This window comes from Paraburkholderia aspalathi (assembly GCF_900116445.1).
GTDB lineage: Bacteria > Pseudomonadota > Gammaproteobacteria > Burkholderiales > Burkholderiaceae > Paraburkholderia > Paraburkholderia aspalathi.
The window spans coordinates 1-228,463 of record NZ_FPBH01000010.1; the positions used below are offsets into that span (position 1 = coordinate 1).

General features: G+C 62.4%; 214 protein-coding genes, 1 tRNA gene, 1 other RNA gene, 1 pseudogene and 1 riboswitch. Of the genes and pseudogenes, 126 read left to right on the forward strand and 91 right to left on the reverse strand.

Going from position 1 to position 228,463, the window contains the following annotated elements; translation table 11 throughout:
* The 12 genes from BM438_RS45880 to pyrF all read left to right on the forward strand — a co-directional run.
* Positions 1-225, forward strand: a 225-nt coding sequence (locus tag BM438_RS45880) for a hypothetical protein (RefSeq protein WP_143131717.1), incomplete at its 5' end; no start/stop codon positions are given.
* 250 nt (positions 226-475) lie between these two features.
* Positions 476-1,456 (forward strand): IclR family transcriptional regulator, encoded by a 981-nt coding sequence (locus BM438_RS16825; RefSeq protein WP_093635394.1) that lies wholly within the window; start codon positions 476-478, stop codon positions 1,454-1,456.
* The gene (locus tag BM438_RS16830; protein ID WP_093635396.1) at positions 1,453-2,511 is read left to right on the forward strand and encodes a 2-dehydro-3-deoxygalactonokinase; all 1,059 of its coding nucleotides are present in this window, start codon (positions 1,453-1,455) and stop codon (positions 2,509-2,511) included. The genes BM438_RS16825 and BM438_RS16830 overlap by 4 nt, the downstream gene beginning before the upstream one ends.
* A gap of 36 nt (positions 2,512-2,547) precedes the next feature.
* Entirely contained in the window at positions 2,548-3,228 is a 681-nt protein-coding gene (locus tag BM438_RS16835) for a 2-dehydro-3-deoxy-6-phosphogalactonate aldolase (RefSeq protein WP_093635398.1), read from the forward strand.
* Complete coding sequence (locus tag BM438_RS16840) at positions 3,225-4,001, forward strand: SDR family oxidoreductase (RefSeq protein ID WP_093635400.1); 777 nt, start codon at positions 3,225-3,227, stop codon at positions 3,999-4,001. The genes BM438_RS16835 and BM438_RS16840 overlap by 4 nt, the downstream gene beginning before the upstream one ends.
* A gap of 173 nt (positions 4,002-4,174) precedes the next feature.
* Positions 4,175-5,173 (forward strand): arabinose ABC transporter substrate-binding protein, encoded by a 999-nt coding sequence (locus tag BM438_RS16845; protein WP_093635403.1) that lies wholly within the window; start codon positions 4,175-4,177, stop codon positions 5,171-5,173.
* 188 nt (positions 5,174-5,361) lie between these two features.
* Complete coding sequence (gene araG, locus BM438_RS16850) at positions 5,362-6,897, forward strand: L-arabinose ABC transporter ATP-binding protein AraG (protein ID WP_093635405.1); 1,536 nt, start codon at positions 5,362-5,364, stop codon at positions 6,895-6,897.
* Between the two features lie 54 nt (positions 6,898-6,951).
* Positions 6,952-7,968 carry an L-arabinose ABC transporter permease AraH gene (gene araH, locus BM438_RS16855; RefSeq protein ID WP_093635407.1) on the forward strand — a complete coding sequence of 339 codons (1,017 nt, stop codon included), beginning with the start codon at positions 6,952-6,954 and terminating at the stop codon, positions 7,966-7,968.
* Between the two features lie 64 nt (positions 7,969-8,032).
* Positions 8,033-8,833 carry an SDR family NAD(P)-dependent oxidoreductase gene (locus BM438_RS16860; protein ID WP_093635409.1) on the forward strand — a complete coding sequence of 267 codons (801 nt, stop codon included), beginning with the start codon at positions 8,033-8,035 and terminating at the stop codon, positions 8,831-8,833.
* Positions 8,830-9,765 carry an SMP-30/gluconolactonase/LRE family protein gene (locus BM438_RS16865; protein ID WP_093635411.1) on the forward strand — a complete coding sequence of 312 codons (936 nt, stop codon included), beginning with the start codon at positions 8,830-8,832 and terminating at the stop codon, positions 9,763-9,765. The genes BM438_RS16860 and BM438_RS16865 overlap by 4 nt, the downstream gene beginning before the upstream one ends.
* 216 nt (positions 9,766-9,981) lie before the next feature.
* Complete coding sequence (locus BM438_RS16870) at positions 9,982-11,034, forward strand: aldose 1-epimerase (RefSeq protein WP_093635413.1); 1,053 nt, start codon at positions 9,982-9,984, stop codon at positions 11,032-11,034.
* A 139-nt stretch (positions 11,035-11,173) separates the two neighbouring features.
* Positions 11,174-11,989 (forward strand): orotidine-5'-phosphate decarboxylase, encoded by an 816-nt coding sequence (gene pyrF, locus BM438_RS16875; RefSeq protein ID WP_093635415.1) that lies wholly within the window; start codon positions 11,174-11,176, stop codon positions 11,987-11,989.
* Positions 11,990-12,005: 16 nt separating this feature from the next.
* On the opposite strand, the gene BM438_RS16880 is transcribed toward pyrF, so the two are convergent.
* From BM438_RS16880 to thiL, 4 genes are all read right to left on the reverse strand, one after another.
* Entirely contained in the window at positions 12,006-12,527 is a 522-nt protein-coding gene (locus tag BM438_RS16880) for a cupin domain-containing protein (RefSeq protein WP_093635417.1), read from the reverse strand.
* Between the two features lie 31 nt (positions 12,528-12,558).
* Positions 12,559-13,059, reverse strand: coding sequence for a CinA family protein (locus BM438_RS16885; RefSeq protein ID WP_054034521.1), 501 nt, complete (start codon positions 13,057-13,059; stop codon positions 12,559-12,561).
* Between the two features lie 68 nt (positions 13,060-13,127).
* Positions 13,128-13,700, reverse strand: a complete 573-nt coding sequence (locus tag BM438_RS16890; protein WP_171926716.1) for a phosphatidylglycerophosphatase A family protein — start codon at positions 13,698-13,700, stop codon at positions 13,128-13,130.
* Positions 13,690-14,688, reverse strand: coding sequence for a thiamine-phosphate kinase (gene thiL, locus BM438_RS16895; RefSeq protein ID WP_093635419.1), 999 nt, complete (start codon positions 14,686-14,688; stop codon positions 13,690-13,692). The genes BM438_RS16890 and thiL overlap by 11 nt, the downstream gene beginning before the upstream one ends.
* Positions 14,689-14,894: 206 nt before the next feature.
* Between thiL and BM438_RS16900 the strand changes: the two genes are divergently transcribed.
* From BM438_RS16900 to BM438_RS16910, 3 genes are all read left to right on the forward strand, one after another.
* On the forward strand, positions 14,895-17,234 hold the full coding sequence (locus BM438_RS16900; RefSeq protein ID WP_093635421.1) for an NADP-dependent malic enzyme: 2,340 nt from the start codon (positions 14,895-14,897) through the stop codon (positions 17,232-17,234).
* Between the two features lie 417 nt (positions 17,235-17,651).
* Positions 17,652-18,068: a ribonuclease gene (locus tag BM438_RS16905; protein ID WP_093635423.1), complete on the forward strand. Its 417-nt coding sequence runs from the start codon at positions 17,652-17,654 to the stop codon at positions 18,066-18,068.
* 16 nt (positions 18,069-18,084) lie between these two features.
* A complete protein-coding gene (locus BM438_RS16910) occupies positions 18,085-18,645 on the forward strand; it encodes a barstar family protein (protein ID WP_093635748.1) in 561 nt (186 codons plus the stop codon).
* A 90-nt stretch (positions 18,646-18,735) separates the two neighbouring features.
* Here the strand turns inward: BM438_RS16910 and BM438_RS16915 are convergent, their stop codons facing one another.
* The 3 genes from BM438_RS16915 to speE form a co-directional block, all read right to left on the reverse strand.
* Positions 18,736-19,476 (reverse strand): 16S rRNA (uracil(1498)-N(3))-methyltransferase, encoded by a 741-nt coding sequence (locus BM438_RS16915; protein WP_093635425.1) that lies wholly within the window; start codon positions 19,474-19,476, stop codon positions 18,736-18,738.
* Between the two features lie 19 nt (positions 19,477-19,495).
* A complete protein-coding gene (locus BM438_RS16920; protein WP_054034519.1) occupies positions 19,496-19,909 on the reverse strand; it encodes a VOC family protein in 414 nt (137 codons plus the stop codon).
* Positions 19,910-20,022: 113 nt separating this feature from the next.
* Positions 20,023-20,901, reverse strand: a complete 879-nt coding sequence (gene speE / locus BM438_RS16925; protein ID WP_093635427.1) for a polyamine aminopropyltransferase — start codon at positions 20,899-20,901, stop codon at positions 20,023-20,025.
* A 291-nt stretch (positions 20,902-21,192) separates the two neighbouring features.
* Between speE and tkt the strand changes: the two genes are divergently transcribed.
* Both tkt and gap read left to right on the forward strand, forming a co-directional pair.
* Positions 21,193-23,214 carry a transketolase gene (gene tkt, locus BM438_RS16930; protein ID WP_093635429.1) on the forward strand — a complete coding sequence of 674 codons (2,022 nt, stop codon included), beginning with the start codon at positions 21,193-21,195 and terminating at the stop codon, positions 23,212-23,214.
* 95 nt (positions 23,215-23,309) lie between these two features.
* Positions 23,310-24,320 carry a type I glyceraldehyde-3-phosphate dehydrogenase gene (gene gap / locus BM438_RS16935; RefSeq protein ID WP_063497349.1) on the forward strand — a complete coding sequence of 337 codons (1,011 nt, stop codon included), beginning with the start codon at positions 23,310-23,312 and terminating at the stop codon, positions 24,318-24,320.
* A gap of 88 nt (positions 24,321-24,408) precedes the next feature.
* Here gap and BM438_RS16940 read toward each other — a convergent pair whose 3' ends face one another.
* On the reverse strand, positions 24,409-25,101 hold the full coding sequence (locus tag BM438_RS16940) for a FadR/GntR family transcriptional regulator (RefSeq protein WP_093635431.1): 693 nt from the start codon (positions 25,099-25,101) through the stop codon (positions 24,409-24,411).
* Between the two features lie 228 nt (positions 25,102-25,329).
* On the opposite strand from BM438_RS16940, the gene BM438_RS16945 reads away from it, so the two are divergent.
* The 3 genes from BM438_RS16945 to BM438_RS16955 all read left to right on the forward strand — a co-directional run bounded on the left by BM438_RS16945 (position 25,330) and on the right by BM438_RS16955 (position 28,328).
* Entirely contained in the window at positions 25,330-26,658 is a 1,329-nt protein-coding gene (locus BM438_RS16945; protein ID WP_093635433.1) for a C4-dicarboxylate transporter DctA, read from the forward strand.
* A gap of 133 nt (positions 26,659-26,791) precedes the next feature.
* Positions 26,792-27,802: an allantoicase gene (gene alc, locus BM438_RS16950; RefSeq protein WP_093635435.1), complete on the forward strand. Its 1,011-nt coding sequence runs from the start codon at positions 26,792-26,794 to the stop codon at positions 27,800-27,802.
* A gap of 13 nt (positions 27,803-27,815) precedes the next feature.
* Positions 27,816-28,328, forward strand: coding sequence for an ureidoglycolate lyase (locus BM438_RS16955; RefSeq protein WP_093635437.1), 513 nt, complete (start codon positions 27,816-27,818; stop codon positions 28,326-28,328).
* Positions 28,329-28,446: 118 nt separating this feature from the next.
* On the opposite strand, the gene fur is transcribed toward BM438_RS16955, so the two are convergent.
* Positions 28,447-28,875 (reverse strand): ferric iron uptake transcriptional regulator, encoded by a 429-nt coding sequence (gene fur, locus BM438_RS16960; protein WP_012434340.1) that lies wholly within the window; start codon positions 28,873-28,875, stop codon positions 28,447-28,449.
* A 158-nt stretch (positions 28,876-29,033) separates the two neighbouring features.
* Here fur and BM438_RS16965 point away from each other — a divergent pair, with 158 nt between their 5' ends.
* From BM438_RS16965 to BM438_RS17010, 11 genes and pseudogenes are all read left to right on the forward strand, one after another.
* Positions 29,034-29,879, forward strand: coding sequence for an outer membrane protein assembly factor BamE (locus BM438_RS16965; protein WP_093635440.1), 846 nt, complete (start codon positions 29,034-29,036; stop codon positions 29,877-29,879).
* 172 nt (positions 29,880-30,051) lie between these two features.
* Positions 30,052-30,849, forward strand: coding sequence for a 4-hydroxy-tetrahydrodipicolinate reductase (dapB, locus tag BM438_RS16970; protein WP_093635442.1), 798 nt, complete (start codon positions 30,052-30,054; stop codon positions 30,847-30,849).
* Positions 30,850-30,915: 66 nt separating this feature from the next.
* The gene (locus BM438_RS16975; RefSeq protein WP_093635444.1) at positions 30,916-31,632 is read left to right on the forward strand and encodes a MotA/TolQ/ExbB proton channel family protein; all 717 of its coding nucleotides are present in this window, start codon (positions 30,916-30,918) and stop codon (positions 31,630-31,632) included.
* 36 nt (positions 31,633-31,668) lie between these two features.
* Positions 31,669-32,103, forward strand: a complete 435-nt coding sequence (locus BM438_RS16980; RefSeq protein WP_093635446.1) for an ExbD/TolR family protein — start codon at positions 31,669-31,671, stop codon at positions 32,101-32,103.
* A 187-nt stretch (positions 32,104-32,290) separates the two neighbouring features.
* Positions 32,291-34,885, forward strand: a complete 2,595-nt coding sequence (gene leuS, locus BM438_RS16985) for a leucine--tRNA ligase (RefSeq protein WP_093635448.1) — start codon at positions 32,291-32,293, stop codon at positions 34,883-34,885.
* A gap of 91 nt (positions 34,886-34,976) precedes the next feature.
* Entirely contained in the window at positions 34,977-35,528 is a 552-nt protein-coding gene (locus tag BM438_RS16990; protein ID WP_093635450.1) for an LPS-assembly lipoprotein LptE, read from the forward strand.
* Positions 35,529-35,600: 72 nt separating this feature from the next.
* Positions 35,601-36,722, forward strand: coding sequence for a DNA polymerase III subunit delta (gene holA, locus BM438_RS16995; RefSeq protein ID WP_093635452.1), 1,122 nt, complete (start codon positions 35,601-35,603; stop codon positions 36,720-36,722).
* Between the two features lie 136 nt (positions 36,723-36,858).
* Positions 36,859-38,130: a glutamate-5-semialdehyde dehydrogenase gene (locus BM438_RS17000; RefSeq protein ID WP_093635454.1), complete on the forward strand. Its 1,272-nt coding sequence runs from the start codon at positions 36,859-36,861 to the stop codon at positions 38,128-38,130.
* Between the two features lie 112 nt (positions 38,131-38,242).
* Entirely contained in the window at positions 38,243-38,659 is a 417-nt protein-coding gene (locus tag BM438_RS17005) for a CopD family protein (protein ID WP_054034510.1), read from the forward strand.
* A gap of 551 nt (positions 38,660-39,210) precedes the next feature.
* Positions 39,211-39,345, forward strand: a pseudogene (locus tag BM438_RS46990) (ESPR domain-containing protein); the annotation flags it as partial.
* Between the two features lie 321 nt (positions 39,346-39,666).
* Positions 39,667-43,326 carry a YadA family autotransporter adhesin gene (locus BM438_RS17010; protein WP_244179391.1) on the forward strand — a complete coding sequence of 1,220 codons (3,660 nt, stop codon included), beginning with the start codon at positions 39,667-39,669 and terminating at the stop codon, positions 43,324-43,326.
* A 192-nt stretch (positions 43,327-43,518) separates the two neighbouring features.
* Here BM438_RS17010 and BM438_RS17015 read toward each other — a convergent pair whose 3' ends face one another.
* The gene (locus tag BM438_RS17015) at positions 43,519-44,364 is read right to left on the reverse strand and encodes a MurR/RpiR family transcriptional regulator (RefSeq protein WP_093635458.1); all 846 of its coding nucleotides are present in this window, start codon (positions 44,362-44,364) and stop codon (positions 43,519-43,521) included.
* Between the two features lie 291 nt (positions 44,365-44,655).
* Between BM438_RS17015 and edd the strand changes: the two genes are divergently transcribed.
* From edd to BM438_RS17035, 4 genes are all read left to right on the forward strand, one after another.
* A complete protein-coding gene (edd, locus tag BM438_RS17020) occupies positions 44,656-46,560 on the forward strand; it encodes a phosphogluconate dehydratase (RefSeq protein ID WP_093635460.1) in 1,905 nt (634 codons plus the stop codon).
* Between the two features lie 2 nt (positions 46,561-46,562).
* Positions 46,563-47,204, forward strand: a complete 642-nt coding sequence (eda, locus tag BM438_RS17025; RefSeq protein ID WP_093635462.1) for a bifunctional 4-hydroxy-2-oxoglutarate aldolase/2-dehydro-3-deoxy-phosphogluconate aldolase — start codon at positions 46,563-46,565, stop codon at positions 47,202-47,204.
* Positions 47,205-47,457: 253 nt separating this feature from the next.
* Positions 47,458-48,843, forward strand: coding sequence for a GntP family permease (locus BM438_RS17030; RefSeq protein WP_093635464.1), 1,386 nt, complete (start codon positions 47,458-47,460; stop codon positions 48,841-48,843).
* Between the two features lie 10 nt (positions 48,844-48,853).
* On the forward strand, positions 48,854-49,357 hold the full coding sequence (locus tag BM438_RS17035; RefSeq protein ID WP_093635466.1) for a gluconokinase: 504 nt from the start codon (positions 48,854-48,856) through the stop codon (positions 49,355-49,357).
* A 99-nt stretch (positions 49,358-49,456) separates the two neighbouring features.
* Here BM438_RS17035 and purB read toward each other — a convergent pair whose 3' ends face one another.
* Positions 49,457-50,845 carry an adenylosuccinate lyase gene (purB, locus tag BM438_RS17040; protein ID WP_054034504.1) on the reverse strand — a complete coding sequence of 463 codons (1,389 nt, stop codon included), beginning with the start codon at positions 50,843-50,845 and terminating at the stop codon, positions 49,457-49,459.
* Between the two features lie 141 nt (positions 50,846-50,986).
* Here purB and BM438_RS17045 point away from each other — a divergent pair, with 141 nt between their 5' ends.
* The 6 genes from BM438_RS17045 (at position 50,987) to BM438_RS17070 (ending at position 56,782) form a co-directional block, all read left to right on the forward strand.
* Positions 50,987-51,949: a LysR family transcriptional regulator gene (locus BM438_RS17045; protein WP_093635468.1), complete on the forward strand. Its 963-nt coding sequence runs from the start codon at positions 50,987-50,989 to the stop codon at positions 51,947-51,949.
* Positions 51,950-52,087: 138 nt separating this feature from the next.
* Positions 52,088-53,401, forward strand: coding sequence for a Glu/Leu/Phe/Val family dehydrogenase (locus tag BM438_RS17050; protein WP_054034502.1), 1,314 nt, complete (start codon positions 52,088-52,090; stop codon positions 53,399-53,401).
* A 265-nt stretch (positions 53,402-53,666) separates the two neighbouring features.
* A complete protein-coding gene (locus BM438_RS17055) occupies positions 53,667-54,560 on the forward strand; it encodes a glutamate/aspartate ABC transporter substrate-binding protein (RefSeq protein ID WP_054034501.1) in 894 nt (297 codons plus the stop codon).
* Between the two features lie 82 nt (positions 54,561-54,642).
* Positions 54,643-55,383: an amino acid ABC transporter permease gene (locus BM438_RS17060; protein ID WP_054034500.1), complete on the forward strand. Its 741-nt coding sequence runs from the start codon at positions 54,643-54,645 to the stop codon at positions 55,381-55,383.
* Positions 55,383-56,060 carry a glutamate/aspartate ABC transporter permease GltK gene (gltK, locus tag BM438_RS17065; protein ID WP_054034499.1) on the forward strand — a complete coding sequence of 226 codons (678 nt, stop codon included), beginning with the start codon at positions 55,383-55,385 and terminating at the stop codon, positions 56,058-56,060. Before BM438_RS17060 ends, gltK begins: the two co-directional genes overlap by 1 nt.
* Positions 56,057-56,782, forward strand: a complete 726-nt coding sequence (locus BM438_RS17070) for an amino acid ABC transporter ATP-binding protein (RefSeq protein ID WP_054034498.1) — start codon at positions 56,057-56,059, stop codon at positions 56,780-56,782. Before gltK ends, BM438_RS17070 begins: the two co-directional genes overlap by 4 nt.
* 50 nt (positions 56,783-56,832) lie before the next feature.
* Here BM438_RS17070 and BM438_RS17075 read toward each other — a convergent pair whose 3' ends face one another.
* Positions 56,833-57,762 carry a class II glutamine amidotransferase gene (locus BM438_RS17075; RefSeq protein ID WP_093635470.1) on the reverse strand — a complete coding sequence of 310 codons (930 nt, stop codon included), beginning with the start codon at positions 57,760-57,762 and terminating at the stop codon, positions 56,833-56,835.
* A 190-nt stretch (positions 57,763-57,952) separates the two neighbouring features.
* Between BM438_RS17075 and pyrC the strand changes: the two genes are divergently transcribed.
* The 3 genes from pyrC to rnpB all read left to right on the forward strand — a co-directional run bounded on the left by pyrC (position 57,953) and on the right by rnpB (position 60,332).
* A complete protein-coding gene (pyrC, locus tag BM438_RS17080; RefSeq protein ID WP_093635472.1) occupies positions 57,953-59,032 on the forward strand; it encodes a dihydroorotase in 1,080 nt (359 codons plus the stop codon).
* 11 nt (positions 59,033-59,043) lie between these two features.
* Entirely contained in the window at positions 59,044-59,877 is an 834-nt protein-coding gene (locus tag BM438_RS17085; RefSeq protein WP_143131718.1) for a DUF3025 domain-containing protein, read from the forward strand.
* A 41-nt stretch (positions 59,878-59,918) separates the two neighbouring features.
* Positions 59,919-60,332, forward strand: an RNA gene (gene rnpB / locus BM438_RS17090) — RNase P RNA component class A.
* A gap of 110 nt (positions 60,333-60,442) precedes the next feature.
* Here the strand turns inward: rnpB and BM438_RS17095 are convergent.
* The gene (locus tag BM438_RS17095) at positions 60,443-60,865 is read right to left on the reverse strand and encodes an OsmC family protein (RefSeq protein ID WP_063497318.1); all 423 of its coding nucleotides are present in this window, start codon (positions 60,863-60,865) and stop codon (positions 60,443-60,445) included.
* A 682-nt stretch (positions 60,866-61,547) separates the two neighbouring features.
* Between BM438_RS17095 and rplM the strand changes: the two genes are divergently transcribed.
* The 3 genes from rplM to erpA all read left to right on the forward strand — a co-directional run bounded on the left by rplM (position 61,548) and on the right by erpA (position 63,015).
* On the forward strand, positions 61,548-61,976 hold the full coding sequence (rplM, locus tag BM438_RS17100) for a 50S ribosomal protein L13 (RefSeq protein WP_020069304.1): 429 nt from the start codon (positions 61,548-61,550) through the stop codon (positions 61,974-61,976).
* Between the two features lie 11 nt (positions 61,977-61,987).
* A complete protein-coding gene (rpsI, locus tag BM438_RS17105; RefSeq protein ID WP_007180423.1) occupies positions 61,988-62,380 on the forward strand; it encodes a 30S ribosomal protein S9 in 393 nt (130 codons plus the stop codon).
* A 269-nt stretch (positions 62,381-62,649) separates the two neighbouring features.
* Positions 62,650-63,015: an iron-sulfur cluster insertion protein ErpA gene (gene erpA / locus BM438_RS17110; RefSeq protein WP_007180424.1), complete on the forward strand. Its 366-nt coding sequence runs from the start codon at positions 62,650-62,652 to the stop codon at positions 63,013-63,015.
* 78 nt (positions 63,016-63,093) lie between these two features.
* On the opposite strand, the gene BM438_RS17115 is transcribed toward erpA, so the two are convergent.
* A complete protein-coding gene (locus BM438_RS17115) occupies positions 63,094-64,224 on the reverse strand; it encodes an anhydro-N-acetylmuramic acid kinase (RefSeq protein ID WP_093635474.1) in 1,131 nt (376 codons plus the stop codon).
* Between the two features lie 206 nt (positions 64,225-64,430).
* Here BM438_RS17115 and tyrS point away from each other — a divergent pair, with 206 nt between their 5' ends.
* The 3 genes from tyrS (at position 64,431) to BM438_RS17130 (ending at position 66,980) form a co-directional block, all read left to right on the forward strand.
* Entirely contained in the window at positions 64,431-65,675 is a 1,245-nt protein-coding gene (gene tyrS, locus BM438_RS17120; protein ID WP_093635476.1) for a tyrosine--tRNA ligase, read from the forward strand.
* 54 nt (positions 65,676-65,729) lie between these two features.
* Positions 65,730-66,188, forward strand: a complete 459-nt coding sequence (dtd, locus tag BM438_RS17125) for a D-aminoacyl-tRNA deacylase (RefSeq protein ID WP_093635478.1) — start codon at positions 65,730-65,732, stop codon at positions 66,186-66,188.
* A 111-nt stretch (positions 66,189-66,299) separates the two neighbouring features.
* Entirely contained in the window at positions 66,300-66,980 is a 681-nt protein-coding gene (locus BM438_RS17130) for a histidine phosphatase family protein (protein ID WP_093635480.1), read from the forward strand.
* Positions 66,981-67,013: 33 nt separating this feature from the next.
* Here the strand turns inward: BM438_RS17130 and ruvB are convergent, their stop codons facing one another.
* Positions 67,014-68,078 (reverse strand): Holliday junction branch migration DNA helicase RuvB, encoded by a 1,065-nt coding sequence (gene ruvB, locus BM438_RS17135; RefSeq protein WP_093635482.1) that lies wholly within the window; start codon positions 68,076-68,078, stop codon positions 67,014-67,016.
* A 121-nt stretch (positions 68,079-68,199) separates the two neighbouring features.
* Positions 68,200-68,781, reverse strand: coding sequence for a Holliday junction branch migration protein RuvA (gene ruvA / locus BM438_RS17140; RefSeq protein ID WP_093635484.1), 582 nt, complete (start codon positions 68,779-68,781; stop codon positions 68,200-68,202).
* A gap of 197 nt (positions 68,782-68,978) precedes the next feature.
* Between ruvA and BM438_RS17145 the strand changes: the two genes are divergently transcribed.
* Positions 68,979-69,611: a LysE family translocator gene (locus BM438_RS17145; RefSeq protein ID WP_093635486.1), complete on the forward strand. Its 633-nt coding sequence runs from the start codon at positions 68,979-68,981 to the stop codon at positions 69,609-69,611.
* A gap of 4 nt (positions 69,612-69,615) precedes the next feature.
* Here BM438_RS17145 and ruvC read toward each other — a convergent pair whose 3' ends face one another.
* From ruvC to BM438_RS17175, 6 genes are all read right to left on the reverse strand, one after another.
* The gene (gene ruvC / locus BM438_RS17150; RefSeq protein WP_093635488.1) at positions 69,616-70,158 is read right to left on the reverse strand and encodes a crossover junction endodeoxyribonuclease RuvC; all 543 of its coding nucleotides are present in this window, start codon (positions 70,156-70,158) and stop codon (positions 69,616-69,618) included.
* Between the two features lie 172 nt (positions 70,159-70,330).
* A complete protein-coding gene (gene purH / locus BM438_RS17155) occupies positions 70,331-71,896 on the reverse strand; it encodes a bifunctional phosphoribosylaminoimidazolecarboxamide formyltransferase/IMP cyclohydrolase (RefSeq protein ID WP_093635490.1) in 1,566 nt (521 codons plus the stop codon).
* Between the two features lie 55 nt (positions 71,897-71,951).
* Positions 71,952-72,185: a Fis family transcriptional regulator gene (locus BM438_RS17160; protein ID WP_007180440.1), complete on the reverse strand. Its 234-nt coding sequence runs from the start codon at positions 72,183-72,185 to the stop codon at positions 71,952-71,954.
* Positions 72,182-73,249 (reverse strand): tRNA dihydrouridine synthase DusB, encoded by a 1,068-nt coding sequence (gene dusB / locus BM438_RS17165; RefSeq protein WP_093635492.1) that lies wholly within the window; start codon positions 73,247-73,249, stop codon positions 72,182-72,184. The genes BM438_RS17160 and dusB overlap by 4 nt, the downstream gene beginning before the upstream one ends.
* 279 nt (positions 73,250-73,528) lie before the next feature.
* On the reverse strand, positions 73,529-74,770 hold the full coding sequence (locus BM438_RS17170) for a UbiH/UbiF/VisC/COQ6 family ubiquinone biosynthesis hydroxylase (protein WP_093635494.1): 1,242 nt from the start codon (positions 74,768-74,770) through the stop codon (positions 73,529-73,531).
* A gap of 44 nt (positions 74,771-74,814) precedes the next feature.
* On the reverse strand, positions 74,815-76,221 hold the full coding sequence (locus tag BM438_RS17175; protein ID WP_093635752.1) for an aminopeptidase P N-terminal domain-containing protein: 1,407 nt from the start codon (positions 76,219-76,221) through the stop codon (positions 74,815-74,817).
* Positions 76,222-76,454: 233 nt separating this feature from the next.
* On the opposite strand from BM438_RS17175, the gene BM438_RS17180 reads away from it, so the two are divergent.
* Together BM438_RS17180 and loiP are read left to right on the forward strand one after the other, a co-directional pair.
* Complete coding sequence (locus tag BM438_RS17180; RefSeq protein ID WP_175050754.1) at positions 76,455-77,069, forward strand: glutathione S-transferase C-terminal domain-containing protein; 615 nt, start codon at positions 76,455-76,457, stop codon at positions 77,067-77,069.
* Positions 77,070-77,363: 294 nt separating this feature from the next.
* The gene (gene loiP / locus BM438_RS17185) at positions 77,364-78,122 is read left to right on the forward strand and encodes a metalloprotease LoiP (RefSeq protein WP_093635496.1); all 759 of its coding nucleotides are present in this window, start codon (positions 77,364-77,366) and stop codon (positions 78,120-78,122) included.
* 126 nt (positions 78,123-78,248) lie between these two features.
* Here loiP and lnt read toward each other — a convergent pair whose 3' ends face one another.
* The 7 genes from lnt to BM438_RS17220 all read right to left on the reverse strand — a co-directional run bounded on the left by lnt (position 78,249) and on the right by BM438_RS17220 (position 86,082).
* Positions 78,249-79,967 (reverse strand): apolipoprotein N-acyltransferase, encoded by a 1,719-nt coding sequence (lnt, locus tag BM438_RS17190; RefSeq protein ID WP_093635498.1) that lies wholly within the window; start codon positions 79,965-79,967, stop codon positions 78,249-78,251.
* 49 nt (positions 79,968-80,016) lie between these two features.
* On the reverse strand, positions 80,017-80,913 hold the full coding sequence (locus BM438_RS17195; RefSeq protein ID WP_054034680.1) for an HlyC/CorC family transporter: 897 nt from the start codon (positions 80,911-80,913) through the stop codon (positions 80,017-80,019).
* 230 nt (positions 80,914-81,143) lie between these two features.
* Positions 81,144-81,857, reverse strand: coding sequence for a gamma-glutamylcyclotransferase (locus BM438_RS17200; RefSeq protein WP_093635499.1), 714 nt, complete (start codon positions 81,855-81,857; stop codon positions 81,144-81,146).
* A 39-nt stretch (positions 81,858-81,896) separates the two neighbouring features.
* Positions 81,897-82,358: an rRNA maturation RNase YbeY gene (gene ybeY / locus BM438_RS17205; protein WP_054034485.1), complete on the reverse strand. Its 462-nt coding sequence runs from the start codon at positions 82,356-82,358 to the stop codon at positions 81,897-81,899.
* Between the two features lie 84 nt (positions 82,359-82,442).
* Positions 82,443-83,516 (reverse strand): PhoH family protein, encoded by a 1,074-nt coding sequence (locus tag BM438_RS17210; RefSeq protein ID WP_093635501.1) that lies wholly within the window; start codon positions 83,514-83,516, stop codon positions 82,443-82,445.
* Positions 83,517-83,562: 46 nt separating this feature from the next.
* The gene (miaB, locus tag BM438_RS17215) at positions 83,563-84,936 is read right to left on the reverse strand and encodes a tRNA (N6-isopentenyl adenosine(37)-C2)-methylthiotransferase MiaB (protein WP_093635503.1); all 1,374 of its coding nucleotides are present in this window, start codon (positions 84,934-84,936) and stop codon (positions 83,563-83,565) included.
* 162 nt (positions 84,937-85,098) lie between these two features.
* Positions 85,099-86,082 (reverse strand): LysR family transcriptional regulator, encoded by a 984-nt coding sequence (locus tag BM438_RS17220; protein ID WP_054034481.1) that lies wholly within the window; start codon positions 86,080-86,082, stop codon positions 85,099-85,101.
* A gap of 116 nt (positions 86,083-86,198) precedes the next feature.
* Between BM438_RS17220 and BM438_RS17225 the strand changes: the two genes are divergently transcribed.
* The 4 genes from BM438_RS17225 to ribB all read left to right on the forward strand — a co-directional run bounded on the left by BM438_RS17225 (position 86,199) and on the right by ribB (position 89,864).
* Positions 86,199-86,600, forward strand: a complete 402-nt coding sequence (locus BM438_RS17225) for a VOC family protein (protein ID WP_093635505.1) — start codon at positions 86,199-86,201, stop codon at positions 86,598-86,600.
* 31 nt (positions 86,601-86,631) lie between these two features.
* On the forward strand, positions 86,632-87,798 hold the full coding sequence (locus tag BM438_RS17230) for an MFS transporter (protein ID WP_093635507.1): 1,167 nt from the start codon (positions 86,632-86,634) through the stop codon (positions 87,796-87,798).
* A gap of 184 nt (positions 87,799-87,982) precedes the next feature.
* Complete coding sequence (locus BM438_RS17235; RefSeq protein WP_093635509.1) at positions 87,983-88,672, forward strand: helix-turn-helix domain-containing protein; 690 nt, start codon at positions 87,983-87,985, stop codon at positions 88,670-88,672.
* Between the two features lie 143 nt (positions 88,673-88,815).
* Positions 88,816-88,998: riboswitch (FMN riboswitch) on the forward strand.
* 146 nt (positions 88,999-89,144) lie between these two features.
* A complete protein-coding gene (ribB, locus tag BM438_RS17240; RefSeq protein WP_093635511.1) occupies positions 89,145-89,864 on the forward strand; it encodes a 3,4-dihydroxy-2-butanone-4-phosphate synthase in 720 nt (239 codons plus the stop codon).
* Positions 89,865-89,956: 92 nt separating this feature from the next.
* Here the strand turns inward: ribB and BM438_RS17245 are convergent, their stop codons facing one another.
* From BM438_RS17245 to glpD, 4 genes are all read right to left on the reverse strand, one after another.
* A complete protein-coding gene (locus BM438_RS17245; RefSeq protein WP_093635513.1) occupies positions 89,957-90,643 on the reverse strand; it encodes an HAD family hydrolase in 687 nt (228 codons plus the stop codon).
* A gap of 207 nt (positions 90,644-90,850) precedes the next feature.
* Positions 90,851-91,564 (reverse strand): MIP/aquaporin family protein, encoded by a 714-nt coding sequence (locus BM438_RS17250; protein WP_054034471.1) that lies wholly within the window; start codon positions 91,562-91,564, stop codon positions 90,851-90,853.
* A gap of 91 nt (positions 91,565-91,655) precedes the next feature.
* Positions 91,656-93,155 (reverse strand): glycerol kinase GlpK, encoded by a 1,500-nt coding sequence (gene glpK, locus BM438_RS17255; RefSeq protein ID WP_093635515.1) that lies wholly within the window; start codon positions 93,153-93,155, stop codon positions 91,656-91,658.
* 239 nt (positions 93,156-93,394) lie between these two features.
* Complete coding sequence (gene glpD, locus BM438_RS17260; protein ID WP_093635518.1) at positions 93,395-94,924, reverse strand: glycerol-3-phosphate dehydrogenase; 1,530 nt, start codon at positions 94,922-94,924, stop codon at positions 93,395-93,397.
* A gap of 202 nt (positions 94,925-95,126) precedes the next feature.
* Between glpD and BM438_RS17265 the strand changes: the two genes are divergently transcribed.
* On the forward strand, positions 95,127-95,501 hold the full coding sequence (locus BM438_RS17265; RefSeq protein ID WP_093635520.1) for a hypothetical protein: 375 nt from the start codon (positions 95,127-95,129) through the stop codon (positions 95,499-95,501).
* A gap of 78 nt (positions 95,502-95,579) precedes the next feature.
* On the opposite strand, the gene BM438_RS17270 is transcribed toward BM438_RS17265, so the two are convergent.
* From BM438_RS17270 to BM438_RS17280, 3 genes are all read right to left on the reverse strand, one after another.
* Positions 95,580-96,206 carry a TetR/AcrR family transcriptional regulator gene (locus BM438_RS17270; protein ID WP_093635522.1) on the reverse strand — a complete coding sequence of 209 codons (627 nt, stop codon included), beginning with the start codon at positions 96,204-96,206 and terminating at the stop codon, positions 95,580-95,582.
* Between the two features lie 101 nt (positions 96,207-96,307).
* On the reverse strand, positions 96,308-96,505 hold the full coding sequence (locus BM438_RS17275; RefSeq protein ID WP_054034465.1) for a hypothetical protein: 198 nt from the start codon (positions 96,503-96,505) through the stop codon (positions 96,308-96,310).
* Positions 96,506-96,813: 308 nt separating this feature from the next.
* Positions 96,814-97,593 carry a DeoR/GlpR family DNA-binding transcription regulator gene (locus BM438_RS17280; RefSeq protein WP_093635526.1) on the reverse strand — a complete coding sequence of 260 codons (780 nt, stop codon included), beginning with the start codon at positions 97,591-97,593 and terminating at the stop codon, positions 96,814-96,816.
* Positions 97,594-97,923: 330 nt separating this feature from the next.
* Between BM438_RS17280 and ggt the strand changes: the two genes are divergently transcribed.
* The 4 genes from ggt to BM438_RS17300 all read left to right on the forward strand — a co-directional run bounded on the left by ggt (position 97,924) and on the right by BM438_RS17300 (position 102,757).
* A complete protein-coding gene (gene ggt / locus BM438_RS17285; RefSeq protein ID WP_093635528.1) occupies positions 97,924-99,561 on the forward strand; it encodes a gamma-glutamyltransferase in 1,638 nt (545 codons plus the stop codon).
* Positions 99,562-100,926 (forward strand): MFS transporter, encoded by a 1,365-nt coding sequence (locus tag BM438_RS17290; protein ID WP_093635530.1) that lies wholly within the window; start codon positions 99,562-99,564, stop codon positions 100,924-100,926. It begins immediately after the preceding gene.
* Positions 100,927-101,269: 343 nt separating this feature from the next.
* Positions 101,270-102,097 (forward strand): ferritin-like domain-containing protein, encoded by an 828-nt coding sequence (locus tag BM438_RS17295; RefSeq protein ID WP_093635532.1) that lies wholly within the window; start codon positions 101,270-101,272, stop codon positions 102,095-102,097.
* A gap of 135 nt (positions 102,098-102,232) precedes the next feature.
* Positions 102,233-102,757, forward strand: coding sequence for a pyridoxamine 5'-phosphate oxidase family protein (locus BM438_RS17300; protein WP_093635534.1), 525 nt, complete (start codon positions 102,233-102,235; stop codon positions 102,755-102,757).
* A gap of 37 nt (positions 102,758-102,794) precedes the next feature.
* Here the strand turns inward: BM438_RS17300 and BM438_RS17305 are convergent, their stop codons facing one another.
* From BM438_RS17305 to BM438_RS17320, 4 genes are all read right to left on the reverse strand, one after another.
* Positions 102,795-104,375: a DEAD/DEAH box helicase gene (locus tag BM438_RS17305; protein WP_093635536.1), complete on the reverse strand. Its 1,581-nt coding sequence runs from the start codon at positions 104,373-104,375 to the stop codon at positions 102,795-102,797.
* A gap of 233 nt (positions 104,376-104,608) precedes the next feature.
* Positions 104,609-105,229 carry a PAQR family membrane homeostasis protein TrhA gene (gene trhA / locus BM438_RS17310; RefSeq protein ID WP_093635539.1) on the reverse strand — a complete coding sequence of 207 codons (621 nt, stop codon included), beginning with the start codon at positions 105,227-105,229 and terminating at the stop codon, positions 104,609-104,611.
* A gap of 118 nt (positions 105,230-105,347) precedes the next feature.
* On the reverse strand, positions 105,348-106,646 hold the full coding sequence (locus BM438_RS17315; RefSeq protein WP_093635541.1) for a c-type cytochrome: 1,299 nt from the start codon (positions 106,644-106,646) through the stop codon (positions 105,348-105,350).
* A gap of 21 nt (positions 106,647-106,667) precedes the next feature.
* Positions 106,668-107,399, reverse strand: a complete 732-nt coding sequence (locus BM438_RS17320) for a c-type cytochrome (protein WP_093635543.1) — start codon at positions 107,397-107,399, stop codon at positions 106,668-106,670.
* Positions 107,400-107,768: 369 nt separating this feature from the next.
* Here BM438_RS17320 and copC point away from each other — a divergent pair, with 369 nt between their 5' ends.
* Positions 107,769-108,146, forward strand: coding sequence for a copper homeostasis periplasmic binding protein CopC (gene copC, locus BM438_RS17325; protein ID WP_093635545.1), 378 nt, complete (start codon positions 107,769-107,771; stop codon positions 108,144-108,146).
* Positions 108,143-109,075, forward strand: coding sequence for a CopD family protein (locus BM438_RS17330; protein ID WP_093635547.1), 933 nt, complete (start codon positions 108,143-108,145; stop codon positions 109,073-109,075). Before copC ends, BM438_RS17330 begins: the two co-directional genes overlap by 4 nt.
* An 85-nt stretch (positions 109,076-109,160) precedes the next feature.
* On the opposite strand, the gene BM438_RS17335 is transcribed toward BM438_RS17330, so the two are convergent.
* The 3 genes from BM438_RS17335 to dgoD all read right to left on the reverse strand — a co-directional run bounded on the left by BM438_RS17335 (position 109,161) and on the right by dgoD (position 111,097).
* Positions 109,161-109,391 carry a YodC family protein gene (locus tag BM438_RS17335; RefSeq protein ID WP_093635754.1) on the reverse strand — a complete coding sequence of 77 codons (231 nt, stop codon included), beginning with the start codon at positions 109,389-109,391 and terminating at the stop codon, positions 109,161-109,163.
* Between the two features lie 26 nt (positions 109,392-109,417).
* Positions 109,418-109,720, reverse strand: a complete 303-nt coding sequence (locus tag BM438_RS17340) for a hypothetical protein (protein WP_093635549.1) — start codon at positions 109,718-109,720, stop codon at positions 109,418-109,420.
* 228 nt (positions 109,721-109,948) lie between these two features.
* Positions 109,949-111,097: a galactonate dehydratase gene (gene dgoD, locus BM438_RS17345; protein ID WP_093635551.1), complete on the reverse strand. Its 1,149-nt coding sequence runs from the start codon at positions 111,095-111,097 to the stop codon at positions 109,949-109,951.
* 241 nt (positions 111,098-111,338) lie between these two features.
* Between dgoD and BM438_RS17350 the strand changes: the two genes are divergently transcribed.
* Positions 111,339-112,046 carry a FadR/GntR family transcriptional regulator gene (locus tag BM438_RS17350; protein WP_208620675.1) on the forward strand — a complete coding sequence of 236 codons (708 nt, stop codon included), beginning with the start codon at positions 111,339-111,341 and terminating at the stop codon, positions 112,044-112,046.
* Between the two features lie 47 nt (positions 112,047-112,093).
* Here BM438_RS17350 and BM438_RS17355 read toward each other — a convergent pair whose 3' ends face one another.
* Complete coding sequence (locus tag BM438_RS17355) at positions 112,094-113,629, reverse strand: DHA2 family efflux MFS transporter permease subunit (protein WP_093635555.1); 1,536 nt, start codon at positions 113,627-113,629, stop codon at positions 112,094-112,096.
* A 157-nt stretch (positions 113,630-113,786) separates the two neighbouring features.
* Here BM438_RS17355 and BM438_RS17360 point away from each other — a divergent pair, with 157 nt between their 5' ends.
* Positions 113,787-114,230 carry a MarR family winged helix-turn-helix transcriptional regulator gene (locus BM438_RS17360; RefSeq protein ID WP_054034675.1) on the forward strand — a complete coding sequence of 148 codons (444 nt, stop codon included), beginning with the start codon at positions 113,787-113,789 and terminating at the stop codon, positions 114,228-114,230.
* Positions 114,231-114,358: 128 nt separating this feature from the next.
* Here the strand turns inward: BM438_RS17360 and BM438_RS17365 are convergent, their stop codons facing one another.
* The 5 genes from BM438_RS17365 to BM438_RS17385 form a co-directional block, all read right to left on the reverse strand.
* The gene (locus BM438_RS17365; protein ID WP_093635557.1) at positions 114,359-114,688 is read right to left on the reverse strand and encodes a hypothetical protein; all 330 of its coding nucleotides are present in this window, start codon (positions 114,686-114,688) and stop codon (positions 114,359-114,361) included.
* An 85-nt stretch (positions 114,689-114,773) separates the two neighbouring features.
* Positions 114,774-114,850 (reverse strand) — tRNA-Met (locus BM438_RS17370).
* An 86-nt stretch (positions 114,851-114,936) separates the two neighbouring features.
* Positions 114,937-116,595, reverse strand: a complete 1,659-nt coding sequence (locus BM438_RS17375; RefSeq protein ID WP_093635559.1) for an MFS transporter — start codon at positions 116,593-116,595, stop codon at positions 114,937-114,939.
* A gap of 229 nt (positions 116,596-116,824) precedes the next feature.
* Entirely contained in the window at positions 116,825-118,363 is a 1,539-nt protein-coding gene (locus tag BM438_RS17380) for a sensor histidine kinase (protein ID WP_093635561.1), read from the reverse strand.
* Between the two features lie 9 nt (positions 118,364-118,372).
* Entirely contained in the window at positions 118,373-119,152 is a 780-nt protein-coding gene (locus BM438_RS17385) for a response regulator transcription factor (protein WP_093635563.1), read from the reverse strand.
* 233 nt (positions 119,153-119,385) lie between these two features.
* Here BM438_RS17385 and recA point away from each other — a divergent pair, with 233 nt between their 5' ends.
* The 8 genes from recA (at position 119,386) to BM438_RS17425 (ending at position 128,064) form a co-directional block, all read left to right on the forward strand.
* Positions 119,386-120,462: a recombinase RecA gene (recA, locus tag BM438_RS17390; protein WP_054034441.1), complete on the forward strand. Its 1,077-nt coding sequence runs from the start codon at positions 119,386-119,388 to the stop codon at positions 120,460-120,462.
* 7 nt (positions 120,463-120,469) lie between these two features.
* Positions 120,470-121,399: a recombination regulator RecX gene (gene recX, locus BM438_RS17395; protein WP_425270739.1), complete on the forward strand. Its 930-nt coding sequence runs from the start codon at positions 120,470-120,472 to the stop codon at positions 121,397-121,399.
* A 185-nt stretch (positions 121,400-121,584) separates the two neighbouring features.
* Positions 121,585-122,334, forward strand: a complete 750-nt coding sequence (locus BM438_RS17400) for a DUF2889 domain-containing protein (protein ID WP_093635565.1) — start codon at positions 121,585-121,587, stop codon at positions 122,332-122,334.
* Positions 122,331-123,500, forward strand: a complete 1,170-nt coding sequence (sucC, locus tag BM438_RS17405) for an ADP-forming succinate--CoA ligase subunit beta (RefSeq protein ID WP_054034438.1) — start codon at positions 122,331-122,333, stop codon at positions 123,498-123,500. The genes BM438_RS17400 and sucC overlap by 4 nt, the downstream gene beginning before the upstream one ends.
* A 127-nt stretch (positions 123,501-123,627) precedes the next feature.
* Entirely contained in the window at positions 123,628-124,509 is an 882-nt protein-coding gene (gene sucD / locus BM438_RS17410) for a succinate--CoA ligase subunit alpha (RefSeq protein ID WP_030101039.1), read from the forward strand.
* Positions 124,510-124,654: 145 nt separating this feature from the next.
* Positions 124,655-125,359, forward strand: coding sequence for a TerC family protein (locus BM438_RS17415; RefSeq protein WP_093635567.1), 705 nt, complete (start codon positions 124,655-124,657; stop codon positions 125,357-125,359).
* A 147-nt stretch (positions 125,360-125,506) separates the two neighbouring features.
* Positions 125,507-126,142, forward strand: coding sequence for a pilin (locus BM438_RS17420; RefSeq protein WP_093635569.1), 636 nt, complete (start codon positions 125,507-125,509; stop codon positions 126,140-126,142).
* 137 nt (positions 126,143-126,279) lie between these two features.
* On the forward strand, positions 126,280-128,064 hold the full coding sequence (locus BM438_RS17425; RefSeq protein ID WP_093635571.1) for a PglL family O-oligosaccharyltransferase: 1,785 nt from the start codon (positions 126,280-126,282) through the stop codon (positions 128,062-128,064).
* Positions 128,065-128,123: 59 nt separating this feature from the next.
* Here the strand turns inward: BM438_RS17425 and moaC are convergent, their stop codons facing one another.
* A complete protein-coding gene (moaC, locus tag BM438_RS17430) occupies positions 128,124-128,600 on the reverse strand; it encodes a cyclic pyranopterin monophosphate synthase MoaC (protein ID WP_093635573.1) in 477 nt (158 codons plus the stop codon).
* Between the two features lie 134 nt (positions 128,601-128,734).
* Between moaC and BM438_RS17435 the strand changes: the two genes are divergently transcribed.
* Entirely contained in the window at positions 128,735-130,468 is a 1,734-nt protein-coding gene (locus BM438_RS17435; protein WP_093635575.1) for a M48 family metalloprotease, read from the forward strand.
* Here the strand turns inward: BM438_RS17435 and BM438_RS17440 are convergent.
* The 6 genes from BM438_RS17440 to BM438_RS17465 form a co-directional block, all read right to left on the reverse strand.
* Positions 130,465-131,055: a DUF2946 family protein gene (locus BM438_RS17440; RefSeq protein WP_093635577.1), complete on the reverse strand. Its 591-nt coding sequence runs from the start codon at positions 131,053-131,055 to the stop codon at positions 130,465-130,467. The two genes, BM438_RS17435 and BM438_RS17440, sit on opposite strands and share 4 nt — an antisense overlap.
* A complete protein-coding gene (locus BM438_RS17445; protein ID WP_093635579.1) occupies positions 131,048-132,190 on the reverse strand; it encodes a hydrolase in 1,143 nt (380 codons plus the stop codon). The genes BM438_RS17440 and BM438_RS17445 overlap by 8 nt, the downstream gene beginning before the upstream one ends.
* A 69-nt stretch (positions 132,191-132,259) precedes the next feature.
* Complete coding sequence (locus BM438_RS17450; protein ID WP_054034426.1) at positions 132,260-132,706, reverse strand: nuclear transport factor 2 family protein; 447 nt, start codon at positions 132,704-132,706, stop codon at positions 132,260-132,262.
* Between the two features lie 177 nt (positions 132,707-132,883).
* A complete protein-coding gene (gene waaF, locus BM438_RS17455; RefSeq protein ID WP_093635581.1) occupies positions 132,884-133,909 on the reverse strand; it encodes a lipopolysaccharide heptosyltransferase II in 1,026 nt (341 codons plus the stop codon).
* Positions 133,910-134,061: 152 nt separating this feature from the next.
* Complete coding sequence (locus tag BM438_RS17460; protein ID WP_054034422.1) at positions 134,062-134,256, reverse strand: zinc-finger domain-containing protein; 195 nt, start codon at positions 134,254-134,256, stop codon at positions 134,062-134,064.
* A gap of 77 nt (positions 134,257-134,333) precedes the next feature.
* On the reverse strand, positions 134,334-135,257 hold the full coding sequence (locus BM438_RS17465; protein WP_093635583.1) for a branched-chain amino acid transaminase: 924 nt from the start codon (positions 135,255-135,257) through the stop codon (positions 134,334-134,336).
* Between the two features lie 190 nt (positions 135,258-135,447).
* Between BM438_RS17465 and BM438_RS17470 the strand changes: the two genes are divergently transcribed.
* The 9 genes from BM438_RS17470 to BM438_RS17510 all read left to right on the forward strand — a co-directional run bounded on the left by BM438_RS17470 (position 135,448) and on the right by BM438_RS17510 (position 145,134).
* Positions 135,448-136,194 (forward strand): AzlC family ABC transporter permease, encoded by a 747-nt coding sequence (locus BM438_RS17470; protein WP_054034673.1) that lies wholly within the window; start codon positions 135,448-135,450, stop codon positions 136,192-136,194.
* Positions 136,191-136,514: an AzlD domain-containing protein gene (locus BM438_RS17475; RefSeq protein ID WP_054034418.1), complete on the forward strand. Its 324-nt coding sequence runs from the start codon at positions 136,191-136,193 to the stop codon at positions 136,512-136,514. The genes BM438_RS17470 and BM438_RS17475 overlap by 4 nt, the downstream gene beginning before the upstream one ends.
* Before the next feature lie 272 nt (positions 136,515-136,786).
* Complete coding sequence (locus tag BM438_RS17480; protein ID WP_093635585.1) at positions 136,787-137,980, forward strand: phosphoglycerate kinase; 1,194 nt, start codon at positions 136,787-136,789, stop codon at positions 137,978-137,980.
* 427 nt (positions 137,981-138,407) lie between these two features.
* The gene (pyk, locus tag BM438_RS17485) at positions 138,408-139,844 is read left to right on the forward strand and encodes a pyruvate kinase (protein ID WP_093635756.1); all 1,437 of its coding nucleotides are present in this window, start codon (positions 138,408-138,410) and stop codon (positions 139,842-139,844) included.
* Between the two features lie 272 nt (positions 139,845-140,116).
* Complete coding sequence (fba, locus tag BM438_RS17490) at positions 140,117-141,181, forward strand: class II fructose-bisphosphate aldolase (RefSeq protein WP_054034414.1); 1,065 nt, start codon at positions 140,117-140,119, stop codon at positions 141,179-141,181.
* A gap of 132 nt (positions 141,182-141,313) precedes the next feature.
* Positions 141,314-142,204: a phosphoribosylaminoimidazolesuccinocarboxamide synthase gene (locus tag BM438_RS17495; RefSeq protein ID WP_028196245.1), complete on the forward strand. Its 891-nt coding sequence runs from the start codon at positions 141,314-141,316 to the stop codon at positions 142,202-142,204.
* Between the two features lie 52 nt (positions 142,205-142,256).
* Positions 142,257-142,775, forward strand: a complete 519-nt coding sequence (gene purE, locus BM438_RS17500) for a 5-(carboxyamino)imidazole ribonucleotide mutase (RefSeq protein WP_029968172.1) — start codon at positions 142,257-142,259, stop codon at positions 142,773-142,775.
* Positions 142,776-142,874: 99 nt separating this feature from the next.
* Positions 142,875-144,071, forward strand: a complete 1,197-nt coding sequence (locus BM438_RS17505) for a 5-(carboxyamino)imidazole ribonucleotide synthase (RefSeq protein WP_093635587.1) — start codon at positions 142,875-142,877, stop codon at positions 144,069-144,071.
* A 10-nt stretch (positions 144,072-144,081) separates the two neighbouring features.
* A complete protein-coding gene (locus tag BM438_RS17510; protein WP_093635589.1) occupies positions 144,082-145,134 on the forward strand; it encodes an L-threonylcarbamoyladenylate synthase in 1,053 nt (350 codons plus the stop codon).
* A 176-nt stretch (positions 145,135-145,310) separates the two neighbouring features.
* Here BM438_RS17510 and BM438_RS17515 read toward each other — a convergent pair whose 3' ends face one another.
* From BM438_RS17515 to dacB, 3 genes are all read right to left on the reverse strand, one after another.
* Positions 145,311-146,564: an SGNH/GDSL hydrolase family protein gene (locus tag BM438_RS17515; protein ID WP_093635591.1), complete on the reverse strand. Its 1,254-nt coding sequence runs from the start codon at positions 146,562-146,564 to the stop codon at positions 145,311-145,313.
* Between the two features lie 94 nt (positions 146,565-146,658).
* Entirely contained in the window at positions 146,659-147,609 is a 951-nt protein-coding gene (locus BM438_RS17520) for a sterol desaturase family protein (protein ID WP_093635593.1), read from the reverse strand.
* A 195-nt stretch (positions 147,610-147,804) separates the two neighbouring features.
* Positions 147,805-149,469, reverse strand: coding sequence for a D-alanyl-D-alanine carboxypeptidase/D-alanyl-D-alanine endopeptidase (gene dacB / locus BM438_RS17525; protein ID WP_093635595.1), 1,665 nt, complete (start codon positions 149,467-149,469; stop codon positions 147,805-147,807).
* Between the two features lie 216 nt (positions 149,470-149,685).
* On the opposite strand from dacB, the gene BM438_RS17530 reads away from it, so the two are divergent.
* The 6 genes from BM438_RS17530 (at position 149,686) to BM438_RS17555 (ending at position 155,494) form a co-directional block, all read left to right on the forward strand.
* The gene (locus BM438_RS17530; protein ID WP_054034404.1) at positions 149,686-150,348 is read left to right on the forward strand and encodes a response regulator; all 663 of its coding nucleotides are present in this window, start codon (positions 149,686-149,688) and stop codon (positions 150,346-150,348) included.
* A gap of 4 nt (positions 150,349-150,352) precedes the next feature.
* The gene (locus BM438_RS17535) at positions 150,353-151,654 is read left to right on the forward strand and encodes an ATP-binding protein (protein WP_093635597.1); all 1,302 of its coding nucleotides are present in this window, start codon (positions 150,353-150,355) and stop codon (positions 151,652-151,654) included.
* Between the two features lie 179 nt (positions 151,655-151,833).
* Entirely contained in the window at positions 151,834-153,351 is a 1,518-nt protein-coding gene (locus BM438_RS17540; RefSeq protein WP_093635599.1) for a DegQ family serine endoprotease, read from the forward strand.
* A 281-nt stretch (positions 153,352-153,632) separates the two neighbouring features.
* Complete coding sequence (locus BM438_RS17545) at positions 153,633-154,127, forward strand: hypothetical protein (protein WP_093635601.1); 495 nt, start codon at positions 153,633-153,635, stop codon at positions 154,125-154,127.
* A 174-nt stretch (positions 154,128-154,301) separates the two neighbouring features.
* Complete coding sequence (locus BM438_RS17550; RefSeq protein WP_093635603.1) at positions 154,302-154,700, forward strand: DUF427 domain-containing protein; 399 nt, start codon at positions 154,302-154,304, stop codon at positions 154,698-154,700.
* 32 nt (positions 154,701-154,732) lie between these two features.
* A complete protein-coding gene (locus tag BM438_RS17555; RefSeq protein ID WP_093635605.1) occupies positions 154,733-155,494 on the forward strand; it encodes an SRPBCC family protein in 762 nt (253 codons plus the stop codon).
* A gap of 15 nt (positions 155,495-155,509) precedes the next feature.
* On the opposite strand, the gene BM438_RS17560 is transcribed toward BM438_RS17555, so the two are convergent.
* Positions 155,510-156,508, reverse strand: coding sequence for a helix-turn-helix domain-containing protein (locus BM438_RS17560; protein ID WP_093635609.1), 999 nt, complete (start codon positions 156,506-156,508; stop codon positions 155,510-155,512).
* 184 nt (positions 156,509-156,692) lie between these two features.
* Between BM438_RS17560 and BM438_RS17565 the strand changes: the two genes are divergently transcribed.
* Positions 156,693-157,325: a cysteine hydrolase family protein gene (locus BM438_RS17565; RefSeq protein WP_093635611.1), complete on the forward strand. Its 633-nt coding sequence runs from the start codon at positions 156,693-156,695 to the stop codon at positions 157,323-157,325.
* 4 nt (positions 157,326-157,329) lie between these two features.
* On the opposite strand, the gene BM438_RS17570 is transcribed toward BM438_RS17565, so the two are convergent.
* Positions 157,330-158,010 carry a TetR family transcriptional regulator gene (locus tag BM438_RS17570; RefSeq protein WP_093635613.1) on the reverse strand — a complete coding sequence of 227 codons (681 nt, stop codon included), beginning with the start codon at positions 158,008-158,010 and terminating at the stop codon, positions 157,330-157,332.
* Between the two features lie 429 nt (positions 158,011-158,439).
* Here BM438_RS17570 and BM438_RS17580 point away from each other — a divergent pair, with 429 nt between their 5' ends.
* Genes BM438_RS17580 through BM438_RS17590 form a run of 3 tightly spaced genes read left to right on the forward strand, consistent with a single transcriptional unit; the run spans position 158,440 to position 164,428 of the window.
* Positions 158,440-159,669 (forward strand): efflux RND transporter periplasmic adaptor subunit, encoded by a 1,230-nt coding sequence (locus BM438_RS17580; RefSeq protein ID WP_093635617.1) that lies wholly within the window; start codon positions 158,440-158,442, stop codon positions 159,667-159,669.
* Between the two features lie 18 nt (positions 159,670-159,687).
* Positions 159,688-162,909: an efflux RND transporter permease subunit gene (locus tag BM438_RS17585; protein ID WP_093635619.1), complete on the forward strand. Its 3,222-nt coding sequence runs from the start codon at positions 159,688-159,690 to the stop codon at positions 162,907-162,909.
* A gap of 1 nt (position 162,910) precedes the next feature.
* The gene (locus BM438_RS17590) at positions 162,911-164,428 is read left to right on the forward strand and encodes an efflux transporter outer membrane subunit (protein ID WP_093635621.1); all 1,518 of its coding nucleotides are present in this window, start codon (positions 162,911-162,913) and stop codon (positions 164,426-164,428) included.
* 146 nt (positions 164,429-164,574) lie between these two features.
* Here the strand turns inward: BM438_RS17590 and BM438_RS17595 are convergent, their stop codons facing one another.
* Positions 164,575-165,984, reverse strand: coding sequence for a nucleobase:cation symporter-2 family protein (locus tag BM438_RS17595; RefSeq protein WP_093635623.1), 1,410 nt, complete (start codon positions 165,982-165,984; stop codon positions 164,575-164,577).
* Positions 165,985-166,409: 425 nt separating this feature from the next.
* Here BM438_RS17595 and BM438_RS17600 point away from each other — a divergent pair, with 425 nt between their 5' ends.
* The 3 genes from BM438_RS17600 (at position 166,410) to fghA (ending at position 170,136) form a co-directional block, all read left to right on the forward strand.
* A complete protein-coding gene (locus BM438_RS17600; RefSeq protein WP_093635625.1) occupies positions 166,410-167,879 on the forward strand; it encodes a xylulokinase in 1,470 nt (489 codons plus the stop codon).
* 241 nt (positions 167,880-168,120) lie between these two features.
* Positions 168,121-169,227, forward strand: a complete 1,107-nt coding sequence (locus BM438_RS17605) for an S-(hydroxymethyl)glutathione dehydrogenase/class III alcohol dehydrogenase (protein ID WP_093635627.1) — start codon at positions 168,121-168,123, stop codon at positions 169,225-169,227.
* 57 nt (positions 169,228-169,284) lie between these two features.
* Complete coding sequence (fghA, locus tag BM438_RS17610) at positions 169,285-170,136, forward strand: S-formylglutathione hydrolase (protein ID WP_093635629.1); 852 nt, start codon at positions 169,285-169,287, stop codon at positions 170,134-170,136.
* Between the two features lie 63 nt (positions 170,137-170,199).
* Here fghA and BM438_RS17615 read toward each other — a convergent pair whose 3' ends face one another.
* Genes BM438_RS17615 through BM438_RS17630 form a run of 4 tightly spaced genes read right to left on the reverse strand, consistent with a single transcriptional unit; the run spans position 170,200 to position 173,455 of the window.
* Positions 170,200-170,982 carry a metal ABC transporter permease gene (locus tag BM438_RS17615; protein WP_093635631.1) on the reverse strand — a complete coding sequence of 261 codons (783 nt, stop codon included), beginning with the start codon at positions 170,980-170,982 and terminating at the stop codon, positions 170,200-170,202.
* Positions 170,975-171,946 (reverse strand): ABC transporter ATP-binding protein, encoded by a 972-nt coding sequence (locus BM438_RS17620; RefSeq protein ID WP_093635633.1) that lies wholly within the window; start codon positions 171,944-171,946, stop codon positions 170,975-170,977. The genes BM438_RS17615 and BM438_RS17620 overlap by 8 nt, the downstream gene beginning before the upstream one ends.
* Positions 171,943-172,917 carry a metal ABC transporter solute-binding protein gene (locus tag BM438_RS17625; RefSeq protein ID WP_093635635.1) on the reverse strand — a complete coding sequence of 325 codons (975 nt, stop codon included), beginning with the start codon at positions 172,915-172,917 and terminating at the stop codon, positions 171,943-171,945. Before BM438_RS17625 ends, BM438_RS17620 begins: the two co-directional genes overlap by 4 nt.
* A gap of 58 nt (positions 172,918-172,975) precedes the next feature.
* A complete protein-coding gene (locus tag BM438_RS17630; protein ID WP_093635637.1) occupies positions 172,976-173,455 on the reverse strand; it encodes a Fur family transcriptional regulator in 480 nt (159 codons plus the stop codon).
* Positions 173,456-173,765: 310 nt separating this feature from the next.
* Here BM438_RS17630 and BM438_RS17635 point away from each other — a divergent pair, with 310 nt between their 5' ends.
* The 7 genes from BM438_RS17635 (at position 173,766) to BM438_RS17665 (ending at position 180,212) form a co-directional block, all read left to right on the forward strand.
* On the forward strand, positions 173,766-174,548 hold the full coding sequence (locus tag BM438_RS17635) for an L-iditol 2-dehydrogenase (RefSeq protein ID WP_093635639.1): 783 nt from the start codon (positions 173,766-173,768) through the stop codon (positions 174,546-174,548).
* A gap of 97 nt (positions 174,549-174,645) precedes the next feature.
* Positions 174,646-175,968 (forward strand): ABC transporter substrate-binding protein, encoded by a 1,323-nt coding sequence (locus tag BM438_RS17640; RefSeq protein ID WP_093635641.1) that lies wholly within the window; start codon positions 174,646-174,648, stop codon positions 175,966-175,968.
* Positions 175,969-176,157: 189 nt separating this feature from the next.
* Positions 176,158-177,093: a carbohydrate ABC transporter permease gene (locus BM438_RS17645; protein WP_093635644.1), complete on the forward strand. Its 936-nt coding sequence runs from the start codon at positions 176,158-176,160 to the stop codon at positions 177,091-177,093.
* Between the two features lie 38 nt (positions 177,094-177,131).
* On the forward strand, positions 177,132-177,965 hold the full coding sequence (locus BM438_RS17650; protein ID WP_234487518.1) for a carbohydrate ABC transporter permease: 834 nt from the start codon (positions 177,132-177,134) through the stop codon (positions 177,963-177,965).
* Positions 177,962-178,663, forward strand: a complete 702-nt coding sequence (locus BM438_RS17655) for an HAD family hydrolase (RefSeq protein WP_093635648.1) — start codon at positions 177,962-177,964, stop codon at positions 178,661-178,663. The genes BM438_RS17650 and BM438_RS17655 overlap by 4 nt, the downstream gene beginning before the upstream one ends.
* Before the next feature lie 70 nt (positions 178,664-178,733).
* A complete protein-coding gene (locus BM438_RS17660) occupies positions 178,734-179,843 on the forward strand; it encodes an ABC transporter ATP-binding protein (protein ID WP_054034358.1) in 1,110 nt (369 codons plus the stop codon).
* Positions 179,844-179,915: 72 nt separating this feature from the next.
* Positions 179,916-180,212: a DUF1330 domain-containing protein gene (locus BM438_RS17665; RefSeq protein ID WP_054034356.1), complete on the forward strand. Its 297-nt coding sequence runs from the start codon at positions 179,916-179,918 to the stop codon at positions 180,210-180,212.
* Positions 180,213-180,252: 40 nt separating this feature from the next.
* On the opposite strand, the gene BM438_RS17670 is transcribed toward BM438_RS17665, so the two are convergent.
* The 3 genes from BM438_RS17670 to dalD all read right to left on the reverse strand — a co-directional run bounded on the left by BM438_RS17670 (position 180,253) and on the right by dalD (position 184,292).
* Positions 180,253-181,206 carry a sugar-binding transcriptional regulator gene (locus BM438_RS17670; RefSeq protein ID WP_093635650.1) on the reverse strand — a complete coding sequence of 318 codons (954 nt, stop codon included), beginning with the start codon at positions 181,204-181,206 and terminating at the stop codon, positions 180,253-180,255.
* 78 nt (positions 181,207-181,284) lie between these two features.
* Positions 181,285-182,766: a xylulokinase gene (xylB, locus tag BM438_RS17675; protein ID WP_093635652.1), complete on the reverse strand. Its 1,482-nt coding sequence runs from the start codon at positions 182,764-182,766 to the stop codon at positions 181,285-181,287.
* A 113-nt stretch (positions 182,767-182,879) separates the two neighbouring features.
* The gene (gene dalD / locus BM438_RS17680; RefSeq protein ID WP_093635654.1) at positions 182,880-184,292 is read right to left on the reverse strand and encodes a D-arabinitol 4-dehydrogenase; all 1,413 of its coding nucleotides are present in this window, start codon (positions 184,290-184,292) and stop codon (positions 182,880-182,882) included.
* A gap of 387 nt (positions 184,293-184,679) precedes the next feature.
* On the opposite strand from dalD, the gene BM438_RS17685 reads away from it, so the two are divergent.
* From BM438_RS17685 to BM438_RS17715, 7 genes are all read left to right on the forward strand, one after another.
* Positions 184,680-185,660 (forward strand): AraC family transcriptional regulator, encoded by a 981-nt coding sequence (locus BM438_RS17685; RefSeq protein WP_093635656.1) that lies wholly within the window; start codon positions 184,680-184,682, stop codon positions 185,658-185,660.
* Positions 185,661-185,784: 124 nt separating this feature from the next.
* Positions 185,785-186,738: an ABC transporter substrate-binding protein gene (locus tag BM438_RS17690; protein ID WP_093635658.1), complete on the forward strand. Its 954-nt coding sequence runs from the start codon at positions 185,785-185,787 to the stop codon at positions 186,736-186,738.
* Positions 186,739-186,800: 62 nt separating this feature from the next.
* Positions 186,801-188,321 carry a sugar ABC transporter ATP-binding protein gene (locus BM438_RS17695; protein WP_093635660.1) on the forward strand — a complete coding sequence of 507 codons (1,521 nt, stop codon included), beginning with the start codon at positions 186,801-186,803 and terminating at the stop codon, positions 188,319-188,321.
* Positions 188,308-189,315, forward strand: coding sequence for an ABC transporter permease (locus BM438_RS17700; protein ID WP_093635662.1), 1,008 nt, complete (start codon positions 188,308-188,310; stop codon positions 189,313-189,315). The genes BM438_RS17695 and BM438_RS17700 overlap by 14 nt, the downstream gene beginning before the upstream one ends.
* Positions 189,316-189,349: 34 nt before the next feature.
* Positions 189,350-190,444, forward strand: coding sequence for an alcohol dehydrogenase catalytic domain-containing protein (locus tag BM438_RS17705; protein ID WP_093635664.1), 1,095 nt, complete (start codon positions 189,350-189,352; stop codon positions 190,442-190,444).
* A 51-nt stretch (positions 190,445-190,495) separates the two neighbouring features.
* Positions 190,496-192,040: an FGGY-family carbohydrate kinase gene (locus BM438_RS17710; RefSeq protein ID WP_093635666.1), complete on the forward strand. Its 1,545-nt coding sequence runs from the start codon at positions 190,496-190,498 to the stop codon at positions 192,038-192,040.
* A complete protein-coding gene (locus BM438_RS17715) occupies positions 192,037-192,774 on the forward strand; it encodes an SDR family oxidoreductase (RefSeq protein WP_093635668.1) in 738 nt (245 codons plus the stop codon). The genes BM438_RS17710 and BM438_RS17715 overlap by 4 nt, the downstream gene beginning before the upstream one ends.
* Positions 192,775-192,877: 103 nt before the next feature.
* Here BM438_RS17715 and BM438_RS17720 read toward each other — a convergent pair whose 3' ends face one another.
* The 4 genes from BM438_RS17720 to kynB form a co-directional block, all read right to left on the reverse strand.
* The gene (locus BM438_RS17720; protein ID WP_093635670.1) at positions 192,878-193,363 is read right to left on the reverse strand and encodes a hypothetical protein; all 486 of its coding nucleotides are present in this window, start codon (positions 193,361-193,363) and stop codon (positions 192,878-192,880) included.
* A gap of 392 nt (positions 193,364-193,755) precedes the next feature.
* The gene (gene kynA, locus BM438_RS17725; RefSeq protein ID WP_093635672.1) at positions 193,756-194,724 is read right to left on the reverse strand and encodes a tryptophan 2,3-dioxygenase; all 969 of its coding nucleotides are present in this window, start codon (positions 194,722-194,724) and stop codon (positions 193,756-193,758) included.
* A gap of 10 nt (positions 194,725-194,734) precedes the next feature.
* Positions 194,735-195,985 carry a kynureninase gene (gene kynU, locus BM438_RS17730; protein ID WP_093635674.1) on the reverse strand — a complete coding sequence of 417 codons (1,251 nt, stop codon included), beginning with the start codon at positions 195,983-195,985 and terminating at the stop codon, positions 194,735-194,737.
* 76 nt (positions 195,986-196,061) lie between these two features.
* Complete coding sequence (gene kynB / locus BM438_RS17735; protein ID WP_093635676.1) at positions 196,062-196,700, reverse strand: arylformamidase; 639 nt, start codon at positions 196,698-196,700, stop codon at positions 196,062-196,064.
* A 130-nt stretch (positions 196,701-196,830) separates the two neighbouring features.
* Here kynB and BM438_RS17740 point away from each other — a divergent pair, with 130 nt between their 5' ends.
* The gene (locus BM438_RS17740) at positions 196,831-197,340 is read left to right on the forward strand and encodes an Lrp/AsnC family transcriptional regulator (RefSeq protein WP_054034335.1); all 510 of its coding nucleotides are present in this window, start codon (positions 196,831-196,833) and stop codon (positions 197,338-197,340) included.
* An 89-nt stretch (positions 197,341-197,429) separates the two neighbouring features.
* On the opposite strand, the gene BM438_RS17745 is transcribed toward BM438_RS17740, so the two are convergent.
* Positions 197,430-197,939, reverse strand: coding sequence for a flavin reductase family protein (locus BM438_RS17745; protein ID WP_093635678.1), 510 nt, complete (start codon positions 197,937-197,939; stop codon positions 197,430-197,432).
* 256 nt (positions 197,940-198,195) lie between these two features.
* Between BM438_RS17745 and msrA the strand changes: the two genes are divergently transcribed.
* Positions 198,196-198,744, forward strand: coding sequence for a peptide-methionine (S)-S-oxide reductase MsrA (msrA, locus tag BM438_RS17750; protein WP_093635680.1), 549 nt, complete (start codon positions 198,196-198,198; stop codon positions 198,742-198,744).
* Between the two features lie 137 nt (positions 198,745-198,881).
* On the opposite strand, the gene BM438_RS17755 is transcribed toward msrA, so the two are convergent.
* The 3 genes from BM438_RS17755 to pdxH form a co-directional block, all read right to left on the reverse strand.
* Positions 198,882-200,249: a DUF72 domain-containing protein gene (locus BM438_RS17755; protein WP_093635682.1), complete on the reverse strand. Its 1,368-nt coding sequence runs from the start codon at positions 200,247-200,249 to the stop codon at positions 198,882-198,884.
* A 103-nt stretch (positions 200,250-200,352) separates the two neighbouring features.
* Entirely contained in the window at positions 200,353-201,567 is a 1,215-nt protein-coding gene (locus BM438_RS17760; protein WP_093635684.1) for an SAM-dependent methyltransferase, read from the reverse strand.
* A 140-nt stretch (positions 201,568-201,707) separates the two neighbouring features.
* Positions 201,708-202,349 carry a pyridoxamine 5'-phosphate oxidase gene (gene pdxH / locus BM438_RS17765; protein WP_093635686.1) on the reverse strand — a complete coding sequence of 214 codons (642 nt, stop codon included), beginning with the start codon at positions 202,347-202,349 and terminating at the stop codon, positions 201,708-201,710.
* Between the two features lie 255 nt (positions 202,350-202,604).
* Between pdxH and tcdA the strand changes: the two genes are divergently transcribed.
* Positions 202,605-203,474, forward strand: a complete 870-nt coding sequence (gene tcdA / locus BM438_RS17770) for a tRNA cyclic N6-threonylcarbamoyladenosine(37) synthase TcdA (RefSeq protein ID WP_093635758.1) — start codon at positions 202,605-202,607, stop codon at positions 203,472-203,474.
* 12 nt (positions 203,475-203,486) lie between these two features.
* Here the strand turns inward: tcdA and trxA are convergent, their stop codons facing one another.
* Both trxA and BM438_RS17780 read right to left on the reverse strand, forming a co-directional pair.
* Positions 203,487-204,335, reverse strand: coding sequence for a thioredoxin (gene trxA / locus BM438_RS17775; protein WP_093635688.1), 849 nt, complete (start codon positions 204,333-204,335; stop codon positions 203,487-203,489).
* 156 nt (positions 204,336-204,491) lie between these two features.
* Positions 204,492-205,367: a pirin family protein gene (locus BM438_RS17780; RefSeq protein ID WP_093635690.1), complete on the reverse strand. Its 876-nt coding sequence runs from the start codon at positions 205,365-205,367 to the stop codon at positions 204,492-204,494.
* A 175-nt stretch (positions 205,368-205,542) separates the two neighbouring features.
* Here BM438_RS17780 and vapB point away from each other — a divergent pair, with 175 nt between their 5' ends.
* From vapB to BM438_RS17795, 3 genes are all read left to right on the forward strand, one after another.
* Positions 205,543-205,776: a type II toxin-antitoxin system VapB family antitoxin gene (vapB, locus tag BM438_RS17785; RefSeq protein ID WP_054034329.1), complete on the forward strand. Its 234-nt coding sequence runs from the start codon at positions 205,543-205,545 to the stop codon at positions 205,774-205,776.
* Positions 205,776-206,177: a type II toxin-antitoxin system VapC family toxin gene (locus tag BM438_RS17790; RefSeq protein ID WP_093635692.1), complete on the forward strand. Its 402-nt coding sequence runs from the start codon at positions 205,776-205,778 to the stop codon at positions 206,175-206,177. Before vapB ends, BM438_RS17790 begins: the two co-directional genes overlap by 1 nt.
* 74 nt (positions 206,178-206,251) lie before the next feature.
* On the forward strand, positions 206,252-207,133 hold the full coding sequence (locus tag BM438_RS17795) for an EamA family transporter (protein WP_054034327.1): 882 nt from the start codon (positions 206,252-206,254) through the stop codon (positions 207,131-207,133).
* Between the two features lie 89 nt (positions 207,134-207,222).
* Here the strand turns inward: BM438_RS17795 and BM438_RS17800 are convergent, their stop codons facing one another.
* Together BM438_RS17800 and tsaE are read right to left on the reverse strand one after the other, a co-directional pair.
* Entirely contained in the window at positions 207,223-208,800 is a 1,578-nt protein-coding gene (locus BM438_RS17800) for an N-acetylmuramoyl-L-alanine amidase (protein WP_093635694.1), read from the reverse strand.
* Positions 208,782-209,366, reverse strand: coding sequence for a tRNA (adenosine(37)-N6)-threonylcarbamoyltransferase complex ATPase subunit type 1 TsaE (tsaE, locus tag BM438_RS17805; protein WP_093635696.1), 585 nt, complete (start codon positions 209,364-209,366; stop codon positions 208,782-208,784). The genes BM438_RS17800 and tsaE overlap by 19 nt, the downstream gene beginning before the upstream one ends.
* Before the next feature lie 17 nt (positions 209,367-209,383).
* Here tsaE and queG point away from each other — a divergent pair, with 17 nt between their 5' ends.
* The 3 genes from queG to xerD all read left to right on the forward strand — a co-directional run bounded on the left by queG (position 209,384) and on the right by xerD (position 212,137).
* Positions 209,384-210,625, forward strand: a complete 1,242-nt coding sequence (gene queG / locus BM438_RS17810) for a tRNA epoxyqueuosine(34) reductase QueG (RefSeq protein ID WP_093635698.1) — start codon at positions 209,384-209,386, stop codon at positions 210,623-210,625.
* 109 nt (positions 210,626-210,734) lie between these two features.
* Positions 210,735-211,205: a methylated-DNA--[protein]-cysteine S-methyltransferase gene (locus tag BM438_RS17815; protein ID WP_093635700.1), complete on the forward strand. Its 471-nt coding sequence runs from the start codon at positions 210,735-210,737 to the stop codon at positions 211,203-211,205.
* Complete coding sequence (gene xerD / locus BM438_RS17820) at positions 211,202-212,137, forward strand: site-specific tyrosine recombinase XerD (RefSeq protein ID WP_054034319.1); 936 nt, start codon at positions 211,202-211,204, stop codon at positions 212,135-212,137. The genes BM438_RS17815 and xerD overlap by 4 nt, the downstream gene beginning before the upstream one ends.
* Before the next feature lie 6 nt (positions 212,138-212,143).
* Here xerD and BM438_RS17825 read toward each other — a convergent pair whose 3' ends face one another.
* Positions 212,144-213,706, reverse strand: a complete 1,563-nt coding sequence (locus BM438_RS17825; protein ID WP_093635702.1) for a class I adenylate-forming enzyme family protein — start codon at positions 213,704-213,706, stop codon at positions 212,144-212,146.
* 223 nt (positions 213,707-213,929) lie between these two features.
* On the opposite strand from BM438_RS17825, the gene ybaK reads away from it, so the two are divergent.
* Together ybaK and plsY are read left to right on the forward strand one after the other, a co-directional pair.
* Positions 213,930-214,421, forward strand: coding sequence for a Cys-tRNA(Pro) deacylase (gene ybaK / locus BM438_RS17830; RefSeq protein ID WP_093635704.1), 492 nt, complete (start codon positions 213,930-213,932; stop codon positions 214,419-214,421).
* Positions 214,422-214,534: 113 nt separating this feature from the next.
* Entirely contained in the window at positions 214,535-215,155 is a 621-nt protein-coding gene (gene plsY, locus BM438_RS17835) for a glycerol-3-phosphate 1-O-acyltransferase PlsY (RefSeq protein WP_093635706.1), read from the forward strand.
* 234 nt (positions 215,156-215,389) lie between these two features.
* On the opposite strand, the gene BM438_RS17840 is transcribed toward plsY, so the two are convergent.
* Complete coding sequence (locus tag BM438_RS17840; protein WP_054034313.1) at positions 215,390-215,875, reverse strand: YajQ family cyclic di-GMP-binding protein; 486 nt, start codon at positions 215,873-215,875, stop codon at positions 215,390-215,392.
* A gap of 184 nt (positions 215,876-216,059) precedes the next feature.
* Between BM438_RS17840 and murB the strand changes: the two genes are divergently transcribed.
* A complete protein-coding gene (gene murB, locus BM438_RS17845; RefSeq protein WP_093635708.1) occupies positions 216,060-217,103 on the forward strand; it encodes a UDP-N-acetylmuramate dehydrogenase in 1,044 nt (347 codons plus the stop codon).
* Between the two features lie 141 nt (positions 217,104-217,244).
* Here the strand turns inward: murB and BM438_RS17850 are convergent, their stop codons facing one another.
* Positions 217,245-218,471 carry an argininosuccinate synthase gene (locus tag BM438_RS17850; protein WP_054034311.1) on the reverse strand — a complete coding sequence of 409 codons (1,227 nt, stop codon included), beginning with the start codon at positions 218,469-218,471 and terminating at the stop codon, positions 217,245-217,247.
* 239 nt (positions 218,472-218,710) lie between these two features.
* On the reverse strand, positions 218,711-219,640 hold the full coding sequence (argF, locus tag BM438_RS17855) for an ornithine carbamoyltransferase (protein ID WP_093635710.1): 930 nt from the start codon (positions 219,638-219,640) through the stop codon (positions 218,711-218,713).
* Positions 219,641-220,077: 437 nt separating this feature from the next.
* Between argF and BM438_RS17860 the strand changes: the two genes are divergently transcribed.
* A complete protein-coding gene (locus tag BM438_RS17860) occupies positions 220,078-220,425 on the forward strand; it encodes a DUF3579 domain-containing protein (protein ID WP_054034308.1) in 348 nt (115 codons plus the stop codon).
* 229 nt (positions 220,426-220,654) lie between these two features.
* Here the strand turns inward: BM438_RS17860 and rpsT are convergent, their stop codons facing one another.
* Complete coding sequence (rpsT, locus tag BM438_RS17865; protein WP_054034306.1) at positions 220,655-220,933, reverse strand: 30S ribosomal protein S20; 279 nt, start codon at positions 220,931-220,933, stop codon at positions 220,655-220,657.
* A 576-nt stretch (positions 220,934-221,509) separates the two neighbouring features.
* Between rpsT and murJ the strand changes: the two genes are divergently transcribed.
* Together murJ and BM438_RS17875 are read left to right on the forward strand one after the other, a co-directional pair.
* Positions 221,510-223,060, forward strand: a complete 1,551-nt coding sequence (gene murJ, locus BM438_RS17870) for a murein biosynthesis integral membrane protein MurJ (protein WP_093635712.1) — start codon at positions 221,510-221,512, stop codon at positions 223,058-223,060.
* Between the two features lie 5 nt (positions 223,061-223,065).
* Positions 223,066-223,908, forward strand: a complete 843-nt coding sequence (locus BM438_RS17875) for a SirB1 family protein (protein WP_093635760.1) — start codon at positions 223,066-223,068, stop codon at positions 223,906-223,908.
* Between the two features lie 117 nt (positions 223,909-224,025).
* Here BM438_RS17875 and BM438_RS17880 read toward each other — a convergent pair whose 3' ends face one another.
* The 5 genes from BM438_RS17880 to lpxK all read right to left on the reverse strand — a co-directional run bounded on the left by BM438_RS17880 (position 224,026) and on the right by lpxK (position 228,124).
* Positions 224,026-224,784 (reverse strand): 3-hydroxyacyl-CoA dehydrogenase, encoded by a 759-nt coding sequence (locus BM438_RS17880; RefSeq protein ID WP_093635714.1) that lies wholly within the window; start codon positions 224,782-224,784, stop codon positions 224,026-224,028.
* 289 nt (positions 224,785-225,073) lie between these two features.
* A complete protein-coding gene (adk, locus tag BM438_RS17885; RefSeq protein WP_054034304.1) occupies positions 225,074-225,739 on the reverse strand; it encodes an adenylate kinase in 666 nt (221 codons plus the stop codon).
* Positions 225,740-225,953: 214 nt separating this feature from the next.
* The gene (kdsB, locus tag BM438_RS17890) at positions 225,954-226,754 is read right to left on the reverse strand and encodes a 3-deoxy-manno-octulosonate cytidylyltransferase (protein ID WP_093635716.1); all 801 of its coding nucleotides are present in this window, start codon (positions 226,752-226,754) and stop codon (positions 225,954-225,956) included.
* A 169-nt stretch (positions 226,755-226,923) separates the two neighbouring features.
* Complete coding sequence (locus BM438_RS17895) at positions 226,924-227,127, reverse strand: Trm112 family protein (protein ID WP_006050060.1); 204 nt, start codon at positions 227,125-227,127, stop codon at positions 226,924-226,926.
* On the reverse strand, positions 227,108-228,124 hold the full coding sequence (lpxK, locus tag BM438_RS17900; RefSeq protein ID WP_093635718.1) for a tetraacyldisaccharide 4'-kinase: 1,017 nt from the start codon (positions 228,122-228,124) through the stop codon (positions 227,108-227,110). The genes BM438_RS17895 and lpxK overlap by 20 nt, the downstream gene beginning before the upstream one ends.
* Between the last annotated feature and the right edge of the window lie 339 nt (positions 228,125-228,463).

The window sequence follows — 228,463 nt, forward strand, 5'->3', positions numbered from 1 at the left end:
ACTTTTTTAAATATTCCCCTTTCCGGGTGTCCAGGTTTACTTGACCACTACAGTGCCGCCCCGCACAGGGGCAACGCTAATAGACCACTAACAATTCAAGGAAAGGCCAACGCCCCTAAGAACACAGACAAAAAGCGCCAAGCAGACAACAAGCTCAAGAAAACCCCACCGCCGCAGGCAAACCCACAGCACAAGCCCCCGGCAAGCCAAAATCCCATTATATGAATCAAACATTCACATATTGGAGATTTCCAAAAAACCGCCCTACAATCCACACCAACACGCACCGTGAGCTCAAAAAGCCACGACCAGCGACAGCAAGAAAAAAACCGGAGACAAGCCAAACACCATGCCAAAGCCTCAAAGGCAGCAACCGCACGCCCGCGCCAGTGGCAACACACGCGCCGCGAGCAAACCAGGCCCCCTCTCCGGCCCCGCGCTGTAAGCGCAAAAAACTACCTGAAAGCGAATCGCCATGAACAAAGCGATGCCCAATCACGCCGTAAGCGAATCTGACGCCGATCTGGCGCCGCAGGCCGATCACGCTTCCAGCGCCGCGCCGCGGCAGGCTGTCAACGCTACGAAGGTTTCACGCGCCAGCGTCCAGCATCCGCCCGTGGTCGACGAAATCGCCTTGCCGAGCACGTTGCTCGACATCACGCCGCAACAGGCCGGCACGCAAACACTGCTGCGCGGCCTCGCGATTCTGGAAGCCGCCGCCGCCGGCGTGCGCGATCTGCGCACCTTCGGCGCCGCGCTCGGCACGACCCGCAGCACCACGCATCGGCTGGTCAGCAGCCTCGTGCAGGCGCGCTATCTGCGGCAAGTGCAAGGCGGCTATCTGCTCGGCCCGAAGCTGATCGAACTCGGCACCATCGCACTCGAACAGATGCCGCTCACGACCGTCGCCCGGCAGCATCTCGAATCGCTCGCCGAACAAACGCTCGACACGATCCACCTCGGCGTGCGCGATGGCGACGACGTGCTGTACATCGACAAAATCCCCGGCACCCGTGGCCTCGAAATGCGCTCGCGCGTCGGTCACCGGATGCCGCTGGCGTCGACGGGGATCGGCAAAGCCATGATGCTCGACCTCACGCCGGACGTCTGGCAGTCGCTCTTCGAAGCATCGCGGCGTGCGCTCGCCGGCGTCAGTTTCAAGCCGGATAACCGCCCCGATGCGCAGACCTTCATGCAGCGCATGACCAACTACGCCGCCGGCGGCTACACCTTCGACCTCGAAGAAAACGAAGCGTCGATCCGTTGCGTCGCAGCGCCGGTGCGCGATGCATCGGGAGCAGTCGTGGCGGCGCTGTCGGTGGCGAGCACGATTCCGTATATGTCGCTCGAGCGCATGGATGAACTGATTCCAGTCGTGCAGCGCGAAGCGCGCGCGATCTCGGAAGAACTCGGCTGGCGTGCCCCGCAACCGGCAACCCGCAGGATCAAACGATGAAGCGAGCGGGTTCTCACACGCAAGCGGCCAATCCGGTGCGCGCCGCCGCTGTCGCCGACGCCACCCTCCAGGACGCAGCGCTCATTGCGCTCGACTGGGGCACGACGTCGCTGCGCGCGTATCTGTACGACGCGGCCGGCGAGGTGCTGGCGACGCGGGCATCGACGGCCGGCATCATGAATTTGCCGCGTAGCGCCGAGCAAGGTGGCTTCGACGCCGCCTTCGAGGACGCGTGCGGCGCCTGGCTCGAACAGGCGCCCGCCGTGTCGGTGATCGCAGCCGGTATGGTCGGCAGCGCGCAAGGCTGGCTCGAAGCACCGTATGTCGATGCGCCGGCGAATGCGGATGCGCTGGTGGCCGGCATCGTCCGCGTGAAAGCCGCGTGCGGCGTGACGCTGCACATCGTGCCGGGCGTCCTGCAGCGCGGCGAGTTGCCTAACGTCATGCGCGGCGAAGAAACCCAGATTTTCGGCGCGTTGGGGCAGGACACGGGTGCAGTGGACAGCGGTAAGCGCGCACTGATCGGTTTGCCTGGCACGCACGCGAAATGGGCTGTCGTGCAAGCGGGTCGCATCGAACGTTTTCATACCTTCATGACCGGTGAAGTGTTCGCGGCTTTGCGCGAGCACACCATTCTCGGCCGCACAATGGTCACGCCGGATCGTCCGGATACCGCTTCGTTTCTGCATGGCGTGAACATCGCTCGCGATAAAGGTCAGGCGGGCATGCTGGCTACCGTATTCAGCTCCCGCACGCTCGGGCTCACCGGACAACTTTCGCGCGAACAGCAGCCGGACTATCTGTCGGGTTTGCTGATCGGGCACGAACTGGCCGGTCTCGAAGCCGCGCTGTCGCAACAGCAAAGTTCGCTTGCCGGGCAGCATCTGCGTCTGATTGGCAATGAAGCGCTGTGCGAGCGCTATCGCGTAGCACTGGTGCAATTCGGTTGCACGCACGCGGAGCTGGTGAAGCACGCCACCGAGCGCGGCTTGTGGCGCGTCGCGACCCAGGCGGGGCTCGTCAAGCCTACGCCGCAAGCGGCGCACGCCGGCTAACCGGCAGCGCTGCCGCTCACGAAACAAGGAATCGACATGCAACTTCACATCAATCTGCCCGCCCCGTACATGCCGCACGCGGGGTTGATCGCGGCGTTCGAGGTCTGTCCGCTGATCGCGATCATGCGCGGCGTGACGCCCGCCGATGCCGCCGAGCACGCTCAGGCGCTGTACGAAGCCGGCTTTCGCATCGTCGAAGTGCCGTTGAATTCGCCGCAGCCGTTCGACAGCATCGCGGCAATCCGCAAGGTGTTGCCGGCCGATGCGATCGTCGGTGCGGGCACGGTGCTGCATCCGAGTTTCGTCAACGACGTGAAGTCGGCCGGCGGCGAGCTGATCGTGATGCCGCATAGCGACCCGGAGGTCGTCGGCGCCGCGAAAGCGCAAGGCATGGCCTGCGCGCCGGGTGTGGCGACACCGAACGAAGCCTTCATCGCGCTGAAAAACGGCGCGGATGTGTTGAAGATGTTCCCCGCCGAACAACTCGGCTGCCAGGTCGTGAAGGCGTGGCGCGCGGTGATCGCGGCGGAAGTGCCGCTGGTGCCGGTTGGTGGGATCACGCCGGACAACATGGGTCCGTTCCTTAGCGTCGGCGCGAATGGCTTCGGCCTCGGCTCGGCGCTGTACAAGCCGGGACAGAGCGCGGCGGTGACGGCCTCGCACGCAAAGGCGTTCATCAACGGGTTGCGCATCGCCCGTGCAGGCGCGAAGAAATGAAGCGGCTCGCCGACAAAGTCACGTTGATCACCGGCGCCGGCCGTGGCATCGGTGCGGCGATCGCATTTGCGTTTGCGCGTGAGGGCGCGGCGGTCGTGCTGGCTGAACTCGATTTCGAAACCGCGCAGCAGACGGCGGAACAGATCAAGACGCAAACCGGTGCACGCGTGCTGGCGGTGCAGACAGACGTGACGCAATCGGCCTCGGTTCAGCATGCGGTGAGCGAGGCCGAGCAGGCGTTCGGCGCGGTCGACGTACTGGTCAACAACGCCGGCATCAACGTGTTCTGTGATCCGCTGACCATGACGGATGACGACTGGCGCCGTTGCTTCGCGGTCGATCTCGACGGCGTCTGGAACGGGTGTCGCGCGGTATTGCCGGGCATGGTCGAACGCGGCGCGGGCAGCATTGTGAATATCGCGTCGACGCATGCATTCAAGATCATTCCGGGATGTTTTCCGTATCCGGTGGCGAAGCATGGCGTGATCGGATTGACGCGTGCGCTCGGCATCGAATACGCGCCGCGTAATGTGCGGGTCAACGCGATCGCGCCGGGCTACATCGAAACGCAATTGACGCACGACTGGTGGAACGAACAAGCCGATCCGGCTGCCGCGAAACAGGCGACGCTCGCTCTGCAACCGATGAAGCGCATCGGCCGCCCGGAAGAAGTAGCGATGACCGCGGTGTTTCTCGCCTCGGATGAGGCGCCGTTCATCAACGCCACCTGCATCACCGTGGATGGCGGCCGCTCGGCGGTGTATCACGACTGAACGTAGCGGGGCAGCACGCAACAGGAAGCGGGAAACGCAACAAGAAGCAAACGGGCAGCAAGAACAAAGCAGCAAGGTTTCACCGGACGACGCGCTGGCCGCGTGTGTCACACCCGGTACAAGAAGACGCGGCCGATACCTTCTCGTTATCAATTAGTCAGGAGACACGCATTATGAAACGAAGAATTTTCCTCACGCTGGCAGCAGCGGCGACGGGTGTGCTCTTCAACGCACCGGTGGCGCAAGCAGCGGACCCGGTCAAGATCGGCTTCCTCGTGAAGCAGCCGGAAGAACCGTGGTTCCAGGACGAATGGAAGTTCGCCGAAATTGCCGCCAAGGAGAAGGGTTTCACGCTGGTGAAGATCGGCGCGCCGTCGGGCGAGAAGGTGATGAGCGCTATCGACAACCTGTCGGCGCAGAAGGCACAAGGCTTTGTGATCTGCACGCCTGACGTCAAGCTCGGGCCGGGCATCGTCGCCAAGGCGAAGGCCGACGGCCTGAAGATGATGACGGTCGACGACCGTCTCGTCGACGGCGCGGGCAAGCCGATCGCATCGGTGCCGCATATGGGCATCTCGGCGTACAACATCGGCAAGCAGGTGGGCGACGGCCTGGCCGCGGAAATCAAGAAGCGCGGCTGGGACATGAAGGACGTCGGCGCAATCGACGTCACCTACGAACAGCTGCCGACCGCGCATGACCGCACGAGCGGCGCAACCGACGCGCTGGTCGCCGCCGGCTTCCCGAAGGCGAACATCATCGCCGCGCCGCAAGCGAAGACCGACACGGAAAACGCGTTCAACGCCGCCAACATCGCGCTGACGAAGAACCCGAACTTCAAGCACTGGGTGGCTTACGCGCTGAACGACGAAGGCGTGCTCGGCGCGGTGCGCGCAGCGGAAGGCCGCGGCTTCAAGGCGGACAACATGATCGGTATCGGCATCGGCGGTTCGGACTCGGCATTGAACGAGTTCAAGAAGCCGACCCCGACGGGCTTCTACGGCACGGTCATCATCAGCCCGAAGCGTCACGGCGAAGAAACCTCGACGCTGATGTACGACTGGATCACGCAAGGCAAGGAACCGCCGATGCTCACGCTGACGACCGGCATGCTGGCTACACGTGACAACGTCGCCGATGTGCGCCAGAAGATGGGCCTCGCGGCAAATTAAGCGGCTGAAAGCGTAGTTAAATGAAGTGAACTGCCGGTGCGTCGTTTCTCCAAGGATTGGGCGCGCCGGCAACAGCAATACAAGATCAGCAGTTGAGACAGACCGTGTTTGCCGCTGGCGTGACTGCCTCGCAAAACACGCACGGTTCACACGAAGCAGCAATTAAGTTGCATGGGATAGGAGGCGAAGTGTCAGCGACGCTACGTTTTGACAATATCGGCAAAGTCTTTCCAGGCGTGCGCGCGCTCGACGGTGTGTCCTTCGACGTCAACGTCGGCCAGGTGCACGGCCTGATGGGCGAAAACGGCGCAGGGAAATCGACCCTGCTGAAGATTCTCGGCGGTGAATACCAGCCCGATTCGGGCCGCGTGATGATCGACGGCAATGAGGTGCGCTTCACGAGCGCGGCGTCGTCGATCGCGGCGGGGATCGCGGTGATTCACCAGGAACTGCAATACGTGCCCGATCTGACGGTCGCGGAAAACCTGCTGCTGGGCCAGTTGCCGAACTCGCTCGGCTGGGTCAACAAGCGTGAAGCCAAACGCTTCGTGCGCGAACGCCTCGAAGCGATGGGCGTGGCGCTGGATCCGAACGCGAAGCTGCGCAAGCTCTCGATCGCGCAACGGCAGATGGTCGAAATCTGCAAGGCGCTGCTGCGCAACGCACGCGTGATCGCACTGGATGAACCGACCAGCTCGCTGTCGCATCGCGAGACCGAAGTGCTGTTCAAACTGGTGCGCGATCTGCGTGCCGACAACCGCGCGATGATCTACATCTCGCACCGCATGGACGAGATCTACGAGCTGTGCGACGCCTGCACGATCTTCCGCGACGGCCGCAAAATTGCGTCGCATCCGACGCTCGAAGGCGTGAAGCGCGACACCATTGTCAGCGAAATGGTCGGACGTGAAATCGCCGACATTTACAACTACTCGTCACGGCCGCTCGGCGAAGTGCGCTTCGCTGCCAAAGCGATCGAAGGTCATGCGCTCGCACAGCCGGCCAGCTTCGAAGTGCGGCGTGGCGAGATCGTCGGCTTCTTCGGTCTGGTGGGCGCCGGGCGCAGCGAACTGATGCATCTGGTGTACGGCGCGGATCACAAGAAGGCCGGCGAAATCGTGCTCGACGGCAAGCCGATCAAGGTGCGCAGCGCAGGTGAGGCGATCAAACACGGCATCGTGCTGTGCCCGGAAGACCGCAAGGAAGAGGGCATCGTTGCGATGGCGACCGTGTCGGAGAACATCAATATCAGTTGCCGCCGTCACTATCTGCGCGCCGGGATGTTCCTCGATCGCAAGAAAGAAGCGGAAACCGCCGACCGTTTTATCAAGCTGCTGAAGATCAAGACGCCGAGCCGTCGCCAGAAGATCCGCTTTCTGTCGGGGGGCAACCAGCAGAAGGCGATTCTGTCGCGCTGGTTGGCCGAGCCCGATCTGAAGGTCGTGATTCTCGACGAGCCGACGCGCGGGATCGACGTCGGCGCGAAGCATGAGATCTATAACGTGATTTATCAGCTCGCTGAACGCGGCTGCGCGATCGTGATGATTTCGTCGGAATTGCCGGAAGTGCTCGGCGTATCCGACCGGATCGTCGTGATGCGTCAGGGTCGGATTTCCGGCGAGCTGGCGCGTAAGGACGCAACGGAACAATCCGTGTTGGGCCTCGCCTTGCCGCAAAGCTCGACAGCGCTGCCCGGAACCGCAGCCACCGAGCAAGCGGCCTGAACATTATTTGGACGAAAGTCCGGCAACCCGTGGGGAACGGGAGGAGTCTTCAACATGCAAGCCAGAGAAAACCTCGCGCAACAAGCCGCAAAAAGTGCGGCCGAAGCGCTGATTCCGCAAGGCAACGACAAGGCGAAATGGTGGCAGCAGATCACCGAGTACAGCCTGATCCTGATCTTCATCGTGATGTTCATCACGATGTCGCTGACGGTCGACCACTTCTTCTCGATCGAGAACATGCTCGGTCTCGCCCTGTCGATTTCGCAGATCGGCATGGTCGCGTGCACGATGATGTTCTGTCTGGCCTCGCGCGATTTCGACTTGTCGGTGGGGTCGACAGTCGCGTTCGCCGGTGTGCTGTGCGCGATGGTGCTGAACGCGACCGGTAACACGTTCATCGCAATCATCGCGGCTGTGTTCGCGGGCGCAGTGATCGGCTTCGTCAACGGCGCCGTGATCGCCTATCTGCGCATCAACGCGCTGATCACAACGCTCGCAACGATGGAAATCGTCCGCGGTCTCGGCTTTATCGTGTCGCATGGGCAAGCCGTGGGCGTGTCGTCGGATACGTTTATCGCACTGGGCGGTTTGAGCTTCTTCGGCGTGTCGCTGCCGATCTGGGTCACGCTGCTGTGCTTCATCGTGTTCGGCGTGATGCTCAATCAGACCGTGTACGGCCGTAACACGCTGGCAATCGGCGGTAATCCGGAAGCCTCGCGTCTTGCCGGTATCAATGTCGAACGCACGCGCGTTTATATCTTCCTGATTCAGGGCGCCGTCACCGCGCTGGCCGGTGTGATTCTGGCTTCGCGGATTACGTCGGGCCAGCCGAACGCGGCGGAAGGCTTCGAGCTGAACGTGATTTCAGCGTGCGTGCTGGGCGGCGTGTCGCTGCTCGGCGGTCGTGCAACGATCTCCGGTGTCGTGATCGGCGTGCTGATCATGGGTACGGTTGAGAACGTGATGAACCTGATGAACATCGACGCGTTCTATCAGTACCTCGTGCGTGGCGCGATCCTGCTCGCCGCTGTGCTGCTCGACCAGTTGAAGAACCGCGGCTCACGGGACTAACCCGGGATTGAACCCGGAAATAAACCCGCGGCTCACCCACCTTGCTCTAAAAAGGAATCGAACGATGTCGTCTCCGGCCAATGCAAACGACCGCCTCGCGGACAACGCGTTTGCCCGCTATCCGAGTCTCGTCGACCGAACGGTGTTGATCACGGGCGGCGCGACCGGTATCGGCGCATCGTTCGTCGAGCATTTTGCGGCGCAGGGTGCGCGCGTCGCGTTCTTCGATATCGACGCGACCGCAGGTGAAGCGCTCGCCGACGAACTCGGCGATTCGAAACACAAGCCGCTGTTCCTGCCTTGCGATCTGACCGACATCGACGCGCTGCAAAAAGCGATCGCCGGTGTGAAGGCCGCACTCGGTCCGATTCAGGTGCTGGTGAACAACGCCGCGAACGACAAACGCCACGCGATTGGCGACGTGACGCGCGAGTTTTTCGACGCGGGGATCGCGGTGAATATCCGTCACCAGTTCTTCGCGGCGCAAGCGGTGATGGAGGACATGAAAGCCGCGAACGCGGGTTCGATCATCAACCTGGGTTCGATCAGCTGGATGCTGAAGAACGGCGGCTATCCGGTGTACGTGATGTCGAAATCGGCAGTGCAGGGTCTGACGCGCGGGCTCGCGCGCGACCTCGGTCACTTCAATATTCGCGTCAATACGCTGGTGCCGGGCTGGGTGATGACGGAAAAGCAGAAACGTTTGTGGCTCGACGATGCGGGCCGTCGCTCGATCAAGGAGGGTCAGTGTATCGATGCTGAACTGGAGCCGGCTGATCTCGCCCGCATGGCGCTATTCCTCGCCGCCGATGACAGCAGGATGATGACCGCGCAGGATATCGTCGTCGACGGAGGCTGGGCGTGAGTGCGGGGGCGGATTTGCCTGCACATAGCGCGGCGCTGCTGCTCGACACGAAATGCACGCTCGGCGAAGGCGCGACGTGGTGCGCGAGAACCGGCCGCTTCTACTGGAACGACATCGAAGGCGCGCGGCTGTGGCGCTATGACCCGCTTGACGGCGGCAGCACGTTCTGGCGCATGCCCGAGCGTCTCGGGAGTTTTGCGTTGTGCGCCGATCCGCGCTACCTGTTGCTCGGATTGGCGACGCATCTCGCGTTCTTCGATCTGACAACCGGCGAGACGCGGCGTATCGTCGACGTCGAACCGGGCTTGAACACGCGCGTGAACGACGGCCGCTGCGATCGTCAGGGTCGTTTCGTATTCGGCACGAAAGACGAGGGTTCGCCGTTGCAGGCAATCGGCGGGTTTTATCGTCTGAATCACGATTTGTCGCTGGAGCGTTTGCCGTTGCCCGCACCGGCGATCTCGAACAGCATCGCGTTCAGTCCCGACGGCGCGACGATGTACTACGGCGATTCGCCGACACGTGAAATTCGCGTTTGCGACTACCGCGCGGACGGCAGCGTTGCCAACGACCGCGTCTTTACGACATTGACGGACGCGACCGGCGAGCCCGACGGCTCGACCGTCGACAGTGATGGTGGCGTGTGGAACGCACAGTGGGGCGGCAGGCGAGTGGTGCGGTATGGCCCCGATGGCGTGGAAACCGAGCGTGTCGACGTACCGACCGCGCAGCCGAGTTGCGTCGCGTTTGGCGGCCCCTCAAGAGGACTTCCTTCAGGGCCTGTACAACTGGACACCCTGTACATCACGAGTGCGCGTATCGATCTCGATGCCGCCGCGCTAGCGGGCGATTCTCATGCGGGCGGCGTGTTCATCGCAACACCCGGACGACAAGGTTTGCCGGAACCGGTGTTCCAGGGCGCGCCTACATAGCGCAGAATGACGCAGCCTCAGTTGCAAGGCAGAGTGCAGTCGAGCAGTGATTTTGGAACTGAACCAGTTGTTGATGTCGCAAACCAAGTGCCAGCAAATCGGCAGTAGATCGGCAGCATGCAGTTCGGACCCTGAGGCGACCTGTGCAAAAAAAATCGCCCAACAGCATCCGTCAGCAATGACGGCAACGTCCTACGCCTCTCGATGGAGCCAGATATGACTGTTGCGAATCCTGTTTCCGCCTCTTCTCAGAGCCGGCGCGCGCGACTCAACGCGGCGGCCAATCCGGTGCTTCCGGGTCCCAGTACTTCTGCGGTTGCGGTCGGTGAGACGAGCGGCGGCGAGCTCGCGTGCATTACGCTCGCCAATGCGCATTTGCGCCTCGATGTCGCGCCGACGCTCGGCGGCGGCGTCACGCGTTTCGACTGGCGTAACGACGGCGCGCTCACGCCGATTTTCCGGCGCTGCCGTCACGTCGCTTCGGATACCCAGCCGAATCAGCTGGCCTGCTATCCGTTGCTGCCGTATTCAAATCGCATCGGCGGCGGTCATTTCAATGTGGCGGGGCGGCGTGTCGAGGTGCCGCAAAATCGCGCCGACGAAGCCTTGCCAATTCATGGCGACGGTTGGCTCTCCGCCTGGCAGGTTGCGGAGTCGGATCGCGAAAACGTGCGTCTGACGCTCGATCGCCACGACGGCAAACCGTACGCATTCCGCGCGACGCAAACCTATACGCTGGACGGCCCCACGCTCGTCATCACGTTGGACATCGAGAATGCCGGCCGCGAGGCGTTGCCTTTCGGGCTGGGCGTGCATCCATTTTTTGTGCGCGACGCTGACACCGAACTATCGGCGGCGGCAGGCGGCCTGTGGCTTTCCGGCGACGACTGGCTGCCGGTGCGTCATGTGCCGGCGCCGCCCGCGTGGCAATTCGGCGTGGCGTATCCGCTGCCGGAAACCATCGTCAATCACGCGTTCACGGGCTGGAGCGGACAGGCGGCCGTGGTGTGGCCGAAGCGGCGGCTGTCGCTGAATATCGCCGCCGACACCGACTACTACGTGCTTTACACGCCGCCGCGCGAAGACTTCTTCTGCTTCGAACCGGTCGACCATCCGATCAACGCGATGAATCTGGCGGGCGGCGCGTGCGAAAACGGGATGACGATGCTCGCGCGCGGCGAACGGCTCACGCGTACGTTCCGCTTTACCGTCGAACGCACGGGTTTGCGCTCGATGCCGGGTGCACGCGGTTCGCGCCGGCGACAGTAGGGCGCGAGCAGGGCGCAGCGGTACGGCGTACCCGTCGTCACGCCCCAGCCGGAACCGGCATGACGCGTGGCCGCGGCTTGTCGCGCAGGACAGGTAAAATACGCGCCACTTCCGTTATCGGCTCGCCGCGAGACTCACCATGTCCAATTTCATCCAGACACTCAACGACGCCTGGCAGCGCACGAACTCGCTGCTGTGCGTCGGCCTCGATCCCGAGCCCAGCAAATTCCCGGGCGCGCTCGCGGGCCGTCCCGAAGCGATTTTCGACTTCTGCCGCACTATCGTCGATGCGACCGCGCCCTATGCGTCGTCGTTCAAACCGCAGATCGCCTACTTCGCCGCTCATCGTGCGGAAGACCAACTCGAGCAGCTGATTGCGCACATTCACGCGAACCACCCGGGCCTGCCGGTGATTCTGGACGCGAAGCGCGGCGATATCGGCAGCACCGCCGAGCAGTACGCGCGCGAGGCCTTCGAGCGCTATCAGGCGGATGCGGTGACGGTGAATCCGTATATGGGTTTCGATTCGATCCAGCCGTATCTGGAGCACGAGGGCAAGGGCGTGATCGTGTTGTGCCGGACCTCGAACGCGGGCGGCTCGGACCTGCAGTTTCTGGAGACGGGCGGGCGTCCGCTGTATCAGGTCGTCGCGCAACTGGCGGCTGACAAGTGGAATGCAAGCGGCCAGCTGGCTCTCGTGGTCGGTGCGACTTTCCCGAAGGAAATCGAAGTGGTGCGTGGGATCGTCGGCGATATGCCGCTACTGATTCCGGGCATCGGCGCGCAAGGCGGCGATGTTCAGGCGACGGTCAACGCCGGCCGGACGGCGAACGGCACGGGCATGTTGATCAACTCGTCGCGGGCGATTATCTACGCCGGTAAGGATGACGATTTCGCCGAAGCCGCGGCTAAGGCCGCGATGGAAACGCGTGACCGGATCAATGCGTTCCGGTAATTGAGGGTGAGGCCGGTCAGGTAACCGGCCCCAGCCGCTCGATAAACACCGCATGCTGCGGATGCCGCGCTTTTAGCGCTTCGACATCCGCCAGTTCGAACTCGCTGAACTCAAACCCCGGCGCGACCGTGCAACCCACCAGCGCGAACGTCGCCGGGTCCGCGCATTCCGCGGCAAACCACAAACCCGCGGGCACCACTGCCTGAAACACGGCATCCGGATGCGTCAGCGCATTGCCCAACGTGTGCGTAATCAACCTGCCCGCTTCGTCGAGCACGTGGACATTCAAAGGCTCGCCGGCATAAAAATGCCAGACCTCGTCGGACTTGATCCGATGCCACGCCGAATGCGCGCCGTCGCAAAGCAGGTAGTAAATCGCGGTGGACGCCGAGCGCGTCTGCGTTGAACCGTCATCGCGGCGCACGGACTCCACGGACCGATACGTTTCGCTGAAAAATCCGCCTTCCGGATGCGGCTTCAGATCGAAGCGACGGATCAACTTGTCTTTGGCTGCGTGCGAAGTCGACGTATTGGGCATCGTGGCGGGGCCTCAGATTTTGAACCAGACGTTAATGTTCGCGCTCGTCGAGCAGGGCCAACACACCGCGCAGCGCGTGCGCGGCGGCCTGCACGCGGATCTTCTCGCGATCGCCCTTGAAGACTTTGGTTTCGACGGACGTATGCAGCCGATTGCTCCAGCCGAACGACACCATGCCGACCGGCTTGGTTTCCGTTCCACCGCCCGGGCCGGCGACGCCGGTAATCGACACCGACACCTGCGCGCGACTGTTGCGCAGCGCGCCCTCCGCCATCGCGCGCGCCACCTGTTCGCTGACCGCGCCGTGCTTTTCGATCAGGTCGGCCGGCACGCCGATCATCTCGGACTTCGCCTGATTCGAATACGTGACGAAGCCGCGCTCGAACCAGCCGCTGCTGCCGGAAATATCGGTGATCGCAGTCGCCACCATGCCGCCTGTGCAGGATTCGGCGGTGACGAGCATCAGGCGCTCGTCGCGCAGGCGGTTGCTCACGCGAATCGCAAGCTGGTGAACCACGGAATCGGTAGGCATGGCGTCAATCCGGAAAACGGGGAACTGCTGCGGGAGGCTGTCGGCAGCCGGTGACCGGCGGGCAACGGTTAAACCGACATGCGCCAGAGCGCAATCACGAGCAACGTGAAGAACGCGGCGACCAGGTCGTCGAACATGATGCCAAAACCACCTTTCAGTCGGCGATCGAAATAACCAATGGGCGGCGGTTTCACCATGTCAAAGAAGCGGAACACGATGAACGCCCAGAGTTGCCCGGTTAGCGTGACCGGCGTGACCATTAGCAGCACCAGCCAGAACGCGATGATTTCGTCCCAGACGACCGGCGACGGATCGTCGGTGCCCAGCTTCTTAGCGGTAAAGCCGCAGATCGCAATGCCGCCGAAAAAGCCGGCGACGATCAGAACGCCCCATTCGACCACGGTCAGATAACGGCTCAGGACGGCGAACGAGGCCCATGCGAACAGGGTGCCGACGGTGCCCGGCGCAACCGGCGACAAGCCGCTGCCAAAGCCCAGCGACAGAATGTGCAGCGGATGCGACAGCATGAAACGCGCGGTGGCGCGGCGCGGCTGAGGACGCGGCGCGCGCGGGCCGGACGCGTTGGGCTGCGGATGGCCGATCAGATCGTCGGCGGGGCCCAGCGGGGGGTCAGTCTGCATGGAAATGGTCGAAGCCTTGCAACGTCAGAGTGAGCGGCGCGCCGGCGGCATCGCGCCAGCCGATCGCCGGGCGGTCGGCCGCCGTTTGAAGAGCGCTTATTGTACCGATGCGGGTGACCGGTACGGCGACCTCGCGGCCGGCTGCTTCGACCTTGGCGCGCGCTGCGGCCGGGGCGGTGAAGCACAGTTCGTAATCGTCGCCGCCGGCTAGCGTGCAACGTTGCTGGATCTCGGGCGAGAGGCGGCGTAGCGCGGTCGAACGCGGCACGGCGTCGACGTCGACCGTGGCCTGCACGTTCGAGCGTTCAAGAATGTGCTGTAGGTCGCCGGCGAGCCCGTCCGATAGATCGAGCGCTGCATGCGCGATCCCCCGCAACGCGAGACCGAGGAAGATGCGCGGCTCGGGACGTTCGAGGGCGCGACGAAACGTCGCAGTGTCGCTGGCATCGGCAGACCACTCGCCGCGCTGCACGCCCAGCCCGGCACGGGCGTCGCCGAGCGTGCCGGAGATCCAGATATCGTCGCCCGGTTGCGCGGCGTCGCGGCGCAGTGCAACTTGCGACGGCACGCTGCCGAACACGGTGATGCACAGATTCAACGGGCCGCCGGTGGTGTCGCCGCCGATCAGATCGCAGCCGTAGCGCCCAGCCAGCGCGAAGAGGCCATCGCTGAAGGCGGCGAGCCACGCCTCGTCGGCTTTGGGCAAGGAGAACGCCAAGGTGAACGCCTGCGGCTTTGCGCCCATGGCGGCGAGATCCGACAGGTTCACCGCGAGCGCCTTGTGACCGAGCGCCTCGGGATCAACGTCAGGAAAGAAATGGCGGCCTTCCACCAGCATGTCCGTCGATATCGCCAGCATTTCGCCGGGGCGCGGCGCGAGCAGGGCGCAGTCGTCACCGATGCCGAGTTCGCCTTCAGCAGTACGGGACGACGCAGCGGCTGCGCGGCGGGCGAAGAAGCGATCGATCAGCGAAAACTCAGAGAGCATGGGGTAGTGGGTAAGCGGATAAGTGCAACGAAAAGTCGCTAACGGCGCGCATTGTACGGAGACGTCCGCGGGTAAACACTCTATTCGCGCTCAACTCCGATTCAACGAGTGGTTGGCCCAACGTGTGCCATGTCTGCCTTTCGCTATATTTCAGTCGCGGCAGTTGTACCCGTATTGAAGGAATCGAGCCGGCAATTGGGGCTACAATGCCGTCGAACATCTATTCTAATCCGCCCTTCGAAGCCCGCCTTATGTCGACTCCCGTCAATAGCAAACTCCGCGAAGCCGCTCTCGATTATCACGAGTTCCCGACCCCCGGGAAGATCGCGATCGCCCCCACCAAGCAGATGATCAACCAGCGCGACCTCGCGTTGGCATACTCGCCGGGCGTCGCGTTCGCGTGTGAGGAAATCGTCGAAAACCCGCTGAACGCCGCCCGTTTCACCGCGCGCAGCAACCTGGTCGGCGTCGTCACGAACGGCACCGCGGTGCTGGGTCTTGGCAACATCGGGCCGCTCGCCTCGAAGCCGGTCATGGAAGGCAAGGCCGTCCTGTTCAAGAAGTTCGCCGGCATCGACGTGTTCGATATCGAGCTGAACGAGTCCGATCCGCACAAGCTGGTCGAGGTGATCGCCGCGCTGGAGCCGACCTTCGGTGGTATCAACCTCGAAGACATCAAGGCGCCGGACTGCTTCATCGTCGAGCGCGAATGCCGCAAGCGCATGAAGATTCCGGTCTTCCACGATGACCAGCACGGTACGGCCATCGTCGTCGCGGCGGCCATCACCAACGGCTTGAAGGTGGTCGGCAAGGACATCAAGAAGGTCAAACTGGTGGCGTCCGGCGCGGGCGCGGCGGCGCTGGCCTGTCTGGATCTGCTGGTCGACATCGGCCTGCCGCTCGAAAACATTACCGTCACCGACCTGGCCGGCGTGGTCTACAAGGGCCGCGTCGAACTGATGGACCCGGACAAGGAACGCTTCGCACGCGAAACCGACGCTCGCACGCTCGCTGAGGCGATCGGCGGCGCGGATATTTTCCTTGGCCTCTCGGCCGGCGGCGTACTGAAGCAGGACATGGTCAAGCAGATGGCCGACAAGCCGCTGATTCTGGCGCTGGCCAACCCGACCCCGGAAATCCTGCCGGAACTGGCGCTCGAAGTGCGTCCGGACGCGGTGCTCTGCACGGGCCGCACGGACTACCCGAACCAGGTGAACAACGTGCTGGTGTTCCCGTTCCTGTTCCGCGGCGCACTGGATGCGGGCGCCACGACGGTGACGCGTGAAATGGAGATCGCCGCGGTCAATGCGATCGCCGAACTGGCTCGCCAGGAGCAGAGCGATATCGTCGCGACGGCGTACGGCATCCAGGATCTTTCGTTTGGTCCGGAATACCTGATTCCGAAGCCGTTCGACCCGCGCCTGATCGTCAAGGTCGCGCCGGCGGTGGCGAAGGCCGCGATGGATTCGGGCGTCGCCGAGCGTCCGATCGAAGACATGGACGCGTACGAACAGCATCTGCAGCAGTTCGTGTATCACAGCGGCACGACCATGAAGCCGATTTTCCAACTGGCGCGTGGCGTCGAGCCGGAGAAGAAGCGCATTGTGTTCGCGGAAGGCGAAGAAGAGCGCGTTCTGCGCGCGATGCAGATCATCGTCGACGAAAAGCTCGCGAAGCCGATCCTGATCGGCCGTCCGGCGGTGATCGAACAGCGCATCGCGCGTTACGGTCTGCGTCTGATCGCGGGTCAGGACTACTCGGTCGTGAACACCGACCACGACGAGCGTTACCGCGATTTCTGGCAGGAATATCACAAGATGATGTCCCGCAAGGGCATCACCGAGCAGATGGCGAAGCTCGAAATGCGCCGCCGCACCACGCTGATCGGCGCGATGATGGTGGAGAAGGGCGAGGCGGACGGCATGATCTGCGGCACGGTGTCCACCACGCATCGTCACCTGCACTTCATCGATCAGGTCATTGGCAAGAAGCAAGGCGCGAAGGTCTATGCGGCGATGAATGCGCTGGTGTTGCCGAACCGCCAGATTTTCCTCGTCGACACGCACGTGAACGTCGATCCGACGCCGGAACAACTGGCAGAGATCACGATCATGGCAGCCGAGGAAGTGCGCCGCTTCGGTATCGAACCGAAGATCGCGCTGGTGTCGCATTCGAACTTCGGTTCGAGCAATGCGCCGACCGCGCAGAAAATGCGCGACACGCTGGCGATCCTGCGCGAGCGCGCACCCGACCTGCAAGTGGACGGCGAAATGCACGGCGACCTCGCACTCGACGCGAATCTGCGCCGCGAAGTGCTGCCCGACTCGACGCTCGAAGGCGATGCGAACCTGCTGGTGCTGCCGAACATCGACGCGGCCAACATCTCGTACAACCTGCTGAAGACCGCCGCGGGCAACAACATCGCGATTGGTCCGATGCTGCTCGGCGCCGCCAAGCCGGTGCACGTGCTGACGGCTTCGGCCACGGTTCGCCGCATCGTCAACATGACGGCGCTGCTGGTTGCCGACGTGATCGCAGCCCGCTGATCCTTGATCCGGGACTGAAGCGTGGCGCCGCCTGATTTGGGCGCCATGCAAAAAAAAGGCGTGCCCGCAATGGGCACGCCTGCGGGTGAACAGGGGATAGCCACCCTAAAAAGGCCGAATGAGACCATTCCGCCTTCGAGAGACTGCGGATCCCCAAGGCTTTCATTAGAGGGAATGGGCTGCGCAATGGGCGCCCAGTGGGCTTGGGCCTGCCTTCATTTGCTTCGTCGGGTTAATTTTAGCCTGCACAAGCTAAATATTCTGTCAAAAGTCGTCAAAGCCCGTTCCGTGGCTCTTTCCCGCGCGATTGGAAGCTTTTGCCTGTCCGGCGAACGTTGATTCTGTGGGGTTTTAGCGATACCCTTACGACTTTCATGGTCGTCAAACTCGTGATCTAACAGCGGGGAACCTTGATTCATGGCACGCAAGTGGCTGCGCATTAAAGGCGTGCTGATCGGTGCTTTGACGCTCTGCGCTGTATCGGGCTCCGTGCCTGGCGCGTTTGCGCGCGACTACACGGCATCTGCCGATACACAAGCTCAGGTGCAGGGCACTATCGCGGCGGCGCAGTTGCCGCGCGAAGCGGTCAATACATTGAACTTGATTGCCGCGGGCGGGCCTTACCCGTATGAGAAGGACGGCATCGTATTCGGCAATCGCGAACGGTTGCTACCGCCGCATCGGCGCGGCTTTTACCACGAATACACCGTTCCCACGCCTCGTTCACGAAACCGCGGGGCGCGTCGCATCGTCTGCGGAGGTCCGCTACAGCGGACCGACAACTGCTATTACTCGGACGACCATTACACCAGTTTTAATCGTATTGTTGAATGACATCGGGATGAACGGCATGAGCGACAACGTCTACGCGCACGACTCCGGAGTCGCGACGGATCTTTTCGCGGCCGGCGACGGCAATTTGTTCCAGCGCGTCATGCGAATGCGCGCCGGCGACCAGGGCCGGGATAACCAGAGCGAAGCCAGCACTGTGCTCTCATCGAACGAGGAGCCCATGAGTCTTTTCAAGACCGTACGACCGAACATCGTACAGTCGATCCGCGCCTTTCGCGTGCAGGATCTCGCTGACGAGGCCAACCAGCTCGGCCAGCACTTTCTGTACGCGTACTGCGCGAATGCACAGTCCAAACAGGAAGTGCTGGAGACCATTGCTACGTCGTTCCTGTTTCCGAAGCATTTCGGCAAGAATTACGACGCGCTCTACGATTGCCTGACCGATCTGGTCCATAAGGCAGGCGCGCAGCCCGGGTTCGTGATCGTGCTTGAGCAGTTGCCGGTCGCGCAAAAGTTCGACAAGGAAGGGCGCGAGACGCTACTGGACGTGTTCCGCGAAGCGTCCGAGTTCTGGGCCGAGCGCAAGGTTGCGTTCCGGGTGTTTTATTCGTTTGCATAAGTAAGGTAGGCCTGAGCACCGCCTACCGTTGTAAAAGAAAGAGAAAGGCCCGCCAATTGGCGGGCCTTTGCTTTTGTTTTTGCTTGCGGCTTACCAGGCACCCCAGCGGGCTGCCAATGCCGAGAGCACTGCGATGCCGGCGGTCTCCGTGCGCAACACGCGCGGACCGAGGCCGACCGCGGTAAATCCGTGATCAGTCGCAGCGGCTTCTTCCGCCGCCGAAAAACCGCCTTCGGGGCCGACCAGCACGGTTACGCGCCCGAACGGCGGATTAGCGGGCAGTGCCGAAAAGCTGATGCTGGCGCGCGGCGACAGCAGAATGCGCATTTCGCCTTCTTCAGGCGTGCGAGGCAGCGCACCGAGCCACGTGGCGATCTCACGCACCGGCATCACTTCCGGCAGGCGATTGCGCCCGCACTGCTCGCACGACGCGCGCACGATGCCTTGCCAATGAACGTGGCGCCGCTGCGCGCGCTCGCCGGAAAGACGCACCACGCTGCGCGTGGTGGTCAGCGGCACGAAACACGATGCCCCGAGTTCGACGGCCTTCTCGATGAGCCAGTCCATCTTGTCGCCGCCGGCGATGCCCTGCGCGAGGGTGAGGTGATACGGCGCTTCCACTTCGATATTGCGGAATTCGTGAATTCTGACCTTGGCTGAGCGGCGTTCGACCTCGACGAGTTCGGCGCTGTATTCGCCGCCTTCGCCATTGAAAAGCACGATCGAGTCGCCCGGCTGCAAACGCAGCACGAGGATGTGGCGCGTGACGTCATCGGGCAACGGCATGATGTCGTCGGGCTTGAGGGGCGTACCGACGAAGAAGCGAGGCATCAGAAAAATACTCATTAGTTCAGGAAAGGTGGCGAGCGAGCGCCCAACGGTAGCCGTCCAGATCTTCGACCTGGGCAAACCGGTCGCCCCAGAATTGATCCTGTGGCTCGCTCAGCGATTTTGCGCCGGCGGCCAGCGCCCGCGTGTAAACCGCGTCGACATCGTCGACATAGACATAGAACGATTGCGGCGCGATCGCGCCCGCGCTTTTGGGTGTTTTCGCCGCCGAGCCGAACGCGCCTTCCGGCGCGAACATCACGATCAGCTGGCCTTGATAGGTCATCTCGACATGCATGACGACACCATCGTCCTGGACGCTGTCACGTACCTCGAAGCCGAATGCCGCTTCGAAGAACGCCGTGGCGGCACGTGCGTCGCGCACCGTCAGATAGGGGGTCAACCAGGGCACACCGGCTGGGCGGGAGGCGGTCATGGGGTTCTCCAGATCTTTTGGGGTTGCGGGATGCATGCTGCGAGGCCAGGCGGGCGGTCGCGCATCGATACACCGATGGCGCGCGCCAACCGACCGTGCATTCTGCCCACGCGTTAGCTTGATGGCTTTAAGAATTGACTTAGTTTATCGCGCACGGACCGGGATGCCGAGAGCAGTCCGGCATAGAGGGCTGGGTCGTAGTGTTTCAAGGAGCTGATTTGACGTGCGGCAAGGCGCTCGGTGAGTGCTTCGGCGGTGAGGCCGGCGGGGTCGAGTGTGTCGCTGGCGGTCGCCATCATCCAGAGCGAGCCGTAGAGCGGGATGAAGGTGCTCATTGTGCGCACGATGGCGAAGCTGTCGCGTAAATCGTTGAGCAGGCCGGCGACGCGTTCCGTGTGGAAATAGGGAGAACCGAGATGCAGCGAGAGTGCGGCGGTCGGGCTCATGACGCGCTTGAGCTGCATGTAGAAGTCGGGCGTGTAGAGGCCTGAGGCGGGTGAGTCCGGCGGTGTCAGGTCGAAGACGACGAGATCAAACGGCGTTGTGGTTGTGGCGGCCCCGGCGACGAAATCCGCGGCATCGCCGATTACGAGTTCGACCCGCGGATCATCGAAAGCGCCACCGTGCACTTCTGGCAGGTACTCGCGGGTCAGGCGCACGACGTCGGCATCGAGCTCCGCCACGACGATCCGCTCGATGCCCCGGTGCTTCAGCAATTGCCGCGCAGCGCCACCATCGCCGCCACCGAGCACCAGCGCTGCCTTCGGCGATGGATGCGCCAGCGCGGCCGGATGCACCATGCATTCGTGGTAGATGAATTCGTCGCCGGTGGAGGTCATCGGGCGGCCGTCGAGCGTAAACAGCCGGCCGAGCTGCGGCGTGTCCCACACTTCGATCCGCTGGTAGGGCGAATCGACGCGCGCAAGCCGCCGCGCGTTCGGAAATCCGTAGACGGCGTCGGCGGTAGGGTGGAACAGCAGGGGAGCGCTCACGGATGGCAGGCTCTGTTGGGAGCGCGGTGGGTTGGTGTCGCTCAATTGTAAAGGCGCAGGCGTGGCGCGGGCCCGGCCCGCGTGCGGAACCAGCCTGAAACCAGGCCGCCAGGCGGCTTTGCGCGAGGGGGGCCGGTCAACGTTCTGTTAGAATGTCACGCTTTCAGCCTTGTCCGTTTGCTCTGCCCGTTTCGCGTCTCCTGGCGCCGCACCGTGCGCCGAAGTGGACTGGCATTCGAGCATCCGGGCCTCAAGCGCGCACCGCCTTCTGACTCTGTCTCCGGACTCGACATGACGACCCCGTCTCCCGCACACACTTCCCTGATGGCCAACGCAATCCGCGCGTTGTCCATGGACGCCGTTCAAAAAGCGAACTCCGGCCACCCCGGCATGCCGATGGGCATGGCCGAAATCGGCGTGGCTTTGTGGTCGCGCCATCTGCGTCACAACCCGAAGAACCCGCAATGGGCCGATCGCGACCGCTTCGTGCTGTCGAACGGCCACGGCTCGATGCTGCTGTACTCGCTCCTGCATCTGACCGGCTACGACCTGCCGATGGAAGAGTTGAAAAACTTCCGTCAAATGCATTCAAAGACGCCGGGTCACCCGGAATACGGCATCACGCCGGGCGTCGAAACGACCACCGGCCCGCTCGGCCAGGGTCTGGCCAACGCAGTCGGCATGGCGCTCGCCGAATCGCTGCTTGCCACCGAATTCAACAAGGCTGACGCGACGATCGTCGACCACCACACGTACGTGTTCGTCGGCGACGGCTGCCTGATGGAAGGCATCTCGCACGAAGCCTGCTCGCTCGCTGGTGTGCTGAAGCTGAACAAGCTGATCGCGTTCTACGACGACAACGGCATCTCGATCGACGGCGAAGTGGTGCACTGGTTCCACGACGACACGCCGAAGCGCTTCGAAGCGTACGGCTGGAACGTGATCCCGAACGTGGTCGGCCATGACGTCGACGCGGTGGATGCGGCAATCAAGCAGGCCAAACTGTCGGACAAGCCGACGCTGATCTGCTGCAAGACCGTGATCGGCGAAGGCGCGCCGACCAAGTCGGGCAGCCACGATTCGCACGGCTCGCCGCTCGGCGACAAGGAAATCGCGGCCACGCGCGAAGCGATCGGCTGGAAGTGGGAGCCGTTCGTGATCCCGCAGGAAGTCTACGCAGCGTGGGACGCAACGGAAGCCGGCGCACGCAACGAATCCGAGTGGGACAAGGCGTTTGCAGCATACGCAGCCAAATACCCGCAGGAAGCCGCTGAATTCAAGCGCCGCGACGCGAAGCAATTGCCCGCTGACTGGAAGGAAAAGGCCAAGGCGATCATCGCCGGCGCGAACGAACGCAAGGAAACCATCGCGACGCGTAAGGCATCGCAACAGGCAATCGAAGGTTTGTCGGCTGCATTGCCGGAACTGCTCGGTGGCTCCGCTGACCTGACCGGCTCGAACCTCACCAACTGGAAGGCCGCCAAGCCGGTGCGTGTGAACGCCGAAGGCCAGGCTGCCGGCAATTACGTGAACTACGGCGTGCGCGAATTCGGTATGAGCGCCGCGATCAACGGTATCGCGCTGCATGGCGGCTTCAAGGCCTTCGGCGGCACGTTCCTGACGTTCTCGGACTACAGCCGCAACGCACTGCGCGTCGCCGCACTGATGAAGTCGCCGTCGATCTTCGTGTTCACGCACGACTCGATCGGTCTGGGCGAAGATGGCCCGACCCACCAGTCGATCGAACACGTCGCAAGCCTGCGTCTGATCCCGAATCTGCAAGTGTGGCGCCCGGCCGATACGGTCGAAACGGCGGTGGCCTGGACCCACGCGGTTGAGCATCATGGCCCGTCGTGCCTGATCTTCAGCCGTCAGAACCTGCCGTTCTCGGAGCGTACTGACGCGCAGATCGCCAACATCGAAAAGGGCGGTTACGTGCTGCGCGACTGGAACGACGAGATCGTCGCGCGCAAGGTCATCCTGATCGCCACCGGGTCGGAAATCGAACTGGCGTTGAACGCAGTTGAGCCGCTGGCTCGCGAAGGCATCGCGGCACGCGTCGTGTCGATGCCGTCGACCACCGTGTTCGACAAGCAGGACGCCGAGTACCGTGAACGCGTGCTGCCGAAGGGCGTGCGCCGCGTCGCGATCGAAGCGGGCGTGACGGATTTCTGGCGCAAGTACGTGGGTCTGGAAGGCGGCGTGGTCGGCATCGACACGTTCGGCGAATCGGCCCCGGCTGGCGTGCTGTTCAAGCATTTCGGCTTCACCGTCGAGAACGTGGTAGAGACGGCCAAAGCCGCACTCGGCTGACCTTCGGTAAGCGCAGCCGCGTGCACCCCACGCGCGGTTGCGCCGCAAGGGCAGACGAACATGGAAGATTTTTTTCAGCCATCAGGAGATAGATCATGACGATTCGCGTCGCAATCAACGGCTACGGCCGGATCGGCCGCAACACGCTGCGCGCCTTCTATGAAAACGGCAAGAAGCACGATATCGAAATCGTCGCCATCAACGATCTTGGCGATGCCAAGACCAACGCTCACCTGACGCAATACGACACGGCGCACGGCAAGTTCCCGGGCGAAGTGTCGGTGGACGGCGACTACCTGGTCGTCAACGGCGACAAGATCCGCGTGCTGGCAAACCGCAACCCGGCAGAACTGCCGTGGGGCGAGCTGAACGTCGACGTCGTGATGGAGTGCACGGGCTTTTTCACGACCAAGGAAAAGGCCAGCGCGCACATCAAGGGCGGCGCAAAGAAAGTCATCATCTCGGCGCCGGGCGGTAAGGACGTCGACGCAACGATCGTCTACGGTGTGAACCACAACGTGCTGAAGGCATCGGACACGGTGATCTCGAACGCATCGTGCACGACCAACTGCCTGGCACCGCTCGTCAAGCCGCTGAACGACAAGATCGGCCTGGTGAACGGTCTGATGACCACGATCCACGCATACACGAACGACCAGGTTCTGACGGACGTGTACCACGAAGACCTGCGCCGCGCGCGCTCGGCCACGCACAGCCAGATCCCGACCAAGACCGGTGCTGCATCAGCTGTGGGTCTCGTGCTGCCGGAACTGAACGGCAAGCTGGACGGCTACGCGATTCGCGTCCCGACGATCAACGTGTCGGTCGTCGACCTGTCGTTCATCGCTGCACGCGACACGACGGTCGAAGAAGTCAACGCGATCATGAAGGAAGCGTCGGAAGGCTCGCTGAAGGGCATCCTCGGCTACAACGACGCACCGCTGGTCTCGATCGACTTCAACCACAACCCGGCTTCGTCGACGTTCGACGCAACGCTGACCAAGGTGTCGGGCCGTCTGGTAAAGGTGTCGAGCTGGTACGACAACGAGTGGGGCTTCTCGAACCGCATGCTGGACACGGCTGTGGCACTGGCCAACGCGAAGTAAGCTTGTTCTAGCTTCGTGTGCTTCTGCTGCTGGTATTGGGTCGGTGGCGGGGCAACGGCAAAAAAAGCCGCTCTTCGGAGCGGCTTTTTTACGCCTGCGGAATCGGGAAATAAACGCCGGCGCGCTGCGCGGCGTTCGAGATGTGCGTTTCGATCGCCTTGCCGGCCGCCGCAGAATCCCGCGCCTTAAGCGCATCGAGAATCGCCCGATGTTCGGTGTACGTGGACAGCACCAGTTCGCGCCGATAAAACGGCATCCGCTGGCTTTCCTTCATGATGTCCGCGGCACTGCTCAGAATCGACTCGATCGCCGCGTTGCCGGCAATGCTCACGATGCGCATATGGAAGTCGTAGTCGAGGCGGGCGGCTTCGTCGAGTTCGTCGCAGGCGAGCGCCGTCTGCATGGCCGCGATGTTGTCTTCGAACCAGGCGAGGTCGGAATCGCTGACGGCCAGCGCCGCCATGCGCGCGATAAAGCCTTCCAGTGCGAAACGCATCTGGTAGGTATCCGGCAGCGACGACTGCTCCGCGAAGCGCCACGGTTGCGCGGCCGCGGCCTGCGAGCGTTCCACATACACGCCCTTACCGGGGCGAATCATCAGCAGGCCGAGCGCCTCGAGCGTGGAGAGCGCCTCGCGCAGTGAGGCGCGGCTGATTGCCAATTCCTCCGAGAGCTGACGCTGCGCCGGCAGCAAACTGCCCACCGGATAGACACCCGCTTCGATCCGTTCGCGGATGGTCGCGATGGCGGCATCGGTGACGGTGTGCGGAACGTTTTTCATCGTGGCTCACTTTGGGTGCGCGGTCTGACCAGCATTGTAATACGCGTTCTGAACGCTCGTACGAATAGCTGTTTAAGACCTGCAATCAGGCCAGAAAATGCGCAGAAGACAGCGGGTAAACGCTATTTAATGAATCCTTGACGCCAGTATATCGGCTTCCTACTATTCGCCATAACAGCACTGGTCGGACCAGTCTGAACAGATGTGAATCCTAATCAGGAGGAAGCCGTGTTGAAGTTCTTCAATTCACTGTTTGGCCGGGTCGTCATAGCGCTGGTGGCGGGCATTGTGATCGGCGCCGTGTTCCCGCATTTCGCCCAAACGCTGCGCCCGCTTGGCGACGGCTTTCTCAAGCTGATCAAGATGGTGATCGGCCCGATCGTCTTCTGCGTGGTGGTGAGCGGCATGGCGCATGCCGGCGATCTGCGCAAAGTCGGCCGCGTCGGGCTGAAAGCGGTGATCTATTTCGAGGTCATGACGACGATTGCGCTCGTGATCGGCGCGGTGCTGGCCTACGCGACACGGCCTGGCGTCGGCATGAACATCGATCTGCATTCGCTTGATCCCGCTTCGCTGTCGACCTACACCGAGCACGCGAAAAGCCTGAAAGATACGGCTGGTTTTCTGCTGAAGATCATTCCCGACACGGCGATCAATGCCTTCGCCACAGGCGACATCCTGCAAATCCTCGTGTTTTCGGTGCTGTTCGGCTCGGCGCTGTCGCTGCTGGGCAATAAGGCGCAGCGCGTCAGCAGCCTGATCGACGAACTTTCGCAAGTGTTCTTCCGCGTGATGGGTTTCATCATCAAGCTCGCGCCGCTCGGCGTGCTCGGCGCGATTGCGTTCACGACCGGCACCTACGGCGTCGAGTCGCTCAAGCAACTCGGCATGCTGGTGCTGGTGTTCTACGCGAGCTGCTTCGTGTTCGTCGCGGTCGTGCTTGGCGTGGTGATGCGTTTGGCCGGCTTCAGCATCTTCAAGCTGATCCGCTATCTGCGCGAGGAGCTTTCGATTGTGCTGGGTACCGCCTCTTCAGATGCCGTGCTGCCGCAGATCATGCGCAAGCTCGAATGGATGGGCGTCAAGGATTCGACCGTCGGGCTAGTCATTCCGACCGGTTACTCCTTCAATCTCGACGGCTTCTCCATTTATCTGACGCTTGCGGTGATTTTCATCGCGCAGGCGACCAATACGCCGTTGTCCATTCATGACCTGATCGTCGTGGTGCTGGTGTCGCTGGTGACGTCGAAGGGCGCGCACGGCATTCCCGGCTCGGCAATCGTGATTCTGGCTGCGACGCTGTCCGCAATTCCGGCGATCCCCGTCCTCGGCCTCGTGCTGATTTTGCCGGTCGACTGGTTCGTCGGCATTGCCCGCGCGTTGACCAACCTGATCGGCAATTGCGTCGCGACGGTGATAGTCGCCGTGTGGGAAAACGATATCGACCGGGCGCGCGCCCATCGCGTGCTGAACCGCGACGCAGCGCTGCGCTATGTTCCGGCGGGCGAAGACTCCGGCGCCGAGCCGGCCGCCGGCGAACACGTACCAGCCGTCTGACCGAGGGCGATTAAACCGCCCTTTGGCCAGATCTACAGCTATTCACCGGCGCGCCAACGCAGCGCGCGTTCTACCCCGGCGGATGCGCTGACTCCATCGGCCTTCCCTTACTTTTCGTTGCCTGACTGAGACTATGGCTAATCCGATCCTCGACCCCAACGCCCCCGCTTTCACCCGTCGCTACATGAACCTCGCCGACCCGCGTCTGGGTGCGCAGGCGCTCCACGCGAGCGACGAATTCTTCGCCCCGAAAGAACGTATGCTCGAGCCGCAACCGGCAGTGTTCATCCCCGGCAAGTACGACGACCACGGCAAATGGATGGACGGCTGGGAAACGCGCCGTAAGCGCACCACCGGCCACGACTATTGCGTGATCCGGCTTGCGCGGCCGGGCGTCGTGTACGGCGTCGATCTGGACACGAGCCACTTCACCGGCAACTTCCCGCCGGCCGCGTCGATCGATGCATGCTACGTGGACGGCGACGTTCCGCCCGACAACGCCGACTGGCAAACGCTCGTGCCGGCCACCACGCTGCAGGGCAACCATCACCACTACGTCGAAGTGGACGACGCCCGCGCCTTCACCCATCTCCGCGTGAATCTCTATCCGGACGGCGGTCTCGCGCGTTTGCGCGTATATGGGCAGCCGAAGCGCGACTGGGAGCGTGTCGAGCGCGGCACGCTGCTGGATCTCGCCGCGATCGAAAACGGCGCGTACCTGGTCGCCGCCAACAACCAGCATTTCGGGCCGGCCTCGCAGATGTTGATGCCGGGCCGCGGCGTCAACATGGGCGACGGCTGGGAAACGCGACGCCGTCGCGAACCGGGCAACGACTGGGTGATCGTCGCGCTCGCACGCCCCGGTGTGATTCGTAAGATCGAAGTCGATACGGCGCACTTCAAGGGCAATTACCCTGATCGCTGTTCGCTGCAGGCGGCTTCGGTCGCGGGCGGCACGGACGATTCGCTGGTCACGCAGGCGATGTTCTGGCCGGTGTTGCTCGGCGAACAGAAACTGCAGATGGACCACGTGCACACGTTCGCGGACGACATCGCCTCGCTCGGCCCGGTGACGCATGTTCGTTTCAATATCTTTCCGGACGGCGGCGTATCGCGCCTGCGCTTGTGGGGCGAGATCGCCTAACGGAGTTGCGTCGATGAAAACCTTGCATGTGGAACGCCTGACGCGCGCGGCCTTTGCGCCGTTCGGCGACGTCATCGAACTGGATGGCGCGCGCCATTTCCCGATCAACGGCGGCACGACCGAGCGCTATCACGACCTCGCAAACGTCGATGTGACGGAGCACGGCGGGCGGCCGCTGATCAACCTGTTTCGGGCGCAGCCGCGCGCGCTGCCGATCGAAATTACGATGATGGAGCGGCATCCGCTGGGCAGTCAGGCTTTCATTCCCTTAACGGCACGGCGCTATCTGGTGGTCGTCGCGCCGGCGGGCGAGCTCGATCCGGCGCGGATGCGGGCGTTCTGGAGCAACGGCTGGCAGGGCGTAAATTATGCGAAAGGTGTTTGGCACCATCCGCTGCTGGCGCTCGATCAGGTGAGCGATTTCGTGGTGGTGGATCGTGGCGGCGAGCAGCCCAACTGCGATGAATTGTCGTTGGCAGAGCCGTGGCGACTGCTGTTCGAAGCGAGCGTCGAGCTGACGGAGTAGGCTGGAATCGCAGCGCCGCACACGTAAAAAAACCCGGTCGATTTTTCGTCGACCGGGTTTTTCTGTTGCCCACCGAACCGCGCACCCCCGGCGCGGCCGGCATCTCAAGCATTCAACCTCAATGCTTGCGATGCGGGCAATTCTCCTTGGTACACGCGCCGTACAGCGCCAGCGCGTGTTCCTGCAGCTTGAAGCCGCGTTCCTTCGCGATGGATTGCTGGCGGCTTTCGATCTCGGAGTCGAAAAACTCTTCGACGAGCCCGCAATCGAGGCAAACGAGGTGGTCGTGATGCGACCCTTCGTTCAGCTCGAACACGGCTTTGCCCGATTCGAAATTGCTGCGCGACAGCAGGCCTGCCTGCTCGAACTGCGTCAGCACCCGATACACGGTTGCGAGACCGATATCGAGCTCTTCGTGCAGCAGATTGCGGTACACGTCTTCTGCAGTCAGATGGCGCACTGGGCTATGCTGGAAAATCTCAAGGATTTTGAGGCGCGGAAGGGTCGCCTTGAGCCCGATATTCTTGAGATCGGTTGGATTGGTCATGACAAGGGATCCCTAGAGTACAATGCTGGGCTCTCATAGTAATGTGTTTTTGCCGTTCTGGTCATCTTCGATGGAATGAAACTCGCGCGGCTCGTCAGCGGGCCCGCACGGTGAGTGAAATGATTTCAAAATCTCAATTGATCTACCGGGGGAGCCGCATGCGGGGTACCTTGATCGCTGTTGCGACTGTCGCGGTTCTTGCCGGATGTTCCACCTACGACAGCTTGACGCAGCGCGTTGCCCAAAGCATTACCCCGTACCGTATTACGGTGGTGCAAGGCAATTTCGTCTCGAAAGAAGCGGCTGCGCAGATGCAGGTCGGCATGTCGCGCGCGCAGGTGAAGCAGTTGCTCGGCACGCCGCTGTTGACCGACATGTTCCACGCGGACCGCTGGGACTACGTGTTCTATTTCAAGCGCGGCTCGACTAACGTCGTGCAGCAGCGCGACTTCGTGATCCTGTTCGCGGGCGACCGCGTCGCCAGCTGGACGGGCGGCGAAGATCTGCCTTCCAACCTCGAGTTGCTGGCGGAAATCGACGGCGACAAGCTCGGTAAGAAAAAGGCCGCGGTGCCGAACGTGGCAAGCGCTGCGACTGGCGCCAGCGCGCCGGTGGCTACTGCGCCGGCTGCTGTGGACACCACGCGCTCGCCGTCTGTCGATGGCGCCGCCGCTGTGGTCGTGCCGTCCACGGACGCCAACGCCGAAGCCGCGCAAGCCGCCAATCGCCTGACCAATGCAGTGCAGTCGCCGACTGGCAATACGCAGTCGTCGGTACGCTCTACCGCGCCGACCGCCAATGGTGGTGGTATTCCGTCGCAAGGCCCAACGGCCGCCGGGCAGCCGCAGTTCCAGTTCCATCGTCCGCCGCCGCCGCAGGTTCCGGGTACGCAGGACAATCCGGTGGGACCGACGGGCCCGCAAAGCAATAACGGCGGCCCGACGTTGAACGCACCGCTGACAGCTTCTCCCGCTTCGTCCGCATCTTCGGGAACGGGCGGCTAAGCACGCTGTCCTTCTCTTTGGACGGTTAAGACGGGCGCTGCGTCGGAATGTACCGTGCGCAACGCCCGTCAGTCGTTCTGCTGTACCTTTTATGTGCGGCGCCCTGGCGTGCTGCCGGCCGCCGCGTTTGGCGGGTTTTGCCGCGTTTTACCCCTTTCGAACCCTCGTAGCCATGAAAATTGCCATTGCTGGCGCATCGGGCCGTATGGGCCGGATGCTCATCGAAACCGTCCTCAATGATTCTGACGCCACGCTGTCCGGCGCGCTCGACCGTGCGGGCTCCCCGCAACTCGGTCAGGACGCCGGTGCGTTTCTCGGCAAACAGACTGGCGTGTTGCTGACGGACGACGTCGAGCGCGTGTTCGCGGAATCCGACTACCTGATCGACTTCACGCGCCCCGAAGGCACGCTGATGCATCTGGAAGCCGCGCAGCGCCACAACGTCAAAATGGTGATCGGCACGACCGGTTTCGACAACGAACAGAAAGCGCAACTGCGCGCCGCGGCAGACAAGATCGCCATCATGTTCTCGTCGAACATGAGCGTGGGCGTCAACGTCACACTAAAGCTGCTCGAATACGCCGCGAAGCATTTCGCGACCGGCTACGACATCGAAATCATCGAGGCGCATCACCGCCACAAGGTCGACGCGCCGTCCGGCACGGCGCTGACTATGGGCGAAGTGATCGCCCACGCGCTCGGCCGCAATCTCGACGACTGCGCGGTCTACAGCCGCGAAGGTGTGACCGGCGAACGCGATCCGTCCACGATCGGTTTTTCGGCAATTCGCGGTGGTGATATCGTCGGCGACCATACGGTGCTGTTTGCCGGCATCGGCGAGCGCATCGAAATCACGCACAAATCGGCGAGCCGGCTGTCATATGCGCAAGGCGCGCTTCGTGCTGTACGCTTCCTCGGAGGCCACAAGAACGGCTTCTTCGACATGCAGGACGTGCTCGGCCTGCGCTGAGCATCCACGGGGCCCGTGCAGGGTCCCGTTACGCCCCCTGTAGTCACTTTTCGACAGCGAGGTCAGATGGCAGGCAGCAGCGGCATCATCCATTACCTGGAAACCAGCGACGCGATCACGCATGGCGTCGCGTACGTGTTGCTGGCTATGTCGATTGCGAGCTGGTGCTTTCTGATCGTCAAAAGCTGGATACTCACCCGCGCCAAACGTCAGGCCACGCCGGCGATTGCGCAGTTCTGGCAGGCGTCGACGCTATCGGACGGCGTCGCCGCAATGAGGCGTGCGGACCGTGAACGCGTCTTCACGCCGCTCGCCGAGGCCGCGCTGCATGCCGCCGAAGTGGACATTCCTGGCGTGCTGCTTGCCCGCGTCGAACGTGGCGAGCGGGTGTTGAGAGCGCTGCGTCAGGCCCTCAACGCGTCGCAGCGGCGGCTCGAGTTCGGCCAGGTGCTGCTGGCCTCGGTGGGCAGCACGGCGCCGTTCGTCGGCCTGCTTGGCACGGTTTGGGGCATCTATCACGCGCTCGGCAGCATCGCGGCGAGCGGTCAGGCGCAGATCGAAAATGTCGCCGGACCGGTCGGCGAGGCGCTGATCATGACGGCTTTCGGCCTCGTGGTGGCGATCCCGGCGGTGCTCGCCTATAACGTGCTCGGGCGGATGGTGCGGCAGTTGTCGGAGGAACTCGACGGCTTCGCGCACGATCTTCACGCCTATGTGTGCGCGCCGGCGGATCAGCCCCGGCCCCACCCGCAGCCTCAGCAAGCCCACGCCGGGACGCACTAGGCGCACCGCCGCGACTGGAAGACTCAAGGAGGCGACATGGCATTCGGCGGACTCGAGAAAAAGCAGGCGGCCGCGCCGATGGCCGAGATCAACATGACACCGTTGATCGACGTGATGCTCGTGCTGCTGGTGATTTTTATCATTACCGCGCCTTTATTCACGCACGCGATCCGGCTCGATTTGCCCAAAGTCGCGGCCGCGCCCGCGCGGCAGACGCCGCAAACCATTTCTCTTTCAATCGATGCCGCCGGCAAGCTGTACTGGAACGGCACCGTCATTACGCTGCAGCAGATGCGCGCGCAATTCATGGCAGCGGGCAAAGCCGCGCAGGCCGACCAGCCGGAAATCCATCTGAGCGCCGAGCGCTCGACGCGCTACGAGGTGATCGCACAGGTGATGGGCGCGGCGGAGCAGGCCGGGCTCGAGCGGATCGGTTTCGTGACGGACCCGCCGCCGGGCGCGGCGCCGTAGCGGCGCTAGCGGCACCGCACGCGCTGAGGCGCAACCCCGTCGAACCCGCGCGCCATGCCACGCGGCGCACCCGTCCGCGAACGGTATAATCAGCCCTTTCCCCTGCAGAAGGGGAAACGATGCCATTTCATCCAGCAGAGCACCAGGCCCGGTGCGAAAGCACCGAACCCAGCGATTCCATCACACCATGCACGAAAAATACGTTCCCTCCGACGTCGAAGCCGCCGCGCAAGGGCAATGGCGCGCCATCGACGCGTATAAGACGTCGGAAACCACCGACAAACCCAAGTTCTATTGCGTCTCGATGTTGCCGTACCCGTCGGGCAAGCTGCACATGGGCCACGTGCGGAACTACACGATCAACGACGTGATGTACCGCTATCTGCGGATGAACGGCTACAACGTGCTGATGCCGATGGGTTGGGACGCGTTCGGCATGCCGGCGGAAAACGCTGCGATGGCCAACAACGTGCCGCCGGCGAAGTGGACCTACGACAACATCGCTTACATGAAGAAGCAGATGCAGTCGATGGGCCTCGCGATCGACTGGTCGCGCGAAGTTGCCACCTGCAGCCCCGATTACTACAAGTGGAACCAGTGGCTGTTCCTGAAGATGCTCGAAAAGGGCATCGCGTACAAGAAAACCGGCACCGTGAACTGGGACCCGGTCGATCAGACCGTGCTCGCCAATGAGCAGGTGATCGATGGCCGCGGCTGGCGTTCGGGCGCGCTGATCGAAAAGCGCGAAATCCCGATGTACTACATGCGCATCACGCAGTACGCGGACGAATTGCTGAACGACCTCGAAGGCCTCGGCTGGCCCGAGCGCGTCAAGATCATGCAGCAGAACTGGATCGGCAAGAGCTTCGGCGTGAACTTCGGCTTCCCGTATGAAATCGACGGCGAACAGAAGCTGCTGCGCGTGTTCACCACGCGCGCCGACACGATCATGGGCGTGACCTTCTGCGCGGTCGCCGCCGAGCATCCGCTCGCCACGCGTCTCGCGCAAGACAAGCCGGAACTGCAGGCCTTCATCGAGGAATGCAAGCGCGGCGGCGTCGCTGAAGCCGACATGGCGACGATGGAAAAGAAGGGCATGGCCACCGGCTTCTACGTCACGCATCCGCTGACGCAGGAACAAGTCGAAGTGTGGATCGGCAACTACGTGCTGATGAGCTATGGCGAAGGCGCGGTGATGGGCGTGCCTTCGCACGACGAACGCGACTTCGCGTTCGCGAAGAAATACGACCTGCCGATCAAGCAGGTGGTCGCCATTGAAGGCAAGGAATATTCGACTGACGCCTGGCAGGAATGGTACGGCGACAAGGAAGGCGGCGTCTGCATCAACAGCGGCAAGTACGACGGGCTCAACTACAAGGAAGCGGTTGACGCGATCGCCGCCGATCTGAAAGAACTCGGCCTTGGCGACAAGCAGATCACGTGGCGTCTGCGTGACTGGGGCGTGTCGCGCCAGCGTTACTGGGGCACGCCGATTCCGATCATCCACTGCCCGACCTGCGGCGACGTGCCGGTGCCGGAAAAAGATTTGCCGGTAGTGCTGCCGGAAGACCTCGTGCCGGACGGCACGGGCAATCCGCTCGCGAAGTCCGAAGCGTTTGTGAACTGCACCTGCCCGACCTGCGGCGGCGCGGCCAAGCGCGAAACCGACACGATGGACACCTTCGTCGATTCGTCCTGGTACTTCTACCGCTATGCGGCGCCGGACGCGAAGACCATGGTCGACAAGCGCACCGATTACTGGGCGCCGATGGATCAGTACATCGGCGGTATCGAGCACGCGATTCTGCACCTTTTGTACTCGCGCTTCTGGGCGAAGGTGATGCGCGACATGGGCCTGATCGAGTTCGGCGAGCCGGCCAAGAACCTGCTGACGCAGGGCATGGTGCTCAACGAAACGTACTACCGCGAAAACGAAGCGGGTAAGAAGACCTGGTACAACCCGGCTGACGTCACCGTCTCGTTCGACGACAAGGGCCGCCCGGTCGGCGCCGTGTTGAACGAGGATAACCAGCCGGTAGTGCTCGGCGGCGTCGAGAAGATGTCGAAGTCGAAGAACAACGGCGTCGATCCGCAATTGCTGATCGATCAGCACGGCGCGGATACCGCGCGCCTGTTCGTGATGTTCGCCGCACCGCCCGAGCAGCAGCTCGAATGGTCGGGTTCGGGCGTGGAAGGCGCGAGCCGCTTCCTGCGCCGCGTGTGGAGCTTTGGTCACGCGAACGAAGCAGCACTGCGCGCCGGCGGCAAGTTCGACGCCGCGCAACTCGCCGAAGTCGACAAGGTGCTGCGCCGCGAGATCTACAGCGTGCTGAAGCAGGCCGACTTCGACTATCAGCGTTTGCAGTACAACACGGTGGTGTCGGCGGCGATGAAGATGCTCAACGCGCTCGACAGCGCGAAGGGCGCGCAACCGGCAGTGCTGCGCGAGACGTACAGCGTGATGCTGCGCGTGCTGTACCCGGTCGTGCCGCATCAGACGTTCCAGTTGTGGCAGGAACTCGGTTATGCCGACGAATTCGGCTCGCTGCTCGACGCAGCATGGCCGAAGGTCGACGAACAGGCGCTCGAACAGGCCGAAATCGAACTCGTGCTGCAGGTGAATGGCAAGGTGCGCGGCGCGCTCACGGTGTCGAAAGACGCGACACGTGAAGCGATCGAACAGCTTGCCGCTGCGCATGAGGCGGTCGAAAAGTTCAGCGAAGGCAAGGCACCGAAGAAGATCGTCGTGGTGCCGGGCCGTCTCGTGAACGTGGTCGTTTGACAGCCCCCCGAGACATGACAGCAGGCAGGACGCCGCCGCTCACGGCGGCGCTTGTCCGCGCCGCGGAATCTACTGCGAACCAGGAGCCAATGTGACTCGCAGATCGTTATTGACGCTGGTGTGCAGCGTACTGATGTTGTCCGCTTGCGGCTTCCAGTTGCGCGGCCAGCAGGACTACGCATTCAAACGACTCTTTATCTCCGGCGGTTCGGCAGCGGCCGGCGCGCGGCTTACGCGTATCGTGCAGGGCGGCAGCGACACGGTGGTGGTCACTTCGGTCGCGAATGCCGACGCAACGCTGCAGATCACCGAAGGCCGCGGCATCAGTACGCTCACGCTGAACTCGCTCGGTGTCGTCGAAGAATATGCGATGAATCTTTCGATGAACTACACGCTGGTCGGCAAGGACGGCACGGTGCTGATTCCGACGAGCACGATCGCGCTGAACCGCGCGATGACTTACAGCGATCAGTTCTCGCAGGCCAAGGCTGCGGAAGCCGACCTTCTGTTCGCGGATATGGAAAACGACGCAATCGACCAGTTGACGCGCCGTCTGTCGCTGGTGCGCTCGCTGCATCCGGCGCCGGGTGAGCAGGTGCCGGGCGTTGCGCCGCGCGCGCCGTTGCCGCCGCCGCCGCTGTGAGCGGTGTGCTGTGTCGTTGTTTAGTGAGCTGCGCTTGCTCATTCACTCGTTCAACCTCGCCGATCGGTAGCCATGCAACTGCGACTTGACGCGCTCGAAGCGCATCTCGCGAAGGGACTCGCCGGACTGTACGTCGTGTACGGCGACGAGCACCTGCTCGCGCAGGAGGCGTGCGACCGGATTCGGGCGACGGCGCGTGCAGCCGGTTTTACCGATCGCTCGGTGTTCACCGTCGAGCGTGGGTTCGACTGGAGTTCGCTGCTGGGCGCGAGTCAGTCGATGTCGCTGTTCGGCGACCGTCAACTGGTCGAGTTGCGCATTCCGTCGGGCAAGCCCGGCAAGGAAGGCGCGGATGCGCTGAAAGCGCTCGCTGCTGCTGTGAACGACGACGTGTTGACGATGATCACGTTGCCGCGGCTCGATGCGGCCACGCAAAAGTCCGCGTGGTTCACCGCGCTGTCCGATGCTGGTGTTGCGTTGAAAATCGATCCTGTCGAGCGCGCGCAGTTGCCGAATTGGGTCGGCCAGCGACTCGCGGCTCAGGGCCAGCGGGTTGTTGCTGGTGAAGAAGGGCGGCGCGCGTTGGCGTTCATTGCCGAGCGTGTGGAGGGCAACCTGCTCGCCGCGCATCAGGAAATCCAGAAGCTCGGGCTGCTGTATCCAGCCGGTTCGTTGAGCTTCGAACAGATTCAGGACGCTGTGCTGAACGTCGCCCGTTATGACGTTTTCAAGCTGAACGAGGCGATGCTGGCGGGCGATGTCGGCCGCTTGTCGCGCATGCTCGACGGCCTGCGCGGCGAAGGCGAGGCAGCCGTGCTGGTGCTGTGGGCGGTGGTCGAAGAAGTGCGCACGTTGTTGCGGATCAAGCGCGGCGTCGCGGCGGGCAAGCCGCTTGCCATGCTGGTGCGCGAGAACCGCGTCTGGGGTCCGCGCGAACGGTTGATTGGCCCGGCACTGTCGCGCGTCACCGAGGGTGCGCTTGAAAAGGCGCTCGCTTTGGCGGCGCGACTGGATCGGCAGGTGAAAGGGTTGTCTGGCGGCACGCCAGGCAATCATCGCAACGATCCGCCGCCCGATCCGTGGGACGGCTTGTTCGAACTGGCGATGACAGTCGCTTCGCCGGCAAAAGCGGCGCCCGTGCCGCCGCTACGACCTCGCTCTGCGGGTGCAGCGCCTGCTCGCAGGCTGGCCTGATCAGGCCCCGCCGGCACGCCTTCTGGTGGCTTGTGGCGGCGAGCAAAGCTCCGCCACCCGACTTACAATCGTTTGATCTTTCGCTAATTCTGCCTGTCCGCCGCACCTCGACGTGCGCGGCGCTATGAGACTCACCATGGATATCGACCAGTACATGACCGACCTCGGCCGCCGCGCCCGCCACGCATCGCGTGCGATGGCGCGGGCGTCGACGGCGGCAAAGAACGCCGCGCTCGTGGCCGTTGCTCACGCGATCGAACGCGATGCCGCGTTGCTGAAGGACGCCAACGCGCGTGACGTTGCCCGTGCCCGCGAGAAAGGGCTCGATGCGGCATTCATCGATCGTTTGACGCTGTCGGACAAGGCACTGAATACGATGGTCGAAGGCTTGCGGCAAGTCGCCGCGCTGGCCGATCCGATTGGCGAGATCAACAATCTGAAGTACCGGCCGAGCGGGATTCAGGTCGGTCAGATGCGCGTGCCGCTCGGTGTGATCGGCATCATTTACGAATCGCGCCCGAACGTGACGATCGATGCGGCCGCGCTGTGTCTGAAGTCAGGCAATGCGACGATTCTGCGCGGCGGCTCGGAAGCGCTGGAGTGCAACACGGCGTTGGCCAAGCTGATCGGTGAAGGGCTGGAAGCCGCCGGTTTGCCGCAGGATGCGGTGCAAGTGGTGGCGACGTCGGACCGCGCCGCGGTCGGCAAGCTGATCACGATGACCGAATACGTCGACGTAATCGTGCCGCGCGGCGGCAAGAGCCTGATCGAGCGGCTGATGAACGAAGCGCGCGTGCCGATGATCAAGCACCTCGACGGCATCTGCCATGTCTATGTCGACGATCGCGCCGATGTGGCGAAGGCGTTGACCGTCTGTGATAACGCCAAGACACACCGCTACGGTACCTGCAACACGATGGAAACGCTGCTGGTGGCGCGTGGCATTGCGGCCGAAGTGCTGCCGCCTTTGGGCAAGCTGTATCGCGACAAGGACGTCGAACTACGCGTGGACGCAGCAGCGCGCGCGGTGTTGTCGGACGCAGGCGTGGGCCCGCTTGTCGATGCCACGGAAGAAGACTGGCGCACCGAATATCTCGCACCGGTGCTCGCGATCAAGGTGGTGGACGACCTCGATGCGGCCATCGACCATATCAACACCTACAGCTCGCAGCACACCGACGCGATCGTCACCGAAGACCATGATCGCGCGATGCGCTTCCTGCGCGAAGTCGACTCGGCGAGCGTCATGGTCAATGCGTCGACGCGTTTTGCCGATGGCTTCGAATTTGGTTTGGGTGCGGAGATTGGCATCTCGAACGACAAGCTGCATGCGCGTGGGCCGGTGGGGCTGGAAGGGCTGACGTCGCTGAAATACATTGTGCTGGGGCACGGCGAAGGCCGGCAATAACGGTTCGCCTTTGGCGCGCTTTCGTCATCACTGGGATGGCCACGAGCTTTCCGTTCAGTGTGCCCGCGGCTACCGCTCATCTCTACGCTGACACGAAGTACAAGGACCGCTGATGCTTTGGGTAAAAACGTTTCACATCGTTCTGATTGCGTCCTGGTTTGCCGGCCTGTTCTATCTGCCGCGCATCTTCGTCAATCTGGCGATGGAGACGGAACCCGCCGCTACGGCGCGCCTTTTGACGATGGCGCGCAAGCTGTTCCGCTTCATGACGTTTATCGCGGTGCCGGCGCTCGCCTGCGGTCTGTGGCTGTGGCTCGCGGTCGGTATCGGACGCGGACAGGGCTGGATTCACGCGAAGGTCGGTGTGGTGGTGCTGCTGATCATTTACCACGCGTATTGCGGGGTGTTGCTGCGGACGTTCGAGCGTGGCGAGAATCGCCGCTCGGATAAGTGGTATCGGATGTTCAATGAACTGCCTGTGCTGGGGATGCTGGCAGCTGTCGCGTTGGTTGTTATTAAGCCGTTTTAATAAATAGGAATTCTCCTATTTATTTTTATTGTTCAGGTTTGTTTATCCATCTGCGTGGTGTTTAACATCGCGCGGGATGTGATTCAATAATCGAATGTTGGGTGGTTGGCATTCGTCAAGAAGTGTTGATCTAATCTGACTGTTTTCGCGTCAATCTCTTCCCGTCAAAGTGTTTCCATACTAGGTGATTCGTTCAGGTTATTCTTAGTCTGAGCGTGATATCGCTCGTGCGCTTGCGCTGAGTCCCTCTGTGTGTCCATTCTCTGTCGGCCTTGCGCAGCGGGCGGCTTCCTGTTCGGTGGTCCTATTTTTGTCAATTTTTCGTAGGAGCATTCCTATCGTCATCCAGATTTAAGAACTGTCCGATTAGTTTAAGAATTGCCCGGCCATATAGTTGTTCCATTCCAGAAGGATTAATGGGATGGTCAAAAAATGCCAATTGCGACGACCCTGTTTTTAATCCTTCTGCTACTCAGTGACGCGCGCAGGACCTCGGTAAGACACCTCCCGCGACATCAAAACCCGAAACTGATATTCAGAAGGATGAAATCATGAACAAGTCGTACAAGAGCGTATGGAATGAAAGCGCTGGAGCGTGGGTAGCCACGCAAGAAAATGCAAAGGGGCAAGGAAAGAAGAGCCGAAGCGTTAGGGCTGCTGTGTCAACTGCTGCTGGGCTTGCAATGGCGATGGGGGCGTCGGTGGCCAATGCTGGGGTCATAGCCAACTGCAACGGAACGACATCAAGTATGGCTAGCTATTCAAGTCTTAATAATTCAGCTTGGGGCTTAAACAATGCCAGCGTTGTGGGCTGCTCGGGCGGAAATGGCGTTATTCTCAATGAGGATACGGGTAGTTCAGGCCAAACGACCGGTAAGGCATGGTTGGCCGTGGGCAGTACGAATTCAACGAGTTCAGGAACAGTTACCCTTTACGGTCCTAGCGGAATCGCGCTAAACGGAGCCACTACGACATCCGGGTTGGCGACCTTCAAGGCCGGCGCCGATATGTCCAACACAAAGATCACCAATGTGGCGGCAGGCGCGGTTTCATCGACGAGCACGGAAGCGGTGAACGGCTCACAGCTGTGGACGACGAACCAGAACGTCGCCGCGCTGAACGCATCGGTTGGCCTGATAAAACAGGACGCGACGAGCAATGCGATTACGATCGCGACCGCGACCGCGGGCACGACCGTGGATTTCACCGGCACGGCGGGCGCGCGTCAATTGAAGGGTGTAGCGGCGGGTGTCGCGAATACTGACGCAGTGAATATTGGGCAGTTGAAGACCGCGGGTCTCACGACGGACGCGAGCGGTAACGTCACCAACGCGTTCATCGCCTATAACGATGCGACCAAAGGTAAGGTCACGCTGGGCGGTGGTAACGCCGGCACGACGATGACGAACGTTGCGGCAGGCGCGCTGTCGGACTCGAGCAGCGATGCGGTGAACGGCTCGCAGCTGTACACGACGAACCAGAACGTTGCGCAGAACAGCAACGACATCGCCAAAAACACGTCGGATATCGCTCAGAACACGAGCGACATTTCGAAGAGCGCGGGTGATATCGCGCAGAACGCATCGGATATCGCCCAGAACACGAGCGATATTGCGAAGAACGCAGGCGACATCACGAACATCGATTCGCGGGTGACCAATGTTGAAGGTTCGGTGAGCAACATCACGAACCAGATCAACAACGGCGAACTGGGCCTGGTGCAGCAGGATGTGACGTCGGGCAACATCACGGTGGCGAAGGATGCTGCCGGCGCGGTGGTGGACTTCACTGGCACGGCGGGTGCGCGCAAGCTGACCGGTCTGTCGGTTGGCGAACTGAGCGCGACGAGCACGGACGCGGTGAATGGTTCACAGCTGTACACGACGAACCAGAACGTTGCGCAGAACACCAACGACATCGCCCAGAACACGAGCGACATTTCGAAGAACACGGGTGATATCGCGCAGAACGCTTCGGACATCGCCCAGAACACCAGCAATATTGCGAAGAACGCAGGCGACATCACGAACATTGATTCGCGTGTGACCAATGTTGAAGGTTCGGTGAGCAACATCACGAACCAGATTAACAACGGCGAACTGGGCCTGGTGCAGCAGGATGCGGACTCGGGCAACATCACGGTGGCGAAGGATGCTGCCGGCACGGTGGTGGACTTCACCGGCACGGCGGGTGCACGCAAGCTGACCGGTCTGTCGGTTGGCGAGCTGAGCGCGACGAGCACGGACGCGGTGAATGGTTCACAGCTGTACACGACGAACCAGAACGTTACGCAGAACACAAGCGACATCGCCAAAAACACGTCGGATATCGCTCAGAACACGAGCGACATTTCGAAGAGCGCGGGTGACATCGCGCAGAACGCTTCGGACATCGCCCAGAACACCAGCGATATTGCGAAGAACGCAGGCGACATCACGAACATCGATTCGCGGGTGACCAATGTTGAAGGTTCGGTGAGCAACATCACGAACCAGATCAACAACGGCGAACTGGGTCTGGTGCAGCAGGATGCGACGTCGGGCAACATCACGGTGGCGAAGGATGCTGCCGGCACGGTGGTGGACTTCACCGGCACGGCAGGTACGCGCAAGCTGACCGGTCTGTCGGTTGGCGAGCTGAGCGCGACGAGCACGGACGCGGTGAATGGTTCACAGCTGTACACGACGAACCAGAACGTTGCGCAGAACACCAACGACATTGCACAGAACGCTTCGGACATCGCACAGAACACGAGCGATATTGCGAAGAACGCAGGCGACATCACGAGCATCGATTCGCGTGTGACCAATGTTGAAGGTTCGGTGAGCAACATCACGAACCAGATCAACAACGGCGAACTGGGTCTGGTGCAGCAGGATGCGACGTCGGGCAACATCACGGTGGCGAAGGATGCTGCCGGCACGGTGGTGGACTTCACCGGCACGGCGGGTGCGCGCAAGCTGACCGGTCTGTCGGTTGGCGAGCTGAGCGCGACGAGCACGGATGCGGTGAATGGTTCACAGCTGTACACGACGAACCAGAACGTTGCGCAGAACATCAACGACATCGCCAAAAACACGTCGGATATCGCCCAGAACACGAGCGACATTTCGAAGAGCGCGGGTGATATCGCGCAGAACGCTTCAGACATCGCCCAGAACACCAGCGATATTGCGAAGAACGCAGGCGACATCACGAACATCGATTCGCGGGTGACCAATGTTGAAGGTTCGGTGAGCAACATCACGAACCAGATCAACAACGGCGAACTGGGTCTGGTGCAGCAGGATCAGACCACACGTGATCTGACGGTTGCGAGCGACAAGGACGGCACGCGCGTCAACTTCGCGGGCACCGCAGGTGCGCGTGAACTGGTCGGCGTCGCAGCCGGCACGACGAGCAACTCCGCAGTCAACGTTGGTCAGTTGAGTCCGGTTGTTGCGTCGCTCGGTGGCGGTGCGCAGGTCAATGCCGATGGTTCGGTCACCGGCCCGACGTACCACGTGCAAGGCGGCACGCAGAACACGGTCGGCGGCGCACTCGATTCGCTCGATAACGGTCTGTCGACGCTGCAGACGCAGATTAACAACGGCAGCATCGGCATGGTCACGCAAAATCAGACCTCGCGCGACATCCTTGTCGGTGCGGCGACGGACGGTCTGCGGGTCAATATGGCCGGCACAGCGGGCAACCGCGTCGTGACGGGAGTGGCGGCAGGTGCGGTCAATGCGTCAAGCAGCGATGCGGTGAACGGCGCGCAACTGCATGCAAACGCCCAGAGTACGGCAGACGCCTTGGGCGGCGGTTCGACCGTCAATGAGGACGGCACGATCTCGATGCCCACGTACAACGTGGGTGGCACGACCGTGAGCGGCGTCGGCGCAGCAATCACCAACATCGACGGTCGTGTAACGCAGAACACGTCGGACATCGCTAGCCTGCAGACTACCGTCGGCACGATGAGCGGCTCGGTGGCGAACGCGGTGTCGTATGACAGCGCGGCACACAACCAGGTGACGTTGGGCGGTTCGGCCAGCGCGCCGAAGGTGAAGCTGACCAATTTGCAGGACGGTGAACTGTCGGCGACGAGCTCAGATGCCGTAACTGGCTCGCAGCTGTGGAATACCAACCAGCAAGTGGCTAACCTGAACCAGGCGGTGCAGAACCAGCAGTCGACCGGCAGCAGCAGCATCGCGACTGACACAGGTGGTCCGGCAGCATCGGCGACCGGCAGCGGTTCGATGGCGATGGGCGGTGGCGCTCAGGCAAGTGGCGACAACTCGGTGGCACTCGGCGCAGGCTCGGTGGCAGATCAGGCCAACACGGTATCGGTGGGTTCGCCGGGCAACGAGCGCCGTATCACGAACGTCGCTGACGGCCAAGGCCCGACCGACGCCGTGAACATGCGTCAGTTCCAGCAGGGTATCGGCTCGGTCGCGCGTAACGCTTATAGCGGTGTTGCAGCCGCTACAGCGTTGACGATGATTCCGGACGTCGATCCGGGCAAGACGATCGCAGTCGGCATTGGTACCGGCAACTACAAGGGCTATCAGGCTGTATCGCTGGGCATGTCGGCGCGTATCACCCAGAACCTGAAGATCAAGGCAGGTGCAGGGATGAGCTCGGCGGATACGACTTATGGCGTGGGTGCAGCGTACCAGTGGTAAGTGTCGTGTGATGGTTGCGGAAAGCGCTGCGGCTTAGGTGCTTTTCGTGAACCCGTCTTAGGTGGGTAGTAAAAAGGCGGGCTCTCTTCGGGGAGCCCGCCTTATTTTTTGGGTGCCGGTGACATGGCGCTCGTCAGACCAGATTGCATCGCACCGCGCTTGCGTCGCGATCAGAGCCAATAAGGTTTCGTGTTACGTCCTCGGATCAATCCTCCTGCGGTTGATCACTTCCTTCGCTTGCGCCAGCTTCTCGACCAGCTCCGGTCCGCGGCTCAACGCGACCCCCACTGCCAGAATATCGCCGATCGCCAGATGCGAAACGCGTGAGGTCATCGGCGAAAAAATATCCGTGTCTTCATCGACATTGGCGAACAAGCCGACCGTCGCCAGTCGCGCCAAAGGCGAATTGCCGTGCGTGATCGCAATCACCTTCGCGCCCGCCGCCAACGCAGACTTCACTGCGTCCACGATATCGCGCGTACGTCCGGTATTCGAGATCGCCACCACCACATCCCCTTCACCAAGCAGCGCCGCCGACATCAGAAACGTGTGCGGATCCGAATACGCAACGCTCGGCATGCCGAGGCGAAAGAACTTGTGCTGCACGTCCAGCGCGGCAATGCCAGACCCGCCCGCGCCGTAAAACTCAATGCGCCGCGCCTGCGCCAGCAGCGCGATCGCCGCCGCCACGCTATCTGACGACAAATTGTTGCGCACCTGGATCAGCGCGCCGATGGTCCGGTCAAGGACCTTCGCTGCGACGCCCGGCGTCGGCTCATCCGGCCGCACATCCCGGTAGACGGCCGGCACTTCCGCGGCTATGCCCTGCGCCAGCCGGATCTTGAACTCGCGGAATCCCGAAAACCCCAGCGCATGACAAAACCGCGCGATGGTCGGCTGACTGACACCCGCGCGCGCGGCCACTTCGGTCATCGAGAGATCGAGTACCTCACGCGGTGCTTCGATCACGTAATCGGCCAGCTTGCGTTCTGACGGACGCAACTGATCGCGCATCTCTTCCACCTGGGACAGCATCATCGGAAAACTCGCACTATGCTGAAGAATGCGTGGACTATATCTGATTGCTGAAGAAGGTACAAAAACTACATATCGGGCCGTAGGTGTATTCCCTGATTTTTGCCGCATACACCGCCAAAGCAAAGCCAGTAAGGCAATCCGGCCATTCAAAAATGTCGCAATGCAACAGGAGTCGTGATTGCGATCGTGTAGTTTTTCTACTAACATTGCGACGTCGACTGTTTCGACATCCCCGCGATACCTGCCTGGCATAGTGCGCCTACGCCTCACGCCAGCGACGAAGGAGCTCCGATGGTTTCCCCGCATTCGCAATTGTTGAAGGTCACGCAACGCGTGGTCGAGCGCAGCAAGCCCACTCGCGAGGCGTATCTGGCCCGTATCGAGCACGCCCAGGGCAAATTCCCGGCACGCGGCGCGCTCTCGTGTGCCAATCTGGCTCACGGCTTTGCTGGTCTTGAAGGCCACGACAAGCTCGTCATCAAGCAGATTCGCCAGCCGAACATCGGCATCGTGTCCTCGTACAACGAGATGTTGTCCGCGCACGCGCCGTACAAAAACTACCCGGACATCATCAAAGAAGCCGCGCGTGAAAACGGCGGCGTCGCGCAATTCGCGGGCGGTGTGCCGGCCATGTGCGACGGCGTCACGCAAGGCAACGCGGGCATGGAGTTGTCGCTGTTCTCGCGTGAAGTGATCGCGATGAGCACCGCAGTGGCCCTCACGCACAACATGTTTGACGCGGCGCTGTGCCTCGGCATCTGCGACAAAATCGTGCCGGGCCTCCTGATCGGCGCGCTGCAATTCGGCCACCTGCCGACGATTTTCGTGCCCGCCGGCCCGATGGGCAGCGGCCTGTCGAATGACGACAAAGCCAAGACACGCCAGCTGTTCGCCACCGGCCAGTGCGGCCGCGACGCGCTGCTCGAAGCAGAAGCCGCCGCGTATCACAGCCAGGGCACCTGCACGTTCTACGGCACGGCAAACAGCAACCAGATGCTGATGGAAGTGATGGGCCTGCATCTGCCGAGTTCGGCGTTCGTGCACCCGCATACGCCGCTGCGCGACGCATTGACCGCGCAGGCCGCACGCCGCGTGCTCGACCTGACGGTAGATCGCGGCAACTACATGCCGATTGGCCACGTGGTCGACGAAAAAGCGATCGTCAACGGCATCGTCGCGTTGCTGGCAACGGGCGGTTCGACCAATCACACGCTGCACCTCGTCGCAATCGCGCGCGCGGCCGGCATCGTGATCGACTGGGATGACTTCGACACGCTGTCACAAGCCGTGCCGCTGCTCGCCAAGATTTACCCGAACGGCAAGGCCGACGTAAATCACTTCCACGCCGCAGGCGGCGTCGCGTTCCTGGTTCGCAATCTGCTGGAAGGCGGCTTGCTGCACGAGGACGTGAACACCGTCGCCGGCAAGGGTCTCCATCACTACACTGAAGAGCCGAAGCTGCTCGACGGCAAGCTGCAATGGGTGCCGGGCACGGAAAAGAGCGAAGACACCGCAGTGCTGCGCGGCATCAAGGAACCGTTCCAGCCGGACGGTGGCTTGCGTCTGATGCAGGGCAAACTTGGCCGCGGCGTGATCAAGATTTCAGCAGTCGCAGCGCAGCATCGCAAGGTGAAGGCGCCAGCGATTGTGTTCGATTCGCAGGAAGCCGTGCAGGCGGCGTTCGACAACGGCGAACTCAAGCGTGATTTCATCGCCGTGGTGCGCTTCCAGGGCGCCCGCGCAAACGGCATGCCCGAACTGCATCGTTTGACGCCGTTGCTCGGTGTGTTGCAGGATCAAGGTTTTCACGTTGCACTGGTGACCGACGGACGCATGTCCGGCGCGTCGGGCAAAGTGCCGGCGGTGATTCACCTGTCGCCGGAAGCCTTGCTGCAAGGCCCGATCGGCAAGGTTCGCACGGGCGACATGCTGGTGATCGATGCAGACGCAGGCGTGCTCGACATCGAAATCGATGCAGCCGAATGGGCGGCGCGGCCGGAAGCGTTGCCGCAGCATCAGGCGGAAAACGAAGTCGGCTTCGGCCGTGAACTGTTCGGCGTGTTCCGTGCGGCGGCAGCGCCGGCGGAGCAGGGCGCCTCGGTGTTCGGTCCGATGGTGGGCGAGCACGGCGGACACAAGAAAGCACACTCAAGCACCACTCAAGCCAGCCACGAGCTGCAGAAACAAGGAGTCTGACTATGACGGCGAAAACAGTAAGCGATATCGTGCGCCTCGGCCCGGTGATTCCGGTGCTCGCGTTCGACTCGGTCGAACAGGGCGAAAACGTGTCGCGCGCGCTGCATGCGGGCGGCGTGAAGGTGCTCGAAATCACGCTGCGCACGGCTGCGGGGCTCGGCGCGATCGAACGCGCGAGCCAGCTGTCCGAAGACATCGTGGTTGGAGTCGGCACGATCACGAAGCCCGAGCATTGTTTTCAGGCGAAGAAAGCGGGCGCGCAATTCGGCGTGTCGCCAGGTCTGACGAAAGACATGCACAAGGCGGCGCAGGATGCAGGTTTGCCGCTGCTGCCGGGTGTCATGACGCCGAGCGACATTATCGCGGCGCTCGAACTCGGCTACGAAATCGTCAAGTTCTTCCCGGCGCAGCAAGCCGGCGGTATCCCGATGCTGCAGGCGTTTTACGGCCCGTTCCCGACGCTGAAATTCTGCCCGACCGGTGGCATCACGGCCGAAAGCGCCATCAACTTCCTCGCACAACCGAATGTGGTTTGCGTGGGCGGATCGTGGTTGACGCCGAAGGCCGCACTTGCCGTGCAAAACTGGGATGAAGTTACGCGTCTCGCACGTGCCGCCAGCGAGCTGGCCGCGCCTGCCCATTGAGTTGAAACGGCCCGTACTTTAGTCCAGTAACCAGGTCCTACACAAAGGAGCCTCGTCGAAACAGCCTGTCAGGCTGTCGCGCCGAGGCTCCTTTGCGATGTGCGTGCCGGATTCACGCGCTTTTAAAGACAACAAACAGTAAAATTCAGCGTCCGCGCGGCTTGCCGGGTTTTCAGGCACCGCTCGAGGTCGCCGTGAGACAGGTGCCAGCTGTGTTCCGCACCAACAATCAATAACGCAAAGGAGGAGCTTCATGGAAGCTGTCCACGGCAGCACGCTGCTGGTCTTCGCGGTGATCGCCATCGCACTTCTGATCCTGCTGATCACCCGCTACAAGGTTTACCCGTTCCTCGTCCTGATCATCGTTTCGCTGCTGCTGGGTCTCGCATCCGGCATGCCGATCGGCACGATCGTCAAATCGTTCGAAACCGGCAACGGCAACACGCTCGGCCACATTGCGATCGTGGTCGGTCTCGGCACCATGCTCGGCAAAATGATGGCCGAATCGGGCGGCGCCGAGCGCATTGCGACCACACTGATCGACAAGTTCGGCGAGAAGCATATTCACTGGGCGATGATGGTCGTGGCGATCATTGTCGGTTTGCCGGTGTTTTTTGAAGTCGGCTTCGTGCTGTTGATTCCGATTGCGTTCAACGTCGCCAAACGCACCAACAAGTCGCTACTGCTGGTCGGCCTGCCGATGGTTGCGGGCCTGTCCGTCGTGCACGGTCTGATTCCGCCGCACCCGGCCGCGATGCTCGCGGTGCAGGCGTATCACGCCGACATCGGCAAGACGATTGCGTACGGGCTGATCGTGGGCGTGCCGACGGCGATCGTCGCTGGTCCGCTGTTCGCACTGTTGATCAGCCGTTACATCAAGCTGCCGGAGAACAATCCGCTCGCCGCGCAATTCCTCGGCCACGGTGACGACGCGCAGAATAACGCGAAGAGCGCGGCGCCGAAGCGCGAGTTGCCGAGCTTCGGCATCACGTTGTTCACGATTCTGCTGCCGGTGATTCTGATGCTGGTCGGCAGCTGGGCCGACCTCGTGTTTACGCCGAAGACGTTGGCGAACGACCTGCTGCGTTTCGTCGGCAACTCGGACGTCGCGCTGTTGATCGCCGTGCTGGTCAGCTTCTGGACCTTCGGCGCGAGCCGCGGCTTCAATCGTGAGCAGATCCAGAAGTTCTGCGGCGAATGTCTGGCGCCGATCGCGGGCATCACGCTGATCGTGGGCGCGGGCGGCGGCTTCGGGCGCGTGCTGATGGATAGCGGCATCTCGAAGGAAATCGTCAACGTGGCAACGGCCATGCATCTGTCGCCGCTGCTGTTCGGCTGGCTGGTGGCCGCGCTGATTCGTCTGGCTACGGGTTCGGCAACCGTTGCGATGACGACGGCCTGCGGCATCGTTGCGCCGATCGCTTCGGCGAGCGGCGTGCAGGTCACGCCGGAATTGCTGGTGCTCGCCACCGGTTCGGGCTCGCTGATTTTCTCGCATGTGAATGACGGCGGTTTCTGGCTGATCAAGGAATACTTCGGTATGACGGTGGGGCAGACCTTCAAGACATGGTCGCTCCTCGAAACTGTTATTTCCCTGATGGGCTTGGGTTTGACTTTCGCGCTCGCGACGGTCGTGTAAGGAGTTTTTGATGATTTTGATCGCAATGGGCGTGTCGGGCGCCGGCAAAACGAGGATTGGCGAAATGCTGGCGGAACGCCTGCACTGCGCATTCACCGACGGCGACGCGTTTCACAGCGCCGCCAACAAGGAGAAAATGCACCACGGCATTCCGTTGACCGACGAAGACCGTTGGCCGTGGTTGCAAACCATCCGTGTCGCGATCGAAGAGAAGCAGCGGGCGGGCGAGAAAGCGGTGTTTACGTGCTCGTCGCTGAAGCGCTCATACCGCGATGTTCTGCGCGGCGGGAGCAACGGTGACAAGGACGTGTGCTTCGTCTATCTCAAGGGTTCGTTCGAGGTGCTGCGCGAGCGGCTGACCACGCGCACTGGCCACTTCTTCGATCCGTCGCTGTTGCAAAGCCAGCTCGATACGCTCGAAGAGCCGGGTCCGGATGAAGCGATCACGGTGAGCATCGAGTTGTCGCCAGAGGCGATCGTCGACGAGGTGTTGAGGCAGATGACGGAGCGGTGAGGTTTTAGTTAAACCCGCTGACGTTGCAGGATGAAAAAAAGGCGCTCACGTTTGTGAGCGCCTTTTTTATGGCCGAAGCTGCGAGGCAGTGACTGGGTCTTAAGCGATCCGCTTGGCCAGTTCGACTGCCTTGCCGATATACGAACCCGGCGTCATGGCGAGCAAACGATCCTTCGCATCTTGCGGAATCGCGAGACCGGTCACGAACGTTTGCAGCGCTTCACGCGTGATGCCTTTGCCGCGCGTCAGTTCCTTCAACTGCTCATACGGGTTCTCGATGCCGTAACGGCGCATCACCGTTTGCACCGGCTCGGCCAGCACTTCCCAGCAGTTGTCGAGGTCTTCGTTCAGACGCTGCGCGTTCACTTCGAGCTTGTCCAGACCGCGGATCAGCGAGTCGTACGCGAGCAGCGAGTAGCCGAACGCGACGCCCATATTGCGCAGCACCGTCGAGTCTGTCAGGTCACGCTGCCAGCGCGAAATCGGCAGCTTGTCGGCGAGGTGGCGCAGCGTGGCGTTGGCGAGACCGAGATTGCCTTCCGAGTTTTCGAAGTCGATCGGATTGACCTTGTGCGGCATCGTCGACGAACCGATTTCGCCGGCCTTCGTGCGTTGCTTGAAGTAACCGACCGAGATGTAGCCCCACACGTCGCGGTCCAGATCTAGCAGGATCGTATTGGCGCGCGACACGGCGTCGAACAGTTCGGCCATGTAGTCATGCGGTTCGATCTGGATCGTGTACGGATTGAACGTGAGCTTCAGGCGCTGTTCGACCACTTCGCGCGAGAACGCTTCCCAGTCGAATTCCGGATACGCGGACAGGTGCGCATTGAAGTTGCCGACCGCGCCGTTCATCTTGCCCAGCAGCTCGACCTTGGCGATACGGTCGATCGCGCGTTCCAGACGTGCGGCGACGTTGGCGATTTCCTTGCCGAGCGTGGTCGGGCTGGCCGGCTGGCCGTGCGTGCGCGACAGCATCGGCTGTTCGGCTTGCGCGTGAGCCAGCGCAACGAGGCGCTGATGCACCGAGCGCAGCGCCGGCAGAATCACGTGTTCACGCGCGCCGGCGAGCATCAGGCCGTGGGACGTGTTGTTGATGTCTTCCGAGGTGCAGGCGAAGTGAATGAACTCGCTCGCGCGTTCCAGTTCTTCCTGACCCTTCACCGATTCCTTCAGCCAGTACTCGACCGCTTTCACGTCGTGGTTCGTCACACGTTCGATGTCCTTGATGCGCGCGGCGTCGTGCGCGGTGAAGCGCTCGGCCAGTTGCAGCAGGAATTGTTCGGCGGCTTCGGAAAAGCGCGGCACTTCGGCGAAACCGGCGTGCGAGAGCGCGATCAGCCAGTGGATTTCAACCGTCACGCGATTGCGCATGAAAGCGGCTTCCGAGAGCCAGTCGCGCAGGGCTTCGGTTTTCGAGGCGTAACGGCCGTCGAGCGGGGAGAGCGCGTTCAGCGCGAACAGGGTGTCGGGGCGGGTGTCGGACATGATGGGGGCCGGAGTCAAAGCGAGCGCTCAGCGAGCGGATCGGGAACGGAGGGAACCGCGAATTTTACCACTCAACCCGGCGGCACCACCCCGCGCCGCTAGAATGCTGACTTCCTCCCTCCCGCTGGCAGCAGGCTTCGCATGGAACTGAAATGGCTCGAAGACTTCGTTTCGCTCGCGGAAACGCGTAGTTTCAGCCGCTCGGCCGAATTGCGTCATGTCACGCAACCGGCGTTTTCGCGGCGAATTCAGGCGCTCGAAGCGTGGCTCGGCACCGAACTGATCGACCGTTCGGTTTATCCGACGCGACTAACTGCTGCCGGCCAGGTGTTCAACGAGCAGGCGCTCGCGATGCTGTCGCAGTTCCACGAGGCACGCGCGCTACTGCGCGGCCACACGGCCACGCCGCAGGCGACCATCGAGTTCGCGGTGCCGCATACGCTGTCGCTCACGTACTTCCCGCGCTGGCTGCAGCGCATCGAAGCGCAGATGGGTCCGATTCACACCCGGCTGCGGGCGTTGAACGTGCACGATGCGGCGTTGTCGCTGGTGGAAGGCGGCTGCGATCTGATGATGGGCTACCACCATCCGAGTCATCCGGTCGCGCTCGATCCGGCGCGCTACGACATGCTCACGCTCGGCAACGAGCCGATCAGCCCGTTCTCCGCGCCGGCCCGCGCCGGCCGGGCGCGTCACACGTTGCCGGGCACCCCCGAGGCGCCCACGCCCTATCTGTCCTACACGCCAAACGCGTATCTGGGCCGCATGACCGAGGTGATCCTCGCCAACGCGCCGGAGCGCCTGTATCTCGACCGGCTGTACGAAACCGACATGGCCGAAGGACTCAAGGCGATGGCGCTGGCCGGCCACGGCATCGCCTTCCTGCCACACAGCGCCGTAGAAGACGCAGTCGCCGACGGCAAGCTGATCCGGCTCGACCGCGCGACCCGCGGCACGCCTGAGGGGCAACTCACGCTGACCATGGAGATCCGGCTCTATCGCGACAAGCTCGTAGCGAAGACCGACGATGCGCGGCAGATACTCGTGCGGCAACTGTGGGATGTGGTGTCCGAGGAGATCGCTCAACGCGCAAGCGCTGCCTGAGAACCTGCTTCCCCACGACGCGAATTTGCGGGTTTTTGATGGTTATGCATAAAAAACATAATCGGATAATGAAACGGCATTGGATTTCAAAACGGCGTTTTTCGACAATGCTGTCACTCGATCAACGCCGGAGCGTTCATGTCATCCCAGCAACAAGCAGCACAATCCGCGTCAACGTTGCAGTCTGTTCCTTCCTACCTGAATAAAGATGACCTCGGCCCGTGGGGCAACTACCTGCGTCAGGTCGACCGTGTCGCGCCGTACCTCGGTTCGCTGTCCCGCTGGCTCGAAACCCTGAAGCGCCCGAAGCGCATTCTGATCGTCGATGTGCCTATCGAACTCGATAACGGCACGGTCGCGCACTTCGAAGGCTATCGCGTGCAGCACAACGTGTCGCGCGGTCCGGGTAAGGGCGGTGTGCGTTATCACCAGGACGTGACGCTGTCGGAAGTGATGGCGCTGTCGGCGTGGATGTCGGTGAAGAATGCTGCTGTGAACGTGCCGTACGGCGGTGCGAAGGGTGGTATCCGTGTCGATCCGCGTACGCTGTCGCGTGGCGAACTGGAGCGCGTCACGCGCCGCTACACGAGCGAAATCGGCATCATCATCGGACCGAATACCGACATCCCCGCGCCGGACGTGAACACTAACGAGCAGATCATGGCGTGGATGATGGACACGTACTCGATGAACCAGGGCCAAACGGCTACGGGCGTCGTGACGGGCAAGCCGATCGCGCTGGGTGGTTCGCTGGGCCGCCGTGAAGCAACGGGCCGTGGCGTGTTCGTGGTGGCTTCCGAAGCGGCACGCCGTATCGGTGTCGACATCGAAGGCGCACGGATTGCCGTTCAGGGTTTCGGTAACGTGGGCGGCATCGCCGCACGTCTGTTCCAGGAAGCGGGCTCGAAGCTGGTCGCGGTGCAGGATCACACTGGCTCGCTGTACAAGTCGACCGGTATCGATGCTGTTGCGCTGGCGGATTACGTGGCGAAGAACGGTGGCGTAGGCGGTTTCCCGGAAGCCGACGCAGTCACGAACGAAGAATTCTGGACCGTCGAATCGGACATCCTGATTCCGGCCGCGCTGGAAAACCAGATCACCGAAAAGAACGCCGGCAAGATCAAGACGAAGATCGTCGTGGAAGGCGCCAACGGCCCGACCACCACGGCAGCGGACGACATTCTGCACGACCGCGGCATCCTCGTGATTCCGGACGTGGTAGCCAACGCCGGCGGCGTGACGGTGTCGTACTTCGAGTGGGTGCAGGACTTCTCGAGCTTCTTCTGGACCGAAGACGAGATCAACCAGCGTCTCGAGCGCGTCATGCGCGAAGCATTTGCCGCTGTGTGGCAAGTGTCGAGCGAACAGAAGGTGTCCGTGCGGACTGCGGCGTTTATCGTCGCATGTAAGCGGATCCTTGAAGCGCGCGAATTGCGCGGACTGTACCCCTGATCGATTGGCTTGAAACGGCGGCCCGCCACCTTGCGGGCCGCTGCGAATCCTTGCTTTGACGTGGTCCACAAGACCGCGTGTTTCACCCGGCGGGCGGCATCCTATCGATGCCGCCCGCCTTTGCGTATCCGCCGTGTTTGAATTGCCCGGTTAAGCCCCCGTAATCTCGTAACGGCGCGCGGGCGCAACAAACATGGTTTATAGCAATACTTTCAGAATAATTACTTTGCTAAACTGGCGCCGGTTCTTGCCAAGGAGATCACACATGAAGGTTAAAAAAGCTGCGCTGCTGCTCGCGACTCTCGGACTGTTTACGGTTGGCGCGCATGCGCAAGACGCTGGTACGCTCAAAAAGATCAAGGACACGGGTGTCATTTCGCTGGGGCACCGCGAATCGTCGATCCCGTTTTCGTATTACGACGACAAGCAGAATGTCATCGGCTACTCGCAGGAATTCGCGCTGAAGGTGGTGGAGGCGGTCAAGGCAAAGCTGAATATGCCTAACCTGAAGGTCAAGCTCACCCCGGTCACGTCGCAAAACCGTATTCCGCTGGTGCAAAACGGCACCGTCGACATGGAATGCGGCTCCACCACGAATAACACCGAGCGCCAGCAACAGGCTGCGTTCTCGAACACGATTTTCGTGATCGGCACGCGCCTGATGACGAAGAAAGACTCCGGCATCAAGGACTTCGCTGACCTGAAGGGCAAGACGGTCGTCACGACCGCCGGCACGACCTCCGAGCGCCTGCTTCGCAAGATGAATCAGGACAAGAGCATGGGCATGAACATCATCAGCGCGAAAGACCACGGCGAGTCGTTCCTGACGCTCTCCACCGGCCGCGCTGCTGCGTTCATGATGGACGACGCGCTGCTGGCTGGCGAACGCGCCAAGTCGAACAACCCGGGCGATTTCGTGATCGTCGGCACGCCGCAATCGCATGAAGCGTACGGCTGCATGATTCGCAAGAACGATCCGGAATTCAAGAAGGTCGTCGACGACGCGATCGCGAAGGTCGAAACCTCGGGCGAAGCCGATCAGATCTACAAGAAGTGGTTCGAATCGCCGATTCCGCCGAAGGGCCTGAACCTGGCCTTCCCGGAAAGCGACGACATCAAGGCGCTCTACAAGAGCCCGAATGACAAGGCAATCGATTAAACCTTAGCTGTTTTTTTGAAACGCTGAACGAAACGGAAGGGGCCACGCGCTTCTTCCGTTTCTTTTTGCTGGAGTCTTGGTCATGTCATATCACTGGAACTGGGGCATTTTGCTGAGTCCGGTCTCCACCGGCGAGCCGACCACCTATCTGGGCTGGCTGCTGTCCGGCTTCTGGGTGACGATTACCGTGTCGCTGTCGGCATGGGTGATCGCGCTGATCGTCGGTTCGTTGTTCGGTGTGCTGCGCACGGTGCCGAACAAATGGGCGTCGGGTATCGGCACGCTCTATGTCGCGATCTTCCGCAACATCCCGCTGATCGTGCAGTTCTTTATCTGGTATCTGGTGATACCGGAACTGCTGCCTGCGTCGATGGGGAACTGGTACAAGCAACTGCCGCCGGGCGCGCAGTTCTTCTCGTCGTCTATTTTGTGCCTCGGGCTCTTTACCGCCGCGCGCGTGTGCGAGCAGGTGCGCTCGGGTATCAACGCATTGCCGCGCGGCCAGCGTGCCGCGGGTCTGGCGATGGGTTTCACGCAATGGCAGACGTATCGCTACGTGCTGCTGCCGGTTGCGTACCGGATCATCGTGCCGCCGCTCACCTCCGAGTTTCTGAACATCTTCAAGAACTCGGCGGTTGCGTCGACCATCGGTTTGCTGGATCTGTCGGCCCAGGCGCGCCAACTGGTCGACTATACGTCGCAGACGTATGAGTCGTTCATCGCGGTTACGCTGGCCTATGTGCTGATCAATCTGGTCGTGATGCAACTGATGCGCTGGGTCGAAGCCAAGACCCGGTTGCCCGGCTATATCGGAGGTAAGTGATGCATCATTTCGACTGGAGCGGTATTCCGGGCGCACTGCCTACGCTGTGGACCGGCGCTATCGTCACCATCAAGATCACGCTGATCGCAATCGTGATCGGCATTGTCTGGGGCACCCTTCTCGCGATCATGCGGTTGTCGCCGATCAAGCCGTTCGAATGGTTCGCCAAGGCCTACGTGACGGTGTTCCGCTCGATCCCGCTGGTGATGGTGCTGCTGTGGTTCTTCCTGATCGTGCCGCAGGTGCTGCAGAACGTGCTGGGCTTGTCGCCGGATATCGACATTCGTCTGGCATCTGCGATGGTCGCTTTCTCGCTCTTTGAGGCAGCGTACTATTCGGAGATCATCCGCGCCGGCATTCAGGCGGTGCCGCGCGGGCAGGTCAATGCAGCGTTTGCGCTCGGCATGAGCTACCCGCAGGCAATGCGCCTCATCGTGCTGCCGCAGGCGTTCCGCGCGATGGTGCCGCTGCTGCTCACCCAAGGTATCGTGCTGTTTCAGGATACGTCGCTCGTCTACGTGATCAGCCTCGCCGACTTCTTCCGCACCGCCACGAATATTGGCGACCGTGACGGCACGAATGTTGAAATGGTACTGTTCGCGGGCGCGTGTTATTTCGTGATCTGCGTGATCGCGTCGAGCCTCGTCAAAGGTCTTCAGAAAAAGGTCGCAAGATGATCTCTATCAAAAATGTTTCGAAGTGGTACGGTCAGTTTCAAGTGCTGACGGACTGCACGACGGAAGTCAAAAAAGGTGAAGTGGTGGTGGTGTGCGGGCCGTCGGGCTCGGGCAAATCCACGCTGATCAAAACCGTCAACGGCCTCGAGCCGTTCCAGAAGGGCGAGATCGTCATCAACGGCCAATCGCTGACCGACAAGAAAACCAATCTGTCGAAGCTGCGTGCGAAGGTCGGCATGGTGTTCCAGCACTTTGAGCTGTTTCCGCATCTGTCGATCGTGCAGAACTTGACGCTCGCGCAGGTCAAGGTGCTCGGCCGCTCGAAGGACGAAGCCACGACCAAGGGCTACAAGCTGCTCGATCGCGTCGGCCTGCGTGCGCATGCGGACAAGTTTCCGGGGCAATTGTCGGGCGGTCAGCAGCAGCGCGTGGCGATTGCACGCGCGTTGTCGATGGACCCGATCGCGATGCTGTTCGACGAACCGACTTCGGCACTCGATCCGGAAATGATCAATGAAGTGCTCGACGTGATGGTCGAACTCGCGCAGGAAGGCATGACGATGATGTGCGTCACACACGAAATGGGCTTTGCGAAGAAGGTCGCGCACCGCGTGATCTTCATGGACAAGGGCTTGATCGTGGAAGACGATAAGAAGGAAGACTTCTTCGCGAATCCGAAGTCGGATCGCGCGAAGGACTTTCTGGCGAAGATCCTGCACTGAGTTTGTGTCTGATGACGTTTCAGGCCTTCGCGAACGCCGCCCAACCCGGGTCAGGATTCGAAAGCGGCGGTGTCGTCTGCGGCTTCGAGGTCGAGCTCCGCGGCTGTGGCCACCGCCTCAACCGAAGCCGCAATCGTAGTCGCCGAAGCCGACGCATCCAGCGCCGGATTAAGCAGCTTCTCCAGCACCGAAGCCGGCACCGGCACATTAACCCGGCCGATCACTTCGCCATGCTGGAACATCAGCAGATCGCCCGGTTTGAAGGCGGTCCACACTTCGTTGTCGGTGAGCGGCTTGGTCGCAATCACGGCGACGCGGTCTTCCGGTGTCGTGTATTTGGCGAAATCGATCGACACGTCGGCATCGACCAGATGCGCGGTGGAGAACGGCCAGCGCCGCACGATGTAGTGCAGATGCGTCGAGCAATGCGCGAACAGCGCTTGGCCGTTCGACATCAGGAAATTGAACACGCCGAATTGCGTGATCTCGCGCGTGAGCGTTTCGAGCGCCGCGAACAGTTCTTCCAGCGGCGGCTGGCAGCCCGGAAAAGTCTTGCGCAAGCCTTGCAGCAACGCGCAGAAGGCGAGCTCGCTATCGGTTGTGCCGACGGGTTGATAGACGCCGTTGAGCGCCGGCGAATAATCTTTCAGGTCGCCGTTGTGCGCAAAGATCCAATGACGCCCCCACAGTTCACGCATGAACGGATGGCAGTTTTCCAGCAGGATGTGCCCTTGCGTCGCTTTGCGAATATGCGCGATCGTATTCTTCGATTTGATCGGGTAGCGCTTGACCATCTCGGCGATCGGCGAGGTGGCCGACGATTGATGGTCGATGAACAGGCGGCAGGCTTTGTCTTCGAAGAAGGCGATGCCCCAGCCGTCCGCGTGGTGATCGGTGACGCCGCCGCGCGCCGCAAAGCCGGTGAACGAGAACGTGACGTCCGTCGGCGCGGCGCAGTTCATTCCGAGAAGTTGGCACATGTTGCGGGTAAGCCTGTGAACGGGGCGAGCCGTTACAATGATGATTTTCCAAGCATATCACCGAGCCAGAAGCGCCAAATAGCAAAATTGACGTGTGTTTAGGCTCCAGCGCTGCGAATTGCTGTGATTTGTACCGCTTCGAGCGCGCCGATTTGCTTTTTTTGCCGCCGAATCTCGTTCCCCTCTCGCCATGACCGCTTCCAACGCCTCCCTCGATTCCGTCGACACCATCGACTCCGTTACGCTCGCCCGCCCGGACGACTGGCACCTGCACGTTCGCGACGACGAGATGCTCGCTGCTGTGCTGCCGGATACCGCGCGCCAGTTCGGCCGCGCGATCATCATGCCTAACCTGAAGCCGCCGGTCACCACGACCGCAATGGCGCAGGCGTACCGCGAGCGCATCGTCGCGGCGATTCCGGAAGGCGCGAAGTTCGAACCGCTGATGACGCTGTACCTGACCGACAACACGCCGCCCGACGAAATCCGCCGCGCGCGCGAAAGCGGCTTTGTGCATGGCGTGAAGCTGTACCCGGCGGGTGCCACGACCAATTCGGACGCAGGCGTTACCGACATCATGAAGTGCGCTAAAACGCTCGAGGTGATGCAGGAAACCGGCATGCCGCTGCTGGTGCACGGCGAAGTGACGGATTCATCGATCGACCTGTTCGACCGCGAGAAGGTGTTCATCGACCGCGTGATGACGCCGCTGCGCCGTGCCTTTCCGGCGCTGAAGGTGGTGTTCGAGCACATCACCACGAAAGATGCAGTCGACTACATCCGCGAAGCCGGCGTGGCGCCGGGGCTGCTAGGCGCGACGATCACCGCGCACCATCTGCTGTACAACCGCAACGCGATCTTCCAGGGCGGCATTCGCCCGCATTACTACTGCCTGCCGGTGTTGAAGCGCGAGACGCATCGCGTGGCGCTGGTCGAGGCGGCGACCTCGGGCAATCCGCGATTCTTCCTCGGCACGGATAGCGCGCCGCATCCGAAGGGTTTGAAGGAGCACGCCTGTGGCTGCGCGGGTTGCTACACGGCACTGCATGCGCTCGAGCTCTACACGGAAGCGTTCGACAAAGCCGGCGCGCTGGACAAGCTCGAAGGTTTCGCCAGCTTCTTCGGCGCGGATTTCTACGGTCTGCCGCGCAGCGAAGAGAAAGTCACGCTGCGTCGCGAAGAATGGACGCTGCCGGCTGAATTGCCGGTCGGCGATACGCCTGTCGTGCCGCTGCGTGGCGGTGAGTCGATCGGCTGGCGCCTCGTCTGAGGTTGCATTAGATGCAGGTGCAAGAGGCGGCGCGCGTAGGCTTCGGTTTCGCCGATATCGACTGGTCGACGCCGTGGTTCGCACAGTTCGCGGCGCGCGGCGAGCGCTGGCAGCAGGGCGCGCTGACGAGCTACGCGGCCTTGCTCGCAGAGATGAATGCCGATGCCGGCGAGATGCGGCAGGTGACAGGGCGCGGCCAGCGTCTCGCGTTCATTGCGCAGGACGATCTGCCGCCGGGCGCGGCTTACGAGGCGCACATTGCGTCGACGGGCTGCGTGCCGACCCGCCACAACCTGCATGACTTCTTTAACGGGTCGATGTGGTTTGCGTTTCCGCGGATCAAGGCGGCGCTGAACGCGCGGCAGTCGGCGGCGATCGACGTGTTAGGCGTCGGCCCGACTCGCGGCGGCGTGCGCGATACGCTGACCTTGTTCGACGAAAACGCGTTGCTGTTCGCGAGTGCCGACCCGGCGTTGAGCGCGGCTTTGCGCGGGTTCGACTGGCAGACGCTGATGGTTGCTCATCGTGATGCCTGGGGCTCACGCTGCGAAGTGCGCTGCTTCGGCCACGCGTTGCTGGAAAAGCTGATCGCGCCGTTCAAGGCCTGCACGGGCCACGCGTGGATCGTCGACGTGCCGTCCGAGTACTTCGAATGGGACGCTGCCGCGCGCGATGCATGGCTCGACGAGTCGGTCAGCACGGCACTCCTGAACACCGTGGATTTGACGAGTCGCGTGTTTGCGCCGCTGCCCGTACTAGGGATTCCAGGTTGGTGGGTGGAAAACGAATCGCCCGCGTTTTACGACGACACCTCCGTATTTCGTACAGGACGACGTTCGCGCTAAAGCCGCACCCCATTCGCCGCAGTGTTAAAATGCGCCCCAGCAAAGCAGGCCAGGCAGTCGCGGCCTCTGCGGCTTCGGTCAAAGAGGGCGAGGAAAGTCCGGACTCCATAGGGCAGGGTGATGGCTAACGGCCATCCGTGGTGACACGCGGAACAGGGCAACAGAAAGCAAACCGCCGATGGCCCGGCGCAAGCCGGGATCAGGTAAGGGTGAAACGGTGCGGTAAGAGCGCACCGCGGCTGCTGCAAGGCAGACCGGCACGGTAACCTCCACCCGGAGCAATTCCAAGTAGGCAGGCTAGCATCTTCGAGATGCAGGACGGGGCCCCCGTCACGTCTGCGGGTAGGAAGCTTGAGCACGTCAGTAATGGCGCGCCTAGAGGAATGACTGCTACGCGCGTCGCGTTTTCGGACGTGGCGCGTGCACAGAATCCGGCTTATCGGCTTGCTTTGCCACCCAACAAGAAATGCCGGCGTCCGTGTGGACGTCGGCATTTTTATTTTGACGCGCTGGTTTGGCTCAATGCGCGGTTATCCGCGCAGAAGCCTGGGCCGAAGCGCCGCGTTCAACCCGCGACGATATCGAACGAGTGCGTGAGCTCAGCGGTCTTCGCGATCATGATCGACGCCGAGCAGTATTTGTCGTGCGACAGGTTGATCGCGCGTTCCACCGTCGCCGGGTTCAGATTCTTGCCCGTCACGGTGAAGTGGAAGTGAATCTTGGTGAACACTTTCGGATCTTCGCTGGCGCGTTCGGCCTTCAGCGTCACCGAGCAGCCGGCGATTTCCTGGCGGCTTTTCTTCAGGATCATCACGACGTCGTACGCCGTGCAGCCGCCCGTGCCGAGCAGAACCATTTCCATCGGACGCGGCGCGAGATTGCGGCCGCCGCCTTCCGGCGCGCCGTCCATCGTGACCAGATGACCGCTGCCCGTCTCGGCCGCAAATGCCATCCCGTCTTGCCCCATCCAGCTAACTTTGCATTCCATGCTGTGCTCCACCGCGCTGCGCTTATATCGAAAACGCATTGTAGCCCGGTGTTTGCGCGTCCGCCCGAGGGGACTTTCGCTGGAACTTATGCCCGATGACCGCTTGCGTGTTGCGGTGCGGCATGTTTCGGCGATTCGGGAATGCCCTGACGGGTTTAGGGGTTTTACTCTAGATGATGTCTGTGTATGCAAGCCCTTAAAAGGACTTTTGTGATTGATTTTAAAAGGAATTTATAATTTTTTGATCGGCGAGGTCGCCTGCCACATTGTAAAAATGCATTTCACAATGCAAATGTTCTTGCGTCGCACAAGGGCGCCTCATATAATCGATCCCATCGGTTGCAGTAGTTCTGCAACCTCCGCTGTCTCCTCCACCTCCTCCTTTGGTGGATTAAACCCGAACCGCTCGTTCGGGTTTTTTTTCGCCCACAGCTTCGATCTCGCGAACGCCGGATTCGGGGCGAACGGGAAGGGCAAATGGTCAAATCTTGGTGCCGGATCGCCCGATTTCACGCCGAAACCCCCGCAAGCTTTGACTCGGCGTGACAAATTCCTTTATAATTCAGAGCTTTTCCGCATCCGCGCCCGCGGAGGAAGAACAGGGAGAGCCTGCACGCGCCTCGATGCGCACACTACAAGCAGGAAAAAATACATTGGGCGCAGCAATTTTTTTGGATCGATCATGAAGACGTTTTCCGCAAAAGCCCATGAGGTTACGCGTGAATGGTACGTGATTGACGCGACGGATAAGGTTCTCGGGCGTGTCGCCAGCGAAGTGGCACACCGTCTTCGCGGCAAGCACAAGCCTGAATTCACTCCGCACGTCGACACCGGTGATTTCATCATCGTTATCAACGCCGGCAAGCTGAAGGTCACGGGCAACAAGGCTACTGACAAGAAGTACTACCGTCACTCGGGTTACCCGGGCGGTATTTATGAAACGACGTTCGGCAAGATGCAAGAACGCTTCCCGGGCCGTGCGCTCGAGAAAGCGGTTAAGGGCATGCTGCCGAAGGGCCCGCTCGGCTACGCGATGATCAAGAAGCTGAAGGTCTACGCTGAAGCAACGCATCCGCATTCGGCACAACAGCCGAAAGCGCTCGAGATCTAAGGGGAGCCCACATGATCGGTAACTGGAATTACGGCACGGGCCGCCGCAAGAGCGCCGTCGCACGCGTCTTCATCAAGGCTGGCAAGGGCGAGATCATTGTAAACGGCAAGCCTATCGCCGATTACTTCTCGCGCGAAACGTCGCTGATGATCGTGCGTCAGCCGCTGGAACTCACGAACCACGGCGTCACGTTCGACATCAAAGTCAACGTGAACGGTGGCGGTGAAACGGGTCAAGCCGGTGCGGTTCGCCACGGCATCACCCGCGCGCTGATGGATTACGACGCAACGCTGAAGCCGGAACTGTCGAAGGCTGGCTTCGTTACGCGTGACGCTCGTGAAGTCGAACGTAAGAAGGTCGGCTTCCACAAGGCACGTCGCCGGAAGCAATTCTCGAAGCGTTAATCGCTTCGTGTGCAATCCGGCTTTCGGGCTGGAATGCTGCAAAAGCCGCCAACGCTTTCGCGAAGGCGGCTTTTTTTATTGGTTTGCAGCCAAGCTTTGCAGTAAGGGTTTTGTTGCTGGATGTGCCGGCGCGGTCTGCTCAGGCAAGCTGGTGGCGGGATCAGGGCCGACCGTTGAATTTGCTGGAAGAACCCATTGATTTTGTGGGCTTCGGCACGATATCGAGATCAGCCCTACAATAGCGGTTAGAAGCTTTTTGGAGAGTTCGAATGAACGCAGTCACCGATACACCCGTGACCGAGATGCCTGCCCCCTTCGTTTTTACCGACGCAGCGGCTGACAAGGTCAAGCAACTGATCGAAGAAGAAGGCAATGCGGACCTCAAACTGCGCGTTTTCGTGCAGGGCGGCGGCTGCTCGGGCTTTCAGTACGGTTTTACGTTCGACGAAGCCGTCAACGAAGACGACACCGTCATGAACAAGAGCGGCGTCCAGCTGCTGATCGATTCGATGAGCTACCAGTATCTGGTCGGCGCTGAGATCGACTACAAGGACGACATCAACGGCGCGCAGTTCGTCATCAAGAACCCGAATGCTACGACCACGTGTGGTTGTGGCTCGTCGTTTTCGGTTTGATGGCTGATTAGTCGACAGGTTGTAAAAGAAAACGGGGCTTCGGCCCCGTTTTTTATTGCCTGAGCTGAATTCCCCCAATCACCGCGGGTAGATCGCCCCCAGTACGCGTTCGGCGGTGGCGCCGGTGACGGCCGGTAAATTGCCCGGCAGGCGCGCCACGCAGCGCATTGCCAGCCAAGCGAACGCCAGCGGCTCGACCTGGCTCGGCGGTACGCCGAGCGCGTCGGTTGTCATCACGGGCACGCCGCTTACGCCACTGTCCTCCAGCGCCTGATGCAGCGCTTTCAGAATCTCTGGATTGCGCGCTCCACCGCCGCACACATAGACCGCCTTGGCGTCCGATGCATGCCGTTCGATTTCGCGAGCCACCGTTACGGCGGTCAGCGCGACCAGTGTGGCTTGCACGTCGGCGGGGGCGAGGGCGGCGAATGGTTGGAGCTTGGCATCCAGCCATTGCGGGTTGAACAAGTCGCGGCCGGTGCTTTTTGGCGGTTGGGCCGAGAAAAAGGGCTCGTCGAGCAGTGCGTTCAGTAACGAGCGATCGACCTGTCCACTTGCGGCGAAATGGCCGTTTTCGTCGAAAGGCTTGCCGAGATGGCGCTGCGCCCATTCGTCAAGCAGCGCGTTCGCTGGTCCGCAGTCGAAGCCGCGCACGCCGCCGGTCGCGTTCAGGATCGTGATATTGCTGATGCCGCCAAGATTGCAGACCACCCGTGTTTCGTCTTTCGCACCGAACACCGTGGCGTGAAACGCCGGCACGAGCGGCGCGCCCTGGCCGCCGGCCGCGACGTCGCGGCTGCGAAAATCGGCGACCACGTCGATGTGCATCATTTCCGCGAGCAGTGCGGGGTTGTTGATCTGCCGCGTGTAACCCTTTTCCGGCCGATGCCGCACCGTCTGACCATGCACGCCGATTGCACGGACTTCCGAGGCCGGCACGCGGCTCGCGCCCAGCAGTTCGTGGCAGCACACCGTGTAGCGTGTGGCGAGCGCATTGGCGGCCAGCGCCTCACGCTCGATCTCGTTGTCGCCCGGCTGTTGGAGCGCGAACAGCGCGTCGCGCAAGCCTGCCGCGAAACCGACAAACGCTTCGGCCAGCACCACCGGCGGCTTTCCTTTCGCGAATCTGACGGCAACACCGTCCACGCCGTCCATGCTCGTGCCGGACATCAATCCCAGGTACACGCCGTCTGCGGGGTCTTGCGCCACGTTGCTGCTCCTCTCGATGATTCGTTGCGATCTGTTTTAGCAGATTATCGGTGCAAGTGCGGTCGAATATAAAGCGTGACGCTGCCAATGGCGCGTCCCGACAGACCGAAATCATGCGCTGACGGCGCGCTTGTGGCCGAGTCAGTAGGCGCGGCGGCGCGCATCTATGGGACAATCTCCTTTTTTCGCGACTTCACGTTTCCAGCATGACCACCGAGTCCACCAAGCCCAGCCCCGCCTTCCCGATCACCGACGAAGTCCGTCACGCACTCGCCGTCACCAAACGCGGCGTCGACGAACTGCTGATCGAAGAAGAATTCGCACAGAAGCTCGCGAAGAGCGCGGCCACCGGTGTGCCCCTGCGCATCAAGCTCGGCCTCGATCCGACCGCGCCGGACATCCACATCGGCCACACGGTCGTGCTGAACAAGATGCGCCAGTTGCAGAATCTCGGTCACACGGTGATTTTCCTGATCGGCGACTTCACCTCGCTGATCGGCGATCCGTCGGGCCGCAACGCTACGCGCCCGCCGCTTACGCGCGAGCAGATCGAATCGAACGCGAAGACATATTTCGAGCAGGCCGCGCTCGTGCTCGATCGCGAAAAAACCGAAATCCGCTACAACAGCGAATGGTCGATGCCGCTCGGCGCCGACGGCATGATCAAGCTCGCCTCGCGCTACACGGTGGCGCGTATTCTCGAGCGCGAAGATTTCACCAAGCGCTTCCAGGGCGGTGTGCCGATCTCGATCCACGAATTGCTGTACCCGCTGATGCAAGGCTACGACTCGGTCGCGCTGAACGCCGACCTTGAGCTCGGCGGCACGGACCAGAAGTTCAACCTGCTGGTGGGCCGTGAACTGCAGAAGCAGTATGGTCAGGAACAGCAGTGCATTTTGACGATGCCCTTGCTCGAAGGCCTGGACGGCGTCGAGAAGATGTCGAAGTCGAAGAACAACTACATCGGTATCAGCGAAAAACCGACGGATATGTTCGGCAAGCTGATGAGCATTTCCGACGTGATGATGTGGCGTTACTTCGAACTGCTGTCGTTCCGTCCAATGGACGAGATCGCCGGCTTCAAGAAAGAGATCGAAGCGGGCCGCAATCCGCGCGATTTCAAGGTGATGCTGGGTCAGGAAATCGTCGCGCGCTTCCACTCGCAAGCCGATGCCGAACGCGCGCTCGAGGACTTCAATCATCGCGCGAAGGGCGGCGTGCCGGACGATATTCCGGCCGTGACGCTCGCGGGCGCACCGCTCGCAATCGGCCAGTTGCTCAAGCAGGCCAATCTCGTACCGTCGACCAGCGAAGCGCTGCGCAACATCGAGCAGGGCGGCGTGAAGATCGACGGCACGACCGTGTCGGACAAGGGCCTGAAGGTCGAAGCCGGCGAGTACGTCGTGCAGGTCGGCAAGCGCCGTTTTGCGCGCGTCACGCTGACGGCTTGATGGCTCAGCGATAACGATGCTGATTCGGGCGTTGTTGCATCCGGAGTCGAGCCGATGATCGCGCTGATCCAGCGCGTTCGCCGCGCGGAAGTGCGCGTGGACGAGCGCGTGACCGGCGCGATCGAGGCGGGCTTGCTCGCGCTCGTGTGCGCCGAACGTGGCGACACGGAGGCCGCAGCCGACCGGCTGCTCGCCAAGGTGCTCGGCTACCGCGTCTTCAGCGACGCGGCCGGCAAGATGAATCTCTCCGTGCAGAATCTCGACGGCGCCGGGCGTGCAGGTGGCTTGCTGCTCGTTTCGCAGTTCACCCTGGCGGCCGACACCAATAGCGGCCTGCGCCCCAGCTTCACACCCGCCGCGCCGCCCGACGAGGGCAAGCGACTATTCGACTACTTCGTCTCGGCAGCGCGCGCAAAGCACCCGATCGTCGAGACGGGCGAGTTCGGCGCCGATATGCAGGTGTCGCTCGTCAATGACGGACCGGTCACGTTCTGGCTGCAGACGAACGCTTGAGCTTCCACTGCTGCCGCATGGTGTATTCGGCGGCAGGCATCCACTCCTCCAGCCGCTTTTTGCGACAATAGCGGCTCGGCATAACCGGCTACTGGCGCCCACGTCCATCCCATGACCACGCAGATTCTGTTCATCCGCCACGGCGAGACCGACTGGAACCGCATCAAGCGCATTCAAGGTCACATCGACATTCCGCTCGCGACGACCGGCCTCGCGCAGGCGCAACGCCTTGCACGCCGCATCGCGAGTGAGGCGAAAGAGGGCGCGCGGCTTGACGCGATCTATTCGAGCGATCTGCAACGTGCCCAGCAAACCGCGCAGCCGATCGCCGACGCGCTCGGCCTTCAGCTGCAACTGCGTGAGGGTTTGCGTGAGCGTTCGTATGGCGCGTTCCAAGGGCACGACAGCGACGAAATCGCAGTCCGGTTCCCTGATGAATACGCGCACTGGCAAACCCGCGATCCGGGTTTTGCGCCGCCTGAAGGTGAGTCGCAGCGCACGCTCTATCACCGCGTGCTGCACGCGATCGAACCTCTAGTGGCCGCGCATCCGGGCGGTCGGATCGCTGTCGTCGCGCATGGCGGCGTGCTCGATTGCGTGCGTCGCTTTGCGTGCGGTTTGTCACTCGATGCGCCGCGCGATTACGCGTTGCTGAACACGAGCGTCAACGTAGTGGATTATGCCGACGACGCCAGCAAGGCGACGATCGTGTCGTGGGCGGACGTGTCGCACCTCGACGCACCGAGCGACGACGATAGCTTCAAGAAGAGGGTGCCGGAACCGGGGCGTTAAACGGCGCGAGTTATTTCAACTCGCGCATCAGGCTCAGGTCGCGGCCGCGTCCCACAGGCCGGATATGGGGCTCGAAGCGTCCGGTGCAGCGAGGCCGAAATGCCGGTACGTGAGCAACGTGGCGACGCGGCCGCGCGGCGTGCGCTGCAGGAAGCCTTGCTGGATCAGATACGGTTCGAGAACGTCTTCGATCGTGTCGCGCTCTTCGCCGATTGCCGCTGCCAGATTGTCGACGCCGACCGGGCCACCGTCGAATTTGTGCAGGATCGCCTCAAGCAGTTTGCGGTCCATCAGGTCGAAGCCGACCGCATCCACGTCGAGCATCTTGAGTGCCGCGTCCGCCACTTCTGCGGTGATGTTGCCGTCCGCTTTCACCTCGGCGAAATCGCGCACGCGGCGCAACAGCCGATTCGCGATCCGCGGCGTGCCGCGTGCGCGCTTGGCGATTTCGAATGCGCCATCCGGGTGAATCTGCGCATGCAGCAACGACGCGGAACGGGTGACGATGCGCGCCAGTTGTTCGGCGTTATAAAACTCGAGCCGTGCGACGATACCGAAGCGGTCGCGCAGCGGATTGGTCAGCATACCCGCGCGGGTAGTTGCGCCGACCAGCGTGAACGGCTGCAGATCCAGCTTCACGCTGCGCGCGGCCGGTCCTTCGCCGATCATGATGTCGATCTGATAGTCCTCCAACGCCGGATACAGAATTTCTTCGACGACTGGCGAGAGCCGGTGGATTTCGTCGATGAATAAAACGTCGTTGGCTTCGAGGTTGGTGAGCAATGCGGCGAGGTCGCCGGCGCGTTCAAGCACCGGGCCGGACGTTTGCCGCAGATTGACACCCATTTCCCGCGCGATGATGTGCGCGAGCGTGGTCTTGCCGAGACCCGGCGGCCCGAACAGCAGCACGTGGTCGAGCGATTCCGACCGGCGCTTGGCGGCCTCGATGAAGATTTCCAGCTGACCGCGCACTTTTTCCTGCCCGACATATTCTTCGAGCTGGCGCGGGCGCAACGCGCGCTCGAACGCTTCTTCGTTCGGCGAGACGGGCGTGGCCGCGATGATGCGCTCGGCGGCGAGTTTGTCGGTTTCGATCATGCGGTCATTGTACCGCGCCCCGCCCGTTGCGAAACTCGGCCGAACGGCCAGGGTGTGCGCCGCGCTGCCGTGTGCGAAGCTTCACTTGTCGCACGCGGCTCCACCGTCACGGCACGAGCTTTTAACCCTTGGACAACGCCTTCAACGCGAGCTTGATGCCTTCGGAAACACCGGTGCCGGCCGGCACGTTCTTGACGGCCGCCAATGCTTCTTTTTCGGAGTAACCCAATGCGATCAGTGCGTTCAGGATGTCGGACGCGTGGTCGGATGCCGACGCCGCGCCCGCCAGCGCGCCCAGATCGGCGCCGATCTTGCCCTTCAATTCGAGGAGCAGCCGCTCCGCTGTTTTCTTGCCGATGCCCGGCACGCGAGTCAGGCGCGCGGCGTCCTGCATGGTGACGGTCTGCGCCAGCTCATGCACGCTCATGCCGGAGAGCACGGCGAGCGCCATACGCGCGCCGATGCCGGTGATCTTCAGCAATTCGCGGAACGTCGAGCGTTCCTCGGCAGTGCCGAAGCCGTACAGCAAATGCGCGTCTTCACGCACGATCATTTGCGTGAGCAGCACGACGCGTTCGCCGGTCGAGGGCAGGTTGTAGAACGTGCTCATCGGCACATCGACTTCGTAGCCGACCCCGTTGCAGTCGACGAGTAGGTGCGGCGGGTTTTTTTCCAGCAGAACGCCGGCAATGCGACCGATCATGGCGGATTCAATCTTGAGAGAAAGGGCGAGTGTAGCGCAGTGGATGCGCCGCGGGCGTGGTAGCGCGATGGGGCGTCGGCAAGCAGCGCAGTAGCGCGCTGCATTATGCGCAACTGCGGTTGACCAGCGTGTTGCAGCCCCCTAGACTGAGATCCCTTTTGGCGGGTTCTCGCCCGGCACAACCAGAAGGAGCTTCCATGCTGAGCCTCACCACTCTCGCGCTGTTTGCCGGCGCGTGTCTCGCATTGACCGCCACGCCCGGCCCCGACATGCTGCTGATCGCTTCGCGCAGCGTGAGCCAGGGGCGTCCCGCTGGTTTCGCCTCGTTGGCGGGTATTCTGGTCGGGACTTACTGTCACGCACTAGCCGCCGCATTCGGTCTGTCGCAGCTGTTCCTGGCCGTGCCGATGGCCTACGACGTCGTGCGTTTCGCCGGCGCCGCCTATCTGCTGTATCTCGCCTGGAAGACGTTCCGCACGCAAGGCACCGTGCTGTCGCCGAATGCGTCGATGAGCCGTTATCCGGTCGGTCGCATCTTCCGGCAGGGTCTCTTCACCAATTTACTGAATCCCAAAGTCGCGCTGTTCGTGCTCGCGCTATTTCCTCAGTTCGTGCGGCCGGAAGCGGGCTCGGTAGCGTTGCAGATTATGGTGCTCGCGACCGTGCTGAATCTGATCGGCTTCTGTGTGAACGGCGCCGTGATTCTGATGGCGAGCAAGCTGAGCCGTAAGCTCAGTGCCGGGCGCAGGCCGTCGCGCGTGCCGCAGTATTTGTTGGGGACGGTGTTTGCCGGACTGGCGTGCCGCTTGGCGCTGGCGAGTCGAAACTGAGGGCCTAGCCGACCAACCGTCCGCGCCGCACTCGCAGGCCCTTCTTGGCTAGCGACGGCGCGATGCCGCCCAGCGTGCTAAGCGTCGAGCCCCCATGCGCGTGGCAGATCGCCATGCCGAGGGCGTCGGCCGCATCGGTGCCTGGCACGCCGGAGAGGTTAAGCAGCCGTACCACCATCTGCTGCATCTGTTCCTTGGTCGCGCGGCCATAACCGACCACGGCCTGCTTCAACTGCAAGGCCGTGTATTCGGCAACCGGCACGCCACCGGCCACCAGTCCACAGATCGCCGCGCCGCGCGCCTGGCCGAGCAGCAAAGTGGATTGCGGGTTGACGTTGACGAACACTTTTTCGATCGCCGACTGATCCGGCGAGTGCTGGCGGATCAGCGTCGAAATGCCTTCGAAGATGGTGCCGAGACGCGACGGCAGATCGGCGTCGGCGGTTTTGATCGTGCCGCTCGCGACGTAGCTGAGCTTGTGGCCGTGTTGATCGATCACGCCGAAGCCGGTCACGCGCAAGCCGGGGTCGATGCCGAGAATTCTCATGAGGTGCCGCACGTGCGGTAAAAACTTGGTGCTTGCGATACTACAACGAACGCGCCATGTGGCGGGCGGTGTTCCAAAACAAAACGGCCCGGCGGAAAACTCCACCGAGCCGTTTCGCTCAAGCTACGCGGGCGAGCGGCGCGTAACGCTCACGCCGCCCGCGAAGCCGAATTCAATGCCGGAAGTGACGCACGCCGGTCAACACCATCGCGATGTTGTGCTCGTCTGCTGCACCGATTACTTCGTCGTCGCGCATCGAGCCGCCCGGTTGAATCACGCAGGTTGCGCCTGCCGCCACCACCACATCCAGACCGTCACGGAACGGGAAGAACGCGTCCGACGCCACGGCCGAGCCGGTCAGCGTCAAGCCGGCGTTCTGCGCCTTGATGCTCGCAATACGCGCCGAGTCCACGCGGCTCATCTGGCCCGCGCCGACGCCGAGCGTCATGCCGTTGCCGCAGAACACGATCGCGTTCGACTTCACGTACTTCGCGACGCGCCATGCGAACAGCAGGTCGTCCATTTCCTTCGGTGTGGGGTGGCGCTTCGTGACCACGCGCAATTCGTGCGGCTGCACGTTCTTCGAATCGAGCGATTGCACCAGCAGGCCGCCGCCGACGCGCTTCAGATCGAACGCGTTATGGCCTTCGCCCAAGGCGATTTCCAGCAGACGCACATTCTGCTTGGCCGTGAACACCTGACGAGCCGCCGCGCTGAACGACGGGGCGATCAGCACTTCGACAAACTGCTTGGCCACAGCTTGCGCTGCCGTTTCGTCGACTTCACGGTTGAACGCGATGATGCCGCCGAACGCCGAGGTCGGATCGGTCTGGAACGCCTTCGCATACGCTTCGTTCGCGTCCGCGCCCACTGCGACGCCGCACGGATTCGCGTGCTTGACGATCACGCAAGCCGGCACGTCGAACGTCTTCACGCATTCCCACGCCGCATCGGAATCGGCGATGTTGTTGTACGACAGTTCCTTGCCCTGCAACTGGTTGTAATTCGCCAGTGCGCCGGCCGGCACCGACAGATCGCGGTAAAACGCAGCGCTCTGGTGCGGGTTCTCGCCGTAGCGCAGATCCTGCACCTTGTCGAAAGCCAGGTTGAAGGTAGCCGGATAAGTATTGCGCGACGAGTGCTGCAATTCGTCGGTCAGGCTCGTCAGGTAGTTCGTGATCGCGCCGTCGTACTGCGCGGTGTGCGCGAATACCTTGGTGGCCAGACGGAAGTTCGTCTTGTAGGCAACCGCGTTGTTGTTCGCGCGCATTTCGTCGAGCACGACCGCGTAATCCGCCGGATCAACCACGACGGTCACGTCGCGATGATTCTTCGCGGCCGAGCGCAGCATGGTCGGGCCGCCGATGTCGATGTTCTCGATCGCGTCTTCCAGCGAGCACTCTTCCTTCGACACGGTCTGCACGAACGGATACAGATTCACGACCAGCAGGTCGATCGTCGGAATGTCGTGCTTTTCAAGCGCGGCCATGTGTTCCGGCAGGTCGCGGCGCGCGAGAATGCCGCCGTGCACCTTCGGATGCAGCGTTTTCACACGCCCGTCCAGCATTTCCGGGAAGCCCGTGTAGTCGGCGACTTCGGTGACGGAGAGGCCCGCGTCCGCGAGCAGTTTCGCGGTGCCGCCGGTCGACAGGATCTTGACGCCGAGGTCCGACAGCGACTTGGCGAAGTCGACGATGCCGGACTTGTCGGAAACGGAGATGAGCGCTTGCTTGATCATGATGAAGACGAAAAGCCGAAGGGAAACGTGGCAGGGCGCCTGAAACTACAACGAACTACAACAGACCGTGCTGTTGCAGTTTCTTGCGCAGCGTATTGCGGTTGATGCCGAGATACTCGGCGGCCAGCGACTGATTGCCGCCGGCCTGCTCGAGCACCACTTCGAGCAAGGGTTTTTCCACGCATGAAATAACCATGTCGTAGACGTCGTGCGGATTGGAGCCGTCGAGATCCTGGAAATACATCCCCAGGCTGTCGCGGACGGATTGTTCGATATTGTTCTTGCTCATGCTGCTAGTCGGTCGGTATGGTCCGGCTCGCCGTCATTCTTGCTGAGCGTCTCGTCGACGTAGACGAGGCGGTCGGAAATCGCCTTTTGGGCGTCGAAGAATTCGTTGACGGCGAGGAGTTGTTCGCGCGTGGTGTCCAGCGTATTCATACGGTGCCGGAACACGTTGGCGCCAGAAAGGCCGCGAGTGTACCAGCCGATATGCTTACGCGCAGTGCGCACGCCCGTAAATTCGCCGTAGAACGCGTAGTGATCTTCGAGATGCTCGTTCATCACCTGCTGGATTTCGTCGATGCGCGGCGGCGGCAGCAACTCACCCGTTTGCAGGAAATACTCGATCTCGCGGAACAGCCACGGACGCCCCTGGGCGGCGCGGCCGATCATGATGGCGTCGGCGCCGGTGGCGGCGAGCACCTCGCGGGCTTTTTGCGGCGACGTGATGTCGCCATTGGCGACCACCGGAATGCGCACCGCTGCTTTGACGGCAGCGATGGTCTCGTATTCGGCGTCGCCGTGATACAGGTCGGCGCGCGTGCGGCCGTGCACGGTCAGCATGGAAATGCCGGCGGCTTCGGCCAGACGGGCGACCGTCAAAGCGTTTTTGTTGTCGCGATCCCAGCCGGTGCGGATCTTCAGCGTGACGGGCACGGCATCCGGGCCGACGCCCACCGCGCCTACCACGGCCTCGACGATGCGCTGCACCAGCGGCTCGTTCTGCAGCAAGGCGGAACCCGCGGCCACGTTGCACACTTTCTTGGCCGGGCAGCCCATGTTGATGTCGATGATCTGTGCGCCGTTCGCCACGTTGTAGCGCGCGGCTTCGGCCATCATGGTCGGATCCGCGCCGGCGATCTGCACGGCGATCGGTTCGACTTCGCCCGTGTGGTTGGCACGGCGCATGGTTTTTTCGCTTTTCCACAACTGCGCGTTCGAGGCGACCATTTCCGACACCGCATAGCCCGCGCCCAGCCGTTTGCACAGCTGGCGGAACGGCCGGTCGGTTACGCCGGCCATGGGGGCGACGAACAGGTTGTTACGCAGATTGTGGGGGCCGAGAGTGGGCATGACTTGGACGCGCTTGTGGCCGATTGTTAAGTTTCTGACAATCGAAGATTGCGCGAAATGCGAAGGAAAACCGCCATTTTAGCGTTAACGGATAGTCGACACCCGACTTGAGTCTGCCGTAACTCATTAAATCTTCTATGAAAGTGGTCCGGTCCATAGAACCGGCACCGTTCGCGTGGCGCCGCCAATGTGCGTGCTTATTTGCCGTTGTATGTGCCTGGTACGGTGCCTAAAAAGGCTGCAACGGCCGAGGGCGTCAGGCGCGAACGGGCGGCGCGCTCAGCGGCGCTGGCCGAACATCATTTGCCGCGCCAGCGCGGTTTTCACCGGCGGCACGAATTCGAGCGCGGTGAGAGCGAGGCCGCGCAAGGCGGCGAGCGGCGGGAAGTCGACGGTGAATAGACGTGCGAGCGTGTCGGTTGCGCCGATCGTCAGGCGGCGGTCGAGCGCGCGGCGTTGCGCGAACGTCGCCAGAGCCAGCGGGGTCGGACCTTCTGCCGACAAGGCATCGGCGAGCGCGTGCGCGTCGCGCAAACCCAGATTCAGACCCTGACCTGCCACCGGATGCAGCGTCTGCGCCGCATTGCCGATTGCGACGACATGGCCGTTCACCAGCGTATCGACCGCGTTCAGTCCGAGCGGGAACGATGCGCGTCCCTTGATTTGCGTAAAGCGGCCCATGCGGTTGCCGAATGCCGTGCCGAGTTCAAGCAGGAATTCGTCGTCGGAGAGTTGTGCGCGTCGCGCGGCTTCGTCAGGGGCGCAGCACCAGACCAGCGCGTAATTCGCGCCGCGCACGCCGCCCATCGGCAGCAATGCGATCGGCCCTTGCGACGTGAAGCGCTCCCACGCCACATGCGGTTGCGGTGCCGACACGGTGACCGTGCCGACCAGCGCGGTCTGCCCGTAATCGCGCGTACCGCCGCCGGCGCTGCTGCCTGCCTCCCCGGTGGCTTTCTGTTTCTGGTCGCCGAACAGTCCCCCTTCGGCGTTCACCAGAATCCGCGTGCGCAGATTGCGCGTGACACCCGCGGTTTCGATCGGCAGCGTGACGCCGTCGAGGTCCTGAGTCGGCGCCGCGGCGGAGGTGGAGCGGAACCAGTGCACCGAGCTCGCGTGAACCGCTTCGGCGAGACCATGCACGATCGAGCCATAACGCAGCACGTAGCCGAGCGCCGGCAAGCCGTGCTCGCTGTGGTCGATCAGCGTGCGGCCGAAATGGCCGCGCTGCGAGACGTGGATGCGCTGGATCGCGGTGGCGTCGGCAGGCCAGCGCAGCGGCTCGAGAATCATCCTGCTGCCGTGCGAGACGGCGATCGCGCGTGGATCGGCAATCGAATCTTCCGGTTCGCGCGCGTCGATCAGCGCGATCTTCAGCGCCTGCGTCGCGCTGCGGCGCGCCAGCCAGCCGGCAAGCGCCAGACCGACCGGCCCGGCCCCGACGATCGTCACGTCGAAATCGAAGCCATGGTCGGACGCGGCGGGTTTCAGAATCACCGTCGACTGGGAAACGTCATTCATTGCGGGTTTGCTTCCTTGTGTTGCTGCCTGGGTAACTGCCGCGGTTACTGCTTTAGCGGCTGGGCCGCGCGGGTTTCCTGCATCAGCGCCTCGATCTCGTCGGCCGCCACCGGGACGTCGCGTGTGATCAGCTCGCAACCCGCCGCCGTGACGATTGCGTCGTCCTCAATGCGGATGCCGATGTTCCAGTAGCGCTCGGGCACGCCTTCAGTCGGACGGATGTACAAGCCGGGCTCGATGGTCAGCGTCATCCCCACCTGCAGCGTGCGCCACGGCAGCGCGCCCGCTTCGTCGCGCGGCGCGCCGCGTTCGCGGTAGTCGCCGACGTCGTGCACGTCCATGCCGAGCCAGTGGCCGGTACGGTGCATGTAGAACGGCGCATAGGCGCGCTCCGCGATCACCTGGTCGACCGAGGCGAACTTCGCGCGGTCGATGATGCCGGTATCGAGCAGGCCTTGCGACAGCACGCGCACGGCGGCCTGGTGCGGATCGTCGAAGGTCGCGCCGACGCGGGTGGCGTCCACGGCAGCCTGCTGCGCGGCCAGCACGATGTCGTACAGCTCGCGCTGCGCCGGCGTGAAGCGGCCGCTCGCCGGGAAGGTGCGGGTGATGTCGGAGGCGTAGCCGTCGAGTTCGCAGGCGGCGTCGATCAGGATCAGGTCGCCGTCCTGGGCGATCGCGTTGCCGGCCGGGTAGTGCAGCACGCAGGCGTTGGCGCCCGCGGCGACGATCGACGTGTAAGCCGGCGCCTGCGCGCCGAATTTGCGGAAGGTGTAGAGCAGCTCGGCTTCGAGTTCGTACTCGCGCACGCCGGGGTGGCAGGCGGCCATCGCGCGGCGATGTGCCTGCGCGGAAATCTGCCCGGCGCGGCGCATGATGGCGAGTTCGTGGGGATCCTTGATGAGCCGCATGTCGTCGAGGAACGGGATCAGATCATGCGCGGCCGTGGGCGCGGCGACGCCGCTGCGACCCAGCGAGCGCACCGCGTCGAGCCAGCCGCGCACCTGTTCGTCCAGTTCCGCTGACGTGCCGAGCGCGTAATGCAGCGATGGCTTGTCGGCGAGAATGCGCGGTAGCTGCGCGTCGATTTCGTCGACGGGGAAGGCGGCGTCGAAGCCGAACGCCTCGCGTGCGCCCTCCGGCCCGAAACGGAAACCTTCCCACGTCTCGCGCTCAACATTTTTCTCGCGGCAGAACAGGATCGAGGTCGGTTCGCCCGATGCGGCGCTTGCGTCCAGCACCAGCCACGCCTCGGGTTCCGTGAAGCCCGTCAGATAGTAGAAGTAGCTATCGTGCCGGTAGGGGTAGTCGGCGTCCCGGTTGCGCAGCTTTTCCGGCGCGGTGGGGACGATGGCGACGCCCCCACCCGTCGCGCGCAGCGCGGCGAGGACGCGCTCGCGGCGCGTGCGGTAGACGTCGATGGCGATGGTGGGTTCGGTCGGCTGGTTCATCGTGAGATTGTAGCGCCCAATGCGGAGACTTATTTTGCGCGGATACTGGCGGGCAGAGGTGGTCGCCCCGGCCACGTTGGCCATTTGGCCGGGTAGACGGCATGCTGGCGTCGCGGCAATGTTGCAATCCATCCACAGCGAGCATCCATGCGGCTTGCGAAGCGACTGCGCTGTGCTCGGGAATGCCGCCGACCACTTATACTTTCGCCGAATTCAAGAAAAGGCAGATGGTAATGATGAAACTCATCGGTTCGCTCGCCAGCCCGTTCGTGCGCAAAGCGCGGATCGTTCTGGCCGACAAGAAGATCGACTACGAACTCGTGCCCGAGAACGTCTGGGCGCCGGATACCACGATTCACACCTTCAATCCGATCGGCAAGGTGCCGTGCCTCGTGATGGAAGACGGCGAAGCGGTGTTCGACTCGCGGGTGATCTGCGAATACGTGGATACGCTGTCGCCGGTCGGCAAGCTGATTCCGCCGTCCGGGCGTGAGCGCGTCGAAGTGCGCTGCTGGGAAGCGCTCGCCGACGGCATGCTGGACGCCGCGGTGCTGATTCGCCTCGAAAGCACCCAGCGCGCGCCCGAGCAGCGCGTGGACGCGTGGGTCGCGCGGCAGCAGCGCAAGATCGATGAAGGCCTGATAGCCATGTCCCAAGGCTTGGGCACCAAGCCGTGGTGTACGGGCAATCACTACACGCTCGCGGATATCGCTGTGGGCTGCGCGCTGGGCTACCTCGATTTCCGCATGCCTCAGTTGAACTGGCGCGAAGGGTATCCGAACCTGGATAAACATTTCCAGAAACTGTCGCTGCGTCAGTCGTTCATTGATACGGTGCCGGCGGACTGAACGGAGTACGCGTTACCGCTCAACGGTGCGGTTGTCTGGAATCGCGCCGCCCGCAATTTTCGCTAAATTGCAAAATGATGTCATTCACGCTTTCATAAGCATAAATTTAAGCTTACGTTTGTGGTAAAAATGCGCCTACCCGTCAGGCGCATTTTTTTGTCTGTCGCGTGGCGTAATGGTTTATGCAATCGACATACGCGGAGTTTTTCTCCCGTGATCTGCGGCCATTGCGAATGGGCGGTGCATTAAAACGCGCCGTCGATATTAATAACGTCCGCAAAAGAGACTTCCACCATGAAATCGTACCGCTTTGTCATTGCCGCTTCCGCCTGTGCGCTGTTTGCTGCGTGCTCGAACGTGAGCAACGTTAATCCGACTGCGCTGATCCAGTCCGGCCAGCAGGCCGCTCAGGCCGCCACACTCAGCGATGCTGACGTGCGTACGCTGACCGACAAGTCGTGCGCGCAGCTGGATAGCGAAAATCAGATTGCCCCCGCAAACAGCAAGTATCAGAAACGCCTGAACAAGATCGCCGCGCAACTGGGCAACAACATCAACGGCGTGCCGGTGAACTACAAGGTGTACATCACCAAGGACGTCAATGCATGGGCGATGGCCAACGGCTGCGTTCGCGTCTATAGCGGCCTGATGGACATGATGAACGACAACGAAGTGCGCGGCGTGGTCGGCCACGAGATGGGCCACGTTGCACTCGGCCATACGAAGAAGGCGATGCAGGTCGCGTACGCGACTTCGGCGGCGCGTACGGTGGCATCGTCGGCGGGCGGTGTGGCGGGGGCATTGTCCGGTTCGCAGCTTGGCGATTTTTCCGAGAAGCTGATTAATGCGCAGTTCTCGCAAACCCAGGAAAGCGCGGCCGACGATTATTCATTCGACTTGCAGAAAAAGAAGAATCTCGATCCGTCGGGATTGGTGACGGCGTTCAACAAGCTCGCACAACTGGATGGCGGCAAGTCGAGCATGTTGAGTTCGCATCCGGCTTCACCGGCGCGCGCACAACATATTCAGCAGCGAATTGCGTCGAATCAGTAAAGCCTGATTTCTTATAAGCACGCGCTCACGGGGTTCCGGAGCGCGCGTTTTTCTATTGAGGCGAGATTCACCACTGCGTTTTCACATATAAACGGCATGCGCACAGTCACGCCGTTTTATCGCGAGTTATTTCTTACCGTTTTGCCGCCGCGTAATCCCGGGCCCGAATGCAAACCCGAACGCCAGCAGCAATAGCGAAACGGCCAGCACCGTGTTATTGCCGCTCGTCACATAAGGCGTGCTGCCCGAGGTGCCTTGCACCGTCACATCGAGCGAGCCGATCGTGAACGGCGTCAAGCGCCCGATCACCTTGCCGTTGGCGTCGATTGCGGCGGTCATGCCGGTGTTGGTCGCGCGCAGCATCGGCCGGCCGGTTTCCAGCGAACGCATGCGCGCAATCTGCAGATGCTGATCCAGCGCGATCGTGTCGCCGAACCAGGCGAGATTGGTTGAGTTGACCAGTACACCCGCGGGCGTGTCGCTCTCGCGAATGTTCCGCGCAATCTCCTCGCCGAAAATATCCTCGTAGCAGATATCGACCGAGACCGGCTGGTTATGCACGATGAACGGCTTCTGCACCGGCGCGCCGCGCGCGAAATCGCCGAGCGGAATGCTCATCAGGTTGACGAACCAGCGAAAGCCCCACGGCACGAATTCGCCGAATGGCACGAGATGGTGTTTGTCGTAGCGATACACGTCGCGCGTGCCCGGCGTGACGCCGAACAGGCTGTTCGTGTAGTCGACCACCTGACCCTCCGGCGTAATCGTGCCGCCGATCGCGCCGAACACGATCGCGGTGCCGGTCGTGTCTGAAAAGTTGCGCACTGCTGACGCGAACTGCGGCGGCAATTGCTGCGCGAGCACCGGAATGGCGGTTTCCGGCGTGACGATCAGATCGGCCGGCTTGGATGTGATCATCTGCTGATACTGGTCGATCGCAGCGCGCATGCCGGCTACTTCGAACTTCATTTCCTGTTTGACGTTGCCCTGCAGGAGGCGCACCGTCAACGGCGCGTTGGCCGGCAGGGTCCATTGCGCGAGCGGCAGCAGCAGGCCGGCCGCGATCAGCGCGATTGCGATTCCCCCTGGCACAGCAATGCGTGCGACGCCGCGTTTAGCCTCATTGCCGGCATTTCCGCCGTCAGCGGTATCGAGCTGCCCGCGCGAAGGCAACAGCGGTATCAGCGCCTGCACGATCAATGCGGCCACCAGCGCCAACATCCAGCCGACGCCGTACACGCCCGCCACAGGCGCAAACCCGGCGAACGGGCCGTCTACCTGCGCATAACCACTCGAGAGCCACGGAAAACCGGTGAACACCGTGCCGCGCAACCATTCACCGATTGCCCACGCGCTCGCAAACGCCAGCGCGCCGTGCCAGGTCGGCGAGAACGGTTTGTCGGTATCGGCTGCTCCGTTACGCGCATGCCCCGCACAGAACGACCAGACGCCGGCAGCCAGCGCCGGATACACCGCCAGATACAACGTGAACAACACGACCGCCGCGCCCGCAAGCGGCGCGGCCATGCCGCCGTAGTCGTGCATGCTGACGTACAGCCACCATACGCCGGTGACGTAGTTGCCGAAGCCGAATGCGCCGCCCGTCAGCGCGGCGCTTTTCCAGCTGGTCGTGCGCGTGAGCCATGCGAAAAAGAACACGAAGATCACGAGTTCGAGCCAGCCGCCATGCGGCGTTGGCGCGAACGACAGCGTATTGGCCGCACCGGCGGCCAGCGCGACGAGGTAATGCCAGCGGGGCAGTGCACGGCCGCGCGCCTCCTGGGTGGCAGGGGCGACAGGGGCACTCACGCCGCGGCGCGAACGGGATGTAATCGGGTCGGCCATTGTTGCGCGGTCGGCGTGAGAAGTTGAAGAGGCGAAGAAAAGGAACGGATCAGGTCTGCACGTGCTGTGCTTCGCGCTCGCGCTGGCCCGCGAGCGGGTCGCGGCGCACCAGCAGCATGTGAATCTGGCGGGCGTCGCCGCGCAGAATCTCGAAGATCAGATCGTCGAGGCGGACTTTTTCGCCGCGATGCGGCACCCGTCCAAAATGATGCGTGACGAGACCGCCGATCGTATCGACTTCGTCGTCCGGAAAATGTGTGCCGAAGGACTCGTTGAACTGCTCGATCTCCGTGAGCGCACGCACGCGGAAGCGGCCGTCCGGCGAAGCGATGATGTTGCCACTTTCTTCGTCGAAATCGTATTCGTCTTCAATATCGCCGACGATCTGTTCCAGCACGTCTTCAATCGTGATCAGGCCTGCCACGCCGCCGTATTCGTCGACCACCACCGCGAGGTGATTACGATTCACGCGGAAGTCGTGCAGCAGCACATTCAGGCGCTTGGACTCCGGGATGAAGACGGCGGGGCGCAGCATGCCGCGCACGTCGAATTCGTCTTCGGCGTAGTAGCGCAGCAGGTCTTTCGCGAGCAGCACACCAATGATGTTGTCGCGATTGCCTTCGAATACCGGATAGCGCGAGTGCGCTTTTTCCAGCACGTAGGGGATGAATTCGGCGGGATTGTCCGCGATGTTGATCGCGTCCATTTGAGCGCGCGGCACCATGATGTCGCGGGCGCTGAGTTCGGACACCTGGAATACGCCCTCGATCATCGACAGCGAGTCGGCGTCGATCAGGTTGCGCTCGTGCGCGTCCTGCAGGATTTCCAGAAGTTCGGCCCGCGAGTCGGGCTCGGGCGAGATGAAGTCGGTCAGACGCTCGAGGAGTGAGCGTTTTTCCTGTGGTTTGTCGCTAGTTCGGTGTCGACTGGGATACGTGTCGTTCATGGTAGTGCGCCCGGCGAGACTGGGCGCGCTGTTGCAGAGCATTAAGGATACACCAGGCACATGGCAGGACCGTGTCCTGCCGGGCTGGGCGATGAGTGAAGCAGTGGTGACCCGCCCGGCCGCGCGCGGTGGGCATGGGTCAATCCTAACTGATTACGCGAGGAAAAGCGTTTTCGAGCAAAAAAGTAAGGATCGAGCGGGGCGCTGAAGTGGGCGCGGCTGCGTTTGCCTTATTGTGCCGAGCCTTGGCCCGTTTGCCGCTCAGCGTCATGACCGGCCTCGCGGCTTTCCTCGCGGCAACGCTCGAGCAGCGCTTCGAGCGCGCGGTCGGGCATGCCGCTTTCGCGCAACGCGTGGACGGTGCGGCTCACGTAGTCGAGCGTGGTGCCGTAGCGGCCGCTCGCGCAGCCGAACACGGTTTTGACGACCTCGTCACGTAGTTTGCCGGTGTAGGTTGGCACGTCGCGCCGCATCACGAACGCGAGCGCGTCGACGCGGCGGCCGTCGGCGAGCACGCAGGGCAGCCACGTCGGGCGATACGAACCCATTGGCATTTCACGGCGCCACAGCGCTTCCAGATGCGGCATCGCACCCTCGGCGGCGAGGCGGAAGGCGATGCCGGAGCATGAGCCGCCGCGATCGAGCGCGAGCACGAGGCCCGGCTGTTCGGGCGTGCCGCGATTCACGCGTGACCACAGATACAGTCCGCGGTGATAACCATGCACTTTCGAGCGGGCCGCTTCGACACTAGGCAGACCGGGATTCCAGATCAGCGAACCATAACCGAACAACCACAGATCGCTCTTGCGGTCCCAGTCACGCAACGTGCATTCGAGCGACGCGCGCAACTCCTCCTCAGTCAGCAGCCGCGGTTCGCCGAGCGCGGGCGGGTAGTCCGGGCAGGGCGTGCGTCGCGTATCGGTTTCAGGGGAGGACGTGCTCACGGTAGTTTCTGACGGAGAGGGTAAAGGGGTTGGGAAAGACTATTGGTAAGGATCCGGGAAACCGAGCTTGCCGAGGATTTCGGTTTCGATCGCTTCCATTTCCTCGGCTTCTTCCTCGACCTCGTGGTCGTAGCCTTGCGCATGGAGGGTGCCGTGCACCAGCAGATGCGCGTAGTGCGCGATCAGCGGCTTGCCCTGCTCGGCGGCTTCTTTTTCGACCACCGGACAGCATAGGATCAGATCGCCCGTCACCGGATCGTCTTCCGATTCGGCGTACGCAAACGTCAGCACATTGGTCGAGTAATCTTTGCCGCGATAGGTGCGGTTAAGCGTGCGGCCTTCTTCGGCATCGACGAAACGCACGGTCAGTTCCCCGTCAGCGAAGAGCGCCGCCTTGATCCAGCCGGCCACGGTAGCGCGCGGCAGCAGCGCCTTGTGTTCCGGCCAGGTCTTGGCGGCGGGGAATTGCAGATTCAACGTCAGTTTCGGTGCGCGGCTCATGCTTGATCGGTTTGTTGCCTGGTTTGCTGCGGCCTGTCCAGTGGAGTTCGGCGCAAAATTAACGACGTAAACTAACGACGCAATCTAGCGCGAATCCGCCGGAGTGGCGGTTTTCTGCGAATGCGCATCGTACGCCTCCACAATTCGCGCGACCAGCGGATGCCGCACCACGTCGGCGCTCGTGAAGCGCGTGAGCGCAATGCCACGCACGTCCGCCAGCACCTGCTGCGCTTCGATCAGCCCGCTCTTGTGACCACGCGGCAAGTCGACCTGGGTCGTGTCGCCGGTGACCACGGCCTTCGAGCCGAAGCCGATCCGCGTAAGGAACATCTTCATCTGTTCGGGCGTGGTGTTCTGCGCCTCGTCGAGGATGATGAACGCGTGATTCAGCGTGCGGCCGCGCATGTAGGCGAGCGGCGCGATTTCGATCATCTGCCGCTCGAACATCTTGGCGGTCTTGTCGAAACCGAGCAGGTCGTACAGCGCGTCATACAACGGACGCAGATACGGATCGACCTTCTGCGCCAGATCGCCCGGCAGGAAGCCAAGGCGTTCGCCCGCTTCGACGGCCGGACGCGTCAACACAATGCGTTTGACCTGATCACGCTCCAGTGCGTCCACCGCGCAAGCCACCGCGAGATAGGTCTTGCCCGTTCCCGCCGGACCAATGCCGAACGTCACGTCGTGCGAAATGATCTGCTTCAGATACTCGCGTTGCATCGGCGTGCGGCCGCGCAGGTCGGCGCGGCGCGTGTACAGCTTCGGGCCGAGTTCTTCGAGGTCGTCGTCGCCGCTGTCGGCGGGCTGATCGAACGGGTGATCCGGATTGCCCGGAAAGCGCGGGTCCAGCGCTTCCGTGCCATGGCCGTTGCCGTTCGCGCGATGGCGTGCCGGCTGGCGCACTTCAACGAGCGCGAGCTGGATGTCGTCGACCGACAGGGGCTTCTGCGAGTTGTCGTAGAACTTTTCGAGCGCGGTAAGCGCGAGTTTCGCGCCGCGCCCGCGAATCGTGATGCGGTGGCCACGGCGTTGCAGCGTCACGTCGAGCGCCTGCTCGATCTGCCGCAGATTTTCGTCGAGCGGTCCGCAGAGGTTGGCGAGCCGCGCGTTGTCGTCGCGCGGTGCGGTGAATTCCAGATGCTGCTGAGTGGTCTTCAAGGCGGAGGATCGATCCTGTGGGGTTCGTGACGCTGGCTGGCGTCGCTCAGTGGGTGGTTGCGGGCGCGTCGTCATGTACCAGCACGAGCTCGCCACGTAACGAATGTGGGTACGCATGGACGATTTTCACGTCCACCATCTGGCCGATCAGCCGTGCGTGCGACGCGACCGGCGCCGGGAAATTCACCACGCGGTTGTTCTCGGTGCGGCCCGCGAGTTCGTTCGGGTCCTTGCGCGCCGGGCGTTCGACCAGAATCCGCTCGATCTTGCCGACCATCGAATCGCTGATGCGCTGCACGTTCTCTTCGATCGTAGCCTGCAAATATTGCAGACGTTTGAGCTTCACTTCACGCGGGGTGTCGTCGTGCAGATTCGCAGCCGGCGTGCCGGGACGCGGGCTGTAGATGAACGAGAAGCTGGTGTCGTACTTCATCTCGTGCACGAGCGCCATCATCTTGTCGAAGTCTTCTTCCGTCTCGCCCGGGAAGCCGACGATCATGTCGGTCGACAACGACAGGTCAGGGCGGATCGCACGCAGCTTGCGGATCACCGACTTGTATTCGAGCACGGTGTAGCCACGCTTCATCGCCATCAGGATGCGGTCGGAGCCGTGTTGCACCGGCAGATGCAGGTGGCTGACGAGCTTCGGCACCTTGGCGTAGGTGTCGATCAGGCGCTGCGTGAATTCCTTCGGATGCGACGTGGTGTAGCGAATCCGTTCGATGCCAGGAATGTCCGCGACGTATTCGATCAGCTGGGCGAAGTCGGCGATCTCCGACGAACCGAGCGTGATGCCGGCGCGGTAAGCATTTACGTTCTGGCCGAGCAGCGTGACTTCACGCACGCCCTGGTCGGCGAGTCCGGCGATTTCAGTCAGCACGTCGTCGAGCGGACGTGACACTTCTTCACCGCGCGTGTACGGCACGACGCAGTAGCTGCAGTACTTGCTGCACCCTTCCATGATCGACACGAACGCGCACGCGCCATCCACGCGCGCCGGCGGCAGGTGATCGAACTTTTCGATTTCCGGGAACGAGATGTCGACCTGAGCGCGGCCGCTTTCGCGGCGCTTGTCGATCATTTGCGGCAGACGGTGCAGCGTTTGCGGCCCGAACACCAGATCGACATACGGTGCGCGCGCAACGATCGACGCGCCTTCCTGGCTCGCCACGCAACCGCCCACGCCGATGATCAGATTCGGGTTCGCTTCTTTCAACTCGCGCACACGGCCGAGTTCGGAGAAGACTTTCTCCTGCGCTTTTTCGCGCACCGAGCAGGTGTTGAAGAGAATAACGTCCGCGTCTTCCGGGGTGTCGGTTTTGACGAGGCCTTCAGCCGCGCCGAGTACGTCGACCATCTTGTCGGAGTCGTACTCGTTCATCTGGCAGCCGTAGGTCTTTACATAAACTTTCTTGGTCATCGATTTTCGCCGGTCGCAGTGGTTAACCTGGGGGCGTCGTTTAAAAGGTGGAGAGAGGTGAAAACGTGCGGACGGCGCCGCGGGGCGGCGCTGGGGCTTGCTCGAGCCCGCTTGAGCCTATTCCGGTCCACATTCAATGCACGTTTGCAGCGTAGCTCAATATTATAGCCCTTCACCGGATGCGGTTTCCGCGGCGGCCTTGGCGCGCGGCCGCTCCGGCGGCAAGCCCAGCAGGCCCTCCAGTTCGTCCGACACCTGCGCGAAGCGCTCGCTCAGAAAATCGAGCAGCACGCGCACACGCGGCGCCATGAAGCGGTTGCGATGGTAGAGCGCGTGCAGCGGCGCGTCCGGGTAGCGCCATTCGGGCAGCAGGATTTTCAGGCAGTCGCCGCGCAAGTCCGCTTCCACGTCCCACATCGACTTGATGACGATCCCGTAGCCGCGCCGCGCCCATTCGCGGGCGACCGCGCCGTCGTTGGTTTCCCGGGACGTTTCGAACGGCACAGTGTAGTGCTGCACTTCCTCGCCGCGCGTGAAACGCCATTCGTTGGCCGGGCCGGATGCGGTGCCGAGCACGATGCAGTCGAAATTCGCCAGATCGTTCGGGTCTTTCGGCTCGCCCTTGCGGGCGATGTAGTCCGGCGACGCGCACAGCACACGGCGGTTCGGCGCCAGCTTGCGGGCGATAAGCGAGCTGTCCTGCGGCACGCCGAAGCGGATCGCCAGATCGATGTCTTCCTGCACCAGATTCGATAGCGAGTCCGACAGCGTCAGCGCGAACGTGACTTCCGGATAAAGCGCGTTGAACTCGTCGAGCCAGTGCATCAGCAGGTTGCGGCCGAAGTCCGAGGTCGCGGAGATCCGTACCTTGCCGCGCACCACACCCTGGCCGGCTTGCAGCGCGGCTTCGGCGTCGTCGAGCGACTGCAGCGCCTGGCGGCAGCAGTTCAGATAGAGGCGGCCTTCGTCCGTGAGCCTCAGCTGACGGGTGGTGCGCTCGAACAGGCGCGTTTTCAGGCCGGTTTCGAGTTTGGCCAGCCGCGCGCTGGCGGCGGCCGGCGTCAGGCCCATCTTGCGGCCCGCCGCCGACAGGCTGCCCTGCTGCGCCGCTTCGACGAACAGGCGGATATCACCGAGGTTATCCATCGCGATCTTTCAAAGTTATTTGAAAATGTTTCAAATGCTACGCCAATTATCAAATCGACGTGTTCCGCTCACAATGCACTCCTCGTAAACCCTTTGTGCTCCGTGCAGCCCACACCATGCAACTCGATCACGCAACGATCGTCACCGCCGACCTCGAGACCGCCCGACGTTTCTTCGTCGACGTCGCCGGGCTGACGGAGGGCGCGCGTCCGCGGTTTTCGATCGACGGCTACTGGCTGTATGCGAACGGCCGGCCGGCGATTCATCTGATCGATGCGACGGTGCCCGCCGTAACGGGCAGGGCCATGCCACGCATCGACCATGTCGCCTTCCGGCTGGAAAGTGCCGACGAATGGGCGGCGCTCTTGCGGCGCGTGCATGCGGCGGAGCTGCCTTATCAGCTTGCCGAAGTGCCGCAGATGGGGCCGCAGCAAGCCGAGCAGCAGTTGTTTATCGCGCTCGCGCCGGGCGTGGTCATCGAATTCGTAACGGCGCTGCGCAACGCCCACCGTAGCTAACACGCTCAACTTTAGAACCTGGAGTAGAAAAATGCCCATTCCATTACTGGCGCTCGCGATCAGCGCTTTCGCGATCGGCACGACCGAGTTCGTGATCATGGGCTTGCTGCCCGAGGTCGCGCGCGATCTGGCTGTGTCGATTCCGTCGGCCGGTTTGCTGGTGAGCGGCTATGCGCTCGGCGTGGCCGTCGGTGCGCCGCTGCTCGCCGTGGTCACCAGCAAGATGCCGCGCAAACTCGCGTTGCAGTTGCTGATGGGCGTGTTCATCGTCGGCAATACGCTGTGCGCGATTGCGTCCAGCTATTCGGTGCTGATGATCGCGCGCGTGGTGACGTCGTTTGCGCATGGGTCGTTCTTTGGCATCGGCGCGGTGGTAGCGGCTTCGCTCGTGCCGGCTGAAAAGCGGGCAAGCGCCATTGCGCTGATGTTCACCGGTTTGACGCTCGCGAATGTGCTCGGCGTGCCGTTCGGGACGTTTGTCGGCCAGGAGTTTGGCTGGCGTGCGGCGTTCTGGATCGTCAGCGCATTTGGTGTGCTGTCGCTGGCCGGCGTGTCGTTGCTGGTGCCGAATCGCCATGATTCCGGCCCGGTCGGCCTCGGTCACGAAGTGCGTGTGCTAAAGGATCCGCAAGTCTGGACCGCGCTCGCAATGACGGTGCTGGGTTTCGGCGGCGTGTTCGTCGTGTTCACCTATATCGCGCCGATTCTCGAGCAGGTCAGCGGTTTCTCGCCGCGTGGCGTCACGCTGATTCTGGTACTGTTCGGCGTCGGTCTCACGATCGGCAATACCGTGGGTGGCAAGCTCGCGGACCGTGCGCTGATGCCTTCGCTAATGGGCATTCTGGTGGCGCTCGCGGTGGTGATGGCGATCTTCGCGCGGACCAGCCACTCGCAGGTGGCGGCGGCGATTACCATTTTCGTGTGGGGCATTGCGGCGTTTGCGACGGTGCCGCCGTTGCAGATGCGTGTGGTCGAGAAGGCTGCTGCCGCGCCGAATCTGGCTTCGACGCTGAACATCGGCGCGTTCAACGTTGGCAATGCGGGCGGCGCGTGGCTCGGCGGTCTGGTGATCAATCATGGCCATTCGCTCGATACGCTGCCGTGGGTCGCAGCGGCGGTTAGCGTGGTGGCGTTGTTGCTCACGTGGTTCGCGGCGCGGATGGATGCGCCGGCAAGGACGGTGGCGCAAAGCGCCTGAGTCTGCGTGAGCGCATCCGCCCCAAATACGCCCATATGAAAAATTCGCACAAGCTTTGCGAGAATCGTCCTCCGCAATGCTGATAACAGTGTGAAGATAACTTCGTTGGGCGCGGCGGGGCGCGGTGCTATCTTGCTTCCACTAACCGCTTGCCCGCCGTCCGGCGGCGCTCCTGGAGGCAATCATGCATTCCCCGCTTGCGCTGGTTCGCGATCCCGCGGCTGACACCGATGCGTCGCCGCGTGCCGCTGAACCTTTCGATGCTCTTGAACATCTGGTCGGCGTGAATCTCGCCCGTTTGCGCGCCGAGCGCCAACTTTCGCTCGACGCTCTCGCCCGCGCCTCCGGCGTCTCGCGAGCGATGCTCGCGCAGATCGAGTCGGCGCGCAGCGTGCCGTCGATCAAGGTGCTCTGCAAAGTGGCATCGGCGTTGAAGGTTTCGGTGGCGGCGTTCTTGCGGCGTCATGCGACCAACGGCTTCGAGCATTTGCCGGCGGAGCGTTCGTCGCGGCTCGTCAGTTCGAATGGGCGCTACTCGGCCCGGCCGCTCTATCCTGATGCCGAGCCGACCGCCGCAGAGTTTCACGAGCTGCGTATCGCGCCGTTGCACACCGAGGCCGGCACGCGCCGCGCGCCGGGCACCACGGTGAATCTGGTGGTGAGCGAAGGCACGCTGGAAGTCAGCGTGCACGACCAGCGCCAGTTGCTGGCCACGGGCGACGCGATCGTGTTCGATGCCGACCAGCCGCACAGCCTGCGCAATCCCGGCGACACCGAAGCGCGCGCGTTTCGCGTCACGTTGAAGGCGGAAACGCCGCCGCGCTGGGATGTGCCCGCGCAGCACGATTTGACACGCCAGGCCGCGCCGGTTTGACCGGCTTGACGAGTGCAGTTTTTCAGGCGGATGTGCTGTCAAAATCGGCGGTGAAGCCGGGATGTCCGTCTAGTCAGTAGGGGTTGCGCTGCAGGTTTCGCGCGACTGTTGTATTCTTTGCCGGCCGGTCAATCCGGCAATCAGTGCGTCTTCAGGGCGGGGCGAAATTCCCCACCGGCGGTATGCCGGCAGCGCGAAAGCGCGAGCCGGTGAGCCCGCGAGCGCCCGCTTTGTTCAGCTTTCAGCGTATCGAAAGCGCAGCGGGGTCAGCAGATCTGGTGAGAAGCCAGAGCCGACGGTTAGAGTCCGGATGGAAGAAGATGTGCAGATAGTCATGTTCGTTTCCGTGATGCCGCCAGAGTTTCGGGCGGTGCGCGAGCGCCGCTTTGCGCGGCGTTCAACGGCGCGTCTTTGTCTGTTTGCAATGCCCTGAAACGTTTTTCGCCCAACTTTTGCGATGAGCGTTTCAACCATGTCCTTTGCTACTTTTCCTGCTCCGTCGGTGATTGCGGATAGCGCATCACTTGACCTTCCCCTGCTCGCCACCGAGCCCGTTCCGCCGCGTATCGCCGCCGCCTTGCAAGCCATGCGCGATGGCCGCGCTGTCGTCCTGCAAGACGATCACGACCGCGAGAACGAAGCTGATCTGATCGTTTCCGCCGAGCGTCTTTCCGTCGAAACCATGGCCTTGCTGATTCGCGAATGCAGCGGCATCGTCTGCCTGTGCCTGCCTGACGAGAAGATCCGTGCGCTCGAATTGCCGCCGATGGCCGTCAACAACGAAAGCCGTCACGGCACCGCGTTCACGGTCTCGATCGAAGCGCGCGATGGCGTGACCACCGGCGTGTCCGCACTCGATCGCGTGACGACAATCCGCGCGGCCATCAGCGATACGGCGAAGCCTGCCGACATCGTGCGTCCGGGCCACGTGTTTCCGCTGCGTGCGCAACCCGGCGGCGTGCTCGCGCGTCGCGGCCACACCGAAGGCACAGTCGATCTGGCGATTCTCGCGGGTCTGAAACCGGCCGGCGTGCTGTGCGAGCTGATGAACGCGGACGGCACGATGACGCGCGGCGCGGATGTGGAGCGCTTCGCTCAACAACACAATCTGCCGATGCTGACGATCGCCGAGCTGGTGGAATTCCGTGAGGCGCTGGCGACGGCGCGCGAATGCGTCGCGGATGCGGTTTGATGCGTTAGAAAAAAAACCGCACTCGGAAAGCGCGGGGTTTCTCAGGAATCTGAAGCCGGCTATTGCAGCCGGCTTTTTTATTGCTGAGTCCGTTAAGACTGCACGTCGCCAAACTCCCCACGCACACCGGCCTCGACCAGCGCGGGCAGTTCATCCATATGCTTCATGATGCGTGTCATGCCCATCTTGCGCAGCGCGTCCGCATAACCGTCGGGGATATGGCTCGCACCGACGAAAGCAATCGTCTTCATGCCTGCCGCTCGCGCCGCATTCAAACCGGCCACGCTGTCTTCCACGACCACACAGCGCGAAGGCTCCACGCCCAGTGTCTTTGCAGCGAACAGATACACATCCGGATAAGGCTTCGGCAGTGCGACCTGTTCGGCGCTGAAAATCCGCTCGCCGAAAATTTGCTGCAAACCCGCGCGCCGCACCGACGCATTCACGCGCGCCATCCGGCTGTTCGACACGACCGCGGCCGGCAGCGTCACGCGTTGTAAGGCTTCGCGCACACCGTTGATCGGGCTGAGCGACGCCGCGAGTTCAAGCTCGACGTTGTGTTCGATCGTATTAAAGAAATCGGCAGGCAGCGTGATATCGAACGACTTCTCGATACCTTCGAGAAAGCGCGAGGTCTGCTGGCCGAACGCCGTCTTGACGACGGGTTCGAAGTCGAGGCCGGGGAAGGTGGCGGACAGCGTTGCGAGCATTACGCGGTCAGCGATGATTTCGCTGTCGACGAGCACGCCGTCGCAGTCACAGATGAGGTGGTCGATCATGCTTTAAGACGGAAAGCGAGAGGCACGCGAGCAAGACAGTTGCAAGCTCATGCGCGGAGATTGAAAGCATCATGATACGTGCTTTGGCGCCGCATGCGCGGCGCCGTCGCTTGCCGTCGGCGCTAATTTGCGCCGTGGGACCGCGTTTAGTGAGCCTTTAGTGTGCCTCGTGCGGGCCCTAAATACGCACCCACGTGCGCTGCAGAATCAGTGCGCGTGCAGATACAAATACAGCCCTGTTGCCGCCGCGCCGCCCAGCAAGGGACCGCACACCGGAATCCACGAATAACGCCAGTCGCTGTCGCGTTTGCCCGGAATCGGCAGCAGCGCGTGCATCAGACGCGGCGACAGATCGCGCGCGGGGCTCATTGCGTAACCGGTCGGGCCGCCGAGCGAAATACCGATGCCGAGCACCAGCAGGCCAACCGGCAGCGCGTCGAGCGCGCCGAGGCCGACTTGCGGCGAAGCGAGATACAGCACGCCGAGAATCAGCACGAAAGTCGCGATCATTTCGGTGAGCAGGTTATGCGGCACGCTGCGAATTGCGGGCGACGTGCAGAACACGCCGAGCTTCACGTCTGCATCGCCTTCCTTGTTGAAGTGCTGACGATACGCGAGCCACACGAGCAGTGCGCCCGCCATCCCGCCGAGCATCTGCGCCGCGACGTAGCCCGGCACTTTGGCCCACGCGAATTTTCCTGCCAGCGCGAGGCTGATCGTGACCACAGGATTCAGGTGCGCGCCGCTGTACGATGCCGTGACGTACACAGCGATGAACACGGCCATCGCCCAGCCCATCACGATCACGATCAGGTCCGCGCCTTTGCCCTTGGTGCGCGCGAGCAGCACATTGGCAACCGCGCCGTTGCCGAGCAGCACCAGAAGTGCGGTGCCGATGAATTCCGCAATGTAAGGAGACATGATTGGGTATCCGAAATATAGTTGTTAGGGAAGCCGCTGGATAGGCGGCTTCGTTATGTCGAAAGGTGTCTTAGGAACCGATGAACGGCAATCAGGGCGTGTCGGCCCAGGCCTTCGCGGCGCGGATCGCGCGCTGCCAGCCGTCGAGGCACTCCTTGACTTCGGCGTGCGGCAGGGCAGGCGTGAAACGACGATCGAGGGCCCACTGGCTTTTCAGTTCGTTCACGTCTTTCCAGTAGCCGACCGCGAGACCGGCCAGATATGCCGCGCCCAATGCGGTTGTCTCCGATACCTTCGGACGCACTGCGTCGACACCGAGAATGTCCGCCTGGAATTGCATCAGCAGATTGTTCGCGCAAGCGCCGCCATCCACACGCAATTCGCCGATGCGAATGCCGGAGTCGGCTTCCATTGCCTTCAGCACGTCGAGCGACTGATAGGCGATCGAGTCGAGCGCGGCGCGGGCAATGTGCGCCGAACTCGTGCCACGCGTCACGCCGAACAGCGTGCCGCGAGCCCGTGCATTCCAGTGCGGCGCACCGAGGCCTGCAAATGCGGGCACCAGATACACGCCATCGCTATGCGGCACGCTGCGCGCCATCGTTTCGATCTCGGCTGCGTTCTTGATGATGCCGAGGCCGTCGCGCAGCCATTGCACCACCGCGCCGCCGATGAAGATGCTGCCTTCGAGCGCATAGTTGATCTGGTCGCCGATCTGCCACGCAATGGTGGTGACGAGATTGTTCTTCGATTCGATCGGCTTGTCGCCGGTGTTCATCACGAGGAAGCAGCCGGTGCCGTAGGTGTTCTTCACCATGCCCGACTCCGTGCACATCTGGCCGAACAGCGCCGCGTGCTGGTCACCGGCGATGCCCGCGAGCGGAATCTTGGAGGCGAACACGGTGGTCTTGGTCGGCCCGTACACTTCCGACGAGGCACGCACTTCCGGCAGCATGTTGCGCGGAATGTCGAGCGCTTCGAGCAGTTCGTCGTCCCACTTCAGCGTGTGGATGTTGAACAGCATCGTGCGCGACGCGTTGGTCACGTCGGTAACATGCAGACCACCCTTGGTGAAATTCCACACCAGCCAGCTATCTACCGTGCCGAAGGCGAGGCGGCCTTGCTTCGCTTTTTCGCGTGCGCCTTCGACGTTGTCGAGAATCCAGCGGATCTTGGTCGCCGAGAAGTACGAGTCGATTGGCAGACCGGTTTTTGCGCGGACTTTTTCTTCGAGACCTTGCTCTTTGAGCTGGTCGCAGAAGTCGGCGGTGCGGCGGTCTTGCCAGACGATCGCGTTATAAATTGGATGACCGGTTTCGCGGTCCCACACGATGGTGGTCTCACGCTGATTGGTAATGCCGATCGCCGCGATCGACGTGCCGTTCATGCCGGCTCGCGTGACCGCTTCAGCGGCGACGCCGGCTTGCGTTGACCAGATTTCCTGCGGATCGTGTTCGACCCAACCCGGACGTGGATAGATTTGCTGGAATTCTTTCTGAGCGGTCGACACGATATTGCCGAGCCGGTCGAACAGCATCGCGCGGGAGCTGGTGGTGCCTTGGTCAAGCGCGAGGATGTACTGATCCTGCATTGTCTCTTCTCCATGTGTTTTATGAATCGCCGGATTGCTGACCGGCGACGGGAACGGCGTGTTGGTTCAAGCGGGTTGCAACAGTTCGAGCTTGTGCGTCCCGGCTTTGTCAGTAGCCGAGGGGTGAAAATCGATTCGGGTCATGCGGGTTCATCCACGTAGCCAGGGCGTGTTGCGATAACCTGACCTGGGTGGTCCGGCTATGCGGCTCAGCTGAATGACCTGACTAACTGGTTTGGCTAGGCACTCTGTCGGAACGGTTCGCGGGTGAACCATGCGTCAATGTCGTGTGTGATCGAATCGAGTGTGCCCGGTTCGACGTGCAGTCCGAGTTTCGAGCGGCGCCACAATACATCTTGCGCGCTGCGTGCCCATTCGGTGTCGCGCAGGTAAGTGAGCTCGGCTTCGTAGAGACCCGGCGCGAAAGCGCGGCCGAGATCGGCCACCGAGCGCGCGTTGCCAATGACGTTTTTCACACGCGTGCCGTACGCACGCGCGAGGCGGTGAGCCAGATCGGCGGGCAGCCACGCATTCTGCTGCTTGAAACCGGCGAGGAAGCGCTCGAAGTTGGCCTGCGGAATATCGCCGCCGGGCAACGGCGCACCGGCCGTCCACGAGGGCGTGCCGTTCTGCAGCGCGTACGCGAGTTTGTCGACGGCTTCTTCCGCCAGCTTGCGGAAGGTTGTGATCTTGCCGCCGAACACCGACAGCAGCGGTGCTTCGCCCGCAGGGGCATCGAGTTCCAGCGAGTAGTCGCGCGTAACCGCTGAGGGATTGTCCGCGCCTTCTTCCTCGAGCAGCGGACGCACGCCCGAGTAGGTCCAGCGCACGTCTTGCGGCGAGATCTTTTCTTTGAAGTAGCGGTTGATCGAATCGCACAGGTACTGCGTTTCGTCGGCGTTGATCGCCACTTGCGACGGATCGCCACGATATTCGAGGTCGGTTGTGCCGATCAGCGTGTAATCGTGTTCGTACGGAATCGCGAAGATGATCCGCTTGTCCGGATTCTGGAAGATGTACGCGTGATCGTGTTCGAACAGACGGCGCGTGACGATATGGCTGCCTTTCACGAGGCGCACGCTGTGCGTTGCTTCCCGGCCGAGCGCGCCATGCAGCAATTCGCCGACCCACGGTCCAGCCGCATTCGCGATCGAAGCGGCGCGCACGTCGAGGATCGTGCCGTCGTCACGCTTGAGTTGCGCGCGCCATTCGCCGCCGGCGCGTACCGCGCTCAGCAACTTGGTGCGCGTGAGAATCTTCGCGCCGCGTTCCTTCGCATCCAGCGCGTTCAGCACGACCAGACGCGCGTCATTCACCCAGCCGTCCGAATACACGAAACCGCGCTTGATCGAATCGACGAGCGGTGCGCCAGCCGGATGGTTGCGCATCACGATGCCGCGCGAGCCGGGCAGCAGTTCGCGTTTAGCGAGGTGATCGTAAAGGAACAGGCCGGCGCGGATCAGCCAGGCCGGACGCAGATCGGGCATGTGCGGCATCACGAAGCGCAGCGGCCACATGATGTGCGGCGCCGCGCGCAGCAGCGTTTCGCGCTCCTGCAGGGCTTTGCGCACCAGCCCGAACTCGCGGTACTCGAGGTAGCGCAGGCCGCCGTGAATCAGCTTGGTGCTGGCCGACGACGTATGGGCCGCCAGATCGTCCTGCTCGCAGAGCAGCACTGACAGGCCGCGGCCCGCCGCATCGCGTGCGATGCCTGCGCCGTTGATCCCGCCGCCCACGACGAGCAAATCGTATCTCGAGCCTTGCGTCACCTGCTGTGTCCTCTGCGTCGTATCCAGAAACTGGTTTGGAAAAACTATCGAACCGATAGTGTTCGTTTGCGAACTTTAATGAACATATTCGAAAAAGTAAAGTTCGGTTTTCTTAAGCGCCCCTCTAGTGCCTGGCTAAGGTGGTGGCGTAACGCGCGGCCACGGACGATACTCTCGGCAGCAGCCATTTCGAGGTGAATTCATGCGTGGACTTTGGATAATCGGGGCCACTGCGCTCCTGACGGGATGCATCAGCTCGCCGAGCCTGAACGGGACGACGGGCGCACCTTCGTTCGCATCGTTGCAGCAGATGTGCAGCGCCCAGACGGTCGACTACGGCAACGACGCGCAAGGCGTCTACGCGGCGCTGTTCGATGCGTACGTGGCGAACCGGCGCGGCAAGTTGTCGAAGGACGATTACTGCGCGTTTCAGGCGTCGCTGGCACAGCATTACACGAGCCTCGGTGCGAGTGCTGATCCGCAAGTGCGCAATCAGTGGGTGACCTTCTTCACCGACCAGCGCGCCAAAGCGTTGAGCTGGCGCGCGGCGGCCGATCCGACCTTGCGCGCGGGCTGAGTTTCGCGCCTGCTTGTTCCTACTCAGAACGTTTCGCCAGCTTATTCGCGCTGCGTGATTTGATAGACCAACCCGGGGCTAGCCGCGCTGCGGCTGCGCCCCCCGCCACAACATCCGGCGAATCTGCGCGAACACGGCCTCACGCGTCGGCGCGTTGCTCCCTGCTGCTTGCTGCGCCTGTGGCAAAGGCAACTGATTGGCGAGCGCCAGCATGGTGAAGCCGTGCAGGCTCGCCCAGTACGCGTAACCGATCAATTCCGGATCCCCTTCCAGAAGACCCGCGGCCACCAGCTGCTCGAAGTGCACCCCGAGCATGCGCCAGGCGCGGTGCGATGCGGCCTGAAGTTCGGGATAGGCGCCATCCTGCTGCGTCAGATCGAACATCAGGCGGTAAGCATGCGGCTCGTCGAGTGCGAACGCCACGTAGGCGTCGCTGACAGCGGAGCGGTCGGTCGCGGGTGCTTCCTTTGCCACGGCTTCGAGCCGCGCCGCGAATCGGTTGAACGCCGCCGCGCGGACCATCGCAAGGATTTCGTCTTTGTCGCGGAAGTAGCGATAGGGCGTCATCGCGCTGCAACCCAGCTCCTTCGCCAGTTCGCGCATCGTCACGCCTTGCGCGCCGCGCGTGGCGAACGCGTTTTCGGCCACGCGCCGCATGGTTTCGCGGAATTGCTGGATGTCGTCGGAAGAGAGCGTTTTTGGCATGCGCGAAGGAAGAAGGTCCGTCGCGTCAATTTACTGTGTAAATGAATTGGGCACAACAAAGCGGCCGTTGACGCGGCCGCTTTGCTTGGTAATCAAGGGTACTAGGAAAAACGCTTGATGGCCCGGAGCGCACTGTCGCCGGTTTCGGTTACGCGCCATTGTTCGTTGCCCGACGCGAGCCGTTCGAGTTGCACAAGCTGGCGTTCCAGCAAGGCGTCGAGTTCTTCTCGCTCCATGTCGACTTGATTGGGAGCGTCCTTGACGAGCAACAACGTGGCGAATTCATGCGGACTCAGCATCGTTCTCTCCATGTCAAGCAAACGCGGACGGCCTTGGAGGCGACTGGCACGATGCCAGTGGAGTCCGCTAAAGGATCAGGCGGGAGGTGCGGCTATCACGACAGGTTCACGCTGCCGGCACTCCGCGTAACGCGGAACGGACGCCGGGGAACTGGAGTGTAGTCAACCGTCCGTCAAACACCAAATGGGCCCCAGTAAATTTTTCCTTTGACAATTGGGACCCGCAGAGGCGGTTTGGAGCAGCGGCCAGATCCTTGATTTCACTCGAAGTTTCGCGTGCACTGCAACATGGCGGAAGACGCCTGGGATCACTCGGCGATATACACCTGGCAGTTGGCGGCGGCGAGGGTTTCGTTCATCTCGGCGGGTGGCGCGGCGTCGGTGAAAAGCGCGTCGATCTGATCGAGGTGACCTTGGCGAACGAGTGCCGGACGGCCGAATTTGGAGTTGTCGGCGGCGAGAAACACGGTGCGTGCATGCTGGATGATCGCCTCGGCCACGCGCACTTCGCGGGTGTCGAAATCGCGCAGCGTGCCATCCGTTTCAATGCTGGACGTCCCGATGATCGCGAAGTCCACCTTGAACTGCCGGATGAAGTCGATCGCCAGTTCGCCGACGATGCCCTTGTCCCACGGCCGCACGATGCCGCCCGTCACCAGCACTTCGCAATCCGGATAGCCGCTCATCATGCTGGCGACATTCAGATTGTTGGTGATCACGCGCAGGCCGCGATGCCGGTTGAGCGCTCGTGCGACTTCTTCGGTCGTCGTGCCGAGGTTGATGAAGAGGGACGCCTGATCGGGAATGTGAGTGGCCACTAGCGCCGCAATGCGCCGCTTCTCTTCGTGAAACATCCGCTGACGCGCCGTGTACGAGACGTTCTCGGAACTGGTCGGTAGACTGGCGCCGCCGTGATAGCGGCGCAGCAGGTTCATGTCAGCGAGCCAGTTGACGTCGCGGCGGATCGTCTGCGGTGTCACGTCGAAGTGGGCCGCGAGGTCGTCCACGGTCACGAAGCCGTCGCGTTGCACCCACTCCAGCAGTTCCTGTTGCCGGGCGTTGAGAGTCAGGCGGGGGTCTCGGGTCATGTGTCTCGGGTCGTGGGTTTTTATCGGCGCTGCCCGCCGCCGACGCAAGAAGCCGAGCCGGAAGACGGGTAATGCGTGAACGAGGGTGGGGGTATTGTAAGACCATCGCACGTCTTGTCTGCCAACTCATGCGTCATGGTTCGGATTCAGGACGACCGTGCGGTGATCTATTCAGGTCATTTACGCATTTATTCATTTGATAAATGAATTTGTTTTTTGTGCCGGATCGCGCTGCAATCCAAGGCTCCGCGTTTTACCTGAGCCTTACCCGTTTCCCATGGTTTCCGGCGTTATAGAACACGCCGGACCGCGCTTTCGAGAGTGTTCGACATGACTGGCTTCAACTGGCAAAACCCCTATCCGACGCCGCGTCTGCCTGTATTCGCGCGCAACATCGTTTCGACTTCGCATCCGCTCGCGGCGCAAGCCGGTCTGCGGATGCTGTGGAAAGGCGGCAATGCCGTCGACGCGGCGATCGCCGCCGCCGCCGCCATCACGGTGGTCGAGCCGGTCTCGTGCGGCCTCGGCGGCGACGCCTTCGCGCTGGTGTGGGACGGCAAGAAGCTGCATGGCCTGAACGCGTCGGGTGTGTCGCCGGCGGCCTGGAACGTCGATTACTTCAAGCGCAAGTACGGCGAGGAAAACGGTCTTGCCAAACAACCCAAGCGCGGTTGGGACGCTGTGACGGTGCCGGGCGTGATCGCCGGCTGGGAAGCGCTGCATCAGAAATTCGGCTCGCTGCCGTTCGCCGATCTGATGGAACCGGCGATCGAGATCGCCGAGCGCGGCCATGCGGTGGCAAGCATCGTCGCCTACAAATGGGCGGCAGCCGTCCCCGAATTGAAGGACCTGCCAGGCTTCGCGCAAACCTTCATGCCGCGCGGCCGCGCGCCGGAAGTCAGCGAACTGGTGCGCTTTCCTGGCCACGCGAAGACGTTGCGCAAGCTCGCCGAACAAGGTCCGCGTGCGTACTACGAAGGCGAGATCGCCGAACAGATCGCGGCGTTTGCGCGTGAAGGCGGCGGCGCGTTGACCCTCGACGATCTGCGCAACTACAAAGCGGACTGGGTCGAGCCGATCGGCAAAGATTATCGAGGCTACACCGTGCACGAAATTCCGCCGAACGGCCAAGGCATCGCGGCGCTGATCGCGCTGGGCATCCTCGAAAAATTCGACGTGAAAGAACTCGCCATCGACAATGTCGAGTCGCAGCATTTGCAGATCGAAGCGATGAAGCTGGCATTTGCCGACGTCTACCGCTACGTCGCCGATCCGCGCTCGATGGACGTCACGCCCGAGCAGATGCTCGACGACGCGTACCTTACGTCGCGCGCGAAGCTGATCGACCACAAGCGCGCCACTCAATTCGACTTCGGCATGCCGAAGGCCGGTGGCACGATCTACATGTCGGTAGCGGACGAGCGCGGCATGATGGTCAGCTTCATCCAGTCGAACTACATGGGCTTCGGTTCGGGCATCGTGGTGCCCGATAGCGGTATCGCGATGCAGAACCGTGGCTGCGGCTTCTCGATGGACCCGAAGTCGCCGAACGTGGTGGAAGGCGGCAAGCGGCCGTTCCATACCATCATCCCGTCGTTCCTGACGCAGCAGGTGGACGGCAAGCAGGAAGCGGTGATGAGCTTCGGTGTGATGGGCGGCGATATGCAGCCGCAAGGCCACCTGCAATCGATCGTGCGGATGCTCGACTACGGTCAGCAACCGCAGGCCGCCTGCGACGCCCCGCGCTGGAAGGTTAACCGCGACTTCACCATCGACATCGAATCGACGCTCGATCCGAAGACTGCCGAGGCATTGCAGAAGCTGGGTCACACGATCAAATCGGTCGACGATCCGTACATGGACTTCGGCTCCGGCCAGTACATCTGGAAGCTCGATCGCAACGATCCGGACCGCGGCTATGTAGCGGCAAGCGACAGCCGTCGCGATGGCCTGGCAGCGGGGTTCTAAATGAACATCCCCGCGTCGCAATCCGCGACTGCATCCCCGCGCTCCACGTCCGCACCGCTTTCCAAAGCGATGGTGCGGCGTATCGTGTTTTCGTCGTCGGTCGGCAACGCGCTCGAGTGGTTCGATTTTCTGGTCTATGGCTACTTCGCGACCATCATCGCGAAAGAGTTCTTCCCGATGCAGGACGAGTGGCTCTCGACGCTGCTCGCCATTGCCACCTTCGGCATCTCGTTCCTGATGCGGCCGCTGGGCGCCATCGTGCTGGGCGTCTACGGCGACCGCAAGGGCCGCAAGGCGGCGCTCACGCTCGCCATCGCGTTGATGATGGTCGGCACCTTCACGATGGCGGTGATGCCGCCGTATGCATCGATCGGTCTGGCGGCGCCCGTGTTGATCCTGCTCGCGCGGCTCGTGCAAGGTTTCGCGGTGGGCGGCGAGTTCGGCAGCGCGACGGCCTTCATGGTCGAACACAGCGCTTCACGGCGTGGCTACTACGCGAGTTGGCAGTTCGCGAGCCAGGGACTGGCCGCGATCACCGCGGCGGCCTTCGGTTCGCTCCTGACCGCGTGGATGCCACCCGAGCAACTCAATAGCTGGGGCTGGCGCCTTCCGTTCATCTTTGGTCTGCTGGTCGGGCCGGTGGGCTATTACATCCGCTCGCATCTCGACGAGACGCCGGAGTTTCTCGCCTTGCGTAAAGCGCGTGAGTCCGCGAGCAAGCATCAGATTGCATCTGACGCGAAGGACGCGTCGTTCAGCAGCCAGTGGGTGAATCTGCTGCTGGCCGTGGGCATCGTCGCGCAATCCACGGTCGGCGTGTATGTGTTGCAGCTCTACATGCCGATGTACGCGGTCAAGCAGTTGCACATGCCGGCTGCGGCGTCGTTCGGCGTGGTGGTGCTCAATGGCGGCTTGCAGTTCTTGCTGTCGCCCGTGATGGGCGCATTGTCGGACCGCATCGGCCGGATTCGCATCATGCTGACGACGTCGATACTGATGGGCTTGCTGATCTATCCGATGTTCGCTTTGCTGCAGTCGCATCCGACGATTGGCTGGCTACTGCTGTTGCAAGGCACCGCTGGAATTTTCAAGGCGGCTTACTCCGGACCGATGCCCGCGCTGATGTCTGAGATCTTTCCCACGCAGGTGCGCTCGACGGGTCTTTCAATCGGTTACAGCATCGGCGTAACGATTTTCGGTGGCTTTGCGCCGACGATTGTCGAGACCTTCATTCACTTGACCGGTGACAAGCTGGCGCCAAGTTACTACGTCCTGGTTGCGGCCGTGCTGTCAGGCTTGTCGCTTGTGGTGGTCGCGTGGCGTATGCGGCGCGTCCGGCGTCTCGAAGGCGTTCAGCCCGCATGACGGCGTGGCCGGCAGCCGTTGTGCTTCGCAGCGAGCCTTGCCGTGGTTGACATGGAATCTCCTTGCAAATCAAAGCCAGCTCGTCGAGCTGGCTTTTTTTGTGCCTTGCGTGTGCCGCCTGTAATCAACTGAAGCATTCGCCTACGGTGAAATTTGAACTGCGGCGGTTCGGCACGGTCTGTGCTGGGTGATCTGCAGAATTGTGAAACACCGGCTAAGATGCAGGATACAAGGGGTTAACTCTAATCAAGGTGCTGTATCTGACCCGGCGGACCGCCCTTGCGATAGTGGGCGGTTTCGAGCGCGCTCCACGAGTCGATACAGTTTTCGGAGCAAAGACACAATGCACACTGAGCTGAACCATGTGATGCCCTGGCGGATCGAGGATATCGACCTTACCCGCATAGATCGTCAGAAGGCCGTCGCTAATGAGGACCTGCTGCTTCTGCTGTGCGCCGCTTCGTTCATCGAAAGCGGTACCGATCTTTACACCAGCAATCTGAGCACGTTCTTCGACGGCGACCCCGAGGTCTCGGCCTGGCTCAACCAGGAATGGGAGCCGGAAGAGATGCAGCACGGCCGGGCGCTCAAGACGTATATCGCCTACGTCTGGCCTGAGTTCGATTGGGACACCGCCTTCCGCAATTTCATGGAGGAGTATTCGCTGACCTGCTCGGTCGAAGACTTCGAAAAGACCCGCGCGCTCGAGATGGTTGCGCGCTGTGTGGTGGAAACGGGTACCGCAACGCTGTATCGCGCGATTGGCGAATGTTCGGACGAGCCCGTGCTCAAGCAGATCACCGACAACATTCGCACTGACGAAGTCCGTCACTACAAGCACTTTTTCAAGTTCTTCAAGAAGTACAACAAGATCGAAGGCAATGGCCGTCTTGCGGTTCTCGGCGCGTTGATGCGACGTGTGATGGAGATCAAGAACGAAGACTCGGAGATCGCCTTGCGCCATGTCTTCGCGATTCGTTATCCGGAACGCGTGCACGATTCGGCCTATAACCGCGAACGGGCCGCGCGCATCAATGCGCTGGTTCGGCGCAATCTGTCGGCGGACATGTGCGTGAAGATGCTGCTTAAGCCGCTCGATCTGCCGGCCAAGATTCAGCCGGGCGTGCATTATCCGCTCGCCAAGATCACGCAGCACGTATTCTTCCGCTGATGTTTTTCTGCTGAGTGCACGGTGCATGGATGGAGATGAATGGCCCGCTTGTGCGGGCCATTTGCTTTTCGAGGCATGATTGATCCTCGGCAGCCTTCGCAACCTCGGCAATCCGCCACTGACTGGATCGATACCATGAGCGACTCTCCTTCACCCGACCGTCCGCTCGAACAGAACGTGTTCGACGAATGGCCCGACGCCGTTCGCACGCTGTTCGACGGGTCGTCGCTGGCGAGCAAGACGGGGTTCACCGCGTCGCTGCTTACCGTCGATGCAAACGGCCATGTGCGCACGTCACTGCTTGGCGTCGGCGAGTTGTACGCGCCGGATTCGCGCTCGCTATGCATCGCGTTGTGGCCGCAGGCTCGGGCGGCACGTGTGATCGCGCAAAACGGCCGGGCCGCGCTTACGTTTGTCTGCGACGAGGCGTTCTATCAGGTGCAGTTGCGTTTGACGCCGTTAGCGGGCGTGACAGGCGACGACAGCGGCCTCGTGTACCTCATCGGCTCGATCGACACAGCGGAGGCGCAGAGCGTGCGTTATGCGCGCCTGACGAGCGGCATCACGTTTGAACTGGAAGGGGAAGGGAAGGCGGTGCTCGATCGATGGGAGCGGCAGATCGAGCACCTGAAGCAGGCTGCCGCTGCGGCTAGCCGATAGTCTGCGACTACGGCGAGCGAGCGGCAGTGCTTGAAACTTAACGGCCGCGCTGACCGCTGCGCGTCGGCTGGCCGCCACGCGGCGCGTCGTTGCGCGGCTTTGCGCCACCCAGCAACGCACCCGGATTGCCGCCTTGCGGCTTTGCAGCCTGCGGTTTGCGCGGTGCATGTTGTGCGGCGCTGCCTTCGTGCGCCGCGGCACGCGGCTGACCGTCATGGCGCTGACCGTCGCGGCGCGGCTGGCCGCCGTTACCGGCCGGCTTCGCCCCTTGCGGCTTCGGCTGTTGCTGACCATTCGCCGGACGCTGACCCGAACGTTGTGCGGGCTTGGCCGACGACGCGCCATCGCGGCGGCCGCCGTCACGCTGGCCACCGTCGCGTTTCGGCGCACCCTGGCTCTGGCGCGGCTGACGATTGCCACCGCCGCCACCACCACCCTGGCCACGGCGCAGAATCGGCTCCGGCTTCGCAGTCGGATCCGGCTCGAAACCGGCGATCACTTCCTGCGGCACCTGACGCTTGATCAGCTTCTCGATGTCCTTCAGCAGTTGCAGTTCGTCGACGCACACCAGCGAAATCGCTTCGCCCGATGCGCCTGCACGACCCGTTCGGCCGATGCGGTGCACGTAGTCTTCCGGCACGTTCGGCAAATCGTAATTGACCACGTGCGGCAACTGATCGATGTCGATGCCGCGTGCGGCGATGTCGGTTGCGACCAGTACTTGTAGCGTGGCGTCCTTGAACTCGGCGAGCGCGCGCGTGCGGGCTGACTGGCTCTTGTTGCCGTGAATCGCCAGTGCGCTGATGCCGTCTTTCGTCAGCTGTTCGGCAAGGCGGTTCGCGCCGTGCTTGGTGCGCGTGAACACCAGCACCTGGAACCAGTTGTGTTGCTTGATGAGGTGCGTAAGCAGCTCACGCTTCTTATCGCGGTCGACCGGGTGAATCTTTTGTGCGACGAGTTCAGCCGTCGTGTTGCGGCGGGCGACTTCGATCAGCGCCGGCGAGTCGAGCAGATTGTCGGCGAGCGTCTTGATCTCGTCCGAGAACGTAGCCGAGAACAGCAGGTTCTGACGCTTCGGCGGCAACTTCGCGAGCACGCGCTTGATGTCATGGATGAAGCCCATGTCCAGCATGCGGTCCGCTTCGTCGAGCACGAGAATCTCGAGATGGGACAGGTCGATGGTCTTCTGCTGCATGTGGTCGAGCAAACGGCCCGGCGTCGCGACGACGATGTCCACGCCGCTGCGCAGCGCGCCGATTTGCGGATTGATGCCGACGCCGCCGAACATCACGGTCGACTTCAGCTTCAGGTACTTGCCGTAGGCGCGCACGCTTTCTTCGACCTGTGCGGCCAGCTCACGCGTCGGCGTGAGGATCAGTGCGCGGACTACGCGCTTGCCCGAGGCCGAGGTGACGGCGGGCATGGTGTTCAGACGCTGCAGGATCGGCAGCGTGAAGCCGGCGGTCTTGCCGGTGCCGGTCTGCGCGCCAGCCAGCAGGTCGCCGCCGTTGAGCACGGCGGGGATTGCTTGTGTCTGGATCGGAGTCGGGGTGGTGTAGCCGAGTTCGTGTACAGCGCGGACCAGCGGTTCGGACAAGCCGAGGGAATCAAAAGACATAAATGCTCTTTGCAATGCAGTTTCGCGAACGGCACCAGACGGCACCCAATGGACCCAGGCGGGTACCAGCGGGTACAGGCACGGCATGAACACGCCTCTATGGCGCGTTCGAGGCCAAAGCCCAGTTCCGGTCGCAGAGAAATCGGCGGCACGCTCACATGCGTGCCGAATGCTTCAACGCGCTATGAAGACACGTTGACTGGCCTTAAGTTGCATTTCGCCGCCGTGGGATGTCACGCGACGTAGCGCGCAACACTGACGAATTGACACAGACTGCCCGCCAGTACGAACAGGTGCCAGATACCATGTCCGTGCCGGATGCGCTCGTCGTTGATGAAGAAGTAGATGCCGGCGCTGTAGATGACCCCGCCGGCCACGAGCCAGGCGGTACCCGCTGCCGGTAAGGCTTGAACCAGCGGGCGGACGGCAACGAGCGCGAGCCATCCCATCAAGACATACAGCACCATCGAAACGCTGCGGGTGCGTCGCCCGAGCGTCAGTTCCTGCACGATGCCGAGAGCGGCAAGCCCCCAGCTTACGCCGAATAGCGACCAGCCCCACGGCCCACGCAAAGTGACCAGCGTGAACGGGGTGTAGCTGCCGGCGATCAACAGATAGATCGCCGAATGGTCGCATTTTTGCAGAACCGCTTTGACACGCGGGTTGCGCACGCTGTGGTAGAGCGTCGAGATAGCATACAGCACGAACAGCATCGCACCGTAGACGCTGAAACTCACCACCTTGTACGCGTCGCCGTCGAGCGCGCCCATTGTCACGAGCGTAGCCAGCCCCGCCACCGACAGCACGGCGCCGACGAGATGGGTAATGCTGTTGAAACGCTCACCGACATGCACGGCTCTTTCCTCCTGCGCGGTTTCATAAGGGTTTATACCCACATGATACCGGTCCTGCAAAAACGAAGGGCGCGGCCGCGTGATTCGCAGGCCGCGCCCCAGGTGCATCTGACGCTGCTTAGTCGAGCGGCGCTGAACGCAGATCAGACACTTGCTGCGGCGACACAGCCGTACCGTGGTTGCCCCAGGACATACGAATGTACGTCACGACGGCTGCCACTTCCGTGTTCGACAGTGCCTGTGCGAACGGCGGCATGCCGTACGGATGCGGGTTGGCGTCCGTGCTCGGCGGGTAGCCGCCGTTCAGCACCATACGGATCGGGTTGACCGCCGACGGCATCTGGATCGACTGGTTGTTCGCCAGCGGCGGGAACGACGGCGGCATACCAAGACCGTTTTCCGCGTGACACTTCGCGCAGTTGTCAGCGTAGATCTTCTGACCTTGCTTCAACAGTTCGCCACCGAACTTTTCCGAGGTTTCGAGCTGCAGCGGTTCCGGCGCTTCGCTCTTCTGCGGAATCGTCTTCAGGTACGTGGCCATTGCGTTGATGTCTTCGTCCGACATGTACTGCAGGCTGTTGTGAACCACTTCAGCCATCGGACCGAACACCGCGCCGCGGTTCGACACACCGGTCTTCAGCAGATCGGCGATGTCTTTGGTTTCCCAGTCGCCCAGGCCGGCTTCCTTGTTCGACGTCAATGACGGTGCGTACCAGTTCTGCAGCGGGATCAAGCCGCCGGCAAACGCAGCCGAGCTGACCGGGCCACCCATGGCGTTGATCGACGTGTGGCACATGCCGCAGTGGCCGAGGCCTTCGATCAGGTACGCGCCGCGGTTCCATTCGACCGACTTGGTCGGATCAGCCTTGTACTCGCCTTCGCGGAAGAACAGCGTGCGCCAGCCGATCAGCATGTTGCGCTGGTTGAACGGGAATTTCAGTTCGTGCGGACGGCTCGGCACATTGACCGGCGTGACCGAGCGCAGGTACGCGTAGATCGCGTCCGAGTCGGCGCGCGTGACCTTCGTGTAGCTCGTGAACGGGAAGCCCGGGTACAGCAGGCTGCCGTCTTTCGAACGGCCTGTGTGCATGGCGCGGTAGAAGTCGTCCTGCGTCCACTTGCCGATACCGTACTGGTCGTCAGGCGTGATGTTCGGCGTGAACATCGTGCCGAACGGCGTCAGCATCGGCAGTCCGCCGGCGAACTGCTTGCCGCCGCGTACCGTGTGGCAGGCGATACAGTCGCCGGCGCGGGCGAGGTACTCGCCTTTCTTGATCAGCGCGGCCTGGTCGGCGGGCGTTGCCGCCATGGCCGTGCCGTTATGCAGGTTGTCGCCGCCCGACCACAGGACGGGAACGAGTGCGGCAGCCGCAACGACGACGACTGCCGAGAGGGCGAACAAAGACTTGCGTTTCATTTGAGTGTCTCTCCCGGTGCCTTATTGCGGTTCGCTGCCGCAGGCAAGCGGAGTCTTCAACGAGCGGGCCGGAGCCGGCACGGGGTTTTGTGGAGCCTTTTGCGTGGAAAGCCAGGCAGCAACGGCGTTCACGTCTTCGTCAGTCAGGCGGGTGGCGATGGTGTGCATGCAATCCGGTGCGATGGCATGACGCGAGCCCGAACGCCATGCGCCCAATTGCGCGCTGATGTAGTCAGCATGCAGGCCGACCAGACCCGGGATAGCGGGTTCCATACCGGTCAGCGCCTTGCCGTGGCAAGCCGCGCACGCCGGAATCTGTTTGGATGCGTCGCCGTTCAGGACGATCTGCTGGCCGCGCGCAACGATGCTTGCCGACACGGTCGGCTTGGCCGGCGTGGGGTACGGCGGGCGTTGCTGCGAGAAGTACGTGGCGATCTGATGAAGGTAGTCGTCAGAAAGATACGTGACGAGGTAGTTCATGGGCGGGTACTTGCGGCGCCCTTCGCGGAAGTTCTGCAACTGGTTGTACAGATAGTCGGCCGGCTTGCCCGCCAGACGCGGGAAGTAGTCGTTGTCGGTACCTTGGCCGTGCGAACCGTGGCAAGCCGTGCAGCCTTGCACGCGCGCTTCCATCGTATCGGGGGCCTTCGGTTGAGTCTGCGCTTTCGCAGCGCTATAGACACCCGCGGAGCCGATCAGCAGAAGGGCAAGCAACGGGCGGAAAATGCGTCTTGAAGACACGCGTAACTCCATCAAAATCGGGGACCTGACCGAACTTCGAGCGGCTCGGTGTGAAGGGCAGCCGGCGCTGCGGCGACGCAGCATTCTATCATCGAAGGGTGATGGTGACTATTTGCCACATTAGAGAAGGTTCCGGGTGTCACAGCGATGCGACAGTTTGACGCGCGTCGTTGGCTGGCAAGCGGAGCGGGCGTCCCGATTCTATCCCCGGGATCGCGGACGCATGTTGCGTTCATGCCGGCTTGCATAACAAAGCAGGTTGAACCGACGCGCGCGCCAGCCATCGAAGCGTACACTTCCGGGCGCGCCGGCGTCCGTCCGACGCGGACGACCTTCGGCTCACCGTCTACCGTTTTACTTTCCACGAGCTATCTGCCTTACATGAAGCTATTCAATTTTTCCCGTCCGGCGCTCCATGCGTTGACGTTCGGCGCCGCGGCGCTGGCCATGACGTCCACGGCTTTCGCGCATGCGCATCTGGTGTCGAGCGAGCCTGCGGCAAACGCCGAAGTGGCCGCTGCCACTGAAGTGACGATCCATTTCACCGAGCCGCTCGAACCGGCGTTCAGCCGGATCGAACTGAGCGACGCGAGCGGCAAGCCCGCCGCACCGGCTGCGTCGCAAGTCGACCAAAGTGACGCAAAGGTGATGCACCTCGCGCTGCCGCAGCTGACGGCCGGGCGCTACGCGGTGCATTGGATCGCGGTAGCCACGGACGGCCACCGTACGCAAGGCAACTTCGCGTTCATCGTCAAATGAGCATGGACGGACTGTGGATCGGGCAGGTCGCGATGGCCGCGCTCATGAATGTCGCGTTTGCGTTTGCCGTCGGTTCGGCGCTGCTCAGCGCCTGGCTCGCCAAGGACGCGCAGAGCAAGATCAACCCCGCCCGGCCCGCCTGGTTGCGCGCACAACGGTCGATGTTGACGGCATCCGTCGTGCTGGTGCTCGCGGACCTGGGCTGGCTGCTGTATCAGGCGGCGTCGATGAGCGGCGTCGCGTTGCCGGCGGCGATTGGCGTGGTGCCGACTGTCTTGACGCAAACCCATGTCGGTTACGGCTGGAGCGTGGCGTTCGCCGGCGCGCTGGTGCTGCTGGGCACAGCCATGGCCAGTCATACGGGCATGCTGCGCAATGCGCTGCTGTGGCTCGCGGTGATCGCGATCGCGGCAGGCAAGGCGTCGCTCGGACATGCGGCCGATGCCGGTCCGGCTTCGGCGGCGATCGGCATGCAGACGCTGCATGTGCTGGTGACGAGCGTCTGGGGCGGGCTGGCGATGGCGGCGGGGCTCGCGGTATTGCCCGCGCTCGGCACGTCGACCGCACGCGGCATGCTGATCCGCACGGCGACCCAGGTGTCGCACGTATCCGTCGTGGCGGTCGGGCTGGTGCTGCTCACCGGGATCTTCAACGCCGTGCGTGGCTCGGGCGGCTCGTTCGAAGCCATCGAGATGAGCACATGGGGCCATGTGCTGACGCTGAAGCTTGCGTTAGTCGCGCTCGCGCTGGTGCTCGGCGGGCTCAATCGTTTCTCGGCGCTGCCGCGCCTGCGCCGCACGGCCTCGACGATGGACGCGCATACCTTCGTCAACGTGCTGTATCTCGAAGCGCTGGCGATGATCGGTGTGTTTGTCGCGGCGGCAGTCTTGTCGCACAGCGTGCCGGCATTCGCCGCGTTGGGCAGTTAAGGCTAAAAAAAGCGCCGCACAGCAAAGGCGTGCGGCGCAATACACACGGTCGCCCGGCGGTGGCCGGCTGATCCGTTACTGCCCTCTAGGCGGTGAACGCGTTGTGCGCCCGTTCCAGCGTCTCTTCCGGAAACATTTCCTGCTGCAGTTCGCCGTCGTTGCCGAACCACTGGCAGATCAACCAGTTGCCCGGCGCGAACAGCACCGGTCCGCTCCAGGTTGCGGTCATCGGACGTCCACCGGATTTGAGCGTCAGGACGTCGCCGGCCCGGTAGGCAGGCTTCGCGGGGCTCGCAGGTTTCTTTCGCAGTCGCATGATGAGCGTCCGTTCGACGAAACCAATCATTCGAGGCCGAGCCGGTGTCCGAGAATCGGCGCGCAGAAGAGCGCGATCGCGCAGCCCGCGGCTTTGCCTTCCAGTTCCGCGCCGGCGGCACGCGAGCCATACATGTGGGTGAGCAGGTCGAAGAGTTGCGGCAGGCAGTACAGCACCGCGGCCGCGATAAAGCATTTTTCGACTACCGAGATGCGCCAGCCGCGTTCATACGCGAGCATCGCGCCGAAGATGCGAAGCACGCCGAACACCACCAGTGCGCCGACGGCGGCCTGTTCGCGGATCAGATAGTCTGGAAGGAATTCGCCCATGATGTTCCCCGATGCATTTGTCGTTCTGAATGCATTTGAGCAAGGAGCGGGCCATGCGTATGTCTGATGCCGAACAAACGGCTTGAAAGCCTTTGTGGATAAGGCTTTGCGGATAGTGCGGCGGCGCCGGGAAAGTGCCGGAAAGGGCGTATTCAGGCGGCTTCGGTCCGTGGTGTTACGTAACTGAGACGGCGCACGCTACGTCTGCCGTAACGTGCGCGCCGGCCATTACCATTCCGCGACGCTGCCATCCTCATGGCGCCACACCGGATTGCGCCAGCGGTGGCCGACCTTCGCCATCTCGCGCACCTTCTCTTCGTTCACTTCGATGCCGAGGCCCGGGCCTTGCGGGATCGACACAAAGCCGTCTTCGTATTTGAAGACTTCGGGGTTCCTGATGTAGTCGAGCAGGTCGTTGCCCTGGTTGTAGTGAATGCCCAGGCTCTGTTCCTGGATGAACGCGTTGTAGCTCACCGCGTCGATCTGCAGGCAGGTGGCCAAAGCGATCGGGCCGAGCGGGCAGTGCAGCGCGAGCGCGACGTCGTACGCCTCGGCCATCGAGGCGATCTTGCGACATTCGGTAATCCCGCCCGCGTGCGACGCGTCCGGCTGGATGATGTCGACGTAGCCGCCCGACAGGATGTGCTTGAAGTCCCAGCGCGAATACAGACGTTCACCCAAAGCGATCGGCGTGTTGGTCTGGTTGACGATGTCGCGCAAGGCTTCCGCGTTTTCCGACAGCACCGGCTCTTCGATGAAGAGCAGCTTGTACGGGTCGAGTTCTTTGGCCAGCACCTTCGCCATCGGCTTATGCACGCGGCCGTGGAAGTCCACGCCGATGCCGATGTTCGGTCCCACCGCTTCGCGCACGGCGGCGACGTTGTTGATGACGCCTTGCACCTTGTCGAAGGTGTCGATGATCTGCAGCTCTTCGGAGCCGTTCATCTTTACGGCCTTGAAGCCGCGCTCGACCACGGCGCGCGCGTTGTTCGCGACATCGCTCGGACGGTCGCCGCCGATCCATGAATACACCTTGATCTTGTCGCGCACCTGGCCGCCGAGCAGCGCATGAATCGGCACGCCATGATGCTTGCCCTTGATGTCCCACAGCGCCTGGTCGACGCCGGCGATCGCGCTCATGGTGATCGGGCCGCCGCGGTAGAAGCCCGAGCGATACATCACCTGCCAGTGATCTTCGATCAGCAGCGGGTCTTTGCCGATCAGATAGTCGGACAGTTCCTCGACAGCGGCGGCCACCGTATGCGCGCGGCCTTCGACCACCGGCTCGCCCCAGCCGACGATGCCTTCATCCGTCTCGATCTTCAGGAAGCACCAACGCGGCGGGACGATAAAGGTTTCGAGCTTGGTGATTTTCATGATGTGTGTCTCCTTGCGGCTTGGGTGCCTGCGTGTGCGGGCAATTTCGAGGATTCACATGCTACAACAAAAGTGCGATTAAGTACTATTAATAGTACTATTGGCCAAATAGTGGCTGACGACGACGAGGTCGCAACTGAACGCCGCCGAGCATGCCAACCCGGCAACGGCGCTGAATTCAGAAGTTGGCAAGTGGAGATACCGGATAATCGCGGTCGTTCCGGGCTCAGGTCCAATATCAATAGCGCCGAGAGGCCGCTGGGAGAAAGCTATTCAGCACGATCTGCATGGGCGCGTCGCCCATCTGCTGGCGACCGCGATTCTGCGCGGCGACTACGCGCCCGATTCGATCCTGCCGCGCGAGGCGGAGCTGATGGACACCTTCGGCGTGAGCCGGACAGTGTTGCGCGAAGCGCTGCGTACGCTGACTTCGAAAGGGCTGATCGAATCGCGGCCACGGGTGGGCACGCGGGTGCGGCCGAAACATGCGTGGAATCTGCTCGATGTCGATGTGCTCGACTGGTATTCGCGCGTCGCCGAACCGATGGCCTTTGCGCTCAAGCTGCAGGAAATGCGCGAAATGATCGAGCCGTACGCGGCGGGTCTGGCGGCGGCCTCGCATACGGACGACACCTTCAATGCGCTCGCGGCAGCGCATGCGTCGATGGTCGCAGCGCGTAACGTCGATGAATGGGTGCGCGCCGATCTGCAGTTTCATCTAAGCGTGCTGACGGCCTGCAGCAACGAATTGCTGATTCCGCTCGGCACACTGATCGAGAGAACGCTCGAAGCGCAGCTGCGCCTGAACGCGAAACGCGCCGACGTGTTCAACGCGTCGCTGGCCGAACACACGGCGGTGTTCGAAGCGATCCGCGACCGTGATGCAACGGCGGCGCGAGAGGCAATGGCCGGATTGCTGGGCGTGACGCGAGGGAGAATCGAAGCGTGAGCGTGGCGCGAAAGCTCTGCCGCTCCCGCTTGACGCCATCATCATTCTCAATCCATCGCCGCGTGCGCCACTGATGCATCCGGCGCCTGGCGCGCTGGTCGGATCAACAGCAGCAGTGGAATGACCAGTAGCGTCGCCACGAACATCAGCTTGAAGTCATTCAGATACGCGATCATCGACGCCTGCTGCGTAATCGACGCATTCAGCACCGCCAGGTCGTAATTCGAGCCGCTACCGAGCATCGGCTGGATTGCCGGATTGAACGGCGTGACATTCGCTGCGAGGTCGGCATGCGAGACCTGCGTGTTGCGGGTCATCAGCGTCTGCACGATCGAAATGCCAATACTGCTGCCAATATTGCGCATCAGGCTGTACGTCGCGGTGCCGTCCGCGCGCAGTTCGGGCGTGAGCGTGGAGAAGGTCAGCGCGCTCAATGGCACGAACACGAGGCCGAGACCAAAGCCCTGAATCACGCCAGGCCAGATGATGTCCGATTCCGACAACACGATCGTGTACTGCATCATCTGCCACAGTGCGAACGCGGAGATCAGGAAGCCGGCGAGCAGGAGAAGCCGCGCGTCGATCCGCTTCAATAGCCGTCCGGCGAACAGCATCGCCACCATGGTTCCCGCGCCGCTCGGCGCTGTGACGAGACCCGTGGTCGCCACGGGATAGTTCATCAGGTTTTGCAGCATTGGCGGCAGCAACGCACGCGTCGCATACATCACCGCGCCGATCACGAAGATGAAGAACGTGCCGGTGGCGAAGTTCGGGTCCTTCAGCAATTCGTATTTGAAGAACGATTTCTTGCCGACCGTGGCCGTATGCACGAGGAAGAACGCGAAGCTGATCGCCGCGAGTAGCGCCTCGATGACGATCTCATTCGAGCCGAACCAGTCGAGTTGCTCGCCGCGGTCGAGCATCGCCTGCAGCGCGCCGATCGCGAGACCCAGGGTGGCAAAGCCGAATGCGTCGAACTTCGCATCGTGCTTCGGTTCACGCGCGGGCAGGAAGGTCGCCACGCCGAACAGCGCGAACGCACCGATCGGTACGTTGATGAAAAACACCCAGCGCCAGTTGTAGCTATCGGTGAGCCAGCCGCCGAGCGTCGGCCCGAGAATCGGTCCGACCATCACGCCCATGCCCCACACCGCCATCGCCTGGCCCTGCTTTTCGCGCGGATTGATGTCGAGCAGGATCGATTGCGACAGTGGCACCAGCGAGGCCCCGAAAATCCCCTGCAGCAAACGCGATGCGACGATCTGCGTCAGCGTTTCCGACAAGCCGCATAGCGCCGAGGCCACCGTGAAGCCGCCGATCGCGAAGATCAGCAGCCGCTTGACGCTCAGCCGGTCGGATAGCCAGCCGGTCAGCGGCGTGGCGATCGCGGCCGCGACGATGTACGACGTCAGCACCCACGTGATCTCATCCTGCGACGCCGACAGCGTGCCCTGCATGTGCGGCAGCGCGACGTTGGCGATCGTGCTGTCGAGCGTCTGGATCAGCGTCGCGAGCATGATCGAGACGGTGATCATCGGCCGATTGAGCGGGGCGGCGCTCGTCGACGCGGAGTCGGTTGACATGGGAGAGCAGGACCTTCGATATAGTAAGCATGCTTATTATATTGGCTGCCAATGCATCCGCCCACCAGGATTTATGCGGAGCCTGAATTACGCCCGCTGCGCTGGTTTTGCAGCCATTCCGACGATGACAAACGAAACGCTTTCGTATAATCGGCGCATGACTACCCAACTCGAAGAGCGCTTCGGCTTTCTGATTTCCGACGTCGGCCGCCTGACAGGCAAGCGTTTCGACGATCTCGCGAAGTCATCGGTCGATCTGACGCGCGCGCAGTGCCGCGTGCTGGCCAATCTCGCCCATTACGGCGACGTCAATCAGGCGCGGCTCGCGGACCTGCTCGAAGTCGCGCCGATTTCGGCGGGGCGTCTGCTGGACCGGATGGAAGAGGGCGGCTGGATCGAGCGCACGGCCAATCCGGAGGATCGCCGCGAACGTCAGGTGCGCATGACACCGAAGGCCGAGCGCACGCTCGGCAAGGCCCGCAAAGTGGGCGATGAAGTTGCGCTCGAAGCGCTGAACGGTTTTACCGACGAAGAAGCGAAGCAGCTTATCGCGCTGCTGCAACGGGTGCGCGGGAATCTCAGCCGACTGGTGGATCGGTGAGCGTGGGGCTTGGCCGTTTTAGTTAGAGCAGGACCGGGCTAAGACATTGCAAAGGAGCTGGCGCAAGCCAGCTCCTTTTTTAGTTGCGGGCGTTAAAGCCGACGACGCGATTGTGCAAAGTCATCCGCCTATTTGGGTTCGGGGGCAGCACCCGACGGCTGAACCAGTTCGAAGCACGCAGCCTTCGATTTCGCATCGGGCGACGACGGGTCGAGACATTTGAAGGCGCTCTGATCGCGCTGAACGAAGATCGTATCGGTTGGGCCGGCGTTGCCACGCACGCCGTTCACAACAGCGACGATTTTGTAGCCGTCCTGCAGCAAGGTTGAAAGCGTGAGAGAACTGGCGCGCCACTGACTGTCGGGTGGCGTTTGAGCGCTGGCGGAGAGCGGCGATGCGGCGGCGAGAAGCGTGCTGGATGCGGTGCCCACGGCAAGCGCGGCGGTGCGGAACGTCATCAAGAAACCTCCTTGAAGTTGCTGTTTGGGAAAGCCAAAACAAAAAAGCCGCTGACCTTGTGGATCAGCGGCTTCTTCTTGCAACTGGTGGCGAATCAGGGACTCGAACCCCGGACCTGCGGATTATGATTCCGTCGCTCTAACCAACTGAGCTAATTCGCCGAAAGAAGCGAGATTATGAGGATAGGGCCGGAGGCTGTCAACCCCCGGCCCGCAACTTTTTTAAATTGCCCGGGCTGTCAGGCGTTTCAGTCCTTCGCGTAGATGTCCGAGTCCTTGGTTTCCCTCACGAACAGCACGCCGATCACGAGCGTGATGAGCGCGACCACAATCGGATACCACAGCCCCGAGTAGATGTTGCCCTTGGCCGCCACGATCGCGAAGGCGGTCGCCGGCAGGAAGCCGCCGAACCAGCCATTGCCGATGTGATACGGCAGCGACATCGAGGTATAGCGGATGCGCGTCGGGAACATCTCCACCAGCATCGCCGCAATCGGCCCGTAGACCATCGTCACGTAGATCATCATGATCGTCAGGATCACCACGCTCATCGGCCAGTTGATCTGCGACGGATCGGCCTTCGGCGGATAGCCGGCGGTCTTCAGCGTGGTCGCGAGCGTCTTGTCGAACACCTTGCCCTGGTCCTTGGCGTCGGCGGCCTTGCCGTCATACGTGTTGATCACCGTATCGCCGACCTTGATCTCCGCTAGCGAGCCGGCAGGCGCGGCGACGTTCTCGTAGTTCAAGCCGGCTTTCGAGAGCGCGCTCTTGGCGATATCGCAGGAGCTCGTGAACTTCGCCGTGCCGACCGGATTGAACTGGAACGAACACTCATCCGGGTTCGCGATCACGACAATCGGGGACTTCGCCGTGGCCGCTTCCAGCGCCGGGTTCGTGTAGTGACTCAGCGCCTTGAACAGCGGGAAGTACGTGCAGGCAGCAATCAGCAGGCCGGCCATGATGATCGGCTTGCGGCCGATGCGGTCCGACAGCGAGCCGAAGAACAGGAAGAACGGCGTGCCGATCAGGAGCGCGATCGCGATCAGGATGTTGGCCGTCGCGCCGTCGACCTTCAGCGTCTGCGTCAGGAAGAACAGCGTGTAGAACTGACCCGTGTACCAGACCACGGCCTGGCCGGCGGTCAGGCCGATCAGCGCGAGAATCACGATCTTCAGGTTCTTCCATTGACCGAACGCTTCGGACAGTGGCGCCTTCGAGGTTTTGCCTTCGGCCTTGATGCGCTCGAACACCGGCGATTCATGCAGTTGCAGACGAATCCACACCGACACGCCGAGCAGGATGATCGACGCGATGAACGGAATGCGCCAGCCCCATGCGCCGAACGCGTCTTCGCCCATGGCCGTGCGCACGCCGAGAATTACCAGCAGCGAGAGGAACAGGCCGAGCGTGGCGGTCGTCTGGATCCACGCGGTGTAGAAGCCTCGGCGTCCCGCCGGCGCATGTTCCGCGACGTAGGTGGCCGCACCGCCGTACTCGCCGCCGAGTGCGAGGCCTTGCAGCATCCGCATCGCGATGAAGATCACTGGCGACACAATGCCGATCGACGCATAGCCGGGCAGGAAGCCGACGAGGAAGGTCGACAGACCCATGATCACGATCGTGATGAGGAACGTGTATTTGCGCCCGACCATGTCGCCGAGGCGTCCGAATACGATCGCGCCGAATGGCCGTACCGCGAAGCCCGCGGCGAAACTCAGAAGCGTAAAGATGAAAGCGGCAGTCGGATTGACGCCGGAGAAGAAGCTCTTGCTGATGAAGATGGCGAGTGAGCCGGCCAGATAGAAGTCGTACCACTCGAAAACCGTACCCAGCGACGACGCGAAGATCACCCGCTTCTCTTCTTTCGTCATTGGCACGTGCGAGATTTGCCCGCCAACGGTAGCCATATGTTGTCTCCAATATTGATATGTGCACGCGGTCCGCCGGCAAAGGCGTTCCCGTGAAACCGATTATTGGAGTGGAAACTTACGGCGTACTGACGTGGAGGGGTGAAATGGCAGTTTCCGGTGTGCGGAGGGAAATCCCATCAAAATTCAGCAACTGGCGGTTAAGTTCTTATAATTTTTGACAAACGTATCTCAATATGGCGCCGGATCAGCGTGGGTTTTTGCGCTCTTAGGGTAAGTCCCGTGCCCGTTCGAGCACGTGCAAGCTGACACGCACGAGGGTTCCGGCAAGCCGCGGGGAGGTTTGATAGACGTTATCGTCGATGCTCATCTCCCCGCCGTGCATCGTCGTGATCTCGCGGACGATCGCAAGCCCAAGGCCGCTGCCGTCGCCTTCGCGGCCGAGAATCCGATAAAAACGCTCGACTACCCGCGAGCGCTCGGCCACCGGAATGCCGAGCCCGGTGTCTTCTACTTCCAGATGCACGAGTCGCGCGGACACGTCGTGCCGCACCCGCACGGTGATCCGCCCGCCAGGCGGTGTGTAGCGGATCGCGTTGTCGATCAGATTCGACAGCATTTCCCGCAGCATCACCGGATTGCCGTCGACTTCAACCGGTTTTTCGGGCGCTTCATAACCGAGGTCCATCTGCTTGGCAAGCGCGGCCTGAACCCAGTCGCGCACCGCGCTGCGCGCTACTTCGGTCACCTCGACCGGCGTGAAAATCTGGCCCGACATCCGGTTCTCCGCGCGCGCCAGCGCCAGCAACTGGGTGACGAGGCGCGCCGCGTGCTCGGAGCTGGTGGCGATCTGTTCGAGCGAGCGGTGGACTTCCTCGGAGGCATCCTGGCGCAGCGCGAGCTCAGCCTGGGTGCGCAGGCCGGCAAGCGGCGTTTTCATCTGATGCGCGGCGTCGGCGATAAAGCGCTTCTGCAGTTCCATGTTCTGTTCGAGGCGCGTCAGCAGATCGTTGAACGACGTCACCAACGGCTCGATTTCCGGCGGCGCGCGGCGGGCTTCGAGCGGCGACAGATCGTCTGGGCGGCGCGCGCGAATATGCGCCTGCAGGGCGTGCAGCGGCGCGAGTCCACGCGACAGGCCGAACCACACCAGCAGGATCGCCAGCGGCAGGATCACGAACTGCGGCAGGATCACGCCTTTGATGATGTCGTTGGCAAGCTGGCTGCGCTTGTCGAGCGTCTCGGCGACCTGCACCAGCACCGGCTGGGCGCCGGGTGTCTGCGGAAACTCGACCGTCGTATAGGCGACGCGGATATCGTTGCCGCGCAGCACGTCGTCGCGGAATTCGACGAGACCCGGCGGCGGCCGGTCTTCCTCGTGCGGCAACGGCATGTCGCGCTCGCCGCCCACCAGTTCGCCGCGCGTACCGAGCACCTGATAAAACACGCTGTCGACATTGTCGGCGCGCAGAAAGTCGCGGGTGGAGTCGGGCAGCGACAGCTCCGCCACGCCGTTGATCGGATGGATCTGGCGGGCGAGCACGTAGGCGTCGGTTTCGAGCGCGCGGTCGAACGGGCCGTTGGCGATCGACTTGGCGACCAGGTAGGTGACCGCGAGGCTCATCGGCCATAGCAACAGGAGCGGCGCCAGCATCCAGTCGAGAATCTCGCCGAACAGCGAGCGCGGGCGCGCTTCGGCGGCGGCTTCGGTCTCGTCGGGCGGGGCGAACGGATTGGCGTAGCGCTCATCGCGCACCTCGTCGAGGTCCGCCGCGTGCGCCGTGGCGCGATCTGCGCGTGCGGACATGGAGATCCTCTATTTGAAGTGGTGGCTCGCGGGCATCGCGGCCGAGGAGGGCGAAGCGGGCGGCTCGGATTCGGCGGGCGGATTGGCGCTTGAGCTTACGTTCGCGTTCACGTTCGACGGCAGGGCGGCTTTCTCGAGGCAGTATCCGAGGCCCCGCACAGTAATGATGCGTACGCCGCTCGGCTCGATCTTCTTGCGCAGCCGGTGCACGTAGACTTCGATCGCGTTATTGCTGACTTCTTCGCCCCATTCGCACAGATGGTCGACGAGCTGTTCCTTCGACACCAGCCGGCCGATCCGCTGCAGCAGCACTTCGAGCAAACCGAGTTCGCGCGCCGACAGGTCGATCACCTGCTCGTTGACATAGGCGATCCGGCCAACCTGGTCGAACGACAGCGAGCCGTGCCGCACCACCGTCGGGCCGCCGCCCGCGCCGCGCCGGGTCAGGGCGCGCACGCGCGCCTCGAGTTCGTTCAGCGCGAAGGGTTTGGCCATGTAGTCGTCGGCGCCGAGATCGAGGCCTTTGACGCGTTCGTCGACGCTGTCCGCCGCCGTGAGGATGAGCACCGGCACGGTCGAGTTGCGGGCGCGCAGGCGGCGCAGCACCTCGAGCCCGGACATGCGCGGCAGGCCCAGATCGAGGATCAGCAGGTCGAAAGTTTGCATCGACAGGGCGGTGTCGGCCTCGACGCCGTTCTTCACATGATCGACGGCATAGGCCGATTGGCGGAGTGATCGAACCAGACCGTCCGCGAGTATGCTGTCGTCTTCGGCAATCAGAATTCGCATGGTGCGCAAGCCTGGCCTTGCCGGCACCTTGGGGTGTCCCCCCGGCGCACAGCGGTCTCCGAAAATTATTGTGGGTAGTTGGGCAGCGCGACAGTAAAAATGCGCGTTCGCATGAGAATCGCGCTTGCCAAAACTACTGTTTTTTTATACAGTGTCTGAGTTTCGTGTGCTGTCCGTGAAAACTGGGCTGCACATCTGCCTCAGACGCCGTTCATCATAGCAAAGGACGATTCATGGAAGAAAGCAAGAAAGGCTCGGCTGGACTGACTGCTGAAAAGAGCAAGGCACTCGCTGCCGCGCTTGCGCAGATCGAAAAGCAGTTCGGCAAAGGGTCGGTCATGCGGCTCGGCGCAGGTGAGGCGGTCGAAGATATCCAGGTGGTCTCAACGGGATCACTCGGCCTCGATATCGCGCTGGGCGTCGGCGGTTTGCCGCGTGGCCGGGTGGTCGAAATTTATGGTCCGGAGTCGTCCGGTAAAACCACGCTGACGCTGCAAGTCGTCGCCGAAATGCAGAAGCTCGGCGGCACGGCAGCGTTTATCGACGCGGAGCACGCGCTGGATATCCAGTACGCGGGCAAGCTCGGCGTGAACGTCAACGACCTGCTGGTTTCGCAGCCGGACACCGGTGAACAGGCGCTCGAAATCGCTGACGCACTCGTGCGCTCGGGCTCGATCGACATGATCGTGATCGACTCGGTCGCGGCACTCGTGCCGAAGGCCGAAATCGAAGGCGAAATGGGCGACTCGCTGCCGGGTCTGCAAGCGCGTCTGATGTCGCAAGCGCTGCGCAAGCTCACCGGTACGATCAAGCGCACCAACTGCCTCGTGATCTTCATCAACCAGATCCGTATGAAGATCGGTGTGATGTTCGGCAACCCGGAAACCACCACGGGTGGTAACGCGCTGAAGTTTTACGCGTCGGTGCGTCTGGACATTCGCCGGATCGGTTCGATCAAGAAGAACGACGAAGTGATCGGTAACGAAACGCGCGTGAAGGTGGTGAAGAACAAGGTTGCGCCGCCGTTCCGCGAAGCGATTTTCGACATTCTGTATGGCGAGGGCATTTCCCGTCAGGGCGAAGTCATCGACCTCGGCGTGCAGGCCAAGATCGTCGACAAGGCCGGCGCCTGGTACAGCTACAACGGCGAACGTATCGGTCAGGGTAAGGACAACGCGCGTGAATTCCTGCGCGAAAATCCGGACATCGCTCGTGAAATCGAAAACCGCATCCGCGAATCGCTGGGCGTGAATGCCATGGCGGAAGTGGCGACCGGTGCGGCCGCTGAAGTCGCGGGCGAAGAAGAGTAACCAGCACGTGATACGCAAGGGCCGGCCGCCGTCCAACGCTGGACACAACGCGGACGGCCCGCGTGACGGTGAGGACGATTCGTTCGAATCGTCGTCCTCTTCATCGACTTCCCGATCCACTCGGTCGTTTGGGCGGTCGTCGGGAAAGTCGTCTAGCAATTCATCCAGCAGTTCGTTCAGTCGTTCATCCGGTTCATCGTTCGGCAAATCTTCCGGAAGCTCTTTCGGGCGTTCCACTTCACGTTCGGCGCGTGATCCTGCCGGCAACGCTGCCCCCAGACGCTCATACACATCAGATCCCGATCCCTTTGCCGCAGCCGGCGAAGCCGATCCCTTCGAATCATTCGACGCGCACGATCGCGCCGCAGGTCGCCAGCCGCAATCTGATCCATCCGCGCAGGCTGACGCGGACCCGTCCGAAACCACCTATACCCGCTCGCGCCGCACGCCTGGCGAGGCGAAGCCGGAACAGGACGAGGCAAAAAAATCCCAACGTCCGGCCCGTTCGCTAAAAGGACGTGCGCTCGGCTATTTGTCCCGGCGTGAATACAGCCGCTCCGAACTGGCACGCAAGCTGAAGCCATTCGTCGAGGAAACCGATTCGCTCGATACCTTGCTCGATGCGCTGGAAGCCGAAAACTGGCTGTCCGACTCGCGTTTTGCTGAAAGCCTGATCCATCGGCGCTCGTCGCGCCTGGGCGCGAGCCGGATCGTCGGCGAATTGAAGCAGCATGCGGTGGACCAAACACTGGTCGAAGAAGCCAGCGCGCAACTGCGCGAAACCGAACTGGCGCGCGCCCAAGCCGTTTGGCGCAAGAAATTCGACCGGCTTCCCGAAACTGCCGCCGAGCGGGCCAAGCAGGCGCGCTTTCTGGCATCGCGCGGTTTCTCGGGCGCGACGATTGGCAAAATTCTCAAAGGGTTCGACGAGGAGTGATGCGGCGGCTAGCTGCGTCATCCCGTTTGGCGCACAGCGCGTGCCGCATACCTGTGCGCTTCCCACTTTGAGATAGCGTCTGCCGCGCTCTCCGGCCTGCTGGGTGGCCCTGCGCATTCCGGCCTGTCTCAAATACCCAGTATGCTAAAATTCGTGGGTTTTCCAATCCGGCCTTTCCTTCCCGCATGCCGCTCTCCCCGCCAGTATCCCGTCAGTTGCGCCATCGTCGCGCAATCAGAGCGGAAGCCTATGAGCGAGCCGATGGCCTGTGGGATGTGGAAGCGTGCTTGACCGACGAAAAACCGCGCGATGTGGTGCTTGCGTCGGGCGTCCGGCCCAATGGTCAGCCGATCCATGAACTCTGGCTTCGCATCACCATCGATCGCAAGCTCAACGTCGTCGACGCCGAAGCGTCGTCCGACTGGGTGCCCTATCCAGGGTTGTGCCAGGCCAGCAATCCCGCCTACCGTGCCCTCATCGGGCTCAATCTGTTCCACAACTTCCGTCGCGATGCTGCCCGTTTGCTGGCCGGCACGGCCGGCTGCACGCATCTCACCGAGTTGTGCGCGCTTTTGCCGACCGCCGCAATCCAGGCGTTCGCCGGCGACGTGTGGAACACCAATGAAGACACGCCGGGCGAAGCGGCGAGTTCCGGGACCGAGCAGTCCAGAAGCAAAGACAGCACAGACGAGCATTCCAAAAACAAACCGCCATTCCAGTTGGGACGCTGCCACGCGCTGCGTTTCGACGGCGAGGCGGTGCAACAGTTTTATCCGCGCTGGTATGGCCGCGCTCCGTATACAGCGGATCGCGCGGCATCGTCAGGCGACGGGGCAGCCCGCCAGACAGGTGAGGGCGGCAACGCGTCCGGCATGAACGACGGCAGCGGAAACGAAGTTCAATCCAACTCTCAGACTGAAGGGAATCACGCATGAAGATTCACGAGTACCAGGGTAAGGAAATCCTGCGGAAATTCGGCGTCGCGGTACCGCGCGGCAAGCCGGTCTTCTCGGTGGATGATGCGGTCAAGGCCGCGGAAGAGCTCGGCGGCCCGGTATGGGTCGTGAAGGCTCAGATCCACGCGGGTGGCCGTGGCAAGGGCGGCGGCGTGAAAGTCGCCAAGTCGCTGGAACAGGTTCGTGAATACTCGAATCAGATCCTCGGCATGCAGCTCGTCACGCACCAGACCGGTCCGGAAGGCCAGAAGGTGAATCGCCTGCTGATCGAAGAAGGCGCTGACATCAAGAAGGAACTGTATGTCGGCCTCGTGATCGATCGCGTTTCGCAGAAGATCGTCGTGATGGCATCGAGCGAAGGCGGCATGGACGTCGAAGAAGTCGCGGAAAAGACGCCTGAGCTGATCCACAAGATCGCCGTCGATCCGTCGACCGGTCTGAAAGACGCCGAAGCCGACGAGCTCGCAACGAAGATCGGCGTGCCCGCCGCTTCGCTGCCGCAAGCGCGCGCGATCCTGCAAGGCCTGTACAAGGCATTCTGGGAAACTGACGCATCGCTGGCCGAAATCAACCCGCTGATCCTGACCGGCGACGGCAAGGTCATCGCGTTGGACGCGAAATTCAACTTCGATTCGAACGCACTGTTCCGTCATCCGGAAATCGTCGCGTATCGCGATCTGGACGAAGAAGATCCGGCTGAAGTCGAAGCGTCGAAGTTCGACCTCGCCTACATCTCGCTCGACGGCAACATCGGCTGCCTCGTGAACGGCGCTGGCCTCGCAATGGCAACGATGGACACCATCAAGCTGTTCGGCGGCGAACCGGCGAACTTCCTGGACGTGGGCGGTGGCGCCACGACCGAGAAGGTCACGGAAGCGTTCAAGATCATGCTGAAGAACCCGAACCTGACCGCGATTCTGGTCAACATTTTCGGCGGCATCATGCGCTGCGACGTGATCGCGGAAGGCGTGATCGCGGCGTCGAAGGCCGTGTCGCTGAAGGTGCCGCTCGTCGTCCGCATGAAGGGCACGAACGAAGACCTCGGCAAGAAGATGCTCGCTGAATCCGGTCTGCCGATCATCGCGGCTGACAGCATGGAAGAAGCGGCTCAGAAGGTCGTCGCGGCTGCTGCGGGCAAGGCGTAAGCCAAACCCCCAAGCGCGTTTACCAGGATTACGAATGGCGGGGCGCGAGTGGCGCAACAGCGACGCGGGCGAGAACATTCCGCTTCGCGGCGCCACCGCATGACGCCAAACGAACAGAGGTCAATACATGTCGATTCTGATTAACAAAGACACCAAGGTCATCACGCAGGGCATTACCGGCAAGACCGGTCAGTTCCATACGCGTGCTTGCCGTGAATATGCAAACGGCCGCGAAGCGTACGTTGCAGGCGTGAACCCGAAGAAGGCCGGCGAAGATTTCGAAGGCATTCCTATCTACGCGAGCGTCGCTGAAGCCAAGGCTGAAACGGGCGCGACCGTGTCGGTGATTTATGTTCCGCCGGCAGGCGCTGCCGCTGCCATCTGGGAAGCCGTCGAAGCCGACCTGGATCTCGCAATCTGTATCACGGAAGGCATTCCTGTCCGTGACATGATCGAGCTCAAGGCACGCATGCGCGCAAAGAACAGCAAGACGCTGCTGCTCGGACCGAACTGCCCGGGCACGATCACGCCGGACGAACTGAAGATCGGCATCATGCCGGGTCACATCCACCGCAAGGGCCGCATCGGCGTCGTGTCGCGTTCGGGCACGCTGACGTATGAAGCAGTTGGCCAATTGACGGCAATCGGCCTTGGCCAATCGTCGGCAGTCGGTATCGGCGGCGACCCGATCAACGGTCTGAAGCACATCGACGTGATGAAGATGTTCAACGACGATCCGGAAACGGACGCCGTCATCATGATCGGCGAGATCGGTGGTCCGGACGAAGCGAATGCTGCTGAGTGGATCAAGGACAACATGAAGAAGCCGGTGGTTGGCTTTATCGCTGGTGTTACGGCGCCTCCGGGCAAGCGCATGGGCCACGCCGGCGCGCTGATCTCGGGCGGTGCGGACACGGCCGAAGCCAAGCTGGAAATCATGGACGCATGCGGTATCAAGGTCACGAAGAACCCGTCGGAAATGGCGCGTCTTCTGAAGGCGATGCTGTAAAAACGAAATTTGCGGCTCGTACAGCGCATTTTTTGATACGCTTACGAGATCCTTTCGTAAGCGTGCGATTCTAAAAAGCGGGGGAGTCTAGACTCCTCCGCTTTTTTATTGCCCGCGCGTCCGATTCCTTCTCATTCTTTCACTCATGCTCGAGTTCTTCGCCACGCTCCATTGGGGCGCAGTCATTCAGATCATCGTCATCGACATCCTGCTGGGTGGTGATAATGCCGTCGTGATCGCGCTTGCCTGCCGCAACCTGCCGCCTGCGCAGCGTACGAAAGGCGTGCTGTGGGGCACGGCCGGCGCCATCGTGCTGCGCGTCGCGCTGATTGCGTTTGCCGTGGCGCTGCTCGACGTGCCGTTGCTGAAATTCGCTGGTGGCCTGTTGCTGCTGTGGATCGGCGTGCGTCTGATGGCGCCCGCGCATGATGCCCACGAGAACGTCAAGCCGGCCGACAAGCTGATGTCGGCGATCAAGACCATCATCATCGCGGATGCCGTGATGAGTCTCGACAATGTGATCGCGATTGCCGGCGCGGCCGAGGCGGCCGACCCCGAGCATCGCCTTGCGCTGGTGATTTTCGGGCTGGTGGTGAGTATTCCGCTGATCGTGTGGGGCAGTCAGCTGGTGTTGAAGCTGCTCGACCGTTTTCCGATCGTCATCACGCTCGGCGCCGCGCTTCTCGGCTGGATTGCTGGTGGCCTGATCATCAACGATCCGGCAGGCGACCGTTGGCCGATCCTCGATACGCCGCTGGCCGAGTACGGCATGAGCATCGCCGGTGCGCTGTTCGTCGTGATCCTCGGGTATCTGCTCAAGCGCCGCAACGCGAGTCGCGCGGCGGCTTGACGCTGCTGGGCGAGCTGACCTGAACACCGCTGCTTCGGCGCAACGTTAGCCATTTGGCTGACTGTGTCGAATGCGCGCTGCTGGCTACGATTGAAACGCCTGTCCCCGACTCGAGGGGCAGGCGTTTTTCGTTTCAGGAGCCTGCCGATGACCGTTACTTTGCCGTATTCCCCTTTTTCCCAGTCCACGCCTTCGTCCCGGAACGCGTTCGAACGAGCGCGCTGGACCGTGCCGCTCGCTCGTGCCTGCCGCCGCTTCGGTTCCGGCTTAGGCTTCGGCTTTACGCTGATCGAACTGATGATCGTGCTGGCAATCGTCGGCGTGATCGCGGCCTATGCGATTCCGGCGTATCAGGACTATCTGGCCCGCAGCCGCGTTGGCGAGGGTCTCTCGCTGGCTGCCTCCGCGCGGCTTGCAGTGTCCGAAAACGCCGCCAGCGGCAATGCGTTCGGCGGTGGTTATGCGTCGCCGCCGGCCACCCGCAACGTCGAATCCGTTCACGTCGACGACGATACCGGGCAGATCACCGTCGCCTTCACGACGCGCGTCGCGCCTGCCGGGTCGAACACGCTGACCCTGGTGCCATCGGTGCCGGACAACGCCGACGCACCCACTGCGCGAATCGCCTTGAGCAAGGGCGCGGTGCAGTCGGGGGCGGTCACCTGGGAATGTTTCGCCGGTGGCAAAACAGCCTCCTCGTTGCCTGCGCCAGGCGCCGGGCCCGCACCAGCCGACACGCCTTCCTTGCCGTCGAATCTTGCACCGCCGGAGTGCCGAGCGTAAGCAATGGGGAGAAAGTTCGGGTGAGTTGTTATCCGAACGTAAAACACTGATTTTCGGGATATTTCAGCCCAGCCGGCGCACAGCAGGAGAATTTTTTTGTATAGTGCGCCGGTTGCTGACGCCCTCCCGGTTACTCGATGCCCACCCCATTTGCGCGCTACCTGTCTCTCATTCTGTTGGCTCTTGCGTTGGTGCTGCCTTATGCAGTCGCCAACCACACGTATCCGATTCCGACCTTCTACGCTGAATTCACGGCGCTCGCGCTACATCTGCTGACCGGCGCGGGCGTCGTGCTGCTGGTGTGGACGGCGAGGCCGCGCGTGACGTTTGCGTCGCCGATGGTCGCGCTGGTGCCGTTGCTGTTCGGATTGGTGCTGGTGGCGCAGTCGGTGCTGTTGCCGGTCTCGCAGCCGTCGATGAACTGGCTCGGCGGCGGTTACCTGCTCGCAGCATTCATGGCGACGCACGCGGGCTACGGTTTCACACGTGCCAAACTGAATGAGACAGCACTACGCTGGGCAGCCGGGGCACTCATCGTCGGTGGTCTGTTTGCGGTGTTTTGCCAGGTGATCCAGCTGTTTCACCTCGAGGTGCGTGTGTCGCCGCTGGTCGTCGCCTACAACGTGACCGTCGAGCGCCGGCCGTTCGGCAATATGGCGCAGGCGAACCACCTTGCCACCTATATCGCATTCGCGATGGCCGGTGCGCTGTTCCTCGTGCAGACGCGCCGCATTGCGGTCAGCATCTGGCTGCTCGTGTCGACGATTTTTGCCATTGGGCTTGCACTGACCGTGTCGCGCGGCCCCTGGTTGCAGATGGGCGTGATCGTGGTGGCGGGTTTATGGATGGCCTTCGCGCAGATGCGTAACCAGCCGCAGCTCCGCCGCAGCAATCGCGAATGGCTGATCCCGATCGGCTTGGCGGTGCTGTTCTTCGTCATCAATGCCTTGATCCGCTGGGCCAATGTGCACTATCACCTGGAGCTTGGGCAGTCGGCGGCCGAGCGTTTCAAGGACGCCGGCCAGATCGCCCCGCGCCTCGCGCTGTGGAAGTACGGCTGGACGATGTTCAAGGCGCATCCGCTGCTGGGCGTCGGCTGGGGCGAGTTTCCGAGCTACCAGTTCGAGTATGTGAAGTCGCTGGGCGGCGTCGAGATCGCCAATAACTCGCACGACATTTTCATCGACCTGCTCGCGAAGACGGGTTTGATCGGTCTTGCGATCGTTCTGTTCGGCCTGATTACGTGGCTGATTCGCGTGGTCCGCGCGCCGCAGAGCGCCGCGCGTGTGTTCGGCGTCGCGCTGATCGGCGTGCTGGTCATGCATGCGCTGGTCGAATATCCACAGCAGTACATGTTCTTCCTGCTGCCGGCGATGTTCGTGTTCGGTTTGCTCGAGACGCGGTCGCTGCGGCTCGTGCCTGGCCGCCTGTCGTTCGGCGCGTTTGCCGTGATCGTGTTCGGCGGGATCGCCGCGCTGTATCCGGTGTATCGCGACTACACGCGCGCCGAGGTGCTGTATTACGGTTCGCGGCCCGCCGAGCAGTATCGTGCTGATCCGTCGTTCCTGTTTCAGGCGTGGGGCGAGTATGGCCTTGCGACGTTGGAGCCGATGAATTCGATGAACCTGCAACACAAGCTCGATATGCACAAGCAGGCGATCGCGCTGCTGCCGGGCGAGACTGTGCTGCGCCGGTATGCGGTGCTGCAGGCATTGAGCGGCGATACGGCGGGGGCGTTCGATACCGTCGAGCGTCTGAAGATTTTTGCCCAGGAGTTGAAGGACTGGCCGTCGCAGTTGGCCTACGTGTATGAGCTGTGCGACGAACAGAAGACGCTGACCGGCTTCAAGGCGGAACTGGTCAAGCGCTATGGCATGCCGGCGGGCGACGTCAATCAGGACGACGACAGCGAAGACGATTGAGCCGCGCTGTCGTTCTGTAGCTTAGTAGCAGTAAAGCGGGGCGATGACGTTGCCCGTCATCAACCCGCCACCCAATCCCCCGATTTCCCGCCGTGCTTTTCCAGCACTTTCACATCGGTGATCGTCATGCCGCGATCCACCGCCTTGCACATGTCGTACACCGTCAGCAGTCCGACCTGCACGGCGGTCAGCGCTTCCATCTCTACACCCGTGCGTCCCAGTGTTTCCACTTGCACCGTGCAATGCACGCCGGGCAACGTTTCATCGAGCTCGAAGTCCACTTTCACGCGGGTCAGCGCGAGCGGGTGACATAGCGGGATCAGATCGGCGGTGCGCTTTGAGCCTTGAATCGCCGCGATGCGTGCGATCCCGATCACGTCGCCTTTCTTGGCGTTGCCGTCGCGGATCAGCGCGAACGTCTCAGGCAGCATGCGAATCGAGCCGCGCGCAATCGCGATGCGCTTGGTCTCCTGCTTGCTGCCGACGTCCACCATATGCGCCTGGCCGGCCGCGTCGAAATGAGTGAGTTCAGGCATGGTTGGGCTCCTTCAGAGGGCGCCTATCATAGCAGCGTGATTGGACGGGTCGAGATGATTACAATCACCGTATGCCCGCTATCTTAGTCCGAGCGGCGGGCGCCGCTTTTCGACTTCGTCATATCGACCTCGCGATGCGCTCGAAACGGTTTCTTGCTGCGTTGTTGTCTGTCGCGCTCGCGGCGCCGCCGGGCGCGTACCCGCAATCGCGCGGCGCAGCGAATGCGAACACCAACACGGGCACGACCCTCGCGCTCAACATGCAGTCCGCGGAACCGCCGTTGGAGAGCGGCCCGGTCGAAACTTTCGCCGACCCCATCGTGCCACCGGACATCGCCCAAGGCGTGTTCGGCGTCTATGGCGGCGCGCAGAGCCGCTTCTCCGGCAACTCAGGCGCGACCACGAACTGGCGCACCCCGATCGTCACCCAGCAATTGCCTGACCTCGGCAACGGCGGCTCCGGCTCGCTGACGCCGCAAGCCGAGCGCAAGCTCGGCGAACGCGTGATGCGCGAGTTGCGTCGCGACCCCGACTATCTCGACGACTGGCTTGTGCGCGACTATCTGAACTCGGTCGCCGCGAAACTCTCCGCGGCGGCGAATGCGCTCTACATCGGCGGCTATCGTCCGGACTTCGAGCTGTTCGCGGTCCGCGACACGCAAATCAACGCCTTCTCGCTGCCGGGCGGTTTTATCGGCGTGAACACCGGTTTGATCGTCGCGACGCAAACCGAGTCCGAACTCGCCTCCGTGCTCGGCCACGAGATGGGGCACGTCTTGCAGCGGCACATTTCGCGGATGATCACCACCGGCGAGCGCAGCGGCTATGCTGCGCTCGCCGGCCTGTTGTTCGGCATTCTGGCGGGCGTGCTCGCGCACAGCGGCGATCTTGGCAGCGCGATTGCGATCGGCGGCCAGGCCTATGCGGTCGACAACCAGTTGCGTTTCTCGCGCTCCGCCGAGCATGAAGCGGACCGCGTCGGCTTTCTGCTGCTGGCCGGCGCCGGCTACGATCCCTACGCGATGACGACGTTTTTTGGGCGCCTCGATCGTGCGGCGATGAGCGACACCGGCATACCGGCTTACGCGCGCACCCACCCGCTGACTGGCGAACGGATCGCCGACATGGAAGACCGTGCACGCCGCGCGCCTTACCGGCAACCGCATCAGACCTCCGAATACGGCTTCGTGCGGGCACGGGCGCGCTTGCTGCAGGACCGCTCGCGCAGCGAATACGCGGATGAGATTTCGCGCCTGCGCTCCGAAATCGAGGACCGCACCGCGGTGAACGTCGCTGCGAACTGGTACGGGATTGCCTACGGGCAGATGCTGCTCGAGCGTTACGACGACGCGTCGGCGTCGCTGGCTTCGTCGCGGGCAGCATTTGTCGCGGGCGAACGTGGCGAAGGCGAGCCCATGCGCAGTTCGCCGAGCCTCGACGTGCTGGCGGCCGACATCGCGCGCCGCGCCGGGCGTAATGACGAGGCGGCACGTCTCGCCGAGTTTGCGCAGAAGCGCTGGCCGCAGTCGAACGCCGCAATCGACATGCATATCCAGACCTTGCTGACCTTGAAGCGATTCGCCGACGCGCAGTCTTTGGCCCTGAAGGAAACGCGTGTGCAACCCGATCAGCCTGCCTGGTGGATGTATCTCGCGCAGGCAAGCGCGGGCAGCGGCGATGCGTTGACGCAGCATCGGGCGCTCGCCGAAAAATTCGCGCTCGAGGGGGCGTGGCCGTCGGCCATCCGGCAATTGAAGGAAGCTCGGGATCTGAAGACGATCGGCTACTACGATCTCGCGACCGTCGACGCCCGCTTACATGAAATGGAGAGCCGCTATAAAGAGGAGCGGCTTGATGAGAAGAGTTAGGGGTTGCTGGCTTGCGCTATCTGAGCCGCCGGACTTTCGACAAATCCGAACCGCCCGGCAACCTCACTTCGCTGCACGCCCTGCAAGGGCAACACAAGCCCATTGTTCCAGTGAAACGCGCCGCTCATCGAGTCATCGCCCAACGCCGCGTGGTCGGAAAAAACCTCGAGGTCGTGATCGTGCAAAACCGCGACTCTCGGCGGCGTCGAGCCGTCGACGAACAGAATCCCGCCTTCGTCGTCGACAAACACGGCCGCAGGCTCGAAAGCCCCGCCGGCCTGGTCCGTCAAGGAAAGCACGCCAGCGGCATCGGCTGACAACCTCACCACCCACGGCGTGTAGCCCAACTCGATATACACGCGCTGCGGGCCGTTCTGGAAAAACCACTGCCCGCGCTCGTCGGCGTCGTAATTCCGGTTGATAAATCCGAGCAACGCTTCATGCCGGATCGCCGTACCTGGCGTACCGCTGGCCTGAGCGGCTTCATCCCGCATGCGCCAGTTGCCGCGCCGGTCCAACATCAACCATCCCGTGCAACTCGGCACGTTCGGCCATTTGGCCAAGGCCTGTTTGACGATGTCATCCATGATCGACGTACTGCTCCAGATAACCGAGCACGCGCTGCGACAACCAGTCGATGCGGCCCGGGAACGGCCCAGTCATAAAGCCCGCGTGGCCGCCATGTTCGGGTTGATCGAGTTCCACCGACGCCGACACCTCATGCTTTGCCGGTAACGCTTCAGCCGGCAGGAACGGGTCGTTGCGCGCGTTCAGCACCAGAGTCGGCACGGTGATTCCGGACAGCAACGGCCGCGTGGTCGCGCGGCTCCAGTAATCGTTGGTGTCACGAAAGCCGTGCAGCGGCGCCGTCACCACGTTGTCGAAGTCGTACATCGTGCGGCTCGCCAGCATCGCGTCGCGGTCGAACAGCCCCGGAAACTGCGTCAGCTTCTGCTCGGCTTTCTGCTTCAGCGTCTTCAGGAAACTGCGCGTGTAGATCATGCCGAAGCCCTGCGACAACGCGCGGCCGCCGGCGTGCACGTCGATCGGCGTCGAAATTGCCGCAGCGGCCGAGAGCACCGGCGACGCATCTTCGCGCCGCTCGCCGAGCCAGCGCAGCAGCACATTGCCGCCGAGCGACACGCCCGCCGCCACGATCGGCCCGCGATGCGTGGCGCGCAAACGCCGCAGGATCCAGTCGACTTCGTTGCTGTCGGCGAGATGATAGAAGCGCGGCAACCGGTTCAGCGGTCCGCTGCAACTGCGAAAGTGCGGCACCACGCCGTGCCAGCCGTACTCGCGCGCGGCCGCCATCAACGTGGTGGCGTAGTGCGACGTGGAACTGCCTTCGAGGCCGTGAAACAGCACGAACAACGGAGCGTCGTCTGCGGGAATTCTGGCGGGCGTGGCAGGGGTGAGCGCTGAGGCAGGCTTGCCGTCATGCACGACCCAATCGAGATCGATGAAATCGCCATCCGGCGTGTCCCAGCGTTCGCGCCGGAACGCGATGGCCGGGCGGCGCGCAAACAGCGCCGGGACGATGGTCTGCACATGCCGGTTCGGCAGCCAGAGCGGCGCGCGGTAGAGCAGTTCGACGGTGGCCTCGACAGCCGCCGCCGCGGCGCGTGCTGCGCCGGTAGAGGCGGATTGATCGTGCGCCGTCTCCCAATCCCCTATCGGGGATTCGTTCTGGACGGGTGACTTCCTGCGGGGCGTGCTCATGCCAGCGTCAAAGCAAAAAAGGTAGAACCGGCGAAACAGGCCGAACGAGCGAAATGCGCACGTCAGGCGTCAGTGCAACGACCCTTGGCCATGCCGCATCTTGGTCGCGAACTGACTGGCGGCTTCGTTCGGCATCGGACTCGCGTGAATATGCGCAATTTTCCATTCGCCGCGTTCGTGGACCATCACGTATGTGGTGAACACCATCGCGGGCGCCGCCTTAGGATCGGCTGGGCGGTGTGCTTCGGCGATGGCGTAGACGACGGTGCCGAGACTGTCGTAGACGCGAATATCGAGTGGTTCAATCGAAACGGGCGCGGTTTCAAGCTGGATTTGCAGGCCGGCGCGAATGCTGTCGAGGCCGTGCAGATGGGAGCCGTCGGCGCAGATGCAGCTGACGAATTCCTCATCGATCCACAGGCCCATCAAGCTGTCGATATTCACCTCGGCGATGGCCTGGTAATAGGCGTTCAGCGTATCGGCGGCGGCTTCGAAGATATGGGCAAAACGTGGCATGGCTCGTCAGTCTCTTGTGCGCGGCGCGCGGTTGCGGGGCAGCGGTCAGCGGGACAGTCCGGAGCACCGGACAATCGCTCCTAAGCGCGAGGATGCCCGCGCCGCAAGGCGCGAACATGACGCGACGCGCTCAAGGCGTGCGGTGTTGCGTGCAAGTATCAGCCGAATCAGCCAGGTTCAACGTTGCGCAAGCAACATGCCGCGCAAATCGCCGAACACCTGCTCGGCACTCAACTGCTTCAGGCAGTTCAGATGCCCGAGCGGACACTCGCGCTGAAAACAGGGGCTGCATTCGAGATGAAGCCATTGTACCTTCGCGAGCTCGGACAAGGGCGGCGTGTGGCGCGGATCGGTCGAACCGTACACGGCCACCAGCGGCCGGCGCAGCGCGGCGGCCACGTGCATCAGGCCGGAATCGTTGGTGACGACCGCGTTGGCCCGCGAGATCAGCGCGCAAGCTTCGCTCAGCGCGGTCTGGCCGCACAGGTTGCGCACGTTCGGCGCCTTCTCGGCGATGGCCTGGGCAAGCGGCGCGTCTTTCGGCGAGCCGAGCGCGATGATCTGCGTGTAGGGGAACGACTGGCCGACGATCTGCGCGAGCGCGGCGAAATGCTCGGGCGGCCAGCGCTTGGCCGGACCGTACTCGGCACCCGGGCAGAACACCAGCAGCGGCACGCGCGTATCCAGATTGAAGCGCGCCGAGACCCGCGACGCTTCGTTCAGATCCGCGTCGAGCCGCGGCATCGGCAGGTCGTCGGGGACCTTGGCGCCTTGCGCGTAGGCAAGGGCGGCGTAATGACCGACCATCGGCGGGCGCTCGTCTTTGCGCGGATTCGAGTGACGCACGTTCAGCAGGCCGTAGCGGCTCTCGCCGGTGTAGCCGATGCGCAGCGGAATGCCCGCCATCCACGGGATCAGCGCCGACTTGAGCGAATTCGGCAGCACGTAGGCCGCGTCGTAGCCGACATCGCGCAAGTCGCTCGCCAGCTGCCAGCGGCGCAGCATCTGCAGCTTGCCGTGCGCGAGGTCGGTTGCGTAGACGTCGCGAATCTCGGGCATGCGTTCGAGCACGGGCGCGACCCACGAGGGCGCGACCGCGTCGATCACGATGCGCGGATGCAATTTCACGAGGCGCGCAAACAGCGGCTGCGCCATCAATGCGTCACCGATCCAGTTCGGTGCGATAACCAACGCGCGACGCATCAGAGTGGGTGTCCGGTGTCGAAACGAAGCGCCGCGCGAACCATGCGCGTGGCGTTCGATTGGGTAAAAAGGGAAAAGCCGCGAGCCTTGCGGCGCGGATCCGGCATGACCGGTCCCGCCGCGGCTGCGGCCTTACTGCGAAGCGCTTGCGTTCAGTGACCCTTGACCACTTCGCCGTCGCGCAGCTTGTAACGCGTGCTGCAGTACGGGCATTTCGCTTCGCCGTGCGTGACGTCGATAAAGACGCGCGGGTGCGCGCTCCAGCGCGGCATGGCCGGATTCGGGCAGTACGCCGGCAGATCTTTTGCGGTCAATTCGACCAGCGGCATTTCTTTGATTTCGCTCATGAGGAGTTTCTCGTTGTATGCAGGGTGCGTGCGTTGCGCCGGTAAAGGCCAAGGGCCTTGGGCCGGCACAGCGTGCGTTAGATTTTGGTGAGCCAGTGCGCGTACTTGTCGCTCTTGCCGTTCACGATATCGAAGAAGCCGGATTGCAGCTTCTCGGTGATCGGACCGCGTGCGCCCGAGCCGATCGTGCGGTTGTCGAGTTCGCGGATCGGCGTGACTTCCGCGGCGGTGCCGGTGAAGAACGCTTCGTCGCAGGTATAGACCTCGTCACGCGTGATGCGCTTTTCGATCACCTGGATGCCCGCGTCGCGCGCCAGCGTGATGATCGTGTCGCGCGTGATGCCGTCGAGGCACGACGACAAATCCGGCGTGTACAGCTTGCCGTTGTTCACGAGGAAGAAGTTCTCGCCGGAGCCTTCCGACACGTAGCCGTCCACGTCCAGCAGCAGCGCTTCGTCGTAACCGTCGGCAATCGCTTCCTGGTTGGCGAGGATCGAGTTCACGTACCAGCCCGAGGCCTTGGCACGGACCATCGACACGTTCACGTGATGGCGCGTAAACGACGAGGTCTTCACGCGGATGCCCTTGGCGATACCGTCTTCGCCGAGGTAAGCGCCCCACGGCCAGGCGGCGATCGCCACGTGGATCGTGTTGCCCTTGGCCGACACGCCGAGCTTTTCCGAGCCGACCCAGATGATCGGGCGCAGGTAGCAGGATTCGAGTTTGTTTTCACGGACCACTTCGTACTGCGCCGCGGCCAGCGTTTCGTGACCGAACGGCACGTCCATCTGGAAGATCTTGGCCGAATTCAGGAGACGCTTGGTATGTTCCTGGAGGCGAAAAATCGCCGTGCCGCCGTCAGCCGTCTTGTAGGCGCGTACGCCTTCGAAAACGCCCATGCCGTAATGCAACGTGTGCGTCAGCACGTGGATCTTGGCATCGCGCCAGTCGATGAGCTTGCCATCCATCCAGATCTTGCCGTCGCGATCGGCCATTGACATGCGATTCTCCAGCGGTGCGGTGAAAGAGCGTTATTTTAGCGTCTTTTGCACAAGGAACGGGCATTTGGCCGCATGCCGGGCGCTATAATTCGGCGCACGCATAATTCATCCGGATGCGCCAGCGGGTGCTTGACGACCTGGCGCCGACCTCCCTTCGTTGCGCCGCCGCCTGGCGCCCGCGTTTCGCCCCATGCTCGCTCGCTTGTCAGATACCGATCGCCGTTCCTTTCGTCAGGGCGCGCGCGACTATTCGCCCACGCTGATGGCGATCTTCTCCTGGGGTCTCGTCACCGGCATCGCCATGAGCAAGTCCGTGCTCACGCTGCCGCAGGCGCTCACCATGTCGCTGCTCTGCTACGCCGGATCGTCGCAACTGGCCGTGCTGCCGTTGCTGGCCGCCAAGCTGCCGATCTGGACCGTGCTGCTCACCGCCGCGATGGTCAATACGCGTTTCGTGATCTTCAGCGCCGGTCTCGCACCGCATTTTTCCTATCTGCCGATGTGGCGCCGCATCGTGCTCGGCTACTTCAACGGCGACGTGATCTATCTGTTGTTCCAGAAGAAGAGCTTCCAGACCGGTTACGTGCCGGGCAAAGAGGCGTACTTCTGGGGCATGGCGGTGTGCAGCTGGTTGTCGTGGCAGGTCTCGTCGATCGTCGGCATTCTGCTGGCGAGCCTGATTCCGGATAACTGGGGCCTCGCGCTGGCAGGCACGCTGGCGTTGCTGCCCATCATGGTGTCGGCGATCGCCACGCGCTCCACGCTGGTCGCGGTCAGCATCGCCGGGCTGGTGTCGCTGCTCGCTTTCGACCTGCCGTACCGGCTTGCGCTGCCGCTCGCGGTGATTGCGGCGATTATCGCGGGCAGCGCGGCCGATCTAATGGTCGAGCGCGCCGACTTGCGCCGCATCCGCAACAGCGCCGGAGATTCCCAATGACGTCCTTACAGATCTGGCTGTCCATTATCGGCATGACCTTCGTCACCGCGGTGACACGCGCGATGTTTCTAATCGGCGGCGAGCGCACGGTTTTGCCGGCGCGCGTCCAGCGGATGCTGCGCTATGCGCCGGCCGCGGCGCTTGCCGCCGTCGTGCTGCCCGATGTGCTGGCGACGCCGGAGGGGCTCTCGTTCGCGCCCTCGAACCACGAGTTTTACGCGACGCTATCCGGTCTGGCGTGGTTTATGTGGCGCCGCACCATGCTCGGCACGATTGTGGTGGGAATGGCCGTGTTCACGCTCTTGCGCCTCTTCATGTAATTGATTGGAACGAAAATGCTGCACTGCGACATGCGCGGCGCATTCTTCAAATACGGGACATTCGCCTGGTTGCGGGTCAGAAGGCCGTGTGGATAAGTTAAAATGGGTGTTTCCGGGATAAGCGCGCCGCTGCATGGCGCGACAGCCGCGGCTTTGCCGCCGGCGCCCGACTCAGTGGAGCCGCTGCCGTGCCGAAGCGCTGGAGTTTGCCGCGCTTAAGGTCCAGCGCGTCGTCCGCCACCGCCTTCCCATCAACTCGCACATACACGCCCATGAACAAGGTATTGCGTCTCTCCGATCTGATCGCCGAAGGCAAGCTGTCCGGCAAGCGCGTGTTCATCCGCGCCGATCTGAACGTGCCGCAGGACGATCAAGGCAACATCACCGAAGACACCCGCATCCGCGCCTCCGTGCCGGCGATCAAGGCCGCGCTGGACGCAGGCGCCGCCGTGATGGTCACGTCGCACCTGGGCCGCCCGACCGAAGGCGAGTTCAAGCCGGAAGATTCGCTCGCGCCGGTCGCGAAGCGCCTCGCCGAGCTGCTTGGCCGTGACGTGCCGCTGGTCGCCAACTGGGTCGAAAACGGCGTGAACGTCGCGCCGGGCCAGCTCGTGCTGCTGGAAAACTGCCGCGTCAACAAGGGCGAAAAGAAGGATTCCGACGAGCTCGCGCAGAAAATGGCGAAGCTCTGCGACGTCTACGTGAATGACGCATTCGGCACTGCGCACCGCGCCGAAGCCACCACGCACGGCATCGCCAAATACGCGCCGATCGCTTGCGCCGGCCCGCTGCTGGCCGCCGAGCTCGAAGCGCTCGGTAAGGCGCTGGGCGCGCCGAAGCGTCCGCTGGTGGCGATCGTCGCCGGCTCGAAGGTGTCCACCAAGCTGACCATTCTGAAGTCGCTGGCCGACAAGGTCGATCAGTTGATTGTGGGCGGCGGCATCGCCAATACGTTCATGCTGGCGGCGGGCCTCAAGATCGGCAAGTCGCTTGCCGAAGCCGATCTGGTCGCCGAAGCCAAGACAATCATCGACGCAGCGAAAGCCCGCGGCGCCTCGGTGCCGATCCCGACCGACGTGGTCACGGCGAAAGAGTTTTCTCCGACCGCCAAGGCTGAAGTCAAGGCCGTCGCCGACGTGCAAGACGACGACATGATCCTCGACATCGGACCGGAAACCGCCAAGGTGCTCGCCGCACAACTGGAAAAAGCCGGCACGATCGTGTGGAACGGTCCGGTCGGCGTGTTCGAATTTGATCAGTTCGGCAACGGTACGAAGACGCTGGCTGACGCGATCGCCAAATCGTCGGCGTTCTCGATTGCAGGCGGCGGCGATACGCTCGCGGCGATTGCCAAGTACGGCATCCACGACAAGGTCAGCTACATCTCGACGGGCGGCGGCGCCTTCCTCGAGTTCCTCGAGGGCAAGACACTCCCCGCTGTCGCAGTTCTGGAATCGCGGGCTTAACGTGGTGACGCGCTCCCCCTCAGCGAAGTCTGCAAAAGCGCGCGGCGGCAAGCCGCGCAACACCGCAGCAGCAACGGCAGGGGAGCGCGAAGCGCGCTCCGCCGCCACAGCGGCCGTGGCTGAAGCCGCCGCCCCGCAGCAGCAGGAATCCGAGTTGTCCCTCGCGCTCGCGGAGTTGACCACTGCCGGCGAGGCAGCGGAATTGTCCACCGGACAAGCCGCCCACTCGCCCGCAGAACTCCCGGACGACGAGACGACGCTCGCCCCTTCACCGGCGCGCCCCGTGCCGGTATCGAACACCGCTTCACCCCATAAAGCGACGCTGGTTTCAACCGGCGCGCAGCCCCCAGCAGCACCCTTCGGTGCGCAGCCTCCGCATCCGACTCGCAGCGCTCATTCCAGCGATCCCACCCAGACGAGGAGACTCATGCATCGCGCCACCAAGATTGTCGCTACCATCGGACCGGCTTCCAGTACGCCGGAAATCCTGCTGCAAATGATTCAGGCAGGCGCCGACGTGGTGCGGCTCAATTTCTCGCACGGCACGGCCGACGACCACCGCCAGCGCGCCGATTTCGTGCGCGAGGCGGCCCGCCAGGCCGGCCGTGAAGTTGCCATCATGGCTGACCTGCAAGGCCCGAAGATTCGGGTCGGCAAATTCGAAAACGGCAAGACCACGCTGGTTGCCGGCAGCCCGTTCATCCTCGACGCCGAGTGCGAACTTGGCAACGACGATCGCGTCGGCCTCGACTACAAAGACCTGCCGCGCGACCTGAAACCGGGCGACGTGCTGTTGCTCAACGACGGCCTGATCGTGCTCGACGTCGTGCGCGTGCTCGGCAGCGAGATCCACACCACCGTGAAGATCGGCGGCGATCTGTCGAACAACAAGGGCATCAACCGCCAGGGCGGCGGACTGACGGCGCCGGCCCTGACGGCCAAGGACATGGAAGACATCCGCACGGCGATGTCGATCGGTGTGGATTTCGTCGCGGTATCGTTCCCCAAGAACGCCACCGACATGGAAATGGCCCGCCAGCTCGCGAACATCGCGGGTGCACCCTATGGCATCAAGCCGAAGATGATCGCGAAGATCGAGCGGGCGGAAGCGATTCCGGCGCTGCAAGGCATCCTCGACGCATCGGACGGCATCATGGTTGCGCGCGGCGACTTGGCCGTGGAAGTGGGCAATGCCGCAGTTCCTGCGCTGCAAAAGCGCATGATTCGTATGGCCCGCGAATCGAACAAGTTCGTGATCACCGCGACCCAGATGATGGAATCGATGATCTACGCGCCGGTGCCGACCCGCGCCGAAGTGTCGGACGTCGCCAACGCGGTGCTGGACGGCACGGACGCGGTGATGTTGTCGGCTGAATCCGCAGCGGGCAAGTACCCGGTGCAGACCATCGAGACGATGGCGGCGATCTGCCTCGAAGCTGAAAAGTCGGAGCAGTCGGAGCTGGATAAGGATTTCCTCGACCGCACGTTTACGCGAATCGACCAGTCCATCGCCATGGGTGCGCTGTTCACGGCGTTCCACCTGGGCGCGAAGGCGATTGTCGCGTTGACCGAATCGGGTTCGACCGCGCTGTGGATGTCGCGTCACTGGACGCACGTGCCGATTTTCGCGCTCACGCCGCGCGTCGGCAGCGAACGGGCGATGGCGATCTACCGCAACGTTACGTCGCTGCATCTGGACACCAGCACCGACCGCGACACCGCGTTGCAGCAGGCGCTGGAAACAGTGGTCGGCAAGGGCTACGCATCGCGCGGCGACATGGTGGTGCTGACCGTCGGCGAGCCGATGGGTCAGGCAGGCGGTACGAATACGCTGAAGATCGTGCGCGTTGGTGAACCGTATTGATTTGACGCACTGTGTGTATAGCGGAAGTAACTGCTAAAGCACTTACTTCTGCCCTACACAGCAGACTGCTCGATCGGCACAGGCTTGATTGAGCGAAGCAGGCTGTCATGCCCCGCGAGAGGCGGCGCACAGACTCCAATCGCGCGTGCGGTAAAGGTCCGCAGGTGACGCGCTTTAGGGAATGTGTGAACGGGTATGCAGCTTGCTCCGCGATAAAATCGCCCAAAAAGATGCCGACGGCACAGAATTCATTTCAATCTAAGGAGTTAAGCATGCCTCTCGTATCAATGCGTCAACTGCTGGACCATGCCGCCGAAAACGGTTATGGCATTCCGGCATTCAACGTGAACAACCTGGAGCAGGTGCAGGCGATCATGTTCGCAGCGGACAAGGTCAACGCCCCGGTCATCATGCAGGCGTCGGCCGGCGCGCGTAAGTACGCGGGCGAGCCGTTCCTGCGCCACCTGATCGAAGCCGCGGTCGAGTCGTATCCGCATATTCCGGTCGTGATGCACCAGGATCACGGCCAGTCGCCGGCGGTCTGTATGGCGGCGATCCGCAGCGGTTTCACCAGCGTGATGATGGACGGTTCGCTCGAAGCCGACGGCAAGACGGTCGCTTCGTACGAATACAATGTCGAAGTGTCGCGCAAGGTGGTTGAAGCGGCGCATTCGATCGGCATCACGGTGGAAGCGGAACTGGGCGTGCTCGGTTCGCTGGAAACCATGAAGGGCGACAAGGAAGACGGCCACGGCGCGGAAGGCACGATGACCCGCGAGCAACTGCTGACCGATCCGGAGCAGGCTGCCGACTTCGTCAAGCTGACGCAATGCGACGCGCTGGCAATCGCGATCGGTACGTCGCACGGCGCGTACAAGTTCAGCAAGAAGCCCACGGGCGACATCCTGTCGATCCAGCGCATCAAGGAAATTCACCAGCGCATTCCGAACACGCACCTGGTGATGCACGGTTCGTCGTCGGTGCCGCAGGAACTGCTCGCGGAAATCCGCGAATTTGGCGGCGACATGAAGGAAACCTACGGCGTGCCGGTCGAGGAAATTCAGGAAGGTATCAAGAACGGCGTGCGCAAGGTCAATATCGACACCGACCTGCGTCTGGCGATCACCGGTGCGATCCGCCGCTACATGGCGACCAATCCGGGCAAGTTCGATCCGCGCGACTACCTGAAGCCTGCGCGTGAAGCCGCGATGAAGATCTGTCTCGAGCGTTTCACGCAATTTGGCTGCGAAGGCCAGGCTGGCAAGATCAAGCCGGTTTCGCTTGATAAAATCGCGGAGAAGTACAAATCGGGCGAGCTCGCGCAAGTCGTCCGCTAAGCTATAAGCAGGCTCTACATCTGGCCGATTGGCCAGGTTGTCGTCCGATCGCCGTTCCCGCATCATCCGGGGAACGGCGTTTCCCTTTTGTTCCGGTCATACTTTTTGCCCCACTTTTAGCGAACCACGACGATGTCTACCCTTTACGAATCCACGCTCCACTCGCTGCCGCTGCTCGGCCGCGGTAAAGTCCGCGACAACTATGCGGTGGGCAACGACCAGTTGCTGATTGTCACGACCGACCGTCTGTCGGCGTTCGACGTCATCATGGGCGAGCCGATTCCGAATAAGGGCCGCGTGCTCAACGAAATGGCGAACTTCTGGTTCGAGAAACTCAAGCATGTGGTGCCGAATCACCTCACGGGCGTGGCGCCCGAATCCGTGGTGGCGGCTGACGAAGTCGAGCAGGTGAAGGGCCGCGCCGTGGTGGTGAAGCGTCTCGAGCCGATCCTCGTTGAAGCGGTGGTGCGCGGCTATCTGGCCGGCAGCGGCTGGAAAGACTACCAGGCAACCGGTTCGGTGTGCGGTGTGGAACTGCCGCCGGGCCTGCAAAACGCACAAAAACTGCCCGAGCCGATTTTCACGCCGGCAGCCAAGGCCGAAATGGGCCACCACGACGAGAACATTACGTACAACGAGATGGAACGCCGCATCGGCACCGAACTGTCGGCCACGATCCGCGACATCTCGATCAAGCTGTACAAGGAAGCCGCTGACTATGCTGCAACGCGCGGCATCATCATCGCGGATACGAAGTTCGAATTCGGTCTGGATAACCACGGCCAGCTGTATCTGATGGACGAGGCGCTGACCGCCGACTCGTCGCGTTTCTGGCCGGCTGATCAGTACCAGGTCGGCACCAACCCGCCGTCGTTCGACAAGCAGTTCGTGCGCGACTGGCTCGAAACCCAGCCGTGGAAGAAAGAGCCGCCCGCACCGAAGCTGCCGGACGATGTGGTCACGAAAACGGGCGAGAAGTATCAGGAAGCGCTCGAACGCCTGACCGGACACAAGCTCGCTTAAGTACGCTTACCTGGCTATATCTGCAGTGCTCAAGAAACAAGGAAGCCGTACCATGAGTGAAGCACAAACTGCCCATACGCATGGCGCGCCGGTTGTCGGCGTGCTGATGGGTTCCAGTTCCGACTGGGAAGTGATGAAGAACGCCGTCGCGATTCTGCAAGAATTCGGCGTGCCGTATGAGGCCAAGGTCGTGTCCGCGCACCGCATGCCCGACGAGATGTTTGCGTATGCCGAGAGCGCGCGTGAGCGCGGTATTCGCGCGATCATCGCAGGTGCGGGCGGCGCGGCGCATCTGCCGGGCATGCTGGCCGCCAAGACGACGGTGCCGGTGCTCGGCGTGCCGGTGGCGAGCAAGTATCTGAAGGGCGTCGATTCGTTGCATTCGATCGTGCAGATGCCCAAAGGCGTGCCGGTCGCCACGTTTGCAATCGGCGAAGCGGGCGCGGCGAATGCGGCGTTGTTCGCGGTGTCGATTCTGAGCGGCACGAGCGCCGAATATGCGGAAAAGCTGGCTGCGTTCCGCGTGCGTCAGAACGAAGCGGCCCACGCAATGGTGCTGCCGGCGCTGTAAGCGCCAAGGCTGATTGCTTTTAGACGTCCCCCCTGTCTGACCCCCGGCCGGGTGCTGCTATTGCATGAACGCAGCACCCGGCCGCGACCGACCACTAAGATGAACCCAGACAACACACCGGTTTCACCGATTCTGCCCGGCGCATGGCTTGGCATGGTCGGTGGCGGCCAGCTCGGCCGCATGTTCTGTTTTGCCGCTCAGGCAATGGGCTATCGCGTTGCCGTGCTCGACCCGGACGAAACCAGTCCTGCGGGCACGGTTGCCGACCGCCATATCCGTGCGGCTTACGACGACGAAGCGTCGCTCACCGAACTCGCGCGGCTGTGCGCGGCGGTGTCGACCGAATTCGAGAATGTGCCGGCGGCGAGCCTCGATTTCATGGCGAAAACCACCTTCGTGAGCCCGGCCGGCCGTTGCGTCGCCGTGGCGCAGGACCGGATCGCCGAGAAGCGTTTTATCGCGTCGTCAGGCGTGACCGTGGCGCCGCACGTGGTGATCGAATCGTCGGACGCGCTGGCCGCGCTCGACAACGCGAAGCTCGAAGCCGTGCTGCCCGGCATTCTGAAGACTGCACGCATGGGCTACGACGGCAAAGGTCAAATCCGTGTGCGCAACGCCGAGGAAGTGCGCGAGGCGCATGCGTCGCTCGCAGGGGTTCCGTGTGTGCTCGAAAAGCGCTTGCCGCTGAAGTTCGAAGTGTCCGCGCTGATCGCGCGCGCGGCGAGCGGCGCGTCGGTGGTATATCCGCTGGCGCAGAATACGCATCGCGACGGCGTGCTGTCGCACACCATCGTGCCTGCGCCGGATGCAAGCCCGACGCTGGTCCAGCAAGCACAGCAGGCTGCGCTGCAAATCGCGGACAAGCTCGGCTATGTCGGTGTGCTGTGCGTCGAGTTCTTCATTCTCGAAGACGGGTCGCTGGTCGCCAACGAAATGGCGCCGCGTCCGCATAACTCCGGCCATTACACCGTCGACGCCTGCGCGACCAGCCAGTTCGAACAGCAGGTCCGCGCCATGACCGGCATGCCGCTCGGCGACACGCGTCAGCATTCGCCGGCGGTGATGCTGAACATCCTCGGCGACGTCTGGTTCCCAGGCGGCCCGAAGGGCGCGGCGGTCACGCCGCCGTGGCACGAAGTCGCCGCGATGCCGGCGGCGCGTTTGCATCTGTACGGCAAGGAAGAAGCACGTTGCGGCCGCAAGATGGGTCACGTGAACTTCACGGCCGCGACACTTGAAGAAGCCCGCACGTCGGCGCGCGATTGCGCGCGGCTCCTGCATATCATCACGGGCTGACGCGAGCACCATGCCGGATCAAAGCAAACCTGCCGAAGGGGGCGCCGCAAGCGCCTTGCCTGTGAGCGCCGAGCAGATCGAACACGCTGCCGCGCTGCTCGACGCGGGCGGCCTCGTCGCGTTCCCCACGGAGACGGTCTACGGACTCGGCGGCGACGCCGAAAGTCCGGACGCGGTCGCGCGTATTTACGCGGCGAAGGGCAGGCCGGCGAATCATCCGGTGATCGTGCATCTGGCGCCGCAGGGCGATCCGAACTACTGGGTCGAGCATTTGCCGGCGGAAGCGCAGCGTTTGATCGATGCGTTCTGGCCGGGGCCGCTCACGTTGATCCTGAAGCGTGCCGAGCGGATCAATGCAGCCGTGAGCGGCGGCCAGGATTCAGTGGGTTTGCGCTGCCCGTCGCATCCGGTTGCGCAGGCTTTGCTCGAAGCGTTCAGTGCGTTGCGCGGCGGACATGGCGGCGTGGCTGCGCCGTCGGCGAATCGATTTGGTCACGTGAGCCCAACTACGGCGCAGCACGTGCGCGACGAGTTCGGCAGCGCGATTCACGTGCTGGACGGTGGCGCATCTGACGTCGGAATCGAATCGACGATTCTGGATTTGTCGCGCGGATTTCCGGCGCTGTTGAGACCTGGTCGCGTAACGCCGCAGGATATCGCCGACGTGCTCGGCGAGGCGCCACGCCTGCCCGACGGTTCGGATGCCACGACACCGCGCGTTTCGGGGACGTTGAAGGCGCACTATGCGCCGCGCACGCCGTTGGCCTTGCTGCCTTTTGATGCGTTGCAGATGTTGCTCGCGGCGCGTCAGAGCGACGAACGCGTGGCCTTGGTAGCGCGTGCTTCCCGCGCAGGAGAGTGGGCTCATGCCGAGGGCGTGCATTTCATTGCCGCGCCTGAAGATCCGCACGTCTATGCGCGCGAGTTGTATGGCCTGCTAAGGGCGCTCGATCGCGCGGACGTGAGCCGGATTCTCATCGAGAAGTTGCCGGACACGATCGAGTGGATCGCTGTGAACGATCGGCTCGGCCGGGCCGCGGCTGCATTCGAAGCGCAAGGGTAGGGACTGCCTGATTGGTACGGCTTGCTCACCGGCGCCGCCACAATCCGTTGTAGCAACCCGTCGTCTCAACCGCTGTGCCGCGCGCAACAAACATAAATAAAAAACGCCCGGCTTGACCAGCAAGCCGGGCGTTTGCAGAACTCGCATCCTGCTGCCGCTACGCGGCAACCCTCAACTTATTTCCCCAATCCCGTCGCAGCGATCTGCTGCTGAACGTACTGCGCGAACAAGGCGTGCAAGTGCGTGCTCGGATGGACCAGGTCGGCGAACATGTAGGTCTGGTCAGCGCCGGCCACCGTGTAAGTCTGCGGCGAGCAGAACAGCGACGAGCCGAACTGGGCACCATACTGTGCCGGGGTCAGCCCGTTCGTTGCGCTCGGATTGGCGGTGGCGTACGCGGTTGCGTTGGTCACCATCGACGTCAGGTTACACGCCGTACCGGTGTTGGACACCGTGAAGCCCAGCGCCTGGTAGTTCGGCAACTGCTGATCAATCCACGTGAACGCATCGGCCACGATGACCTTGCCCGTGCCCAGCAGGCCGAGCGACGTCATGGTTTGGACCAGAATGCCGTTATACGCCGCGGTAATCCCCGACAGGAGCGCAGCCGCACCAGGCGAGGCTGCGTTGGCCTGAACGCCTTGCGGCGTATTGCCGATGTCCGGCACCGTCGACACCACCACGTGGGTCGCGCCCGAGTTGACGATGGTCTGGATTTGCGCGGCGAGCTGCGTGGCGGCTGTCGCGATCTGGGGGTTGGCCAGCTGCTGCAGGTAGCCGGCGATGAACTGTACCTGGCCTGCCTGCGTGTTCGGCAGTTTGCCGGCCTGCACGAGCAGCGGATATTGCGTCTGCAGCGCGGTGGCGAGCGCCGTCAGGTTGGCGGTGGTCCCAGCGAACTGGAAGATGTCGTTCGCGCCGCCGTTCACCAGCACGAGCTGGTTCGCGTTGAAGCTCGTATGCGCGCCCAGGTAGTTCGCCACCTGGGTCACCACCGGCACGGTCGTTGCCGCCGCGTTGTTCGGTGCCCAACCTTCGCCCTGGGCGTTCACGACGTCAGAGCCGCCTTGTGCGTAGCCGAACCCGCCCGTCGCAACCAGCGGTTGACCGAAGCCGCCCACATACGCGGCAGTCAACGTGCTGCCGTAGTACTCCGCGACCTTCTGGGTCCACACTTCACCCGGGTTCGTCGTGAAGCGGCCGCCGCCGAAGCTCGACTGAATCACCGGCGCGTACGTGCCGACATCCGACAAGCTGTCGCCAAACGAAACGACCTGCAATTTCACGCCGCCTGCCGGCGTGCTGCTGCTCGAACTGTTGTTGTTATCGCTGCCGCCGCCACAAGCCGCGAGCAGTGCAAACGCCGCACTGGCGATGGCGATCTGCGTGACGCGGACGAAATTGCGTTTCCTCGATGCTGTTTGTTTCATGTTGACTACATCTCCTCGTATGTGTGGCCCTTATGCCATGTGTTGCAGGCAGCGCCCACCGCGTCGGCGGCATGACGACAGCTTACAGAATCTTCTACGGCCTGCGCGGTGTTTGAAACGCGGCCGTATGCTTATCTTCAATGCTTGTAGCGCCGCTGGAAGCAGCGACAGCGGCACCCGCACCCGCAGCGCGGCCCGCGTGATAAGCCGCGGCCCATGCGGGCGGTGCGAACAGCGCGCGCAACTTGTTGCGCCAGCCTCGCACGCTCACGAAATCGGCGGCCATTGACCCCCATTCGTGAAACGTCGCCTTCAACGGGTTATAGGTGTGAAGCGGTTCGACGATGCCGTACGCCGGCGCGTCGCGCGGATCTTCCTCGACATAGCTGCCGAACAGGCGATCCCAGATCACCAGCACGCCGGCATAGTTGCGGTCGATATAGCGGTCGTTGCGTGCGTGATGCACGCGGTGAATCGACGGCGTGTTGAGCACGTATTCGAGCCAGCCGAGTTTGCCGATCGCCTGGGTGTGCACGAAGAACTGGAAGCCGAGATTGATCAGCACGATCGCGACGATCTGCTTCGGCGGAAAGCCGAACACGGCGAGCGGAATCCAGAACAGCCACATGCCGGCAATCGGATACATCAGGCTCTGGCGGAAGGCGGTCGAAAAATTCATCCGCTCCGACGAGTGATGCACGACATGCGCGGCCCACAGCCAGCGCACGCGGTGGCTGCACCGGTGAAACCAGTAATAGAGCAGATCCTGAGCGGCGAACAGCACGACGAACGACACCCAGCTCGCCTGCCACGTATAGACGCGATAGTGATCGTAGAAAAATGCATAGACGGGGATGATCACGAGCCACGCGAGCTTGTCGGCGGCTTGCTGCATCAGCGCGAGCGCGGCGTTGCAGAACGTGTCGCGCCAGCTATAGAGCTGCGCGCCGGGGCGCGTACGCCGCAGGTGCCACGCCTCCCAGCCAATGCATGCGAGAAAGACTGGCGCCATGGCGAGCAGCAGCAATTCGGCATCGAATTGCATTGTGTCTTCCTCCGCGGTCCCTTGCCGCTGCGCTTGCCGCAGCGGACGTTGTCGTTATCGTTTGATTGGGCCACGCTTTCGTAACGGCTGCGTGGCTCGTGCGCTACGCATAATGTTTTACGCGCGCCTCAAACACTGCCCGACAGCGTACACGCTTGGGCGCATTGCCGCGCGTGGCTTCTATAGAAGGAATCCTCAATGGGTGCCGCGCTTGTGCGGGTTTTTCCTGGGCTTGCTGCCGCGCGGTTCGGCGACGGGGTCGGAGACTTTCGTGAATCCCTGGGACGGTCCCTGATAGACCCATTCGAGCAAGGCGTCGTGCGCGGCGCGCGCGGCCTCCGAATGCGGGTCGTTGATCAGGCTCACCACCACGTAGCTGTTGCCGTCCGCCGAGGCCACGTAACCGGCGATCGCACGCACGTCGCGCAGGGTGCCGGTCTTGATGTGTGCGTTGCCGCCCGCGCCCTGGTTGGTCAAGCGGTTGCGCATGGTGCCGTCGACGCCCGCAATCGGCAGCGACTCCACGAACACCTGGGCGACCGGGCTCGCATTGGCCCGCTGCAGCAGATCGGCGAGCGAGAGCGCGGTAACGTGCTCGTCGCGCGACAGGCCCGAGCCGTTGTCGAGCGTCATGTATTGCATGTCGACGCTGTCGCGGCGCAGAAAGTCCTCGATGGCGCGCGCCGATTTCGCGGGCGTGGCGGGCCCTTTTTCTTCCGTGGCGCCGATCGTCAGGAACAGGTTGCGCGCCATCGTGTTGTTACTGAACTTGTTGATGTCGCGAACGATGTCGGAGAGCATCGGCCCCTGGTGCGTGGCGACGAGGCGCGCGCCGACCGGCACGGGGCCTTCGCGGGTCGCGCCGCTGAACGTGCCGCCGGTTTGCTGCCACAGGGCCAGGAACCCGCCCGCGAAGAATGCGGAGTGATCGAGCACCGCGACGTTGATCGTGCGCGGGCCGCAGCGCACCGAGTAGTCGCCGTCGAACGAGGCCACCACGGTGCCGTTCGGCTGCGGCGTGACGGTGGGCGAGACGGAGGCGGCGTCGCCGCGGCACGGGCCGTTGACGGCGTGCATCTGGTTGTCGATCTGTAGCTGCGAGAGCGCGGGCAGCACGTCGATGGCGACGCTGCCGTCCGGCGAAGGCGTCAGCGTGAACGACAGCGATTTGAAGGCGTACAGCAGCGGATCGGGGCCGACGTTGTACGGCGCGGTGGCGTCGTCGTCGAACGGCGGCAGATCGCGCGTGGAGGCGTCGAAATAGCGCTTGTCGAGCACCAGCGCGCCATCGATGCCGTTGATCCCCGCCTTGTGGATCTTCTGCACGAGGTCGATCAGTTCTTCGGGCACGAGTTTCGGATCGCCCGTGCCCTGAATGTACAGATTGCCGTGCAGCACGCCGTTGGCGTCGAGCGTGCCGTCCGCATAGGCGCTCGTGCGCCAGCGATATTCCGGGCCGAGGATCGACAGGCCGGAGTAGGTGGTGACGAGTTTCATCGTCGAGGCGGGCATCATCGGCTTGCCGGCGTTCAAGGCGAGGATCGGCGTGCGGTCGCCCACTTTCTCGACCACCACGCTGATCGACGACAAAGGCACATGCGCGCGCTGCAGGCCGACCATGACCGATTGCGGCAACACCGTGGTGACGTTGACGCTCGGGTGGGTTGCCTTGATGCGCGCCTGCGCGGCAAGCGGCAGCGCCGCGCCGCCGCTGCCGAGCGCGGCGCAGGCAAGCAGCAACGCCGCCGAGCGCGGTGCGAATCGGCGAGGCAGAGAGTCGGCAACAGAAGAAGGCAGCGGACGCAGCGCTACACGGCGTGCGAGAGAGTGCAAAAAAGCGGGCAAAAAAGCGTGCGTCATGGACAGGCGAGGAGGCAAGATTTCGGGGCGCGGTGGCGCGCGGCAATCCAGAGTGTGTCGAAGCATTGCGTGGCGCGCGAAAAACCGCGGCGCGACGCAAAGCGCCCATTGTAGAGACATGCCGCCACGCTGCGGTGAAAAAGCGTCGGGTGGCGCGCACGTCAGGGCCGGGCGCTAGAATGCGGCATCATCAAATGTTTCGGGACCGTACCAACCATGCGCATATTGCTTGTCGAAGACGACCGGATGATCGCCGAAGGCGTACGCAAGGCGCTACGCGGTGAAGGCTTCGCGGTCGACTGGGTGGAAGACGGCGAAGCGGCGCTCAGCGCCGCGGCCAGCCAACCTTACGATCTGGTGCTGCTCGATCTCGGCCTGCCCAAACGCGACGGGCTCGACGTGCTGCGCACGCTGCGCGCCAAGGGCCAGGCCATTCCGGTGCTGATCGTCACCGCGCGCGACGCGGTTGCCGATCGGGTCAAAGGCCTCGACGCCGGCGCGGACGACTACCTCGTCAAACCTTTCGATCTCGACGAACTCGGCGCCCGCATGCGCGCGTTGATCCGCCGCCAATCGGGCCGCAGCGATTCGACGATTCGCCACGGCAATCTGACGCTCGATCCGGCCTCGCATCAGGTCACGCTGGACGGCGCGCCGGTCGCGTTGTCTGCGCGTGAATTCGCGCTGCTCGAAGCGTTGATCGCACGGCCCGGCGCAGTGCTTTCCAAGAGCCAGCTCGAAGAAAAAATGTACGGCTGGGGCGAGGAAATCGGCAGCAATACGGTCGAGGTCTACATCCACGCGCTGCGCAAGAAGCTCGGCGCGGATCTGATCCGCAATGTGCGCGGTCTTGGTTACATGATCGCCAAGGACGCCTGAGCCGATGCGTTCGATTCGTCGTCAATTGTTGTTCTGGCTGCTGGCGCTGGTGTTGCTCGGCGTCGGCATTGCGGGTTGGCTGATTTACCGGCAAGCGCTTGCCGAAGCCAACGAACTGTTCGATTACCAGTTGGAGCAGATCGCCGCGGCGCTGCCGTCGGAACCGTTCTCCCAGGTGCTCGGTTCGCGCGACACCGGCGACGAAGGCATCGTGCTGCAGATCTGGAATCGCAACGGCGTGTTGATGTACTACTCGCGCCCGCGTGCGCCCCTCGCGCCGCGCGCCGAACTCGGGTTTTCAACCGAGCACACGGAACGTGGAGATTGGCGTGTGTACGGCGCGATCGTCGGCGATAACGTCGTGCAGCTGGCGCAACCGGTTTCGGTGCGTAACCGGCTCGCGGCGAATGTCGCGTTGCGCACTTTGTGGCCGTTGATCGTGCTGCTGCCGCTGTTGGGCGTGGCGGTGTGGGTCGTTGTCGGGCGCGGGCTGAGGCCGTTGCGGCGCGTGACCAGCGCGCTCGACGCCCGTCACCCCGAGGCGCTCGATCCCTTGCCCGATCAGCGTCTGCCGCTCGAAGTGCAGCCGCTCGTGCGCGCGTTGAACGGCCTGCTCGAACGGCTCGCCACTGCGCTCGATATTCAGAAAGCATTCGTCGCCGATGCCGCGCACGAATTGCGCACGCCGCTTGCCGCCGTGCAGATCCAGTCGCAACTGGTGGCTCGCGCGAAAGACGACACCACGCGCAGCGAAGCGCTGGCCGATCTGCAGGCGGGTGTCACGCGCGCCACACGTCTTGCCGAGCAATTGCTGGCGCTCGCGCGTTCGGAGCCGGACGGCGTCGCCGCGACGAACGCGATCGATTTGCGCGCGCTGCTGCAGGACTGTGTGGTGGCGTACGCGCCGCTTGCGCAGAACCGCGGCGTCGATCTCGGCATCGAGGCGAGCGAACCCGCCACGGTGATCGGCGACGCCGACGCGCTGCGGGTCATGTTCAACAACCTCGTTGATAACGCAACCAAATACACGCCGCGAGGCGGCCGTGTCGACGTGAGTCTGCATGTGGAGGAGGGACATCCGGTGGTGCGGATTGCTGATAGCGGGCCGGGCATCGAACCGGCCGAACGCGAGCGCGTGTTCGATCGCTTCTACCGGGCCGGCGCCAGCGCGAACCGGGTGCGCACCGATGTGGCGGGCAGCGGCCTGGGCCTTGCGATCGTGCGCCGCATCGCCACGCAACATCATGCGGCGGTGAAGCTCGACGAATCGGCGACAGGTGGTTTGCAGGTTGACGTGCGCTTCTGAGGGTGAGGCTTTCTGTTCGTAAAGTGACTCGAACGTGGATCGAACGTGGCTTAAGCGAGGCTTAAACAAGCCTCAACAATGGGCTTGAAGCGATCTGGCGCTGCTTAAGACTCTTTTAAGCGATGCCACGTACGCTTCATCTCATTCCAAAGCCTCTTTCTCCCAGTCAGGAGTACACGATGAACGCGAAAACCTTGTCCCGCAGCGCTGTTGCAGTGGCTGTCGCCGTGGCGCTATCCGCCGGCTATGTGGCGGGGCATCGCGACGTGCCCGCGCCGCAGGTGATCACGCCGGCGCAGGCCGCGATGATGCCTGCCGAAGCCGCGGCGAAAACCGGCATTCCCGACTTCTCGGGTCTGGTCGAAACCTACGGCCCGGCCGTGGTCAACATCAGCGCGAAGCATGTGGTCAAGCAAACGGCATTGCGCGGTAACGGCGGTAATGGCGCCAACGGCGGCAACCAGTTGCCGATCGATCCGAGCGATCCCTTCTATCAGTTCTACAAGCACTTCTTCGGCGGCATGCCGGGCATGCAAGGCGGCGACGGCGGCGATGCGCCCGATCAGCCGAGCGCGAGCCTCGGCTCGGGATTCATCGTCAGCAGCGACGGCTACATCCTGACCAACGCCCACGTGGTGGACGGCGCGAACGTCGTCACCGTGAAGCTCACTGACAAGCGTGAATTCAAAGCGAAAGTGGTCGGCGCCGACAAGCAGTCCGACGTCGCTGTGCTGAAGATCGACGCGAGCAGTCTGCCGACCGTGAAGATCGGCGATCCGCGTCAGAGCAAGGTCGGCCAGTGGGTGGTCGCGATCGGCTCGCCTTACGGTTTCGACAACACGGTGACCTCGGGCATCATCAGCGCGAAGTCGCGCTCGCTGCCGAACGAAAACTACACGCCGTTTATCCAGACCGACGTGCCGGTGAACCCGGGTAACTCGGGCGGCCCGCTGTTCAATCTGCAAGGCGAAGTGATCGGCATCAACTCGATGATCTATTCGCAGACGGGTGGCTTCCAGGGCCTTTCGTTCGCGATCCCGATTAACGAAGCGATCAAGGTCAAGGACGACATCGTCAAGACCGGCCATGTGAGCCGTGGACGTCTCGGCGTCGCGGTGCAGGGCATGAACCAGACGCTGGCCGATTCGTTCGGTATGCAGAAGCCGCAGGGCGCGCTCGTCAGCTCGGTCGATCCGGGCGGCCCGGCCGCCAAGGGTGGTCTGCAACCGGGCGACGTGATTCTGTCGGTGAATGGCGAGCCGGTTAGCGACTCGTCGGATCTGCCGTCGCAGGTCGCGGGTCTCGCGCCGGGTAGCTCGGCCACTGTGCAGGTGTGGCGCGACAAGGCGACCAAAGACCTGAAGGTGACGATCGGTTCGTTGTCGGATGCCAAGGTAGCCTCGGACAAGGCCGATCAGCCGGCCCAGTTGCAAGGCCGACTCGGCGTGGCGGTGCGGCCGCTGACGCCGGAAGAGAAGAGCGGCGCGTCGGTGTCGCACGGTTTGCTGGTGCAGCAATCGGGCGGCGCGGCTGAAAGCGCCGGCATCCAGCCGGGCGACGTGATTCTGGCGGTCAATGGCCGGCCGGTCACGAGCGTCGATCAGTTGAAGCAGATGATCGCCGGCGCGGGCAACAGCATCGCGTTACTGATCCAGCGCGATAACGCGCAGATCTTCGTGCCGGTCGATCTCGGCTAAACGGTCATTGATCGCATTGAAGTAATGCTTGCCGGTCCTTGCACTTACTGCGTACGGACCGGCATTTTTTCACCTGTTTCAAGGCTTGACTCACAGCTGTTTCAAGGCTTGACTCACAGCTGTATCAAAGCTGTAAAGCAGGTCGCTCTGCGCCGCATGGCGTGGCGCAGCAGCGGTTTCCATACGACGCGAACTGATGGCGGGCACGCAGCTTGCGTCTGCCTTGATCTGGACCCTCCGAGGGATTCCGGATGACAAGGACCTTAAGAAGGAGCGAACCGATGAAAACCCAACGCAATCAGCGAAGGATCGTAGCCGCTGCGGTCTGCGCAGCGCTCACGCTCGGTCTGGCGGGCGGCGCTTATGCGCAGGCGAGTGACGTAACGGGTGGCACAACCACCGACGAAAGCAGCGCGGGCAACGCCAACGGTGGCGGCCTGCCGCAAATCCAGCACCAGGGCGACGTCTCGTTCGTGTCGGGCGGCGTCGGTCTCGACGAATCGAAAGCACTGCAGCAGGCGCAAAGCCAGTGGCCGCTGTCGATGCGCTTCACCGGCCCCGGCTCTGATTTTCTCGCCGACGTCCATGTGAGAATCGTCGACGCGCACGATGGCAATGTGCTGACCGCCACGTCGCGTGGGCCGTATATGCTGGTCAGGCTGCGCCCGGGCCGCTACACCGTGCACGCGCAATACAAGGATAACGACCAGACCAAGGCGGTGACGATTCCGGCCAAGGGCACCGCCAAGGCGGCGTTCTACTGGAATACCCAGTAAACGGCCCGTCTCTCTGAGCGGCGCCGGGCGAGAAGCCCCGGCTGCATTCAGGAAGGCCGCGCAATCGGCTGAACTTTGGCCGATAATGAAGCCACGGGCGCACCCCGTGGCTTTTTTGTTGCACGGCCGCATACGATCTGCACCCCGAGTTGCACACCATCACGGAGCCGAGACATGAGCGATGCCTTGACGCCTCACGGAAGCCCCGGACCCGGCGCGAGCGCGGGCGGGCACACCATCGCCATCAGCGGCAACAACCATCGGGTGCGGGTGATTCACGGCGGCGTGACAATGGCCGACACCCAGGCCGGCCTGACACTCACCGAAACCGGCCTGCCGGACGTGTTCTATTTTCCGCGCGGCGACGTCAACATGGCGCGCCTCGAACGCTCCACCCATACTTCGCACTGCCCGTTCAAGGGCCATGCTTCGTACTATCATCTGCGCACCGAAGACGGTCTGATCGAAAACGCCGTCTGGAGCTATGAGACGCCGCTTGAGCCGGCGCTACAAATAAAAGGGTATCTCGCGTTTTACGCATCGCGCGTCGACCGTATCGATCAGACGTCCTGACCGGCTGTCGCGCGTTCATCGGGGAGGCTGCCATGGAACTGAACGACGCGTTACGGATTCCGCTTGCGCCGTCCGACGTTTGGGACGCGTTGCAGGACCTCGCCTTGTTGCGTGCCAGCCTCGACAACTGCGAGTCGTTCACGCGCCTTGGCCACGGCGAATACGCGCTCACCATGACCGTGCCGCTCGGGCCGTTGCGCGCGCGTTACGAAGCGCGCGCCCATGTAGCGGGCCAGGATTCCGGACCGGCGGATGCCCAGCGCCGCACCATCAACTTCAAGGCGAGAGCCGAGGGCATCGGCTCGTTGCGCGGACAGATCGAAGTGAGATTGCGCGCCGACGATAGCTCGCATGGCGTCGGCAGGGAGCGCGGCACGCGGATCGATTACACGATCTGGGCGACCTCGTCCGGGCCGCTTGCTGAGCTGCCTACGCGCCAACTCGAAAACGCGCTGCATCAACTGGCGGACGATTTTTTCGACGAGTTTGGCGCTGTTGTTCGCGCCAAGCATGGGCAAGGGCCGAATCGTGCACGCGGGTCGGCGGCGCGTCGGCAGCACGTGTTTCTGCGGCCGATTAACCTCGGCGGGATTGCCCGGCGCACGCGCGTGGATCACGGCAATGCGCTGACCGGGCGGGCAGCGAGCGCATCGCATGGGGCGGCCCATGGTGTGTCGCATGGGGTTTCGCACCGCGAGCCCAATCCGCACGTGGTGCCGAACTGGGCGTGGGCGGTGATGATTTTTCTGGTGGCGCTGCTTTTGTATGTGGCGCGCTGGATCAGCGAACAATAAGCGCGTCCACCACGCTCACACGCCGCGGAATTCCCGCCGCCACGCGGATGGCGAGGTGCGGAACGCCTCCGCGAAATGTTGCCGTAGCGAGGCAGTCGAGCCGAATCCCGCAATCCCCGCGATCGCTTCCACGGACTCATCCGTGCTTTCCAGCAGTTGCTGCGCGCGGCCGAGCCGCTGCGCCAGCAGCCATGCGCCGACGGTCGTGCCGGTGGCGAGCCGGAAGCGCCGCGTAAACGTGCGGCGGCTCATCAACGCGCGTTCGGCTAGCGTGTCGAGCGTATGCGGCGCATCCAGATTTCCGCTCACCCAATCGAGCAGACAGGACAGGCGGTCGCCGCGCACGTTCGGCGCCACCGGTTGCTGGATGAATTGCGCCTGGCCACCTTGCCGATGCGGCGGCACCACCAGGCGGCGCGCGACATAGTTCGCCGCTTGCGCGCCGCACATCTTGCGCAGGACATGCAGGCAGCAGTCGAGGCCGGCAGCGGTGCCGGCTGAGGTCAGCACGTTGCCGTCGTCGACATAGAGCACGTCGGGATCGAGCCGCACGCGCGGAAAGCGGTGTGCGAAATCGTCCGCCCACGCCCAGTGGGTCGATGCCGGGCGGTCGTCGAGAATACCGGCGGCGGCCAGCACGAAGGCACCCAGGCACAGCCCGACCAGCTGGGCGCCGCGTGCATGGGCGGCGCGCAGTGCGTCGAGCAGGGCGGTGGGCGGCGTCTCGTCCGGATCGCGCCAGCTTGGCACGATGATCGTATCCGCATCGGCGAGTGCTTCGAGCCCATGCGTGACAGCGATCGAGAAGCCGGCGGTGGTGGTCAGCGCGCCGGCTTCGCTGGCGCAAACGCGAAAGTCGAAATCGGGCAAGCCGCCGTTGCTGCGGTCCTCGCCGAATACCACGCACGGTACCGAAAGATGGAACGGGCTGATGCCGTCGAAAGCGACAACCGCGACGACGTGGCGGGGCGCGTCGTCGCGCCCGGCGGCAGAGGAGGTGGATGTAGCCGTCATTCGCAATCGCCCCGTGGCATTCAACGATGATCCAACGATGGCCCGATTCTAGCGAAGATTGTCATTCGGGTCGCTATCGGCGAAATGGCGGCTGACGAACAATGCACACATCGCCGCTGCCTGCGCAGAGCCCATCCGGGCCGTGCAGCGCGAGCCCTAACTGCTCAACCGAAGGAGTCTTGCCATGACCGCACCCCGCCGCGCGCTGATCGTCATCGATGCGCAGAACGAATACGTTACCGGCGATCTGCCGATCGAATACCCGGATGTGCAAACTTCGCTCGCCAACATCGGCCGGGCGATGGATGCGGCCCGTGCCGCCGGCGTGCCGGTGGTGGTCGTACAACATCTCGCGCCGGCCGGCTCGCCGGTGTTCGCGCGCGGCAGCGAACGCGCCGAACTGCATCCGGTGGTGGGTGGGCGGGCGCATGATCACTATATTGAGAAGTCGCGGGCGAGCGCCTTTGCCGGTACCGATCTCGCCGACTGGCTGGCCGCGCAGCGGGTCGACACGGTGACAGTTGTCGGTTACATGACGCACAACTGCGACGCGTCGACCATCAACCACGCATACCACTCGGGGTTTGCCGTCGAATTTCTGCACGACGCAACCGGCTCGCTGCCCTATGAGAACAGCGCGGGCTTTGCGAGCGCGGAGGAGATTCATCGGGTCTTCAGCGTGGTCCTGCAGTCGAACTTCGCGGCGGTGGCGAGTACGGAGCAGTGGATCGCCACGGTGCAGGGTGGGGCGCCGCTCGAACGCGGCAATATCTACACGTCGAATCAGACGGCGCGGGCGCGCCGGGTCGCGGCGTAAGTATCTAGCTAGTCTGACCGGGTAGCCGGGCGGCGGCCGGCGCCGTCCGATTCCCGATGCGCAGCGCCGGACTCAGCCGTAGCGCATCGAACATCCCGGCGACCATCTGCTCCGCGTGCTTGCTGAAATTGGTCGTTTCCGGCAAAAACAGCATGTCGCGCAGCGAGCCGCTGATGAACGCATGCACCATCGCCGCCGCGATTCTGGTGTCGAGATCGACCGGCAATTGCCCTTTGGAGATCGCATTGCGCAGACCGCCCTCGATCTTCAACAGCCCTTCGCGCATATTGGTCTGATAGCGGATCATCACCGGACCCATCTCTTCGACGAACTCGCACTTCAGAAAGAGAATGTCGAACACCCGCCGGCGACGCGGGTCGTTGGCAGTGTCACGCAGGCAGACTGTACAGATTTCCGTAAGGCGCCCGAGCGGGTCGGGTTCATTGGGATCTTGCGAGGCGGCCTTGAGTTCGTCCAGCGGCAGCAGCACGCGGTCGAACATTTCGGTAAACAGATCGCCCTTGTGCGCGAAATGCCAGTAGATTGCGCCGCGCGTGACGCCGGCGGCCTGTGCGATGTCGGCGAGCGACGTGCGCGATACACCCTTCTCGAAGAAAACCCGTTCGGCCGCGTCGAGAATGCTGTTGCGCGTCTCCTGTGCCTCTTCCTTGGTTCTTCTGACCATATTGTCGTGACCTGCCCTGATTGTGGGGTTTCCCCGGGCGCTTTTAAGTACGCTCGATGACAATCTGTCTTCTGTTAAGCAATTTGCGAAGCGATCTTGCAGGTCCCCCGCCTGCAAAGAACTAAACGCACTTTTACATGCATTCGTGGATGTATATATAATAGCATCCCACGATCGGATAGCCCAAGCCGTGACGACCGGTTAATATCCGTCACTGTTGCCTTTCAAAACGCTCTTGCGCCGTGCCCCGACGGGCGGCGCCGTGCGGCATTTCCCCGGTATGGCGCATTTTGCTCAGGATGCCCCTGCAGGTGCGGTTTGCATCCACGGGCTTCCGGTCACGCGTCGCAAGACGCATGTGTGCGCTGTCGTCCCCGGGGTAGGGATGCGCGCACTTTTTCATTCTCAGTCTTTGACAGAGGTCGCTCCATGCGCGTCGAACGGGTTCCATTCCGCTTAATCAGTGCCGCGACGGCTGCCGTATTGCTGGCAGCGTGCGGACCAAAACAATCTGCCCCGCCGCAACAAACGCCCGAAGTGGGTGTCGTCACCGTCCAGCCGACGGCTGTGCCCGTCGTCACCGAATTGCCCGGCCGCACCAGTGCCTTCCTCGTCGCGCAAGTGCGTGCACGGGTCGACGGCATCGTGCTGCGCCGCGAATTCACGGAAGGCGGCGAGGTCAAGGCCGGTCAGCGTCTGTACAAGATCGATCCGGCGCCCTACATCGCGACGTTGAACAACGCGAAGGCAACGCTGGCGAAGGCCCAGGCCAACCTCGTGTCGACCACCGCGCAAGCCAACCGCTTCAAGGTACTGGTGGCCGCCAATGCGGTCAGCAAGCAGGACTACGACAACGCGGTGGCCTCTGCAGGCCAGGCCGCGGCTGACGTGGCCGCCGGTAAGGCAGCGGTCGACACGGCGCAGATCAACCTCGGCTACACCGACGTGACCTCGCCGGTGACCGGCCAGATCGGTGTGTCGCAAGTTACGCCGGGCGCGTATGTACAGGCGAGCGCTGCCACGTTGCTGGCAACGGTCCAGCAACTCGACCCGGTCTACGTGGATCTGACGCAGTCCAGCCTCGACGGTCTGAAGCTGCGCCGCGAAGTGCAGGAAGGGCGTCTGAAGACGAGCGGTCCGGACGCTGCCAAGGTCTCGCTGATTCTCGAAGACGGCCGCACCTATGCGGAAAAGGGCAAGCTGCAGTTCACCGACGTGACGGTCGATCAGACCACTGGCTCGGTGACGGTGCGCGCGATCTTCAAGAACACGGACAAGGTGCTGCTGCCGGGCATGTTCGTGCGCGCGAGGATCGAGGAAGGCATCAACGACAACGCGCTCGTCGTGCCGCAAGTCGGCATCACGCATGACCAGAAGGGCCAGCCGACTGCGCTCGTCGTCAACGCAGCGAACAAGGTCGAATTGCGCCAGCTCGTTACTGCGGGCACGTACGGTTCGAACTGGGTGGTGGAAAGCGGCCTGAAGGCCGGCGACCGCGTGATTGTCCAGGGCACCGACAAGGCGCGTCCGGGGCAGGAGGTCAAGGCCGTTGCCGCGCAACTTCCCGCCACACCCGCTTCTGACGCATCCGCTCAGGGTGCGCCGGCCGCCAGCGGTGCGCAGACGGCTCAACCCGCTTCTGCTGCATCGGGCGCGTAATAACAGGGAGCCCGCTTCATGGCAAAGTTCTTTATTGATCGCCCGATTTTTGCATGGGTGATCGCCATTATTCTGATGCTCGCGGGTATCGCGTCGGTGTTCACGTTGCCGATCGCGCAATACCCGACCATCGCGCCGCCGGCTGTGCAGATCAGCGCAACGTACCCGGGTGCATCGGCGAAGACGGTGGAAAACACTGTCACGCAAGTGATCGAGCAGCAGATGAGTGGTCTCGACCACTTGCTGTATCTGTCGTCCACGTCGGACGACTCGGGTACGGCAACCATCACGCTGACGTTCGCAGCCGGCACCAATCCTGACATCGCGCAGGTGCAGGTGCAGAACAAGCTGCAGCTCGCCACGCCGCTGTTGCCGCAAGCCGTGCAGCAGTTGGGCACCAAGGTCACGAAGTCGAGCAGCAGCTTCTTGCTGGTGATGGCGTTCGTGTCCGAAGACGGCAGCATGAACAAGTACGACCTGGCGAACTACGTCGCGTCGAACGTCGAAGACCCGGTCAGCCGGATCGACGGCGTGGGTACGGTGACGCTGTTCGGCTCGCAGTACGCAATGCGGATCTGGCTGGACGCGAACAAGCTGACCAACTTCGGTTTGACGCCGGTAGATGTGCAAACGGCGTTGACGGCGCAGAACGTGCAGGTCGCGGGCGGTTCGCTCGGCGGCACGCCGTCGGTGCCGGGTCAGGTGCTGCAGGCAACCATCACGGAAGCCACGCTGCTCAATACGCCTGAACAGTTCGGCAACGTGCTGCTGAAGGTGAATACGGACGGTTCGCAAGTCCGTATCAAGGACGTGGCCCGTATCGAGCTCGGTGGCGAAAACTACAACTTCGACACCAAGTACAACGGTCAGCCGACGGCAGGCTTTGGTATTCAGCTCGCCACCGGCGCGAACGCGCTGGCTACGGCCAAGGCAGTCCGCGCGAAGGTCGCCGAACTGTCGAAGTACTTCCCGCACGGCCTCGTTGTGCAGTATCCGTACGACACGACGCCGTTCGTGCGCCTGTCGATCGAAGAAGTGGTCAAGACGCTGCTCGAAGGTATCGTGCTGGTGTTCCTGGTCATGTACCTGTTCCTGCAGAACCTGCGCGCCACGCTGATCCCGACGATCGCCGTGCCGGTGGTGCTGTTGGGCACGTTCGCGATCATGGGTATCGTGGGCTTCTCGATCAACACGCTGTCCATGTTCGGGCTCGTGCTAGCGATCGGCTTGCTGGTGGACGATGCGATCGTGGTGGTGGAAAACGTCGAGCGGGTGATGCAGGAGGAGGGCTTATCGCCTCGAGATGCGACCCGCAAGGCGATGGACCAGATTACCGGCGCGCTGGTTGGCGTGGCGCTCGTGCTGTCGGCGGTGTTCGTGCCGGTGGCGTTCTCGGGCGGTTCGGTCGGGGCTATTTACCGGCAGTTCTCGCTGACGATCGTGGCGGCGATGGTGCTGTCCGTGCTGGTCGCGTTGATTCTGACGCCGGCGCTGTGCGCGACGATCCTGAAGCCGATCGAGAAGGGCCACCAGGAAAAAACCACCGGTTTCTTCGGCTGGTTCAACCGCACGTTCAACAAGAGCCGCGACAAGTATCACTCGGGCGTTCACCACGTGATCAAGCGCTCGGGCCGTTGGCTGATCATCTACATGGTGGTGATCTTCGCGGTCGGCCTGCTGTTCGTGAAGTTGCCGAAGTCGTTCCTGCCTGATGAAGACCAGGGCACGATGTTCGTGCTGGTGCAAACGCCGTCCGGCTCGACGCAGGAAACCACGGCGCATGCGCTGAAGGACGTGTCCGACTACCTGCTCAACAGCGAGAAGAGCATTGTCGAATCGACCTTCACGGTGAACGGCTTCAGCTTCGCCGGCCGCGGTCAGAACGCGGGTCTCGTGTTCGTGCGGATGAAGGACTACGCGGTGCGTCAGCACTCGGATCAGAAGGTGCAGGCGCTGGTTGGCCGCCTCTTCATGCATTTCTCGAGCTACAAGAACGCGCTGGTGTATCCGGTGAATCCGCCGTCGATTCCTGAACTCGGCACGGCGGCCGGCTTCGACTTCGAGTTGCAGGATCGCGCCGGTATCGGCCACGAGAAGCTGATGCAGGCTCGCAACATGCTGTTGGGCATGGCCGCGAAAGATCCGACGCTGGCTCAGGTGCGTCCGAACGGCCTGAACGATACGCCGCAGTTCACGGTGAACATCGACCACGAGAAGGCTTCCGCGCTCGGCGTGTCGCTGTCGGTGATCGACCAGACGTTCTCGATCGCATGGGCGTCGCAGTACGTGAACAACTTCCTCGATACCGATGGCCGGATCAAGAAGGTGTATCTGCAAGGCGACGCGCCGTTCCGGATGAAACCGGAAGACCTGAACGCCTGGTACGTGCGTAATACGGCCGGCAGCATGGTGCCGTTCTCCTCGTTCGCGAGCGGGACGTGGTCCTACGGTTCGCCGAAGCTCGAGCGCTACAACGGTATCTCGGCGGTGGAAATCCAGGGCGCGGCTGCACCGGGCAAGTCGACCGGTCAGGCCATGACGGCCATGGAAGCACTCGTGGCGAAGCTGCCGGCGGGTATCGGCTACGAATGGACGGGCCTGTCGTTGCAGGAACGCCAGTCCGGTTCGCAGGCGCCGATTCTCTACGGCATCTCGATCCTGGTTGTGTTCCTGTGTCTCGCGGCGCTGTATGAAAGCTGGTCGATCCCGTTCTCGGTGATCATGGTGGTGCCGCTCGGCGTGATCGGCGCACTGCTGGCCGCTACGCTGCGCGGGCTCGAGAACGACGTGTTCTTCCAGGTGGGTCTGTTGACCACGGTGGGGCTGTCGGCGAAGAACGCGATTCTGATCGTGGAATTCGCCCGCGAGTTGCAGCAGGGTGAAGGGATGGGGCCGATCGAGGCCGCGCTGGAAGCAGCGCGTCTGCGGTTGCGTCCGATTCTGATGACCTCGCTCGCGTTCATTCTCGGCGTGATGCCGCTCGCGATCAGTAACGGCGCAGGCTCGGCCAGCCAGCACGCAATCGGTACTGGCGTGATCGGCGGGATGTTGACGGCGACCTTCCTCGCGATTTTCATGATCCCGATGTTCTTCGTCGTGATCCGCGCGAAGTTCGGCGGCGAGAAGGAAGACCCGGATGAGGCGCTCGCACACTACAACCAGCACCATCCGCATGATCCGCAAGGTGGCGGGTCGGCTGGCGGCTCGGCTGATCAAGGCTCGGGCAAGGACGGACATTGAGATGCAAAAACACTCTTTGATTGCAGTGGCGGTTGCGCTGTTCGCCGCGGGTTGCACGATGGCGCCGAAGTACCATCGCCCGGATCAGCCCGTGACGGCGACCTTCCCGACCGGCGGCGCGTACGACACGCAGCCGGGCGCGGCTGGCGCCTCGCGGACCGCGAACGGCCAGGCGGCCACCGATATCGGCTGGCGTGATTTCTTCGCCGACGCGCGTCTGCAGCGGCTGATCGAAATCGCGCTGAAGAACAACCGCGATCTGCGCGTGTCGGTGCTGAATATCCAGGCATCGCAGGCGCAGTACCAGATCGCTCGCGCGGCGCTGTTCCCGACGCTGGACGCTGCTGCTTCACAAAGCAAGCAGCGCACGCCGAAAGACCTGACGTCCACGGGTCTCACGATCAGCAACACGTACTCGGTGGGTCTGAACGCTTCCTGGGAAATCGACTTCTTCGGGCGGATTCAAAGCCTGAAGGATCAGGCGTTGGCTCAGTACCTGGCTACCGCTCAGGCGCGCAAGGCCGCGGAAATCGCGCTGGTCTCGCAGGTGGCGAATCAGTACATGACGGTACTCGAACTCGACGATCTGCTGAAGGTGACGCAGAACACGTTGAAGACCGCGGAGGAGTCGTACCGCATCACCAAGCTGCAGTTCGACAACGGCACGGGTTCGGAACTGGACCTGCGGCAGTCGCAGACCGTAGTCGAGCAGGCGAACGCCAACCTGCAGTCGCAGGCGCGTCTGCGGGCTCAGGCGGATAACGCGCTCGTGCTGCTGCTCGGCGAGCCGTTGCCGGACGATCTGCCGCCGGGCATGACGTTGGACAATCAGAACCTGCTGACGGATGTGCCGGCGGGCCTGCCGTCCGATCTGCTGACACGTCGTCCGGACATCATGGAGGCCGAGGAGAATCTGCTCGCGGCCAACGCGAACATCGGCGCGGCGCGTGCAGCGTTCTTCCCGAAGGTCTCGCTGACCGGCAGTTTCGGTACGCTGAGCCCGACGCTCGGCGGTCTGTTCAAGCCGGGTTCGGCGGCATGGAGCTTCGCGCCGTCGATCACGTTGCCGATCTTCGAAGGCGGCCAGAACAAGGCCAATCTCGACCTCGCCACCGTGCAGAAGAACATCCAGATCGCCACGTATGAGAAGGCGATCCAGACGGCCTTCCGCGAAGTGGCGGACGCACTGGCGGCACGCGGCACGTACGATCAGCAGATTCAGGCGCTCGAGCGCAATACCTTTGCCGAACAGCGCCGGCTGGATCTGTCGGACCTGCGTTATAAGAACGGTGTCGACAGCTATCTGTCGGTGCTGACCGCGCAGACCGATTTGTACACGGCGCAGCAGTTGCTGGTGACCGCGCGCATGCAGCGTCTGCAGAACCTGGTCACGCTGTACCAGGCACTCGGCGGCGGCTGGATCGAACGGGCCGGCGAGCAGCCGCGTCCGGCCGATGCACCGGTCGATTACGGTGCGGCGAGTGCGCCGGTGGCGGCTTCGGCGGCGACTGCGGGTTGAGTCTTGTAGTAGCAGGCGCGTAGGGCGGTTTTCGGTTTTAGGGAAGACGTCCTGCGCAGCCGGCAATAAAAAAACGCCACGGCATGCCGTGGCGTTTTTGTTTGTGCGCAGATCAAATTCGCGCAGCGTTACCCGCACCCCGACGCTTAATGCGCATCCACCGCACGCAACATTTCGTCGCGTGGCGGCTCATTCCCGCCGCGTCCGTCGAAATCATGTCCGGCCTGGCGAATTTCGCACTGCGCCTTCTTCTCGCTCTTCACGCCGTTGAAGATCAGATTCAGCACGACCGCCGATACAGAAGCCAGCAAGATTCCGCTATGCAACAGCGGCGACAGCGCCGGCGGCAGCTTGGAGAAAAATTGCGGCGACACCACCGGCACCAGACCCATGCCGATGCTCACTGCAACGATGAACAGGTTGTGATGGTTCTTCACGAAGTCGACCTTGGCCAGCACCTTGATGCCGTTCGCCGCGACCATGCCGAACATCACGATGCCCGCACCGCCGAGCACGAAGGCCGGCACCGAAGCCACCACTTGCGCCATCTTCGGGAACAGGCCCAGCAGCACCAGGATCACGCCGCCCATTGCGCAGACAAAGCGGCTCTTCACGCCCGTCACGCCGATCAGGCCGACGTTCTGCGAGAACGAGGTATGCGGGAACGAGTTGAAGATGCCGCCGATCAGCGTACCCAGACCGTCGACACGCAGACCGCGCACCAGCGTCTTCTGATCCACCGGACGATCGACCATGTCACCGACCGCGAGGAACATGCCGGTCGATTCGATGAAGGTGACGAACATCACGGTGACCATCGTCGCGATTGCGAGCGGATCGAAATGCGGCAGGCCGAAGTGGAACGGCATCACGATGCCGACCCACGGTGCGTGTGTGACGCCGTCCATATTCACGCGGCCGAGCGCCAGCGCGATGATGAAACCCGCAACGATGCCGAGCAGCACCGAGATATTGGCGAGGAAGCCCTTGGCGAATTTGTTGATCAGCAGGATCAGCATCAACACGAGGAGCGACAGGCCGAGATAGACCGGATTGCCGTAGTCAGGATTGCCGACACCACCGGCTGCCCAGTTGATGCCCACTTCCATCAGCGAGAGGCCGATCACCGAGATCACCACGCCGATCACCACCGGTGGGAAAAAGCGCAGCAGCTTGCCGACCGCCGGCGCGAGCAGGATGCCGATGACACCGGCCGCAATCGTCGAGCCGAAAATGTCGAGAATACCGAGCGAAGGATTGGTGCCGATCGCGACCATCGGACCGACAGCCGCGAACGTGCAGCCCATGATGACCGGCAGACGGATGCCGAAGATCCACAGACCGAGGGTCTGAATCAGCGTGGCGATGCCGCAGGAAAACAGGTCGGCGCTAATCAGGAACGCGATCTGGTCTTTCGGCAATTTCAGCGCCGCGCCGATGATCAGCGGCACCGCAACTGCGCCTGCGTACATCACCAAAACGTGCTGAATGCCGAGCGTCAGCAACTGGCCCGCGGGCAGTCGCTCGTCGCACGGGTGAACCGTGTTCGATTGCATTTTGTCTCTCTCCACCATCTCGTTTTGGGATGGCTCCAAGGTATGCGGAACGAAAAGCTGCAACAAGACCACTGGGGCCTATTCCGGCATTCCCGGTGACGATATGGATGAGGGCTGTTTGAAAGGAAAAAGAAATGCGTGCGCCGCACAAATCGGCCGTTAGCCCCTTGCAGCGGCGATGGGCGCTCACGCGTCGCACGTGCCCGTGCCAACGGGATATGTGTGAGAATCAATGAGGTGTATCTCGTTCGACGCATAGTGCTGTTTTCGTGCGGCTCGCGGCGTGGCGGGGTTAACCCGCGATTCCGGTTTTTCAGCGCGTATTCGGGCGCGCTTCCGCAGCCGTGCAGCGGTGATGGAAAATACGCCGTTCCAGGCACCTTTCGCGTGCTTGTCCCTAAGCTCAAATTGACGTTCTATCGCCCATGAGTTTTCTTGGCATCGACCTCGGCACCGGCTCTCTCAAAGTTGCAATCGTCGACGAAAACGGCCACGAGCAGGCCGCGGCGAGTGTCGCGTATGCATTCGAAACACCGCATTCCGGATGGGCCGAAATCTCGGTGCAAACCTGGTGGCGCGCGCTATGCGAAGCGGCAGGGCGTTTGCCTGCCGGGTTGCGTCGTGACGTGCAAGCAATCGGTTTCTCCGGACAGATGCACGGTGTCGTATTGATCGATGCCGATGGCGCAGCCGTGCGCCCGGCGATGCTCTGGCCCGACACGCGTGCGTTGAGTCTGCTCGATCAGTGGCCCGAGCCGCAGCCGAATCCGGTTGCGCCCGGCATGGCCGGTCCTCTGCTGCGCTGGATCGTGCAGAACGAACCGCAGTCCGCGCGTAAAACACGCTGGGCGCTGCAACCGAAGGATTGGTTGCGCGTCGCGTTGGGTGGCGCGGTCGCAACTGATCCATCGGACGCCTGCGCGACCGCGCTTGCCGATCCCGCAGGCGTGTGGGATCAGGCGCTGTTCGAGCGGCTCGAATTGCCGCATGAATGGTTTGCGCCGCTTGCGCCTTCCTACGCGGCGGGCGGCATTCTGTCGACGGAAGCCGCGCAGGAACTGGGTCTGCGTGCCGGCATCGTGCTCGCAATCGGTGCCGCCGATACGCCATGCGCGGCGCTTGGCAGTGGTCTCGCAAGCGATGGCGACGCATTGCTCACTACCGGCACGGGTGGACAAATCGTCGTGCTCGCCGAGCACGCACCGCAAGCGGTAAAGGGCCTGCATCGGTATCGGGCCGCGAGCGATCACTGGTATCGCATGGCGGCGATGCAAAACGTCGGCGTTGCGCTTGAACGTGTGCGGGGTTGGTTGTCGTATGAATGGGTCGATGCTTATCGTGATGCGTTCGGCGATGCATCGGATCGTGCCCCTGGCGATACAACAGCCGCGATCTCCAGCGCCGCAGCAGGCCTGACTTTTCTGCCCTACCTCACCGGCGAGCGCACTCCGTGGCTCAACCCTGCCGCGCGTGGCGGCTGGCTTGGCCTCGCGCTCGATCACACGCGCGGCACGATGATGCGCGCCGCGTTCGAAGGCGTCGCGTTCTCGCTGCGTGCCGGTCTCGACGCAATCCGCGCGAGCGGCGCGACGGTGACGACCTTGAAGCTCGCTGGCGGCGGTTCAGTCGATGCGCGCTGGCGGCAGTTGCTCGCCGACGCGTTAAACGTCGAACTCCATGCCGTCGACTGCCCCAACGCGGCGCCGCGAGGCGCGGCTATCCTCGGTGGATTGGCGAGCGGGCATTGGCACGCGAGCGACCTCGCCGCGCTTGCGCCGGGCGCGACGCGCGTTGCCGGACCGCAAGGCGATGCCGCGCTCGCCGAACGATATGCGCGCTTTCTCGATCTGTATGGCCGCGTCGAGTCATGGTTCGGCGAGACTCCGCTTCGCTGAGTAACGCGATGTCAGCTACAGACAATGCCGCGACGTACTTTGCAATACCATGACGGCTTTCGCACGCTAAGGTATAGGCCGGCGAACGATGCCGGGCGGCAACGACACTGACCGTCCCCAGTCCGGCACACGAATTAACCGCGAACCGCAAGGTGCGGAACCGCGAACCGCGACACCGGCACGCCGCGCGATATCTCACCGCGACGCGCCAGGCATTCACCGACTCACAGGAGCATTCACGATGAAAACCAAAGCAGCAATCGCATGGAAAGCCGGCGCCCCGTTGACGATCGAAGAAGTGGATCTGGAAGGTCCGCGCGCCGGTGAAGTCCTGATTGAAGTGAAAGCGACGGGTATCTGCCACACCGACTACTACACGCTCTCGGGCGCCGATCCGGAGGGCATCTTCCCGGCGATTCTCGGCCACGAAGGCGCGGGCGTGATCGTCGATGTGGGCCCGGGTGTCGGCACGTTGAAGAAGGGCGATCACGTCATTCCGCTGTACACGCCGGAATGCCGTCAGTGCAAATTCTGTCTGTCGCGCAAGACCAATCTTTGCCAGGCGATCCGTTCGACGCAAGGCAAGGGCCTGATGCCCGATGCCACGTCGCGCTTCTCGCTGGATGGCAAGCCGCTGTTTCACTACATGGGCACATCGACGTTCTCGAACTACATCGTCGTGCCGGAAATCGCGGTCGCGAAGGTGCGTGAAGACGCGCCGTTCGACAAGATCTGCTACATCGGCTGCGGCGTGACGACGGGCGTCGGCGCTGTCGTGTATTCGGCGAAAGTCGAAGCAGGCGCGAACGTCGTGGTGTTTGGTCTCGGCGGCATCGGTCTGAATGTGATTCAAGGCGCGAAGATGGTTGGCGCGGACAAGATCATCGGCGTCGATATCAACCCGGGTCGCATTGAACTGGCGAAGAAATTCGGCATGACCCACTTCATCAACCCGAACGAAGTCGAGAACGTGGTCGACCATATCGTGCAACTCACCGATGGCGGCGCCGATTATTCGTTCGAATGTATCGGCAACACGAAGGTGATGCGTCAGGCGCTGGAATGTACGCACAAGGGCTGGGGTCAGTCGTTCATCATCGGCGTGGCGGCGGCGGGCGAAGAGATCAGCACGCGTCCGTTCCAGTTGGTGACGGGCCGCGAGTGGAAGGGTTCGGCATTCGGCGGCGCGCGCGGCCGCACGGATGTGCCGAAGATCGTTGACTGGTATATGGAAGGCAAGATCAATATCGACGACCTGATCACACACCGTCTGCCGCTCGAGCGCATCAACGAAGGCTTCGATCTGATGAAGAAGGGTGAGTCGATCCGCTCGGTCGTGCTGTACTAATGCGGCGTTGATACGTCATTAATACGTCACCGACCCGGCACAGAAAGGAGCATCTCGATGCTTGAACTATTGTCGTCGCATGCCTGCCATGGCGGCGAGCAGCGGATCTACCGGCACGACTCGCAGACCGTCGGTCTGCCGATGCGCTTCTCGGTGTATCTGCCGCCGCAGGCTTTGCAGGCCAACGCGAACGTGCCTGCGCTGTTCTATCTCGCCGGGCTGACCTGCACGGAAGAAACCTTTCCGGTCAAGGCGGGCGCGCAGCGCTTCGCTGCGCAGCACGGCATCGCGTTGATCGCGCCGGACACCAGTCCGCGCGGTGCGGGTGTGCCGGGCGAAAGCGCGGCGTGGGACTTCGGCGTGGGCGCGGGCTTTTACGTCAACGCGACGCAGCAGCCGTGGGCGAAGCACTATCGGATGTACTCGTATGTGCGCGACGAACTGCGCGAAACAGTGCTCGCGAATCTGCCGGTGGACGGTGGACGTCTGGGCATCTTCGGGCATTCGATGGGTGGCCATGGCGCGTTGATGCTGGCGCTGCGCAACCCGGAGATTTATCGGTCGGTGTCGGCCTTTGCGCCGATCGCGGCGCCTTCACAGTGCCCGTGGGGCGTGAAGGCGTTCAGCGGGTATCTGGGCGAAGACCGTGAAGCGTGGAGGCAGTACGACTCGAGCGAGCTGGTCGCCCACGCGAAGCGCAAGTTCGCTGAGGGGATTCTGATCGATCAGGGGCTGGCGGATCAGTTTCTCGCCGAGCAATTGAACCCGGATGTGTTTGAAGCCGCCTGCAAGGCTGCGGGTCAGCCGCTGACCTTGCGTCGTCATGCTGGCTACGACCACGGGTATTACTTCATCACGACGTTCATCGAGGATCACATCGCGCATCACGCGAAGGTGCTGCTCGGTTGAAATTCGCAGGGCGATGGCGGCGGCACGCAAAGTGTTGCCGCCAGCCGCCGCTTCAATGCCGCTTCAACGACGCCTTAGCAAACTCCCGCCATACACCACCGCCGACAGCACGGTGATCCAGAAGCTCGTCGGCCAGTCGGTGTAGAACGCCAGCGTGAGACCGAGCCAGGCCTGCATCAGCGCGAACACGGCGGCGAGCACGAGACCGGTCGAGAGCCGCGTCGTCACGTTTTGCGCGGCGGCGGCCGGCCCGACCATCAGTGTGAACACCAGCAGCACGCCGACAATCTGCGTGCACGCCGCCACGGCGAGCGCGGCAATCGACAGAAACAGCACCGACACCTTGCGCAACGACACGCCCTTGGCTTCGGCCAATTCCGGCTGCAGCGAAGCAAACAGCAAGGGCCGCATGATCGCGGCGAGCGCGAGCAAACTGACGACGCCCAACCCCGCCAGCACGCCGAGTGTCGACGCATTCACGCCGAGCACATTGCCGAACAGCAGCGCGGTGACCTGGGTCGCGTACGCGGTGAAGAAGTGCAGGAACAGCAAGCCGAAGCCGAGCGACAGCGACAGGATCACGCCGATCGCCACATCGCGTCCGGCCAGTTTCTCGCCGAGCGCGCCCATCCCGACGCCTGCCGCGAGCGTGAAGCCGATCATCCCCCAGATGGGCGAGATACCGATCAGCACAGCGCCGGTCGCGCCGGTGAAGCCGACGTGCGAGAGCGCGTGACCGGCGAAAGTCTGTCCACGCATCACCAGAAAATAGCCCACCACGCCTGCCAGCACCGCGACGATCCCCGACGCCGCGAACGCGTTCACCATGAAATCGTATTCAAACATCGTGCTTATGTCCGTCGCGTGAGTCGTGCTGGTGTGAGTGGCTGTGCGCGCCACCGTGGTCGTGCGAATGTGAATGGCCGTGCCCGTGCGAGTGGCTATGGCCGCCGTTCTCGTCGTGTTCGTGCTCGTGATCGTGTTTTTCGACTTCCACGTCGCCCGACATCACGAAGATGCGGCCATTCACGCGCATCACGTCGATCGGCGAGCCATAGAGACGCGACAGCACCGGCCGCGTAATGACTTCATCGACGGTGCCGAGTGCGGCGACGCCGCTGCCGAGATACAGCACGCGGTCGAGCGCGTGCAGTAGCGGATTCAGTTCATGCGCCGAGAACAGCACGGCAATGCCGAGCTCCTGCTGCACGCGCCGCACCAGTTCCACCACGCTCTTCTGATGATGCGGATCGAGGCTGATCAGCGGTTCGTCGAGTAGCAGCAGCTTGGGGTTACCGAGCAGGCATTGCGCGAGCAGCAGACGCTGACGTTCGCCGCCCGACAGTTCCGACAACGGCCGCTCGGCCAACTGGCGGCCGCCCACCAGATCGAGCACTCGTTCGACATCGGCGCGGGTTTTGCTGTCCGCATGGGGCAGGCCCCAGCGGTGTCCATCGGCGGCCATAGCGACGAAGTCGCGGCCGCGCACGCGGCGCCCGGCGAGCGCACTGCGCGTCTGCGGCATATAACCGATCGACGAGTTGCCACGCTCGACCGGTTGCCCTAGCACGCGGATCGCGCCGCTCGCCGCCGGCACGAGACCGAGCACGGCGCGCATCAGCGTGGTCTTGCCCGCGCCGTTCGGCCCGAGCACGCCGATGAATTCTCCCTGGTTCACCACGAAGCCGGCGTCGCGCAGAATCGTGCGGCCGCCGAGTTCAAGCGTGACGCGCTCGAGTTCAAGCACGGGCACGTTGCTGCGTGCGCCCGTCGATACATTAGCTGGCGTGCTGCGGCCAGTTTCGTTCATTGGGTTTTTCCTTTGGCGGTGCTCGCCGCCGCATTCGCTCCGCCCGCATCGCCCGCAGCCAGCGCCGTGCCCAGCGCGTCGAGCTGCATCAGCATCCACGTCTGATAGGTCTTACCGGCCGGTTCGGTTTCGGTGACGCTCATGGTCGGCACCTTCGATTGCTGCGCGAGCTTCAACATGCGTTTGGTCAGGGCCTCGGTTGCCTGGCTGTTGTAGATCAGAACGCGGACGCGCTTTTCGCGCAGATCGCGTTCGAACGCGGCGATATCGGCCGCGCTTGCTTCAGTGTCGTTCATCGTCGCCAACTGGAAGCGCAGATTGCGCATCGAGAGGCCGACTGCGTCCGACATATAGCCGAACACCGGCTCGGTTGCCGTCACCGGCACGCCGGCGTAGCGGCCATGCAGATCGGCGACTTTGGCGTCGATGGGCTTCAGCGAATCGAGAAACTTCGCGAGGTTCGCATCGTACGCCGACTTGTGCGCCGGGTCAGCCGCGACGAGCGCGGCGCTTACCGCGCGCGCCACTTTCGGCATGGTGGCCGGGTCGTACCAGAGGTGAGGATTATCGCCGCTCTTCTTGCCTGTCAGTTCGGCGGCAACGATCGTCGCGCGATTCGAGCCCTTGGAAGCGGCCAGCAGTTTCGCCATCCACGGATCGTAGTCGGCGCCGTTGTAGACCACAAGGCTCGCATGCTGCAAAGCGCGCGCCGTCTTCGGGCTGGCTTCGAACAGGTGCGGGTCCTGATCCGGATTGCTGAGGATGCTGGTCACGTCGACACGATCGCCACCTAGTTGCTGCACGACGTCACCGTAAAAGTTTTCCGCGGCCACCACCGGGATTTTCGCATCCGCGGCAAATGCGCCGTGGCTGAGCGTGAAAGCAGCGGCGGCCGCCGCGCCCATGGCCACGGTCTTCGACAGCTTCAGCGCATGGCGCGCCCCGTTCAACATCGAGCCGAATTTCTTCATCGTTGTTTCCTGCTGCGTGAGAGTTGAATGAACTACAAATCTTGGGAGCGGTGCGCTTTCATAAGGACGCCCCGGCGGGCCGCGCCGCGCGGGCGCAGCGCGCGCACAGACCGCTTAGCTCGACCACCTGGCGGTGCACCTCGAAACCGTGCGCTGGTGCGCTATGCGACAGCTGTTGGGCGAGATCGCCACCGGGAATCTCGACAGTCGCGCCGCAGCCGTCACACATCAGAAACTGGCTGCGATGCGGCACGCCGACCTCGCAGCAGGCAAAAAACGCGTTCTTCGATTCGATCCGATGGACGAAGCCGTGCGCGAGCAGAAAGTCCAGCGCCCGGTAGATCGTGGTGGGTGGCACGCGCCCGCGTTGCGGCTCGAGCGCGTCCAGCAACTCGTAAGCGCCGATCGGCCGGTCGCTGGCGACGATCGCCGCATACACCTGACGCCGCAGCGGCGTGAGCGCGAGCCCGTGCAGCGCGGCGTGCGCCTCGGCATGGGCGAGCCGTACGGCGTGGTGTTCTGCAATCGATGTAGCCATCAGCGGACTCCCTGACGAACCTGCGAAGCTTCGGAGCGAAGCGAGGCCGCAATGATATAACGTATCTCTAATTTTTGTCAGCGGCTTGCGCAGAAAGCAGCTCGGCGGTCTGCGATTTCTCGTATTTGTATCGGTCGAAACCGGAAGAGGGTGTGCACCGGTCCTGCCGCGCTGCACCATCGAAATCTGGTCGAGCGCCTTGACATGACCCGGTCCGTATCCGATCATTCGATCACTAACAGAGCAATTGTTCGCGCAACGAGCGTTCGCTCACCGCGCCTCAAGAAGCGAAACGAACCGGAGACAGGCAGTGGCGGCACGATTGCAAGACAAGGTGGCCATTCTGACGGGCGCGGCAAGCGGAATCGGTGAAGCCGTGGCCCGGCGCTATCTGGACGAAGGCGCGCGCTGCGTGCTGGTCGACGTGAAGCCGGCGGACAGTTTTGGCGACGCGCTGCGCGCTGCCTACTGCGACCGCGTGCTGACCGTCAGCGCCGACGTAACGCGCCGCGAGGATATCGAACGCATCCTCGCGAGTACGCTGGAGCGTTTCGGCCAGGTCGATATCCTGTTCAACAACGCGGCGCTCTTCGATATGCGCCCGATCCTCGATGAATCCTGGGACGTGTTCGACCGCCTCTTCGCGGTCAACGTGAAGGGCATGTTCTTCCTGATGCAAACCGTCGCGCGGAAAATGGTCGAGCAGGGCCACGGCGGCAAGATCATCAATATGTCGTCGCAAGCTGGGCGCCGCGGCGAGGCGCTGGTGTCGCACTATTGCGCAACCAAAGCCGCCGTACTCAGCTATACGCAATCCGCAGCGCTCGCCCTCGCGCCGCATAAGATCAATGTGAACGGCATCGCGCCGGGCGTCGTCGATACGCCGATGTGGAACGAGGTCGACGCGCTCTTCGCCCGCTATGAAAACCGGCCGCTCGGCGAGAAGAAGCGCCTCGTCGGTGAAGCGGTGCCGCTCGGCCGTATGGGTGTGCCGGACGATCTGACCGGCGCGGCCCTGTTTCTCGCGTCGGCCGATGCCGACTACATCACCGCGCAAACCCTGAATGTCGACGGTGGCAACTGGATGAGCTGAGCGAATTGCAGAGTGGATGAGTCGAACCTGTTTCACCCTTCGTCATTTTCGTAGAACAAACGCAGCATCACATAACGTACGAGAAAGGAGACAACACATGAAACCAGCTACAAAATCCGCGCTGAAGGCGGTCAGTGCCGGCGCTGTCGCATGCTTTGCGTTGCACGCTCAGGCGGCCACGGTGACCATTGCCACGTTGAACAATCCGGACATGATCGAGCTGAAGAAGCTCTCGCCCGCCTTCGAGCAGGCGAATCCGGATATCAAGCTCAACTGGGTGATTCTCGAAGAAAACGTGCTGCGTCAGCGTGCTACCACCGACATCACGACCGGCAGCGGCCAGTTCGACGTGATGACGATCGGTGCGTACGAAACGCCGCAATGGGGCAAGCGCGGCTGGCTCACGCCGCTCACCAATCTGCCCGCTGATTACGATCTGAACGACGTCGTGAAGACGGCCCGCGACGGCCTCTCGAGTGGCGGCCAGTTGTACGCACTGCCGTTCTACGTCGAAAGCTCGATGACGTATTACCGCAAGGATCTGTTCGCGGCCAAGGGCCTGAAAATGCCCGATCAGCCGACCTACGACCAGATCGCTCAGTTCGCCGACAAGCTCACGGACAAAGCCAACGGCATGTACGGTATCTGCCTGCGCGGCAAGGCCGGCTGGGGCGAGAACATGGCGTATGGCACGACGGTGGTGAACACCTTCGGCGGCCGCTGGTTCGACGAGAAGTGGCAGGCGCAGCTGACGTCGCCGGAATGGAAGAAGGCGATGACGTTCTACGTCGATCTGCTGAAGAAAGACGGCCCTCCGGGAGCCAGTTCGAACGGTTTCAACGAAAACCTGACGCTGATGTCCTCGGGCAAGTGCGCGATGTGGATCGATGCAACGGTGGCGGCCGGCATGCTCTACAACAAGCAGCAGTCGCAGATCGCCGACAAGGTGGGCTTTGCGGCAGCGCCGATTGCCGTCACGCCGAAGGGCTCGCATTGGCTGTGGGCGTGGGCGTTGGCCATTCCGAAGTCGTCGAAGCAGGCTGACTCGGCGAAGAAGTTCATCGCGTGGGCCACGTCGAAGCAGTACATCGAACTGGTCGCGAAGGATGAGGGCTGGGCCTCGGTGCCGCCGGGAACGCGCCACTCTACCTACGCACGTCCTGAATACAAACAGGCAGCACCGTTCGGCGACTTCGTGCTGAAGGCAATCGAAACGGCTGACCCGGATCATCCGACTCTGAAGCCGGTGCCGTACACCGGTGTGCAGTTCGTCGGCATTCCTGAGTTCCAGTCGTTCGGCACCGTGGTCGGTCAGAGCATCTCCGGCGCGATTGCCGGTCAGATGACGGTCGATCAGGCGCTGGCAGCCGGCCAGGCAACGGCGAATCGCGCCGTGCAACAGGCCGGGTATCAGAAGTAAAGCGGAAGTCAGCCACATGATTCATGTGGCACGCGCCGGCTGACGCCCGTCAGCCGGCCCACGTAGCACAGTGGGCCGTCCCCGCCGCGTGGGCACCGCGACACCGCATTGCGTCGCGGTAGCCAGGCGGTTCAAGCGATCACGGCGGAGAAAGCGCCGGCCCGCGCATTACCGAACAGGTGGTCAATCATGCGTCCTTTACGCCTGCCTCTTATGCATGCCCATCCCCAAACAGAAAAAGAACGCGAAACCCGCAAAGCCAATTCGGCCCGCTGGCTCGTGACGCCCTCAGTCGCAGTGCTCGTACTGTGGATGGCGATTCCGCTGGCGATGACGATCTGGTTTTCGTTCTCGCGCTATAACCTGTTGAATCCGGATCTGAAGGGCTTCGCCGGTTTCGACAACTACAAGTACCTCGCCAGCGATCCGTCGTTCGGACCGTCGATCGGGCACACGCTCGAGTTGATCATCTCGGTGCTGGTGATCACGGTGGTCGGCGGTGTGTTGATGGCGATTCTGTTCGACCGTAAGTTCTACGGCCAGGGCATTGCGCGGCTACTGGCGATCGCACCATTCTTCGTGATGCCGACGGTTAGCGCGCTGATCTGGAAGAACATGATCTTGCATCCGGTGTATGGCCTGATCGCACAGGGCATGCGCGCAATCGGGCTGCAGCCGATCGACTGGTTCGCCGAGTATCCACTCACGGCCGTGATCATGATCGTCGCGTGGCAGTGGTTGCCGTTCGCGTTCCTGATTCTGTTCACCGCGATCCAGTCGCTCGATCAGGAGCAGAAGGAAGCGGCGCGTATCGACGGCGCGGGTCCGTTCTCGATGTTCTTCTACATCACGCTGCCTCACCTGAAACGGGCGATCGCGGTGGTGGTGATGATGGAGACGATTTTCCTGCTGTCGATCTTCGCCGAAATCTATACGACCACGGGCGGCGGTCCGGGCACCGCGACCACCAATCTGTCGTACCTGATCTATTCGCTGGGCCTGCAACAGTTCGACGTCGGTCTCGCTTCGGCGGGCGGCATTCTGGCTGTCGTGCTGGCTAACATCGTGTCGTTCTTCCTTGTGCGGATGCTCGCGAAGAACCTGAAAGGGGAGTACGAAAAATGAGCCACGTTGCCTCTACCTCTGCGTCGGGCACGGCGCCCATGACCGTGCCGGCCAAGTCGCCGTTCGCCGCAATTCGCCGCGGCATCCCTGGTGTGATCGCCTGGCTCGTCGCGTTGCTGCTGTTCTTTCCGATCTTCTGGATGACGATCACCGCGTTCAAGACGGAGCAGCAGGCGTATTCGTCGTCGCTGTTTTTCATCCCGACGCTCGATAGCTTCCGCGAGGTGTTCGCGCGCAGTAACTACTTTTCGTTCGCGTGGAATTCGATTCTGATCTCGGCGGGCGTCACGCTGCTGTGCCTGATTCTCGCCGTGCCGGCCGCGTACGCGATGGCCTTCTTTCCGACGCGCCGCACGCAGAAAGTCCTGCTGTGGATGCTGTCGACCAAGATGATGCCGTCGGTCGGCGTGCTGGTGCCGATCTATCTGTTGTGGAAGAACAGTGGTCTGCTCGATTCGGTGTCCGGTCTGGTGATCGTCTACACGCTGATCAATCTGCCGATTGCGGTGTGGATGTCGTTCACGTACTTCGCGGAAATTCCGCGCGACATTCTCGAAGCAGGCCGGATCGACGGTGCGGCGACGTGGCAGGAAATCGTCTATCTGCTGATGCCGATGTCGCTGCCGGGGCTTGCCTCCACCGCGCTGCTGCTGGTGATCCTGTCGTGGAACGAAGCGTTCTGGAGCATCAACCTGTCGAGTTCGAACGCGGCGCCGCTGACTGTGTTCATTGCGTCGTACTCGAGTCCTGAAGGTTTGTTCTGGGCCAAGCTCTCCGCTGCTTCATTGCTTGCAGTTGCGCCGATCCTGATTGTCGGCTGGCTGTCGCAGAAGCAACTGGTGCGTGGTCTTACCTTTGGGGCGGTCAAATGACCGCAGGTACGACGGTAGGTCATTTCGCGCTGATCTGCGATTGCGACGGCGTGCTGATCGACAGCGAAGCCGTGGCGGCGCACATGCTGGTGCACGAACTCGAGGCGCGTTGGCCCGATGCCGATGTCGCGCCGGTGGTACTGCCGCTGCTTGGCTTGCGCATTGAAACGGTGTTGCAGGGCACGGCGGCGAAACTGGGCAGGAGCCTCGGCGCCGAGGATATCGAGGCGATCCGCCGGGCGGTGGAAGCAGCGGCGATGCAGGCGCCGGCGGTCGTTGGCATCGAGGTTGCACTCGCGCAGGTGCCGCTCACCAAGGCATGCGCGAGCAACAGTTTCCGGCCGTATGTGGAGAACGTGCTGGCGCGCACGGGCCTCGTGAAGTTCTTCGGCAACCGGCTTTTTTGCGCCGATGCGGTGCCGAATCCGAAGCCCGCGCCCGATGTCTATCTCGCTGCGGCGCTTGGTCTCGGTCTCGCGCCGTCCGCCTGCCTCGTGGTGGAAGACAGCGTGACGGGCGTGACGGCGGCAACCGCGGCGGGCATGACGGTGCTGGGCTTTATCGGCGGCGGTCATGCGAGTGACGCGCAGATCGACGCCTTGCATGCGGCGGGTGCGCGGACTGTGTTCGACGACATGCTGCAGTTGCCGGACCTGGTTGCGCAATGGACGCTGAGCGCGACGGCGGCGACGCCGTAAGCGCGGCCGCGTTGGCGCAGCACCTGGATAAATGAATTGACGTAGCAAGAGCAACATACGGAGACACATCATGGCAAGCGTAACTCTGCGCAACATCCGAAAAGCCTACGACGACAACGAAGTGATGCGTGACATCAACCTCGACATCCTGGACGGCGAATTCGTCGTCTTCGTGGGTCCGAGCGGTTGCGGTAAATCGACGCTGATGCGGATGATCGCCGGCCTCGAAGACATCACCAGCGGCGATCTGACCATCGACAACGCGCGCGTGAACGACGTGCCGCCCGCCAAGCGCGGCATCGCGATGGTGTTCCAGTCGTACGCGCTGTATCCGCACATGACGCTGTACGACAACATGGCGTTCGGCCTCAAACTCGCCGGCACCAAGAAGCCGGAAATCGACGCCGCCGTGCGCAACGCGGCGAAGATCCTGCACATCGACCATCTGCTCGACCGCAAGCCGAAGCAGCTTTCAGGCGGTCAGCGCCAGCGCGTTGCAATCGGCCGCGCAATTACGCGCAAGCCGAAAGTGTTCCTGTTCGACGAACCGTTGTCGAATCTCGACGCCGCGCTGCGCGTGAAGATGCGCCTCGAATTCGCGCGTCTGCATGACGAGCTGAAGACCACGATGATCTACGTAACGCACGATCAGGTCGAGGCCATGACGCTGGCCGACAAGATCGTCGTGCTGTCGGCGGGCAATGTGGAGCAGGTCGGCAGCCCGACCATGCTGTATCACGCGCCGGCCAATCGCTTCGTCGCCGGCTTCATCGGTTCGCCGAAGATGAACTTTATGGAAGGCGTCGTGCAGTCGGTCACGCACGACGGCGTCACGGTGCGCTACGAATCCGGCGAGACTCAGCGTGTTGCGGTGGAGCCCGGCGCGGTGAAACAGGGCGACAAGGTGACCGTTGGCATTCGCCCGGAGCATCTGCATGTGGGCATGACCGACGACGGCGTGTCGGCGAAAACCATGGCGGTCGAATCGCTCGGCGATGCCGCGTATCTGTATGCGGAATCGAGCGTCGCTCCGGATGGGATCATCGCGCGCATTCCGCCGCTCGAGCGGCACAGCAAGGGCGAAGTGCAAAAGCTCGGCGCCACGCCTGAGCACTGCCATTTATTCGACAGCGAAGGGAAAGCCTTCCAGCGTAAGATCGTAGAAGTGCTGGCCGCGTGAGTATGTGATTGGGAAAGCGGCGGGCGCGCCGCTTTCCGTCCGGTCACGTTTATTCACGCTCAGGAAACACTCATGCCCGCCTACGTCGTCATCACGCGCGAGAAAACGCTCGACCCCGCCAAACTGGAAGCATACAAACAGGACGCGCCCGCAGTCTTCGAGAAGCACGCGGTCATGGTGCTCGCGAGCCACGGGCGGAAAGAAGTGGTGGAGGGTCCGCCGATCGACGAAATCCTGATCCTCGAGTTCCCCAGTTACGACGAAGCGATCGCGTGGTATCGCAGCCCGGCGTATCAGGCGGTCAGCGAGACGCGCCTGCAGGGCGGCGAGTACCGCATCATCATCACGGAAGGGCTGCCGGTGTTGTAGCGCGGCGGTGGGCCGCTTCTAAGCCTTGCCTGTAAGCTGGTTAAGCCGCCGCTTCGAGCGCGGCCCGCGCACACAACTCGTCAGTCACCAGTCCCGACAGCCAGCCGCCTTTAAGCACCGCAATCAGCGCCTCGCGCTTGCGTTCACCGCCGGCAAAGCCGATGGTAGGACGCCGCGGCGGCGAGTCGAGCGCAATGCTGGTGACGCGCCGGCCGGTCGGCGATTCGACGTGCGCGCCGGCGGCATCGATCGGCAAGCCGAGCATTTCGGCCACTGCACGGTTCTGCATCAACTCCTTCACCTCCGCGGAGGTGATGAAGCCGTCTTCGTGCAACGGGCATTTCGGCCCGATATTGCCGACCCCGACGAACGCGACATCCGCCTTGGCCAATAGCGATTCGACGATCCGGTAGAGCCGGTGATTGCACCACTGCGCGCGTTCGGTCTCGCTATCGGCGAGCAGCGGGGCGGGCAGCAGAAAATGCTTGCCGCCGGTCTTCTCCGAAATGTGCAGCGCGACGTCGTAGCGGTTCGAGGAGCCGTCCTGGGCGATCGCCCCGACCATCGATACCAAACGGTGCTGCGGACGCTCCAGCTGCGCGATCTGATCGACCGCGGCCTTCAGCGTACGGCCGCTGCCCACGGCGACCACCATCGGTTTTTCTTCGACCAGATAGCGTTCCATGACCTGCGCGCCGGCTACTGCCAGCTTGCGGTCGACTTCTTCCGAGGTATCGCTGTCGATTGGTACGACTTCGCACATGCTCAGGCCGTAGCGCTTCGAGAGTTGATCGGCGAGCGCGAGGCAATCGGCCAGTTTGTGATCGACGCGCACGCGGATCAGGTTCTTTTCGACCGCGAAGGCCACCAGCCGCTGTGCGACCGGGCGCGACACCTGGAGTTTTTCGGCGATCTCGTTCTGGGTGTTGCCTGCGACGTAGTAGAGCCACGCGGCGCGGGTAGCAAGGTCTAATTTTTCTGTGGACTTGGGCACGGTGACGGTTCGCTTGAAGTGCGCCGATGATAGCAGCCGGTTCCCGCGTCTCAACGGGAACCGGCTGTGCTTTGCCGGTCAGGCGAGCGGTTGTCGCGCGGGGTCGAACAGCGGCCGCACGTGGCGGTAGAGCGCGCGATACGCTTCGAGCCGGGTGCGCAGTTCGGCGTGCCGGCGCGGGTTCGGCGTGAACTCCTTTTCGATCGGCGGCTTGCTCAGCACCTTGGCCGGATCGCCGCCCGCGGCCAGCCAGCCGAGGCGGGCCGCGCCGAGCGCCGCGCCGGTTTCGCCGCCGCCGTGCTTGCGGGTGGCGGTGTCGAGCGCATCGGCGAGCAGTTGTGCCCAGTAGTCGCTGCGAGCGCCGCCGCCGAGCAGGGACAACGCCTTTGCTTCGGTGCCGGCCGCGCGCAAGGCGTCGAGGCCGTCGGTGAGCGCGAGCGTCACACCTTCGAGTACCGCGTAGCCGAGCAAGGCGCGATCGGTCGCGTGATTCATGCCGAAGAACACGCCCTGCGCATACGGGTCGTTGTGCGGCGTGCGTTCACCGGACAGATAAGGCAGAAAGAGTGGGGCAGTGGTCAACGCTTCCGCTGGCAGCGCTTCGATTTCGGCGAGCAGCGTCGGTTCGTCGGTGGAGGTGAGCTTGCAGACCCAGCGCAAACAGCTTGCCGCCGACAGCACCACGCTCATCTGATGCCAGCGATCCGGAATCGCATGGCAGAACGCGTGCACCGCGGAGGCGGGATTCGGCCGGAAGCTGTCGCCGACCACGCACAACACGCCGGACGTGCCGAGCGAGACGAAGCCGTCGCCCGGTTGCGTGGCGCCGATGCCGATTGCGCTCGTAGCATTGTCGCCACCGCCGGCCGCGACGATCACACCGTCGCTCAAACCGAACTCGCGCGCCACTGCGGGAAGCAGGGTGCCGGACGGTTCGCTGCCTTCGCACAAGGCCGGCATCTGCGCGCGCGTCATGTTGCAGGCGGCGAGCAGCGAATCGGACCAGTCGCGTTTGGCGACGTCGAGCCACAACGTGCCGGCTGCATCCGATGGATCGGACACCTTGCCGCCGGTCAGTTGCAGACGCAGGTAATCCTTCGGTAGCAGCACGCAGGCGGTCTGCGCGAAGATTTCCGGTTCGTGGTGCGCCACCCATAGCAGCTTCGGCGCGGTGAACCCGGGCATCGCGAGATTGCCGGCCACGGTGTGCAAGTCCGGCGCGCGCTCGGTCAGCTCCGCGCACTCCTTGTCGCTGCGCATGTCGTTCCACAGGATCGCGGGCCGCAATACGCGGTCTTGTGCGTCCAGCAGCACGGCCCCGTGCATCTGTCCCGAGAGGCCGATGCCGCGAATCTGCGCGAACTCATCCGGATGTTTGGCGCGCAACGCGGCCAGCGCCGCGCGCGTGCCGGCCCACCAATCTTCGGGATTCTGTTCGGCCCAGCGCTGATGCGGACGCGAAACGGTAAAAGGTGAGCCTGCGGTGCCGATCACGCGTCCATCGGAGGCGAGCAGCAGGACTTTCACTTCGGACGTGCCGAGGTCGATGCCGAGATACATGGGCGCGAAACCTTCGTCGTTAGGGATGCGCTACTTTAGCCGCACATGGCGCGCGGTGCCATGCGCATTAAGCCTGGCACCGGCGTGTTTCGCGTGATTTGATACAGCGCGGGTCAGGCCGCGCCGCGTTTGGCCAGCCATACGTCGACACGCGCCAACGCGCCCGCCAACGCCGATTCCAGCTCTGGTGTCTGCGCCATGCTGCCCCAGAGCAGCCGGTCAGCGGCGAACGCCTGCAACGGATCCGGCGCGCTAAAGAAACCGCGGGCAACTTTTTCGTCCATCACGCCATCCTGATACGCATACGGCAATGTGCCGGCGTTCCAGCGTTCAAGGAAGCGGAAGAACAGCGCCGGCAACATGGCCGTCGCCGAAGGCGTGACGCCACGTTCGAAGCATTCGGCGAGCGTCGGTGCGATAAAGCCTGGCAGCTTCGAAAAGCCATCAGCCGCGACGCGCTGGTTGGTGTCCTGGATGTAGGGATTGCCGAAGCGTTCGAGCACCACGTCGCGATAGCGTTCAAGATCGAGCGGACTCGGCGTGAGGCACGGAATCACGTCTTCGGTCACGTAGTCGAAGGCGAATTTGTTGATGTCCGGATCGAGCGTGCCTTCGTGAATGTAGGTCAGTCCGACCAGCGTGCCTGCCCACGCAATGCAGCTATGCGTCGCGTTGAGGATGCGGATCTTCGCTTCCTCGTACGGCAGCACCGAGTCGACCAGCTCTGCGCCGACCTTTTCCCACGCGGGGCGTCCGGCAATAAAGCGGTCTTCGATCACCCACTGGATGAAGGATTCGCCCATCACCGGGCAGGCATCGTCGACGCCGGTGGCGGCTTTGACGCGTTCGCGCACGTCGGGCGTCGGGCGCGGCGTAATGCGGTCGACCATCGAACTCGGGCACGCGGTGTTGTCGTCGAACCATTGCGCCAGATCGTCCGCGCCGCGCCGTTCGAGAAACTCGCTCATACCTGCATGAAAACGCTCGCCGTTGCTGCGCAGGTTATCGCAGGTCTGCAGCGTGACCGGGCCGGCGCCGCGCTTCATGCGTGCGTCGAGAATTGCCGCGAGCGCGCCGTAAATCGTGGTGTGACCGCCTTTCAGGTCAGCCGCGAGATCGGCGTTGGCCGTGTCGAGTTCGTCGTCTTCGTCGAGGTAATAGCCGCCTTCGGTCACGGTGAACGCAATGATCTTGCAGGCCGGATCGGCGCCCGCTTCAATCAGCGCATCGAGACTCTCGGTCCACGGCACCACGCGCTCGATCGAACGAATCGTCTCGTACGCGCGCTCGCCTTGCGGCGTGACAGTCTCGAGCGTATAGACGCCGTTTTGCGCGGCGAGCGCGTCGAGCACCGCGTTCATGTCGCTGCGGATATTGCCGACCGTCAGCGACCAGTGCGGCTCGCCCGCCACCTTCGCCTCGTTCAACCGATGGAGATACCACGCCTGATGCGCGCGATGAAACGATCCCGCGCCGATGTGCAGGATCACGTGTGCGGCCGCGCCGCTGCCTTGCCCGCTGTTCATGTGCGTCTCCTGAGTGTCCTTGATCGCACGGCTCGGCGCGTGCGTTTTTTCTTGGGGTGGAGCATTTGCTCTGTCTGTGAGCGAATGATCGTACCCGGCGGAACGAATGTCAAGGCGACGTAGCGGGCTTTTCGTGGCGCAGCGCGGCGTGGCGGGACTTCCGGCGCGACTCGCGTGACGCCGGGGCGTTATGGGACGTGTCTCGAGGTGCGTATTGCATTGCATCAAATTTGACTTTCACCGCGCCAGGACTAACCCGAATGCAAAAAAGTATCGGTCTGCGGTTTGATTTTTAGTGGTGGATCAGCCGCTAGAGGGCTACTTTTCGCTATACAAGATGAAGTTCAGCGGCACCCGCAGCACGCCGCTTCACGGAGGAAGACGCGAATGCAACCCGATCTGGAAGTCGTCGCCGTACGGCGCGACGAATCCTTCAAAGTGTGGTCGCACGGCTATCCGTATCGCACGGTGCGTTGGCACTTTCACCCGGAATACGAAATTCACTTGATCGTGGCGACGACCGGCAAGATGTTCGTCGGCGATCACATCAGCAGCTTTACGCCTGGCAACCTCGTGTTGATGGGGCCGAACCTGCCGCACAACTGGGTTAGCGACGTGCCGGAGGGCGAGACGATTGCGCAGCGCAATCTGGTCGTTCAGTTCGGGCAGGAGTTCGTGTCGAGTTGCATGGGCAGTTTTCCTGAGTGGCGCCAGGTCGAAGCATTGCTCGCCGATTCGCGCCGTGGCGTGTCGTTCGGTGCGGAAACGAGTGCAGCGATCCAGCCGTTGTTCCTCGAATTGTTGGCGGCGCGCGGACTGCGCCGTCTCGTGCTGTTCATGTCGATGCTCGAGATCCTGATGAACGCCGAGGACCGCGAGACGCTCGCGAGTCCCGCCTATCAGGCCGACCCGACCGGTTTCGCGTCGACGCGCATCAATCACGCGCTCTCGTATATCGGCAAGAACCTGTCCAACGATCTGCGCGAATCGGACTTGGCGCAACTCGCTGGCCAAAGCGTGAGTGCGTTCTCGCGTTACTTCCGCCGTCATACAGGGCTGCCGTTCGTGCAGTACGTGAACCGCATGCGTATCAACCTCGCATGCCAACTGCTCACGGACGAAGAACTGAGCGTCACCGATATCTGCTTCAAGGCGGGCTTTAACAACCTGTCGAATTTCAACCGGCAGTTCCTCGCGGTCAAAGGCATGGCGCCTTCGAAATTCCGCCGCTATCAGCAACTGAACGACGCGAGCCGCGACGCTTCCGAAGAAGCTGCCGCGCGCGGCGCCGGCATCGACAATGCACCTGCGATCGTACTTGCGCCAGGTTTGCCACGCAGCGCCGCGGCTGCGTATCCACCGACGTAGTCCTTCACCAGGCTTCTAGCCGAAGCGTTTTACTTCACCCGCGTTTTAACGCCTATCGCGCTGTCCACAGACAGCGTGAGGGACGTGCTCATCTCATCGAACAGTTTTAATAACGGAGACAACCATGACGCAATCCACTTCGAAGCAGGCATCGTTGAAGACCTTCGCGCGCAGCACGGCTGCGTTGGCGACGCTTGCATTCGGTCTTTCGTTTATCGCCGCGCCGGCTGCACTTGCCGCGCCGCTAAAGATCGGCATGACATTTCAGGAGTTGAACAACCCGTACTTCGTAACGATGCAAAAGGCGCTGAACGATGCGGCGGCGTCGATCGGCGCGACGGTGGTCGTGACCGACGCGCATCATGACGTCAGCAAGCAGGTCAGCGACGTCGAAGATATGTTGCAAAAGAAGATCGACATCCTGCTCGTGAATCCGACCGATTCGACCGGCATTCAATCGGCGGTGACGTCGGCGAAGAAGGCGGGCGTGGTGGTGGTTGCTGTTGATGCGAACGCGAACGGTCCGGTTGATTCGTTCGTCGGGTCGAAGAATTACGACGCGGGCGAGATGGCCTGTGAGTATCTGGCGAAGTCGATTGGCGGCAGTGGCGAGGTGGCGATCCTCGATGGCATTCCGGTGGTGCCGATTCTCGAGCGTGTGCGTGGGTGCAAGGCAGCGCTTGCGAAAGTGCCTGGCATCAAACTCGTGGATACGCAGAATGGTAAGCAGGAACGCGCGACTGCGTTGTCCGTCACCGAGAACATGATTCAGGCGCATCCGAATCTGAAGGGCGTGTTCAGCGTGAACGACGGTGGCTCGATGGGCGCGCTCTCCGCGATCGAATCATCGGGTAAAGATATCAAGCTGACCAGCGTCGACGGTGCGCCGGAAGCGATCGCCGCGATCCAGAAGCCGAATTCAAAGTTCATCGAAACGTCCGCGCAGTTCCCGGCCGACCAGGTGCGTATCGCACTCGGCATTGCGCTCGCGAAGAAGTGGGGCGCCAATGTGCCGAAGGCGATTCCGGTCGACGTGAAGATGATCGACAAGAGCAATGCCAAGGGCTTCAGCTGGTAAGCCGAATGCTCGTTGCCATGTTTCTTCGATGAACATGGCGACGAGCAGCAGAGGAGGACCCGATGGACACGATACTCAAGCTCGACAAAATCACCAAAAGCTTTCCCGGTGTGAAGGCGTTGCAAGGCATTCACCTGGAAATCGCGCGCGGTGAGATTCACGCGTTGCTCGGCGAAAACGGCGCGGGAAAATCCACGTTGATGAAAATCCTGTGCGGCATCTATCAGCCGGACGAAGGCACGATTACGATCGCGGGCGAAGTGCGGCACTTCACGAACTACCACGATGCGGTTGCCGCGGGCGTGGGTATCGTGTTTCAGGAGTTCAGCCTGATTCCGTATCTGAACGCGGTTGAGAACATGTTTCTCGGCCGTGAATTGAAGAACGGTTTGGGTCTGCTCGAGCGCGGCAAGATGCGGCGCGCGGCCGCGGCGATTTTTAAGCGCCTGGGCGTGGCGATCGACTTGTCGGTGCCGATTCGTGAGTTGTCGGTTGCGCAGCAGCAGTTCGTTGAAATCGGCAAGGCGTTGTCTTTGGAAGCGCGCATTCTGATTCTGGATGAGCCGACCGCGACGCTCACACCTGCCGAAGCGGAACACCTGTTCGCGATCATGCGTGACCTGAAACAGCAGGGCGTCGCGATGATCTTCATCTCGCATCACCTGGAGGAAATCTTTGAGGTGTGCGATCGCATTACCGTATTGCGCGACGGCCAGTACGTCGGCATGACGGAGGTCGCGCAATCCGATGTGAGCCGTCTGGTGGAAATGATGGTGGGGCGTCGCATCGAGAACAGCTTTCCGCCGAAGCCGCCACTGCGTACTGATGCGAAGATCGTGCTCGACGTCGAAAAGCTGCAGTTGCTGAAAGACAGCCCGGTGCTGAGCTTCAATTTGCGTGAAGGCGAGATTCTCGGTTTCGCTGGACTGGTCGGTTCGGGCCGCACGGAAACCGCGCTGGCCGTGATCGGCGCTGACCCGGCGTACGTGAAAGAAATCCGCATCAACGGCACAGCCGAAAAACTATCCGATCCCGCCGATGCTCTGCGCGCCGGCGTCGGCATTCTTCCTGAGAGCCGCAAGACCGAAGGCCTGATCACTGATTTCTCGATTAAGCAGAACATCTCGATCAACAACCTCGGCAAGTACCGCTCGCTGCGCTTCTTCATCGATCAGCGCAGTGAAGCGCGTGCGACCGCCGACATCATGAAGCGCGTCGGCGTCAAAGCCCCGACGATGCACACCGAAGTCGCGACGCTCTCAGGCGGCAATCAGCAAAAGGTGGTGATCGCGCGCTGGCTGAATCACCACACCAACATCCTCATCTTCGACGAACCGACACGCGGCATCGACGTCGGCGCCAAAGCCGAAATCTATCTGCTGATGCGCGAACTCACCGCGCGCGGCTACTCGATCATCATGATCTCGTCCGAACTGCCGGAGATCGTCGGCATGTGCGACCGCGTCGCCGTGTTCCGGCAGGGCCGCATCGAAGCGATGCTCAAAGGCGGCGAGATCGACTCGAACGCCGTGATGACCTATGCAACAGCCGGCACCCGTGGAGCAGCTCATGAACACGCCTAATCCTTCTTCATCGCCGAAAACGTCGACTGTCAGTAGTGACACGCCGGGCGCACCGGTGCGCTTTACGTGGGCCGCGTTGAAACGCTCGACGCTGTTCTATCCGTTCATCGGCTTGCTGGTGGTGTGCATCGTGATGGTATTCGCGAGCGACAGTTTTCTCTCCGCTGCGAATCTGGAGAACGTGCTGCGCCAGGTGTCGATCAACGCGATCATTGCTGTGGGGATGACGTGCGTGATTCTGACTGGAGGTATCGATCTGTCGGTTGGCTCCGTGATGGCTTTGGCGGGCACGCTCGCCGCGGGTTTGATGGTGGCCGGGATGAACGCAGTGGCTGCCTTGGCGGTCGGCGTCGCAGTCGGTTTGGGCTTCGGCGCTGCGAACGGATTCTTCGTCGCGTTCGCCGGTATGCCACCGATCATCGTCACGCTCGCGACGATGGGGATCGCCCGCGGCCTCGCGCTGATCTACACGGGTGGTTATCCAATCGACGGCCTGCCTGAGTGGGTCAGTTTCTTCGGCAGCGGCAAGATCTTCGGCATTCAGGCGCCGGTTGTGATCATGGTGGTGATCTATGCGATCGCCTGGGTGTTGCTCGAACGGATGCCGTTCGGCCGCTACGTGTATGCGATTGGCGGCAACGAACAGGCGACGCGTCTGTCCGGTGTGCGTGTGGCTCGCGTGAAGTTGATCGTCTACTCGATTGCTGGTTTGACGTCCTCCTTCGCCGCCATCGTGTTGACTGCACGCTTGATGAGCGGCCAGCCGAACGCAGGCGTCGGTTTCGAACTCGATGCCATCGCCGCCGTGGTGATGGGTGGTACCTCGATTTCCGGTGGACGCGGCTCGATCATCGGCACTCTGATCGGCGCGTTGCTACTGGGCGTGTTGAACAACGGCCTGAACATGGTCGGCGTGAATCCTTATGTGCAGAACGTGATCAAGGGCGGAATTATTTTGCTGGCGATCTACATCAGCCGCGACCGTAGAAAGTAACTCTTAAACGACCTCCTTTTAGCAGGACCATGCAATGACTCAATCCACGCAATCCGATAAGCAGGAAATGACGGCGATCGTCTGCCACGCACCGAAAGACTATCGCGTCGAACAGGTGTCCAAGCCCAAGGCCCGCGCGCATGAGCTGGTGATCCGAATCGCCGCGTGCGGTATCTGCGCGAGCGACTGTAAGTGTCATTCTGGCGCGAAGATGTTTTGGGGCGGCCCGAGCCCATGGGTCAAAGCGCCGGTGATTCCGGGCCACGAGTTCTTCGGTTTCGTCGAAGAAATCGGCGAGGGTGCGGCCGATCACTTCGGGGTGAAGATCGGCGACCGCGTGATCGCCGAACAGATTGTGCCGTGCGGCAAATGCCGTTATTGCAAATCCGGCCAGTACTGGATGTGTGAGGTGCACAACATTTTCGGTTTCCAGCGCGAAGTCGCGGACGGCGGCATGGCCGAATATATGCGCATTCCGCCGACGGCAATCGTCCATAAGATTCCCGATGGCATCTCGCTCGAAGACGCCGCGATCATTGAACCGCTTGCTTGCGCGATCCACACGGTGAACCGCGGTGATCTGCAACTCGACGACGTGGTGGTGATTGCCGGAGCAGGTCCGCTTGGCTTGATGATGACGCAAGTCGCGCATCTGAAAACACCGAAGAAGCTGGTCGTGATCGATCTGGTTGAGGAGCGTCTGGCACTTGCGCGTGAATACGGCGCGGACGTGACGATCAATCCGAAACAGGAAGACGCACTGGCGATCATTCATTCGCTGACTGATGGCTATGGTTGCGACGTTTATATCGAAACGACCGGCGCGCCGATCGGCGTCAATCAGGGCATGGAGATGATCCGCAAGCTTGGGCGCTTCGTCGAGTTTTCCGTGTTCGGTTCGGATACGACGCTGGACTGGTCGGTGATCGGCGACCGCAAGGAACTCGATGTGCGCGGCGCGCATCTGGGTCCATACTGTTATCCGATTGCGATCGATTTGCTGGCGCGCGGGCTCGTGACGTCGAAGGGTATTGTCACGCACGGCTTTTCGCTGGAAGAATGGGACGAAGCGATCAAGGTCGCTAACTCGCTCGATTCGATCAAGGTATTGATGAAGCCGCGTGCCTGAGCGCTTGGCGCGGCGCGAGGCAAGGACGAGCGGCATATAAACGGAGACTGTATGGACTACGTCATCGGCGTCGATATCGGCACGCAGAGCACCAAGGCTTTGCTGGTCGATCAGCACGGCACGATCGTCGCGCAGCATGCGTCGAGCTATCAGCCGGACACGCCCAAGCCGCTATGGGCCGAGCAATGGCCGGCAGTGTGGTTGAAGGCGGTGGTGGAGTGTATTGCGGCTTGCGTGCGCAAGGCGAAGGAGGCGGGTGTCGCGGCGAAGTCGATCAAGGCGGTGTGCGTGAGCAGTCTGTATGGCGGCTCGGGAATTCCCGTCGATAGTGATATGCGGCCGCTTTATCCGTGCCTGATCTGGATGGACCGGCGTGCGACCGATCAGGTCGAGTGGGTGCGTAAAAACATCGACCTCGAGCGCTTGTATGCGATCACGGGCAACGGTGTGGACAGCTACTACGGTTACACGAAGATGCTGTGGCTGCGCGATCACGAGCCGGAAATCTGGGCGCATACGCGTTACTTCCTGCCGCCGAACGCTTACGTGATTTACATGCTGTCCGGTGAGGTCGCCGTCGATCATAGTTCGGCGGGCAATATCGGCGGCTTCTACGATATCGCGAAACGCGACTGGTCGGACGAAGCGCTCGACATGCTCGGCATTCCCGCAACCATGATGCCGGAGCGGTTGGTGGAATCGTCGGACGTGGTGGGCGGGTTGTTGTCGCAGTGGACCGGGCAGCTTGGATTGGAGGCGGGCACGGCGATCGTTGCGGGCGGCGTGGATGCTGCGGTGGCGACGTTTGCCGCGGGAGTCACGCGTGCTGGGCAGCACGTTGCGATGATCGGTACGAGTATGTGCTGGGGGTATATCAACCAGACAGTCGATGCGCGGCATGGGTTGATCAGCATGCCGCATGTGTTCAACGGTCAGCGCGATATTTATGTCTTCGGTGGTGCGATTACGGCGGGCGCTTCGGTGACGTGGTATCGCGAGCAGTTTTGTCATGCGGAGACCGAGGCGGCGCGTGCGATGCCGAATGGGGATCCGCATCGCTTGCTTGAAGAAAGTGCTTCTCAGATTCCCGCAGGCTCTGATGGTGTGATGTTCTTGCCGTATTTGATGGGAGAACGAAGCCCCGTGTGGGATGCGAAGGCGAGTGGGGCGTTTGTCGGCCTGAGCCTGTATCACACGCGGGCACATCTGTATCGTGCGGTGCTGGAGGGCGTGTCGTTCGCGTTGAAGCACAACATCGAAGCGGGACGTAAAGGCGCGCAATCGTTGGATGACAAGTTGATCGTCGTGGGCGGCGCCGCGCATTCGGATTTGTGGATGCAGATCATTGCGGACATTACCGGCTATCCGGTCTACACGATCGAGCAGGACGTGGAGGCGGCCATGGGCGCGGCGTTGCTGGCGGGTGTCGGTGTTGGCCTGGTATCGCGTGAAGAAGCGCAGAACGGATGGGTCACGCTGATTGAACGTGCAGAGCCGAACGCGCAACGGATGGCGCTGTATGAGCAACGGTTCGGCGTTTATAGGGATTTGTATCCGGCGTTGAAGCCGGTCATGCATCGGTTGCAGACATCATGAATGCTACTTTTGATTTTTCTGGTCACTCGATTCTTGTGACGGGTGCGTCGAGTGGAATTGGGCGCGCGACGGTGGAAGCGTTGTGTGCTTCTGGCGCGAGTGTGGTCGCCGCGGCGCGGAATGTGAATGAGCTTGCGCGGTTGGCTGAGGAAACGGGCTGCGAACCGATGATGCTCGATGTGAGCGATGAGTCCGCTATTGATGACGCATTGGGTTCGCTCGATGCGTTTGATGGGCTCGTGAACTGTGCGGGGATCGCGTTGCTTGAGCGTGCGGTGGATACGACCGGCGCGAGTTTCGATCGTGTGATGGGGGTGAATGCGCGCGGAGCGGTGCTGGTTGCGAAGCATGTGGCTCGCGGGATGATCGATGCGAAGCGCGCTGGCAGCATCGTGAACGTTTCCAGTCAGGCTGCGCTCGTGGCGCTGGATGACCATTTGAGTTACTCGGCTTCCAAGGCGGCGCTCGATGCTGTTACGCGGGCTTTGTGTATCGAGTTGGGGCCATACGGTATCCGGGTGAATAGCGTCAATCCTACGGTGACGTTGACGCCGATGGCGGTGCAGGCGTGGAGTGATCCTGTGAAACGCGATCCTGCGTTGAAGGCGATTCCTCTGCATCGCTTCGCGGAGTCCGCAGAGGTTGCTGCGCCGATTATGTTTTTGTTGAGCGATGCGGCTTCGATGATTAGTGGGGTTTGTTTGCCGATTGATGGGGGGTATACGGCGAGGTGATTGGTCTATCTGCGCGGCGTTGGTGGTGAGTGCGTTTGCATAAATAAGGCGCGAACAATTCGCGCCTTATTCTTTGCAGCGGCATCGTGGCCGCGACTTCACCCTAGTGCTTCACTGTCGTCTGCTGCGCATCAGCCCGCGCACACGCAGCAGTCCTCACGCGCTCCCGCTTACGCGTCACCGCTTTGTCTGACGCAGCTTCAGCTTCGGCCGCAGCTTCCCCTGCTTCCCGCCCCGCCTCTGCAGCATCCGAGAGAAGCTTCGTCGCAAGCTTGGCTGTGATGCGACTATGAGCAACTCCCTTCGCATCGAGCGCGATCACCTGGTACAGGTCACGGTCACATTCAACTTCCTGCTGGTATTGCTCGACGGTATAGAGCAGGTGTTCCAGCAGGTTGCGCTCACTGCGTCTTTCTTCAACCGTCGTAGCTGGGCATCGGGTGATGCTCGCCGCGAGATCGATCAGTGTTCGAAGCTGTCGGATTTGTCGATCGCATGCTCCAAAAGCCGACAGTGCGAGCTTTTCGTACTGGAGCGCATCAACGGGCGGTCGTGATGCCGTTTGAGTCTTCTTGGTGGTTTTGGTCATGGTGCGATTTCCGATGTGTTCCTGAAACGCCCGACACTCTCTAACAGACGGGGTGAGCGGGCACGTAGCGAGTTTGAGAGACCGGGCAACAAAACGAAACCGGCGAGCCTTGCGACCCACTCACCACGGCCCGCCCATAGGAAAGGCGTGCGTGATTGAACACTACCTACTTTCAGAAGTAGTGCGTTTCGTTGCTTCGGGCTCTCACACCCAGCCGTCTTGTCCAACGGCACATGGAAATCTAACCCAACCGTTTTTTAAGACGATCAACCAAACAGGCTAAACACACGAATTGTGACCAATCTTTACGTTTTTACCTGTGCGCCTACGCTGCACCACGCATCGCACGAACACGCGCAATGCATCGAGCATTGGCAACGAAACGAAGACGCCTAAAGCATCGTCCTCACATGCCAAAGTTCAGGAAACAAAACCACATCGAGCATCTTCCGCAGATAAGGAGCGCCGCTCGTACCACCCGTGCCTTGCTTGAACCCAATAATCCGCTCAACCGTCGTCACATGCCTGAACCGCCACTGTCGAAACGCATCCTCGAGATCGACAAGCTCCTCCGCCATCTCATACAACTCCCAATGTTGCGACGGATTCCGATAAACCTCCAACCACGCCGCCTCAACAGAAGCATCATGCGTAGTCGGCTGCGTCCAATCCCGATCCAGCCTGGACGGTGAAATCGCAAACCCACGCCGCGCCAGCAGTCGAACAACTTCATCGTAAAACGAAGGCGCTTCCAGCGAAGCCGTCACCTCAGCAAGAACATCTGCCCGATGCGCGTGCGGCTTCAGCATCTGCTCATTCTTATTGCCGAGCAAAAACTCGATCTGCCGATACTGATAAGACTGAAATCCGGAAGAGCTACCCAGATAAGGCCGCATCGCCGTGTACTCGGACGGCGTCATCGTCGCGAGAACGCTCCATGCCTGCACGAGCTGCTCCATGATCCGCGACACGCGAGCGAGCATCTTGAACGCCGGCGGCAACTCATCGCGATGCACCGCCTTCAATGCCGCGCGCAATTCATACAGCGCGAGCTTCATCCACAACTCACTCGTCTGATGCTGGATGATGAACAGCATCTCGTTGTGATCCGGCGACAACGGATGCTGCGCATCCAGCACCGTCCCCAGCGAAAGATAGTCGCCGTAACTCATCGACTCCGAAAAATCGAGCTGCGCGTCATGCCAGCCGTCGCCGGAATCGGCGGCAGCAGTGGCCGTAGCAGACGCCGTAGCAGCAGCCGAAGGAGCAACCGAAGGAGCAACCCCACTGCCATGCCCAAACGGACACCCTTGCGCCGGTTTCTCTTCCGGCAATCCCGGCGTTTGCATATGATCGGTCATCGCGCGCTCCTTAGGTCACAGCGCCGCGAGCGGCAAATTCAGGTGCCCGCCAGGTCTCTTGCGTAAGCACCTCGCGTAACGTCTCGACCGCATCCCACACATCGACAAAGCGCGTATACAGCGGCGTAAAGCCAAACCGCAACACATGCGGCTCGCGATAGTCGCCGATCACGCCACGCGCGATCAACGCCTGCATCACTTCATAACCATGCGGATGCTCGAAGCTCGCATGCGAACCGCGCTGTGCATGCTCACGCGGCGTTACAAGCTTCAAAGGAAATTCGCTGCAACGCGCTTCGACCAGTTCGATAAACAAATCGGTCAACGCGAGCGACTTCGCGCGGATCGTCTGCATATCCGTTTGCAGGAACACATCGAGACCGCATTCGACGAGCGACATCGACACCATCGGTTGCGTGCCGCACAGGAAGCGGCCGATGCCATCGTCAGGTTGATACGCCGGGTCCATCTTGAACGGCGCACGATGACCCCACCAGCCGGACAGCGGCTGCGAGAAATCGTTTTGATGACGCTTCGGCACCCACACGAACGCCGGCGAACCCGGACCACCATTGAGATATTTATACGTACAGCCCACCGCGTAGTCAGCGCCAACGCCATTCAGATCGACCGGCACCGCGCCCGCCGAATGCGCGAGGTCCCACAGCGCGAGCGCGCCCTTGTCGTGGATCAGTTTGGTCAGCGCGGCCATGTCGTGCATATAGCCGGTGCGGTAATTCACATGAGTGATCATCGCGATCGCGGTGTCGTCGCCGATCGCGGCGGGCAACTCGGACGGATCGTCAACGAGGCGCAACTCATAACCGCGGTCGAGCTGTTCGATCAGCCCTTGCGCGATATACAGATCGGTCGGGAAATTCGAGCGCTCAGAAACGATCACGCGACGCTTCGGATCGCGCGCATTCGCCACCCGCAGAGCAGCCGACAAAAGCTTGAACAGGTTGATCGAAATCGTGTCGGTGACGACTACTTCGTTGTCAGCGGCGCCGATCAACGGCGCGAGCTTGTTGCCAAGACGGCGCGGCAATTCGAACCATCCGGCGGTGTTCCAGCTGCGGATGAGACCTTCGCCCCATTCGGCGCCGATCACGGTCTGCGCGCGCTGCGCGGCAGCGGCCGGCGGCACGCCGAGCGAGTTGCCGTCGAGATAGATGGTCGTCGATGACAGCGCGAACTGGTCGCGCAGCGTTGCGAGCGGGTCGGCGCTATCCAGCGCCAATGCTTCTTCACGAGTGTTCATGGTGGTCCAGTCAGTCAGATCAGGGAATTCGGTGGATGCGATGAGTGCGGTGCTTCAGTTTGCAGAGCGTCGCCGATCAGCGAGACTCGGGCAGCGCGCGCAACACGGCGCGCACGGGGCTCGCATCGAGCGTGGTCAGCTTCAGCGGCAGCGCGATCAGTTCGTAGTCGCCGGGCGCGACGGCATCCAGCACGATGCCTTCGAGAATCGCCATACGATGCGCGCGAATGCGATGGTGCGCGTCCATCGTCTTCGATTCCTGCGGATCGAGCGACGGCGTGTCGATGCCGATCAGCTTCACGCCTTTCGCTGCCAGCAGGTCGATCGTTTCCGGCGCAACCGCGCAGAACGCGCTATCCCAGACCGTAGTCGGCGCGTTTTTGTAAGTGCGTAGTAAGACTCGCGGCGGCAGGTCGTCGAGCGAGCCGCTCAGGTGTTGTGGTGTCACAACAGGCGAAGCGCCGATGCAATGAATTACGCGGCAGCGTCCAAGGTACGCATCGAGCGCAACCTGGCCGATCGCCGCGCCTTCGGCGTCATAGTGAAGCGGGGCGTCGGTGTGGGCGCCGGTATGCGGCGACAAGGTCAGGCGTGCGACGTTGACGGGCGAGCCCGCCTCCATGCGCCACACGCGTTCGATGCCGACCGGCGTATCGCCGGGCCAGACGGGCGTCGCGGTATCGACGGCGGGGGTGATGTCCCAGAGTGTGTCCATGTCTCCATCTGCGGATTGTGTCTATCCGGGAATGATAGGTGGCTTGGCGCGAAATGTGATTGCGAAAAAATCTCCTTCTGAGCCGTGTCTTGGAACATAATTTGAGTCAAATGGGAAAGGGAGACCGAATATGAACGCGATCTCGCTCGACGCCACCGATTGCCGTATCTTGACGGTGCTTCAGCAAGAAGGACGGATCAGCAATCTCGACTTGGCGGAGCGCATTTCTCTTTCGCCATCGGCCTGTCTACGACGCCTGCGCCTGCTGGAAGAGCAGGGCGTCATCGAACATTACCGTGCGTGTCTGAATCGCGAAGTGCTGGGTTTTGAACTGGAAGCGTTCGTGCAGGTGTCAATGCGCAACGACCAGGAGAACTGGCACGAGCGTTTTGCGGAGGCGGTGCGGGACTGGCCGGAAGTGGTCGGTGCGTTTGTCGTGACCGGCGAAACCCACTATCTGCTGCGGGTGCTCGCCCACAATCTCAAACACTATTCGGATTTCGTGCTGCAACGCCTCTATAAGGCGCCGGGCGTGATGGATATTCGTTCGAATATCGTGTTGCAGACGTTGAAAGAAGATTCGGGCGTACCGGTGTCGCTGGTGCCGAAAACTACCGGACATAGCGCGCCACACAGCTGAGTGCGAGTTGCTGGTCAGCTTGCTTCGGTTGGCCGTGTAGCCGGTTTTACCCGCTTGCGGGCCGCTGTTAAAACACAGCGGCGCCGCGTTCAGAGCGGCTTGAGTCCGTGGAATTGACCGCTGTGGAAGACGAGCGGCGCAATCTCCGCGGCACTCTCGTGGACGCCGCAGCGCTCCACTTCGCCGACGAAAATCACGTGGTCGCCTTCTTCGTAGCGGCTGCGGTTATGGCATTCGAACCAGGCGAGCGCGCCGTCGAGCACCGGCATGCCGGTGTCGCCTTCGGCGTGCGAGACGCCTTCGAAACGATCGCCCTTCACCGTGGCAAAGCGCTTGCACAGATCGAGCTGTGACGCGGCCAGCACGTTGACCACGTAGTGACTGTTCGCCCGGAACACCTGCATCGACGCCGAGCGCGTGGCGAGGCTCCACAGCACCAGCGGCGGATTGAGCGAAACCGAATTGAACGAGCTGGCCGTGATGCCGATCAATTGGCCGGACGCCGCACGCGTGGTGATGACGGTGACGCCGGTGGCGAATTGGCTGAGCGCCTGTTTAAAGGCGGGCTGGTCGAAGTTGGGCGGGCTGGCGCGCTTCATCGGGCGGAAGCCTTCGGCGCAAACCGGGTGGACCCCGGACTGAACCCATCGCGCGTGCGGCCGGAAACAAATGATTCAAAAGTCATAGTGAAAATCGTCGATTTGCCCCAATTTTAACTGCAATCGCGGTGGACTGGCCGCGACACCTGCCGGTTAATGGAAAAACCGCTAAGCTGGAAAGTCTTGGTGGTGGCATGAGCGTTGCGGTTAACTGGGACCGGCATCGGCCGACTATGAGTATCAAGGAGCAAGCAGCATGAGTCAGACAGGCGAAGTCGCCACCCTCGGTGGCGGGTGTTTCTGGTGCCTCGAAGCGGTGTATCTGGGCGTCGAAGGCGTGAACTCGGTGGAGTCGGGCTACGCGGGCGGCCAGACCCAGCGGCCGACCTATGAGCAGGTGTGCGACGGCGTGACGGGCCACGCGGAAGTCGTGAACGTCGACTTCGATCCGGCGAAGATCAGCTATCGCGAGATTCTCGATATTTTCTTTGCGATCCACGATCCGACCCAGTTGAACCGGCAGGGCAACGATGTCGGCACGCAGTACCGCTCGGTGATTTTTACCCACTCCGACGCGCAGCGTGAAACGGCGCTGCAAGCGATTCGCGAGATCGGTGAACAGGGTATCTACGACGGCCAGATCGTCACCCAGGTGCTACCGCTCGACGGTAATTACTGGGCGGCTGAGGCGTATCACCAGAACTACTTCGCGCAGCATCCGAATCAGGGGTACTGCTCGTTTGTCGTGGCGCCGAAGGTCGCGAAGTTTCGTCAGAAGTTCGCGCATCGGATCAAGGCGAGCTGAGTCGGCGCGGCGGTGGAGGTCTGATCGCGGGACGGGCGGCGGTTCAGGTTTCGACTTGGGCCGCCGGCGTTTAAGTGGCGGCTCGGCGAGCCACGTGACCTCAGATGGCTCGCCACGCGTGGGCGTTGCGCCGCCGCTCAGCCTTCCTCGTCGCCTTCTTGCTGCCCATTCTCGTTCGAATCCGGCTCCGACTCCGGGCGCCTTTGCACCTGGTCATGCTCGTGTTCGTGCTCATGAGCAAGCCGCGCATACGCTTCAATAATCTCCCGCGCCAGTTCCACGCAACTCAACGGCGCCGACCCCTCCGCCTTATTGTTGATCGCGATCACCACCGGCTGCCCGGCCAGCGCATAGCGCGCGGCTAGCTCGGCGAGCGCGGCGCGGGTCGACGGGTCTTGATCGACCAGCTGGTTGAACGGTTCGTACTTGGCCTTCGCTTGTTCGTATTTGAAGCCGCCGTGCAAACTCCAGCGCACGATCAGCGGCCCGGCCGGCTCGCCGTCCAGTAGCGCGAGCGCCGCCGCCTGGCGCAGCGGATCCGGCATCCGCGCATGAATCCCCACGCAATACCGCACGCCCGCCGCCTTTAGCGTGCGGATAAAGCGCGGCGTGAGCAAACTCCCATCGCGGATTTCGATCGCATAGCACGTGCCTTCGGGCAGCTTCGGCAACGCCGTCAGGAACTCGGCGAGTCGCTCAATGAACACCGCCGGTTGCGCGAGCATCTGGTCGGGCAGCGGCGACAGCTGGAACACCAGCGCACCGGCTTTCGTACCGAGGCCTTCGAGACATGGCGTGACGAATTCGTCGATCGCCATTTGCGCGTTCAGGAAGCACGGGTTTAACGAAACCGGCTCGCCGCGTTCGGCGCGTACGGTGGCGTCGGTGATCGTCATCGGTGCTTTGACGATGAAGCGGAAGTGCTCCGGCACCTGCTGCGCGTAGCGCAAGTATTCGGTAACGGTGAGCGCCTGGTAAAACGACCGGTCGATGCTGACAGTCTTTAGCAGCGGATGCGCGCCGTAGGCTGTCAGACCTTCGCGCGAGAGTTTGCTGTTGCTGTACTCGTCGCCGTAGACGATGCCGTTCCAGCCCGGAAAGGACCATGTCGACGTACCGAGGTGGATCTGCGCCGGCAGTTCGGCGGCGAGCGCCAGGAGTTCAGCAGAGGGCGGAGCGGCGAGCACGTCGCGGGTACGGCGTTTTTTCGGCGTATCCGGGGAAGACGGTGTTGAACTGGAGTCGGCGTCGGCGTCGGCGATGGGCGCCGGTGGCGCGTCATCTTCCTGCCAGAGGGTGGTGGCGCTCTTCTTTGCGCGCGGCTGCCGCCGCCGCTCGAGCTGTGCCGTTTCGTCGACCGTTGCCGGGGTGGCAGCGGCGGGCGCCGCCGATGCCGGTACCTGCTCGACCGGCATCCCGAACAGATCGAACTGCGGTGCATCGGCCTGTGCGTCCTGCTCGCCGCTCACCGGCTGTTCAACTTCACTTGTCCCGCTCTGGTCCATCGATGTTCGACCTGCTGTTTAAGGTTTGCGCCGCGTCGGGCCGTCTACGCCATGCACGTAGATCCGGCACGCAGCCACGGCACATCGCCGTGGCGCAACCGTATCACAGTGATTTGTCGTACATATAGCGACGCGACCACGGCAAGGTTTTCGCGCTGCGGCCGGCTTTGCGGCACACCACCTGGTAGATCGAGACGTCGTCGGTTTCGAATGCGTACGCACAACCGGCGAGGTACACGCGCCAGATGCGGAATTTTTCGTCGTCGACCAGCGTGCGGGCTTCGTCCGCATGCGCCTCGAAGTTTTCCGCCCAGATGTCCAGCGTGTGCGCATAGTGACGGCGGAGGCTTTCGACGTCAACCGCTTCGAGTCCACCGCGCTGCATTGCTTCGAGCGCAAGGCCGATATGCGGCAGCTCGCCGTCCGGGAACACGTAACGGTCGATGAATTCGCCGCCGCCTAGCGCGGTTTCGCCGCTGTCCGAATCGCTCGACGTGATGCCGTGATTCATGGCGACGCCGTCGTCGACGAGCAGATCGTGGATCTTCTTGAAGTAGCCCGGCAGATTTTTGCGGCCGACGTGCTCGAACATGCCGACGCTGGTGATGCGATCGAATTGCCCTTCGACGTCGCGGTAATCCTGCAGACGAATCTCGATCTGGTTTTCCAGACCCGCGGCTTTCACGCGTGCGGTGGCGAGATCGAACTGGTTCTGCGACAGCGTCACACCCACGCACTTCGCGCCGAACTTCTGAGCCGCGCGCAGCACGAGCGCACCCCAGCCGCAGCCGATATCGAGCAGGCGCTGCCCCGGTTGCAACTGGATCTTGGTGAGGATGTGATCGATCTTCTTGATCTGCGCGGTGGCGAGATCTTCGTCGCCATTCTCGAAGTACGCACACGAGTACACCATGTTCTCGTCGAGCCACAGCTTGTAGAACTCGTTCGAGACGTCGTAGTGATACTGAATGGCCTTCTTGTCCGACGACTTCGAATGCTGGAAGTAGCGCCGCACGCGCGCCAGCTTGCTCGCGCTGGTGACGGTGTTGCGCGCCAGCTGGTAGCTGACGTTGATGATGTCCGACAGCTTGCCTTCGATGTCGATCTTGCCCTTCACGTACGCCTCGCCGAGATTGTCGAGGCTCGGTTCGAGCAGATAGGGCAGCGCCGTGGCGCTTTTGACATGTAGCGTGACCTGAGGCGCGGCGAACTGCCCGAAGTCATGTTGCTGACCGTCCCACAACACAAGGCGTGCTGGCAGGTTAGCCTTGGTTTTTACGTCTTCCACCCACTGCGCCAGCTTTTTCTCCCAGAACATGTGATTTCTCCGTGTCCGTTGAACTAAAGCAAAGCCTGTGTGGATCGCAGCTCACTGCGGTGCAACTCCCATACCGCGAGGCGCAATCCGGCCGTCGCGCGTTGCTGCGTTGGCAACGCGCATACGTGTTGTATTCCGATTCAAGGCGATAGGCGGGAGATTTGCCAGTCGCTACTTTCGCTTGAACGCGTGAAGAGCAGACGGTCGTGCAGACGCGACGGTCGGCCCTGCCAGAATTCGATTGCTTCGGGTACCAAACGATAACCGCCCCAGTGCGGTGGGCGCGGTGGCTGGTCGCCGTATTGCAGGCTGATTTCGCGTTCGCGTGTTTCGAGCTGCGAGCGGCTTTCAATTACCTGACTTTGATTGGATGCCCACGCGCCGATGCGTGAACCAAGCGGACGCGACGCGTAATACGTATCGCTTTCTTCCGGGCTGGTTTTGACGATGCGGCCTTCCACGCGCACCTGGCGTTCGAGTTCGATCCAGTAGAACAGCAGGCTCGCGTAGGGATTGGCAGCCAGTTCGCGGCCCTTGCGGCTTTCGTAGTTGGTGAAGAACACAAAGCCGCGCTCGTCCACACCTTTGATCAACACGATGCGCGCCGACGGCCGGCCACGCGAGTCGACGGTGGCCAGCGTCATCGTATTCGGTTCGGGCAGTTGGGCGTCTACCGCTTGCTGAAACCACGCGTCGAATTGACGAAACGGGTTGCGGTTGATATTGGCAACGTCCAAAGAACCCAGCGAATAGTTTTTTCGAAGTTCGGCGAGTGAGGTCATGTTCTTATGCGAACGCTTCAGTCTAACCAGTATAGCCAGGGCTTGAATTTTTTGCGCGCGACCAGGTCAAGCCCCGCTGGGCTGTGTGGACATCCACACCACAATGTTTTGCGGCCGTTTGTGCCTAAGTGTGCTTGAGTGGGTGCGGCCATGTGGATCGTCGCGATCAGGCAAAATACGGGCTGCGAACGCTTGAGCGTGCCTGAGCGTTTTTTGCCACTCTATGTTTTGCCTGCTTTGAACGAGCCTTCCACCATGTCCAGCCCCACCGCGCAGTCCGATCTTACTACCAGCCTCGACGGGAGTGAAACCGCCGATCGCGCGCGGCGCTTCGGCGGCATTGCCCGCCTGTACGGCGCGCCGGCGCTCGCTGCGTTCGAAGGGGCCCATGTCGCTGTGATCGGCATTGGCGGGGTTGGCTCGTGGGTGGCCGAGGCGTTGGCGCGCAGCGCGGTCGGCACGCTGACCTTGATCGACCTCGACAATGTTGCCGAGAGCAACACTAACCGCCAGATCCATGCGCTGGACGGCAACTACGGAAAACCGAAGGTCGAGGCGATGGCCGAACGCATCGCGGCAATCAATCCGTTCTGCGACGTGCGGCTGATTGAAGACTTTGTCGAGCCGGACAATTTTGCGGCGACGCTCGGCGGTGGTTTCGATTACGTGATCGATGCGATCGACAGTGTGCGCACCAAGACCGCATTGATCGCGTGGTGCGTCGAGAAGAAGCAGCCGTTGATTACGGTGGGCGGCGCGGGCGGCCAACTGGACCCGACGCGTATCCGGATCGACGATCTCGCGTTGACCATCCAGGACCCGTTGCTGTCAAAAGTGCGCGGGCAGTTGCGCAAACGGCATGGTTTTCCGCGTGGCCCGAAGGCGAAGTTCAAGGTGAGCGCGGTGTATTCCGATGAGCCGCTGATCTATCCGGAAGCCGCTGTTTGCGACATCGATGAGGAAGCGGAGCACGTCACGACGTCGCCGGGACATACGGGACCAGTGGGTTTGAACTGTGCGGGATTTGGGTCGAGCGTATGCGTGACCGCGAGCTTCGGCTTTGCTGCTGCCGCGCATGTGTTGCGGGCGTTGGCGGAGCAGGCGCGGCTCGTTCGCCGCGCCTGAACACACAGCCAGTTAATACAGCAAAGCGCTTAGCTTGCGCCGCCATTGCGACACCAGCTCCGGCTGATGCGCGGCGAGATCGAACACCGACAGCATCGTCTTGCGGCCGATGTCGTCGCGGAACGTGCGGTCACGCTGCACGATGGCTAGCAGATGCTCGAGCGCGCCTTCATATTTGCGACGGGCGATGAACGCGCTAGCCAGATCGAAGCGCGCTTCGAGATCGTCCGGATTCGCTGCGACTTTGGCTTCGAGTGCATCCGTAGGCGGCAGGTCAGCCGCCGCGTCTACCGCATCGAGCCGCGTCTTGATCGCGTTGAAGCGGGCGTCGATCCCTTGCGTGGTTTTCGGCGACAGCAGGTCGACTTCGTTGCGCGCTTCGTCGATGCGATTATCTTCGAGCAGCATTTCGATGCGATCCATGCGCGCTTCGTCGAAGCCTGGGTCGTAGGCGAGGGCAGCTTGCAGCGCGTCATACGCATCCTCACGACGCCCTTCGGCCAACGCGGCTTGCGCTTCAAGACGTGCCGCGTCTGCGCCTTGCGGCACGAGGCGCTCGATAAACTCGCGCAACTGGCCTTCCGGCAGCACGCCGACGAATTGATCGACCGGCTGGCCATCCGCAAACGCCATGACGTGCGGAATGCTGCGCACCTGGAAGTGCGCGGCCAGTTCCTGGTTCTCGTCGACGTTCACTTTCACCAGCTTCCATTTGCCGGCGGCTTCGGCTTCGAGCTTCTCGAGCATCGGGCCGAGCGTCTTGCAGGGGCCGCACCACGGCGCCCAGAAATCGACCAGCACAGGGGCCAGTGTCGACGCCGTGATGACGTCCTGTTCGAAAGTGGCCAGAGTGGTGTCCATTGCGTCCTCGTCGATAAAAACGGTTTGTCGGCTAGATGGGGCCGTATGCCGCGAATTCAATGGTTCAACGCGACGGATGCAGCCTACCGCGGCCGCACATGCTCGCACAGACGGCGAGCTTGCCGGCGGCGACCGAATGAACGCCGCCTTGCTCGCTCATTTTCTTGTCGGCAGCGGAATCCATTCGGTTTCGCCGGGCACCTTGCCCATCTCCTGATTGGTCCACGCCAGCTTCGCGGCTTCGATCTTCTCGCGCGAACTGGCGACGAAATTCCATTCGATAAAGCGCTCGCCATCCAGTTTCTCGCCGCCGAGCAGCATCACGCGCGCGCCGTGGGTGCTGGCCAGCGTGACAGTTTCGTCGAGTGCGAGCACGGCCATCTGGCCGACTTCGAGCGGCGTGCCGTCGATCTCCAGATCGCCGTCCACCAGATAGACACCGCGTTCCTCGTGTTCCGGTTCAAGCGCGAAGGCGCCGCCCGGGGCGAACTCGGCGGCCACGTAGAGCGTGCCGGAAAAAGTCGCGACCGGCGAGGTTTCGCCGAACGCCGTGCCCGCGATCACGCGCAGCGTGACGCCGTTGCGCTCGACCACCGGCAGCGTGTCCGCCGCATGATGAGCGAAGGACGGTTCGATGTCTTCGTCGTCGAGCGGCAGCGCGACCCAGGTCTGGATGCCGTGCATGGCGAGACCGCTTGCGCGGTCTTCAGCCGGCGTGCGCTCGGAATGGACGATGCCACGTCCGGCAGTCATCCAGTTGACGTCGCCCGGGACGATCTTCTGCTCGGAGCCGAGGCTGTCGCGATGCATGATCGAGCCTTCGAACAGATACGTGACGGTGGCGAGGCCGATATGTGGGTGCGGACGCACGTCCAGCCCAACGCCGGGGTCGAGCGTGGCGGGGCCCATGTGGTCGAAAAAGATGAACGGGCCGATCAGGCGCGCAGCCATGGCCGGCAGCACACGCCGCACGGTGAGGCTGCCGACGTCGCGCAGATGTGGTTTGAGAACTGCTTTGATCGAGGAAGACATGGGCAGGCTCGGCTGGAAGGGTGGGTTGGATTTTGTTTAATGGATGATTCTACTGCGGTTGAGGCCGCGGCCGCATTCTGCGCCGCCAATGTACACACATGTATTTACATTGACGGCGCGGAGAACTATAGTATTAGCTCGTACATACAGCGTACATCCGCAGCAGGAGTTCAGCATGCTCACCAAAGTCTTTCGCAACGGCAATTCGCAAGCCGTGCGTATTCCAGCCGAATTGGCCTTCGACCGGGCCGACGTCGAGGTTGAAATCGAACGGGTCGGCGAAGAATTGCGGATCCGTCCAACCAGGCGTCCGCTGACCGGCGTGCTCAAGAAATTCGCGAAATTTGGGCCCGACTTCATGGCGGAAGGTCGTGGTGATCACGAGCAGGCCGAGCGCGAGGATTTGTAATGCCGCGCTACATGCTCGACACCAATATCTGCATCTACCTGATGAAGAACCAGCCGGAACAGGTCGCGAAGCGCTTTGCACAATGTCTGGTTGGCGACGTGGTGATGTCGGCCATCACCTTTGCGGAACTCGAATACGGCGTGGCGGTATCGGCGAACCGCGCGCGCGATCGCCGCAGTCTGGCGGCGCTTGCCGAAGACATTCTGGTCATGCCGTTCGACAGCGCTGCAGCAAGCGCGTACGGTCCGATTCGCGAAGCGACGCGCGAGCGTAAGAAGGATCAACTCGACAAGCTGATCGCGGCACATGCCGTGGGGCTTGACGTGGTGCTGGTGACCAACAACGAACGCGACTTCGCCGCCTATCCGGGGTTGCGCGTGGAAAACTGGCTGAACGGCTAACTACGTTTTAACGCACTGCCGAGTCTGGCGACGTCCGCTAAACTGCCGGATCCAACAACGAAATGGAGACCGGGATGTCGCCTAGGGATTTACTGCTCGCGCTGGTCGTCGTGATTGCGTGGGGCGTCAATTTCGTCGTGATCAAGGTGGGTCTGCACGGTGTGCCGCCGATGCTGCTCGGCGCGTTGCGTTTCGCGCTCGCCGCCGTGCCGGCAGTGTTTTTCGTCAAGCGGCCGCAGATGCCGTGGCGCTGGCTGCTCGCTTACGGCGCGACGATTTCGTTCGGGCAATTCGCTTTCCTGTTCTCGGCCATGTACGTCGGCATGCCCGCGGGACTCGCGTCGCTCGTCTTGCAGGCGCAGGCATTCTTCACGTTGATCTTCGCGGCGCTGTTTCTGCATGAGCGTTTCCGCGTGCCGAACATCGTCGGTTTGCTGATCGCCGCGGGCGGCCTCGCGGTCATCGGCATGCAAGGCGGCCATGCGATGACGCTCGCAGGCTTCGTCCTCACGCTGTGCGCCGCGTGTTCGTGGGCGCTCGGCAACATCGTCACGAAGAAGGTCGGCAAGGTCGATCTGGTCGGGCTGGTGGTGTGGGGCAGCCTGATTCCGCCGTTGCCGTTTTTCGCGCTGTCGTACGCCTTCGAGGGGCCGCAGCGGATCGTCGCGGCGCTGTCCGGGATCAGTGCGATGTCGATTTTCGCCATCGTGTATCTCGCGTTTATCGCGACGCTGATCGGCTACGGGTTGTGGAGCCGGCTTCTGTCGCGCTATCCGGCGAGCCAGGTGGCGCCGTTCTCGCTGCTGGTGCCGATTGTCGGGCTGGCGTCGGCGTCCCTGTTTCTCGACGAGCAGTTGTCCGAGGCGCAGATCGTGGGCGCGTTGCTTGTGATGGCGGGGTTGGCGGTGAATGTGTTCGGCGGTTGGGTGGTGCAGCGGTTTTCACCGGCGCGTTGATGGCCTCTTAGGCGTGAAGCAGAAAAAACGGCCGCATCGAGCGGCCGTTTTTTTATCGCCTGCATGACGTGGTGTCATGCAGGCTCGCGTCAGGTCATGCGGTTTTTCGCCAACGGCGGATTCGCCGCGAAATAGCGCTTGATGCCGGTCATGATCGCATCGGCCATTTTCTCCCGATACGCGTCGTCGTTCAGGCGGCGCTCTTCATCCGGGTTGCTGATGAAGGCGGTCTCCACGAGGATCGACGGAATATCCGGCGCCTTCAGCACGGCAAAGCCGGCCTGTTCGACCGAGCCTTTGTGCAGCTTGTTGATCCCGCCGATCTCCTTCAGCACGAAGTTGCCGTAGCGCATCGAATCGCGAATCTGCGCGGTGGTCGACATATCGAACAGCGCGCGATTGACGGTCGCGTCGGCGGACTTGATGTTGATCCCGCCGATCTGATCCGACGAGTTCTCCTTGTTCGCCATCCAGCGCGCCGCGGCGCTCGACGCGCCGTGCTCCGACAACGCGAACACCGACGAGCCCTTCGCATCGGGCGTGGTGAACGCGTCCGCGTGGATCGACACGAACAGGTCCGCGCCGACGCGCCGCGCCTTCTGCACGCGCACATTGAGCGGCACGAAGAAATCGGCGTCGCGCGTCATCATGGCGCGCATATTCGGCTGCGCGTCGATCTTCGCGCGCAGCTTCTTCGCGATGTCGAGTGCGACGTGTTTCTCGTACGTGCCCGAACCGCCGATTGCGCCCGGGTCTTCGCCACCGTGACCCGGATCGACCGCGACGGTGAGCAGACGCACCGTGTTGCTCTTGCCGGTTTTCGGGTTGGTGAAGGCGTAGTTATCGTCGCCGTCGTTGTCGTCGCCACCGAGGTTGCTGCCACTCGTGCCGCCTTTGTTGCGGGCGATGGCTGTGGGCGGCGCGACGGGCGGCGTCGGGGTAGAAGGCTTGCCGAGGATGGGCGGAGCCGGTGTCGGCACAACGTGCACCGGCGGACGCGGTAGGTTCGGCGCCGTCCCGCCACCGCCGTTCTGCGCATAGCGCTCGAAAAAGGCTTCGCTGTTGTCGGCGGTGGGCGGCGTGGTGCCGGGGCCGCTCAGTGTGGCGGGCGGGGCGTTGTTTTCGTCCAGCGTTTGCTGCTTGCGCTCGGTCTGCGCGAGCAGATCCATCAACGGATCGGGTGCGACGGCGGGGTACAGGTCGAACACCAGCCGATATTTGTACGCGCCGACCGGCGGCAGCGTGAACACCTGCGGCTTCACCGAGCCCTTCAGATCGAAGACCATACGCACGACGTGCGGCTGATATTGCCCGACACGCACCGACTGGATCTGCGGATCGTTCGGCGTGATCTTCGATACCAGATCCTTCAGCGCCTGATCCAGATCGAGGCCGCTCAGATCGACCACCAGCCGGTCAGGACCCTGCAGCAACTGCTGCGCGTTCTGCAATGGCTGGTCCGATTCGATCGTTACGCGCGTGTAATCGCGCGCCGGCCAGACCCGCACGCCCAGCACCGAGCTCGCCCACGCGAGACGCGGGGCAACAAGGCCGAGCACCAGCGTGGACGCACCCGCGCGCAGAATCTGCCGGCGCCGCCAGTTATGTGTTGCGGTAGCCGCCGATTCGATCGAGCGGAACGGTTTGATCAACATCTTTCGAGACATGCCTTTCCTGATTCGCTGTATGCCCGTGCGACGAGTACCCGGCCGTCGCCCCCTTGATCCAGGTCGAGCGCGAAGACGAGATCCGGCACGCCAAGGAGACGCCCGGCACGCTGCGGCCATTCGACGAGGCAGATGGCGCCGCTGTCGAAGTACTCGCGAAAGCCCGCGTCGGCCCATTCGGCCGGGTCCGTGAATCTATACAGATCGAAGTGATAGAGCGCGAGTTCCCCAGCGGGCCGCTCGAGCACGTAGGGTTCGACGAGTGTGTAGGTGGGACTGCGTACGCGGCCGACGTGGCCGAGGCCGCGCAAGGTCGCGCGCACGAGTGTGGTTTTGCCGGCGCCGAGGTCGCCGACGAGTTGGACTTGCAGTCCGTGGAATGCCTGATGACCCGCGACGCCTGGCGTGTGTTGTTGCCCAGTTTGTTGCAACTCGCGCACGCTTTCGATCGCCTGCGCGAAGCGCTTGCCGAATGCGTTGGTGGCGGCCTCGTCCGCGAGCGCGAAGGAGCGTTCGAGCAGGATATCGGCGGGCGGTTGGATCGCGAGATCGGGATTGACGGGCATTCTCGTAAAATGGCGTGATGAACCGAAGTCCGGAGTCCCCTGTTCCCTGCACGCCTGCGTCAAACGACGATGTGCGTGCCGAGCGTCATTTCGATGAAGCGGCGCTGAGTGCGCTCGCGCTCAACATCAAAACGTGGGGCCGTGAACTGGGTTTTGGGGCGATCGGCATCAGCGACACCGATCTCTCCGCTGCCGAAGCGCCGCTTGCAGCATGGCTGGAAGCGGGGTGCCACGGCGAGATGGATTATATGGCGAAACACGGTATGAAACGCGCGCGCCCCGCCGAGCTTGTGGCCGGCACGCGACGTGTGATTACCGCGCGCATCGCCTATTTGCCTGCGGAAACATTGAGCGGAAAGGCGCACGAAAGCGCTTTGCAGGACGTACCGCCGGCGCCGCCAGACTGGCGCGCAGCGGAGCATGCGCGGCTTGCGGACCCGTCGGCCGCAGTGGTGTCGATCTATGCGCGGGGCCGCGATTATCACAAGGTAATGCGTAACCGTTTGCAACATCTGGCCGAGAAAATCGAGGCGGAGATTGGCGCGTTCGGCTACCGCGTATTTACCGATTCGGCGCCGGTGCTCGAAGTGGAACTTGCCCAGAAGGCCGGAATCGGCTGGCGTGGCAAACACACGCTGCTGCTGCAGCGCGACGCGGGTTCGCTGTTTTTCCTGGGCGAAATCTACGTCGATGTGCCCTTGCCGACAGATGCCGAGACGTCGCCCGACGACGCGCCCGAAACGCCGGGCTCGCATTGCGGCAGTTGCACGCGCTGCATCGATGCCTGTCCGACGGGGGCGATCGTGGCGCCCTATAAGGTCGATGCACGCCTCTGTATTTCGTATCTGACGATCGAATTGAAGGGCAATATTCCCCTGGAAATGCGGCCGCTGATCGGTAATCGTGTGTATGGCTGCGACGATTGCCAGCTCGTGTGTCCTTGGAACAAGTTTGCGCAGGCCGCGCCGGTCGCCGATTTCGATGTGCGGCATGGACTCGATCGCGCGACGCTGGTCGAACTGTTTGCATGGTCCGCCGACGAGTTCGATACGCGCATGCAGGGCAGTGCGATTCGTCGCATCGGCTATGAGAGTTGGTTGCGCAATCTGGCTGTGGGGATGGGTAATGCGCTGCGGGCTTCGTCGGAGAGTTTGAGTGTGGATGCGCGCGAGGCAATTGTTGATGCGCTGAAGTTGCGCGTTGAAGATCCTTCTGCCGTGGTGCGCGAGCATGTGGAATGGGCGTTGGAAGCGGCGTAAAGTAGCGGCAATTCGGCGGCGGTTTTTCTGCGCGAAGCCAACTGCACCCCATGCAGGTACGCTACCGTGACGTTTAAAAGGCGCCGGTCGAGTCATGAGGCAAGCAACCATGTTCAATGCAGTGATTGATGCACCGTTCGGCAAGGTCGGCATTCGCCTCGAAGGCGAGGCCGTACGTGAGATCGTCTATCTGCCGGAGTCGGTGCAGAGCGTGACGCCGGACACGCCTCTGGCAAAGCAGGCCGTCGAGCAGATCGAGCAATATTTCGAGCGGGCGTCCGCGAAGTTCGAATTGCCGCTGGCAGCGGTCGGCACCCCGTTTCAGCGGCGCGTGTGGCAAGCGATCAGCGACATCCCGCCGGGCGTCGTGTTGACCTACGGGCAACTTGCACGGCAGCTAGGTAGTGTGCCGCGCGCGGTCGGCCAGGCGTGTGGTTCCAATTACTTTCCGATCGTGATCCCGTGTCATCGGGTGGTTAGTGCGAGCGGCATCGGCGGATTCGCGCATCACGCCGGAGACGGCTTCTTTCGCAACGTCAAGCGCTGGCTTCTGGCGCATGAAGGCATTCCCTACGCATGAGCGACACCGTGGCTGACGACGCGCCCATCGCGTCACCTTTGTTTGTATCGAGCTCGGCCTCGATCGACGCCTTCTGCGACGCGTTGTGGCTCGAGCACGGCTTGTCGCGCAACACGCTCGATGCATACCGGCGCGATCTGCGGCTGTTCTGCGAATGGCTCGCGCAAACCCGCAACACATCGCTCGACACCGCCAGCGAGGCCGATCTCAACGCCTACAGCGCGGCTCGTCAGAAAGACAAGTCCACCTCGGCGAACCGGCGGCTTTCGGTGTTTCGCCGCTATTACGGCTGGGCCGTGCGCGAGCATCGCGCAAAGGCCGATCCGACCGTGCGTATCCGTTCGGCCAAGCAACCGCCGCGTTTTCCGTCGACGCTCAGCGAAGCGCAAGTCGAAGCGCTGCTCGGTGCACCGGATATCGACACGCCCTTGGGCCTGCGCGATCGCACCATGCTGGAATTGATGTATGCGAGCGGTTTGCGAGTCACCGAACTCGTCACGCTGAAGACGGTGGAAGTGGGCCTGAACGAAGGCGTAGTGCGCGTGATGGGCAAGGGTTCGAAAGAGCGCCTGATTCCCTTCGGCGAAGAGGCGCATGGCTGGATCGAACGCTATCTGCGCGAAGCGCGTCCGGCTTTGCTCGGTGCGCGCGCGACGGACGCACTGTTCGTCACGAGCCGCGCGGAGGGCATGACCCGCCAGCAGTTCTGGAACATCATCAAGCGTCACGCGGCGGCGGCCGACGTGCGCGCGCCGCTCTCGCCGCATACGTTGCGGCACGCGTTCGCGACGCACCTGCTGAACCATGGCGCCGATTTGCGCGTCGTTCAGTTGCTACTCGGTCATACGGATATCTCGACCACGCAAATCTATACGCACGTGGCCCGCGAACGCTTGAAGTCGCTGCACGCGCAGCATCATCCGCGCGGGTGAGGCGCGTTAGACGAATTCGCGAAGCCGGTGCTTGAGAATCTTGCCAGTCGACGCGGCCGGCAGCGCGGCGAGCACTTTCACTTCGGCAGGGCGCTTGTACGGCGCGAGACGCTCGCCGCACCACGCGATCAGTTCGGCCGGCGTCACCTTCGCGCCCGCGATCAATTCGACGAACGCGACTACTTCCTCGTTACCTTCCACGGCGCGCCCGATCACCGCCGACTGCACGACCTGCGGATGCGCGTTCAACACGTGCTCGACTTCCGCGGGATACACGTTGAAGCCCGAGCGGATGATCAGCTCCTTGCTGCGCCCGACGATATGCAACGCACCGTCTGCGTCCTGCCGGGCGAGATCGCCGGTCTTGAGCCAGCCGACTTCGGTAACGACGGCGCGGGTCTGCTCTGGGCTGCGGTAGTAGCCCAGCATCACGTTCGGGCCACGCACCCACAGTTCGCCGATTTCGCCCGGCGCGGCATCCACGCCGTCGAGTCCGACGAACCGCACCTCGACGCCAGGAATGACCTCACCGACTGAGCAATCGCTGCGCGGCGCATCGAGCATGGTGTGGGAGACGGTCGGACTGCTCTCGGTCATGCCATAGCCGTTGTGGAGCGGCAGGCCGTAGACGCTTTCGACGTGCGCCTTGAGCGCGGCGTCGAGCGGCGAGCCGCCCGAATAGGCAAAGCGTAGACGCGGCGCGGACCACGCGTGGCCGTGCGTTTGCAAATGTTCGAGCAGTTTGGCGTGCATGGCCGGGACGCCCTGAAAGATCGACACGCGCTCGTCGGCGAGCGCCCGCCGCACCGCTTCCGGTGCGAAACGCGGAGCGAGGCGCAAGGTCGCGCCGGCGTGCAGGCTGCCGAGGCAGACCGACGCAAAGCCGTACACGTGCGAGATCGGCAGAACGGCGTACACGACATCGTCCGGACCGACATTGCGCAAACGGCTCGAGACGGCTGCGATGAAGAGCAGATTGCAGTGGGACAGCATCACGCCTTTCGGCGCGCCCGTGGTTCCCGTGGTGTAGATCAGCGCGGCGCATTGACGGTCATTCGCGGCTTCGACCGGCTCGGCTTTCGCGTCGGCGTCGATCGTGTACGACCAGGCGCCGATATCCGGCGTGATGGCAGGCGCTGTAGTGGCTTGGTGCCGCTGCGCATGCTGTTGGGCATCCACGGAGCTTTCGACCGCGTACGCGACCAAGCGAGGCTGCGCGTGCGCCCGGATCGCGTCAAGTTCGGCTGCGGACAGGCGGGCATTCGACACCAGCGCCCACGCGTCGAGCTGCGCGGTGGCGAACAGCAGCACGATCTGCACGATGCTGTTTTCGGCCACGATCATCACGCGATCGCCGCCACGCACGCCCCATTCGCGCAACTGCGCGGCGGTGGTATTGACGGCTTCCAGAAGCTGCGCGCTGGTGAGGCGGCGCGCATCCTCGATCAGGGCGACGTGTTGCGGGTCGCGCGCGGCCGCGAGCGCCGGAATGTCGGCAATACGCGTGGGCAGGGCGGCCAGCAGCGCGGGAATGTCGATCGTGGAACGGGTGGATGAATCGAGGCTCAATGCTGTCTCCTGTGTCGACCAGAGTTGGCGCTTTAGCGCCTTACTCTGGTCCCATGCAAAGCTGTCGACCAGAGTTCGAGCTCTGCATGGTCGCTAAACGTATTCAGTGCCCGGCATACAGTGTGCCGGAAGATTTGCGAACGATCGTGCCACAATCGCCGATCCCGCACAATTGGCCGTTCGGCAAATAGCCGTTGCGCAAACTCGCCATTACAATGCGCCGATGAGCAAATCCAGACACGTTTCCGAAACGCCCGCGACGCAGTTTCTGCACCGTCACGGCGTCACTTTCGGCGAACATCCTTATGATTACGTGGAGCACGGCGGCACCGAGGAATCGGCGCGCCAGCTCGGCGTGGACGAACATCATGTCGTGAAGACGTTGGTGATGGAAGACGAGCACGCCAAACCGCTGATCGTACTGATGCACGGCGACCGAACCGTCAGCACCAAGAATCTGGCGCGGCAGATTGGCGCGAAACGCGTCGAGCCATGCAAGCCCGAGGTGGCGAGCCGGCATTCCGGCTATCTGATCGGCGGCACATCGCCGTTTGGTACGCGCAAACAGATGCCGGTGTACGTCGAGTCGAGCATCCTCGAGATGGACAAGATCTGGCTGAACGGCGGGCGGCGCGGTTTTCTGGTCAGCATCGAGCCCACGATTTTGACCGGCTTGCTGGCGGCGAAGCCGGTTCAGTGCGCGAGCGTCGATTGACGTTTGTCTCAATGTTTTCCGGGCGGGTGGGTTCGGTAGAATGTGCGCCGCCTTGTTCCCTGTTGCGGTTGGGGTGTCGAGTTTCAGACCGCCGATCCTTATAAGAGTCCCAGATGCAAAACCTGATCGTTGCTGTCGTTGCCTACCTGATCGGCTCGGTGTCGTTTGCCGTGATCGTGAGCGCCGCCATGGGGCTGGACGACCCGCGCTCGTACGGCTCGGGCAACCCGGGCGCCACCAACGTGCTGCGCAGCGGCAGCAAGAAGGCCGCGATTCTCACCCTGATCGGCGACGCCTTTAAAGGATGGCTGCCGGTGTGGTTCGTGGTGCACTTCGGCGCGCGTTACGGCCTCGACGAAACGTCGGTCGCGATTGCGTCCATTGCAGTGTTTCTCGGCCACCTGTATCCGATCTTCTTCCGCTTCAAGGGCGGCAAGGGCGTGGCGACCGCGGCGGGCGTGCTGCTCGCGATCAACCCGATCCTTGGCGTGGCCACCTTGCTTACGTGGCTGATCGTGGCGTTTTTTACGCGCTATTCTTCGCTGGCGGCACTGGCCGCGGCGGTGTTCGCACCGATCTTCGACGGCTTTCTGTTCGGGCCGCATATCATCGCGCTGGCGATTGTCGTGATGAGTTCGCTGCTAGTCTGGCGCCACCGCGGCAACATCGCCAAGTTGATGCGCGGCCAGGAAAGCCGCATCGGCGCGAAGAAGAAACCTGACGCAGCGGCGTAGCGCGGCGGGTCGTAACGAACCTCGAACTTGGGCGGGGTACCGCCGGGTGTTAGCCGGCGTGCCTGAGTGCCTTCACGAAGTACGCGCTGAACGCGCATGGGCTATGTGCCGAGCGCATGCAATCCGTGCGGGTACTGAGTCGGGCGCCGAATGTCGACGCGGCACGTTGCCGAGCCTCAACGCACGCGCATTGCCGAGGGGCGACACGCACTCGGCCTTGAGCGCGACGCGCGTTCAGTCGCGGAAGTTATTGAAGTCGAGCGGAGTGTCAGTCACGTCCTTGCGCAGCATCGCGATCACGCTTTGCAGATCGTCGCGCTTGCCGCCGGTGATGCGCACCGCGTCGCCCTGAATGCTCGCCTGGACCTTGATCTTGCTGTCCTTCACGAGACGCACGATTTTCTTCGACAGATCGCCGGATACCCCTTTCTTGATCTTGATGATCTGCTTGACCTTGTCGCCGCCGATCTTCTCGATCTTGCCGTAGTCGAGAAAGCGCACATCCACATTGCGCTTGGCCATTTTCGACAGCAGGACGTCTTTCACCTGACCGAGCTTGAAGTCGTCGTCGGCGTAGGCGGTGATTTCGCTTTCCTTGTGCTCGACGCGCGCGTCCGACCCTTTGAAGTCGAAGCGGGTTGAAATTTCCTTGTTGGACTGCTCGATCGCGTTCTTGACTTCGATCATGTCTGCTTCGCAGACGACGTCAAACGATGGCATTGTTTTCTCCCAATAGTGCTGCGGTGCGTGGCGCGGCCGGTCGGCTGCTCACGAGGCACTCGCTATAATCACGGACCGGACGTCATTTTACCGACGCCACTCCCTTTTGCCTAAGGCCGCCGCGCATTGTCGTGCGGCCGGGGCCTGATGTCGTTTAGCTGGCCGTTCCATTCTTCTCATTCCGATGTCCCGATCCGACTCCGCCGCGTTCATTGCCGGCTATCCGCTGAAGGCGCATAACACCTTCGGTTTCGATGTTCGCGCGCAGTTTGCGTGCCGGATCGAGCACGAAGCGCAACTGATGGCTGCCGTGCGCGATCCGCGTGCTACCGGCTTGCCGCGACTGGTGCTGGGCGGCGGCAGTAATGTCGTGCTGACGGGCGATTTCGCCGGACTGGTGCTGCTGGTGGCGCTGCAAGGCCGCCGCGTCGTGCGCGAGGACGATGATGCATGGTACGTCGAGGCGGCAGCCGGCGAGCCATGGCATGACTTTGTCGCGTGGACTTTGTCGCAAGGGCTGCCGGGGCTGGAGAACCTCGGGCTGATTCCGGGCACGGTGGGGGCGGCGCCGATTCAGAACATCGGCGCTTATGGGCTGGAAATGTGCGAGCGATTCGCGTCGCTGCGGGCGGTCGAGCTGGAAACGGGCGCCGTCGTCGAACTCGATGCAAAAGCGTGCCGATTCGGTTACCGCGACAGTTTTTTCAAGCGGGAAGGGCGCGACCGGTTTGTCATCACGTCGGTCACTTTCCGTTTGCCGAAGGTTTGGCAGCCGCGTGCCGGCTATGCGGATATCGCGCGTGAACTGGCTGCCGGTGGTCATGCCGATGCCGCCGCGCCGAGTGCGCAGGCGATTTTCGACGCGGTAGTCGCGGTGCGGCGCGCCAAGCTGCCCGATCCGCTTCAGTTGGGTAACGCCGGGAGTTTCTTCAAGAATCCGGTCGTCGAAGCCACGCAGTTCGAAGCGCTGAAGGTCAAGGAGCCCGAGCTTGTGTCTTACCCGCAGCCGGACGGCCGGGTGAAGCTCGCGGCGGGCTGGCTGATCGATCGATGTGGCTGGAAAGGCCGCGCGATGGGTGCAGCGGCCGTGCACGAGCGGCAGGCGCTGGTGCTGGTCAATCGCGGTGGGGCGAGCGGTGCCGAAGTGTTGGCGCTCGCAAAGGCGGTTCAGCGCGATGTGCTGGCGCGATTTGGGGTTGAACTGGAAGCGGAGCCGGTTTGCTTGTGATTGCGTGAGCGGCATGCAGCAATGAAAAAGGCGCCGGGAGTTTCCTCCTGGCGCCTTTTTTGCATCTGAGCTTCGGCTTCGGCTGCGCTTCTCGGCGCTTAACTTCGCTAACGCGAAGTTAGCCCTCACCAATGCTAACGCTTAGTCGCGCTGACGACGCGCATTCTCCGCAATCCGCATACGCAGCGCGTTGAGCTTGATAAACCCGCCAGCGTCGGCCTGGTTGTACGCACCGCCGTCGTCGTCGAACGTAGCGATCGTCTTGTCGAACAGCGTTTCCTTCGAATCGCGCGCGACAACCGAGACGCTGCCCTTGTATAGCTTCACACGCACCCAGCCATTGACCTTCTCTTGCGTATGGTCGATCAGCACCTGGATTGCGCGACGCTCCGGGCTCCACCAGTAGCCGTTGTAAATCAGCGATGCGTAACGGGCCATCAGGTCGTCTTTCAGGTGGGCCACTTCGCGGTCGAGCGTGATCGACTCGATACCGCGGTGCGCCTTCAGCATGATCGTGCCGCCCGGCGTTTCATAGCAGCCGCGCGACTTCATGCCGACGTAACGGTTTTCGACCAGGTCCAGACGGCCGATGCCGTGCTTGCCGCCCAAGCGGTTCAGCTCGGTCAGCATTTCAGCCGGCGAAAGACGCTTGCCGTTGATCGCGACCGGGTCGCCGTGCTCGTACTCGATGTCGAGGTATTCAGCCTGGTCGGGCGCCTGTTCCGGCGACACCGTCCAACGCCACATATCGGCTTCGGCTTCGGCCTTCGGGTCTTCCAGGTGGCGGCCTTCGAACGAGATGTGCAGCAGGTTCGCGTCCATCGAATACGGCGCGCCACCTTGCTTGTGCTTCATTTCGATCGGAATGCCGGCCTTTTCAGCGTACGCGAGCAGTTTTTCGCGCGACAGCAGATCCCATTCGCGCCACGGTGCGATCACCTTGATGCCCGGTTCCAGCGCGTAATAACCGAGTTCGAAGCGAACCTGGTCGTTGCCCTTGCCGGTTGCGCCGTGCGAGACCGCTTGCGCGCCAGTGGCGCGGGCGATTTCGATCTGACGCTTGGCGATCAGCGGACGTGCGATCGACGTGCCCAGCAGGTATTCGCCTTCATAGATCGTGTTGGCGCGGAACATCGGGAACACGTAGTCGCGCACGAATTCTTCGCGCAGGTCTTCGATGAAGATGTTGTCCTGTTTGATGCCGAGTTGCAGGGCTTTCTTGCGCGCCGGTTCCAGCTCTTCGCCCTGGCCGATGTCGGCCGTAAACGTGACGACTTCGGCGTCGTAATTGTCCTGCAACCACTTCAGGATGACGGAGGTGTCGAGGCCGCCCGAATAGGCGAGCACGACTTTCTTGATATCGCTCATGGTGAACTCGTAGCTGGAGAAAGCTGGAAAACAAGGCGCGCCGGCGGTTCCGGAGCGCGGAAAACCACTATTTTGACACTAAACCGCCGCTTGCCCGCGTTTTTGGAGTGCTGCGGTGGGTGAGCCGGTTCCGTTTGCTTTCGCGGACGCCGGCTCGATGCGTGGCGTTAAACGTGGATGCCTTGCCTCGTATTCAAGGCCCCGTCACGCTTCACGCAGGTGCTGCGTAGCCGGCTCGCTTAGTGATTCAGCTTGCCGAGCAGCAGGTATTCCATCAACGCCTTTTGCACGTGCAGACGATTTTCCGCTTCGTCCCACACGACGCTTTGCGGGCCGTCGATCACTTCCGCGCTGACTTCCTCGCCGCGGTGGGCAGGCAGGCAGTGCATGAACAATGCGTCAGAATTGGCGCGCGCCATCATTTCGGCGTCGACGCACCAGTCTGCAAAGGCTTTCTTGCGGGCTTCGTTTTCTGCCTCGAAGCCCATGCTGGTCCACACGTCCGTGGTGACCAGATCGGCGCCCGTGCAGGCCTCGTTCGGGTCGTCGAATTCCTGATAGAACGGGGCGCTTTCAGTGGCGACCATGGCGTGGTCGAGCTTGTAACCCGGCGGCGTGGACAGGCGCAGCTTGAAACCGAGAATCTGGGCGGCTTCGATCCACGTGTACAGCATGTTGTTCGCATCGCCGACCCACGCAACCGTCTTGTCGCGAATCGGACCGCGATGTTCGAAATACGTGAAGATGTCCGCCAGCACCTGGCACGGGTGATATTCGTTGGTCAGCCCATTGATCACCGGCACGCGCGAATTCTCGGCGAAGCGCGTGAGAATGTCCTGGCCGAACGTGCGGATCATGATGATGTCGACCATGCGCGAGATCACTTGCGCGGCGTCTTCGATCGGCTCGCCGCGCCCGAGTTGCGTGTCGCGCGTGCTCATGAAGACGGCGTGGCCGCCCAGCTGGAAGATGCCGGCTTCGAACGACAGGCGCGTGCGTGTCGAGTTTTTCTCGAAGATCATCGCCAGCGTGCGGTCGTGCAGCGGGTGGTAAGTCTCGTAGTTCTTGAATTTGCGTTTCAGAATGCGCGCGCGTTCCAGCACGTACTCGTAGTCTTCCAGCGAGAAATCCTTGAACTGCAGGTAGTGGCGAATTTTCTTGGCGGTCATGAAACAAATACGGCGGTCTCACCCGGCAGGATTGCCGGACGGCGCCGCCGTCTTTTGTGGTAACTCAATGCAGCATAAAGGATTTCGCCCCGTTTGACGAGTCGGCCAAAAGGCCAGGCAAGCTGTCTGAAAGCCTTTCGCAACGTTCAAACGAGGCTTGTGTGCGCTGCGGAAAAAGGTCCGCTGCGCTATAATCTACCGGTTATCCCTAAGCCCAGCAGGCCGGTATTAAGCTTGCGGGACACGGCTCGCGCACTCCGGAAAGTTTCGTCGCGATGCGCCGTCAAGATGAGCGCCGAGACGGCTTATCTGGCCCTTCGTGGTTTCTGGCGGCGCAGCTCGCCATTCAGGCGCGGCCAACGTGTTCAGGCATCCCAAAGCCGCTTTGCAGTCAGCTTTGCCGTCATCCCGCTGGGCAGTCACACAGGTATTCCTACATGGCCGAAGCAGCTCCAACCGAATATTTCATTCAGGGCATCACCTCGACCGGAAAAAAGTTTCGGCCGAGTGACTGGTCGGAGCGGCTCGCAGGCGTCATGGCGTGCTTTGGTCCCAGCCCACGGGGCAGGGGCCCGAATGCTTACCTGCAATACTCGTTGTATGTCCGGCCCACCATGATCGGTGACCTCAAATGCGTGATTCTCGATTCGCGCTTGCGCGACATCGAGCCGATGGCCTTCGATTTCGTTCTCAACTTCGCGAAAGATAATGACCTTCTCGTGACCGAGGCTTGCGAGTTGCAACTCGAGCACGCTACGCCGCAAGAGAAAAGGCACGTGATCTAACGCGAGCTAGCCGGGCCGGATCGGCAAAAGAAAAACCCGCCATTGGCGGGTTTTTTTGCGCCTGAAGCATTGGCTTCAAGGCGGGTGGCTTCGATGTGCAGCCAACTGACTCGCGAGCAGGCGTGAGTCAGCGTCCGTTTCCGTCGGGCCAAGCAAAAAAGCCCGCCGAAGCGGGCTTTTCTGTAGCAGCGGAAACAGGAGGTAGCCCACCGAAGCGGGCTGACCGAATTTACTGCGCTGCGGGTGCTTGCAGACCCTTGAGGGCTGCAGCCAGACGGCTCTTGTTACGAGCTGCCTTGTTCTTGTGAACGATTTTCTTGTCGGCGATGATGTCGATGGTCTTCGACGATGCCTGGAAGATCTCGACGGCCTTAGCCTTGTCGCCTGCTTCGATTGCCTTGCGGACAGCCTTGATAGCCGTGCGGAACTTCGAGCGCAGTGCCGAGTTGTGCGAGTTTGCCTTGGCGGCCTGGCGGGCGCGCTTGCGTGCTTGTGCGGAGTTAGCCATGACGGTTCCTTATCCTGTTCCTGTTTCCAGTACCTGACCTTCAAGTGGTGAGGTGCTGCTTTTAGATCGAACTCTTGGAAGCGATTGCCCAAGAGCGCAAAAGTGTCGAAATAATTCGAAAAATCGATCGGCCTACGCGAAGGCGGGCCCGTGTTCCGGTGTATTTCGAGGCTGGTTGGCGCCTCAATATGGCTTGCGCGCCGCTGGAGCGACGCCTGCCTACTGCGTGCCCGAACCTCCTCGAAAACCCGTCCGAAAATTGAGCGAGCTTCGAAACCGGCGATTATAGCAACAAAATCAGGCACGTGGCAACGAGGAATCGCCAATTCTGATACGCCGGGTCGGCGCGCCTCGCTGGGGATTCTGTTAGTTTTGGCGAGTTTCGGCGATTCACGAACGTCTTGGCGCCGCCACAACGGGCAAGCGCGGCAGCGAGGGTGCGACTCGCGGAATCCGCGGCAAGCAACAAAAAACAACCCGATCCGCTCATCCGACCGAACGTCTGCGGCGCAAATCGGTCCGATTCGCGTTCCGGCTCGTCGTCCGCACCTGCGGCACCCGTATAATAAGCGCCCCATGAATCTATTCCGAGCCCTGCTGACGGTCAGCGGCTTCACGCTGCTGTCGCGCGTGACCGGACTGGCCCGCGAAACGCTGATCGCCCGCGCGTTCGGCGCCAGTCAATATACTGACGCGTTTTACGTCGCCTTCCGCATTCCCAATCTGCTGCGCCGCATTTCCGCCGAGGGTGCTTTCTCGCAAGCCTTTGTGCCGATTCTGGCCGAATTCAAGAACCAGCAAGGACACGACGCCACCAAGGCGCTCGTCGACGCGACCTCGACCGTACTGGCCTGGGCGCTCGCGATTCTCTCGCTGATCGGTGTGGTGGGGGCGTCGGGCGTCGTGTTCATTGTCGCGTCAGGGCTCGCGCATGAAGGCCAGGCCTATGCGCTAGCGGTCACGATGACGCGCATCATGTTCCCGTACATTATTTTCATCTCGCTGACGTCGCTGGCGTCGGGCGTGCTGAATACGTACAAGAACTTTTCGCTGCCCGCGTTCGCCCCGGTCCTGCTGAACGTCGCGTTCATCGTTGCGGCAGTGTTTGTCGCGCCGCGCCTGCAAACGCCGGTCTACGCGCTCGCGTGGGCGGTGATCGCCGGCGGCGTGCTGCAATTCGTCGTGCAACTGCCCGGTCTGAAGAAGATCGACATGCTGCCGCGTATCGGCCTGAATCCGCTGAAGGCGCTCGCGCACCGTGGCGTGAAGCGGGTGCTGTCGAAGATGGTGCCGGCCATGTTCGCCGTGTCGGTCGCGCAGATCAGCCTGATCATCAACACTAATATTGCGTCGCGCATCGGCCCGGGCGCCGTCTCCTGGATAAATTACGCCGACCGGCTGATGGAGTTTCCCACTGCGCTGCTCGGCGTCGCGCTCGGCACGATCCTGCTGCCGAGCCTCTCGAAGGCACACGTGGACGCCGATCCACATGAGTATTCGTCGCTGCTCGACTGGGGGCTGCGCGTCACTTTTCTGCTGGCCGCCCCGAGCGCCGTCGCGCTGTTCTTCTTCGCCCAGCCGCTCACCGCGACGCTGTTCCACTACGGCAAGTTCGACGGCAACTCGGTGGTCATGGTTGGCCGCGCTCTGTCGGCCTACGGCATCGGCCTGATTGGCCTGATTCTGATCAAGATCCTCGCGCCGGGTTTTTACGCGAAACAGGACATCAAGACGCCGGTGAAAATCGGCATCGGCGTGCTGATCGTCACGCAACTGAGCAACTATCTGTTCGTGCCGATCTTCGCGCATGCCGGTCTCACGCTGAGCGTCGGGTTGGGCGCTTGCGTCAACGCGCTGTTCCTGTTCCTCGGCCTGCGCAAGCGTGGCATCTACATGCCGTCGAACGGCTGGTTGAAGTTCTTCGTGCAGTTGTTCGGCGCCTGTCTGGTGCTGGCCGGCACGATGCATTGGCTTGCGATCAGCTTCGACTGGATCGGCATGCATAACCGGCCGGTCGACCGGATCGTGTTGCTGGGGGCGTGCCTGGTACTGTTCGCCGCGCTATATTTCGGTATGCTTTGGCTGATGGGCTTCAAGTACGCGTATTTCAAAAGGCGAGTGAAGTGATCACGATGACGCGAGTTCTCGACTATTTCAGTACGCTGGTTGCCGAAGATGACAGCCTGCCGCTGACCGAGGCGGCGCTCTCGCTCGCGCAGGACGCTTATCCCGATCTCGATTTGCAAGGCACGCTGGCCGAGATCGACGAGCTGGTTTTGCGTTTGCAGCGCCGCATGCCGGACGATGCCGACATCAGGCAGAAGGTCGGCATTCTCAACCGTTTCTTCTTCCGCGAGCTGGGTTTCGCCAGCAACCTCAACGATTATTACGATCCCGACAACAGCCATCTGAATATGGTGCTCAAGCGGCGCCGCGGCATTCCGATTTCGCTGGCGGTGCTGTATCTGGAGATGGCCGAGCAGATCGGCGTCCCGGCGCGCGGTGTGTCGTTTCCGGGCCACTTCCTGTTGCGCGTCACCACGCCGGATGGCGACGTGATGCTCGATCCGACTAGCGGGCATTCGCTGTCCGAATCGCAGATGGTGGACATGCTGGAGCCGTATGTGGCGTCGGCGGGCGAGTCGGTGAGCAGGGCGCTGCGCATCTTGCTGCAGCCGGCCACGCGCCGCGAGATCATCGCTCGCATGCTGCGCAATCTGAAATCCACGTATCTTCAGACGGAACGCTGGCAACGTCTGCTGGCGGTGCAGCAGCGTCTCGTGATTCTGCTGCCGGACAGTATCGAAGAGGTGCGCGATCGCGGTTTCGCTTACGCGCGGCTCGATTATCTGCGCCCGGCGCTCGAAGACCTCGAACGATATCTCGGCGACCGGCCGGATGCGGAGGACGCGACGGTGGTGGAGTCGCAGCTGCACGAATTGCGTCAGCGCACTCAGTACGACGATCGCGACTAAGAGTCGCTTTCCGGCCTACCGGTAAAAACAAAACGCCTGCACATGACGCATATGATTCATGCGGTGCAGGCGTTTTTCATTGGTGCAGCCGCATAAAGCGCCGCGCCGGGTAAATCATTACTTCGGTTGCATCCGGATCGCGCCGTCCAGGCGAATCACTTCGCCGTTGAGCATCGGATTGTCGAAGATCTGCTTGGCCAGCATCGCGTACTCGGCCGGCTTGCCGAGGCGTGGCGGGAACGGCACCATCGCGCCGAGCGCATCCTGCACTTCCTGCGGCATGCCGAGCAGCATCGGCGTTTCGAAGATGCCTGGTGCAATCGTCATTACGCGGATTGCGTTGCGCGACAGGTCGCGTGCGATCGGCAGCGTCATGCCGACCACGCCGCCCTTGGACGCAGCGTAGGCGGCCTGGCCGATCTGGCCGTCATACGCGGCCACCGATGCCGTGTTGATGATCACGCCACGCTCGCCATTCGCATTCGGTTCGTTCTTCGACATGGCCGCGGCGGCGAGCCGGATCATGTTAAAGGTGCCGATCAGATTGATGGAGATGGTGCGAGCGAACGACTCGAGCGGATGCGGGCCGTCTTTGCCGACCGTCTTGATGGCGGGCGCAACGCCCGCGCAATTGACGAGGCCGCGCAGCGTGCCGAGCTTCGTGGCGGCTTCGACCGCTTGCGTAGCGTCGTCTTCGCGGCTTACGTCGCACTTGACGAACACGCCGCCGAGTTCCTTCGCGAGCGCCTCTCCGGCATCCTGATTCAGATCGGCCAGCACCACCTTGCCGCCGTTTTCGACCAAAAGGTGCGCCGTGGCCGCGCCGAGACCCGATGCACCGCCGGTGATCAGGAATACGTTGTCACGAATCTCCATGTCTTCTCCTTTGCTTCAGTTCAGTAATGTCTCGATCGAATATCTTTTCGATGATCGATTGTAACGGCTATGCTGCAATGCGGAAAGCGAAGCGGCGGGGGATGCCGGCCGGGTGGGGCCTCTGGCGGTCGAAAACCCATAGCGCCGCGGAACTGCTACGGATGGCTAATCAATGCGGGGCATGATGGACGACGGAGACCGGAGAAACGCGAACGCCACGCCACGCCGCGGGCAATAAAAAACCCGCCAGAACGGGCGGGTTTTTCGACCAACAACGGCGGATGCGCGATTACTTCAACGCATCGAACGCGCGGTTGCGAATTTCGTCGACCGAGCCGAGGCCCGAAATGCGGCGATATTGCGGTGCCGTCAGCGAAGTCGCCGGGTCGCCGTTTTGCGCCCAGTTGTTGTAGTACTCGATCAACGGCTTGGTTTGCGCAACGTACACGTCGAGGCGCTTCTTGACCGTTTCTTCCTTGTCGTCGTCGCGCTGGATCAGCGGTTCGCCCGTCACGTCGTCCACACCTTCGACCTTCGGCGGGTTGAACTTGACGTGGTACGTACGGCCCGACGCGGCGTGCGAGCGGCGGCCGCTCATACGCACGATGATCTCTTCGAACGGCACGTCGATTTCCAGCACGTAGTCGATCGCGACGCCTGCCTGCTTCATAGCTTCTGCTTGCGGAATGGTGCGCGGAAAACCGTCGAACAGATAACCGTTCGCGCAATCCGGTTGCTGCAGGCGTTCCTTCACCAGATTGATGATCAGCTCGTCCGTGACCAGTTCGCCGGCATCCATGAAACGCTTGGCTTCAAGACCGAGCGGCGTGCCTGCCTTGACGGCCGCGCGCAGCATGTCACCGGTGGAAATTTGCGGAATGCCGAATTTTTCCTTGATGAAGTTTGCCTGAGTGCCCTTGCCCGCGCCGGGCGCACCCAAAAGGATCAAACGCATGTGATATCTCCAGATCTATGTGAATTCTTTGGTGACGCTGCAGCCATCCCGCGATTCGTCGAGGGACCCGCATCGGGTTCCGTTTCGCGTCTCGCGCTGCACGTCGAACACGACGGCGCTGCAAGACCACAACGGTGCGACCGGGGCAAACCCTGACTCTCGCGTCTAAAGGGAGGCGCGCACAACCGTCCGATTATGCCATGGGTTTTTCCGCTCAAGCCCCGAATAAAGCCTGCACGCGCGCGAGATCGGCGGGCGTGTCGACGCCGGGCAGCGGCGCATTCTGCGTGACGAGCACGGCGATTCGCTCACCATGCCACATCGCGCGCAGTTGTTCGAGCGCTTCGACCTGTTCGATCGGCGAGATCGCGAGACCCGGATACGAGCGCAGGAATCCGGCGCGGTACGCGTACAGGCCGATATGCCGGTGGACGACTGCGGGGGCCGGCGGCGTGGGCATCGACGCGACGTCGGGCCAATGCGGCTGATACGCGTCGCGTGCCCACGGAATCGGCGCGCGCGAGAAATACAGCGCGACGCCGCGCGCATCGAGCACGACCTTGACGATGTTCGGATTGAAAATTTCCGCGGGGTCGGTGATTGGATGCCCGGCGGTGGCGATCGCGCAACCATGGCTCGAAGCCAGGTGCGACGCCACGCCGCACACGAGGGCTGGGTCGATCAGCGGCTCATCGCCCTGAACGTTCACCACGATCGTTTCGTCGCTCCAGCCGAACTGCGCCGCCACTTCCGCGAGGCGGTCGGTGCCCGACGGATGATCGGCGCGCGTCAGCACGGCTTCGAAACCGTGCTCGCGGGCGACATTCAGCACCGCTTGTGCGTCGGAGGCGATCAGCACCTGCTGCGCGCCCGATTCGCGTGCGCGTTCGGCGACCCGCACCACCATCGGCTTGCCGCCGATGTCGGCGAGCGGCTTGTTGGGCAGACGCGTCGAAGCGAGCCGGGCCGGCACGACGGCGATGAACGGGGGAGTGGTGGCGTTAGCGTTGGTCATCGGAAGGACGAGCGGCGATGAAACCGGAAGAAAGCGCTCGCAAGTGCAGGGCGGGCGCTGATGGGAAAGACGGACAACAAGACGGCAAATGCGGCGATTGCGGATCAGACACGCGCGGCGCGCTGAATGGTCTCGCGCCGCACCCGCCTCGCGTCGGGCAAAAGCTGATTCAGGCCACCGAGCCCGGATTCAGGTCGACCGGCGTGCCTTCCACGGTCTGGCGTGCTTCGTCGACCAGCATCACCGGAATGCCGTCGCGGATCGGATAGGCAAGTTTGTCCGCGTTGCAGATCAGTTCCTGCGCAGAACGGTCGTAGCTGAGCGGGCCCTTGCAGATCGGGCAGACGAGAATTTCAAGCAGGCGAGCGTCCACGGACTTTCTCCACAACTAATGCAATGAGGCGATGATCGAGCGCGGCTTCGACAGGGACAACCCAGATGCGCGCGTCGTGCCAGGACCCTAATTTTACCGCATCCTTTTCAGTTATCAGGATGGCGTCCGCGTCGACGTCCGCAAAAGGATTGCGTTCGAACGCGTAGTGATCCGGCAAGGCGCGAGTGGCGGGCGTGAGGCCGGCCGCGCGTAGCGTCGCGAAAAAACGTTCCGGCGCGCCGATGCCGGCCGCGGCCAGCACGCGCTCGCCGCTGAATTGCGCGAGCGGGCGGCGCAGAGCGGGATTGTCGAGATGCCAGGCGTCGGCGGGCGCAAGTTGCAGCGCGAACGTGTTCGGCCATGGGGGCAGCGTGCGGGCATATGGGTCGTTGATCAGCGTCGCATCGCGATGGCGCGACAGCGGCTCGCGCAGCGGACCGGCCGGCAGCAGAAAACCATTGCCGCCGAGCCGGTGATCGAAGACCACCAGTTCGGCATCGCGTTCGAGGCGGTAGTGCTGCAAGCCGTCGTCGCTGACGATCACGTCGATTTCGCGATGCGCGGCGCACAGCGCCTGCGCGGCGGCGACGCGATCCGGACAGACCCACACCGGCGCGCCGGTGCGGCGCGCGATCAGCAGCGGCTCGTCACCGCCGACGCTTGCCGCCGACGTCGCGAGAACCGGCGTCGGTCCTTTGACGCGCGCGCCATAGCCACGTGACACCACGCCGGGCTTAAAGCCGGCGGCGCGCAAGGCTTCGACCAGGGCGATGACGGTCGGCGTCTTGCCGGTGCCGCCGACGGTCACATTGCCGACCACCACCACCGGCACGCCGATGCGCACGGATTTCAGCCAGCCGAACGAGAAAGCGGCGCGGCGCGCGGCGGCAATCGCGCCGAACACGCACGCGAAGGGCGTCAGCGCCCACGCAAGCGGTCCGCGCTGCTGCCACTCGCGCGCGAGGCGTGTTTCGAGACGGTCGCTCAGTCCGCTCATCGGCAAGCCGCAAGAGCAGGCGAAAGGGGCCGGGACGGCGGCATGGAAGCGCCAGGTGCAATACGCGGTGCAAGCATCAACGCGGTTCTCCGGACAATCGAAAAGTGAAGCGAAAAGGTCAGACAGTGGCTATATCCGATGCGCTCGCGCGGTGTGCCCGCAGTGTGCAGTCTATGGGCTGTAATCGCGAGCGCGGCGGACTTTCAACATGCTGTCGAACCCGCCACTCTAGCGCGCGCACGTCCCGCCCGGCAAGTCACGCACCTCGCGCCGCGCGGCAAGTGGCGGTTCCGGACGACGCCCACAGCCTGTGGATAACTTTGTGGAGAACCTGCCAGT

Coding starts and splice junctions, on each gene's coding strand:
- kynU (WP_093635674.1), bottom strand. CDS start 195,985: ATGAACACTCGTGAAGAAGCATTGGCGCTGGATAGCGCCGACCCGCTC.
- glpK (WP_093635515.1), bottom strand. CDS start 93,155: ATGCAGGATCAGTACATCCTCGCGCTTGACCAAGGCACCACCAGCTCC.
- ruvA (WP_093635484.1), bottom strand. CDS start 68,781: ATGATCGGTCGCATTGCCGGCGTTCTGCTGGAAAAAAACCCGCCGCAC.
- BM438_RS17585 (WP_093635619.1), top strand. CDS start 159,688: ATGGCAAAGTTCTTTATTGATCGCCCGATTTTTGCATGGGTGATCGCC.
- kynB (WP_093635676.1), bottom strand. CDS start 196,700: ATGGACACACTCTGGGACATCACCCCCGCCGTCGATACCGCGACGCCC.
- gltK (WP_054034499.1), top strand. CDS start 55,383: ATGCATCATTTCGACTGGAGCGGTATTCCGGGCGCACTGCCTACGCTG.
- trxA (WP_093635688.1), bottom strand. CDS start 204,335: ATGGACACCACTCTGGCCACTTTCGAACAGGACGTCATCACGGCGTCG.
- ruvB (WP_093635482.1), bottom strand. CDS start 68,078: ATGATCGAAACCGACAAACTCGCCGCCGAGCGCATCATCGCGGCCACG.
- BM438_RS17385 (WP_093635563.1), bottom strand. CDS start 119,152: ATGCGAATTCTGATTGCCGAAGACGACAGCATACTCGCGGACGGTCTG.
- BM438_RS17015 (WP_093635458.1), bottom strand. CDS start 44,364: ATGATGCTGTCCCAGGTGGAAGAGATGCGCGATCAGTTGCGTCCGTCA.
- BM438_RS17160 (WP_007180440.1), bottom strand. CDS start 72,185: ATGAGCAAGAACAATATCGAACAATCCGTCCGCGACAGCCTGGGGATG.
- pyrF (WP_093635415.1), top strand. CDS start 11,174: ATGTCCAATTTCATCCAGACACTCAACGACGCCTGGCAGCGCACGAAC.
- BM438_RS17400 (WP_093635565.1), top strand. CDS start 121,585: ATGCCGCTCTCCCCGCCAGTATCCCGTCAGTTGCGCCATCGTCGCGCA.
- BM438_RS17445 (WP_093635579.1), bottom strand. CDS start 132,190: ATGAGCACGCCCCGCAGGAAGTCACCCGTCCAGAACGAATCCCCGATA.
- gap (WP_063497349.1), top strand. CDS start 23,310: ATGACGATTCGCGTCGCAATCAACGGCTACGGCCGGATCGGCCGCAAC.
- BM438_RS17170 (WP_093635494.1), bottom strand. CDS start 74,770: ATGAATGACGTTTCCCAGTCGACGGTGATTCTGAAACCCGCCGCGTCC.
- adk (WP_054034304.1), bottom strand. CDS start 225,739: ATGCGTTTGATCCTTTTGGGTGCGCCCGGCGCGGGCAAGGGCACTCAG.
- BM438_RS17705 (WP_093635664.1), top strand. CDS start 189,350: ATGACTCAATCCACGCAATCCGATAAGCAGGAAATGACGGCGATCGTC.
- BM438_RS17270 (WP_093635522.1), bottom strand. CDS start 96,206: ATGCCAAAAACGCTCTCTTCCGACGACATCCAGCAATTCCGCGAAACC.
- ggt (WP_093635528.1), top strand. CDS start 97,924: ATGACTGGCTTCAACTGGCAAAACCCCTATCCGACGCCGCGTCTGCCT.
- BM438_RS17030 (WP_093635464.1), top strand. CDS start 47,458: ATGGAAGCTGTCCACGGCAGCACGCTGCTGGTCTTCGCGGTGATCGCC.
- dtd (WP_093635478.1), top strand. CDS start 65,730: ATGATCGCGCTGATCCAGCGCGTTCGCCGCGCGGAAGTGCGCGTGGAC.
- plsY (WP_093635706.1), top strand. CDS start 214,535: ATGCAAAACCTGATCGTTGCTGTCGTTGCCTACCTGATCGGCTCGGTG.
- dacB (WP_093635595.1), bottom strand. CDS start 149,469: ATGACGCACGCTTTTTTGCCCGCTTTTTTGCACTCTCTCGCACGCCGT.
- BM438_RS17045 (WP_093635468.1), top strand. CDS start 50,987: ATGGAACTGAAATGGCTCGAAGACTTCGTTTCGCTCGCGGAAACGCGT.
- kdsB (WP_093635716.1), bottom strand. CDS start 226,754: ATGACCAACGCTAACGCCACCACTCCCCCGTTCATCGCCGTCGTGCCG.
- BM438_RS17535 (WP_093635597.1), top strand. CDS start 150,353: ATGCGTTCGATTCGTCGTCAATTGTTGTTCTGGCTGCTGGCGCTGGTG.
- BM438_RS16845 (WP_093635403.1), top strand. CDS start 4,175: ATGAAACGAAGAATTTTCCTCACGCTGGCAGCAGCGGCGACGGGTGTG.
- BM438_RS17070 (WP_054034498.1), top strand. CDS start 56,057: ATGATCTCTATCAAAAATGTTTCGAAGTGGTACGGTCAGTTTCAAGTG.
- BM438_RS17660 (WP_054034358.1), top strand. CDS start 178,734: ATGGCAAGCGTAACTCTGCGCAACATCCGAAAAGCCTACGACGACAAC.
- BM438_RS17560 (WP_093635609.1), bottom strand. CDS start 156,508: ATGACGGCTACATCCACCTCCTCTGCCGCCGGGCGCGACGACGCGCCC.
- BM438_RS17800 (WP_093635694.1), bottom strand. CDS start 208,800: ATGTCTCGAAAGATGTTGATCAAACCGTTCCGCTCGATCGAATCGGCG.
- BM438_RS17085 (WP_143131718.1), top strand. CDS start 59,044: ATGCAGGTGCAAGAGGCGGCGCGCGTAGGCTTCGGTTTCGCCGATATC.
- BM438_RS17655 (WP_093635648.1), top strand. CDS start 177,962: ATGACCGCAGGTACGACGGTAGGTCATTTCGCGCTGATCTGCGATTGC.
- BM438_RS17745 (WP_093635678.1), bottom strand. CDS start 197,939: ATGAAGCGCGCCAGCCCGCCCAACTTCGACCAGCCCGCCTTTAAACAG.
- holA (WP_093635452.1), top strand. CDS start 35,601: ATGCAACTGCGACTTGACGCGCTCGAAGCGCATCTCGCGAAGGGACTC.
- BM438_RS16915 (WP_093635425.1), bottom strand. CDS start 19,476: ATGCCTCGCTTCTTCGTCGGTACGCCCCTCAAGCCCGACGACATCATG.
- pyrC (WP_093635472.1), top strand. CDS start 57,953: ATGACCGCTTCCAACGCCTCCCTCGATTCCGTCGACACCATCGACTCC.
- copC (WP_093635545.1), top strand. CDS start 107,769: ATGAAGCTATTCAATTTTTCCCGTCCGGCGCTCCATGCGTTGACGTTC.
- BM438_RS17415 (WP_093635567.1), top strand. CDS start 124,655: ATGCTCGAGTTCTTCGCCACGCTCCATTGGGGCGCAGTCATTCAGATC.
- moaC (WP_093635573.1), bottom strand. CDS start 128,600: ATGCCTGAACTCACTCATTTCGACGCGGCCGGCCAGGCGCATATGGTG.
- BM438_RS16965 (WP_093635440.1), top strand. CDS start 29,034: ATGCGGGGTACCTTGATCGCTGTTGCGACTGTCGCGGTTCTTGCCGGA.
- BM438_RS17000 (WP_093635454.1), top strand. CDS start 36,859: ATGGATATCGACCAGTACATGACCGACCTCGGCCGCCGCGCCCGCCAC.
- BM438_RS17180 (WP_175050754.1), top strand. CDS start 76,455: ATGATGAAACTCATCGGTTCGCTCGCCAGCCCGTTCGTGCGCAAAGCG.
- BM438_RS16890 (WP_171926716.1), bottom strand. CDS start 13,700: ATGCAGACTGACCCCCCGCTGGGCCCCGCCGACGATCTGATCGGCCAT.
- fba (WP_054034414.1), top strand. CDS start 140,117: ATGCCTCTCGTATCAATGCGTCAACTGCTGGACCATGCCGCCGAAAAC.
- sucC (WP_054034438.1), top strand. CDS start 122,331: ATGAAGATTCACGAGTACCAGGGTAAGGAAATCCTGCGGAAATTCGGC.
- BM438_RS17420 (WP_093635569.1), top strand. CDS start 125,507: ATGACCGTTACTTTGCCGTATTCCCCTTTTTCCCAGTCCACGCCTTCG.
- BM438_RS17790 (WP_093635692.1), top strand. CDS start 205,776: ATGCCGCGCTACATGCTCGACACCAATATCTGCATCTACCTGATGAAG.
- BM438_RS17875 (WP_093635760.1), top strand. CDS start 223,066: ATGACGCGAGTTCTCGACTATTTCAGTACGCTGGTTGCCGAAGATGAC.
- BM438_RS17605 (WP_093635627.1), top strand. CDS start 168,121: ATGAAAACCAAAGCAGCAATCGCATGGAAAGCCGGCGCCCCGTTGACG.
- recA (WP_054034441.1), top strand. CDS start 119,386: ATGGAAGAAAGCAAGAAAGGCTCGGCTGGACTGACTGCTGAAAAGAGC.
- fur (WP_012434340.1), bottom strand. CDS start 28,875: ATGACCAATCCAACCGATCTCAAGAATATCGGGCTCAAGGCGACCCTT.
- BM438_RS16955 (WP_093635437.1), top strand. CDS start 27,816: ATGAAAACCTTGCATGTGGAACGCCTGACGCGCGCGGCCTTTGCGCCG.
- thiL (WP_093635419.1), bottom strand. CDS start 14,688: ATGCTCTCTGAGTTTTCGCTGATCGATCGCTTCTTCGCCCGCCGCGCA.
- pdxH (WP_093635686.1), bottom strand. CDS start 202,349: ATGACCTCACTCGCCGAACTTCGAAAAAACTATTCGCTGGGTTCTTTG.
- eda (WP_093635462.1), top strand. CDS start 46,563: ATGACGGCGAAAACAGTAAGCGATATCGTGCGCCTCGGCCCGGTGATT.
- BM438_RS17175 (WP_093635752.1), bottom strand. CDS start 76,221: ATGAACCAGCCGACCGAACCCACCATCGCCATCGACGTCTACCGCACG.
- BM438_RS17315 (WP_093635541.1), bottom strand. CDS start 106,646: ATGAAACGCAAGTCTTTGTTCGCCCTCTCGGCAGTCGTCGTCGTTGCG.
- xylB (WP_093635652.1), bottom strand. CDS start 182,766: ATGTATCTCGGCATCGACCTCGGCACGTCCGAAGTGAAAGTCCTGCTG.
- tyrS (WP_093635476.1), top strand. CDS start 64,431: ATGACCACCGAGTCCACCAAGCCCAGCCCCGCCTTCCCGATCACCGAC.
- dalD (WP_093635654.1), bottom strand. CDS start 184,292: ATGAACAGCGGGCAAGGCAGCGGCGCGGCCGCACACGTGATCCTGCAC.
- argF (WP_093635710.1), bottom strand. CDS start 219,640: ATGACCGCCAAGAAAATTCGCCACTACCTGCAGTTCAAGGATTTCTCG.
- BM438_RS17630 (WP_093635637.1), bottom strand. CDS start 173,455: ATGGCTACATCGATTGCAGAACACCACGCCGTACGGCTCGCCCATGCC.
- BM438_RS16840 (WP_093635400.1), top strand. CDS start 3,225: ATGAAGCGGCTCGCCGACAAAGTCACGTTGATCACCGGCGCCGGCCGT.
- edd (WP_093635460.1), top strand. CDS start 44,656: ATGGTTTCCCCGCATTCGCAATTGTTGAAGGTCACGCAACGCGTGGTC.
- BM438_RS17530 (WP_054034404.1), top strand. CDS start 149,686: ATGCGCATATTGCTTGTCGAAGACGACCGGATGATCGCCGAAGGCGTA.
- BM438_RS17620 (WP_093635633.1), bottom strand. CDS start 171,946: ATGAACGAAACTGGCCGCAGCACGCCAGCTAATGTATCGACGGGCGCA.
- BM438_RS17695 (WP_093635660.1), top strand. CDS start 186,801: ATGGACACGATACTCAAGCTCGACAAAATCACCAAAAGCTTTCCCGGT.
- BM438_RS17815 (WP_093635700.1), top strand. CDS start 210,735: ATGTTCAATGCAGTGATTGATGCACCGTTCGGCAAGGTCGGCATTCGC.
- BM438_RS16870 (WP_093635413.1), top strand. CDS start 9,982: ATGACTGTTGCGAATCCTGTTTCCGCCTCTTCTCAGAGCCGGCGCGCG.
- BM438_RS16920 (WP_054034519.1), bottom strand. CDS start 19,909: ATGACCGCCTCCCGCCCAGCCGGTGTGCCCTGGTTGACCCCCTATCTG.
- BM438_RS17425 (WP_093635571.1), top strand. CDS start 126,280: ATGCCCACCCCATTTGCGCGCTACCTGTCTCTCATTCTGTTGGCTCTT.
- BM438_RS17035 (WP_093635466.1), top strand. CDS start 48,854: ATGATTTTGATCGCAATGGGCGTGTCGGGCGCCGGCAAAACGAGGATT.
- BM438_RS16860 (WP_093635409.1), top strand. CDS start 8,033: ATGTCGTCTCCGGCCAATGCAAACGACCGCCTCGCGGACAACGCGTTT.
- waaF (WP_093635581.1), bottom strand. CDS start 133,909: ATGCGTCGCGCGTTGGTTATCGCACCGAACTGGATCGGTGACGCATTG.
- BM438_RS17520 (WP_093635593.1), bottom strand. CDS start 147,609: ATGCAATTCGATGCCGAATTGCTGCTGCTCGCCATGGCGCCAGTCTTT.
- dapB (WP_093635442.1), top strand. CDS start 30,052: ATGAAAATTGCCATTGCTGGCGCATCGGGCCGTATGGGCCGGATGCTC.
- ribB (WP_093635511.1), top strand. CDS start 89,145: ATGTCCTTTGCTACTTTTCCTGCTCCGTCGGTGATTGCGGATAGCGCA.
- sucD (WP_030101039.1), top strand. CDS start 123,628: ATGTCGATTCTGATTAACAAAGACACCAAGGTCATCACGCAGGGCATT.
- BM438_RS17540 (WP_093635599.1), top strand. CDS start 151,834: ATGAACGCGAAAACCTTGTCCCGCAGCGCTGTTGCAGTGGCTGTCGCC.
- BM438_RS17600 (WP_093635625.1), top strand. CDS start 166,410: ATGAGTTTTCTTGGCATCGACCTCGGCACCGGCTCTCTCAAAGTTGCA.
- BM438_RS16885 (WP_054034521.1), bottom strand. CDS start 13,059: ATGCCTACCGATTCCGTGGTTCACCAGCTTGCGATTCGCGTGAGCAAC.
- pyk (WP_093635756.1), top strand. CDS start 138,408: ATGCATCGCGCCACCAAGATTGTCGCTACCATCGGACCGGCTTCCAGT.
- BM438_RS16880 (WP_093635417.1), bottom strand. CDS start 12,527: ATGCCCAATACGTCGACTTCGCACGCAGCCAAAGACAAGTTGATCCGT.
- BM438_RS16980 (WP_093635446.1), top strand. CDS start 31,669: ATGGCATTCGGCGGACTCGAGAAAAAGCAGGCGGCCGCGCCGATGGCC.
- BM438_RS17755 (WP_093635682.1), bottom strand. CDS start 200,249: ATGGACCAGAGCGGGACAAGTGAAGTTGAACAGCCGGTGAGCGGCGAG.
- BM438_RS17360 (WP_054034675.1), top strand. CDS start 113,787: ATGACTACCCAACTCGAAGAGCGCTTCGGCTTTCTGATTTCCGACGTC.
- erpA (WP_007180424.1), top strand. CDS start 62,650: ATGAACGCAGTCACCGATACACCCGTGACCGAGATGCCTGCCCCCTTC.
- dusB (WP_093635492.1), bottom strand. CDS start 73,249: ATGCCCACTCTCGGCCCCCACAATCTGCGTAACAACCTGTTCGTCGCC.
- fghA (WP_093635629.1), top strand. CDS start 169,285: ATGCTTGAACTATTGTCGTCGCATGCCTGCCATGGCGGCGAGCAGCGG.
- xerD (WP_054034319.1), top strand. CDS start 211,202: ATGAGCGACACCGTGGCTGACGACGCGCCCATCGCGTCACCTTTGTTT.
- BM438_RS17060 (WP_054034500.1), top strand. CDS start 54,643: ATGTCATATCACTGGAACTGGGGCATTTTGCTGAGTCCGGTCTCCACC.
- BM438_RS17580 (WP_093635617.1), top strand. CDS start 158,440: ATGCGCGTCGAACGGGTTCCATTCCGCTTAATCAGTGCCGCGACGGCT.
- BM438_RS17715 (WP_093635668.1), top strand. CDS start 192,037: ATGAATGCTACTTTTGATTTTTCTGGTCACTCGATTCTTGTGACGGGT.
- BM438_RS17195 (WP_054034680.1), bottom strand. CDS start 80,913: ATGAACGACACGTATCCCAGTCGACACCGAACTAGCGACAAACCACAG.
- BM438_RS17330 (WP_093635547.1), top strand. CDS start 108,143: ATGAGCATGGACGGACTGTGGATCGGGCAGGTCGCGATGGCCGCGCTC.
- BM438_RS17050 (WP_054034502.1), top strand. CDS start 52,088: ATGTCATCCCAGCAACAAGCAGCACAATCCGCGTCAACGTTGCAGTCT.
- BM438_RS17740 (WP_054034335.1), top strand. CDS start 196,831: ATGAACGCGATCTCGCTCGACGCCACCGATTGCCGTATCTTGACGGTG.
- BM438_RS17280 (WP_093635526.1), bottom strand. CDS start 97,593: ATGACCCGAGACCCCCGCCTGACTCTCAACGCCCGGCAACAGGAACTG.
- vapB (WP_054034329.1), top strand. CDS start 205,543: ATGCTCACCAAAGTCTTTCGCAACGGCAATTCGCAAGCCGTGCGTATT.
- ruvC (WP_093635488.1), bottom strand. CDS start 70,158: ATGAGAATTCTCGGCATCGACCCCGGCTTGCGCGTGACCGGCTTCGGC.
- tkt (WP_093635429.1), top strand. CDS start 21,193: ATGACGACCCCGTCTCCCGCACACACTTCCCTGATGGCCAACGCAATC.
- BM438_RS17005 (WP_054034510.1), top strand. CDS start 38,243: ATGCTTTGGGTAAAAACGTTTCACATCGTTCTGATTGCGTCCTGGTTT.
- tsaE (WP_093635696.1), bottom strand. CDS start 209,366: ATGCCCGTCAATCCCGATCTCGCGATCCAACCGCCCGCCGATATCCTG.
- queG (WP_093635698.1), top strand. CDS start 209,384: ATGAACCGAAGTCCGGAGTCCCCTGTTCCCTGCACGCCTGCGTCAAAC.
- BM438_RS17245 (WP_093635513.1), bottom strand. CDS start 90,643: ATGATCGACCACCTCATCTGTGACTGCGACGGCGTGCTCGTCGACAGC.
- BM438_RS17550 (WP_093635603.1), top strand. CDS start 154,302: ATGAGCGATGCCTTGACGCCTCACGGAAGCCCCGGACCCGGCGCGAGC.
- BM438_RS17250 (WP_054034471.1), bottom strand. CDS start 91,564: ATGTCTCCTTACATTGCGGAATTCATCGGCACCGCACTTCTGGTGCTG.
- BM438_RS17700 (WP_093635662.1), top strand. CDS start 188,308: ATGAACACGCCTAATCCTTCTTCATCGCCGAAAACGTCGACTGTCAGT.
- dgoD (WP_093635551.1), bottom strand. CDS start 111,097: ATGAAAATCACCAAGCTCGAAACCTTTATCGTCCCGCCGCGTTGGTGC.
- BM438_RS17220 (WP_054034481.1), bottom strand. CDS start 86,082: ATGGATAACCTCGGTGATATCCGCCTGTTCGTCGAAGCGGCGCAGCAG.
- BM438_RS17780 (WP_093635690.1), bottom strand. CDS start 205,367: ATGTCTTCCTCGATCAAAGCAGTTCTCAAACCACATCTGCGCGACGTC.
- BM438_RS17475 (WP_054034418.1), top strand. CDS start 136,191: ATGACGTCCTTACAGATCTGGCTGTCCATTATCGGCATGACCTTCGTC.
- purB (WP_054034504.1), bottom strand. CDS start 50,845: ATGTCCGACACCCGCCCCGACACCCTGTTCGCGCTGAACGCGCTCTCC.
- BM438_RS17720 (WP_093635670.1), bottom strand. CDS start 193,363: ATGACCAAAACCACCAAGAAGACTCAAACGGCATCACGACCGCCCGTT.
- BM438_RS17055 (WP_054034501.1), top strand. CDS start 53,667: ATGAAGGTTAAAAAAGCTGCGCTGCTGCTCGCGACTCTCGGACTGTTT.
- BM438_RS17760 (WP_093635684.1), bottom strand. CDS start 201,567: ATGTTCTGGGAGAAAAAGCTGGCGCAGTGGGTGGAAGACGTAAAAACC.
- BM438_RS17295 (WP_093635532.1), top strand. CDS start 101,270: ATGCACACTGAGCTGAACCATGTGATGCCCTGGCGGATCGAGGATATC.
- BM438_RS17685 (WP_093635656.1), top strand. CDS start 184,680: ATGCAACCCGATCTGGAAGTCGTCGCCGTACGGCGCGACGAATCCTTC.
- BM438_RS17225 (WP_093635505.1), top strand. CDS start 86,199: ATGCAACTCGATCACGCAACGATCGTCACCGCCGACCTCGAGACCGCC.
- leuS (WP_093635448.1), top strand. CDS start 32,291: ATGCACGAAAAATACGTTCCCTCCGACGTCGAAGCCGCCGCGCAAGGG.
- BM438_RS17850 (WP_054034311.1), bottom strand. CDS start 218,471: ATGAGCGATATCAAGAAAGTCGTGCTCGCCTATTCGGGCGGCCTCGAC.
- BM438_RS17230 (WP_093635507.1), top strand. CDS start 86,632: ATGCCCATTCCATTACTGGCGCTCGCGATCAGCGCTTTCGCGATCGGC.
- BM438_RS17645 (WP_093635644.1), top strand. CDS start 176,158: ATGCGTCCTTTACGCCTGCCTCTTATGCATGCCCATCCCCAAACAGAA.
- BM438_RS17495 (WP_028196245.1), top strand. CDS start 141,314: ATGTCTACCCTTTACGAATCCACGCTCCACTCGCTGCCGCTGCTCGGC.
- loiP (WP_093635496.1), top strand. CDS start 77,364: ATGAAATCGTACCGCTTTGTCATTGCCGCTTCCGCCTGTGCGCTGTTT.
- BM438_RS17435 (WP_093635575.1), top strand. CDS start 128,735: ATGCGCTCGAAACGGTTTCTTGCTGCGTTGTTGTCTGTCGCGCTCGCG.
- BM438_RS17010 (WP_244179391.1), top strand. CDS start 39,667: ATGTCCAACACAAAGATCACCAATGTGGCGGCAGGCGCGGTTTCATCG.
- BM438_RS17465 (WP_093635583.1), bottom strand. CDS start 135,257: ATGTCAATGGCCGATCGCGACGGCAAGATCTGGATGGATGGCAAGCTC.
- BM438_RS17305 (WP_093635536.1), bottom strand. CDS start 104,375: ATGTCTTTTGATTCCCTCGGCTTGTCCGAACCGCTGGTCCGCGCTGTA.
- BM438_RS17505 (WP_093635587.1), top strand. CDS start 142,875: ATGAACCCAGACAACACACCGGTTTCACCGATTCTGCCCGGCGCATGG.
- rpsI (WP_007180423.1), top strand. CDS start 61,988: ATGATCGGTAACTGGAATTACGGCACGGGCCGCCGCAAGAGCGCCGTC.
- BM438_RS17290 (WP_093635530.1), top strand. CDS start 99,562: ATGAACATCCCCGCGTCGCAATCCGCGACTGCATCCCCGCGCTCCACG.
- BM438_RS17650 (WP_234487518.1), top strand. CDS start 177,132: ATGACCGTGCCGGCCAAGTCGCCGTTCGCCGCAATTCGCCGCGGCATC.
- BM438_RS17665 (WP_054034356.1), top strand. CDS start 179,916: ATGCCCGCCTACGTCGTCATCACGCGCGAGAAAACGCTCGACCCCGCC.
- BM438_RS16905 (WP_093635423.1), top strand. CDS start 17,652: ATGGCACGCAAGTGGCTGCGCATTAAAGGCGTGCTGATCGGTGCTTTG.
- alc (WP_093635435.1), top strand. CDS start 26,792: ATGGCTAATCCGATCCTCGACCCCAACGCCCCCGCTTTCACCCGTCGC.
- BM438_RS17340 (WP_093635549.1), bottom strand. CDS start 109,720: ATGGGCGAATTCCTTCCAGACTATCTGATCCGCGAACAGGCCGCCGTC.
- msrA (WP_093635680.1), top strand. CDS start 198,196: ATGAGTCAGACAGGCGAAGTCGCCACCCTCGGTGGCGGGTGTTTCTGG.
- BM438_RS17235 (WP_093635509.1), top strand. CDS start 87,983: ATGCATTCCCCGCTTGCGCTGGTTCGCGATCCCGCGGCTGACACCGAT.
- murJ (WP_093635712.1), top strand. CDS start 221,510: ATGAATCTATTCCGAGCCCTGCTGACGGTCAGCGGCTTCACGCTGCTG.
- BM438_RS17460 (WP_054034422.1), bottom strand. CDS start 134,256: ATGAGCGAAATCAAAGAAATGCCGCTGGTCGAATTGACCGCAAAAGAT.
- purH (WP_093635490.1), bottom strand. CDS start 71,896: ATGATCAAGCAAGCGCTCATCTCCGTTTCCGACAAGTCCGGCATCGTC.
- BM438_RS17690 (WP_093635658.1), top strand. CDS start 185,785: ATGACGCAATCCACTTCGAAGCAGGCATCGTTGAAGACCTTCGCGCGC.
- purE (WP_029968172.1), top strand. CDS start 142,257: ATGAGTGAAGCACAAACTGCCCATACGCATGGCGCGCCGGTTGTCGGC.
- BM438_RS16830 (WP_093635396.1), top strand. CDS start 1,453: ATGAAGCGAGCGGGTTCTCACACGCAAGCGGCCAATCCGGTGCGCGCC.
- BM438_RS17615 (WP_093635631.1), bottom strand. CDS start 170,982: ATGTTTGAATACGATTTCATGGTGAACGCGTTCGCGGCGTCGGGGATC.
- BM438_RS17375 (WP_093635559.1), bottom strand. CDS start 116,595: ATGGCTACCGTTGGCGGGCAAATCTCGCACGTGCCAATGACGAAAGAA.
- BM438_RS17365 (WP_093635557.1), bottom strand. CDS start 114,688: ATGACGTTCCGCACCGCCGCGCTTGCCGTGGGCACCGCATCCAGCACG.
- BM438_RS17095 (WP_063497318.1), bottom strand. CDS start 60,865: ATGGAATGCAAAGTTAGCTGGATGGGGCAAGACGGGATGGCATTTGCG.
- BM438_RS16835 (WP_093635398.1), top strand. CDS start 2,548: ATGCAACTTCACATCAATCTGCCCGCCCCGTACATGCCGCACGCGGGG.
- BM438_RS17795 (WP_054034327.1), top strand. CDS start 206,252: ATGTCGCCTAGGGATTTACTGCTCGCGCTGGTCGTCGTGATTGCGTGG.
- BM438_RS17075 (WP_093635470.1), bottom strand. CDS start 57,762: ATGTGCCAACTTCTCGGAATGAACTGCGCCGCGCCGACGGACGTCACG.
- BM438_RS17275 (WP_054034465.1), bottom strand. CDS start 96,505: ATGCTGAGTCCGCATGAATTCGCCACGTTGTTGCTCGTCAAGGACGCT.
- ybaK (WP_093635704.1), top strand. CDS start 213,930: ATGAGCAAATCCAGACACGTTTCCGAAACGCCCGCGACGCAGTTTCTG.
- BM438_RS17440 (WP_093635577.1), bottom strand. CDS start 131,055: ATGGATGACATCGTCAAACAGGCCTTGGCCAAATGGCCGAACGTGCCG.
- BM438_RS17515 (WP_093635591.1), bottom strand. CDS start 146,564: ATGAAACAAACAGCATCGAGGAAACGCAATTTCGTCCGCGTCACGCAG.
- BM438_RS17450 (WP_054034426.1), bottom strand. CDS start 132,706: ATGCCACGTTTTGCCCATATCTTCGAAGCCGCCGCCGATACGCTGAAC.
- BM438_RS17145 (WP_093635486.1), top strand. CDS start 68,979: ATGCTGAGCCTCACCACTCTCGCGCTGTTTGCCGGCGCGTGTCTCGCA.
- BM438_RS16975 (WP_093635444.1), top strand. CDS start 30,916: ATGGCAGGCAGCAGCGGCATCATCCATTACCTGGAAACCAGCGACGCG.
- BM438_RS17380 (WP_093635561.1), bottom strand. CDS start 118,363: ATGTCCGCACGCGCAGATCGCGCCACGGCGCACGCGGCGGACCTCGAC.
- BM438_RS17570 (WP_093635613.1), bottom strand. CDS start 158,010: ATGGTCAGAAGAACCAAGGAAGAGGCACAGGAGACGCGCAACAGCATT.
- BM438_RS16940 (WP_093635431.1), bottom strand. CDS start 25,101: ATGAAAAACGTTCCGCACACCGTCACCGATGCCGCCATCGCGACCATC.
- BM438_RS17640 (WP_093635641.1), top strand. CDS start 174,646: ATGAAACCAGCTACAAAATCCGCGCTGAAGGCGGTCAGTGCCGGCGCT.
- araH (WP_093635407.1), top strand. CDS start 6,952: ATGCAAGCCAGAGAAAACCTCGCGCAACAAGCCGCAAAAAGTGCGGCC.
- BM438_RS17355 (WP_093635555.1), bottom strand. CDS start 113,629: ATGTCAACCGACTCCGCGTCGACGAGCGCCGCCCCGCTCAATCGGCCG.
- BM438_RS16825 (WP_093635394.1), top strand. CDS start 476: ATGAACAAAGCGATGCCCAATCACGCCGTAAGCGAATCTGACGCCGAT.
- BM438_RS17590 (WP_093635621.1), top strand. CDS start 162,911: ATGCAAAAACACTCTTTGATTGCAGTGGCGGTTGCGCTGTTCGCCGCG.
- BM438_RS16900 (WP_093635421.1), top strand. CDS start 14,895: ATGCCGTCGAACATCTATTCTAATCCGCCCTTCGAAGCCCGCCTTATG.
- kynA (WP_093635672.1), bottom strand. CDS start 194,724: ATGACCGATCATATGCAAACGCCGGGATTGCCGGAAGAGAAACCGGCG.
- BM438_RS17265 (WP_093635520.1), top strand. CDS start 95,127: ATGCGTGGACTTTGGATAATCGGGGCCACTGCGCTCCTGACGGGATGC.
- lpxK (WP_093635718.1), bottom strand. CDS start 228,124: ATGAGCGGACTGAGCGACCGTCTCGAAACACGCCTCGCGCGCGAGTGG.
- tcdA (WP_093635758.1), top strand. CDS start 202,605: ATGTCCAGCCCCACCGCGCAGTCCGATCTTACTACCAGCCTCGACGGG.
- BM438_RS17480 (WP_093635585.1), top strand. CDS start 136,787: ATGAACAAGGTATTGCGTCTCTCCGATCTGATCGCCGAAGGCAAGCTG.
- BM438_RS17545 (WP_093635601.1), top strand. CDS start 153,633: ATGAAAACCCAACGCAATCAGCGAAGGATCGTAGCCGCTGCGGTCTGC.
- BM438_RS17510 (WP_093635589.1), top strand. CDS start 144,082: ATGCCGGATCAAAGCAAACCTGCCGAAGGGGGCGCCGCAAGCGCCTTG.
- BM438_RS17595 (WP_093635623.1), bottom strand. CDS start 165,984: ATGCAATCGAACACGGTTCACCCGTGCGACGAGCGACTGCCCGCGGGC.
- miaB (WP_093635503.1), bottom strand. CDS start 84,936: ATGACCAAGAAAGTTTATGTAAAGACCTACGGCTGCCAGATGAACGAG.
- murB (WP_093635708.1), top strand. CDS start 216,060: ATGTCCCGATCCGACTCCGCCGCGTTCATTGCCGGCTATCCGCTGAAG.
- ybeY (WP_054034485.1), bottom strand. CDS start 82,358: ATGAGCCGCGCACCGAAACTGACGTTGAATCTGCAATTCCCCGCCGCC.
- BM438_RS17625 (WP_093635635.1), bottom strand. CDS start 172,917: ATGAAGAAATTCGGCTCGATGTTGAACGGGGCGCGCCATGCGCTGAAG.
- BM438_RS17320 (WP_093635543.1), bottom strand. CDS start 107,399: ATGGAGTTACGCGTGTCTTCAAGACGCATTTTCCGCCCGTTGCTTGCC.
- BM438_RS17880 (WP_093635714.1), bottom strand. CDS start 224,784: ATGGAGATTCGTGACAACGTATTCCTGATCACCGGCGGTGCATCGGGT.
- BM438_RS17335 (WP_093635754.1), bottom strand. CDS start 109,391: ATGCGACTGCGAAAGAAACCTGCGAGCCCCGCGAAGCCTGCCTACCGG.
- lnt (WP_093635498.1), bottom strand. CDS start 79,967: ATGGCCGACCCGATTACATCCCGTTCGCGCCGCGGCGTGAGTGCCCCT.
- rpsT (WP_054034306.1), bottom strand. CDS start 220,933: ATGGCTAACTCCGCACAAGCACGCAAGCGCGCCCGCCAGGCCGCCAAG.
- rplM (WP_020069304.1), top strand. CDS start 61,548: ATGAAGACGTTTTCCGCAAAAGCCCATGAGGTTACGCGTGAATGGTAC.
- BM438_RS17130 (WP_093635480.1), top strand. CDS start 66,300: ATGACCACGCAGATTCTGTTCATCCGCCACGGCGAGACCGACTGGAAC.
- BM438_RS17300 (WP_093635534.1), top strand. CDS start 102,233: ATGAGCGACTCTCCTTCACCCGACCGTCCGCTCGAACAGAACGTGTTC.
- BM438_RS17565 (WP_093635611.1), top strand. CDS start 156,693: ATGACCGCACCCCGCCGCGCGCTGATCGTCATCGATGCGCAGAACGAA.
- BM438_RS17860 (WP_054034308.1), top strand. CDS start 220,078: ATGGCCGAAGCAGCTCCAACCGAATATTTCATTCAGGGCATCACCTCG.
- BM438_RS17555 (WP_093635605.1), top strand. CDS start 154,733: ATGGAACTGAACGACGCGTTACGGATTCCGCTTGCGCCGTCCGACGTT.
- BM438_RS17470 (WP_054034673.1), top strand. CDS start 135,448: ATGCTCGCTCGCTTGTCAGATACCGATCGCCGTTCCTTTCGTCAGGGC.
- BM438_RS17710 (WP_093635666.1), top strand. CDS start 190,496: ATGGACTACGTCATCGGCGTCGATATCGGCACGCAGAGCACCAAGGCT.
- BM438_RS17840 (WP_054034313.1), bottom strand. CDS start 215,875: ATGCCATCGTTTGACGTCGTCTGCGAAGCAGACATGATCGAAGTCAAG.
- BM438_RS16910 (WP_093635748.1), top strand. CDS start 18,085: ATGAGCGACAACGTCTACGCGCACGACTCCGGAGTCGCGACGGATCTT.